This is a genomic window from Conexibacter sp. JCM 18997 (assembly GCF_055391915.1).
Genome location: NZ_AP043885.1, coordinates 4,359,712 through 4,584,650, shown reverse-complemented (window position 1 = coordinate 4,584,650; position 224,939 = coordinate 4,359,712). Strand labels below are relative to the sequence as shown.

Genomic DNA, 224,939 nt, shown 5'->3' with positions numbered 1-224,939 from the left:
GTCGCAGCACCGCCGCCTGGTCGAAGGGCCGGCGGAGTCGGCGCAACGGCAGGTACGTCGCCATGTCCAGCAGCGTTCGTTCGACCGTCGTCACCGCGATCCCGTGCTGTCGCGTGATGTCGAGCTTCGGATCCAGCGAGCGGTATCGATGCACGCGCACACCGCGGGGCATCTCGTGGCCGGATGTGCCGGGCACCGTCACGTGGAGGAGGTTCGGTTGGTAGGCGGTGAGTGCCCACAGCGCAGCCGCGGTTCCGTGGCTGAGAACCGCATGGGTGCCGCAGGCCAGCGTCGCCGCCATCCACCGTCCCCGTTCGGAGATCGCTCCGTGGCCCAGCGCGAAGACCCCTCGGTACAACGGGATCAGGCGGCCGGCCCGAATCCGCCGGTCGATCGCGCTCGGCGAGAGTCCGGCCTGAGCCATCTGCTCCCGGGTCACGATGCCGTGCTGACGGGTCGCGAATGCCGCCACATCGCGGTCCTTGTCGTATGAACGTCGCATACCGACGCTTAGCTGGCAACGGCGGAGGTTCGCCCCCCGGCGGGGTCGCGTATCGTCGGGACACGTGACCCGTACCGCCGTTGCCGACCTCGGCTCCAACTCGTTCCGCCTGGTCGTCTTCTCCGCCGAGGACGGCTGGTGGAAGCGCACGGACGAGATCTACGAGGCGGTGCGCATCGGCGCGGGACTGGCCGAGACGGGCGTGCTGAGCCAGGAGCGCATGGAGCGCGCGTGGTCGGTGGTCGAGGTGTTCGACCACTTCTGCCGCGCGACGGGGATCGACGACGTGATCGCGGTGGCGACGTCGGCGATCCGCGACGCCCGCAACGGGCCCGAGTTCGTCGACCAGGCCGTCCTCGACGTGCGCGTCCTGTCGCGCGAGGAGGAGGCGCGCTACGGCTATCTGGCCGCGATCAACTCCTCGACCCTGCAGCACGGCGCGGTCCTGGACCTGGGCGGCGGCTCGATGCAGCTGGTCGCCGTCGACGACCGCCGCGCGGTCGAGCTGGAGTCCTGGCCGCTGGGCGCGGTGCGCATGACCGAGCGCTTCGGCGACGACGTCGCCGCACTGCGCGCGCACGTCACCGAGTGCCTGGACGCGACGCCATGGGTCAAGGCCTCAGGCCAGCGGCTCGTGGGGATCGGCGGCACCGTGCGCAACCTGGCCGCCGCGGCGGCCGCGGCCGCGGACCTGCCCAGCATCGGCGTGCAGGGCTTCCACCTGACCGCCGACGCGCTGGAGGCGCTGATCGCCACGCTGGCCGAGCTCCCGGCGGCCGACCGCGGCAAGGTCGGCGGCATCAAGCCCGCGCGCGCCGACATCATCCTGGCCGGCGCCGTCGTGGTGCACACGGTCATCACGGCCGGTGGCTTCGACGGCGTCGACGTGACCGAGGCGGGCCTGCGCGAGGGGATCTTCTTCGAGCGCCACCTGGCGCCCGCCGATCCGCCGCTCTTCCCCGACGTGCGCCAGGCGTCCGTCCACAACCTGGCCGCGCAGTACGGGGTCGACCCCGCGCACACCGATCACGTGGCCAAGCTCAGCCTGCAGATGTTCGACGCGCTCGCCGCGCTCGGCCTGCGCGACGGCGACCCGGTCGAGCGCGAGCTCGTGTGGGCCGCGGCGATGCTCCACGACGTGGGCATGGCGATCGACTACGACGACCACCACAAGCACTCGCGCTACCTGATCCTCAACGGCGCGTTGCCCGGCTTCGACCCGCGCGAGCTGGTGCTCATCTCCGAGATGGTCCGCTACCACCGCAAGGGCACCCCGTCGTTCTCCAGCGACCTGGCCGCGGTCGTGCACAAGGACGACCAGGCGATCCTCGACCGCGGCGCGACGCTGCTGCGCCTGGCCGAGGGCATCGAACGCGCCCGCGACCAGATCGTGCAGCGGGTGTCGTTCACCGACGACGGCGACGACACGGTCACGCTGACCCTGGAGGCCGACGAGGACGTGCCCGTCGCGCGCTGGGCGGCCGAGCGCGAGCGCGACCTGTTCAAGCGCGCCTACGGCCGCGCGCTGCGGATCCGCTAGCCGGCCGCCGGCTCGGGCTAGCGGCCGAAGCGGCCGGGGCCGACTTCCTCGGGCGCGCCCGAGGGGATCGCGATCGTCTCGCTGCCGACGGCCTCGATGACCTCGGCCTCCTCGGCCTCGCGCGACTCCTCGTGGTCACCGTCGCACAGGACGCGGAAGTTGCCGGTCACGCCGCCGTCGGTCTGGATCGTGATCCCGGGCAGGATCTCCTCGCCCTCGTCGAAGCCGAGGCGCTCCATGTCGAAGTGCGCCAGCCCGATCCCCCACGCGTTGTGGGTCGGGTTCTCGCGATCGTGGGCGTTCAGCGCGATCTGGAACGCCCGCAGGTTCTTGCCGACCTTCGACGGATCCGACATCGCGGTTCAGGCTACCGAGAACGCAGCCAGCGCAGCACGGTCACCAGGGAGGCCGCGGACACCAGCTCTCCGCGGTCCACCAACGCGCCCAGCTCGGCCGCCGGCACGGCCAGCAGCTCGACGCCCGAGGCCGCCTCGTTGGGGTCCAGCGCCTGCCCACCGACCTCCTCCACGTCCACGGCCAGGAACGAGAACACGCGCGTCGTGGACTTCGACGCGTCGGCCCAGTGCCAGCCCAGCGGCCGCGGCCCATCGGGCGCCGCGTACCCCGTCTCCTCGCGCAGCTCGCGCGCCGCGGCGTCGATCGGCGCCTCGCCCGGATCGACCATGCCGCCCGGCAGCTCGAGCTGGACGCCGCCGGAGCCGTGCTTGTACTGGCGGACCATCAGCACCTCGCCCGCGGGCGTCACCGGGAGGATCGTCGCGACGTCGTGCTGTTCGGCCAGGTAGTAGTCGATCTCCGTGCCGTCGGGCAGCTCGACCGCGTCGCGACGCACGCGAAACCAGGGCGAGTCCAGCGCGTAGTCCGAGCGCAGCACGCGCCACGGCGGCGGGTCGGGCGTCACAGCCGCGCCTCGATCATCGTGACCAACCGCTCGATCGTCGGGCAGGCGATGCCGTGCGCGGCCGCGTGGCGCAGCACCGCGCCGGGGATCGCGTCGAGCTCGGGCGGGTGACCGTCGGCCACGTCGCGCTGCATCGAGGTCGTGTGCTCGGCGTCCAGGCTCCAGATCGCGCGCAGCATCGCGTCGGCGTCGATCGTCGCGCCCTCGGCTGCGGCCACCGCGGCGCCCTCGTCGATCGCGTCCTCCAGGTCCACGCGCCGGCGCGGGTGGTCGCGGACGCCGCCGGCGGGCGCGTCGTAGGCCGTCGTCGTGCAGGCCATCGCGTTGAGCTGGACGAGCTTGGACCACAGCACCTGCGCCTCGGAGTCGCCCAGGCGGGCCGGGACCTCGGCGCTGCGCAGCACGTCGGCGAACGTGGCCATCCGGGGCCGTGGCGCCGGGTGGTCGGAGGCCAGCTCGACGACCACCGGCATGCCGGTCTCGAGGATCACGCCCGGCGCGGCCCGCTCGGCGCTGATGCGGATCGTCGCCGCGATCGCCCGCGGCCCGTAGCGCTCGCGCAGGGCGGCGACGTGGTCGATCCCGTTGAGCAAGGGGACCACCAGCCCGGGCGTTCCGGACACGCGCTCCAGCGCGGCGTCCAGGGCGCCCGCCTTCGTCGCCACGATCAGCACGTCGACGTCGTCGTCCAGCCGCGCGGTGACCGACGGCGCGGCGACGATCTCGCCCAGGCGGACGCTCGACAGCCGCAGCCCGCGGTCGGCGATCGCGGCCGCCGTCTCCTCGCGCGCGACGACCGTGGTCGGCACACCGGCGTGGGCCAGCGCGGCGGCGAGGAACCCGCCGACGCCGCCGGGTCCGAGGACGGCGATCCGGGTCACGTCAGGTCGAGCAGGTCAAGCGGGTCGAACGGATCCACCAGGACCCCGGGGTTGAGGATCCCCACCGGGTCCAGCGACGCCTTGGCCGCCTGCAGCGCCAGCGCGAACGGCTCCGGGCGCTGGCGGTCGTACCAGGGGCGATGGTCGCGGCCGACCGCGTGGTGGTGGGTGATCGTCGCGCCCTGGGCGATCAGCACCTCGCTGGCCGCGCGCTTGACCGCCCACCACTGGGCCTCCTCGTCGCCCCGCCGGGCGGGCGCCAGCACCGTGAAGTAGGGCGCCGCGCCGTCGGCATAGGCGTGGGTGAGGCGGCAGGTGACCAGCGCGCGCTCGTCGTCGAGCGCCGCGCGGGCGGCGTCCAGGACGGCGGCGTGCAGGGCGGGCAGGCGATCCCAGGTGGTGGCGGTCTCGAACGTCTCGCTGAGCACGCCCAGGCCGATCAGCACGTCGCGCAGGTACGGCGCCTGCAGGAACGCCTCGCGCCAGGCGCCGGCGGCGCCCTCGCGCGCGCCCGCGCGCGGCCCATCGAACGTCCCGCCGGCCTCGGTGCACAGCTCCAGCGCCGCGGCCAGCTCGGACTCGACCGGCACGTCGACCGACTCGAAGCCGAGCACGAGCAGCGCGTGCGATCCGTCGCCGGCGCCCGTGAAGCCCGCCTCGGCCTCGTCGATCAAGCGCGTGTTGGCGGGCCGCAGCCCCGCCTGCAGGATCGCCCGGACCGCCTCGCAGCCCAGCGCGAACGACGGGAAGCGCACCGAGCGCGACGCGCGGTGGCCCGGTCGCGGCTGCACGCGCATCCACGCCTCGGTGATCACGCCCAGGATCCCCTCCGAGCCCAGCAGCATCCGATCGGGGCTCGGCCCGGCGCCGCTGCCCGGCAGCCGGTGCGACGCCCAGATGCCGCTCGGGGTGACCGCGCGCACCGACTCGACGAAGTCGTCGATGTGCGTCGGCCCGGTGGCGAAGTGGCCGCCCGCGCGGGTGGCGATCCAGCCGCCCAGCGTCGACAGCTCGAAGGACTGGGGGAAGTGGCGCAGGGTCAGGTCGTGCGTGGCCAGCTGGGCCTCGAGGTCGGGGCCCAGCGCGCCGGCCTGGATGCGCGCCGCGCGCGAGACCGCATCGACCTCGAGCACCTGGTCCAGCGCGCCCAGGTCGAGCGAGACGACCGGGCCGTCGAGCTCGGGGGTCACGCCGCCGCACACGCTGGTGCCCCCGCCGTAGGGCACGACCGCGACGCCGTGGTCGGACGCCCACTCCAGCACGGCGGCGACCTCGCGCTCGTCGGCCGGCCGCGCGACCGCGTCCGGCGCGTGGTCGAAGCGCCCGCGCATCGCGCGCACGATGTCGAGATAGGACTTGCCCCACGCGTGCGTGGCGCGCGCGTGGTCGTCGGTGTCCCAGGCGACGTCCGGCGGCGGCGCGGGCAGCTCGCGGGACTCGCGCAGGGCGGCCGCCTCGAGCTCCACGGCCTCCTCGGGCTCCTGGGCGTCGAAGCCCAGCCGATCGCGCACGAGCGGCATCGCGCCCGTCAGCCCGGCGAGGTCGACCGCCTCGTCCTCGTAGCCCCAACCCCAGTGCTTGCGCCGTCGACCCACGATCGGACCCTATCCTCAGACCGTGCCCGACGCGCTCCCTGCCCTCCTGGCCCGCGGCCCCTGGCCCGCCGGATCCGTGGAGGCGTCCTGGGACACGACCCCGTACGAGCCCACCGCCGAGCAGGTCGCGGCGGCCGACGCGGCGATCGCCGCGCTGCGCGAACGCGGCTCGCCCAGCCACGACGGCGTGGCCGCGCGCCTGGTCGACCATCGCGTGACCGACGACGGGCGCCTGGTGCTCGACCTGCAGCCGCTGCGCTGGGCGCTGCGTCTGGTGCCGGGCGACGGCGCCGGCTCACTGTCGGCCCTGTGCCTGACCCGCGACAGCGCCGGCCGCTGGCTGGCCGGGCGCCGCGCGCAGTGGCTGTCGACCTGGGCCGGGGTGTGGGCGCTGGGCGCCGGCGGCGCGGTCGACCTGGACGAGAACCCGTTCGACACGCTCACCCGCGAGCTGCACGAGGAGTGGAGCGTCACCGCCGAGTCGGTCACCGGCGAGCTGCTGATCGCCCTGCCCCAGCGCATGACGATGTTCGTGGGCATGGCCTGGCTGCCGGAGGGCGCCGAGGTCACCCCCGACGACGAGCACGACGCCTACGCCTGGTGGCCGCCGGACCCGGCGCAGTGGCCCGACGAAGCGCACCCGCAGCTGCGCATGATGGCGTCGATGTTCGCGTGAGCTCCGCCCGCTGGCTCACGTTCCAGCGTCTCAAGTGGTGCTCGTTTCTGCACTCGACGATCTACCTGTGCCTGCTCGTCTGCTGGATCGGGCACATCGAGGGACCGAAGGCGTTCTTCGGCTGGGCGCACGGCATCGGCTGGATCATCATGTGCGTCCTGGCCGTGCTCGCGCTGCACGCGCGGACCATCAACATGCGCATCGCCGTGGCGGTCGCGGTGATCGGCGCGATCGGCCCGTTCGTCGGTTCGTACGAGTTCGTGCGTGAAGAACGGCGTGCATCACGACGCGCTGAGGCTGCGGGACGCTACAGTCAGGCTTCGGATGGCAGTTGAGACCCGGGTGCAGGTGCTGATGCCCCAGATGGGGGAGTCAGTCACCGAGGGCGTCGTGCTTGAGTGGCACGTCAAGGAAGGCGACCATGTCGCCGCGGACGACGTACTCGTAGAGATCTCGACCGACAAGGTCGACGCCGAGGTTCCGTCCCCCGCCGCCGGCGTCGTCGTGGCCGTCGGCCCGGCCGAGGGCGACACCATCGCCGTCGGCTCGCTGCTGTGCGAGATCGAGTCCGGAGACGCCGACGGCGCCCCGTCCGTGGCCGACGACGAGCCCTCCGGCGAGGCCTCCGGGGCGATCATCGAGATCACGATGCCGGCCATGGGCGAGTCGGTCACCGAGGGCACCGTCCTGGAGTGGGCCAAGGCCGTCGGCGACGCCATCGAGCAGGACGAGACGCTGGTGGAGATCTCCACCGACAAGGTCGACGCCGAGGTGCCCTCGCCCGCCAGCGGCACGGTGGCCGAGATCCTCGTCGAGGCCGGCGACACCGTCACGGTCGGCCAGGTGCTCGCGCGCCTGCAGTCCGGCAACGGCGCCTCCGCCGCGAAGGCCGCGCCCACCAACGGCGCCGCCACCGCTGCCGCGCCCGCCGCCGCGCCCACGGCCCCAGCAAGCAACGGCGACGTCCCCGCCACGCCCGTGGCCCGCCGCGTCGCCGCCGCCACCGGCGTCGACATCGCGCGCGTCGCCGGCACCGGCCCCAACGGCCGGATCACCAAGGCCGACGTCCTCAACGGCGAGAGCGCGGCAGCCGTCGAGCCCAAGGGCGACCTGATCAAGGGCGCCAGCGCGATGCTCGCCCGCTACATGGACGAGTCGCGCCAGATCCCCACCGCGACCTCCTTCCGCACGATGACCGTCACGGTCATGGACGGGCGGCGCAAGCAGCTCAAGCAGGGCGGCCAGAAGGTCTCCTTCACCCACCTGATCGCCTACGCGATCGCCAAGGCCGGCACCGACGAGATGCCGGTCATGGCCCACCACTTCGAGGAGCAGGGCGGCAAGCCCTACCGCGTCGACGACGGCGGCGTGAACCTGGGCATCGCGGTCGACGTCGAGAAGAAGGACGGCTCGCGCACGCTGATGGTCCCGGTCATCAAGGACGCCGGGCGCCTGAGCTTCACCGGCTTCCTGGACGCGTTCAACGACCTGATCGCCCGCGCCCGCGAGAACAAGCTCACCGCCGACGACCTGGCCGGCGCCAACATCTCGCTGACCAACCCCGGCGGCATCGGCACCGTCGCCTCGGTCCCGCGCCTGATGGTCGGGCAGGGCACGATCGTGGCCACCGGCTCGATCGCCTACCCGGTCGGCCTGGGCGCCATCGGCGAGCTGATCGGCGCCGAGAAGGTCATGTCGATGACCTCGACCTACGACCACCGCGTCATCCAGGGCGCGGAGTCCGGGCGCTTCCTGCAGGTCGTCGAGTCCTACCTGCAGGGCGATCACGGCTTCTACGAGGCGGTCTTCGCCGACCTCGGCGTGCAGCTCGGGCCGACGCCCGCGCCGCCGGCTCCCGCGGCCGCCGCCGGTGTGGCCCGCGACGCCAGCAGCTCGCAGACGCCGGTCGCCGCGGGCGAGCCCGACGAGGCGCTGCTGCAGGCCGTGCAGGCGGCCACCGCGATCATCAAGGCCTACCGCACGCACGGTCACCTGGCCGCGCGCCTGGACCCGCTGGGCACCGAGCCCGAGGGCGACCCGTCGCTCGACGCCGGCCCGCTCGGGCTGACCGAGGAGCTGCAGCGCCGCATCCCGGCCAAGATCCTGCGCATCGGCGTCCCCGGCGCGACGCTGTACGATGCGCTGCCGCACCTGCGCGAGACCTACACGGGCACGATCGCCTACGAGATCGAGCACATCGCCAGCCACCGCCAGCGGACCTGGCTGCGCGAGAAGATCGAGACCGGCGCCTACCGCAACCCGTTGACGATCGAGGAGCAGAAGTGGCTCCTGGGCCGGCTGATCAAGGTCGACGCCTTCGAGCGCTTCATGCACAAGGCCTACCTGGGCCAGAAGCAGTTCTCGATCGAGGGCCTGGACATGACCGTGCCGATGCTCGACCAGCTGATCCAGCTGTCGGCGGCGCACGGCGGTCGCGAGGTCGTCGTCGGCATGGCCCACCGCGGCCGCCTGAACGTGCTGGCCCACAACCTGGGCCGCCCGTACGACTCGATCTTCGCCGAGTTCGAGGGCGCCTCGACCCTGGAGGCCGTCACCACGATCCCCCAGGGCGGCACCGGCGACGTCAAGTACCACCACGGGTCCCAAGGCTCCTACCAGCTGCCCAACGGCGAGTCGATCCTCGTCAACCTGGAGCACAACCCCTCGCACCTGGAGTTCGTCGATCCCGTCGTGGTCGGCGCCGCGCGCGCCGCGCAGACCTCGCGCCAGGGCCCGCACGCCCACCGTGACACCAACGCCGCGCTCGCGGTGATCCTCCACGGCGACGCCGCCTTCCCCGGCCAGGGCGTCGTGGCCGAGACGCTGAACCTGCAGGCGCTGGACGGCTACGCGGTCGGCGGCACGGTCCACCTGATCACCAACAACCAGGTCGGCTTCACCACGGATCCCGACGACGCGCGCTCGACGCGCTGGGCCTCCGACCTGGCCAAGGGCTTCGACGTCCCGATCATCCACGTCAACGCCGACGATCCGGCCGCCTGCATCAGCGCCGTGCGCCTCGCCTTCGGCTTCCGCCAGGAGTTCGGCCACGACGTCCTCATCGACGTCGTCGGCTACCGCCGCTTCGGTCACAACGAGGCCGACGAGCCGGCCTACACCCAGCCGGAGATGACGACGGCGATCAAGAAGCACCCGCGCGTCACCGAGATCTGGGCCGAGAAGCTGATCAGCGACGGCGTGTTCACCAGGGCCGACGTCGACGGCCAGGAGCAGGCCGTCTGGGACCACCTCGCCTCGCTGCACAAGGGCCTGAAGGACCGCATCGCCGCCGCCAACGAGGCCGGCCAGATCGAGCAGGCCACCGGCGAGTACCAGCTCGACCGCACGCCGTCGCCCGACGTCAAGACCGCGGTCAGCGCCGATCGCCTGCGCAGCCTCAACGACGAGCTGCTGACGATCCCCGACGGCTTCAGCGTCCATCCCAAGCTGCTCAAGCAGCTCGAGCGTCGCCGCGAGGCCGTCGGTCCCGACGGCGGCATCGACTGGGCCCAGGCCGAGTCGCTGGCCTACGCGTCGCTGCTGACCGAGGGCACGCCGATCCGCCTGACCGGCCAGGACGTCGAGCGCGGCACCTTCAGCCAGCGCCACCTGGTGTTGCACGACGTCAAGACCGGCCAGACGCTGTGCCCGATCCAGCAGCTGCCGGGCGCGCTGGCCCCCTTCGAGCTGCACAACTCGCCGCTGTCGGAGATCGCCTGCGTCGGCTTCGAGTACGGCTACAGCGCCGAGGCGCCCGAGACGCTCGTGCTCTGGGAGGCCCAGTTCGGCGACTTCGCCAACGGCGCCCAGGTCATCATCGACCAGTTCATCGTGTCGGGCCTGGCCAAGTGGGGCCAGACCACGCGCCTGACGCTGCTGCTGCCCCACGGCTACGAGGGCTCGGGTCCGGAGCACTCCTCCGCCCGTCTGGAGCGCTTCCTGCAGCTGGCCGCCGAGGGCAACATCCGCGTGGCCAACCTGACCACGCCGGCCCAGTACTTCCACCTGCTGCGCCGCCAGGCGCGCATCGCCAAGCAGCGCCCGCTGGTGATCATGACCCCGAAGTCGCTGCTGCGCCTGCCGCAGGCGACCAACCGGATCGAGCACCTGGCCGACACGCAGTTCTACCCCGTGCTGGGCGAGCCCCGGGTCGACGTCGACAAGGTCCGCCGCCTCGTGCTGTGCACCGGCAAGGTCTACTACGACCTCGTCGGCCACCCCGACCGCGCGAACAACGAGACCGTCGCGATCGGCCGCGTCGAGCTGCTCTACCCCTTCCCCGAAGGCCAGATCCTGGAGCTCATCCAGACCTACCCGAACCTCGAGGAGGTCGTGTGGGTCCAGGAGGAGCCGCGCAACATGGGCGCCCGCGCGTACATGTCCCCGCGCATCCTGCAGATCCTGCCCGAGGGCCTGCGCTTCGGCTACATCGGCCGGCCCGAGCGGGCCAGCCCGGGCGAGGGCTACCCCGTCGCCCACGTCGAAGAGCAGTCGCGCATCGTGCGCACCGCGCTCAACTGCGAGCTCCCCGTGTCGCAGTTCCCGCGCAAGCCTCCGGGCGAGCGCTGAGCTACCGGATCAGGTAGACCGAGCCGTCGCGCGCGGTCGGCACGACGCGGGCGCCGCCCGCCGCCAGGTCGTCCAGCAGCGGCGTGCTGTCGAACCGGTCCGACGTGCGCTCGCCGGCGACCAGCAGGTGCGGCGCGTCGAGCAGCCCCGTGGCCCGCACCGCGGCCTGGTCGGCGGCGGTGGTCTCGCTGAGCGACCACAGCGCGACGGTCACGCCCGCGTAGGGCGCGACCAGGGCGGCCGCGGCCACCGGCGCGATCGTCACGGTGCCCGGCTCGGGGGCGGCCGCGCCGTCGAACCCGATGCGCACGCGGTCCTCCCCCAGCACCGTGGCCAGGTAGGTCCAGGCCAGCGCGCCCACGATCGGCAGGTCGAGGATCACGTGGGCGGGCGGCTGCGGCGTGCGCTGCAGCAGCCGGGCCAGGCTGCCGAAACCCCCGCCGACCTCCACCACCGGCCCGCACTCGGCCAGCGGGCGCCCGGCCACCTGGGCGAAGCGCAGCAGGTGCGTCGCGTGGTGGACCAGCGTCGCCGACACCGGCGGGCGGGCCAGCACGAGGACGGGGTCCCCGGCGACGTCGTCGGCCAGCCCGTCGAGCAGGCCGGCGCGGGCCAGCGCGCGCCGCTCGCGCCACAGCAGCCGCGGGCCGCGCACGGCCATCGTCTGGCGGACGATCGGATGGCGCAGGAAGTCGGCGGGCGGCACGGGCAGCAGGTCGCGCTCCAGCGCCGCGACGTAGTCGCGCCACGGCCCGGCGACCGGCTCGCCGCCGCCCAGCGCCTCGTGCACCGCCGCCGTGCGCGCGGCCAGCTGCGCCCAGCGCGCGCGCTGCCCGTCCGGATCCGGCAGGCGGGCCGGCGCCCCGGCCAGGCGGGCGCGGGCGTGCAGGGCCGCGTCGAGCGCCACGCGCACGGGCGCGGGTGCGTTCAGCGCGAGCGTGCGGTCAGCTCCTGGACCTTCGACCGCGCGATGGCCAGCGCGAAGGAGACCTTCTCGGCGTCGAGGTCGCGGGCCGCGCGGGCGGCCCAGCCGGTGCGTTCGCGCCAGCGCTCGGCCTGGACCTGCGCGCGCTCGTGACCGGACAGCGCCCGGAAGTGGCGATCGCGGCGGGCCGGGTACTCGGCGGCGAACGCATCGACCTCGGCGGGCGAGGGCCGCCAGTCGGCCGGCGGCGGGTCGCCGGCCAGCAGCGCGCCGTACAGCCGCGTGAGCTGATCGGTGAGCATCCCCACCTCCTGCAGGCGCTCGACCTTGGCCGCCGCCGCCGCGCCCATCGCCGCGCAGGCGGCGGGATCGGCCCACAGGCGGGCCACCGCCTCGGCCACCTCGACGGGATGGTTGGCCACCAGGCCGGTGACGCCGTGGTCGATCTGCTCGACCTGGCCGTTGTCGACCCAGGGCGTCGAGCAGGTCACGACCGTGCGCCCGACCGCCATCGCCTCGGAGATCGCCACGGAGAACGACTCGCCGATCTCCGCCGCCATCAGCACCGCGTCACAGGCGGCGTAGAGCGCGATCAGCCGCGCCTCCTCGGCCGTCGGGTCCACGAGCGTGACCCGGTCGAGGATGCCGTGGCGGCGCAGGCGCGCGCGCACGGCATCGGTGGCGCCGACGAGCAGGACCTGCGTCTCGGGCGCCCGCTCCAGCAGGTGCGGGAGCGCGTCGACGATCATCCGCCGCCACTTGCGGTCGTCCGCGCGCCCCACCCGGCCGACGACGGGCCGGTCGGGATCGAGGCCGAGCTGCGCCTTGGCCGCGGCCAGGCCGGGATCGAGCGCGCGCAGCCGCGCGACGTCCACCGGCCAGTGCGACACCCGGTGGCGGTCGTGGAACGACGGTCCGGCCAACCCCAGCCGGGCCCGATAGCGCTCGGCGCACATGCGCCCCACGAACAGGTGGCAGGCGAAGCGCGGCTCGTCGCCGGAGGCGTCGATCGCGCCGAAGACGTTCGTCTCGACCAGCACCGGGACGCCCGCGTCGCGGACCGCGGCGGGCAGCAGCGGGTCGGCCAGGCCGGCCCGGAACACGTGCACGACGTCGACGCCGTCCAGCAGCTGGGCCAGCCGCGCGCGGTCCCCTCCGGCGCAGCTGACCGGCACGCCGGCGCGCTCCAGGTCGACCGCCCGCGGGCCCAGCTCGTGGTGGGCCACCACGCGCACGTCGACGCGCTCGGGGTCGAAGCGGACGGCGTGCTCGACGAGGCCCTTCTCGGTTCCCCCCAGCCCGAGCCCGCCGGTCGTGAGCGCCACCCGCAGCGGGCGACCGGTGGTAGACGAGGGCATCGCGGGCACCGTACTCGATGGCCAATCCGCGCCGTCGCCCCGCCGAATAGAGTGCTGGTCTCTGCTGCCAAGGATGAGACAGCGACGTCGCGCATCGTCGGAGGATGGACTGCGCGACCAGGTCGAGCGGTTGCTGCCCGACGAGGCACCGACCGGACCTGCGGCCACCTACGAACCAGTCCCTCCGAGCCTCGACGGGGTATGGCGTTCTGGTGCCATCGTGACGGCGCTGGCGATGGTGGCCAACGGCCTCAACGTGCTCTTCCACGTGCTCATCGCGCGCCTGCTGTCGCCCGACAACTACTCGCTGCTGACCGTCATCTTCGCCGTGCTGCTGATCGGCTCGGTGCCCACCCTGGGGCTGCAGGCGACGGTCACCCGCGAGGTGGCCACGATGCTGGCCGCCGGCCAGCGCGCGGGCGCCGCGCTGATCGTGCGCTCCTACCTGCGCACGGCCATCCGCGTCGGCGTCGTGCTGCTGGCCATCGGCCTGATCATCGCCATCCCGCTCGTCTCGATCCTCAACATCGAGCAGCGCTGGGCGATCCTGGCCACCTTCGTGGCGATCATCGTCGCGCTGCCGCTGCCCGTGGTGTGGGGCGCGCTGCAGGCCGACCACCGCTTCACCGCGCTGAGCCTCAACCAGACCGGCTTCACCTTCAGCAAGCTGATCGGCGGCCTGGGCCTGGCCGCGCTCGGGTTCGGTCCGGCGGCGGTCGTGTTCGCGATCGCCGCCACCACCCTGGCCACGCTGGCCATCGGGTGGTGGCGCCTGGGCGACCTGCGCCACCTCGGGACGCAGGGCGAGCTGGCCCCGCGCAGCCTGATCGGCCGCTACGCCGCGGCGGCCGCCGCCGGCCTGGTCCTGCACAACGTGCTCGTCTCCAGCGACCTGCTGTGGTCGCGCATCGGCCTCGACGGCGGCGAGGCCGGCAACTACGCCGCCGCGTCGGTGGCCACCAGCGCGCTGCTGCTCGTCCCCGTCGGCGTGACCACCGTGCTGTTCCCGCACCTGGTCCGCCACGGCCGGGGCGACGAGGAGCGCCGGATGCTCCAGGTCGCGCTGCTGCTCGTCGCCGCGCTCAGCGCGATCGGCGTCGGCATCTTCTACGCGATCCCCACGCCGCTCGTGCGCATCGCCTTCGGCTCGGACTACCTCGGCGCGGCGGACCTGCTGGGGCCGCTGGGCATCGCGATCGCCGGCTACGCGCTGGCCATCACGTTCCTCAACCACTTCCTGGCCCTCGGCGTGACGCGCTACGTGATCGTGCTGGGCGTGGCCGCGGCGCTCCAGCAGGTGCTGTTCGCCGTGCACCACGGCAGCGCGCACCAGCTGATCGCCGTGCAGATCGCGGTGTCGGCCGGCGTGCTGGTGGCCAGCATCGCCTACGCGGTGGTGTCGGACACGCGCACGCGCCGGGCCAGCGTCGCGCGCGCGTAGGCGGCGACGGTCAGCAGCGAGAGCAGCGGGTACAGCGCCCACGCGCGATCGGGATGCGCGCGGTAGCCCCGCAGCGCCAGCCACGCCGGTCCGACGAGCGTGCCCGACCACAGGGCCTGGGCGATCAGCCGGACCGCGGGCGGCCGGTAGCCGCGGCGCTGCACCGGGACGCCGGTGGCGGTCCGGGCCGCGCGGCGCTGGGCCTTGCGCCAGTAGTCGCGCAGCGTCGGCGCGTAGTGATGGACGACCCCGAGATCGACCCGGGCGAAGCGCCAGCCCGCCTGGGCCAGGTCGCCGACCACGTCGGAGTGCACGAAGTCGGGGCGAAAGCCGGTGGCCAGCAGCGCCTCGCGGGCGACGAGGTAGCCGTTGGAGCCCATCGGCGGCGGCCGGTCGGGGTCCAGCTCGACGACGGTCACGCCGGGCGCGGGGGTCGCCGTCGACCGGATCGGCATGCCCGTCCAGCGGCCCAGGTGCCAGGCCCACCGGTCGGCCCACCCCAGCTCGATGGCCAGCGGATCGGTGCCCCCGATGAGCGCGCACAGGCGCGTGACCGGCGGGTCCTCGGGCCGCCACTGGTGGTGCAGGCAGTCCGCACTGACGACGCCGCCCTCGACGTCCACCGCGGCCACCAGGCGCGAGAGCCAGTCGGTCACCGGCAGCTCGTTGTCGGCGTCCAGCAGCAGGATCAGCTCGCCGGTCGCCGCCTCGACCCCGAGCACGCGCGCGGCCTCCTCGTGGCGGTCGGGGTTGTCGAGCACGATCGCGCCCGCCTCCCGGCCCAGCTCGCGCGACCGGTCGCCGGAGCCGCCGTCGATGATCAGCAGCTCGACCGCGCCCGGGTAGTCCTGGGCGGCCAGCGAGCGCAACGCCCCGGCCAGCGGCACGGCGGAGTTGAACGTCGGCAGCACGACCGAGACGGTCGGGTGCGCGCTCAGCGCCGGCGCTCCTCGGGCAGCGCCCGGCCCGCGAAGGAGATCGCGAAGCCGACGCCGTAGGTCAGGTGCGTGGCGGCGATGCCCGCGCTCACGCGCCACCAGCGCGCGGGCCGGGGGTCGCGGCCGGCGACCACGCAGGCCAGCACCCAGGTGCCCGCGCCCGCCGCCCACACGGGCCGCAACGGCCGGGGCAGCAGCGGGCGCGACAGCAGCCCGAGCACGAGCAGGGTGGGCGCGAAGTACGACGGCTGCAGCGAGTTGATGCCCCCGCTGCGGGCGAACGCGCCCCGCCGGCGCGACCACCGGTACAGCTGGCGCAGGTGGCCCCGCCACAGCGGCCGGCGCGAGTGCAGCACGACCAGATCCGGGACGTAGCGGATGCGCAGCCCGTCCTGCACGATCCGCTCGCAGACGATCGTGTCCTCGCCGAAGTCCCACGGGGTGTCCCAGCGCAGGCGCAGCGCGTCGGCGCGGCGCATGACCATGTTCACCGACGGCGCGTCGACCACGTCGCGGGCGGCGACCTGCGCGTAGCGCCAGTAGTGCGGGCCGGTGACCAGCGGCGAGGCGAACACGCGGAAGGACAGCTGGCCCAGCTCGGGCTCGTCGGGCGGCGTCAGGGACGGGCCCGCGACCGCACCGATGGCCGGCTCGGCGGCCAGCAGCGCGAGCGCCGCATCGGGCCAGTCGCCCATCGGCATCGCGTCGTCGTCGATCATGGCCACGTAGGGCGCGGTGGCCGCCTCCAGCCCGAGCTGGCGCTTGACCGAGGTGTTGGCCGAGCCGGACGGCACGCAGCGCACGCGCGGGTCCAGCCCGTCCGGCGCCACGTCGGGCACCAGGATCACCTCGACGCCGGGGCGCTCCAGGAGCGCCGCCATGCAGCGGCGCGCGTAGTCGCCCAGCTCGATCACCGGGATGATCGCGCTGACCCGCGGCGTGGCGGCCGGGAGCGTCACGGGCCCTCGGGCGAGGCGATGATCGCCGCGGCCGCGTCGTCGGTGGTGGGATCGTCGAACGGGCTCGTCACAGGGTCTCGGCCCAACAGGGTGGCCGCCGTCGCCGCCTGCACCGACTCGTCGGCCAGCATCCCGGTCAGCCCGGCGATGTAGATCGGCGCGGCATCCAGGCGGATGATGACGCCTCCGTAGGCCTGGACCATCGCGTCCTCGACGCGCAGGACGAGCCGCAGGAACGACGCCTGGTCGCCCACGCCGAAGGTGTAGTCGCGGGGCCGGTTGGGCACGACGTCGCGCTCGCGGTTGATCTGCTCCAGCAGCGCGAGGTGGCTGCGCTCCTGCTGCAGCGCGTTGACGGCGAACCGCCGGGCCGCGACGTCCAGGTCCAGCGTCAGCCCGTGCTCGTAGAGCTGCATCTGCAGCTGCTCGGCGTCGTACAGGAAGCGCAGCGCCTCGCGGTCGTCGGGCGTGGCCGGCTCGTTCTCGTTGATCTGGCCCAGCGCCGCGTCGGGCGCGACGAGCAGGGCCGCGGCCAGCGGCAGGCCCAGGGCGAGCAGCTCCCGACGGCGCATCACGCTCACGCGCCCTGCAGGTAGGAGCGCACCGGGGCCAGCGCGTCGCGCGGGGCCAGCGCCCGGGGCGGTTCGAGCGGCAGCTCGCTCCCGCGCACGCTGGCCGCGGCGGTGCGCTGGCGCAGCTCGACGGCCAGCAGCGAGGCGGCCGCCGCGCGCAGCTCGGTCGACGTGGCGTGGGCCAGCGCGTAGCGCCAGGCCGCGGCGGCGCCGTCCTCGACGCTCTGCAGGAAGGCCAGCCCCTTGGCACCGGTCAGCGGCAGCGGCTCGACCTCGACCTGTGGCGTGCGGCCGCCCAGCGCGCCGATCAGGTCGCCGACGGCGGACACGTGCGCCCGCTCGACCTCGACGCCCTGGCGCGCCCACGCGGCGGTCTGGCCATCCAACCCGCCCGCGGCCAGCAACTGCTGGTAGGCGGCCAGCTGGACCTGCTCGTGCGTGACCAAGGCGCGCAGCATGGCCAGCTCGCCGGTGGCGCCCGAGCGCGCGACGGTGGCGCCCGGCGTGCTCGAGCCGCCGCAGCCGGCGGCCGTGACGGCCAGCGCGCCGCCCGCCACGAGCAGCGCGCGACGCGAGACGGGCTCGCTCACAGCCGCGGCTCGTGGTCGCCGACGGCGCGCTTGACGACGTCGGAGAAGCGGGTCTTGGCCGTCGGCCGCTTGGGAGCCAGGCGCAGGAGGATGTAGTGCGGGTTGGCGTGCTCGACCGACACACCCGGCAGCGAGGCGACCTCCATGCCGGGGTAGCGCTTGACCACCTCGTCGATCGCCTCGAACGGCGGCCGCGGATAGCGGGCGATGAGCAGGTAGCGGACCCGGCCCCAGGGGCGCTGCAGCACCCGCTTCCAGTACCCGTCGCCCTTGTCGATGCGGTCCAGGAAGGCATCGGGCCGGCCCGACGCGAGCATCACGCCGAAGGTCTGCGCGTCGTCGGTGAGGATCGCCCGGGTGGTCAGCGGCACGTGCGCCTTGAGGTAGTCGGCCATCTCCTTGTCGTCGGAGTTGCCGACCGTGTACTGGCCGCCGGTGTCGCTGCCGGCCTGGTCGTCGCCCGTCTCGATCGCCCGCACGAAGACCTTCTCCTGGTACTGGAACGGGAAGGTCTTCATCGTGTGCCAGGTGACGGGGATCGAGATGGCCAGCACGGCCGTCAGCAGCGCCCACATGGGGATCTGCCAGCGCCCGCGCATCGACCACACGAGCCAGCCGGCGCCGATCAACACGATCGGCAGGACGCGCATGTTGTAGCGCAGCTGCAGCAGGCCCACGTCGCCGCTGCGGAAGATCAGCGCGGTCGTGGTGGCCACGTTGACCAGGCACAGCGCGCCCAGCACCCAGGCCATCGCGTCGCGCCGGCGCCAGCCCGACCAGCCGACCACGGCCAGGCCGATGACCACGACGATCCACAGCGGGAACAGCCGCACGTTGAGCTCGACCACGCGCTGGACGATCTCCAGCAGGCCGGGTTGGGTCGACACGTAGTCCTGCACCGGGCTGTTGGCCGTCGCGGTGTTGGTCGCCGCGTCGGCCACCGCACCCGCCGACGCGCCCGTGCCGCTGTCGCCGCCGCCGCTGAGCTGCTGGGTGAGCCAGTAGAAGGCGTCGCCCAGGATCAGCCAGTTGAAGAAGATCCACAGCGCCGTGCCGTAGACCAGCGGCGCGACGAACACGACCGTCGAGGCCTCCACCTCGCGCGGCGATCGGCGCGCGCGCATGAGCAGGATCGGCACGCACAGCGCCAGCACCGCGCCGAAGGCGAACAGCTCATAGCGACACAGGAAGGCCAGCGCGATGAACACGCCGGCCAGCGCCAGGTGCTGGGACGTGCGCTCCAGGTGCCAGCGCAGCAGGAACGACACCGCGATCGTCAGCAGGCACAGGAACGGCGCCTCGCTCATCCCGTTGATCGCGTAGTAGACGATCATCGGGTTGAGGCCGAACAGCGCGACCATCGTCAGGCGCATCCACCAGCGCAGCCCCAGCCGGCCGAGGGTGCGCGCCAGCACCGCGAGCATCACCGCGGCGAAGAAGCCCGACGTGGCCGGCAGCGCCATCAGCGACGTGGCCAGCGGCTTGATCAGCGTGAAGGGCAGGAAGACGAGCGTCGAGATCGGCGCCCACACGAACCCGATCGACGCGAGCTTCGGCGGGTCGTTCCACCACACGAAGTAGCCGTGGGCCAGGCGCGCCGTCGCGTCGAAGACGACGACGTGCTGGTCGACCACGAGCTGGTGGCCGACGAGCAGGTAGAACGCGTACCCGATCGCGAAGACGCCGAGGGCCTCGATCGCCGACGCCCGCACGCGGGGAACGACCCGACGCCGCACGCGGCCGCGCGCGATGCGCGGCCCGATCAGGGCGGAGTCGGTGGCCACGGCTCAGCGCCCGGAGGTCTCGTGCATCGTCGCCAGGCCGTGCTCGGTCTTCTCCCAGTAGTGCGGCTTGGTGATGAGCTGGATCGCACCCTTCCAGGCGGCGAACGACATCAGCGCCCAGTACAGGGGCGAGAACAGGGCGTAGATGGCCAGGTCGTGGTAGCCGCGGCGCATGGCGCCGACGGCGTTCAGGTACGTGAACGTGATGTTCCCGACGAATAGCCCGATCGCGGCCATGTAGTAGACGATGCCGGGGAACAGCTGCTGGATGACGCCGGCCTGCGTGAGCAGCCACATGCTCGTCAGCAGCCAGTAGATCGGGTTCAGCAGGAAGCCGAAGAACGTGCCGCCGACGGTCATCTGGAAGCTCAGGAAGCTGCGCGGGCCCAGCGCGCGCAGCAGCCGCACCGGGTGGCGCATGTGCACCAGCCAGGTCTGCATGTAGCCCTTGACCCAGCGCGAGCGCTGGCGGATCCAGTTGGGCAGGTCCGGGTTGGCCTCTTCGTAGGTCGTGGAGTCGACCACGCCGGTGCGCCAGCCCGCCTTGTTCAGGCGGATGCCCAGGTCGGCGTCCTCGGCCACGTTGTGCGGGTCCCAGGCGCCCAGGCGCACGAGCTCGCTGGTGATGAAGTGGTTGCTCGTGCCGCCCAGGGGGATCGGCACGTCGTGGTTGTCCAGCCCCGGCAGGAAGATGTCGAACCACTGCGAGTACTCGGTGGTGAACCAGCGCGTCAGCAGGTTCTGCGTGCGGTTGTAGTAGTTGAGCTTGCACTGCACGCAGACCATCGCCGGGTCGCCCTTGCCGAAGGCCACGACGACGCGCTTGAGCTGGTCGGGATCGGGCTCGTCCTCGGCGTCGTAGATCACCGTGATGTCGCCGCGCGCGAACAGCAGCCCGTAGTTGCAGGCCTTGGGCTTCGTCTTGGGCTGCGCGTCGGGGACGATCACGATGCGGAAGTGCGGCGGCAGGCGCAGGTCCCGGATCGCGTCGAGCGTCTCGTCGTCGTCGGCCTCGAGCAGGAGCTTGACGTCGAGCTTGTGGCGCGGGTAGTCCAGCTGGGCGATGCTGCCCACGAGCTTGCGCACGACCGCCGCCTCGCGGTACATCGGCATGAGGATCGTGAACACCGGCAGGTCGCGGTCGTCCAGCGCCGCGACCTCCGCGTCGGAGACCGGCGTGACCATGTCGGTGCGCAGGCTGTCGCGGGCCAGGATCAGCTTGTAGATCGAGGAGCCCAGGTAGAAGAACCCGGTGACGACGTTGAAGGCGACGATCGTGGCCACCGGCGACAGCACCAGCCCGACGGCCAGGATCACCGCGGCGATCGCGGCGACCGTGATCTGCCCGCGGGTGAACGTCGTGGAGGCCGAGTCGACCTTGCGCTGCTCGGCCAGACGGGAGCTGGCGATGCGCACGCTGTCGCTGCCGTGGACGGCCTGCAGCGCGATGTCCAGCGCGCTGTCGCCGGCCACCTGCAGGCGCACCGGCCCGAGGTGCTCCTCCAGCGTGGCCCGCATCCGGTCGTCGAGCGGATCGACGACCGCCACGTCGACGATGCCGTCGGCGTCGCGCCAGGGCAGCGCCAGGTGGCGCAGCGCCAGGTTGGCGGGCAGTCGCAGGGCGACCTCGGCGTCGACGTCGAGGGCCAGCGCGTCGACGTAGCCCAGGTCGCAGCGCTCGGCCAGGACGCGCGCGAGGTCCTCCTCGGTCAGGCGACCGTTGTGGCAGAGGATCTCGCCGATGCGGCCGCCCTCGAAGCGCTGGATGGCCAGCGCGTCCTCGATGTCGCGCTCGTCCAGCAGGCCGGCGGCGACGAGCGTCTCGCCCAGGCGGACGGTGGGCCGCGGGACGGCAGCGGGACGGCGGGCGCGGCGCGGGCGGACGCGGGGCCGCGCGGGCGCCTCGGCCTCGGCCTCTACCTGGACCTCGACCTCGGTGGCGGCCGCCGCCGCGGTCGCGGCCGCCGGCACGTACACCACGCCACGGGGCGGCGCCGCCTGGCCGTGACGCGGCGGGAACACGACGATGTTGGCCAGGCGCTCGGGCAGCGGCAGCACGGGCGCGTCGACGTCGGTGTGGATCGGGATGCGCGGCGCGCGCGGGATGCGCACGTGACGGTCGGCCCAGCGCGCGGGCGGCGGCTCGGCCTCCAACACGGGCTCCGGCTCGACCTCGGGCAGGCGCTGCGGGGCGCGGGCCGCGGGGGCCAGCACCTTCCCGCGCGGGTCGACGGCCCCCTGATGCAGGCGCACGAACTCGGCCAGGCGCTCGGGGACGTCGACGGCGTCGGTGCTCATCGGCGGGCCTCCAGCTCGGCGCCCGACTCGACCTCGCGGGCCGGGGTGATCTCGGTCCAGCGCGCGACCGGCCGGTCGTACCAGCGGCGGATGTAGGCGCGGTACCAGATGGCGGCGGTGTCCTGGGCCACGTTGCGCACGTCGCTGCCGCCGATCCGCGGGAAGGCGCGCTCGCGCGTGACGACCACCGGGACCTCGACGATGCGGGCGCCGTGTCGATGTGCGGTGACCAGCAGCTCCAGATCGGTGGCGAAGCGCTTGCAGAGGATGCGCGGCGCGGCGTCGGCCAGCACCTGGCGGCGGTAGAGCTTCAGGCCGGTCTGCGTGTCGCGCACGGGCAGGCGGAACAGCGCGCGCACCAGCGCGTAGTAGCCCCACGACAGCGTGCGCCGTCCGCCGGGGACGTCGACCTTGGCGTCGGGATGCAGCTTGGAGCCGATCACGATGTCGGCGCCCTGGTCGCGCATGGCGTCGTGCAGGAGCGCGAACTGCCGCGGATGGATCTCCAGGTCGGCGTCGACGAACAGCACGAGGTCGTTGCGCGCGCGCAGCGCGCCCTGCATGAGCGCCTCGCCCTTGCCGCTGTTGCGATCGGCGGCGACGACGCGCACCTCGGGCGTGTCGGCCGCGAACCGCAACGCGGCGGACACCGTCTCGTCGCCCGAGCCGTCGTCGACGAGCAGGACCTCGAACGCGCTGCCGAAGCCCCGGAAGGCCTCGACGGTCTCCTGCAGGCAGCGAACAACCCCTTCGGCCTCGTTGAAGGCGGGGATGACGACGCTGACCGATTCCGACCAGCGGCCGTCAGCATCCGTGCGTGTGTTGTTCGGCATTCCGTTGCGTTCTGCTTGGGCGATTCGTGTCCAGAAGTCAGACGCCCGCGTCAAAGATCGTAGGCAACTTAACCCAGCGCTTCGACCCCTGGACGAATATTGGACCATCTGCCGATACAGATGGGCCGGAAAGTAGAACTTCCTTGTGCCTAGATGGCCTCCCGCATCGCCTTCGCCGCGGGTGCGACGTCCGCGCTGAGGCGGTCCAGCAACTCCCGCCAGCGGGGGTTGCGGGCGATCGCCTCCTGCACCAGCGCGACCCCGTCGGGCACGCCGCCGGCCAGGCCGGCCCAGAACAGCAGCTCATCAGAGGCGGGCGCCAGCCGGGCCGCGTCGCGGTACAGCGGGCCGGCGTCGCTCGGGCGTCCCTTGGCCACGAGCTCATCGGCCTCGCCGGCCAGCGCGTAGGCCCGATGCAGCACGAGCAGGCGGCGCAGCTCGTCCAGCGGGTCGGCGTGGTCCTCGACGCGCAGATCCACGCTGCGGACGTGGGCCGGTGCGCCGGGCTCGCCGGGCACGACGAGCAGGGCGGCCGACTGGCGACCGCGCGCGTCGCCACCGGTCGCCTCGGCCGCGTCCAACGCGGCCAGCAGGCGTTCGGCCAGCGATCCGCCGGCGCCGGCGAAGGCCTCGGCCATCGCCTCGGGAACGCCCGGGTTGAGCATCATGTTGGCCTGCGCGCTGAAGCCGGGCCCGTCCGCGTCGCCGGCGTGGCGGATGCAGCCGCTGCCCGTCCAGGCCGCGGTGCGCCCCAGGGCGTCGACGATGCCCACCTGCCGCATGCCCGCGTCGGTGCCGGCGACCGCGCGCCGCAGCGCGTCGCGGGCGCTCTCGCCCTGGGTCAGCGCGGCCAGCACGGATGGCCCCGTGTCGGGATCGGGCACCGACTGGACGGCGACCGCGCCGACACCGGCCTGGGCGAAGGGCACCACGGAGCCGACCGAGAACCAGTGCGACTGGACCGCCACGCCGAGCTCCAGCGTGTCGGGGTCGCGAGCGACGATCGAGTACGTCCCGCGGCGCGTCATGGTGCGAGCGTAGCTACCGTCCACCCCATGGCGACGCAGATCGCACTGCTGCGCGGCATCAACCTCGGATCGCGCAACCGCGTGCCCATGCCCGACCTGCGCGAGCACCTGGCCGAGCTGGGCTACGGCGAGGTGCGGACGGTCGTGCAGAGCGGCAACCTGGTGCTGCAGTCCAGCGCCGGCGCGGCCGCACTGCAGCGCGACCTCCAGCAGGCGATCGCCGCCCGCTTCGGCGTCGACACGCCCGTCGTCGTGCGCACGGCCAAGCAGCTGGCCAAGGTCGTCGACGACAACCCCTTCCCGAAGGCCGCCGACGACCCCAAGCGCTTCCAGGTCACGTTCCTGGACGCCAAGTGCCCGGCCGCCGCGGCCCGCGCGCTCGAGGCCGCCGACGTCTCACCCGAGTGCCTGAAGGTCTCCGGCCGCGAGATCTACGTGTGGCACGTCGACGGCATCCAGAAGTCCCCGGCGGCCAAGCTCCTGGGCAAGCACCTGTCGGGCACCGCGACGGCGCGCAACTGGAACACCGTCCTGAAGCTGCTCGAGCTGACCGGCTAAGCCGCCTCGAGCTGCGCGCAGGCGCCCACGTTGACCGGCAGGCCGATCGCGCCCTGGCCGGCCAGCAGATCGCCGATGCGCTGCTGCTCGGCCAGGAAGGCGCGGGTCACCGGCTCGGCCACGTAGGGCGAGGTGTTGAGCGTGTCGACGAGCGCGCGGATCAGATGCGGCGCGGTCTGGGTGACGTCGCGGCGGGCGAACCAGACCGTGCGGTCGACGACGTCGGTGCTGGCGCCCGGCAGCTCGCGGATCGCCGGGCTGAGCGGGAGGCCGCCGGTGTGGTCCAGCCAGGCGTCGGCGTGGCCGTCCAGGAGCGCGCGGCGCGACAGCGGCGACGGCAGCAGCACGGGCTCGATGTCGCGGTAGGAGACGACGCCGGTGCGATCGAGCAGCACCGCGAGCGCGAGCATCGGCGCCGAGCCGCGCTCGACGGCGACGCGGCGGCCGCGCAGCGCCTCGATCGAGTCCAGCGCCGACCCGGCCCGGACGAGGATCCGCGCGTGGTAGGTGTTGGGCTCGCAGACGGCCACGTAGGCCACGTCGACGCCCTCGCTCTGCGCGCGCAGCGGCGGGACGGTGCCCGTGGCGGCGACGTGCAGCGCACCCGAGGCCAGCAGGTCGATCGTCCGCTGCCCGTCGCCGTAGGGCACCCACACCGTGTGGGCGCCATGCTCGGCCAGGCGACGTTCGAGCTCGGCCGCCTCGCGCAGAGCGGTCACCGCGCGGTAGTGGTCCGGGATGCCGATGCGCAGCTCGTTCATGCCCCGCGACAATAGCGGATTCCCTACCGACTTACTGAAGTTTCAGACCAACGGCTTCTCGAACCAGTGATCGGCGAACGGCTCGGCGTTGAAGGCCGCGACCTCGACGTAGCCCGTCGCGCGGTACAGCTGCATGGCCTCGACGAGCACGTGGTTGGTCTCGATGCGCGCGACCGTCGCGCCGTTGGACACCGCCAACGCCTCCAGCTCGACCAGCAGCCGGCGCCCGAGGCCCAGGCCACGGGCCGACTCGGCCACCCACATCCGCTTGACCTCGCACGGCTCGGCGCCGTGGAGCTTCAGCGCGCCGCACCCGACGGGCTCGCCCCGCAGGGTGGCCAGCAGGAACGCGCCCGCGGGCAGACGCAGCTCGTGAGGCTCGGCCGAGATCGCCGCGGACGGGTCGAACCCGTGCTCGCCCCGCCGGTCGAGCTCGGCGAAGTACGCCCGCAGGCAGGCCCGCGCCGCCGGGGCGGCGGGATCGGCGATGGCCACCTCGACGTCGGCCGCGGTGAGCAGCCGCTCGACGGTGCGCATGGCCCGGACCAGCTCGTCGCGGCGGGCGGGATCGACCGCCTCGAGCATCGAGGCGGCCAGCGCGTCGCTGCGCTCGTCGACCAGCGCGTGCTCCGCCAGGCCCGTCGGCGTCAGCCGCGCCACCCGCACGCGGCGATCGGCCGTGGAGGGGGCCACCGTGATCAGCCCGTCGGCCTCGAGCGCGCGCAGCAGCCGGCTGGCGTGACCGGAGTCCAGACCCAGGCGCGCCCGCAACATGCCCACCTCGCACCCCTCGACGCCGATCTCCCAGAGCATCCGCGACGCGCCCAGCGGGCGGCCGCGCGCGAGGTACTGGTCGTTGAGGGCGCCGACGCGCTGCGTGACGGTGCGGTTGAACCGGCGGACGTCGGCGATGATCTCTGACACAAGTCAGAGATTACCGCTGGCGTAGCCTTGCCGACGACGATGGACCACAGTCGCCGCGAGCGCGTGCTGGCCCGGGTGCGCTCCACCCCACCGGGCTTCGTGCGCGCCTACTCCGACCTGGACCCCGGCGCGCCGCGCTTCGCCGGCCAGGTGATGGCCACCGCGCACGAGCGCGACCTGCCCTGGCACCGGATCGTGCGGGCCGACGGATCGCTGACCCAGGGCGACCGCCAGCGCGAGCTGCTGGAGGACGAGGGCGTGCCCTTCCGCGGCGACCGCGTCGACATGCGCGTGGCCCGCATGCCCGAGTAGCGCGAATACTGTCTGACAGTTAGCCTGCGAAGGAGTGCCCCGGCTGCGGCTCATCGTCCTGCTCGGCGCGCTCTCGACGTTCGGGCCGCTGTCGATGGACTTCTACCTGCCGGGCCTGCCGGCCATGGCCCGCGATCTCGACGCGTCGCCGTCGGCCACGCAGCTGACCATGGCCACGTGCATGATCGGCCTGGGCCTCGGTCAGGTGCTGGTCGGCCCGATCAGCGATCAGCTCGGGCGGCGGCGGCCGCTGCTGGCCGGCCTGGCCGTCTACACGCTGATGTCGGTGCTCTGCGCGGTGGCGCCCACGGTGTGGCTGCTGCTCGGGTTCCGCCTCGTCCAAGGCCTGGCCGGCGCCACCGGCATCGTGCTGGCGGGCGCGATCGTGCGCGACTTCAGCGCCGGCCCGGCCAGCGCCCGCCTGTACGCCGCGCTGATGACCGTCGCCTCGATCGCGCCCGTGCTGGCGCCGCTGGCCGGCGGACAGCTGCTGCACCTGACCGACTGGCGCGGCGCGTTCGTCGTGATGGCCGGGATCGGCGTGGCGCTGCTGGCCGCCAGCGCGCTGATGCTGCCCGAGACGCTGGACCCGCAGCGACGCCACGGCGGCGGGCTGCGGGCCACCCGGCGCGACTTCGCCGTGCTCTCGCGCGATCGGGTCTTCGTCGGCCTCACCGCGTGCACCGCGCTGACGTTCTCCTCGCTCGCCCTGTACCTGGCCGGCGGGCCGTTCGTGCTGGAGGACATCCACGGCCTCTCGCCCCAGCTGTACAGCGTCGTGTTCGCCGCCAACGCGGCGGGCATCGTGCTGTTCAGCCAGGTCAGCCGGCGGCTCGTCGATCGCGTCGGGTCGCTGCGCCTGCTGCAGGTCGGCGTGGCGATCAGCGCGGCCGGCGGCGTCGGCACGCTGGTCTGTGTCCTGCTCGACGCCCCGTTGGGTCCGTTGCTGGTCGCGCTCTCGCTGGTCGTCTCCAGCGTCGGCCTGATCCGCCCCAACACGATGGCCCTGGCGCTCGGCCCCCATCCCGACCGCGCCGGCAGCGCGGCGGGCATCATCGGCGCCACCCAGTTCGTCCTCAGCGCCGCGCTGCTGCCCATCGCCGGCATCGCCGGATCGCACGACGCGCTGCCCATGGCGATCGCCATGTGCGTCACCGCCGGGTCCGCGCCGCTGGTGCTGGCCGCCACCGGCGTGCTGGGCGCCCAGCGCCGGGCCGGCGCGCAGACGGCCGGATAGCCTGCGCTGGGCATGTGGCACCAAGCGCTTCTCCGCCTTGCGCCCCGCCCGCGCGGCTTCCACCTCGTCACGAGCGAGGTCGTCGAGGCCGTGCCCGAGCTGGCGCAGCTGCGCGTCGGGATGGCGCAGCTGTTCCTGCGCCACACGTCGGCCTCGCTGACGCTGAACGAGAACGCCAGCCCCGACGTGCGCCGCGACTTCCGCTCGTGGTTCGACGAGGCCGTGCCCGAGGACGCGCCCTACTGGACCCACACCGACGAGGGGCCGGACGACATGCCCAGCCACATCAAGTCCTCGCTGACCGGCAACGACCTGCTGCTGCCCGTGCGCGACGGGCGCCTGGCGCTGGGCACCTGGCAGGGCGTCTACCTGTGCGAGCACCGCGATCACGGCGGCGCGCGCGAGCTGCTGGTCACGCTGTGGGGGGAGACGCGATGACCTCCTACGGAGCGCTGGTCGAGACCTACGGCCTCTCCCCCGCCCACCGCCACGTCCTCGACCTCGTGCCCGACGGCAGCCGCGTGCTCGACGTCGGGTGTGCCGAGGGCTACCTGGCCGCCGAGCTGACCGCCCGCGGGTGCTCGGTCGTGGGCATCGAGCCCGACGCGCGCGCCGCCTCGGTCGCCCGCGAGAACGGCATCAGCGTGCTCGAGTTCGACGTCGAGGAGGTCAGCCTGGACGCCAACGCCTTCGACGTCGTGCTGTTCGTCGACGTGCTCGAGCACCTGCGCGAACCGGTGCCCGTGCTGGCCCAGGCCCAGGCCGCGGGCAAGGCGATCATCTCGATCCCCAACATCGCCCACTGGACCGGCCGGCGCACGCTCCTGCGCGGCGCCTTCCCGCGCCACGACCACGGGCTGTTCGACCGCACCCACCTGCGCTGGTTCACGCGCTCCGAGACGCACCACCTGGCCCGCGAGGCCGGCTTCACGGTCGTCGACGAGCGCTTCGCCGACGCGCCGCTGCCGCTGGAGTCGCGGTTTCCGGCCATCGGCGCGCTGCGCGCACCGGCGCTGAAGGCCTCACCCGAGCTGTTCGCGCTGCAGGTGGTGCTCAGCCTCGAGCGCGCCTGAGCGCCCGGAACTCGGCGATGTCCGCCGGGATGTGGCGCAGGGCCATCTCGCGCACGCGCGGGAGCTCGAGCACGTCGAGGTCGGTCTCGGTGCCGTCGGCCTCCATGCGCGTGGCGCCGACGCCCGGACGCGAGGAGACGGCGCGCACCAACGTGTCGCCCTCGAAGAGCAGGCCGACGCCGTCGTCCGCGGCCCAGCCCGGCGGCAGCAGACCGTCGCGCACGGCGGCGCGGTAGACCGGCAGGCGGTCGGGCTCGCCGTCGCGGTGGACGGTCAACGAGCCGGACAGCAGTCCCATGCCCTTGACCGGCGCGGCCGTGCCACCCGACTTCGTCACGCCGCCCTCGAACCAGCACATCGCCCCGGCGCTGAGCCCGGCCAGAACGGTCCCGCGCTTCCAGGCCTCGCGCAGCAGGTCGTCGAGACCGTGCTCGCGCCAGATGGCCAGCATGTTGCGCATCGAGCCGCCGCCGACGTAGATCAGGTCCTGCTCGAGCAGCAGCTCGTGCAGGGAGACCGCGGTCTCGTGCAGGCGGAAGAGCGACAGGACGGTGGTCGTGCAGGCCTTGCCGTCGTAGGTCTGGTGGAACCGGTGCAGCTGCTCGTGCGGGTCACCCGACGCTGTGGGCAGGAACAGCAGCCGCGGCTCGCGCTTGTCGACGAGCGTCAGGAGGTAGTGATCCAGCGCCGGGTTCTGCGGCTCCATGGTGAAGCCGCCGCCACCCATGGCGAAGATCCGCCGCTCCGGCGCCGGGACATGACGGTCAGGCGGCAAGGGCCGCCGTGGATGGCTCCGGGGATCCGAGGTAGCGGGTCTCGAGCTCCGTCTCCACGACCTGCCCGCGCGACCAGCTCACGCGGTAGGCCCGCGCCTCGGGGCGCGAGGTGACGACACGCTCGAGATCGCGCCCGACGAAGTGCAGCGCGGCGCCGTCGGCGGCCGCGTACCCATCGAGCATTCCCTCGGACATGAGCCGATGGTAGGAGGTCCGACGCTTGGACTCGGTGTCGTAGTGCACCGCGTTGGAGAACGGCAGCAGACCCAGCCCGGCGACCCGGCGCGGCGGCCCGTTGAAGGCGCTGACCACGTCGGCGAACCAGCACAGCGACCCGGCGCTGAGGCCGCACATGACGATCCCCCGCTCCCAGGCCTCGGCCACGATCTCGTGGACGCCGTGCGCGCGCCAGGTGCCCAGCAGGCTCTGGACGCTGCCACCGCCCACGTAGATCAGGTCCTGCTCCAGCAGGCGCTCGGCGAACGAGCGCTCCTCCCCGCGTTCCTCCCGGAAGAGCGAGACGTGCGAGGGGATCGCACAGCCACTGAACGCGCGGTAGAACCGCGTGATGTAGTGGTCGGCATCGCCGCTGGCCGTGGGCAGGAAGCAGACCCGCGGCCGTTCGACACCCGTGAGGGACAGGACGTAGTCGTCGAGCAGCGGGTTGCCGGCCTCCTGGGAGAAGCCGCCGCCACCGAACGCCACGATCTGCGGAGGGCGCTGGCTGGACATGCATCCATTGTTCCCGCCGACCCGGGAGGTTCGGACCGCCCTGCGGTACGAAATGAATCGCCCTACGGGCCAACGCGGATAAGGCCCTGCTAACGGAGCCCTTCAGCCGAACAGCGTGAGCTCGGGCTCGCGCTCGCCGCGCAGCACGGCCAGGTCGACCTCGACGCAGGCGATCCCGCGCGACTCGGCCAGCGTCCGCGCCTGCGGCTTGATCTGCTGGGCGGCCAGGACGCCCCGGCAGCTGCCCATCGCCGGATCGTTGCGGATGAACTCCAGATAGCGCGTGAGCTGCTCGACCGCGTCGATCGTGGCGATCCGCTTGATCTCCACGGCGATCCACTCGTCATCCTCGTCGCGGCACATCAGGTCCACCGGGCCGATGTCCGTCGGCCACTCGCGGCGCACCAGCCGCAGGCCCTCACCACACCAGTGCGGCTGGTCGGCCAGCAGCAGCTGCAGGTCGCGCTCGACGCCGTCCTTCTCCAGCGCCGCCGCCTCGCCCATGTCGTGGGTGACGTCGGAGACCACCTCGGAGATCGCGATGTCCAGCCGATCCTCGCCCTTGACCTTGCGCACGACGATCAGGTCGTCGGACTCCTCGATCGCCGTCGGCGGCGTCATCCAGTTCTGCGGCTTGTAGCCGCCGGTGTCGGCGTGGACCATCACCGACCCGTCGGACTTGATCATGATCAGGCGCAGGGCATCGGGCAGCACGGCGGTGAGCCGGCCCGAGTAGCGGACCTCGCAACGGGCAACGATCAGGCGCATCGTTCGGGACCGTACCGAACGGGTCGGATCGCCCGATCGCTAGTGCCCTGAGTCGGTAAGTCGTGTGCAGCTGGTGGATGCCGGGGCGGGTCTGCCGGTGATCGCCATCACCTGTCGTACTGGTGGTACGGGTGGTGATGGCGAGTGCCGGCAGACACGATTCCGGCGCCGCCAGATGCGGGCGAATTAGTGACTCAGGGCACTAGCCGCGGGCCGTCACGGCGCGGCTGGCCCGGCCGGCGGCGTCACGGGCCCGGACGGTGGCGCGGACGCGGACGCCGCGCGGGACCGTCGTCACGGTCACCGAGCGCGCGCGGCCCTTGGGCAGCAGCAGCAGGCGCCGCCCGTCACCAGTGCGCACGTCGACCTCGTAGCGCAGGCTCGCCGGGCCGCGCCAGGTGACGCGCCGGTTGCTCCCGTGCCGGCTGACCCGCACGCGGCGCGGGGCGGCCGGGCCGCCGGCGGCCGTGCGATAGCGCGCGACCGACAGCGTGCGGCCGGTGGGCAGGCCGCCGGGCGAGAGCACGCGCGCGACGATCCGGTGCCCGCCGCCGCGGGCGGCCGGCGTGAACCGCAGGCGGCCCCGGCCGTCGGCGGTCGTGCGCAGCAGGCGGTGGGCGGCGCCGGCCGTGTCGACGAGCTGCACGCGCCGGCCGGCCAGACCGCTGACGCGATAGGTCAGCACGCGGCGGCCGCCGGCCCGGCGCACGCGTCCGCTGGCCTTCACCGCCGGCAGCGGCGCCGCCGTCCGCGTCGCCGTCACCGGCGCGCTCTCGGGCAGCGTCTCGAACCGCCAGCGCCCCGCGGCCGGGCGATCGACGATCAGGTAGGTGGCCGACGTGGACGGGTCGGCCACGAAGTAGGTGGTCTCGTCGAGGACCGCCTGGCCCGCCGGCGCGGGGTCGATGCGCCGGCCGTCGGGGGCGATCACCGCGACGGTCGGAGGACCGCCCGAGCCGGTCAGCTGCACCGCCAGCTGGCGCAGCCCGCGACGCACGACGACCGATCCGCCACCGGCCTGCGCCGCGCGGGCGTCGGAGCCGCGCACCGCCCGCCAGGTGCCCAGGCTGCACGAGCCCGCGGCGAACGAGAGGCCGTTGACGCCCTGGCCCCAGGTGTAGCCGAAGCCCACGTCCGGGCCGCTGCCGCGCCGGCACGCGCCGATGCCCTGGCTGGACAGCACGGCGTCGCCGCCGCCCGTCACGCCGCCCGGGAGCGTCAGCTCCGCGGCGCCCTCGACGTTGAACTCGCGCTGGCCGTCGAACCAGCCCTCCACCTCGCCGTTGAGCCCGTAGCCGCCGACGCCGAACTCGGCCTTGCCCTTCGCGCTCACGCTGCCGTCCCCGGCCACCGTGACCTGTCCGGAGGCGACGTGGGCCTCCACGAGCTCCAGCGCGCCCGCCAGCGTCATCGTCGCCGGGTCACCGCCGTCCGCGCTGACGTAGGCCAGCGAGCCGTCCAGCCGGGCGGCCGAGACGAGGTCGCCGCCCAGCCGCAGCTGCGGGCCGAACGTGACCGCCGCCGAGCCGCCGACGCCGAACGGGTTCAGCTGCACCGAGAGGCCGGCCTTCTGCAGGAAGAAGCCGTACACGAGCGGCTTGTTCAGGTTCTCCACCGCGGCCGCCAGCTTGAAGTAGCCGTCGCCCAGGCCGAAGCCGAGCTCGCCCTGGAGGCCGACGCGGGTGAAGCGGAACGGGAAGACGGTCGCGCCACCGTCGAAGTGGTAGGTCCCGCCGGCCTCGGAGATGGCCAGCGAGGCCGACTGGATCTCCACGAAGCCGAAGCGCATCCCGGGGAAGGCGATCTTCGCGCCGTCGAGGATCAGCCCCGCCGTGTTGTCGGCCGCCGCGGTCAGCTCACCCGAGTAGCCCGACAGCCGGCTCACCCCGCCGGCGTCCTTGGGGATCTTCAACGAGACCGTGAGCTTCGTCCGCCCCTTCTCCAGGCGCACCTTCGCCGCGCCCTCCACGGGCAGGCCGAACAGCGCCTGCCCGCCCGTCTTGAAGTCCTTCGACGAGCCCTTGATCTCGAAGACCGACTCGGGCCGCGTCCAGTTGACCGCCGCGCGCAGCAGCGACAGCGAGCCGATGCGCACCTCGACGGGGCCGGAGGTCGAGATCGCCCCGCTGCGCCGGTTGATGGAGATCGTGCCGCCCGCGCGGGTCGGCGTCAGATCGATCCCGTTCAGCCGCACTCGCCCGGCGGACTGCGCCGCCTCGCCGCGGACGCGGAAGCAGGCGGCGATCGCGGCGACCTCCCCCACGTTCACCGTCGGCGTGCAGCCCGCCGCCGTTGACGGGGTCGGCGCCCCCGGGTAGCCGTTGTTGGGCAGCGGCTTGGGATCGGGCGCCTCCGGCGCGGTGCCCGGAGCGTCGGGCAGCTCGCCGGGCGGGGCGGGCTGCGCGCCGGCGGGCGCCGAGTCCGGCGCCACCTCGACCAGCGTGGCCGCCCAGTCGACGGTGCCCGACAGCGGCGCCGGCCCGACGCACTGCTTGCTGGCGGTGTAGGTGTAGGAGCCGGCGGCCCCGGGACCGGTGATCGCACCGGTCAGGATGACCTCGCTGGTGAACGACCCCTTGCTGATGTCGTCGCGCGCCGTGAACGCGCCGTCGGGCGCGATCCGCGTGGTGCGCACGAACGAGCCGATCGGGCCGCACCGGCCGGTGGCCGTCGTCGGATCCGCCACCCTGACGTGACCGCTCGCGCCGGCGAACAGCGTCCCGCCCCCGGCGACGCGGAAGTCGAACCCGTAGTCCGCACCGCCCTCGGCGCGGTAGACACCGTCCTGGATCGGGCGGAAGTCGCCGCGGACCATGCGCACGTTCTCGAACTGCTCGGGCGTGCACTCGTCGTCGTTGCCGCTGGTGAAGCCGGCGTTGGGGATCTGGGTCGTGGTCTTCCCGAAGCGGATCGGGTCGTCGCCGTAGCGCACGGTTCCGTCGGCCCGCACCGGCCACGTCTCGGGCACGAAGCCGGCGGTGCGCGAGCGCTGGGTCAGGAACCCGACATCGCCGCAGAAGATCACGAAGTCGGTCATCACGCGCTTGTTCTTGCCGACGTCGCGGATCGTGAACGAGACCTGGGCCGCTCCCGTGCCACCGATCCACAGGCCCGGCTCGGGCTGGGCGGCCGAGGCAGGGGCGGGGCCGACCAACAGGAGGCCGAGGACCACCGCCAGAGTCCACGTCCAGGTCGCGCGCATCGTCGGCCGGTCATATCCGGTGCGGCGATGTCTCATGCGCGTGTCCGCGCTAGATGAGCTGCTCACGGACCTGCTGAACAGGGCAGGGCCGCGTATTTGATGGATGTGTCCGGCCCCGACCGGAGGCTGAGAGGTGCGACCCACCACAGCCCAAGAAGGGACCGGACACATGACAGACCGTAGATGTCGCTATGCGATGGCGGCGAGGATCGAGATGGTCCGCCGCCGCCAGGCGGGCGAGTCGTTGCGGCAGATCGCCGCGGCGGTCGGGTGTTCGCCAACCACGGTCAAGACGATGTGTGACCGGTTCGGCCAAGCCAGCGAGGCCGAGAGGGCAGATTTCTCGTGCTTGGCGCCGAGGCGGCCGGTTCCGCTGTCGTGTCCTTGGGCGCTGACGGCGGCCCAGGAGCGCGAGATCCTCGACGCGCGCCAACGCACGAACTGGGGGCCGATGCGCCTGGCGTTCTTGACCGGCCGTCACCGCTCGACGAACTGGAAGGTGCTCAGGCGCCACGGCGTCAGCCGCCGACGCCGCAGCGAGCGGGCGACCGTTGGCAAGCGCTATGAGTGGACCCAAGCCGGCGCCTTGTTGCACATCGACGCGTTCTCGGCAGCGAAGTTCGATGAGCCCGGGCATTGGGCGACCGGTGATCGCTCCCAGGCCCAGCGCTCGCGCGGGGCGGGCAAGACGGTGGTCATCGGAGTGATCGACGACCACACCCGCCTGGCCTACTGCGAGCTGCACGCAGCCGAGAACAAACACACCGTCTCAGCCACGCTCAAGCGCGCCGCGGCCTGGATGGCAGAACAAGGCTGCGGCCCCGTCCAGGCGGTGATGAGTGACAACGCCAAGTGCTACTCCGAGAGCCACCAGTTCGCCCAAACACTGCACCAGCTCGGTGCCCGCCACATCCTCACGCCGCCCTACACCCCCCGCTGGAACGGCAAGATCGAGCGCTTCTGGCAAACCCTGGACACCGAATGGGCCCACAGCCGCGTTTGGCCCAACAGCACCCAACGCGACCGCGCCCTGTCATCGTTCATCCGCTTCTACAACCGCCAACGCCCACACTCAGCCGCCGGCGGCCGACCACCCATCACCCGCGTTCAGCAAGTCCGCGAGCAGGACAGCTAGACCACGATCGCCGCCCCGTCGGCGCGGGGATCGGTGGCCGCGGCGAACGCGCCATCGGCGGCGATGCGGATCAGCTGCGCGTGCCCGACCGCCTCGCTGCGGGCGCCCAGGTCGACGTCGACGGGCAGCCCGTCCGGCGCCGGGGACTCGGATTCGACGACCGTGCCCGAGACGCTGAAGCGCGGGGCGCTGATCGCCTCGGCGGGCGTCGCGCCGGCCAGCAGCGCCAGCAGCAGCTGCGCGTGGATCTGCGGCTGCGCGTAGCCGCCCATCGTTCCGTGCACCCCGCTCAGGCGCCCGTCGCGGCGGGTCAGCAGCGGCATCAGCGTGTGCAGCGGCCGCCGACCGCCGGCCAGGCGGTTGGGCGAGCCCGGGCGCAGCGTGAAGCCGGCGCCGCGGTTGTGGCAGAGGATCCCCGTGGTCGGTTCGAGGATCCCGGAGCCGAAGGCCGAGAAGATCGACTGGATCAACGAGACCCCCCAGCCGTCGGCGTCGGCCGTGACGATCGCGATCGTGTCGCCGGTCGGCCGGGGTGGCGCGGGGGGCGACGGGCCCGTCGCGTCGAGCAGCTCACGCGCGTGCGCGGGCGACAGCAGCCACTCGACCGGCACATCCGCCGTGCGCGGATCGGCCAGCCAGCGGTCGCGGTCGGCGGCCGCCGCGGCGAACAGGCGGGCCAGCCGCGCGGGCGCCACCGGCTCGCCCAGCAGCTCCAGCGCGCCCGCCACCTCGAGCAGCACGTGGCCCTGCGAGTTGGGCGGGGCCGTCAGCAGCTCCTCGCCCAGCAGCCGGCCCACCAGCGGCGGCACGATCTCGGTCTGGTGGCCGGCCAGGTCGGCCAACGTCAGCGGCGAGCCGAGCGCGCGCAACCCGTCGACCAGCGCCGCGCCGACGGCCCCGCCGTACAGCGCGCCCGCGCCGTCGGCGGCCAGCGTCTCCAAGGTTCCGGCCAGGGCCGGTTGGCGCAGCCCCGCCGCGTCGACCAGCAGGCGGCCGAGCTCCGGCTCGGCGTCCAACGCGCGGGCCAGCGACGGCGCCACCGGCACGCCCGCCCGCGCGTGCGCGATCGCCGCGTCGAACAACGCCGACCAGGGCATCCGCGCGCCCAGCCCGTGCAGCGTCTCCCAGGCGCGCACGGCGCCGGGCACGGTGATCGGCGCCACGCCGCGCGTCGGCATCGCACGGCCCAGCGCGTCCGGGTCGGCGGCCGCCGCGGCCGCGCCGCTCCCGTTGATCGTCACCACCGCGCCGTCGGGCGCGTGCAGCAGCGCCATCACGTCGCCGCCGATCGCGTTCATGTGCGGGTAGACGACCGCGATCGTCGCCGCCGCGGCCAGCGCCGCGTCGACCGCGTTGCCGCCGTCGCGCAGCGCGGCGGCGCCCGCGGCGGTGGCCAGCGCGTGCGGCGTGGCGATCGCCCCGGCGGTCATCCCCCGCGCTCGGCCTTCATGCGCGCGAACAGCACCGTGACCAGCCGGCCCGCCAGCGCCTTGCGCCGAGCGTCGGAGCGGCCGGGCACGAACACGGTGACCCGGGCGATCCGATCGGCCTGGAACGCCACCAGCTGGGCGCGGCCGTTGGTCCAGTACGCGCCCACCCCGCCGTAGGTCGAGTCGTCGCCGACGTGGCGCACGTTGTGCGGCCGCAGGCTGGGGATCGTGTTGAACTTCTGGTAGCTCTCGGACAGCTGGTTGTAGTAGCGCCGCGTGGCGTCGGCGGCGCCGTCGAGGATCACCCGCACGTTCGTCTCGCCCTTGGCGTAGCGACAGGTCGACAGGTCCAGCGAATCGGTCGGCTCGGCCCGCAGCCCGCGCACGCCCACCACCTGCTGGACCTCGGCGACGGGCAGCAGCGTGCACACCGACTGCCCCTCCACGCCCTCGGCCGAGCGGTCCTTGTCGTGCTCGAGCTCCTCCCCGTTGGAGGCGCTGAGCGACGAGTTGAAGACCGTCGTGGTGGCCGGCGGGGCGTCGTCGCCACCGCACCCGGTGAGGGCGACGGTGGCGACGAGCGCGGCCAGCGGCGGCAGACGGTGCGGCATCGCCTCCATGGTGGCACCGCCGCCGCGGGTCCGGGATCGGTGGAGACCCTCAGCTGGCGGCGTCCTCCGTCTTCTTGGCCACCACGTCGACGCTCAGCGCCTCGGTGCCCGCACCGTGACGGCGCTCGTCGCCCGCCCACTGGGCGACGAACACCGCCGGGTGCGACAGGCGCGTGACCACCGTGAAGGTGCCGTTGGAGGCCGCGGCGACCTCCTGGTAAAGCCAGCGCGTCGAGCCCTCCTCGCGCAGCGAGACGACGATCCGCTCGCCGCCGCGGGCACCGGAGAGCCTGCCGTCCACGCGGGCCACGCCGTTCTCGCGGATGCGGGGTCGCGACGTCGTGAGGCGCAGCTTCGACGGTCCGCCCGCCGCACCGGCCAGCGAGGTGGCGAACAGCGCGTTGGAGCGGGTCAGCGCGTAGCCGGTCTTGATCGACGCGGCGGCCAGGCCGTCCTGGGCCAGGGCCGAGTCGGCGATCAGCTGCGGCTGCCAGGTGCGTCCGGCGTCATCGGTGCGCAGCACGTAGCCCGCCTCGTCGGAGCCGAACTCACCCACGGCGATCCAGCCGTGGCGCAGGTCGGAGAAGCGCACCGCGTACCCGAGCTCGGTGCCCACCGACGGCATCTGGCGCCAGTGCTTGGCCCGGTCGGTCGTGCGCCACAGGACGCCGTCGGAGTCGAGCAGGTAGATCGTGTTGTAGGCGACCATGTCCACGTCGTTGACGCGCGTGTGGGTCGTCGGCCGCGGCAGCTTGATCCACCGCGCGCCGGCGTCGTGGGAGTAGCGCAGCGCCTTGGGCCCGGAGGCGACCAGCTGCGTGCCCACGCGGTCGATCCCGAACAGCGGGGTCTCGCGCACGTCGTCGTCGGGCACCGCCTTGAACGTCTGCCCGCCGTCGGTCGAGCGGCGGATGCCCACCGGCCCCGACAGCACGATGCGGTCGGCGTCCAGCGCGGTCAGCGCCTGCGGGCGCAGCCCGGTGCCCGCGTTGAGGATCTGCCACGAGTCGCCGGCGTTGTCGGTGCGCAGCAGCTGCCCGGAGACGTCGAGCACGAAGCCGGTCTCCAGCGACACGTAGGACAGATCACGGATCTCGTCGGAGGTGGCCGCGTCGATCTCCCGCCAGGTCTGGCCGGCGTTCGTCGTACGGGCCAACGCGCCGCCCTGCCCGTAGGCGTAGGCGACCGTGCGCCCGGCGGACTTCAGGCCGGTGAAGCGGCCCGGGAGCGGGCCGCCCAACGGCGAGAACGTCATGCCGCCGTCGTCGGAGAGCACGGTGGCGCCGCCGTCGCCGACGGCCACCGCGCGGGTGGGCGAGGCGAACGCGGCCACCCGCAGCGCGCGGTTGGCCACGGCCAGCGACGTCCAGGTCGCGCCGCCGTCGGCGGTGCGCAGCAGCTGGTCGCCACGCGTGCTGACGGCCAGGCACAGATCGGCCGTCGCGCAGCGGACCACGCCCAAGCCGGGCGTGCCCGCGGGCAGCGGCTGCTCGGTCCAGTGGACGCCGCCGTCGGTCGTCTTCAGCGCGAACGGCGCATCGCCGACCGCGTAGCCGATGCCCGGTGCGGCGAACGTGATCGAGCGGATCGAGAACGGCTCGTCGACCACCGGCGTCCAGGTGTTCCCGGCGTCGGCGGTGGCGAACACCGAGCCGCCGTTGGTCGTCGTGAAGCCGACGGTCGGCGAGGTGAAGGTGACGTCGGTGGGGACGACCCCCGACGAGGCGCTCGTCGCCGCCGTGCCCGGCACCGCCGTGCGCCGCGACCACGTCTGGCCCGAGTCGGTCGAGCGCAGGAGGTTGCCGTTGCCGAGCAGGAGGAAGCCGGTGGAGCTGTTGGGGAACGAGACCGACGAGATGCCGCCGGTGCAGCTGGCGTCGCTCGCCGTCCACGGCAGCCGGGTGAACGTCTTGCCGCCGTCATCGGAGCGGCGCAGCGCGCACCGGCCGGCCACGACGAACGTGTCCGGGGTGAGCACGTCGACGCTGGACAGCGGCTGCGTCAGCCCGGTGGCCACGCCGGACCAGGTCGAGCCCGCGTCGTCGGTGCGCAGCAGGGTCCCGAAGGGGCCGGCCGCATACCCGCGACTTCCGGAGAACTCGAGCGTCGTCAACTGCGTGCCCTGCGGAAGCGGATTCCCCCAGCGCCAGCCCGAGTGGCTGGAGGTGACGGCGGCCGGAGCGGGCGCCGCGGCGGCCAGTGCGACGGCGGCGGCGGCGAGAAAGGGCGAACTTCTGAGGAGGCTCATGCGTCGTAGTGGACGTATGCGAAACGTTCTGGTTGTGCTGTTTGTTGGAGGAACCCTCTCTTTCGGAGCCACGGCGGCCGACAGCTCGGCGGCGGTCACGGTCGGGTCCTCCCTGCGCGAGCGCGCCGATCTGTTCACGCGCTGCGACGCCTATTGCACCGAGATGCAGGTGACGCGCCCCGGCGGTCTGGCCGGCGCCACGATCCCCTCCGACGGGGTCATCACCCGCTGGCGGGTCCGGGCAGCCACGCGCGGCTGGGTGCGCCTGCGGATCCTGCGCCCGGCGCCCGACGGGACCTACACGCCGATCGCCGCCTCCGAGCCCAAGCCGCTGTCGGGCTACCACGCGCCCGGGCAGGACGTGCGCTACGAGTTCGCGGCCCAGATCCCGGTCGTGGCCGGCGATGTGCTGGCGCTCGATCGCGATCGCGCGGGCGGCGCCGTCTTCCACGGCTACGGCGCCGACACGTCCTACACGGCGGCGACCTTCTCCCCCGCGCTGGCCGACCTGGCGGCCGCGCCGGCCGCACCCGTGGCCGGTCGCGAGCTGCTGCTCAACGCCGACGTCGAGCGCGACGCCGACGGCGACGGCCTGGGCGACGAGAGCCAGGACCGCTGTCCCGCGGTGCCCGCGTCCACCCCCGACGTCCCCTGCCCGCCCACCTCGACCCCGACGCCGACGACGCCGGTCACACCCACGCCGGGCTACGACGGGCCGACCGTGCAGGGCGAGGGCGGTCCGACCCGCCCGACCGGCTCGGACCCGACCGGCCACGGCCCGCGGCCCAGCGTGCGCCCCGAGCCGAAGGCGCCGCGCAAGCGCTCCAAGCGTCACCGCTCCGGCAAGCCGACCCGCAGCGACCCGCCCAACCGCTCCGAGGAGCAGACCAGCGGCCACAGCGGCGGCAAGCCCACCCGCCAGGACCCGCCGACCGACACGAAGCAGTCCTCACAGGGCCACCGCGGCCGCACGCCGGCGCGCAACGACCCGCCGACGACCGCACCCGAGCGGCCCGACGGCCACGGCCAGACCACGCCGCAGCGGGCCGACCCGGACCAGCCGAAGGCCAAGAAGCGCAAGAAGCATCGCGGGCAGGCGCCACGGCGCGACGACCCGCCGCCGGCCCCCAAGGAGCCGGGCTTCGAGCCGCACTAGTGCCCTGAGTCACTAGGCGAGTTCGACCAGGTGCGGGTCGTTGGGGTCGACCCGCACCGTCACCTGCTTGCCCGGCGGGAAGGCCTTCAGGTGGCGCGGGCCCCAGATGTGCTCGTAGGTCACGCGCCGGGTCAGGCCGCCCTCCTCGACGTCGAGCGTGATCTGGACGACCGGCATGTTGGCCAGCGAGCGACCGGTCTCGGTGTGCTCCACGATGACCGCGCCGGCCTTGCGGCCCTCCTTCTTCAGCCGCTCCAGCCGCGCGATGCGCTCGCCCTGCGTCGCGTGGTCGCCGGCGGTCACCGGCTCGATCCCCTGCGCGCGCATCTGCTCGCGGTTGGCCTGCAGGATGTCGTCGCGGATGCGCTCGTCGCGGGCCGCGCGCCGGGCGATCTCCGCGTCGACGAGCGCCTCCTCGCCCTCGCGCAGCTTGCCCTGCAGCGGGTTGAAGATGCGGTTGGTGACGTTGTCGAAGGCGTTGTTGCGCCGCGCGATCTCGCGGTCGATGCGGCCCTTGCGCTCCCACGCCTCCTCGTGCTCGTCGTAGGCGGCGTCCCAGTCGATCCACAGCCGGGTCGGATCTCCGGGATCGACGAAGCAGGGCAGGCCGATCGAGCGCATCAGGCCGTAGGACGGACGCAGCCGCGGCTTGTACCAGCGCTTGCCCGAGACGCTCTGCTCGGAGACCCAGATCGGCGCGTTGCGCTCCTCGGCGAACGACACCGGCGCGCGCCCGTCAACCTGCAGCTCCCAGGTCACGGCCATCCGCACCGACGTCTCCAGGAGCGCGGGACTGGTCGAGCCCGACTCGTCCGGCGCGGGCGGCAGCACCGACCAGTCGGTCGCGAACACGCGCGCGGGCTCCCACCCGCGCGGCGGGCGGCGCTGGAAGCCGGGTCCGAGCTCGAAGCCCACTACGCGAGCTCGAGAACGTTGGGATCACCAGGGTCGAGCTTGACCTCGATCGTGGCGCCGGGCAGCAGCTTGGGCAGGCTGCGCGGGCCCCACAGGTGCTCGTAGACCACGCGGCGCGTGTCGCCGCCGTCGTGCACGTCCAGCGTGATGTGCACGACGTGCTCGCCGGCCAGCGTGCGCCCGGTGTCGACCTGATCGACCACGACGGCGCTGGCCGTGCGGCCTTTCTTCAACAGACGCTGGATCTGCGCCATGCGTCGCTCGCGCTCGGCGTTCTCCACCGGATCCACGGGCCCGGCGTCCATGGCCGCCACCTGGGCCGCCAGCTCCGGGTGGGCCGCGAGCACCTCGTCCTGGACCCGCTGCTGCTCGGCCGCACGCCGGGCGATCTCGGCCTCGACCAGCGCCTCCTCGCCCTCGCGCAGCTTGCCCTCCAGCGGGTTGAACACCCGGTGGAAGGTGCGATCCCACACCCCGTCGCGCTCGGCCACCGCGCGCTCGACCCGGCCACGTTGCTCCCACGCCTCCTCGTGCTCGGCGTAGGCGGCGTCCCAGTCGATCCACAGCCGCGTCGGGTCGGCCGGATCGACGACGCCCGGCACGCCGAGCGACTCCACCAGGCCGTAGGATGGGCGCAGCCGCGGCTTGTACCAGCGCTTCCCCGACGGGCTCAGGCTGTAGACCCAGGCCGGCGCCGCACGCTCCTCGCTGAAGCGCACCGGCTCGCGCCCGTCCACGCGGACCTCCCAGGTGAAGGCCACGTTGTGCGACAGGTCCCAGCCGGCGTTGCGCGAGCCGCTCTCGTCGATCCCGCCCGGCAGGATGCGGCGCTGCACCGCGAACGCGCGTGCCGCGATCCAGCCGCGCGGCGGCCGGCGCTGGAAGCCCGGCCCCAGCTCGTACCCCATGGAACCGACGCTACCGATGCGTCAGGCGGCGTGCAACGCGCGCGGGACCGCCTTGCGCGTGCGCTCGAGCAGGTCGGCGACCTCCTCGTCGGGCGCGAGCTGCAGCGCGCGCTCGCAGGCCTTCAGGCAGTCCGTGATGCGATCGGTGCGGGCCAGCGCGTGCGCGTAGCGCTTCCAGGCCACGGCGCTGTCGGGCTCCAGGAGCGTCGCCTGCCCGGAGGCGGTCACCTCGCCGCCGACATCGCCGGCCAGCTGGTAGGCCAGCGCCAGGTCCAGCAGCGCCTCGACGGTCGGCCCCAGCTCGCGCGAGCGCTCGAGCGCGGTGATCGCCGCATCGCGGTCGCCCAGGCGCAGGCGCAGGCGACCGACGCGGGCCCAGGCCTCGGCATCGGTCGGGCCGCGGTCGACGGCGCGCTCGGCGGCCTCGGCGGCCAGGTCGATGGCGCCCATGTCCTCGTAGATGCGGGCGGCGAAGCGGTGCGGCGTCGGGCGGTCGTTCTCGACGCGCGCCCAGTCGCGCACGGAGCGCCCGGCCGCGGGCAGGTCGCCGCCCTGCCAGAAGGCCAGCGTCATCAGCCGCAGCACCGACGGGTTCACGGGATCGGCGTCGCGCGCGTAGATCAGCCGCTTGGCCGCGAGCTTGTAGTCGCCCTCGGCCATCGCGTGCTGCGCCGCGGTGAGGAACCGCTGGACGCGGTCGGCGCCCGGATCCGGCTTGGAGAAGTCGACGAACTGCAACGAGCCGGCGGGCACCGTGCGCACGCCGACCTGGAAGGCCACGCGGGCCCACTGCTGCACGTTGTCCTCGTCGCCGGTGAAGTAGATGCCCGAGACCGTGCCGACGCCCCACTCGGGATAGGACAGGCAGCGCGCGTAGCGGTGCACGACCGAGTGGTCGGGCATGCGGTCGCCGAACGGGTCGTTCTGCGCGCGGTCGGCCGCCGCCTCGCGCTGGGCCTGCTCGCGCTCGTAGTTGCGCCGGCCCTCCTCGGCGCGCGCGGCACGCGCGGCCGCGGCGTTGACCTTGACGGCGTTGCGCGAGACCTTGCCGCCGCGCGAGCCCTCGGCCAGCTCCTCGAGCTGGTCGGCGGCCAGGTTGATCGCCTTCAGATGACGCTCGTGCTCGAACTGCTTGCCGGGCGGAGCCAGATCGGGGTGCCAGACCTTGGCCAACCGGCGCCGGGCGAGCTGCACGTCGCGCTTGTCGAAGGGCGGTTCGAGCTCGAGAAGCAGGATCCCCTGCTCGATGTCGTAGACCGCTGGCATCCCTCCTAGGGTACCGTCGCAAGCCGTGTCCGCCGATGCTCAGAAGCAGGCCGCTGCCGTGGCCGCGGCCCAGCTGGTGGAGAACGGGATGCGGGTCGGCCTGGGCACCGGTTCGACCGTCGCCTTCCTGCTGCCGGCGCTCGCGGCCCGCGACCTGACGGGCCTGCGCTGCGTGGCCACGTCGACCAAGACCGAGCAGGTCGCGCGTCAACTGGGGCTGCCGGTCGAGCCCTTCGAGGCGCTCGACGAGCTGGACATCGCGATCGACGGCGCCGACGAGGTGGCGCCCGACGGCTGGCTCATCAAGGGCGGCGGCGGCGCGCACACGCGCGAGAAGCTCGTCGCCGTCACGGCCGACCGGTTCGTCGTGATCGTCTCGGCGAACAAGGTCGTCGACCGCCTCACCTGGCCGGTCCCGCTGGAGCTGCACGCGTTCGGGCTGGCCTCGACGCTGCGCCGCGTGCCCCAGGCGGTCGTGCGCGCGGGCTGGCCGCCCAGCCCCGACGGCGGCGTGATCGCCGACTGGCACGGCGACATCCCCGCCGATCCCGCGGCGCTGGCCGATCGCCTGGCCAACACGGTGGGCATCGTCGACCACGGGCTGTTCCCACCGACGCTGACCAGCGACGTGATCATCGCGGGCGCCGACGGCGTCGAACACCGCACGCTCTAGCCTGCGGAGAAGCGATGAGCAGCCACCAGTACATCTACACGATGCACCGTCTGACCAAGGAGTTCCCTCCGGACAAGACGGTGGTCAAGGACGTCACCCTCGCCTTCCTGCCCGGCGCCAAGATCGGCGTCCTCGGCCTCAACGGCACGGGCAAGTCGTCGCTGCTGAACATCATGGCCGGCCGCGACACCGAGTTCCGCGGCGACGCGATGCTCGCCCCCGGCGCCTCCGTCGGGCTGCTCGAGCAGGAGCCGCGGCTGGACGAGTCCAAGAACGTCAAGGGCAACGTCGAGGACGGCGTGGCCGAGACGAAGGCGCTGCTCGATCGCTTCAACGAGATGGCGATGAACTACTCCGACGAGACGGCCGACGAGTTCGCCCGTCTGCAGGCGGAGATCGACGCCAAGGGCGCATGGGACCTTGACGCGCAGCTCGAGCAGGCCATGGACGCGCTGCGCCTGCCGCCGTCCGACGCCGACGTGTCGCGGCTGTCCGGTGGCGAGCGCCGCCGCGTGGCGCTCTGCCGGCTGCTGCTGCGCCGCCCCGACCTGCTGCTGCTCGACGAGCCCACCAACCACCTCGACGCCGAGTCGGTGGGCTGGCTGGAGCGCCACCTGGCCGAGTACGCGGGCACGATCGTCGCGGTCACCCACGATCGCTACTTCCTCGACAACGTCGCCGGCTGGATCCTCGAGCTCGACCGCGGCCGCGGGCTGCCCTTCGAGGGCAACTACTCCTCGTGGCTGGAGCAGAAGCAGGCGCGGCTGGCCCAGGAGGAGCGGACCGACAAGGCCCGCCAGAAGACGATCGAGTCCGAGCTGGAGTGGGTGCGCGAGAACCCCAAGGGCCGGCGCAAGAAGGCCAAGGCGCGCCTGAACAACTACGAGGCCCTGCTGGCCCAGGACCGCAACGTCCAGATCGACCAGGTGCAGATCCACATCCCCGCCGGGCCGCGCCTGGGCGACACGGTCGTGCGCGCCGAGGGCCTGAGCAAGGGCTTCGGCGACCGCCTGCTGATCGACGATCTGAGCTTCGACCTGCCGCGCGGCGGCATCGTCGGCGTGATCGGGCCCAACGGCGCCGGCAAGACGACGCTGTTCCGCATGATCACCGGCCAGGAGCAGCCCGACTCCGGGAAGCTGACGGTCGGCGAGACCGTGCAGATGGCCTACGTCGACCAGTCGCGCGACGACCTCGATCCCGACAAGAACGTCTGGGAGGTCATCTCCGGCGGCGACGAGCAGATCCAGGTCGGCGACCGCAAGATGAACTCGCGCGCCTACGTGTCGTCGTTCAACTTCAAGGGCTCCACGCAGCAGTCCAAGGTGAGCAAGCTCTCCGGCGGCGAGCGCAACCGGGTGCACCTGGCCAAGCTGCTCAAGGAGGGCGGCAACCTGCTGCTGCTCGACGAGCCGACCAACGACCTCGACGTCGACACGCTGCGCGCGCTCGAGGAGGCGCTGCTCGACTTCGCCGGCTGCGCGGTGGTCATCTCCCACGATCGCTGGTTCCTGGACCGCGTCGCCACCCACGTGCTGGCCTTCGAGGGCGACTCGCAGGTGACGTGGTTCGAGGGCAACTTCGAGGCCTACGAGGAGCACCGGCACGCGCTGCTGGGCGACGAGGCCGACCGCCCGCACCGCATCACCTACAAGAAGCTGACGCGCAGCTGACACGCCGTGGGTCGCTGACCCACGTTGCGGGTAACGCCCCGCGCATGTCACGCGTGTCCCGGGCCGCGATCGCCATCGTGGCGCTCGCCTGTGCCATCGCTCCCGCTGCGGCCTCGGCCGCGTCCTCGACGTCCGACGTGCTGCTCTCGCTGCGCCACCCGCCCGGGCTGGCCGCGTTCGTCAAGTCGGTCTCCGACCCGACGTCGCCGACGTACCGCCGGTACTCCAGCGTGCAGCGGCTGGCCCAGCGGTTCGGCGCGTCGCGGGCCGATCGGCAGACCGCCAGGCGCTACCTGCGCAGCCACGGGCTGCAGGTCACCGACAGCCCGACGGGCACGTACCTGATCGCCCGCGGCGGGCGCGCCGCGCTCGGCGCGGCCTTCCCGGCGGGCGCCGGCGCGGCGGCGGCGGCCCGCAGCGGCCGACTGCCCGTGCCGCCCGCGCTGCGCGGGGCGGTCGCCGGCGTGGCCCGCGCGCCCAAGACCCCGCAGCCGGACGGGGTGGCCACCGCGCGACAGGCGCCGCTGGAGCCGCTGACCCTGTCGCCCGAGCAGGTGCAGGCGGTGCTGGACAACTACGGCTCGATCCGCGTGCGCACAGGGACGCCGCAGGGGTGCCCGGAGGGGGTCAACGCCCAGGCCGGGATCCCCAACCCGCCGCTGTCGGACCAGCTGCACGGCTACACGCCCAACCAGTACACGACCGCCTACGGCCACGCGACGATGCACGCGCGCGGCCTGCGCGGCGAGGGCATGCGCGTCGCCGTGATCGACATCGGCGGCTTCGACCCGGCCGCGGTGAGGGCCTTCGGCGCGTGCTTCAACCTGCGCGTGCCGCCGATCCAGGTGACCAAGGTGGAAGCGCTGGGCCAGCCGGGCAACGGGGCCAGCGAGACCACGCTGGATCTGGAGATGCTGGTCGCCGGCGCGCCCGGGCTGCGCGGCATCGAGCTCGTCCAGGGCAAGTTCCAGGACGGCGGCTACGTGCGGCTGCTGGCCGAGGCGATCGGCCGCCCGGGCCGCACGCCGAACGTCGTGTCCAGCTCGCTGGGCCTGTGCGAGCCGCTGATGTCCGGCTCGCGCTCGTGGATGGACGCCGCCAACGACATCCTCGCGGTGGCCGCCGGCGCGGGCATCTCGGTGCTCGACGCGGCCGGCGACCAGGGCGCGGCCGACTGCTCGGCCATGCCCTTCCGGGCCGTCGACTTCCCGACCTCCTCGCCCTACATCACGTCGGTGGGCGGCACGAACATCGTGCTCGACGCCGACAACCGGCTGGTCGACGAGATCGCCTGGAACAACGCGCCCGGCATCGCCTACGGCGGGGGCGGCGGCCTGAGCCTGATCTGGAACCGCCCGTGGTGGCAGCGGCCGGTGCTCAACCCCGACCGCACGACCGACTCGACGCGCTCGACGCCGGACCTGGCCGCGCTGGGCGATCGCTTCCCGGGCTACGCGCTCAACGTCGGCGGCCAGTGGACGACGGTCGGCGGCACCAGCGCCGCGTCGCCGCTGACCGCGGCGGGCATCGCGCTGGCCGATCAGGCCGCCGCGCGCGCGGGCCAGCCGCCGGTCGGCTTCATCAACCCGCTGCTGTACCGGCTGGCCGCCGGACCGCAGCGCGCGCAGGTGGTCAACGACGTCGTCCAGGGCAACAACGACATCGGCCCGGCGATCGCCTCCAACGGCGGCATCGGCCTGGGCTGCTGCGTCACCGGACCCGGCTATGACCTGGCCAGCGGCTGGGGCTCGCTGAAGATCGCCGGCTTCAGCGACGCGGCGTTGGCGGCGGGCCGCAGGGCGGCCCGCTGATCAGCGCTTGCCCGTGGCGCTGCGGAAGGCGAACCAGCAGATCACGGTGACGATCGCGGCCAGGATCGGGATCGTCCACGTGAACGAGGTGATGATCGCCAGCAGCGCGGTGACGACGGTGACCAGCGCGGCCGTGCCACCGACCATCGTGGCCATGTAGGCGCGCTGTTCGCGTTTGCGCCGAGGGGTGGACGAAGGGCGTCGGGCGGGTGAGCTCATGGTCACCCCAGGATGCCAGGCTCACCGAACTACCGTGGAGAGGGTGCCTCCGATTCTTCGCATCACCGAGTTCACCGACCCAGGCTGCCCGTTCGCCTTCAGCGCCGAGCCGTCGCGCTGGCGCATGCAATGGCTGTACGCCGACCACGACCTCGACTGGAGCTGGCGCATGGTCGTGCTGGCCCGCGACTCCGCGGAGTACGAGGCCAAGGGCCTCAAGCCCGAGATGATCGCCGGCGGGGCCAAGATGCTCTCCGAGCAGCACGGCATGCCGATGTTCACCGAGGTGCGCGACCGCGTGCCCGGCACGCTGCCGGCCTGCACGGCGGTGGTGGCCACGCGCCTGCACGCGCCCGAGCTGGAGGGCGCGATCCTGCGCCGCCTGCGCCTGCGCAACTTCGCCGGTGAGAACCTCGACGAGCAGTCGACGATCGACGGCGCCGCCGGCGACGTGGGCATCGAGCCCAACCAGCTGGCGTCGTGGATGGACGAGCTCGACGTCCAGGCCGCCGTCGAGGCCGACGCCACCGCCGCGCGCCACCCGGCGCCCGCCGCGCTGGTGCTGGACGAGCGCCTGGCCGACTGGGAGCACGGGCGGCGCTACACCTGCCCGTCCTACGAGCTGGTGCCCGACGGCAACGAGGCGGCGTTGGTGGCCATCCCGGGCTTCCAACCGTGGCCGGTCTACGACGTGGCGCTGGCCAACCTCCTGCCCGACGTCCCGCGGCGGGCCAACCCGGCGTCGGTCACCGAGGTGCTGGCCTGGGCGGGCGAGCCGCTGGCCGCCGCCGAGGTCGCCGTGGTCATGGGCATCGCGCTCGACGAGGCGACCGAGCAGCTGGCGGGCGTCGCCCGCAGCATCCCGCTGGGCAACGGCGTCCTCTGGGAGCTCGCCTACTAGCCGCGCACCCGTGGGGTTGGCGGATTTGTCCGTGACGGTCACGGATATCTCCGCCAACGTCTGCGGGCGGGGCGTCGATCAGGCCGCGAGCGCGTCGATCACGTGCAGCTCCGCGTCGCCCAGCGTGCGCAGCTCGCGCACCGCGTCGGTCAGCGCGACCATCTCGACGTTCATCGACCGCAACGAGGCCATCGTGCCCCAATGGCCCTCGTGCGCCGCCTCCATCGCGGCGATCCCCAGGCGCGTGGCCAGCACCCGGTCGAACGCGGTGGGCGTGCCGCCGCGCTGGATGTGGCCGAGCACGGTGGTGCGCGTCTCGTAGCCCGTGCGCTGCTCGATCTCGGCCTCCAGGCGCTGGCCCACGCCGCCCAGGCGCGCGTGCCCGAACTCGTCGGTCTGCGCGCCCATCGCCTCGATGTCGCCGCCCACCGGGGTCGCGCCCTCGGAGACGACGACGATGCCGAAGTGCCGGCCGAGCGCGAAGCGGCGCTCCAGGCGCGCGCAGATCTCCTCGACGTCGAACGGCCGCTCGGGCACGAGGATCACGTCCGCGCCGCCGGCGATGCCCGAGTAGAAGGCGATCCAGCCCGCGTGGCGGCCCATCACCTCGAGGATCATCACGCGCCGGTGCGACTCGGCCGTCGTGTGCAGGCGATCGAGCGCCTCGCTGGCCACCTGCACCGCGGTGTCGAAGCCGAAGGTCAGGTCCGTGCCGCCCAGGTCGTTGTCGATCGTCTTGGGCACGCCGACCACGTTGATGCCGGCCTCGTGCAGCTTGGCCGCGGCGCCCAGCGTGTCCTCGCCGCCGATCGCCACCAGCCCGTCCAGCGAGTGCTCGATCAGCGTCTCGCGGATCCGCTCGATCCCGTCGTCGCGCTTGAACGGGTTGGTGCGCGACGAGCCGAGGATCGTGCCGCCGCGCGGGAGGATGCCGCGCACGGCCTCCATCGTCAGCGGCATCGTGTCGCCCTCCAGCGGGCCGCGCCAGCCGTCGCGGAAGCCGACGACGCCGTCGCCGTAGCCATGGGCGCGGCGCACGACCGCCCGGATCACGCCGTTGAGTCCGGGGCAGTCTCCGCCGCCGGTCAGGATTCCCACTCGCATCGTGGGATCGACGGTAGCGCGCGTCAGGCCAGCAGGCGATCCAGCTCGACGCCGAGCGCTCCGGCGTCGGACACCACCGCGTCGGCGGCGCCCAGGTCCTCGGCCTTGAACGGGCCGGTGGCGATGGCGATCACGCGCAGCTCGTCGGACTGCGCACAGGCGATGTCACGCGGCGTGTCACCGATCACCACCGTGCGCTCGCGTGGGTGCGGCGCGTCGCGCGTGCCCGCCCGGCGACGGGCGATCGGCGGCAGGTCGGTGCGGTCCTCGGAGTCCGAGCCGAACCCGCCCTGGCCGCTGGGGAAGAAGTGCTCCAGCCCGGCGGCCCGCAGCTTCAGGCGGGCGATCGGCTCGAGGTTGCCGGTGACCAGCGACAGCGCGACGTCGTCGCGGGCCGACAGGCGCTCCAGCAGCGCGACCATGCCCGGCGAGATCGTGGCCGACAGATCGTCGGGCACCAGGCGCGCGTACGCCTCGGTGCTGGCCTCGCGCAACGCGCCGAAGCGCTCCTCGATGCGCAGCGCCGACACGCCGACCGACAGCAGCGTCGCCCGGGCGATCTCGATGTCCGTGCGCCCGGCGGCCTCGACCTTCACGCCCTGCGTGTCCACCCCGTAGACCGCGTGCATCGCCTCGTGCAGCGCGACGGCGTGCTCGCGCGAGGCGCGGCGCAGCAGCGTCCCGTCGATGTCGAACAGCAGCAGGAGGTCGGTCGGCGCGGCCATCAGCGCAGGAGGTCGGTCTCGGCGGTGATCCGCTGGGTGAACGCGGCGATCAACGCGATCGTCGCCTCGACGTCGTCGAGCTGGCACATCTCCACCGGCGAGTGCATGTAGCGCAGCGGCACGGAGACCAGCCCGCAGGGGATGCCGCCGCGGGCGATGTGGAAGGCGTCCGCGTCGGTGCCCGTGCCGCGCCCCGAGCTGGACTGGACCGTGGCCTCGATGCCCTCGGCCTTGGCCGTCTCGTAGAGCAGCTCGAAGATCACCGGGTGCAGCGTCGAGGAGCGGGTGATGACCGGGCCGCTGCCCAGCGGGTGCTTGCCCTCCTCGCGCACGGAGATGCCGGGCGCGTCGGTCGCGTGGGTCACGTCGACGACGATCGCCACCGCGGGGTTCAGCGAGAACGCGGTCGTGCGCGCGCCCGCGAAGGTCGTCTCCTCCTGGGCCACGGCGACGCCGGCCACGTCGCCCGGTGCGCCACCCGCGCCGGCCACGCGGCGGGCCACCTCGAGCGCGACGTAGGAGCCCAGGCGGTTGTCCAGCGCGCGCGAGGCGATGCGCTGGTTGGGCAGCTGCACCGGCTCGCCGGCGATCACCGCGACGTCGCCGACGCGCACCAGCTCGCGCGCCTCGTCGCCGTCCTTGGCGCCGATGTCGATGTGCAGGTCGGTCAGCTCCGGCGCCTTCTTGCGGTCGTCGGGCTTGAGCAGGTGGATCGGCTTCTTGCCCACGACGCCAGGGATCGGGCCGTTCTGCGTCTGCAGCTCGAGGCGCTGGCCGACGAGGATCACCGGATCCCAGCCGCCGACGCTGGTGAACCACAGCATGCCCTCGTCGTCGACGTAGGTGACGATCAGGCCGATCTCGTCGATGTGGCCCACGACGGCGGTCAGTGGGCCACCGGCGGTGCCCGGCGCGATCGCGACCGACGAGCCGACCGTATCGGCGCGCACGTCGTCGCTGAACTCGCGGGCCGAGGCGCGCCACACCTCGGCGGCGGCGCGTTCGTAGCCCGAGGGGCCGGCGGTGGTCAGCAGATCGGACAGCAGCGACGGGATCGGCATGACGGTGAGGCTACCCGTACCGAATCGCGCGGAAGTGCCTGGGACAATCGGGTCCGTGATCCGCGTCCTCGTCGTCGACGATCACCCGGTGGTGCGGGCCGGGCTGGAGGCCGTCCTGCGCGCCGAGCCGGGGATGGTCGCGGTCGGCGCCGCCGTCGGGCCGCACGACGCCATCGCGCTGGTGCGGCGCACGCGGCCGGACGTGGTGCTGGTCGACGCCCGCCTGGGCGAGCACGACGGCCTGGACCTGTGCCGGGCGCTGTGTCGCGAGCCCGCCCCGGCCGCGGTGCTGCTGATCTCGGCCGACCACTCGCCCGAGCTGGCCGCGGCCGCGCTCGACGCGGGCGCCCGGGGGGCGATCGACAAGGCGACCGACCTCCCCGAGCTGTTCGACGCGATCCGGCTGGCGGCCCGGCCGGACCGGGCCGCCGACGCCGGAACCGCGTAGCTAGCCGTTCAGCTGGCGCAGCACGTACTGCAGGATGCCGCCGTTGCGCAGGTACAGCGCCTCCTTGGGCGTGTCGATGCGCACGCGGACGGTGAACTCCTTGTCGCCGGCCTTGACCGTGATGTCGCGCGGCGGCGCCTCGCCCGCGTTGAGCTTCTCGGCGATGCCGGTGATCTCGAACGTCTCCTCGCCGGTCAGCCCGAGCGACTCCGCGCTCTCGCCGTCGGCGTACTGCAGCGGAATCACGCCCATGCCCACCAGGTTGGAGCGATGGATGCGCTCGAAGGACTCGGCCAGGACCGCCTTGACCCCGAGCAGGTTCGTGCCCTTGGCCGCCCAGTCGCGCGACGAGCCCGAGCCGTACTCCTTGCCGCCGAGCACGACGAGCGGGATGCCCTCCTCCTGGTACTTCATCGAGGCGTCGTAGATCGACATCTCGGCGCCCGACCCGTCGGCCAGGTAGCGCGTCACGCCGCCCTCGGTGCCCGGCGCGAGCTGGTTGCGCAGGCGGATGTTGGCGAACGTGCCGCGCATCATCACCTCGTGGTTGCCGCGCCGTGACCCGTAGGAGTTGAAGTCCTTGGGCGCCACGCCGTGCTCCTGCAGGTACTTGCCCGCCGGGCCGTCCTTCTTGATCGAGCCGGCCGGCGAGATGTGGTCGGTGGTGACCGAGTCGCCCAGCTTGGCCAGCACGCGCGCGCCCGTGATGTCGGTCAGCTCGGCCGGATCGGGCGACAGGCCCTCGAAGAACGTCGGGAGGCGCACGTAGGTCGAGTCGTCGTCCCAGGCGAAGCGGTCGCCGGTCGGGACGTCCAGCCCGCGCCAGCGCTCGTCGCCCTCGAACACGTCGCCGTAGCTCTTGCGGAACATGTCCGCCTGCACGGCCGACTCGATCGTCTCGGCGATCTCCTGCTCGGAGGGCCAGATGTCGCGCAGGTAGACGTCGTCGCCGTTGCGGTCCTGCCCGAGCGGGTCGTTGAGCAGGTCGATGTCCATGGTGCCGGCCAGCGCGTAGGCCACGACCAGCGGCGGCGACGCCAGGTAGTTCATCTTCACGTCGGGGTTGATGCGCCCCTCGAAGTTGCGGTTGCCCGACAGCACGGACACCACCGCGAGGTCGTTCTCCTGCACCGCGGCGGAGATCTCGTCGGGCAGCGGGCCGGAGTTGCCGATGCACGTCGTGCAGCCGTAGCCGACGAGGTTGAAGCCGAGCTCGTCGAGGTACTCGTTCAGCCCGGAACGCTCGTAGTACTCGGTCACCACCTTGGAGCCCGGGGCCAGCGAGGTCTTCACCCACGGCTTGCTGCTCAGGCCCTTCTCGACCGCCTTCTTGGCCAGCAGGCCGGCGCCGAGCATGACCGACGGGTTGCTGGTGTTCGTGCACGAGGTGATCGCGGCGATCACCACGCGCCCGTGGTCGAGGTCGGTGGCGGTGCCGTCGGCCATCGTCACCGCGACCGGGTCGGCGGCCAGCGCGACCTGCGCGGGCGCCGGATCGGACGGTGCGCCCTCGACGGCGTGATCGTCCTGGTTGCCGCCGCCGTTGGTGGCCGGCGGGTCGGAGGCCGGGAACGACTCGGCGGACGCCTCGTCGGCCACGGTCTCGACCTCGGGCAGGTGCTCCTTGACCGCCTCGCGGAAGCGCTCCTGGGACTCGGTCAGCACGACGCGGTCCTGCGGACGGCGCGGGCCGGCGATCGAGGGCACGACGTCGGCCAGGTCCAGCTCCAGGGTGTCGGAGAACGTGGGGTCCTCGTAGTCGTCGTCGAGCCACATGCCCTGGGCCCGCGCGTAGGCCTCGACCAGCTCCAGCTGGTCCTTGGGGCGGCCCGTGAACTCGAGGTAGCGGATCGTCTCGGCGTCGATCGGGAAGATCGCGCAGGTCGAGCCGAACTCCGGCGACATGTTGCCCAGGGTGGCCCGGTCGGCCAGCGGCAGCGCGGCGACGCCCGGGCCGAAGAACTCGACGAAGCGGCCGACGACGCCCTTCTTGCGCAGCATCTCGGTGACGGTCAGCACCAGGTCCGTGGCCGTCGCACCCTCGGGCAGGCTGCCCGACAGCTTGAAGCCGAGCACCTGCGGGAGCAGCATCGACATCGGCTGGCCGAGCATCGCGGCCTCGGCCTCGATGCCGCCCACGCCCCAGCCCAGCACGCCCAGGCCGTTGACCATCGTCGTGTGCGAGTCGGTCCCGACCAGCGTGTCGGGGTAGGCGACGCCGTCGGCCTCGAAGACCACGCGGGCCAGGTACTCGATGTTGACCTGATGGACGATGCCGGTGTCCGGCGGGACGGCGGCGAAGTTCTCGAAGGCGTCCTGGCCCCAGCGCAGGAAGGCGTAGCGCTCCTCGTTGCGCTCGAACTCGCGCTCGGCGTTGCGCACGAACGCGTCGGCGCTGCCGAACACGTCGACCTGCACGGAGTGGTCGATGACCAGCTCGACCGGGACCAGCGGGTTGATCTTGCCCGGGTCGCCGCCCATGTCGGCCATCGCGTCGCGCATCGCGGCGAGGTCGACGACGCAGGGAACGCCGGTGAAGTCCTGCAGGATCACGCGCGCGGGCGAGAAGGCGATCTCCTCGGAAGGCTCGGCCTTGGCGTCCCAGGTGGCGATCTTGAGGATGTCGTCCTTGGTGACGGAGCCGTTGCCCTCGGTGCGCAGCAGGTTCTCGAGCAGGATCTTCAGCGAGAACGGCAGACGGGCGACGTCGTACTGCGACTGGAGCGCGTCGAGACGGAAGTACTCGAGCTCGCGATCGCCGACGCGGAGGGTGGCACGGGCGTCAAAGGAGTTTTCGGACACGGTTTCTCTCTTATCTCCTGGTGGAGGGATGCCCAACAGTGTCCCACGAACCGCTTCGCGATTAGGGTTGCGCGATGCCTTCCCTGACCAGGCGCCGACTGCTCGGCGCCGGCGCCGTCGCCACGGCGGGCGCCGCACTCCCCGCCACCGCCACCGCCGCGGCCCGCCGCGCGGGTCGCACGGTCGACGTCGCCGTGGTCGGCGCGGGCCTGGCCGGCCTGGCCGCCGCGCGGGCGATCGCGGCCGCCGGGCACTCCGTCGTGGTGCTCGAGGCGCGCGATCGGGTCGGCGGGCGCACGCTCAACCACAGCATCGGCGGCGGCGAGGTCGTCGAGATCGGCGGCCAGTGGGTCGGCCCCACGCAGGACGCCCTGCTCGGCCTGGCCCGCGAGCTGAAGGTCGACACGTTCAAGACCTACTTCGAGGGCGACGCGGTCTACCTGCGCAACGGGCAGCGCTCGACGTTCTCGACCACGACGCTGCTGCCGCCCGATCCCGACATCGCCGACGCGGCGACCGCGATCCTCAAGCTCAACCAGCTGGCCTCGACGATCCCCGTCGACGCCCCGTGGACCGCGCCGGACGCGCTGACCTACGACGGCCAGACCGCCGAGACGTGGAAGCTGGCCAACACGAGCACGCCGGGCGGGCGCTTCCTGCTCGACCTGGGCATCGAGTCGGTGTGGGCGGCCGAGCCGCGCGACGTCTCGCTGCTGCACGTCCTGTTCTACATCGCCGCCGCGGGCAACGGGAAGGTGCCGGCCGACTTCAACCGGCTGCTGAACACCACCGGCGGCGCACAGGAGTCGCGCTTCGTCGGCGGCTCCCAGCTGCTGAGCATCCGCATGGCCCGCGTGCTGGGCCGCCGCGTGGTGCTCAACGCCCCGGTGCGGCGGATCGCGCAGGTGCGCGGCGGCGTGCAGGTGATCAGCGACCAGCTGGCCGTGCGGGCCAAGCAGGTGATCGTCACCGGGCCGCCCGCGCTGACCGCGCTGATCGACTACGACCCGATCCTGCCCGCCGAGCGCGCGCAGCTGACCCAGCGCTTCCCGCAGGGCAACGCGATCAAGTGCGAGGCCGTGTACCCCACGCCGTTCTGGCGGGCCGATGGGCTGGCCGGCTACACGAACGCCGACACGTCGCCGATCCGACTGACCTACGACAACTCGCCGCCCGACGGCAAGCCGGGCGTGCTGCTGGGCTTCATCGAGGGCCACGAGGCGCGCGTGTGGAGCCGCCGCCCGGCCGCCGAGCGCAAGGCCGCGGTGCTGCGCAACTTCGCCCAGTTCTTCGGCGACGCCGCGCTGAAGCCGACGCAGTACGTCGAGAAGGACTGGTCGGCCGAGGCGTGGACGCGCGGGTGCTACGTCGGCTTCACCCCGCCGGGCGTGCTGTCGGACTTCGGCACGGCGATCCGGGAGCCGATCGGGCGCATCAAGTGGGCCGGCGCGGAGACGGCGACCTACTGGAACGGCTACATGGACGGCGCGGTCAGCTCCGGACGGCGCGCGGCCAAGGAGGCGCTGGGCGACCTGTAGTCAGCGGCGCGCGCGCTCGAAGCGCCGCCGGCGGCGGTCGACCTCGAACCACACGCGGGTGCCGGTGGCCTCGCGCTCGACGCCCCAGCTCGAGGCCAGCTTGTCGACCAGGCGCAGGCCGAAGCCGTTGACGTCGTGGCGCACCTCGGGGTCGAAGCCCGAGCCGCCGTCGATCACGTCGATGCGCGCGTAGCCCTCGGCCAGCGCCGCCTCGATGCGGATGTCGCTGTCGACGCCCGCGTGGCGGACGCAGTTGGTCACCAGCTCGGTGGCCAGCAGCGAAACGGTGTGATCGAGGTCGGGGTCGAGCCCACCGGCCATCAGGGCGCGGCGCGCGCGGCGCGCCGACTCTGGCACTGGTGGCAGCTCAATCGTGAGGGACTTGGGCTGCGTGGCCATGAGCGGCATGTCCTCTTGGCTTCCCGACGATCCGGATTCCATGCGTCGACGTGCAGGATGACAGCCCATCCAGCCAGAGTCGACGGTGCTCAGCCGGCGGCCAGCATGCGCCGCCGCAGGTCGGCCCGGTCGAACGGCGCCGCCGGCGTGGTGGCGACCAGCTCGCCGATCAGCGTCGCCACCGCCCGGGGATCGTCGATGTGCGGGAAGTGTCCGGCGTGATCGAGCACCTCCAGGCGCGAGCCCGGCATCGCCTCGTGGGCGGCCAGGCCGTGGGCCAGCGGGATGATCTGGTCCTTGGCCCCCCAGATCAGCAGGCTGGGCAGCAGCTCGGTCAGGTACAGGCGGTCGCTGGCGTTGACGATCTGACCGCCGGTGCCCACGAGCGTGCGCACCGTGCCCAGGAACGCCCGGCGGGCGCCGGCGTCGCTGAGACCGGCCAGCGAGCGCGCCCCTTCGCGCAGGTCGGTCGAGGGCGGGCGGCCGAGCGCGCCCAGGGCCTTGCCGGCCAGGCGCCCGCCGAACCGCATCGGGCCCGAGGCCAGCACGGGCACCACCAGCTCGGCGCCGGGCAGGACCGCGGCGCGCATCCAGGGGCTGACCTCCTTGCCCAGGCCGCCGCTGTTGAGCAGCGCCAGCCGCTCGATGTACTCGGGGAACTGGTAGGCGAACTGCATGGCCACGCCGCCGCCCAGCGAGTGGCCGACGAGCGTCGCCCGCGGGACGTCGAGCACCTCCAGCAGATCCCGCAGGACGCACGCGTAGGCGCCGGTCGAGTAGTCCCCGATCGGCCCGTCGGAGCCGCCGTGCCCGGGCAGGTCGGGCACGATCACGTCGTGGTGCTCGGCCAGCAGCGGGAACAGCGCGTCCCACGTGTCGCCCTCGCTGGCGATGCCGTGGATCAGCAGCAGCGGCGGCCCTGCGCCGGCGCGTCGGTACCGCAGACCGCGCCCGTGCAGGCGAACCGTGCTCACCGGATCTGGATACCCGAGATCGCCCGGCTGATCACCAGGCGCTGGATCTCGGAGGTGCCCTCGAAGATCGTGTAGATCTTGGCGTCGCGGTGGAAGCGCTCGACCGGGAACTCGCGCGTGTAGCCGTTGCCGCCCAGGATCTGGATCGCCCGCTCGGTCGCCCACACGGCGACCTCGCCGGCCTTCAGCTTGCTCATCGAGCCCTCGGCGTTGTGGAACGGCTTGCCGGTGCGGCCCATCCACGAGGCGCGCCACACGAGCAGGCGCGCGGCGTCGATCTCCATCTTCATGTCGGCCAGGGCGAAGGCGATCGCCTGGTTGTCGATGATCGGACGGCCGAACTGCGTGCGCTCCTTGGCGTACTGGAGCGAGTACTCGTACGCGGCGCGGGCGATGCCCAGCGCCTGGGCGCCGACGACGGGGCGGGAGGCCTCGAAGGTGGCCATCGCGGCCTGGCCGCGAGACCGCTGGCCCTCGCGCACGCGGGCCAGCCGCTCGTCGAGCTTGTCCTTGCCGCCCAGCACCTGGTCGGCCGGGATGCGGCAGTCGTCGAGGTGGACGTCGGAGGTGTGCGACGCGCGCAGGCCGTGCTTCTTGACCTTGGCGCCCTGCTCGATGCCCTTCGTCTCGTCCTTGGAGATGACGAACGCGGCGTGCCCGCGCGAGCCGAGCTCGCGGTCGACGGTGGCGATCACCACGTGCACGTCGGCGATGCCGCCGTTGGTGGCCCACGCCTTCTGGCCGTTGAGCACCCACTCGTTGGTGGCCTCGTCGAAGCGCGCGGTCGTGCGCACGGCGGAGACGTCGGAGCCGGCGTCGGGCTCGGACGAGCAGAAGGCCGCGACCTTGACGTCCTCGGGCGTGCCGAAGCAGCGCGGGATCCACTGGCCGATCTGCTCCCCGGTGCCCTGGCCGAAGATCGCCGCGACGGCCAGCGAGGTGCCCATGATCGCCATGCCGATGCCGGCGTCGCCCCAGAACAGCTCCTCGTTGACGATCGGCAGCGTCAGGCCGCTCTCGTCGGCGTAGAACGAGGCCAGCCCCTCGAAGCCGTAGAGGCCGATCTTCGCCGCCTCCTGGATGACCGGCCACGGCGTCTCTTCGCGCTCGTCCCACTCGTGGGCGGCGGGACGCACGACGTTCTCGGCGAAGCCGTGGACCCAGGCCTGCACGTCGCGCTGGTCGTCGTTGAGCTCGAGCGAGAAGGCCGGCTGGGTCGCCGCTTCGGTGGTGGCTGCCATGGCCGCAGTGTAAACGGTGACGTCTACGTGCTAGGCCGCGGACAGCTCGTCCAGCAGGGCCACGGCGAAGCTGCCCGGCCCGCGGGCGTTGGCCGCGGCCCGCTCGGCCGCGGTGGCCATCAGCTGCGAGGCCGCGACCGCGGCGTCCAGCGGCGTCGCGCTGACCGCGCAGAACGCGGCCATCAGCGCGCCCAGCGCGCAGCCCGCGCCGGTCACCTTGGTCAGCAGCACGTCCCCACCGGGGACCTCCACCACCGTGCGCCCGTCGGTCACGTGATCGATCACGCCGCTGACGGCGACGACCGCGCCCGTCCGGCGGGCCAGGTCGCGAGCCGCTCCCACGGCCTCCGACACGCCGGCGGTCGAGTCGACGCCCCGCCCGCCCCCGGCCGCGCCCGCGACCGCCAGGATCTCCGACGCGTTGCCGCGCACGATCGTCGGGCCCAGGGCGACCAGCTCGCCGGCCAGGCTCGTGCGCAGGGTCAGCGCGCCCACGGCGACGGGATCGAGCACCCAGGGCGTGTGCGCCTCCCGCGCGGCCGCGACGGCGATGCGCATCGACTCCGCCTCGGGCGCGGTCACGGTCCCGACGTTGATCAGCAGCGCGTCGGCGATGCGGGCGAAGTCGCCGGCCTCCTCGGCGGCCGGCACCATCGCGGGCGCCGCACCGGCGGCCAGCAGCACGTTGGCCGTGAAGTTCTGGACGACCGCGTTGGTCAGGCAGTGCGTGAGCGGCGCGCGCTCGCGCAGCTGGGTCAGGTCGCCGGTCATCCGAGCATCGCGCGATCACGGCCGGCGCGCTTGGCCGCGTACAGCGCGCGGTCGGCGGCGGCGATGACCGCCTCCGAGCCGGCGCAGTCCGGGCCGATCGTGGCCACGCCCGCGCTGACGCTGCCGTCGACCATGCGCGCCGACTCGACCAGCTCGACGGCGACGGCGAGCGCCTCCTGCGCGCTCAGGTGGACGAGCAGCGCGGCCAGCTCGTCGCCGCCGACGCGGGCCAGCACGTCGGAGGAGCGCAGCCGCGAGGAGAGCGCGCCGGCCACCCGCTTGAGCAGGTCGTCGCCCGCCGGGTGGCCCTGGGTGTCGTTGACCTGCTTGAGGTGATCGAGATCGAGCAGCACCAGGGCGGCGCGGTCGCCGTAGCGCTCGCAGCGGGAGATCTGGTGGTCGAGCTCGCGCATCAGCCGGCGGCGGTTGGGCAGGCCGGTCAGCGCGTCGTGATCGGCGGCGTGGCGCAGGTCGGCCTCGAGGCGGCGGCGCTCGGAGATGTCCTCGACCTGGACGACGAACGTGCGGGGCCGGCCCTCGGCGTCGCGCAGCAGGGAGACGTTCATCGTGCCCCACATGATCGTGTCGTCGCCGCGCCGGTAGCGCTTCTGCACGTGGAAGCCCTCGACCTCGCCGGCCAGCGCGCCTTCGATCAGCTGCTGGCAGAGCGCGACGTCACCGGGGTGCGTGAAGTCGCTCCAGTGCAGGCCGACGAGGTTCTCCTCGGTCCGCGCGAGCATGTGGCACATGGCCGAGTTGGCCCGGATCACGTGGCCGTCGGTGCAGTACAGCGCGAGCCCCATGGGCGCCAGTTGGAAGGCCTCACGCAGGTCCTCGAGCTCGGCCACGTACGGGCCGAGATCCGGGTCTGCGATGAGGCGTGCACGCACGTCGGGGCGAAGGTCCACACCGCATTCTTTCCTAGAATTCGGTTCAACAGCGAATAGGACATTCGCTTAGTCCGGTTTACGCGGCATTTTTCTGCGGTCCGTCAGCCTCCGCGCGGATCTTGGCCAGCGCTCGGCGCAGGACCCTGGACACCTGCATCTGCGAGCACCCCACCTCGCGCGAGATCTCCAGCTGGGTGAGGTCGGCATCGAAGCGCAGGCTGAGGACGAGGCGCTCGCGCTGGTCGAGGTGGTCGCGCACCTGGTGCAGCAGCGTGCGCCCTTCGGCCCACTCCAGCCGGTGGTCGAGGCCCCCGAGTCGATCGGACAGCAGGCCGTCGCCGTCACCGGGCGCGGGCGCGTCCAGCGAGCCGGCCCGATAGGCCTGTCCGGCGGCCAGCCCCTCGAGCACCGCCTCCTCCGTCATCCCCAGCGTGAAGGCCAGCTCCGGGACGGTCGGGGCCCGTCCGTACTCGGCGGTCAGGTCGTCGGTGCCCCGCGAGACGCGCAGCGCGGCCTCCTGCAACGGGCGCGGGACGTGGACGGCCCAGCCGTGGTCGCGCAGGTGGCGACGCATCTCGCCGGCCACGCAGGGCAGCAGGTAGGCGCTGACCGAGGCGCCCGCGCCCGGCCGGTAGGCCCCGATCGCCTTGGTCAGCCCGAGCATCCCGGCCTGCAGCAGATCCTCGGGATCGGCGCTGGTGGAGTAGCGGCGGGCCATCGAGCGGGCGAAGGGCATCGCCTCGGTGACCAACTGGTCGCCGGCCGCACGGTCACCGGTCTGGTAGCGGAGGATGAGCTCCTGCCACCGACGTTCCCGCGCGCGGTGTGATCCCGCAGTGCTGGTCACTCGACTGACCTTTCCTCGGCCGGGAACGCCACCGTAGTCCTCTGCGGACACCGCCGCAACCGGCAACGGCGTCACATGCGGAAAACGGGCGCTGAGCGCTCAACAAGTGGCGCGTTGGCGCAAGCGCCCAGCGCCAGACCGACGATCCGCCGGGTGTCGCGCGGGTCGATCACGCCGTCGTCCCACAACCGCGCCGTCGAGTAGTAGGGCTGGCCCTGGCGCTCGTACTGCTCGCGCAGCTGCGCGCCGACCTCGGCCTGGCCGACGGTCTCCATCACGGTGGCCGCCTGCTCGCCGCCCATCACCGAGATGCGCGCGTTGGGCCACATCCACAGGAAGCGCGGGTCGTAGGCGCGGCCGCACATGCCGTAGTTGCCGGCCCCGAAGCTGCCGCCCACGATCACCGTCAGCTTGGGCACCCGCGCGGTCGACACCGCGGCGACCATCTTGGCCCCGTCCTTGGCGATCCCGCCCGCCTCGTAGTCGCGCCCGACCATGAAGCCGCTGATGTTCTGCAGGAACAGCAGCGGCACCCGGCGCTGGTCGCACAGCTCGACGAAGTGCGCCGCCTTCAGCGCGCTCTCGCTGAACAGGATCCCGTGGTTGGCCACGATCCCGACCGGGTGGCCGTGGATGTGGGCGAACCCGGCGACCACCGTGGTGCCGTAGGTCGGCTTGAACTCGTGCAGCGCGCTGCCGTCGACCAGGCGGGCGATGATCTCGCGCGGGTCGTAGGGCGTCCGGCTGTCGGGCGGAACGGCGCCCAGCAGCGTGCTCGGGTCGATCGCCGGCTCGCGCCCGGGCCGACGCTCCCAGGGGGCGGCGGGCCTGGCCGGCAGCGTGGCCACGATCGAGCGGACGATGCGCAGCGCGTGGTCGTCGTCGTCGGCCAGGTGGTCGACCACGCCGGAGGTGCGCGCGTGCAGGTCGCCGCCGCCCAGCTCCTCGGCCGTGACCTCCTCCCCGGTGGCCGCCTTCACCAGCGGCGGCCCGCCCAGGAAGATCGTGCCCTGCTCGCGGACGATCACCGTCTCGTCGCTCATCGCCGGGACGTAGGCGCCGCCCGCCGTGCACGAGCCGAGCACGGCCGCGATCTGCGGGATCTCACGCGCCGACATCGTGGCCTGGTGGAAGAAGATGCGCCCGAAGTGGTCGCGGTCGGGGAAGACCTCGTCCTGGCGCGGGAGGAAGGCGCCGCCGGAGTCGACCAGGTACACGCAGGGCAGCCGGTTGTGCAGGGCGATCTCCTGCGCGCGCAGGTGCTTCTTGACCGTCATCGGGTAGTACGTGCCACCCTTCACGGTGGCGTCGTTGGCGACGACGACGACCTCGCGCCCGGACACGCGCCCGACGCCGGTGATGATGCCGGCGCCGGGCGCGTCCCCGTCGTACAGGTCCTCGGCGGCCAGCGGGCTGAGCTCCAGGAACGGCGCACCCGGGTCGCACAGGCGGTCGACGCGGTCGCGGGGCAGCAGCTTCCCGCGGCCGACGTGGCGCTCGCGCGCCTTCTCGCCGCCGCCCAGCGCGGCCCGCGCGATGCGCGCGTCGAGGTCGGCGATCAGCGCCAGGTGCGCGGCCTGGTTGGCGTCGAACTCGGGCGTGCCGGCGCGCGCGCGGCTGTGCAGGATCGTGCTCATTCGGTGACCTCCAGCAGCGCCTGCCCACGGGCCACGCGGTCGCCGACGGACACGTGGATGTCGCCCACGGTCCCGTCGGTGGGCGCGACGATCGTCAGCTCCATCTTCATCGACTCCAGCACCACGAGGACGTCGCCCTCGGCCACCGCGTCGCCGCTGGCCGCGCGCACGTCGAGCACGGTGCCGGGCATCGGCGCGTCCAGCGACCCGCCGCCGGCGTGCTCGCCGGCCAGATCCACCGCGGGGGCGAACCGGTGCGGGACGCCGTCGTCGACCACCCACACGGCGTCGTCGTCGCGGAACGTCTCGACCGGGCGCCGCGCGGCGGCGACCAGCCCGTGGTCGGCCAGGCGCAGCGCGGCCGGGACGTGGCGGCCGCCGACGCGCCAGCCGTCCCGCGCGTCCCACGGGTCGTCGGTGGGCGGCGGGCCGACGAGCGCGCTGACCGCCAGCGCGGGCAGGTCGGCGGCGGGCGGGGGCGGCGCGATCTCGTCGCCCAGGCGCTCGATCAGGCCGGTGTCGATGTCGCCGGCGCGCACCTCGGGACGGTTGATCAGCGCGCGCAGGTAGGCGGCGTTCGTCGTGGGACCGACGACCAGCGTGTGGGCCAGCGCGCGCTCCAGGCGGGCCAGGGCCGTCGCGCGATCGGGGCCGTGGGCGATCACCTTGGCCAGCATCGGGTCGTAGTCGGAGGTCACCTCGCTGCCCGCGGCGATGCCGCTGTCGACGCGCACGCCCTCCCCGTCGGGCTCGCGGTAGGCGATCACCCGGCCGATCGACGGGAGGAAGCCGGCGGCGGCGTCCTCGGCGTACAGGCGCGCCTCGACCGCGTGGCCGTCGAGGCGGACCTCGTCCTGCGACAGCGGGAGCGACTGGCCCGCGGCGACCCGCAGCTGCAGCTCGACCAGGTCCAGCCCGGTGACCGCCTCGGTGACCGGGTGCTCGACCTGCAGGCGGGCGTTCATCTCCAGGAAGAAGAACTCGCCGTCGACGGCGATGTACTCGACCGTGCCCGCGTTGACGTAGCCGGCGCTGCGGGCCAGGTCGCAGGCCGCGGCGCCCATGCGCGCGCGCAGCTCGCCGTCCACGACCGGCGAGGGCGCCTCCTCGATGACCTTCTGATGGCGGCGCTGCAGCGAGCACTCGCGCTCGCCCAGATGTAGCACGGCCCCGTGGGCGTCGGCGATCACCTGCACCTCGATGTGGCGCGGGCGCTCGAGGTAGCGCTCGACCAGCACCCGGTCGTCGCCGAACGCCGCCTTGGCCTCGCGCCCCGCGGCGGCCATCGCCTCGGGCAGCTCGTCGGCGGAGCGCACCACCCGCATGCCCTTGCCCCCGCCGCCGGCCACCGCCTTGACGATCACCGGATATCCACCGTCGTCGCCCGCGGGCACCGTGGGGACGCCGGCCGCGGCGGCGGTCTCCTTCGCGCGGCCCTTGTCGCCGACCAGCTCGATCGCCTCGGGCGGCGGTCCGATCCAGGTCAGCCCGGCGTCGCGAACGGCCTGGGCGAACGCCGCGTTCTCCGACAGGAAGCCGTAGCCGGGATGCACCGACCGCGCGCCCGCCTCGCGCGCCGCGCGCAGCAGCTCGTCGGCGTCCAGGTAGGCGTCGATCGGGATCGCCAGGTCGACGGCCCGCGCGTGCACCGCGCCGGCATCGGCGGCGGTGAACACCCCGGCGGTGGCCAGCCCCAGCCGCTGCGCGGTGCGCGCGACGCGCACCGCGATCTCGCCGCGGTTGGCGATCAGGATCGGGGCCAGGTCCTGCACGGTCTCAGGCGCCGAGCGCGCGGGCGATGACCATCTGCTGGACCTCGTCGGTGCCCTCGCCGATGGTCAGGATCTTCGCGTCGCGGTAGAAGCGGCACACCGGGTACTCCTCGATGTAGCCGTAGCCGCCGTGGATCTGCACGGCCTCCTCGCTGCAGCGGACGGCCAGGCGGCCGGTCTTCAGCTTGGCCTGGGCGGCGGTCAGCGAGAAGTCGCGGCCCGCGTCCTTCAGGCGCGCCGCCTTGTACACGAGCAGGCGGGCGGCCTCGATCTCGGTGGCCATGTCGGCCAGCTTGCCCTGGATCGCCTGGTACTTGGAGATCGGCTGGCCGAACGCCTTGCGCTCCTTGGCGTAGGCCAGCGCCTCGTCCAGCGCGCCCTGGGCCAGGCCGACGCCCATCGCGGCGACGCCGATGCGGCCGATGTCCAGGATGCGCAGGAACTGCTTGAAGCCGTTGCCGCGCGGGCCGAGCAGGTTGTCCTGTGGCACCCGGCAGTCGGTGAAGGTCAGCGGGCGTGTGTCGGACGCGTTCCAGCCCATCTTCCGATAGGGCGTGCCCTGCTCGTAGCCGGGCGTGCCGTTGGGGACGATCAGGTTGGAGATCTCGTCGTCGGCGGTCCGGGCCGTGATGCACACGACGCCCGAGATGTCGGTTCCGGCGTTGGTGATGAACTGCTTGGCGCCATCGATGACCCAGTCGCCGCCGTCGAGCTTGGCCCGCGTCTTGACGTTGCCGGCGTCGCTGCCCGCCTCGGGCTCGGTCAGGCCGAACGCGCCGAGCTGGCGCCCGCTGGTCAGCTCCGGCAGCCAGTCGGCCTTCTGCTCGTCGCTGCCGAACAGGTAGATCGGCTGGGTGCCCAGGCTGGTGTGCGCGCACAGCGTGATGGCCACCGACGAGTCGACGCGGGTGAGCTCCTCGACGGCCAGCGCGTAGGCCAGGGTGTCGCCGCCGGCGCCGCCGACCTCCTCGGGGAACGGGATGCCCATCCAGCCCAGCGCGCCCATCTTCTGGACGATCTCGTAGGGGAACGCCTTGGTCCGGTCGAGCTCCTCGGCCACCGGCGCGACCTCGCCCTCGGCGAACTCGCGGACGGTCCGGCGCAGCAGCTCGTGGTCGTCGGGGAGATCGAAGTCCATGGCTGGTTTTTCTACCGACTCATCGGTATAAATTCAAGCCCATGCCGTCGCCCCCCACGCGACCCGCGCTGCGCGCGAAATACGACGCCCGGCGCGCCGACGTGGTCGCGGCGGCCGCGCGGGTGTTCGCCGCCCGCGGGTACCACGCCACCTCGATCGACGACCTGCTCGAGGCCACCGGGCTGACCCGCGGCGGGCTGTACCACTACATGGACGGCAAGCAGGACCTGCTCATCGCCGTGTTGGACGACCTGATGGCGCCGCTGCTGGAGCGCACCCGCGCGATCGTCGCCGCGGCCGGCTCGCCCGAGGAGCACCTGCGGGCGATCACCCGGCTGTGGATCGGCCACGTGGCCGCCCACCGCGACCACATGGTCATCTTCAACCAGGAGCGCCGCACGCTGGAGCGCGACGCCGGCTGGAGCCACGTGCGCGCGGCCCGGCGCGACTTCGAGCAGCTGGTCGGCGAGGTCCTGGAGCGCGGCGTCGACGACGGCTCGTTCGTGATCGAGGATCCGTCGCTGACGCTGCTGGCCTTCCTGGGCATGGGCAACTACACGGCGCAGTGGTACGCGCCCGGCGGGCGCCTGGACGCCGAGGCGATCGCCGACGGCTACTGCGCGCTGCTGCTCGGCGGGATCACTGCCCGTACACCGTGACCGGCTCGTGGCGGCCCTTGAGCTCGATCGGGCCCAGATCGCGCAGGCCCTCGGCGTCGGGGCCGAGCTGGTCGTAGGTCGTCTGGGCGACGAACATCCGCGCCTCGTGCTCGCGGCCCAACGACTGCAGGCGCGCCGCGACGTTCGTCGTGTCGCCCACCGCCGCGTACTCCAGCCGGCGGGATGAGCCGACCGAGCCGGCCATCACCGGGCCGGAGTTGACGCCGATCCCGGCGCTCAGCGGCTGGTCGCTCAGGCCCGCGTCGGCCAGCCAGCGGTTGTAGGCCGGTAGGCCGTCGTCGAGGATCTGCCGGGCCGTGGCCACCGCCCGGCGCGCGTGGTCGGGCTGCTCCAGCGGCGCGCCGAACACGGCCAGGACGCCGTCGCCCTGGTAGGAGACGACCGTGCCGCCGTGGTCGAACACCGCGCCGGAGACCATCTCCAGGTAGGCGTTCAGCGCGGCGATCACCTGCTCGGCGGCGAGCTGCTCCCCGAGCGTGGTGAACCCGCGCAGGTCGCAGAACAGCATCGTGGCCTGGACCCGCTTGGGCGCCATCTCGTCGCGCTTGACCACCTCGTCGATCACCGCCGGCGGGACGAAGCGCTCGAAGGCGATGCGGACGCGCCGACGGGCCCGCACCTCGGTCGCGTAGGTCAGCGCCACCGCCCCGAGCGTGCCGATGGCGATCGTCAGCAGCGGCGCCGCGACAGCGACGATCGTCCCCGCGTTGAAGGCCAGCTGCGCGCCGACGAGCAGCACCGCGATCCCAGCAGCGCCGGTGGCCAGCGGCGGCCACAGCCGGCCGGTCAGCGCCGCGGCGGGCGCGATCGCGGCGCACAGCAGGATCATCATCACGCCGACCCAGTTGGAGGCGTTGCGCAGCGGGAAGCCGTCGAGGATCGTCTGGATCGCGTTGGCGTGGATCTCCGGGCCCGGCATCAGCTGGCCCACGGCCGTCGGGTGGAGATCGCCGAGGATCGGCGCGGTCGCGCCCACGACCACGACCTTCCCTCGTATCGCCTCCGGATCGAACTCGCCGTTGAGCACATCAGCGAACGAGACCTCGGGCACCGTTCCGGTCGGCCCGGCGAAGTCGATCGGGCGCGACGGCTGCTGCCGATCCCCGTCGGCCGCGAGGGCATCAAGCGTGGGCAGCCCGTACTCGCTGCCGCGGAACCGACGCATCGCACCGTCGTCGTCGACTGGATATCCGGCGAAGCCGATCCGTCCCGCGAACCGCTGTGCGGCGATGACCTGTGGGGTCCCGTCGTCGAACAACTCAAGCGCCCCGAGGAAGACGTTCGGATGGTCGGCGGCCGCGATCAGCCGTGGGTCGGCGGCGGTCTTGCGGGCGAATTGCACGTCGTAGGCGATGCGCTTGGCCCCAGCGGCGCGCAGCGCATCGATCACCCGGGCGTGCAGCCGCCGATTGAAGGGCCACGTGCCGTACTGGGTGAGGGTGTCCTCGTCGATCGCCACGACGGCGACGTCGGGAGAGGCATGGGTTCCGCGGACGTCGAATCGGGTGTCGATCAGGTTCTGCTCGAGCTGCTCCACCGGCCCCAGGTGCCACGCGACCAGGCCGACGGCGGCGGCCACCGCCGTCGCCACCAGCGCGCGCACAAGCCTCCCGCCGAGCATCCCGCGAGTGTCGCGGATCTGACACAAGTTGTGGTGGTTCTGCGACAGTGCCGTCCAGGCAGGCCCTGGAGGATCGTGCTGTGCTGCGACCGACCCTTCCCCTCGTGCTTCTCACCGCCGTGCTCGGCACGGCGGCGCTGGCCCACGGCCAGTCGACCGCGACCTACCGGATCGACACGGTCGCGACGGGCCTCAACGCACCGTCGGACATCTCGCCGCTGACCGCCGGCGGCTTTCTGGTCGCCGACACCGCCAACAACCGCGTCGTGCGCATCGACACCGCCGGCGCGCTGACCACGCTGGCCTCCGAGCTCAACGGGCCGCGGGGCGTCTCCGCCCTGCCCGGCGGCGGGTTCCTGGTGGCCGACACCGACAGCAGCGTCATCCGCCGCTACGGCCCCGACGGCCGGGCCACGATCGTCGCCGGCTCGCCGAGCAAGCCGGGCTACAACGGCGACGGGATCGCCGCCACCAGCGCGCAGCTGAACCTGCCCCAGGGCGTCGCCGCCCTCTCCGACGGCTCGTTCCTGATCGCCGACACCGCCAACAACCGCATCCGCCGGGTCTCCGACGGCGTGATCACCACGGTCGCCACGGGCCTCAACGCGCCCGCGAAGGTCGTGCCGCTGGCCGGCGGCGGCTTCCTGATCGCCGACACCGGCAACAGCCAGATCCGCCGCGTCGACCCGACCGGCACGATGACCACCGTCGCCGGGCCGACCGGGTTGATCGGGCCGCAGGGCCTCGCCGTGCGCAGCGACGGCTCGCTGGTGATCGCCGACACCGGCGCCCAGCGCGTCCGCGAGCTCGGCACCGATGGGACGCTGCGCACGATCGCCGGCACCGGCTTCCTGGGCTTCTCCGGCGACGGCGGCGACGCGCTGGCCGCGCAGCTGTCCGGTCCGCGCGCCGTCGCGTTGGGCACCGCGGGCATCCTGGTCGCCGACACCGGCAACAACCGCATCCGCTCCCTCACGCCGGTCGCTCCGACCGTCCCGGAGCCGATCACCGCACCGCTGCCCGAGCCCTCGCCGACGCCGCCGCCCGGCGCCGCCCCGCCGCGCGTCGGCCAGTCCGCCGTCGTCGCCCCCGTGCGCGGCGTCGTCCGCGTCCGCCTGGCCGGCCGCCGCTCGTTCACCACGCTGCGTGAGGCCACGAACATCGGCGTGGGCACCGAGCTCGACACCACGAAGGGCGCCGTCGCGCTGTTCTTCCAGACCTCGGGCTCGACGTCGTCGGGCGCGGTCGCCTCGCTCGGCCGCTTCGTCGTGCTCCAGCCCGCCCGCCCGATCGTCGACGGCGAGCGCCCCGGTCTGCTCGTCCTCTCCCATCCGCTGGCCGGGTGCACCGGCGCGTCACGCGCGACGGCCAGCGCCGCCGCCGCCCGAGCTCGTCAGCGCAAGGTCAAGGTCCGGGCCAAGGGAAAGATCCGCACGAAGGGCAAGTACGGCAGCGCGATCGTGCTCGGCACCCAGTGGACGATCACCGACCGCTGCCCGGTGGGCCGGCCCGGCTCGACCACCGAGCGGACCATCGAGGGCCTCGTGCAGGTGCGCGACTTCGTCAAGCACCGCACGGTGCGCGTGCCCGCCGGGCGCAGCTACACCGCGCGCGCCCGTCGCTAGGGACCGGCGGCGGCGCGGATCTCGTCGGCGACGCGATCGACGTGGTTGACGATGAAGCGGCTCTCCTGGCCGCCCGCCGTGATCGACAGCTGGCGACGCAGGCCGGCCCCGAACACGTGGCTGAACGGCGCGCGGGGCGCGACCTCCACCTGCGCCAGGTCAGCCAGCGCCACGCTCCACTCCTGCGCGGCCAGCGCGCGATCGAACCCGTGGGGGCGGAACACCAGGCGATCGCCGTCGATCGAGAGCGTGCCGCCGACCGCGCGGACGCTCGACGTGACGCGGTTGGCCCGCCAGGAGCTCACCCGAACGGTCGCGCCTTGCGCTCCAGCGCGGCCGGATCCAGGAGCGTGGTCCGCCCACGCGAGAGCTCGACCACGCCGGCCTCCTGCTCCTCGCGCAGGACCTTGTTGACCGTCGCCCGCGAGGTGCCGGCCAGCGAGGCCAGGTCCTCCTGGGTCAGCGGGACGATCGCGCCGGCCTGGACCGGCCCGAAGGCCGAGCACACGTCGAGCAGGCGCCGGCGCACGCGGGTGTCGGCGGGCAGGTACAGCGCCTCGACGAGCTGGCTGGACAGGCGGCGCACCTGGACGGCGAGCAGGCCGATCAGGAAGCGGTCGATCGTGGGCACGCGCTCGCGCAGGGCGGTGAACTCGATCTGGTGGATCGACAGCGTCTCGCCGTCCTCCAGCGAGGAGATCGTGGCGCTGCGCGGGGCGCCGGGCGTGAGCAGCGCGAGCTCGCCGAACGCGTCGCCGGGGCCGATCACGTTGAGCGTCGCGGCATCGCCGAACTCGGTCATGATCCGCACCGCGAAGCGGCCGCGGCGGATCAGATGCAACGTGTCGGCGGGATCCCCGGAGTGGAAGACGACCTCGCCCGCGCCGAAGCTCCGGCGGCGGGCCCGCGCCAGCAGCTGGTCCAGCTCCGCCGGCGCCGCATCCCGCAGCAGCGCGAACTCGTCCCCCACGGCCATGACGGGACGCTACCGCGAATCGCGCTGGCGCATGATCGTCAGGCCCACCAGGCGCGAGACGACGATGGCCACGTAGCCCAGCCCGGCCAGCTGCTCGATCATCACCAACGACCGCGCGAACGGGCGGATCGGCACCACGTCGCTGAGGCCGGTCGAGGTCAGCGTCGTGAACGACAGGAACAGCAGCTCCATCCAGCTGCGCGGGTCCTGCGGGTCGACCGCCGCGGTGAAGCTGTCGGGCGCGATCGCCTGGCAGACGACGTAGGCGTAGGCGAACCCCCAGGCCACCAGCGTGAACGTCGCGCCGACCGCGAACAGCTCGTCACGGGTGATCTCGTGGTCGGCCAGCATGTACGCGATCAGCCCGCCCGCCGCGTACAGGTACAGGACGGCCTCGATCGCCGACGAGTACGGCACCAGCGTGTCGCTGCCGGTGATCGCCTCGATGATCAGCAGCACGGTCGCGGGGATGGCCAGGGCGAAGCCGAGCAGCGTCGGACCCGGGCTGGCCCGCACGGCCAGGACGACCAGGCTGAGGATGGCGATCCCGAGCACGCTGAACAGCGACCGCTGAACCGCCTTCCCCTCGAGGAACGGATACAGCAGCAGGCTGAACAGCTGCACGCAGAGCAGCGTCGCCGACGGCTCGCGCTTGGCGAAGCGAATCACCGGCGGGACGGTACGAGGGCTACCGGATGCCGTGGATGCGCTCGCCGGAGCGCACGATGTGCTCGCGCATCAGCTCGACCGCGCCGTCCTCGTCGGCCGACTCGATCGCGTCGTAGATCGCCTGGTGCTCCTCCAGCGAGACGAGCGGGCGCCCCGGCCGGGTCAGCGACGCCTCCGAGGTGCGGTCGATCACGTCGCGCAGCTGGTCGTGCAGCTGCGCGAGCATCGGGTTGTGCGAGGCCTCGGCCAGCGCGCGGTGGAAGTGGCGGTCGCCGATGATGCCGTCGCCGCCCTCGGTGATCGACGAGCTCATCGCGGCCAGCGCGTCGGCCATGTGGCGCAGGTCCTCGTCGGTGCGCCGGCGGGCGGCCAGGCGGGCGGCCTGGCACTCGATGCCCTCGCGCACCTCCCAGATCATCGGGTGGTCGACCTCGCTGTTGGCCACCTCCAGCGCGAACGAGCCGATCACGTCGCCCGGTGGCGTGACCAGGTAGACGCCGTCGCCGTGGCGGATCTCGACCAGGCCCTGGACCCGCAGCACGGTCAGCGCCTGGCGCACCGACGTGCGCGACACGCCCAGGCGCTCGGCCAGCTCGCGCTCGGACATCAGCCGGTCGCCGGGCTGGAGCTCCTCGACGTCGATGAACTCGCGCAGGCGCTCGACGACCTGCTCGTACAGGGGCGAGCGCTGGATCGGGCCGAGGGTGTCGCGCGAGGCCATGGCGGCCGACGCTACATCGGCTGGCGGATGATCGGCCGCTTGGCCGCACCCGCCTCGTCCAGCCGGCGGACCGGCGTCGAGTACGGCGCGTTGCGGGCGATCTCCGGGTCCTCGGCCGCCTCGGCGAGGATCGCCTTGATGGCGTCGGCGAAGGCGTCGAGCGTCTCGCGCGTCTCGGTCTCGGTCGGCTCCACCAGCAGCGCCTCGTCGACCAGCAGCGGGAAGTAGACCGTCGGCGGGTGGTAGCCGTAGTCCAGCAGCCGCTTGGCCAGGTCCAGCGTCTTGATGCCCAGCTCGCGCTTCATCGGCGCGCCCGACAGGACGAACTCGTGCATGCACAGGCGCCCGTAGGCCAGCGGCAGATGCTCGGCCACGTCGCCCAGGCGGGCCAGCAGGTAGTTGGCGTTGAGCACCGCCGAGACCGACGCGTCCTTGAGCCCCTCGGCGCCGAGCGAGCAGATGTAGGCGTAGGAGCGCACGAAGCACCCGTAGTTGCCCTGGAAGCCGCGCAGCCGGCCGATCGACTTCTCGTAGCCGTCGTCGTCGAGGTCGAACGTCCCATCCTCGGACTTGGTGATGCGCGGGTTCATCAGATACGGCGCCATGCGGTCGGACACCGCGATCGGGCCCGAGCCCGGGCCGCCGCCGCCGTGCGGCTGGGTGAACGACTTGTGCAGGTTGAAGTGCACGATGTCGAAGCCCATGTCGCCCGGGCGGGTGACGCCCATGATCGCGTTGAGGTTCGCGCCGTCGTAGTACAGGACGGCCCCCACGCCGTGGACGATGTCGGCGATCTCGCGGATGTTCGGATCGAAGACGCCCAGCGTGTTGGGGTTGGTCAGCATGATCAGCGCGACGTCCTCGGTGGCCTTCGCGCGCAGGTCGTCGAGGTCGACGCCGCCGTCGGCGTTGGTGCCGACCTTGACGACCTCCAGGCCGGCCATCGTCACCGTCGCCGGGTTCGTGCCGTGCGCCGTGTCGGGCGTCAGCACCTTCGTGCGCGTCTGGCCGCGATCCTCGTGGTAGGCCCGGGCCAGCAGCACGCCGGCCAGCTCGCCGTGCGAGCCGGCGGAGGGCTGCAGCGAGACGTGCGGCATCCCGCTGACCTCGCCCAGCGCGCGCTCCAGGTTCCACATCAGCTCGAGCGCGCCCTGCGCCCGCGCCGGCCGCTGGAACGGGTGCAGCCGCGCGTGACCGGGCAGCGCCGCGACCCGCTCGTGCAGGCGCGGGTTGTGCTTCATCGTGCACGAGCCCAGCGGGTAGAAGCCCGAGTCCAGGTCGAAGTTGCGCTTGGACAGCTTCACGTAGTGGCGCACGATCTCGGGCTCGGAGACCTCGGGCAGCCGCGGACCCTGGGCGCGGCGGAACTTGCCGGGCAGCAGCCCGTCGACCGCGGGCACGTCCAGCGCGGGCGCGACGAACGCGCGCCGGCCGGGCGCGCCCTTCTCGAAGATCGTCTCGATCGTCTCGCGCTGCAGCGGCGTCTGCTTGGGGGTCTGCTCCAGCAGGGTCATCGCAGGGCCTCCGCCAGGGTCGTGGCCAACAGGTCGATCTCGTCGCGCGAGCGCTGCTCGGTGATCGCCACCAGCAGCGCGTTCTCGTCCTCCAGCGCCAGCCCGGGGTTGACGCCCCGCGCCGCGCAGAACTCGACCACGTCGGCCACGCGCACGGTGTCGGGCAGCTGCACGGCGAACTCGCGGATCACCGGCTGGGCGTGCCAGGCGCTGACGCCGTCGATCGCGCACAGCGCCTCGCGGGCGTAGTGCGTGCGCTGCAGCAGCAGCTCGCCCAGCTCGACGATCCCCTCCTTGCCCAGCCAGGACAGGTAGACGACGCCGCCCAGCGCGTTGAGCGCCTGCGCGGTGCAGATGTTCGACGTCGCCTTCTCGCGGCGGATGTGCTGCTCGCGCGTCTGCAGCGTCAGCACGAAGCCGCGGCGGCCGTCGGCGTCGACCGTCTCGCCGGCGATGCGCCCGGGCATGCGGCGCAGGTAGGCCTCGGTGGCGGCGAAGAAGCCGAACGACGGGCCGCCGAAGTCCAGGCGGTTGCCCAGCGGCTGTCCCTCGCCGACGCACACGTCGACGCCGCACTCACCCGGCGGCACCAGGATGCTCAGCGCGATCGGGTCGTAGGCGGCGATCGCCACGGCGCCGCCCTTGGCGGCGGTCAGCGCGGCCGCGTCCTCGATGGCGCCGTAGAAGTTCGGGTTCTGGAAGAAGACCGCGCCCGTGTTGTCGTCGATCGCCTCGGCCCACGCGTCCGGATCGGTGACGCCGTCGCGCAGCGGCACCTCGACGACCTCGATGTCGTAGCCGTGCGCGTAGGTGTGCAGCGTCTGCCGCGAGTGCGGGTGCACGCCGGCGGAGATCACGAACTTCGTCTTCGCGGGCTGGGCCAGCTTGGCCAGGTATCCGGCGCTGGCCAGCGCGGACGGGCCCTCGTAGACCGACGCGTTGGCCACCGGCAGCCCGGTCAGCTCGCTGATCGCGGTCTGGTACTCGAACATCACCTGCAGCCCACCCTGGGAGACCTCGGGCTGGTAGGGCGTGTAGGGCGTCAGGAACTCCGAGCGCGACATGAGCATGTCGATCAGCGCGGGCACGTAGTGGTCGTACATGCCGCCGCCCAGGAAGCTGACCTCGTCCTCGGTGGAGACGTTGCGCGCGGCCAGCTGACGCAGGTGCGTGTAGACGGCCTGCTCGGGCTGGCCGGCGGGCAGGTCCAGCGGGCGGTCGAGGCGCAGCGCCTCGGGGATCGTCGCGAACAGGTCCTCGACGGTGTCGACGCCGATCTCGGCGAGCATCGCCTCGCGGTCGGCGTCCGTGATGGCGGTGTACGTGCTCACAACGCTTCCTTCTTGGAGTAGATGGGTCGCTTGACGACGACGGCGTCGCGCGTGCGCCCGCGCACGTCGATGGCCAGCGTCGCTCCCGGCTCGGCCTGCGCGGCGGGCACGTAGCCCATGCCGATCCCGATCCCCAGGCAGGGCGACATCGTGCCGCTGGTGACCACGCCCCCGCCCGCGATCGGGTTGCCCTGACGGGCGATCCCCTGGGCCAGCGTGAAGGCCACGAGCCGCTCCTGCGGGCCGGCGTCGCGCACCGCCCGGCAGGCCTCGGCGCCGACGAACCCGGTGTCCTCCTTGACCGCCCAGCCCAGGCCGCCGGAGATCGGGTCGCGCTCCTCCATCAGGTCGTTGCCGTACAGGTGGAACCCCGCTTCCAGGCGCAGCGTGTCGCGCGCGGCCAGTCCCGCGGGGGTGGCGTGGCGGCGCAGCAGCTCGTCCCAGATGCGCGGCGCGTCGGTGGGCGCGCACAGGATCTCGACGCCGTCCTCGCCGGTGTAGCCGGTGCCGCACACGAGCACGTCCGCGCCGGCGACGCGCCGGGTCTGCGCGGTCATGCGCGCGGGCAGCGGCCCGTCCGACAGCGCGCCGACGATCTCCCGGGCCAGCGGTCCCTGGACGGCCAGCATCGCGTAGTTGGCCGCGGCGTCGCGCACGGCCACGTCGAAGGCCTGGGCCTGCTGCCCGAACCAGGCCAGGTCCTTGTCGTGGTTGGCCGCGTTGGTCACGGTCAGCCACTGGTCGGGGCCCAGCCGGTAGGAGAACAGGTCGTCGATCACGCCGCCGTCCTCGCGACACAGCAGCGCGTACTGCGCGCCCCCGACCGGGACCTTCTCGACGTCGTTGGACAGCAGCCGCTGCAGGAACGCGGTGGCCTGCGGGCCCTCGGTCTCGATCTGCCCCATGTGCGAGACGTCGAAGACGCCCGCGGTCTGACGCACGGCGAGGTGCTCCTCGCGCACCCCCGCGTACTGGACGGGCATCTCCCAGCCCGCGAAGGGCACGAGCTTGGCCCCGGCGGCCTGGTGGCGCTCGTAGAGCGAGGTACGGTGCAGGTCGGTCATGGTCGAGTCGTCCAGTGGTCGGACCACTGTGCCACGAGCCTACCAAGCCGGGCGGCGGGGTCACACGTAGGCTCCCGGCGATGCCCACCCACAACGACGGCGCGCTGGTCACCGGCGCAGGCGGCGGCATGGGCCGCGAGATCGCGCGCGCCCTGGCCGCGCGCGGCCACGCCGTGCACGTGACCGACATCGACGGCGCCGCGGCAGCGCGCACGGCGGCCGAGCTCGGCGCACCGGCCTGGTCCTCGGCGCTCGACGTGGCCGACGCCGCCGCCTGCACGGCCGCCGCGCAGGCCACCGCGCAGCGGGCCGGCCACCTGGCCGTGTGGGTCAACAACGCGGGCATCCTGCGCACCGGCAACGCCTGGGAGATCACCGAGGCCGACCGGCGGCTGATGTTCGACGTCAACACCGCCGGGACGATCAACGGGACGCTCGCCGCCCTGGAGCTGATGCGTCCCGCCGGCCGCGGTCACGTGATCAACGTCGTCTCGATGGCCGGCCTGGTGGCGGCGCCCGGCGAGGCGGTCTACGGCGCCACCAAGCACGCCGCGATCGCCTTCAGCCTCGGCCTGGGCGCCGACCTGCGCCGCGCGGGCGTCCGCGACATCCACGTGTGCGCGCTGTGCCCCGACGGCGTGTGGACGCCGATGCTGTACGAGAAGGTCGACGACCCGATGGCCGCGATGTCGTGGCAGGGCGTGATGCTGCAGCCCGAGCAGGTCGCCGCCGTGGCCATGGAGCTACTGGACAAGCCGCGACCCGTGCGCGTCGTGCCGCGCTGGCGCGGCTGGTTCGTGCGCGTGGCCGACACGTTCCCGCGTCTGGCGCTGGCCCTGCTGCCGGTGGTCTCGGCCGATGCGCGCCGCAAGCAGCGCGCGTTCAAGCGCCGCCTTGACCGCTGAGTATCAGGTTGCCGTATATTCAGCACCATGGTCTCCGACATCGCGTCTCTGTCCTCGCACGTCGGTGAGCAACTGGGTCCGACCGACTGGCGCGTCTTCACTCAGGACGACGTCAATCAGTTCGCCGACCTCACCGACGACCACAACTTCATCCACATCGACCCCGATGCGGCGGCCAAGACGCCCTTCGGCGGCACGATCGCGCACGGCTACTTCACGCTGTCGATGCTCGCGCCGATCTCCCAGGCGCTGATCGAGGTCTCCGACCTGGGCATGGGCGTCAACTACGGCCTGGACAAGGTGCGCTTCCCGGCGCCCGTGCCGGTCGGCGCGCGCTTCCGTGGGAAGGGCGAGATCGCCGAGGTGACCGACGTCAAGGGCGGCGTCCAGGCCAAGGTCGTCCTGACCATCGAGGTCGAGGGCTCCGAGAAGCCGGCCGTCGTGGCCGAGTGCCTGTTCCGGTACTACGCATGAGCGCCTCCACCAAGCTCGACGGCAAGGTCGCCGTCGTCACCGGCGCCGGCCGCGGGCTGGGGCGCGCCTACGCGCTGGCGCTGGCCGCCGCGGGCGCCGCGATCGTGGTCAACGACGTCGATGCCGAGGCCGCGCAGAGCGCCGTCGCCGAGATCACCGCCACCGGCGGCGAGGCGGTCGCCGAGATCGCCGCGGTCGGCAGCGGCGAGACCGCCGATGCGCTCGTGGCCCGCGCGGTCGAGGCGTTCGGGCGGCTGGACACGATGGTGACCAACGCCGGGATCCTGCGCGACACGGTGCTGTGGAAGATGAGCGACGAGCAGTTCGACGCGGTCATCGAGACCCACCTGCGCGGCACCTTCACGTGCGCGCGCGCCGCCGCCATCCACCTGCGCGAGCAGGGCGAGGGCGGCAGCCTGATCCTCGTCGGCTCCCCCACCGGCCAGTACGGCAACTTCGGCCAGACGAACTACGCCGCGGCCAAGGCGGGCATCGTCGGCATGTGCCGCACCTGGGCGATGGAGCTGGCCCGGGCCCAGATCACGGTCAACACGATCGTCCCCACGGCGTGGACCGAGATGACCGCGACGATCCCCATCTACGCGCCGCTGGTCGACAAGGTCGCCGCGGGCGAGCCGCTGCCTCGCGAGGTGCGCCAGGCCCACGCGGTCGGGATGCCCTCCGACAGCGCCGCGCTCGTGGTCTTCCTGGCCGGCGAGGCCGCGCGCGAGGTGACCGGTCAGGCGATCGGCATCGGCGGCGACAAACTGTCGCTGTACTCGCACCCGGCCGAGGTGGCCAGCGCGTTCTACGAGGGCGGCTGGAGCCCGGAGGCGATCGCCGAGAACTGGTCGACCACCCTGGGCGCGTCGGCCCAGCCGTTCGGCGTCCAGCTGCCACCCTTGGACCTCTGATGACCGCGATCGACCTCGACACGCTCGTCGCGCTGGACGTGCACACGCACACCCACGCGCACATGGACCACCGCCCGCCCGACGCGGTCACCACCGAGTTCCTCGACGCGGCCGAGAAGTACTTCGGCGGCAGCCCGCCGCAGCCGACCACGCAGGAGGTGGCCGACTACTACCGCGAGCGCAACATGGCCGCGGTCGTCTTCACGGTCGACTCGCCCTACGGCACCGGCGAGCAGACGGTGCCCACCTCCGAGGTGATCGAGGTGGCGAAGGCCAACCCGGACGTGCTGATCCCGTTCGCCTCCGTCGATCCGCACAAGGGCAAGGCCGGCGTGCGCGAGGCGCGCGAGTACATCGCCCAGGGGGTGAAGGGCTTCAAGTTCCACCCCAACACGCAGGCCTTCTGGCCCAACGACCGCGCGTTCTACCCGTTGTACGAGGTGATCGCCGAGGCCGGCCTGATCTCGCTGTTCCACTCCGGTCAGACCGGCATCGGCGCCGGCATGCCCGGCGGCGGCGGGATCCGGCTGAAGTACTCCAACCCGATGGCCGTCGACGACGTCGCCGCCGACTTCCCCGACATGGACATCATCCTCGCGCACCCCTCCTTCCCCTGGCAGGAGGAGGCGCTGGCCGTGGCCACGCACAAGCCCAACGTCTACATCGACCTGTCGGGCTGGTCGCCGAAGTACTTCCCCGAGATCCTGGTGCGCTACGTCAACGGGCTGCTCAAGCACAAGATGCTGTTCGGCTCAGACTTCCCGCTGATCACCCCGGAGCGCTGGCTGTCGGACTTCGAGAGGCTGCCGATCAAGGACGAGGTGCGCCCGCTCGTGCTCCGTGACAACGCGATCCGGCTGCTCAAGCTGACCTAGCGGCATCTGGCGGCGGAAGGCGACGACGCACAGCGCCAGCCAGCTCCAGCCCAGGGCCAGGCCGGCCAGCACGTCGCTGAGCCAGTGAGCGTCGAGCAGCACGCGGGAGGTGGCCACGCCGACGGCCAGAGCCACCGCTCCGCCGGCCAGCGCCGACTGCACGGCGCGCGAGCGTCCGCGGGCGAGCAGCATCGCCGCCGCGGCGAAGAACGCGGCGGAGTACGACGAGTGGCCGCTGGGGAACGACGGCCCCAGCAAGGCCGCCAGCGGGTCGAAGTCCGGGCGTACGCGGTCGGCCAGGTTCTTGACCAGCGTCGTCACCAGCGCGTTCCCGCCGACCACGGCGAGCAGGAACGGGATCGTCCAGCGGTCGCGCGTGCGCAGCGTCTCGAGCAGGCCGAACACGACCGCGAGCACGATCACGGTTCCCGGCTTGCCGAGGTCGGTGAACGTGTGCAGCGCGTCGGTGACGCCGGGGCGCGCGTGTGCGTGGGTCCAGGCGGCGACCGACTCGTCCACGCCGAGCGCTCCGTCGTGGCCGCCGATCAGCAGCGCCGCGGCGGCGGCGAACAGCCCGAGGACCACGGCGAGCGCCACCGCGCCCGGCCGGGCCGCGCGGCGCACGACGACGAACGCCAAAGCGCCGGAAACCAGCATGATGGAGGCGAGCAGAAGCAGGAGCATGGCGGGTCGAGCCTCTGGGTACCCGATGGTGCGGGCAGGGCACGCATCGCCTGCAAACGCAGCACGACAGGAGGTGTCGATCGATGGCGGTGGAACCCGCTGCGGACCGGTTTGTGACACCGGTCCTCGCCGCGCATGACACCGGGCCGGCCCGCCGGTTCGCCCGGCGTCTGGACGGCCGCCATCCCGTCGTCGTCTTCTTCGCCGCCGCGCTCTCGGGCCTGGCCGCGCTGGTGGCCGTGTCGATCGCGCTGGGCCTGCTGGTCACCGACGTGCTCGTTGGCGGCGGGCTGCTCGGCGGCCCCGACAACGCGTTCATCGGCACGCTCGTCGACCACCGCAGCGGCTGGGAGACCGACCTCTCCGAGGTCGGCTCGACGATCGGCGGCGCGCCCGTGCTGCCGATCCTGGTGGGCCTCGTCGCGTTGGTGGCGGCCGCGCTGCGCCACTGGCGGATCGCCGCGTTCGCGATCTTCGTCCTGGCCATCGAGTCGGCCACCTACCGCATCACCACGATGGTCGTGCCGCGCGATCGCCCGCACGTGCACCGCCTCGAAGGGCTGCCGGCCGACGCCAGCTACCCGTCCGGGCACACGGCCGCCTCGATCGCCGTCTACGCGGGGCTCGTGCTGCTGCTGACCTCGCGCATCCGCGACCGCCGCGTGCGCCTCGCCGCCTGGACGCTCGCGGTGGCGATCCCGGTGTTCGTGGCGCTGTCGCGCATGTACCGCGGCATGCACCATCCGCTCGACGTCGCCGGTGGCGCGATCATCGGCATCGGCGCGATCTGCGTGCTCGTCTTCGCCTGCCGGGCCGCCGGAGCGGCCGCGGCGCGCCGGGCGCCCCAGCCCCAGGCGCAGCCCGCCAGCCAGCGCACCGGCCGGATCGCCGGCAAGGTGACCACGGCATGAACGTCGCGGTCATCGCCCACGCCGGCAAGACCCTCGGCGGCGGCCTGCCCGAGCTGCGCCGCGTCCTGGCCGAGCGCGGCATCACCGACCCGCTGTGGATCGAGGTGCCCAAGTCGCGCAAGGCGCCCGAGCAGGTCCGGCGCGCGCTGGACCAGGGCGCCGACCTCGTCTTCTCGTGGGGCGGCGACGGCATGGCCCGGCGCTGCCTGGGCGAGCTGGCCGGCACCGACGCGCGCCTGGCCATCGTCCCCGCCGGCACCTCCAACCTCCTGGCCCGCAACCTCGACATCCCGCTGGACCTGGTCGGCGCCGTCGACGTCGGCCTCGGCGCCACCCACCGGGCCATCGACGTCGGCCGGCTCGATGACGAGCGCTTCGCCGTGATGGCGGGCGCCGGCTTCGACGCGGCGATGATCCGCGACGCCGACGCCCACAAGGACCGCTTCGGCCGCGCGGCATACGTGTGGAGCGCCACCCGCAACCTCGGCGCCGACCCGTTCGGCGCGCAGATCACCGTCGACGGCGTCGAGTGGTACGAGGGCCCGACCGGCTGCATCCTGCTGGCCAACGTCGGCCGCCTGTTCGGCGGCATGGAGATCTTCCCGGACGCCGCGATCGACAACGGCACGCTGGAGCTGGGCATCGTCACGGCGCAGACCACCGGCGAGTGGATGCGGACCGTCGCGCGCTCGGTCGGCGGCGACCCGAGCAAGTCGCCGTTCGTGCGCATCACGCGCGCCCGCTCCGTGCAGCTCTCCTTCGACCGCAAGGTCCGCTACGAGCTCGACGGCGGTGACCGCAAGAAGGTGCGGTCGTTCAGCGTCGAGGTCGAGCCCGGCGCGCTGCAGGTGTGCGTCCCCGATTCCGCCCAGAACCTTCAGGCAGCGTGAGGAGCAACCCCATGGCGTCCCCGTCGACACCCGACGTTCATCCCCGACAGGCACTGGCGGCGGGCGAGATCATCGCCCGCGAGCCGGCGTTCGAGTGGCTGGCCCGCGCGGGCCTGGTCGCCCGGGGCGTGGTCTACGGCCTGATCGGCGCGCTGGCCCTGGCGCTGGCGCTGGGCGCGGGCGGGAAGGCCACCAACCAGCAGGGCGCGCTGAAGACGATCGCCGAGGGACCGCTGGGCACCGTCGCGCTGATCGCGCTGGCCATCGGCCTGGGCGGGTACGCGCTGTGGCGCCTGGTCCGCGCGGCGGTGGGCCACGGACCGGAGGCCAGCGACAGCGGCTTCGACCGGATCGCCGGCGCGGCCAGCGGCATCGCCTACGGGACGCTGTTCGTCACCGCGGTCAGCCTGCTGATCGGGTCCGGCGGCGGCTCCTCGGGCCATCCCGACAAGGCGACCGCGGGCGTGATGGGCTGGACGGGCGGCCAGTACCTCGTCGGGCTGGCCGGCGTGATCATGCTCGGCGTGGCCGGCTACCAGGGCTACAAGGGCCTCTCGCGCGGGTTCCTGGACGACTCCAAGACCGAGCAGATGTCGGAGTCGGTCAAGCGCGGGTTCACCGTGCTGGGCGTGGTCGGCCACCTGTCGCGGATGGTCGTCTTCGGGCTCGTCGGCTACTTCCTGCTGCGCGCGGCGATCGACTTCAACCCCGACAAGGCGGTCGGCCTGGACGGCGCGCTGTCCAAGCTCGCCCAGGCCTCCTACGGCCCGGTGCTGCTCGGCATCACCGCCGCGGGCCTGATCGCGTTCGGCTGCTACTCGCTGGCCGACGCGCGCTACCGCAAGGTCTGAGCGCGCGTCAGCGCTCGCGCGAGCGCAGGTGGCGCATGACCGAGACGAGCCCCTCGACGACGACGTCGTGATGCTCGGGCGGGACCTCGGCCAGCATCTCCTCCTGCAGCTGCGCGACGACCGGATCGACCTCGCTGCACAGCCGCTCGCCGGCGCCGGTCAGCTGGGCGCGCAGGATCCGCCCGTGCGACGGATCGACGGTGCGCTCGACCAGGCCGCGCCGCTCGAGCTCGGCGATCACCTCGTTCATCGACTGCGGCGTGGTCAGGGCGCGGCGCGACAGCTGGGCGTTGGACAGCCCCGGGCGGGTGCGCAGGACCGACAGCGTGGTCAGCTCGGGCACGGTCAGCCCCCAGGGCGACAGCGCCTTGCGCAGCTCGCGGCGCACGCCCTGGTTGACCCGTCCGACGACGTAGACCAGGGAGGGTCGGCTCTCAGGCGTCGTCACTCTGCGAGCGAACCGTACGCGTCGGGGCGGCGGGTGGTCAGGAACGGGAACAGCTCCAGCCAGTCGCCGCGCTGGTCGAGATCCAGGTCGGCGACGAGCACGGCCGGGCGGTCGCGCGGCGCCCGGGCCAGCACGCGGCCGTACGGGTCGCTGATGAAGCTGGAGCCGTAGAAGGTCAGCGGGTCCTCGTGGCCGATGCGGTTGACGGCGACCATGAACGTGCCGTTGGTGATGCCGTTGGCCACGATCACCCGCTCCCACAGCGGCTGGGTGTCGAAGTCCGGGTGGTCGGGCTCGGAGCCGATCGCCGTCGGGTAGACGAGCACCTCGGCGCCGGCCAGCGAGTACGCGCGCGCCAGCTCCGGGAACCACTGGTCCCAGCACGTGGGGAAGCCGAAGCGGGCGTCGGCCAGGCCGACGACCGGGAAGGCGTCCGGGCCCGGCGGCCCGGGCCGGAAGTACTTGTCCTCGTAGTAGCCCGCGGTGACCGGGATGTGCAGCTTGCGCGTGCGCGCGACGAGCTCGCCGTCGGGCGCCACGACGATCGCGGTGTTGTAGCCCAGGCCGTCCTGGACGCGCTCGTACAGCGAGGCGTGGACGAAGCAGCCGTGCGCGGCGGCCTGCTCGCGCGCGAACGTGGTCGTCGGCCCGTCGGGGACCGACTCGGCCGCGTCCGTCGGCCCATCGGGGACGATCGCGAAGTAGGGCGACAGCGTCAGCTCCTGCAGGCACACGAGCTGGGCGTGCTCGGCGGCGGCCCGCGCGATGCCGTCGGCCAGGTTCGCCCGGTGCCTGGCGGGATCGGGATCCCAGCGCTGCTGCACCGCGGCGACGCGGAACGGCGCCCGCGTGGGCTCCTGCACCCGGGCCAGGGACGCGGGGACGTCGTAGGCGGTGATCAGCTCGATCGTCATCGCGGCACCTGCTGGGTGATGCAGTGGACGCCGCCGCCGCCCAGGGCGAGCACCCGGCCGGGCACCCCGACGACCTCGCGGCCGGGCAACAGCGCGCCGATGAAGTCCAGCGCCTGGCGGTCCATGTCGGGATCGATCTCCGCGACCGGCACGATCGCCGCGCCGTTGCACAGGTAGAAGTTCGTGTAGGGCACGACGACCGCCTCGCCATCGTCGCGCAGCGTCCGGGGCAGCAGGTCCAGCTCGATCACGTCGAGGCCGGCCCGGTCGAGGATCGCCCGGTTGCGCTGGACGCTGTCGTAGTTGGGGTCGTCGGGATCGCGCACGGTCTGCAGCAGCACCCGGTTGGGCGCCAGGAACGCGCAGATGTTGTCGACGTGCCCGTCGGTGTCGGCGTCCTCGACGAGCCCGTTCTCCAGCCAGACGATCTGCTCGACGCCGAGCTGCTGCTGCAGCTCACGGGCGATCTCGTCGCGGGCCAGCAGCGCGTTGCGGTTGGGGTTCAGCAGGCACTGCTCGGTGGTGACCAGCGTGCCCGCGCCGTCGACGGCGATCGAGCCGCCCTCCAGCACCAGCGGCGAAGCGAAGCGCTCGATCCCCAGGTGCTCGAGCAGGCGCTGGGCGATCGCCGCGTCGGCGTCGTACGGCGTGAACGCCTCGCCCCAGGCGTTGAAGCGGAAGTCGATCCCCGCGCGTTCGCCCGTGACGCCCTTGACGATGATCGGCCCGCTGTCGCGCAGCCACGAGTCGTCGATCGGGAGGGCGACGACCTCGACGTTGTCGGCCGTCACGCGGGCGCGCGCGTCGTCGGCGTCGGCCGGGTTGGCCACCAGCGTGACCGGCTCGAACGCGGCGATCGCGTCGACCACCTGGGCGTGCACGTCGCGCGCGTGTTCGATCGTCGTGCCCCGCCAGGCCTCCGCGCGGGCGGGCCAGGCCACGAGCGTGCGCTCGTGCGGCGTCCACTCGGCCGGCATGCGCAGCTCCTTGGTCATGCCCGGACCGTACGCGATGATGCACCGCGATGGTGTGGATCTGCCCAGCCTGCGGCGGCCACCTCGCGGCCGACCACCCGCCCCACCCCTGCCCGGTGTGCGCCGACGAGCGCCAGTTCGTGGCGCCGTCGGGGCAGCGCTGGACGACGCTGGAGCAGCTGGCGGCCGACGGCTACACGACCGAGCTGCGCGATCTGGAGCCGGGGCTGCTGGGCATCGGCACCCATCCGGACATCGGCGTCGGCCAGCGCGCGCTGCTCGTGCAGACCGATGCGGGCAACGTCCTGTGGGACCCGCCCGGCTTCGTCGACGAGCAGGCCTTCGCCGCGGTCCGCGAGGCCGGCGGCCTGGCCGCGGTCAGCGCCAGCCACCCGCACATGTACGGGGCGATCGTCGACTGGGCCGACGTGTTCGGCTGTGAGATCGTGCTGCCCGCCGCCGACGAGAGCTGGCTGCGTCGTCCGACCGAGCGCGTGCGCCGCTGGTCGGACACGCTGTCGCTGCTGCCCGGCGTGACGCTGATCCAGACCGGCGGCCACTTCCCCAGCAGCGCGGTGCTGCACTGGGCCGACGGCGCCGACGGCCGGGGCGTGCTGGCCACCGGCGACACGATCTACGTCGCGCCCGGCCTGGACCGGGTGACCTTCCTGTACAGCGCGCCCAACCGCCTGCCGCTGTGGGAGTCGGCCGTGCGCCGGATCGCCGCCGCCGTCGATCCCTACGCGTTCGAGCGCATCTACGCCGGCTGGTGGTGGTCGGTCATCGACGAGCGCGGCGACGCGCTGATCCAGCGCGACGCGGAGCGCTACCTCGAGGTGCTGCGCGGCGAGGTCTGAGCGTGAGTCAGCGGCACCGGGCTACGGTGTAGCCGCCGCTTACCGGTGGAGGGGATGACCTGGCTCGGGGGCTCTGGTCGGTGCCTGCACCGTCTCGGCCAGATCCTGCGCCAACAGTCGGCGTTGCAAGTCGTGCGCGGCTATCCACAGGCTTTTGCTGACATGGACGTCGCCCTCGACGGACGGGGCCGAAAGGTCCGAGGAGGTCAGTGAGCCGAGTGGACGGCTCCGGTGTTGGAAGCGGAACATGAGCAACGAGCGAATCGGGTTACGCATCGTAGCGATCTCCTCTACCCAGCTGTCGAACGTCGAAACGCTCGAATGAACTCGAATGACATTATTCGATCACGTTCTCCGGACGCTAGAGAGTTGGTCTGGATCAGTCATCGGCAGATGACTCGCGCCTCTGCAATGGCGCCGACGAATGTTGCACAGCGCCGCGGCGGTCGCCCGCGTCTGGGTCGGCACCAGCGTCGGAATCGTGCTCGGCGTAGTCGACGATCCACGGTTCCTCGTCCTCTTCGATCGGCCCCAGAACCTTGGAACTCCTTATGTGGTTTGCGCGACGAAGACCCTCGAGACCGGCGATGACGATCGGCGCAAGGATCGCGAGCGACAGAAACCACCCGCGAAGCGCCTCCCAGTCCAGAATGTCCGCGTCCCAGCCACCGAGGAGCGCCGCCCCGACGACTAGCAAGACGGCGTCGAAGACAAGGACGCCGCAGATCAGTCGCCGGACCTGTAGGGGCGCGGCGTGCAGGCGGTTAGCGTCGGCGAACTGGGCCCACCACCCTGCGGCGAGGCCCACAGCGAGCACCACAGCCACAGCAGCCAGGTGCATCGCGTCGCGACCGGCATGTGCAGGGGTCGCATGCATCACCGCGGCACCGGAGATACCTATCGTGAAGGCGATTACTCCATAACGTCGGTACTCCGCGGCGAGGCGATGACTCGCCCGACGGACCCGTTCCACCGAGTCCCAAGCGAGCATCCAACTCAGAATGAGCACCGCCGCTAGCCCGGTTGCGGCCACTGCATACCAATGCCAAGCATCGGCGGTGTCAGCGAAGCCGAGCGGGACAACACCCGCGATGGCAGAAGCAGCAGCAGCGCTGAGCACACCGCATATAAACAGCGCGGTCCGCACCCCCGCGAGCAACTGCGACACCAAGATGTGCTCGTCCTGCCGCACAACAAATGCGGCGAGCAAGGCCGGAACCAACAGGAGGGTGGCCGCTGACACTTCGGGTTGCTCCACGGCATCGGCGTGAAACTCCGAGAATGCCCAGAGCATTGCGGCGATCACGCATGCCGCGAGGGTGCAGTAACTCAGGTAGCCGCGGCGTCCGACTCTGACACTGATCTCAATCGGGCCATCTCGCTTAACTCGCAAACCGGAAAAGTGAAGATGGGAGTGCTCCCTACCGGGGACGACGACTGGATACTGCGGCGCGTCTTTGTTGTTCACGAGCATGGAACCCAGCCGAATGCTTCGCGTCTCCACACCAGGTGGCGAACGAAACTGCAGGTGATAGCTCTCTGCTCCACGCACATAAGGTGAATCGATTTGGATGTCGTAGGCAGCCCACCCGATCGTCGTCGCGATCCGATTCCACGTCCGCCGGACGATGCCCTGCTCGTTGCCATCGCCGCGGTCGAAATCGTCGAACAACAGTTCGTCGTCCCCCACGAGAAATACGGATCTGCGGCGCCAGCCCGCGCGTTTCCTCGGCCACAAACTGGCTCTCACGAGCGGAATGTCATAGCTGAACTTGACGATCCGCCTCTGGCCTGGGTACCCCGTCACAACGGTCCACAAGATCGTGTTCGTCGCGACGTCCCGCAGCAGTTGGTGCATTCTCATGAACTTCGCGTCGGTCCTGGCGTCTCCGTGATAGACGAGCTTGAGCAGAGAGACGGCACTCGCCACGTATGCGCTTCGCTCGTAACGGTCGGCTTTGCGGTGTACGAGTGCATCCAAGTACCGGTTGAGCCGCTTTCGAGTTTGAGGCGAAGGATCGATAAGATCGTCAACAGCTACCTGAAGTGCTCGACGCGTGATCTGCGCATTCTCTCGTCGCGTCAGCACTGCCAGGGACCGATCGTTCTCGTCCACGAGATCCACGTGCGACGTTTCGGGGCGTTTGCGACGTACGGCGAGCGGCACCACATACATCCGCTCTCCGTCCCTCCACGGAAGACTCGCGCCTTCGTCGCGGGGTAGCTCGACATCGATGGTCAGATGGCGGCGGGCTGCCCGCTCGTTGACCATGTCGAGCGTCTCCACGTGGCGTTTGACCCAGGTGCGGCGTCTGCTGAGGTACCAGCCTCCGCACCGCCCGAGCTCGTCAGCGTTTGGCCCGACCGGAGGGGGCGCCGATTGATCGGAGACGCGGAGGTGCTCGGTCAGGATCTCTGCGGCAGCCCGCGCGATCTCTTGGCGTGCATATCGCGGGAGGACAGAGGACCCGCGCACAGCCCGACGGCTCAGCCCCATACGCCGGCAGATCTCATAACGCCCGACATCCGTGCCGACCCAGAATCAGTCACGTCAAAGCCATCCCTGGAAACGAAAGACTGGAGTGATCAGGCACCCTAGCGTGCTGTGTTTTCACTCCGCAAGCTACGTGAGCGCGTCAGCCGCCGGTGCGCCCCTCGGTGGCCACCAGCAGCACGCGCGTCCACGGCCCCAGGTCGACGGCCGCCCCCAGTTCGCCGGCGTCGGGATCGCGGGCCAGCGCGCGCAGAGCGGCCAGCGGCGCCGCGCCGCTCTCGCCGATCGTCAGCCCCGCCGCGGCCAGCTGGGTCATCGCGCTGGCCGCCTCGTCGTCGGCGACGGTGACCGTGCCCGTGATGCCGGCCCGCAGCTCGGGCCACACCGCGGGCGAGACCTCCGCGCAGTCCAGGCCGGCCATGGTCGTCCCGGGCGTGGCGATCGTCGTCGGCTCGCCGGCCTGCAGCGACGCGGTCAGGCAGGCCGCGGTGGCCGGCTCGACGCCGATCACCGGCACGCCGGAGGCGGCGCCGAAGCGGGCGGCCGCCGCGGCCAGCGATCCGACGCCGACCGGCACCAGGAGCAGGTCGAAGCGCGCCTGCTCGGCCGCCTCGGCGAACAGCGTCGCGTAGCCGTCGACCACCCAGTGCGCCGGCCCGGTCTCCCCCACGTCGGCCACCTCCAGCGCGCCCGGCGCGCGGCCCGCCTCGGCCGCGGCGACGACCGCCTCCTCGTAGCCGCCGTTGACCATCACGACCTCGGCCCCCTCCGCGGCGATCGCCGCGCGGCGCACCGGCAGGGCGCGCGCGGGCAGGAAGATGCGCGCGCGCAGCCCGCGCGCGGCGGCGACGTGCGCGACGGCCCGGCCGTGGTTGCCCGCGCTGGCGGTGACCAGCGTGTCGATCGGCGCGCCAGGCGCCCGCTCGGCCAGCGCCCGCTCCACCGCCCACGACGCGCCCAGCACCTTGAACGCCGGCAGCCCGAACCGGTCGGACTCGTCCTTCAGCAGCACGGCGCCGAGATCGAGCTGCTCGGCCACGTCGCGCAGGTCGCGGACCGGGGTCGGCGCGTAGCCGGGCAGCGCCTCGTGGAAGGCGCGCGCGTCGGTGGCCGGCGCGCGCCCCGCCGCCGGGTCGAACGCGGGGTTGACCAGCGCCCTCACGCGCACACCTGCGTGGCCACGCGCACCAGCGTCTGCGCGACCTGGTCCAGCGAGTCGATCGACACCCACTCCTCGGCGGCGTGCGCGCCCGCGCCCACCGGGCCGAACAGCACGGTCGGGATCCCCGCCGCGGCGATGAAGGCCGAGTCGGCCCAGTACGACACGCCGCCCACCTGCGGCGGGTGGCCGAGCACGCGCGCCGCCGCGTCGCGCACGACGCCGACGATCTGCGCCCGCGGATCGATCTCGAACGGGTCGCGCGACAGCGACAGGCGCACGGAGGCGTCGGCCTCCCCGATCGCCGCGGCGAGCTCGAGCTCGACGTGCGCGGCCGTCTCGCCGGGCAGCGTGCGCCGTTCCACGCCGATCAGACAGGACTCGGGGTAGCTGGACAGCTCGACCCCGCCGGCGATCGTGCCGGCGTGGACCGAGCCGCGCTCCAGGAGCGGATGGGGGCGCGCGGCCAGCGCCTGGTCCAGCGCGCCGATCGCGGTGAGGATCGGCCCGGCCGCGACGATCGCGTCCACGCCCAGCGCCGGTCGTGACCCGTGCGCCGCGCGCCCGTGCACCTCGATCTCGGCCCACACGAACCCCTTGTGGGCGGTCGCCACGGCCAGCTCGGTCGGCTCGACGACGATCGCCGCGTCGGCGGCGATCACCGCCAACACCTCCTGGACACCCAGCGAGGCGTGCTCCTCGTCGGCCACCGCGGCCACGACGACGTCCCCGGCCAGGTCCAGCTGCGCGGCGGCGTGGCAGGCCACGAGCGCCGCGGCGAGCGCGCCCTTCATGTCGTAGGCGCCGCGCCCGTGCAGCCGGTCGCCGTCCACCCGCGCCTGGAGCGGCGCGGCCATCCCCGTCAGCGCGACGGTGTCGAGGTGGCCGCAGAGCAGCAGCGTGCGCCCGTCGCCCCGTCCGGGCGCGCGCACGACGACGCTCGGACGCCCGGTCGTGGCCTCCAGCCAGCGCACGTCCAGACCCGCGTCGCGGGCCCACTGGGCCACCAGGTCGGCCGCCTCGCCCTCGCCCGCGCCACCCGCGACCAACGACGGGTTGACGGAATCGACGGCGATCAGGTCACGGGCAAGCCCGAGCAGCTCAGCGCGCATGGCGTGCGCATGCTCCCAGGTCAGGGCACGTTGGCCGCGGCGTACTGCTCGCCCCAGGCGCGCAGCCCGCGGATGACCGGCGTCAGCGCCTTGCCGGCCTCGGTCAGGACGTACTCGTCGCGGGGCGGATGCTCGCTGTAGCGGCGGCGGGCGATGACGCCGGCCTCCTCCAGCTTGCGCAGGCGCACGGTCAGCGTCTCGCGGGGCGCGCCGATGTGGCGGCGGATGTCGCTGAAGCGCCCGACGCCCAGGCCGATCTCCCGCAGCACGAGCAGCGTGTAGCGGTCGCCGAGCACGTCGAGCGCGTCGGCGATCGCGCAGACGCGCACGCCGTCGGGGCCGAGCGGGCCGGGCGTCACCGGTTCGACATTCGAACTCACCCTTGCTACGGTACCGCCCTGATGAGTCGGTCTACAAATCGAACCCACTCGGCCGCCCTGCTGACGATCCTCTGCGTGGCCACGTTCATGAGCTCGCTGGACCTGTTCATCGTGAACGTCGGCCTGCGGGCGATCGGGACCGACGTCGGCGTGACCTCGCTGTCGGACCTGAGCTGGGTGCTCAACGCCTACGCGATCGTGTTCGCCGCGCTGCTGGTGCCCGCCGGACGGCTGGCCGACCGCTATGGCGTCAAGCGCTTCTTCCTGCTCGGGCTCGGGCTGTTCGCGGTCGGCAGCCTCGGCTGCGCGCTGAGCAGCGACCTGTGGTGGATCGTGGCGCTGCGCTGCGTCCAGGCGCTCGGCGCCGCCGCGCTCGTGCCCACCAGCCTGGGCCTGATCCTGACCGCGATCCCGGCCGAGCGACGCCAGCACTCGATCCGCGTGTGGGCGGTGGCCGGCTCGCTGGGCGCCGCCGCCGGCCCCGCCCTGGGCGGCCTGCTGGTCGAGCTGTCCTGGCGCTGGATCTTCGTGATCAACGTGCCGATCGCCATCGGCGCGCTGATCGCCGCCGCGGTGCTGGCGCCCAACGTGCGCCACGTCGTCGAGACCTGGGTGCCCGACCTGATCGGCGGCGTCCTGCTGATCGTCACGATCGGCGCGCTGGCCCTGGCGCTCGTGCAGGGCCCGACGTGGGGCTGGGGCGACCCGGCCACGCTGGCCGCCTTCGCCGTGGCCGCCGCCGGCCTGGGGCTGTTCCTGGTCCAGTCGGCCCGCCATCAGGCCCCGGTGATCGACCTGGCGCTGTTCGGCCACCGCGGCTTCGCCTGGGCCAACGTGTCGAACTTCCTGCTGGGCATCTCTTTCGGCATGCAGCTGCTCGGCCTCGTCCTGTGGCTGCAGGAGGGCTGGGGCTGGTCGGCCCTGCAGACCGGGCTGGGGATCGCGCCCGGCCCGGTGATGGTCTCGGTCACCGCGATCGGCCTGCGGCGGTTCACGGTCGACCTGCCCGCCGGCGCGGTGGCCGGCGCGGGCGCGCTGCTGATGGGCGCAGGCGGCCTGCTGATCGGCCTGTCGCTCAGCGCCGAGGGCAGCTACGTCACCGAGGTGCTGCCCGGCTGGCTGATCGTCGGCGCCGGGGTCGGCTTCTCGCTGCCCACGCTCGTGGCGGCGGCCAGCGCCGACCTCCCGCCGCACCAGTCGTCGACCGGGAGCGCCGTGGTCCAGATGGGCCGCCAGCTCGGCTCGGTGCTGGGCATCGCGCTGCTCGTGGTGATCCTGGGCAGCTCGGTGGCCAACGCCGGCGACCTGGACCGCTTCGTCTCCGCCTGGTGGTGGGCGGCCGGCATCTCGCTGCTGGCCGCGGTGAGCGCGCTGGCCATCAGCGCGCGCCGGACCACGGTGGCCGCAGCACCCGAAGCTGCCGCCTGAACGTTCGCGTACACTTAGCGGCATGGATGCCGATGCGATCGTCGTCGGTGGCGGCCTGGCCGGGCTGGTCGCCACCGCGGAGCTGGCCGATGCCGGACGTCGGGTGATCGTCCTCGACCAGGAACCCGAGACGTCGCTGGGCGGCCAGGCCTTCTGGTCCTTCGGCGGCCTGTTCCTCGTCGACAGCCCCGAGCAGCGACGCGTGCGCATCCGCGACAGCTTCGAGCTGGCCTGGCAGGACTGGCAGGGCACGGCCGGGTTCGACCGCCCCGACGACGCATGGCCGCGTCGCTGGGCCGAGGCCTACGTGCACTTCGCCGCCGAGGAGAAGCGCCAGTGGCTGGCCGCCCAGGGCGTCAAGATCGTTCCCAACGTCGGCTGGGCCGAGCGGGGCGGCTACGGCGCGATCGGCCACGGCAACTCGGTGCCCCGCTTCCACATCGCCTGGGGCACCGGCCCCGGGGTGATCGAGCCGTTCGAGCGGCGCGTGCGCGCGGCCGCGGCGCGTGGGCTGGTCGAGCTGCGCTTCCGCCATCGCGTCGACGGGCTGACGATCAGCGACGGCGCCGTCACCGGCGTCACGGGCGCGATCCTCGCGCCGGACGGGTGCGCGCGCGGGCAGAGCTCCAACCGCACCGAGTCGGGCACCTTCGACCTGCGGGCCCAGGCGGTCGTCGTGACCACGGGCGGCATCGGCGGCAACCACGAGCTCGTGCGCCGCAACTGGCCCCAGCGCCTCGGGCGCCCGCCCAAGCACATGATCAGCGGCGTCCCCGCGCACGTCGATGGGCGCGGCATCGAGATCGCCCAGGCGGCGGGCGGGAACGTCATCAACCCCGACCGCATGTGGCACTACGTCGAGGGGATCCGCAACTGGGACCCGATCTGGCCGCTGCACGGGATCCGCATCATCCCCGGGCCGTCATCGCTGTGGCTGGACGCCACCGGCACGCGCCTGCCGGTGCCGCTGTTCCCGGGCTACGACACGCTGGGCACGCTCGAGCACATCGCCAAGACCGGCCACGACCACACGTGGTTCGTGCTCACGCAGCGCATCATCGAGAAGGAGTTCGCGCTGTCGGGCTCCGAGCAGAACCCCGACATCACCGGCCGCAGCATCCGCGACATGCTGCGCACGCGCGTGGGCTCCGGCGCGCCGCCGCCCGTCGAGGCGTTCAAGCAGCACGGCGCGGACTTCGTTGTCGCACCCGACCTCGACGCCCTGATCGCCGGCATGACCCGCCTGGACGACGACGGCGCCCTCGATCCGTCGCGCGTGCGCGACGAGGTGCTGGCCCGCGACCGCGAGGTGGCCAACAGCTTCAGCAAGGACCTCCAGCTGGCGGCGATCCGCGAGGCGCGCCGCTACCTGCCCGACCGCGTCACCCGCGTGGTCGCGCCCCACCGGCTGACCGATCCGGACGCCGGGCCGCTGATCGCGGTCAAGCTGCACGTCCTGACCCGCAAGACGCTGGGCGGCATCCAGACCGACCTCGACGGCCGCGTCCTGCGCGCCGACGGGGAGCCGCTGCCCGGGCTGTACGCGGCGGGCGAGGCCACCGGCTTCGGCGGCGGCGGCATGCACGGCTACCGCGCGCTGGAGGGCACGTTCCTCGGCGGCTGCCTGTTCAGCGGGCGGGCGGCCGGGCGCGCGCTCGGCCGCGCGCTGGCCTAGTGCCCTCCTAGATGATGGTGATCGCGACGGGGTCGCTGGTGGCCGGCGACGAGACGCCGCCCACGTTCGTGGCGATCACCGTCACCCGCAGCGTCTGACCGCCCATCGCCGCCGTCGGGCGGTAGCTGGCGGTGACCGCGCCGGGGATCGGCGCGCACGCGGCGCCGGAGGCGTCGCACAGGCTCCACAGGTAGGCGTAGGCGATCGGCGCGTTGCTCCAGTTGCCCGTCTTGGCGGTGAACAAGCCGCCGTCCTTGGGCAGGATCGACGGCGCGGTGGTGTTGACCGGCACGTCGGGCGCGACCACCGCGACGGCGTCGCTGGTGGCCGGCACGGACGGCCCGGCGGAGTTCGACGCGACGACCTCGAGGCGAAGCGTGTGCAGCAGGTCGGCGGCGACCGGGCGGTAGACCGTCGCGGTCGCACCCGGGATCGCCGCGCAGCCGTCGCCGGTCAGCTCGCAGCGGCTCCACTGGTAGGCGTAGCTGGCGGCGCCGCCGGTCCACGAGCCGGACTTGGCCGTGTAGGACGCGCCCGCCGCGTTGACCTGGATGGTCGGGGCCGCGGTCAGGACGGGCACGCCGGCCAGGACCGGGGTGACCGCGTCGCTGGCCGCCGGAGCCGACGGGCCGCCGGCGTTGGTGGCCACCACCCGCAGCCGCAGCGCGTGGCCGGCGTCGTCGGTCGTCGGGTAGTACGAGGCGCCGGTCGCGCCGCCGATCGGCGCGCAGCCGTCGCCGGCCGCGTCGCAGCGCAGCCACTGCTGCGCGTAGCTCGTCGGGCCGTTGGACCACTTCCCGTTGTTCGTCGAGAACCACGTGCCGCCGTCCTTGACCACCGCGATCGGCAGGCCGGTGTTGACCGGGACCGCGGGCAGGGCGGGCGCCACGAAGTCGCTGGTCGCCGGCGCCGACGTGCCGCCCGCGTTGGTCGCCGTGACCCGCACCCGCAGCGTGCGCCCCACGTCGCCGGCCGTCGGGTAGTAGGCGGTCCCGGTGGCGCCGGCGATGGCCGCGCAGCCCGCGCCCGCGGCGTCACAGCGCAGCCACTGCTGGGCGTAGGTCTTGGGCCCGTTGCTCCACGTGCCGCGGCCCACCGAGAACCAGTTGCCGCCGTCGTTGGACACCACCGTCGGGGCGGTCGTGTTGACCGGCACCGCCGGCAGGGTCATCGCCACGGCGGCGCTCGTGGCCGGCAGCGAGGGGCCCGTGGCGTTGGTGGCCACGACCCGCACCCGCAGGGTCTTGCCCGCGTCGGAGGCCACCGGGAAGTACGAGCCGCCGACCTCGCCGTCGATGTCGGCGCAGTTGTCGCCCGCGGCGTCGCAGCGCACCCACTGCTGGGTCAGGGAGTCCGGCCAGCCGGTCCACTGCCCGCGCACGACGCTGAACCAGGCCCCGCCCTCGCGCGAGGTGATGCTGGGCGGCGTGAAGACCGTGGGCACGCCCGCGGTCACCGTCAGCGTCGCGGCGGTGGTCGTGGCGCTGCTGATCGCGTTGGTGAAGACGGCGCGGAACTGCGCGGCGTCGTCGCCCAGCGTCGGGTTGAACGTGTACGAGGTCGACGTGGCGCTGGGGATGTCGTTCCAGTGGCCGCCCGCGTCGTTGGAGCGCTGCCACTTGACCGTGGGCGCCGGCGTGCCGCTGGCCGCGGCGGTGAAGGTCACCGGCGCGGGGGCCGTCACCGACTGGTTCGCCGGCGACGTGGTCACGGCCGGCGCGACGCCCAGGGTGAACTGCGCGGCGCTCGAGGTGGCGTTGCCCACCGTGTTGGTGAAGCGCGCGCGGTAGTACTTGCCCGCGTCGGCGGCCGACGCGGTGAACGAGTACGTCGCGCTCGTCGCGCTGGCGATGTTCGTGAAGCCGGTCGACGGGCTGGTCGAGGACTGCCACTGGACGGTGGGCACCGGGAAGCCCGAGGCCGCCGCGGTGAACGTCACGGTGGCCCCGTTGGCCTTCGTCTGGGGCTGCGGGTCCGTGGTGATCGCCGGCGTGACGCGCACGGTGACGTTCTTGGCCGCGCCCTGCGCGCTGGTCACGCCGTTGATCGTCTGCGTGGCGCGCAGCGTGTGCGCCCCGCCGGTCGTCGTCGCCGTCGTCGACCAGACACCCGAGCCGTCGGCCGTCGTCGTGGCGACCGTGTTGCCGCCCTCGTCGGTGACCACGATCGTGGTCCCCGGCCGCGCGTTGGTGCCGCCGACCGTGAACGACGGGCCGGTGACCGTGGGGTTGGCGCCCGACGGGGTGGCGATCGTCGGCGCGTTGAGGCCCAGGACGTAGGTCTCGGCGCTGACCGGTGAGTCCCACCCGTCGCTCGTCTGCATCACGGCCACGTAGTTGTCGCCGGTGACCAGCGGCGCGAGCGTCGTCGACCAGGCGCCCGAGCCGTTGGCCGTGGCGAAGGCCCACGAGCCGCTGTTGCGGAACACGATGATCGAGGCGCCGGGATCGGCGTCCGTCCCGCTGACCACGACGCCCGTGTTGGTCCGGGCCGTCGTCGCGCTGACCTGGAAGGTGGGCACCGCGGGCACGGACATCAGGTTGCGCACCGCCGTATGGTCGCTCTCCGCGCCGCTGACGGTCTGCGTGGCGTCGATGTTCAGGTCGCCGTAGGGCTGCCGGCCCAGATCCGCCGACCACGCGCCGCCCGCCATCACCGTGGCCGTGCCCAGCGCGTCGCCGCTGTCGTTGTCGTAGACCGTGACCGTGGCGCCGGGGGACCCGGTGCCGGTGATGACCACCGGGTTGGGCACGCTGCCGTTGTTGTCGATCGTCGGCGGGTCGAGCGCCTGGGCGACGTCGATCGGCGTGACGTCGCTGGTCACGCCGTCGTAGGTCTCGGTGACCTGCAGCGTCTCCGTCCCGGGCGGGATCGTGATGCCGTCGACCTGCCAGAAGCCGTTGGTGGGATCCGAGGTGGTGGTCCCGAGGATCGTGCCGCCGGAGTCACGCACCGTGACCGTCGCGGCCGGGATCGTGCGCGCGCCGCCAACGTCGAACGGGCTGCTGACCGTGTCGCCGTCCGCGGGGTAGTAGACCTCCGGCGCGCCGACGCCGATCACGTCCACGGAGGCGCTGTAGTTGGAGATGCTGGTGTTGTCGGGCGACAGCTGGATGGCGGCCACGTAGTTGTCCCAGAACCCGGCCTGCGCCGTCGCCGTCCAGGTGCCGTCGGTGGCCACGGTGGTGGACGCGACCGGGTCGCCGTTGATGAGCACGATCAGCGTGTAGTCGGGGCGGCCCGTCCCCGAGAGCTCGATGTCCGCGCCCTCCTTGACCGTCAGCGCCGAGTCGACCTGGAGCGTGGGCGGCGGCAGCAGCGCCAAGATCGTCACGTAGGCCTCGCCGGTGACGTCGCCGCCGACCGCCTGCTCGACGTAGAAGTCGTTCAGCCCGTCGATGACCTCGATCTCGACGCTCCACGAGCCGTCCACCCCGACCGTCGTGGTGCCGGCCACGTGATCGGGATCGGAGGCGTCGGGGCCGTAGATCGTGATGTCGGCGCCGGGCGTTCCCGTGCCGGTGAACGTCATCGGGCCGGAGGTGACGAGGTCCCCGTCCATCGGCGACAGGACGGTCAGGGCGTCGGGGTCGACGGTGATCGACACGTCGGTGCTGCGCGTGACGCCACCGATCGTCTGGCTGACCGTGATCGTGTGCGGTCCGGCGTCCAACGGCGTGGTGGTGGTCAGCGACCAGCAGCCGCACGGGTCGGGCGTCGTGGTGCCCAGCTCGGTGCCGTTCTCGTCGGTGACGACCACGTCCGCACTGGGGTCCGCATCGCCGCTGACCAGGAACCGGGGCGCGACCGTGTCGCCGTCGGTCGGGGTGTCGACGACGGGCGGTCCGGGCGCGCGGATGACGATCGAGTCCGACTGCAGGTTGCTCACGTTGTCGATGACGTAGAACTGGTTGTAGCCGGCCTCGAGCGTGGCCGAGGTGCTCCAGTTGCCGTCGCCGTCGACGGACACGTCGCCCAGCGACGTGTTGTAGTTCCACAGCTCGACGGTCCCGTCGGGCGTGCCCGTGCCCGACAGCTGGATCACGTCACCGGCCGACGGGTCGCTGACGTCGCTGTCGACCTGGATCGTCGGTTCGACCGCCTCCGCGGCCGTGGTCACCGGGAACGTCCACGTGGCCCCACCAGCCTGGGCGATGGTCAGCGTGTGCGGGCCCGGGGCCAGCGCGACCGTGGTCTCGAGGTTGAAGTAGGTGGTGTCGGGAACGACGGTCGACCCCAGCACGGTGTCGTTCTCGTCGGTCACCTCGATCGCGTCGCCCTCCGCTCCGTAGCCCGCGAGCGTGAACGTGGGTTGCGTGAGGTCTCCGGACGCCAGGATCGAGGGGAAGGCGCCGACGATGCCCTGGGTGTCGAACTCGCCGAACGTCCCGTCGGCGACGGTGCTGACCGCGAAGTGGTTGACCCCCGCGAAGATCTCCGGGACGTAGAAGAACCACCACCCGTCCGAGGCGTCGGCGGTGACCTGGCCGACGACGTCGCCGTCCTGGCGGATCGTGACCTCGGCGTCGGGATCGGCGTAACCGGTCATGAACGGCGACGAGCCGCCGGCGCTGGCCGCGATGAACGTCTGGTTCATGTACGCGTCCGCGTGCGCGACCGCGGGCAGCGCCAAGGCGAACACCACGCAGAGCAGCGCGGGCAGGCCCAGGGTCCAGCGGCGGCGGTGCGCGGTCGGCGCGAGCATGATCGTCCCTGACTGGAGGCCGCCTCCCGTGGCCGCCTCGTGGTCGTCGACCATACGGGGGGTCAAACCCCCCGCGCGCTCATATATCCGTCCAGATTATTGGCGTTTATTCAACTACGCGCTGGGGCGCCCGGCCGGCGACCGCATCGGCCAGCTGGGGCGTCAGGTGCTCCACCACGTAGTCCAGGCTCAGCGGCGTCATGAAGTACATGGCGCCGGCCAGCGTGCCGTCGGTGAACACCGCGCGATGCTGCTTGACCGCATCCAGCGAGCGGAAGGTCGGCACCTTCTTGAGCTTGTCGACGTCCTTGGGGTCCTCGGTGGCGAAGACGATCACGTCCGCGTCGATCACCGGCAGCTGCTCGGCCGACACGCCCACCTGCTCGCTCGGCTTGTGGGGCAGGGCCGTGACCTTCGGGTTGATCTGCAGCCCGAGCATGGTCAGGAACTCGGTGCCCACGTCCTCGGGGTAGACGTAGATGAGGCCGTCGTAGAACGCGTTCTGCGAGAACGTCGCCGTCTTGCCGGCGAACTCCGGATGCGCCTCGGCCGCCTTGGCGTAGCGGTCCCGGACGCCGGCGATGAGCTGCTCGCCCTCGTCGTGCTGGCCGACCGCGTCGGCGATCATCTGCGTCTGGATGTCCCAGGGCGAGAAGTAGTCGCCCTCGCCCTTGGGCGGAGCGATCGTCGGCGCGATGGCCGAGAGCTTCTCGTAGTCGGTCTTCTTCATGCCCGAGTTGGTGCCCACGATCAGGTCGGGCCGCAGGGCGGCGATCCGCTCGAACTGGAAGCCGTCGCTGTTGTTGAGCACCTCCGGCTTGGCGTCGCCCAGCGCCTCCTGCGCCCACGGCCACACGGCGTAGGGCTGCTTGCCGTACCACTCGGTCGTGGCGATCGGCTTGACGCCGAGAGCGAGCAGCACGTCCTGCTCGGTCAGCCCGACGACCACCACGCGCTGGGGCTCGGCGTCGACGGTCGTCGTGCCGTACTTGTGGTCGACCGAGGCCGGGAAGGCCGACGCGACGGCCGCGGTGGTGGCGGCCGACGAGGTCGTCGGCGCGGCGTCGTCGTCGGAACCACAGGCGGCGAGGGACAGGCCGATGAGGGTGCACAACAGGAGGGAACGCAGCATTAGGGTTCCCTAACCTAGCGCGTCAGCCCGGGCCGCGCTCCGCCACTCGGCGCCGCAGCTCGGGCTTGAACGGCTTGCCCACGGCGGTCAGCGGGATCTCGTCGATGACCTCGACCCAGCGCGGTGCGGCCGCTCGCTCGGGCACCCGCGCCGCGGCCCAGGCCTGCAGCTCCGCGCCGCCGACGCTCGCGCCGGGCGCGACCGTCACGTAGGCGACCGGCACCTCGCCCGCGTGCTCGTCGGGCTGGCCGACGGCGGCGGCCGCCGTGACCGCGGGATGCTCCAGCAGCGCGTCCTCGATCACCGCCGGATCGATGTTGTGCCCGCCGCGGATGATCAGGTCCTTGGCGCGCCCGGTCAGGCGCAGGTACCCATCGGCGTCGACCGCGCCGAGGTCGCCGGTGTCCAGCCACCCGTCGCGGACCTTGTCGCCCCGGTCCACGGAGCCGTCCGGCGCCACGTACCCGGCGAACACCGTCGGCCCGTTGACCACCAGCGTCCCGACCGTGCCGGTGGGCAGCGGCGTCCACGCGCCCGTGTCGGGATCGATGTCGACGGCGCGCACCTCCTGATAGGGCAGCCGCTGGCCGACGCTGCCCGCCCGCGGCGCGTCGGGCCAGTTGCGCGCGGTGGCGCACGTCGCCTCGGTCAGCCCGTAGCCCTCGCACAGCGCCACGCCGGTGCGTTCCCGCCAGGCCTGGGCCACGGCCGCCGGGAGCGGCGCGGCGCCGACCACCGGGAGCCGCAGGCTGCTGATGTCGATGCCGTCGGCGGGCACCTGCGCGAGCACCTGGTAGACCGTCGGCACACCCGACATCACGGCGATCCGGTAGCGCTCGACCATCCGCCAGAAGACGCCGTACAGCGGCACGTCGCGGTAGCCCAGCGGCCCGGCCCAGACCACGTGCTGGCCGCGCATCAGCGGGGCGAGCGCGGTGACGATCAGCGCGTTGGTGTGGAACAGCGGCAGCGCCGCGAAGACGACGCCGTCGTCGTCCAGCGCACCGCCCAGCACGACCATCCAGCCGTTGGCCACCTCGTTGCGATGGGTGCGCGCCGCCAGCTTGGGCGCGCCGGTCGTGCCGCCCGTGTGCAGGTAGCTGGCGATGTCGTCGGCGCCGGGCGCGGCGTCCGGCAGGACCGCCTCGTGCTCGCCGGCCAGCCGCGCCAGGTGGTCGACCACGACGCCGTCGATCGGCTCCAGCGGCTCGGTGGCGGGGTCCGCGGTCGGGCGCAGGGCGAGCAGGGCGGTCGCGCCCGTCTGCCGGGCCAGCGCGCGGGCCAGCTCCCACACCGCCGGGTCCAGGCGGGGCCCGGCGGCCACGATCACCTTCGCGCGCGCGAGCGACACCAGCCCGGCGGCGTGCTCGGCGCTCAGGCCCGGGTTGATCGGCGCGGCGATGCCGACCGCCTCGGCGGCCAGCAGGGCGGTGAGCATGTCTGCGCAGTTGGTCGAGACGATCGCCACCGCGTCGCCCCGCTCGACGCCCAGCGAGCGCAGCGCCGCGCCGGTGCGCCGCACGTCGGTCGCCAGCTGCGCGAACGTGCGCGTCGACGGCTGCGTCCACCGTTCGGCGTCGGGCAGGAACGACACCGCGGGGGCGTCGGGCCACCGGCGCGCCGCGCGTTGCACCAGCGCGTAGGTGCTCGCGGGCAGCCCCCGCCGCTCCAGCGGGATCGCCTCGATCGCCGCCAGGTCGTCGGGGCCGGAGCACTGCGGCCAGAGCAGGTCCTCGGTGGCGCTCACGCCGCCTCGCCGCCCGGCGTGCGCGCCGGCGCCATCGCCCAGCTCGGCCGGCCGGCGACGGCCGGCAGCGTGCGAAAGCCCGCGCGCAGGAAGGCCAGCGGCGGCGGCCCACCCCACTGGTTGATCGTGCCGGGGTCGATCGGCCAGCGGCGCGCGCGGTACTCGCCGTGCGGCGCCATCTGGGCCAGCTCGGAGCAGCACTCGATCATCGCGCCGTCGTCGTCGAGGAAGTACAGGAAGTGGTTGTTGCCCGGTCCGTGCCGGCTGGGCCCCCACACGCACTTGCGCCCGCGCGCCACGCGCAGCCGGTCGGCGACGCGCCCCAGCGCGTTGAAGTCCGGCCAGGCGAAGGCGTAGTGCGACAGCTCCGGGCGCGGCGCCCACACCACCGCGATGCCGTGGTGGTCGGCGTCGCAGTGCCACCAGGAGGCCAGCGAGCCCATCCGGTCGGAGAACCCGAAGCCCAGGCCCTGCTGCAGGAAACGCTCCAGCGGGCCGGGCTTGCGCGCCTTCAGCGAGACGTGCTCGAAGTGCGACGGACGGTCGCCGGCGGGCAGCGGACCGGTGCGCTCCATCCCGCAGAAGAGCTTGAAGACGTGGTTCTCCGGGCCGCTGACGATCAGCGCGCGGTCGATCCCCGGCTCGCCGTCGTAGACGTCGCCGTGGATCCGCCCGCCCGCGGCGGGAATCATCCACTTGGCCCGCTCCAGCGCGGCCGCGTCGGCCACCTCGAGGCCGACGTGCTCGTACCCGGCGCGCTGCGGATCGGCGACCAGCACGAGCTCGTGGTGGCGGTCGTTGCAGGTCAGGTACGCGGCGCCGGCGGCGCGCTCGGTCTCGACCAGGCCGAGCACCTGGGTGTGGAAGTCCACGGCGGCGTCGAGGTCGCGTACGTGGAGGGTCATGTGTCCGATTCGGGTGACCATGGATGCCTCAGGCGGGTTGGGGGCGGCGGCGCAGGACGCGGGCGATCGGGCGGCGGCCGGCGAAGACGGCCCGGTGCTCGTCCAGGAACGCTTCGATCGATCGGGGCGCGTGGCCGGTGACCTGCTGGACCGTCGGCGTCGTGGCGGCGGCCGCGCCCGCGCCCAGGAAGGCGGCCATGCGCAGCGCGTGGTCGACCTCCCATGCGTCGGCGCCCTGGCGGCGCAGCGCGCGGGCCGCGGCCCGGGACGAGACGTTCAGGTAGGTCACGCCGAGCAGCCGGCCGAGCTGGTCGAAGCTGACGCCGCGCGGGCCGGTGACCGACCAGGCCGCCGCGGGCGCGCCGTCGGCCCGCAGCCCGGCGACCAGACAGGCGGCGACGTCGCGGGCGTCGACCATCGCGATCGGCGCACGGCCCATCGGCGCGGCCAGGAGGCCCGCGCCGGCGACCGTCGGAGCCGCCGTGGCCAGCAGGTTCTGCATGAGGAACGTGGGGCGCACGAACACGAAGTCCAGGCCGGTGGCCTCGATGCGCCGCTCGCCGCGCCAGTGCGCGACCGCGGTCGACGTGGGGCCGTCGGGCCCGAGCGAGGCGGCGCCGCCCGAGAGCTTGACGATGCGCCGCACGCCGGCCGCGACGGCCGCGTCGATGGCCACGGCCTCCAGCAGGTCCTGGTCGGGGCCGTGCGGGGTGAGCAGCATCAGCCGCTGCACGCCGTCCAGCGCGGCGCGCACGGCGCCGGGATCGCGCAGGTCGGCCACGTCCCGCGTGAGCGCGACGACCGCGTCCGGGCCGCCGGCCAGCGCGGCGGCCACATGACGGCCGATCCGCCCGGTCGAGCCGATCAGGCCGATCATGCGCGCGCTCCCGGCCGGGCGGGCCCGAGCGTGCGGTCCAGCGCGGCGTCGGCGACGGGCAGGTCGGCCCGCGCACCGCAGGCGAACACGAACCGATCCGGTCGCAGCAGCACCCACGTCGCGCCGGCCCGGTCCAGCCAGCGGCCGATCGCGCCCTGGTCGTCGATCAGGTCCCGGCCGACCACCAGGGCCGGGACGCCGGCCACGCGGCACGCGGGATCGGTGGTCACCAGCGCCCAGCCCGACGGCAGCGCATCGTCCAGGCGCCGGGCGACGCCGTCGCCGCCTCGGACCCGCGGTTGGGGGAACAGCCCGCCGACGGTGCGCAACGGCGGGAGGCGATGCGGCGAGCGCGCGAAGGCGCCGGCGCCGTAGGTCGGCAGCGGCTTGGTGTGGTCGTTGACCCAGCGCTGGATCGACGAGCCCTCGAAGGCGCCCATCAGCCGGTCGCGCAGGCGCGCACCGCCGGGGCGCGTCGTCTGCACGATGTCGCCCCAGCGCACGGCCAGCGTCTGCATCGCCGTCACGTGCGGGCGACGCTCGACCTCGTAGGAGTCCAGGAGCCGCTGCGGCGCGCCGCGCAGCACCGCGTCGAGCTTCCAGGCCAGGTTGGCCACGTCGCGCGCGCCGGAGGCGAAGCCCTGGCCGGCGAAGGGCGGCATCACGTGCGCGGCGTCGCCGGCCAGCAGCACCCGGCCCGCGCGCCAGCGCGCGGCCGTGCGCGCGTGGAAGGTGTAGATGACGGCGCGCTCGACGCTGACCTGCTCGCCGTCCAGCCACGGCGCGATGCGCCGCTCGATCGCCGCCGGCTCCAGGAACGCCTGGGCGTCCTCGTGCGGGCGCACCATCCACTCCCAGCGATGGCGGCCGGGCGACATCGGCAGGGTCACGGTCGGGCGCTCGCGGTCGCCCACGAAGGAGGGGTGCGGGACGCGGGCCAGCGGGCGGTCGACGGTCGCGTCGACGACCAGCCAGCGCTGCGTGAAGGTCGAGCCGCCGAAGGCGATGCCCAGGCGCGCGCGCACGGCGCTGGCCGCGCCGTCGCAGGCGACCACCCATGCGGCGCGCAGCTCGAACGCGCGCCCGCCGCCCGTGGGCCGGGCCTGGACGGTCACGCCGGTGCTGGACTGCCACACGGCCTCGACCGTGGTGTCCCAGCGCACGTCGACCGTCGGGCGCTGCTCCAGCGCGCGGACCAGCGCGCGTTCCATCGACGGCTGGTGGATCGAGACGAGCGGCGGCTGACCCAGGTCGCCGCCGGTCGCGTCGAGGATGCGCACGCGCCGGCCGTCGCCGGTCACGTAGCTGGCGCCGTCCTGGACCTGCGCGCTCTCGAGCACCGCCGCGTCCAGGCCGACCTGCTGGAAGATCCGCAGGACCTCGTCGTCGGCCACCGCGGCCCGGGGCAGCTCGTACACGCCCGACCCCGCTTCGAGGACAATGGTGCGCACGCCGAGCGCGCCCAGGTGGTGGGCCAGCAGCTGACCGACGGGGCCCGCACCGCAGATGAGGACCTCGCAGTCCACGGCGGTCAGACCGGCGTGGCGTCCGCGCTGATCGGGTTGGTCAGCGTGCCGATCCCGTCGATCTCCAGCTCGACGGTCTGCCCGACCCGGATCCACCGGTCGAGCTCCAGGCCGCAGCACCCCGGCATCGTGCCGGTGGAGATCACGTCGCCGGCGTCCAGGCGCTCGCCGGCCGACGCGTAGGCGAGCATCGCGCCGAGCGTGTGCTGGGGCCCGGCGGTCGTGCCGGCACACCACTCCTCGCCGTCGACGCGCACGCGGCCGGTGGCCGTTGTCCAGTCGGGCAGCGCGTCGGCCGTGAGGACGTCGGAGCCGATCGAGTTGGCGAACGACTTGGACTTGATGACCGGCCCGAAGACGTTGCGACGCGCGTCGTCGGCCTGCACGTCGCGGGCGCTCCAGTCGTTGAGGATGAACCAGCCGCCGACGGCCTCCAGGGCCTCTTGCGGCGTGGCGTCGACCAGCGGCTTGACCAGCACGCAGGCCAGCTCGAGCTCGAAGTCCAGCGCCCGCGTGTGCGACGGCCACCACATCTGGTCGCCGTCGCCGAGCACCGCGGTGTGGTTGGCCACGTAGAAGGTCGGCGCCTCGCGGAAGCGGTCGTTGGGCTTCAGCTTGGGGAAGGTGCGTCCGCTGACGCGCTCGTAGCCGGAGACGACCTTCCAGGCCGGCGGCGGGAAGAAGTTCTTCACGAGCATCCGCGACGACGCGATCACGTGGGACTCCCACAGCATGAACGCGCGGATCGAGCGCGGCCGGAACGGGAGCCCCGCGGTGGCGGGGTCCACCTCGATGGCGTCGGCGGCGGACAGCGCGGCGGCCGCGCGGTCGCGGCCCTCCTGGCCGGTGGCCAGGAAGGTCAGGAGGTCGTCGTCCCCGGGGATGCGGACCCAGCGTCCGCCAGCGGGGTCCTCGACGATCAGCCCTTGTGGTGTCGATCGCAGCTTCACAGGGATGAGACGGTAGTCATGACTGATGAAACTGTCAACTAACTGCCCACCCGTTGAATCGGCGGGGGCGCCCAGGCCCCGGAGAGCGCGCCGGCCAGCGGCCAGTAGACGCGCAGGTTGAGGCGGAACTCCCCAGCCGGCGTGGGCAGCCAGTTGACGCCCCGCTCCGTCGGCCTGGTGCGCTGGAAGCGCACGACGACGCTCCCATCGGGCCGGCGCACGAGACCCGGGTGGCTGCTGCCGATCGCGTAGCGGTCGCCCGCGTTGGGCACCAGGAACCCGTCGCGGTCGTACATCGTCAGCGACCAGAAGGCGCGCTGCGGCGGCAGTTGGCCGGGGCCGAAGCGCATCCGGTAGGCGTTGGCGCCATCCAGCAGCACCCCGTCGCTGTCGGTGTAGGCGGTCGGATACAGCGCCTCCTCGGGCGTGTTGGCGCCCAGCCCGATCAGCGCGACCGCCGCCCGCGTCGTGTAGTCGACGCCGTAGTCACCGATGTTGGCCGGCGGCGTCGCCCACCCGCTGTTGGCCTTGGCCGTGGCCAGGATGCTGTCGCGCGCCGCGTTCGGGAAGGCGGCGGCGGTCGCGTCGACGGACGCGATCAGCGCGCTCAGCGTCTCGGGGGTCAGCCCGGCGCGGGCCGGGACCAGGCCCGGGCCGACGCCGACCTGGGCCAGCGCGGCCAGCTGCGCGGCGTCACGCGCCGGCGGCGGGTTCTCCGCCAGCGCGAGGCCCAGGGCCTCCAGGAACGCCTCGCCGGTCAGCCCCTTGGTCTCCTGCGGCGCGCCGGTGCGGCAGTTGGCCGGGAAGCGCAGCGGGCCGCCGGGCGGGGACAGTCGGTAGCGCGACATCAGCTTCACCGCCCGCGCCTGGTCGGCCGGCCCGCGGGCCAGCGTGCGGCCGGTGACCCAGATGCGCCGGTAGGGCACGGTCAGGACCTGCGCGCCCGGCACGCGCTTCCCCGGGTGGCCGCTCCAGGTGATCGCGAAGCGCCCGGCGCGGCTGCCGGTCGTGCGCGAGCCGATGTATCCGACGACGTTCGTGTACGGGTCCACGAGCTCGAAGACGAAGTAACGCCGACCCATGTCGGGGTGGCTGAGCACGACCGGTCCCTGCCCCAGATCGAGCTCGGAGAGCGAGTAGAGCGTGTCGACGTTGGGGGCGACGATCGTCCGCACCGTGGCGTCGGCGAACGCCTCGACGGCGCTGAACGCGTTGATCGGCGCGTCGCCCCGGTCGTCGGGGCAGCGCACGCTGGTGAACGTGTCGCGGGTGCGCAGGAACTCCATCAACGGCAGGCCGTACAGGTAGGCCTGCTGCCCGAGGGCCGTGGCCTGCTCAGGCGTGACCGGGCTCGGCGCCTGCCCCGAGGCGGGCGCGGCCAACCCGACCGCGGCCAGCACCGCGCCCAACATGCTGCGACGTAGCAACGCTCTCTCTCCTCCGCCGACGAAGACGACTCTGTCAAGATTGACAGAAGTATCAGTTTCTCGCTACGGTCGCCGCCGGTCAGACCCGGATCGGAGACAGATGCTGGAACCCACCACCCGTCGTCGCGCCCTCGCCGGCGCTGCCGGAGCCGTCGCCGCGGCGAGCCTCGGATCGCTGATCACGCGCGTCCCCGCCGCCTCGGCCCAGGCGCCGACGCTGTCGCGCGGGCGCACGAAGGTCGTCGTCCTCGGCTCCCTGGGCGGCCAGCAGATGACCCAGCTCGTGGGCGCGAACATCCGCTGCGGCACGTCGGTGCTGATCGACGTGGACGGCGAGCTGACGATCCTGGACTGCGGCTGCGGCAGCGCGCACCGCGTGGTCGAGGCGGGCTACGACCTCAACGCCGTGCGGCGGATCGTGATCACGCACTTCCACGCCGACCACGTGACCGACCTCGGGTCGCTCATCGCCCTGTCGTGGTCCTCGGGCCGCAACGGCGCCGATCCCAATCGGCGGCTGGACGTCTACGGGCCGACCGGCCTGCGCGCCTACGCGCGCGGCCTGCGCCAGTCGCTGGCGCTGTCGATCGCCGACCAGGAGGGCCCGCTGGGCCAGCGGCCGCTGTTCCGCCGCTACGTGCACTTCCACGAGACGCCGCCGCCCCGGCGGTCGACGCAGGTGTTCGCCGACGACCGCTTCGACGTGCGCGCGATCCGCGTGCACCACGGCAGCATGCCCTCCGTCGGCTACCGCATCCGCACGCCCGACCTGGATCTCGCCTTCAGCGGCGATCGCGGCGCGACGGGCGACGACTTCCCGGCCTTCGCCCGGGGCGCCGACGCGCTGTTCCACGAGGTGCTGGACCGCGAGGTGGTGCTTCCGGCGCTGGAGGCCCAGAAGCTGGCGCCGACGTTCATCCGCCACCTGATCAACGACCATTGCGACCCGCAGACCGTCGGGCGCGTGGCCACCACCGCCCAGGTTCCGCTCCTGGTCCTCTACCACCTGATCCCCGGCAACCCGGGGATCACCGACGACGTGTGGGTGGGCAAGGTGGCGCCCGCGTACAGTGGGCGGATCGTCGTGGCCCACGACCTCCTGACCGTATGAGCTCCGTCACCCCGGACCGGCGCGCCCGCCGGCGCAACGAGACCCGCACGCGGCTCGTCGGCGCGGCCACGGAGCTGTTCTCGGAGAAGGGCGTCGAGGCGACGCGCATCAACGAGATCACCGAGCGCGCGGACGTCGGGTTCGGCTCGTTCTACAACCACTTCACCGACAAGGACGAGATCGTCGAGGTCGTGCTGGCGGCGACGACCGAGGAGCACGGCGAGAACGTCGACGTCATCACCGCCGGCCTCGAGGATCCCGCCGAGGTCGTCGCCGTCGCGCATCGCTACTTCATCCGCCTGGCCGTGGCCGACCCGACCTGGGGCTGGCTCGTCGTGCGCCTGGACCTGTCCCATCGGGTGTTGCGATCGGTGCTGGGCCCGCGCGCCCAGCGCGACCTCGAGCGCGGCCTCCAGCGCGGCCGGTTCGCCGTGCCCGATCCGGGGCTGGCGCTGATGAGCATCGGCGGCACGCTGCTCGGGGCGATGCAGGTCGTGCTCGACGACCCCGGACACGCCGACGCCGACGTCCATCACGCCGAGCTCGTCCTGCGCATGCTGGGCGTCGACGCCGAGTCGGCCGCCGAGGTGGCCCGTCGGCCGATGCCGGAGCGTTAGCTGCGGACGGCGCCGCGGATGTAGTCGACGATCTCCTGCGTCGACGCACCCGGCGTGAACACCGCCGACACCCCAAGCTCCTTCAGCTCCGGGATGTCATCGGCCGGGATCGTGCCGCCGACCGTGACCAGCACATCGGTGATGTCCTGCTCGCGCAACAACTCCACGATCCTGGGCACCAGCGTCATGTGCGCACCCGACAGGATCGACAGCCCGACCGCGTCGGCATCCTCCTGGATCACCGTCTCCACGATCTGCTCCGGCGTCTGATGCAACCCGGTGTAGATCACCTCCATGCCCGCGTCACGCAGCGCGCGGGCGATGATCTTCGCCCCGCGGTCATGGCCGTCCAGGCCCGGCTTGGCCACCACGACGCGGATCTTCTGGGCCGTGGGCGGGGAGGTCGGGGTGGGAGCGAGCGAGGTCATCGCCCGCCCCCACCAGAGGGCCTCGCTGAGATGCCAGTCAACGAACGAGGCACGATCAGTACACCGGCGTTTCCGTGTAGGAGCCCCACACGTCCTGGAGGGCGTGGATGAGCTCGCCCTCGCTGCAGTGCAGGCGGGCGGCGTCGATCAGATGGGGCATCAGGTTCACGTCCTCGCGGGCGGCCGCGGCGCGCAGCGTGGCCAGCGCGTCCTCCACCGCGCGCGCGTCGCGCGCTGCCTTGATCGCCTGGACGCGGTCGATCTGCTTGCGCTCCAGCGCGGGGTCGATGCGCAGCAGCGGCGTGTGGCCGTCGTCGCCCTCGGTGTACTTGTTCACACCGACCACGACCCGGTCGCCGGCGTCGATCTCCGTCTGGAGCTGGAACGCCGCGTCGGCGATCTCGCGCTGGGGGTAGTTCTCCTTGACCGCCGCGACCATCCCGCCGAGCTGGTCGATCTTGCCGAAGTACTCATACGCCTGCGCTTCCATCTTGTCCGTCAGCGCCTCGACGAAGTAGCTGCCGCCCAATGGGTCGATCGTGTTCGTCACCCCGGTCTCGTGCGCGATGATCTGCTGCGTGCGCAGCGCGATGCGGACCGCGTCCTCGGTGGGCAGCGCCAGCGCCTCGTCATAGCTGTTGGTGTGCAGCGACTGCGTCCCGCCGAGCACGCCGGCCAGCGCCTCGATCGCCGTGCGCACGATGTTGTTCAACGGCTGCTGGGCGGTGAGGCTCACACCGGCGGTCTGCGTGTGGAAGCGCATCAACCACGACTTCGGGTTCTTGGCCCCGTACGTCTCACGCAGCTCCCGCGCCCAGATCCGCCTGGCCGCCCGATACTTCGCGATCTCCTCGAAGAAATCGATCTGCGCGTTGAAGAAGAACGACAACCGCGGCGCGAAATCATCGACCGGCACGCCCCGCTCGATCGCCTGCTCCACGTACGTCAGACCGTCCTTCAACGTGAACGCCAGCTCCTGCGCCGCCGTCGAGCCCGCCTCGCGGATGTGGTAGCCGCTGATGCTCACCGAGTTCCACCGCGGCATCTCCCGCGACGACCACTCGATCATGTCCCCCAGGAACCGCATCGCCGGATCGATCGGGAAGCACCACTCCTTCTGAGCGATGTACTCCTTGAGGATGTCGGCCTGGATCGTCCCGCCCAGCCGGTCCGGCGCGATCCCCTGGCGCTCGGCGGCGACCACGTAGAACGCCAGCATGATCGGCGCCGGCGCGTTGATCGTCATCGACACGGTCACGTCGCCCAGGTCGATCCCCTGGAACAACGTCTGCATGTCGTCGACCGTGTCGACCGCGACGCCCTCGCGCCCGACCTCACCCAACGACCGCGGATGATCGGAGTCATGCCCCATCAGCGACGGCATGTCGAACGCGGTGCTCAGCCCCGTCTGCCCATGGTCGAGCAGGTAGCGGAACCGCTCGTTGGTCTCCTCCGCCGTCCCGAACCCCGCGAACTGCCGCATCGTCCACAACCGACCGCGATACATCGACTCGTACACACCCCGCGTGAACGGATACTCACCGGGCGCGCCGATCGTCGCCGGATCCGGCAGGTCGGCCTCGGTGTACAACGGCGCGATCGGCTCACCCGACAGCGTCGTGAAGGGCACATCGCGTTCTGTGGGCGAATGAGTGGTCATCAGATAGTCGGAAGGTCTCATATCTGACCGTGCGGCGCAAGCGCGCGGCTCGGCGACCGAGAGCGCGCTAGTGCCCGGGAGCGGCGGGTCGCGCGGGGTGGCGCAAGTGCATGACCGCGACGACGATCGCCCCGACGAACAGCCCGAGGATCGCCGAGGCGCCGGTGTTGGTCAGCCAGGCGCCGACGCCGCCCAGCCCGCCGAGCCCGTCGTGGACGTCCTCCTCGGCGTGGTGGACCGCGTCGTAGGGCGCGTGCAGGCCCAGCTCGTCGAGCCCGACGAGGAGGATGTGCCCGCCCACCCAGAGCATCGCCGCGATGCCGACCTTGGCCAGCACCGACAGGACGACCGGCATGGCCCGCACCAGACCGCGCCCGAAGCCCGCGGCCGCGCCGGTGCGGTTCTGGGCCAGCCCGAGCCCGACGTCGTCCATCTTCACGATCAGCGCGACCGCGCCGTAGACCAGCGCGGTGATCGCGAACGCCACCAGGATCAGGATGATCGCCCGCGAGAGCAGCGGCTCGTCGGCCACCTCGTTGAGCGAGATCACCATGATCTCGGCCGACAGGATGAAGTCGGTGCGGATCGCGCCCTTGACCAGGGTGTCCTCGTCGGGCGGCTCCGCGGTCTCGGCCTCGGCGTGCGCCTGATGGGGCCGCAGCAGCTCCCACACCTTCTCCGCGCCCTCGTAACACAGGTAGGCGCCGCCGACCATCAGCAGCGGGGTGAGCAGCCAGTCGAGGAACTCGCTCAGCAGCAGCGCCGCGGGCAGGATGAACAGCAGCTTGTTGCGCAGCGACCCGACCGCGATCCGCTTGATCATCGGCAGCTCGCGCTCGGGCCGGAACCCCTGCACGTAGCGCGGCGTGACCGCGGCATCGTCGACGATCACGCCGGCGGCCTTCACGCTGGCCCGACTGGCACCGGCGGCCACATCGTCAACGGACGCGGCCGCCGCCCGCGCGAGCACGGCGACGTCGTCGAGAAGGGCGGCGAGACCGGCGCTCATAGAGCGCCCCGACGATAGCTGGCCGCTCGATCTGAGCGTTCAGCCACCGAGCTCCGCCATCAGCGGCGCGCAGAGCTGCGCGGCGCCGAGCCTCAGGCCGGCGCGTCCTTGCGGAACGCGTTCTTCACCGTGATGCGATCGCCGTCGAACTCGTACAGGTCGCAGCCGTGGAAGCGCACGGCCGTGCCGTCGGCCGTCGTCCCGGTGAACGTCCACTCGGTGAATCCCCGGTCGCCGGCGACCACGGCGAGGTCCTCGTCGAAGTGCGCGTCGGGAAAGCGCTCCAGGAACGCGGCGATCGCGGCGCGCACGTCGTCGCGACCGCGGTAGGTCACGCCCAGGTGGTCCGGGCCCGACGAGGCGTGGTACGCACAGTCGTCGGCGAAGAACGCCATGATCGCATCGACGTCGTGGGCGTTCCAGGCGGCGTCGAACGCCTGCAGCCGCTGGATCGTCATGGCGGTGTTCGTGTCGGTGCTCATCCCGCGCGCACGCTACGGCGCGGACCGCGTCGCTTCCATGGCGCACAGCGGCAGAGTTGTCCCCCGGCCTGTGGAGCTTGTCTCCACACGGGCGGGTCACGCGTCGCGCCAGGCGGGCGCGAGGACCTCCGCGCACCACCGACGGAAGGTGGTCGGGGTGGTGGACTGCGGGGTGCGGGGCTCGGCGTTGTCGAGGCCCTGGTTCTTGGCCTCGAACATCTCGACCATCCCGCGGGCCATCGCGCTCGTGTAGCCAAAGCCCTCCAGCCGCTCCTGCAGCGCGGCACTGGGCACCCGCTGGTAGCGGACCTCGGCGCCGAGCACCTCGGAGATCGTCCGCGCCCAGTCAGTGGGCGACAGGTCCTCCGGCCCCAGGCAGGCGACCTCGCCGGCCCCGTCCCAGCCGTCGTCGAGCAGCAGGCGGGCCGAGGCGGCGGCGACATCGGCCGCGGCGACCGTCGGCGCGCGGAGGTGCGGGTCGATCGTCATGAAGAACGTGCCCTGGGCCTTCATCGCGCCGACGTGGTTGAGCAGGTTGTGCATCAGCGACGGACAGGTGACGGCGCGGTAGGCGACGCCGGAGGCGGCGATGCGGTCATCCAGCGCCAGCGTCGCGCTGACCAGGCCGGCGCGGTCCGCCATCGGGGTGCCGCGACCGAGGGCCGAGATGCCGACGACCCGCTCGACGCCGTGGCGGGCGAAGGCCTCGATCGCCGGGGCGGCGAAGCCCGCGAAGCTGGCATCCGTCGTCGGCGCGTCCGGGAGGTTGGGCGAGAGCCAGAAGACGGCCTCGACGCCGGCACAGGCGCCGTCGACGACCGCCGGATCGCCGTGCGAGCCGGTGACGATCTCGGCGCGCTCGCGGACGTCGGCGGGCAGCCCGGACGGGTCGCGAGCGATCAGCCGCAGCGGCGCGCCGCGGTCGAGGAGGTCGGTCACCAGCGCGCGGCCGATGGTGCTGGTGGGTGCGGTGATGAGGATCACGTGGGTTCCCTTCGGGGTGGTCGTCGTGTCTAGAGTAGACGCAACGGTGCGTCTCGTGTCAAGCCCATGACGAGACGCACCGTTGCGCTAGCGTTGCGTTCCGCGATGACCGACGCCCCGCGCACCACGAAGGGCCGCGCCCCGCACCGGCGCAACGAGGACGCGCGCCTGTCGGTCCTGCGGGCGGCCGACGACCTGCTCGTCGAGCGCGGCTTCGGCGGCGTGACCGTCGAGGGCATCGCGGCGCGCGCGGGCGTGGCCAAGCAGACCATCTACCGCTGGTGGCCGTCGAAGGTCGACATCCTGCTCGACACGCTGCTGGAGGACGCCGAGAAGCAGCTGGCGATCCCCGACACCGGCTCGGCCGTCCAGGACGCGCGCCGCTACCTGCACGCGCTGACCCGATTCCTGACCAAGGATGCCGCCGGCCAGGTGCTGCTCGCGCTGATCGGCGAGGCCCAGCACAACCCGGCCATGGCCGCGACCTTCCGCGCGCGCTATCTGCAGCCCCGCCGCGCGGCCGAGCGCGAGCTGCTCAGCCGCGGCATCGCCTCCGGCGAGCTGGCCGCCGACCTGGACGCGGACGCGGCCCTCGACGCGCTGATCGGGCCCATCGTCTTCCGGGCGCTGACCGGCACGCGCATCCCACGCGCGTTCGTCGACGGACTGGTCGAGACGACGCTCGTGGTGTAAAGAAGGTCGCATGCGACTCCGGGCCTGCCTGTTGGGATGCATCACCGCGACCGTCCTCGCCGCCGCGCCGGCCAACGGGGCGGTGTCCAGCGACTGGAGGCTGTCGATCACCGGCCTGGGCCCGATCCACACCGGCATGACCGTCGCCCAAGCAAGCGCGAGGCTCGGCCACGCGCTGGAGATCCAGAGCTTCAACCCGCCCTGCGGCAACGTGGCGCTGTCCAACCGGCTGCGGACGTACGCCCTGACCACCGGCCAACGCGTGCGCAGCATCACGGTCTACAGCCCGCGCATCCGCACGGACCGCGGCGTGCGCATCGGCGACAGCGTCTCGAGCCTGCTGTCGCGCTACCCAGCCGGGCGCCTCAAGGAGTTCCCGGAGTTCTACTCCCACCAGCCCGCCTACGCGTACGTCGCCGGACGGCGCAAGTTCATCTACTTCACCGAGAACGGGCGCGTGCAGTACATCAGCACCGGCTACAAGCCCGAGGTCGACTACGTCGAGGGCTGCGCGTAGCGGCCCCCAGAACGACGAAGCGCCCGCATTCGCGGGCGCAACAAGGAGCGGGAGCGACGGGACTCGAACCCGCGACCTCCGGCGTGACAGGCCGGCGCTCTAACCAACTGAGCTACGCCCCCTGGAACCAGGGGTTCCGGAGGATAGCCATTTCGGTCCGCGATCGAATTGGCCAGCTGGCCAGTCGACGGGGTATGGTCCGCGGGCGATGTCGCTGGCCCCGCCGCCACCCCTGCCGCAGAGTGCGATCCGTCGCCTGGTCACCGACCTGCGCGACGAGCGGGAGGCGCAGCGGCGGGTGCCCTTCCCGCCCGGGCGCCACGCGCCGAGCCTGGAGATCACGCGCGGGTTCAACGTGGACCCGCTGCCGATCCTGCTGGACGCCTACGAGCGGTTCGGGCCGATCTTCACGCTGCGCGTGTTCCACGCGAAGGTCGTGTTCATGCTCGGGCCGGAGGCCAACCACTTCATCACGGTGTCGGGCGCGGACCACTTCACCTGGCGCGAGGGGCATCTCGGGGACCTGATCCCGCTGCTGGGCGACGGGCTGCTGACCATCGACGGGGACTTCCACCGGCGCTCGCGGCGGATCATGCTTCCAGCCTTCCACCGCGAGCGGATCGCGGCTTCGCTGCAGACGATGCAGGACGAGACGGACGCCGCCGTCGACCGCGACTTCCACGACGGCGCGCGCCTGGACCTGTACGCCTGGACGCGCCGGTTGGCCATGCGGATCGCCATGCGCGCGCTGTTCGGGCTGGACCCCGACGGGCGCCTGGCCCGCGAGAACGACGCCGCCGCCCACTTCGAGGACGCGCTCGGCTTCTGGGCCAGCGCCTACTGGCAGCAGGTGATGCGCGGCCCCGGCACGCCGTGGGCGCGCATGCAGTCCGCGCGCAAGCGCCTCGACGCGATCGTCTACGACGAGATCCACCGCCGCCGGGCCAGCGGCGAGCGGGGCGAGGACATCCTCAGCCTGCTGATCGACGCCCGTGACGAGGACGGCACGACGCTCGACGACCGCCACATCCGCGACGAGGTCATGACGCTGCTGTTCGCGGGCCACGACACGACGACCTCGACGGTCACGTTCCTGTTCCACGAGCTGGCCCGCAACCCCGCCGAGCGCGACCGCCTGCTCGCCGAGCCCGAGCGCATGGACCTGGTGCTCGACGAGACGCTGCGCATGTACCCCGCTGCCTGGATCGGCCCGCGCAAGTCCGCGCGCGAGTTCACGTTCGCCGGGCACCGCGTGGCCGCGGGCGTCAACGTCAACTACTCCTCGTGGGCCAGCCACCACCTGCCCGACGTGTGGGGCGACCCCGAGACGTTCCGCCCCGACCGCTTCGCCCCGGGCCAGCGCGAGCAGATCCCCAAGGGCGCCTACATCCCGTTCGGCGGCGGCTCGCGCATCTGCATCGGGATGCGCTTCGGTCAGCAGGAGGTCAAGACGATCGTCGCGCGGATCCTGCGTGACTTCACCCTGGACCTGCCCGCGGACTTCGCCCTGTCGATCCGGCAGATGCCGACGATCAGCCCGCGCCACGGGCTGCCCGTCATCGTGCGGGCGCGCTGACCAGCCCGAGCCGGTGGGCGACCGCGGCCGCCTCGGTGCGGCTGCGCACGTCGAGCTTGGCCAGGATCCGCGACACGTGCACGCTGGCCGTCTTCTCGGCCATGAACAGCACCTCGCCGATCTCGCGGTTCGTCGCGCCGGAGGCCACCAGGCCGAGCACCTCCAGCTCGCGCGGCGTCAGCCCGAGCTCCGCGGCGGCCGACTCCTCATCGGAGGCGGGCGCCGGCTCTGGCGTCGCCTCCTCCACGCGCAGGCGCGCGCGCCGGGCCAGCGACTCCAGCTCCTCGACGATCCACCCCGAGCCGATGCGCGTCGCCTCGGCCAGCGCCCCGCGGACGATCACCGCCGCCTCGTCGCGCAGGCCCGCGCGCACGGACGCCTCGGCCTGGCGCCAGCGCGCCTCGACCGCGGCCAGGTAGCGCTCCATCGACTCCCACGTCTCGGCGGCCTGCCGCCACGCGGTCGGCGACGACTGGCCCCGGGCGCGGGTCAGCTCGGCCTCGGCCTCGGCGATCCAGCCGGTCGCGGTGGGCACGCCGACCTCCGCTCGCGCGCGCTCCAGCGCCGCGCCGGCCCGCTCCAGCGCCTGCGCGACCGCCTCGTCGTCCCCCAGGTCGCGGCCGCGCTCGGCCACGTCGGCCTCGACGGCGACCGCGGTGGCGGCCAGCCGGGCCAGCCGCGCGTGGTCCTGCATGCCGGGCACGCGCGCGAGGCGCACGCGCACCTGCTCCAGCGTCGCGCGCGCCTCGTCCAGCCGCCGCTGTCGGCGCAACGCCTGCGCGGTGAGCGCGGCCATCGGCCCGTGCCACTGCGGATCGAGGGCCAGCTGCACCAGCGACGACGCCCGCTCCAGCCACACCAACGCCGCCTCGGTGTCCCCGCGCGCGAGCGTCAGCTCACCCATGACCGCGCCGTAGTATGCGCCCATCGTGTCGTTCTGACGCTGGCCGCGGTGCTCCGCGAGGATCGCGTCGGCGTCGTCGAGCTCGCCCAACGCCACCGCGATCTCCGCGGCCTGCATGCTCAGCCACGACGCCTTGCGCCCGCGCCCCTTCGACTCGACGATCCCGCCGCACACCAGCTCGTAGGCCTCGCGCGCGCGTCCGCACAGCAGCAGGACGTCGCCCAGGTTGACGTAGCCGCGGCCCAACTGCTCGATGCGCCCGTCGTTGCGGTCCATCGACATCGACTCCTGCAGCTGCGCGATACCCGCCTCCACGTCGCCGTGGCAGGCCAACGTCACGCCGAGCGTGTTGCGCGCGTTGGCCTCGGCCAGCCGCGATCCGCAGGCCCGCGCCTCGGCCAACGTGAGCTCGCACACCGCGATCGCCTCGGCGTAGCGCCCGCCCAGCATCAGCGTCCTGGCCTTGCCGGCCAGCAGCATCGCGCGCTCGAAGCAGGGCTCGCTGATGTCACGCAGCAGCACCAGGCCGCGGTCGTAGCTGGCCATCGTGTCGTCGCCGCGGCCCATGTGCCACAGCGCCGACCCGAGCTCCTCCAGCAGGCGCGCGGCGCGCCGCGGATCGGCCGCGACGTCGAGCTCGGCCAGCGCCGACTCGGACGCGTGGCGGGCGCGGTCGTAGTCGCCCAGGTCGTTGGCGGCGGCGGCCAGGCGCTCCAGCAGGCGCACGTGGTCCATGCCCGTGCGCCCGCGCGCGTCGGGCACCCGTGGCCACAGCGCCATCGCGCGCTCCAGCTGGGTCAGCGCCTCGGCCGGAGCGCGGATCTGCTCGGCGGCGTCGGCCGCGCGCACCGACGCGGCCAGCGCCTCGCCCTGCTCGCCCGCGGCGGCGTAGTGGTGGGCGATCTCCACGACGGTGTCCAGGTCGTCCTGACCCGCGTCGGCGCGGCGCTCCAGCGCGCGGGCCAGGCGCAGGTGCAGCTCGACGTCCTCGCCGGGCAGGAGGTCCTCGTGCATGGCCTCGCGCAGCAGCGCGTGGCGGAAGGCGTAGCGGCCGTCGTCTCCGCGCACGAGCACGTTGTGGGCCAGCGCCTCGCGGAGCGCCGGGCGCAGCACGGATGGATCGGTGTCGCCGGCCTCGGCCAGGAGCGCCTCGTCGGCCCGCGCCGCCGCCGCGACGATGCGCAGCAGGTCCTGGGTCGGCTCGGGCAGCGACTCGACGCGCAGGACCAGCGCGTCGCGCAGGGTCGGCGGCAGCTCGCCATGCCCGTCCTGCCCGGCGGCCAGCAGCTCCTCGGCGAACAGCGGGTTGCCCTCGCAGCGCGCGAACAGCCGGTCGACGAGGACGTCGTCGGGCGCCGCGCCGAGGATGTCGGTGAGCAGGTCCTGCAGCTCGGCGCGGGTCAGCAGCTCCACGCTGACCAGCGCCACACCCTCCTGGCGCTCGAGGTCGGGCAGCAACGGGCGCAGCGGATGGCGGCGGTGCAGCTCGTCGCTGCGATAGGTGGCCAGCAGCAGGACGCGCTCGCGGCACAGGTTGCGCGCCGCGAAGGCCAGGAAGTCGCGCGTCGAGCGATCGGCCCAGTGGATGTCCTCGAGCACCAGCACGACCGGCGTCTCCTGGGCCAGGCGGTCCAGCGCGTCGAGCAGCAGCTCGAACACGCGGCCCTGGTCGGCGGCGTCGTCGTCGCCCAGCGGCCGGCTGAACTCCGTGCGGACCGCCTCCAGCGCCGGATCGCCGGAGCGGATCAGCGGGCGCAGCGCGCCGATCAGCGGCGCGTAGGGCAGCTCCCCCTCGGCCAGCTCGACGCAGTCGCCGGCCAGCACGCGGTGCCCCTGGGCCTTGGCGTGGTGCAGCAGCTCGTCGGCCAGGCGGGTCTTGCCGACGCCCGACTCGCCGCCGATGAGCGCGATGCGGGCCTGGCCGGCGGCCGCGTCGCCCAGCAGGCGCCGAAGGTCGGCGAGCTGGTGCTCGCGCCCGACGAAACGACGGCTGGACACGCGGCGGGCCACGCGTCCAGCTTCGCACGTCTCGTCGCTCACGCGGGCGCGGCGCGCCTGGTCTGCGGTGCAGCGCGGCGCCGCCACCGCAGCGTCAGGCGGCGACGCGGCCGGCGCTCCAGACGGGGGCGCGGCTGCGCACGCAGGGCGTCGGCGCGCAGGGCGTCGACCAGGTGGGGAGAGAGGTTGGGATGCATGCAGGTCATCCTGCGCGTAAGACCTCCCGCGCACATCGGGCAGATGGTGCGCCGGACCGCGGCTGAGGCCTTACCTGCGCCGGTAGACCCCTCAGGCCGATCTGCGGCGCTCGCGGGTAGGATTTCCCAGACCGAGAGGCGTATGGCTGCGACCCCAGTCCCCATCCCCGTCTTCTTCGAGGACCTCAAGCGTCTCCCCCCGGGACGGCACAGCATCGCGGTCGAGGAGGTGGCCCGCCAGCAGCGCGTGCGCCTGATGGGCGCGATGCTGGAAGCGGTCGGCGAGCAGGGCTACATCGCCACCAGCGTGGCCGACGTGCTGACCCGCGCGGGCATCTCACGACGCACGTTCTACGAGCACTTCTCCGACAAGGAGGACTGCTACCTGCAGGCCTCCGACCACGTCGCGCAGATCCTCACCGAGGCGGTCGGCACCGCGCTCGCCGGGCACCGCCGGTGGCAGGACTCGATGCGCGCCGGCCTGGACCTGTTCCTGCGCACGGTCGCCGCCAACCCCAGCGTCTCGCGGGCCATGCTCGTCGAGGTGCTGGCCGTCGGGCCCGCCGGCATCCGCCGGCGCGACAGCTGGCTGGCGCCGTTCCAGCAGTTCTTCGAGATCGCCCGCGAGCTGGCGCCGGCCGAAGCGTCGATCCCCGAGACGGTCAGCGAGACGCTGGTCGGCGGGATCCTCGAGACGATCACCGCGCGCGTCATGCGCGACGAGGCCGACCGCGTCCCCGACCTCCTCGATCAGCTGATGTTCTGGGGGCTCGTGCCGTTCCTGGGCCCGGTCGAGGCCAACGAGGCCCTGGCCGAGATGACCGCCTCGGGCTAGCGTCCCGGTTCACCAGGGTGTCGACGCGCCAGGATCGAACATCCGTCCAGGCGCAGAAGACCGGAATTCGGGATTTGGCTCTGGAACGAGCAAATCACCGCTGTCTCGCTTCTTCGGTGCACCGATGTCCACCATTCGAGGTAGAAAGTGGCCATGGGCCTTGGGGCAGGGGTGCTCGCGGCAGCCGTCCTGGCAGTGGGAGGCTCGTCGCCCGGACAAGGAGTGAACATCACCGCGTACGCGCGCGACGCCTACGCGGGCGGGTCGGCGCGCGCCGCGATCACCGAGATCCATGATCTGGGCCTGCGTGAGGTGGCGATCGTCCCCACCTGGTACATGGACGACGCAGCGGACTCGACGGTCGCCGCCGACCCGCAGCGCACCCCGACCGATGGCTCCGTCGCCGCGCTGATCCGCGACGCCCGCGCCGCGGGCATGACCGTGCTGCTCAAGCCCCATGTCGACGTCGCCGACGGGACGTTCCGCGGCGAGATCGCGCCCGCCGACCCGCGCACCTGGTGGACGACGTACGAGGACATGGTCGACCACTACGCGACGATCGCCCAGCGCAACGGCGCCGAGGCGATGACCGTCGGCGTGGAGCTGAAGTCGATGTCGCCCGACACCGGCGCCTTCGAGCAGGTGATCGCGGGCGCCCGGGCGCGCTTCGACGGCACGCTGACCTACGCGGCCAACTGGGACGAGGTCGACAGCGTCCGGTTCTGGGGCGAGCTCGACGCGATCGGCGTCGACGCCTACTACCCGCTGGCCCAGGCGCCGGGTGCGTCCGTGGACCAGCTCGTCGACGCCTGGCAGCCGATCGTCCGCCATCTCGAGGCGCTCAGCGACGACGTCGGCAAGCCGTTGCTGCTCACCGAGCTGGGCTACGCGGCCCGCCCGGACGCCGCGGTCGATCCCTCCGGCTCCGGCGAGCGGATCGCCCAGGACGACACGGTCGCCCAGGCGACCGCCTATCGAGCGGCCCTGCAGGCGTGGCAGGACGCCGACGTCGACTCGATCTTCTGGTGGGACTGGCCCGCCGACCCGGCCGACGCGCTCGGCGACGCCTTCACGCCGCGCAATCGCCCCGCCGCGACCGTCATGCAGGAGTTCACGCAGCACGGCGGCGGCGGTTGGCTGTCGCGCGTGCCGTGGCCGCTGCTGGTCATCGTGGTGATCTGGACGATCGTCGCGCTCGGCTTCCTGGCCATCCTCAAGGCGGCCGGCCAGGCCGACACCGCCAGGCCGCGCGACGGTGACGGCGGGCGCCGTCGGCTGCTCGCGCTGCCCACGCTCGCGCGCCCCCCGAGCCCGGCTCGGCTGCTGTCCGCCCTGTCCGCGCGTGTTCCGCGCCCGCGCGCCCGACCAGGCGACGCGCCGGCGCCGGCGCCGGCGGGCGAGCCAGCCTCCGGCGCCCCGCCCACGCCCGCGCCGCCTGCCGCATCCGCGCCTCTGACGGCGGTCGGCGCCCCCGATCCACCGCCCCACCGCTCGCGGTTCGCCCGCCGCGGCATCGACCCGCTGAGCGAGCTGGCCGTCATCGACCTCGACCGGCTCGCCGCGGTCGCGTGCACCGTCCTCGGCGTCGAGATGGCGGCGATCCTCGTGCGCGCCCCCGACGATCCGCGCAGCCTGATCACCGCCGGCGAGGCGGGTGTCTCGCTGCGCGGCCGGCGCTGGAGCGCGGACTCCGGCGTCGTGGGGATGGTCCTGGCGCGCGCCGAGCCGGTGGCCGTGCACGAGTACGGCGAGCTGCGGGCGCGCATCGGCGGCGACCAGACCCTCGGGCTGCACACGGCGGCGGCCGCGCCGCTGATGGTCCATCGCGCGCTCCGCGGGGCGCTGTCGGTGGGCACGACGGATCCCGACCGGCGCCTGACCGGCGGCGACCTCGAGCTCCTCGGCGCGCTGGCCGAGCTCGTCGCCGCCGCCCTCGCGCAGCCCGGCGGCGCCGACCTGCAGGAGAGCGTCCACTCGCAGGTCGAGGGGCTGACCGCCGCGCTGGAGGCGCGCGAGCCCGACGAACGCCGGCGCACCACCGCGCTGGCCGCGATCTCCGGCCGCGTCGCCGACCGGCTGCTCGGCGAGGACACGCGCGGCCGCGCGGAGCTCCAGCTCGCCGCACGCCTGCACGACGTGGGCATGCTGCGCGTGCCCAGCGCCCCGCTGCGCAAGCCCGGACCGTTGGCCGGCACCGACCGGCGCCTGATCGACCTGCACCCGGCGTGGGGCTGCGACCTGCTGGCCGAGATCCCCGGGCTCCAGGGCGTCGCGGCGATCGTGCGCTTCCACCACGAGCGCTGGGACGGCACCGGATACCCGCACGCGCTGGCCGCCGAGCGGATCCCGCTGGCCAGCCGCATCCTCGCCGCCAGCGAGGCGTGGACCGCGATGACCTTCGGCCGTCCCCACGCTCCGGCCCGCTCGCCCGAGCACGCCGTCGAGGAGCTGCGCCGCGACGCCGGCTCCCATTTCGACCCGGGGGTCGTCGAGGTCCTGGCCGCGGTCAGCGCGACGGTGCCCCGGCCCCTGCCGCGGCTGGCCGGCACCTGACCCGACCGCTTGGCCCAGCGCACCAGATATCGGTCCTTTCCGATGTGACCGGCCGGTGAAAATCCTGGGAGTGGCTGCGCGCCAGATCGTTCGACGTCGTTCAGCAAGCCGCCGATAACGGCTCTCTGTGAGCCGTCGGTCCAGAGACATCACAATCGAGTCGCGTACCGGGCTGTTGGAGGAAGCGATCGCCGCCGTCGAGCAGCGCTACGCGTCCGACATCCAGCTCGACGACATCGCCCGCCAGATCGCCACGTCGCGCCGCCAGCTGCAGCGCGTCTTCGAGGAGATCGGCCAGACGACGTTTCGCGAGCACCTCACGCGCGTGCGCATGACGCATGCCGCCGAGCTGCTCGAGTCGCCGCTGCCGATCCGCGAGATCGCCAACCGCGTCGGCTACCGCCAGCCGGCCCAGTTCGCCAAGGCCTTCCGCCGAATCCACGGCGTCACGCCGTCGGCCTACCGCGACGGCGACCGCGCGGCCTAGCGCATGGGCGGTGCGTGGTTCGAACACGCGACCTCCTCGTTGTAAGCGAGGCGCTCTGACCAGCTGAGCTAACCGCCCGCGGGCCGAAGGCTAGTGTCGTGCGTCATGGACGTGCGAACGGGTGTCAAGGCGCTGGTCGTGCAGCTCGTGCTCGTCGGGGTGCTCGCCGTGATCCTGGCGGTCGCCCTCCCGAAGTCGTTCTTCGAGGACTGGGGCTGGCTCACCGGTCCGCTGGCCTGGTTCCTGTGTGCGGCGGCGACCGCACGCATCGTCGGGCTGCCGATCGTCGGCACGATGGTCGGCGCGGTGCTCGTCGGCCTGCCGGCGCTGATCGCCGTGGTGGCCGGCATCCACTGGCTGGGGACGCTGATCGCGATCGTGCTGTTCGGCCTGTGGTGCGCGCGGCTGTCGGTCGACCCCGAGCTCGACGCCGAGATCGTCTGAGCGTCCCGGCCTACGGGCCGATCTTCACGAAGCCGTAGTCGCGCACCTGCTGGATGACCGGCGGGTAGACGGGCTGGCGGTTGGGGCCGAAGGAGAAGCGGCCGAGCACCGTGTCGACGTTGCGCAGGCCGGCCAGCGCGTCGCGGATGGCGCGCGGGTCCGTCGAGTCCGCGCGCTGGATGGCCAGCGCCAGCAGCTTCACGCCGGTGTAGGCCTGGGCGGAGAACTGGTCGGGCTGGTAGCCGAGCGTGGCCCGGTAGGTCCGCACGAACGCCGCGTTGCCCGGCGTGTTCTCCCCGGCGATCCAGGCGGTCCCGGAGATCGCGCCGTTGGCCACGTCGCCGGCCTGGTCCACCAGCCCGGGCGTGTTGAACGAGTCGCCCCCGACGAAGGGCACGTCGCGCAGGCGCGCGGTCGCTCGCGCGGTGGTCATGATGTCGATCACGTCGGGGGCCAGCGCGGCGATGAACAGCACGTCGGGCCGCTTGGCCGCGATCGCCCGCAGCGCCGTGCGGTAGGAGTCGGGCTCGTCGGAGTCGAACGCCGCGTCGGCCACCACCCGCACGCCGGCCCGACGGGTCAGCGCCTGGCGCATGACCGCGTGCGCGCTCTTGGAGTAGTCGTCGGGCCGGGCCCAGATGATCGCCGCGCGGTGGTAGCGCAGCGCGCGCTGGGAGACGCCGACGGTGACCGGCAGCACGGCGCGCTCGGTCAGCGCGTCGTTGAAGACGAAGTCGCCGATCTCGGTCACGCCGTCGCCGGTGTTGGAGACGCTCAGCACCGGGATGCCGCGCTGCTGGGCGACGCGGTCGGCGGCCAGGGCGGAGCTGGTCAGCGTCGGGCCGAGCAGGGCGACGGCGCCGCCCTGCATCAGGCGCACGAAGGCGTCGGTCGCCTGGCGCGCCGTGGACCCGTCGTCGCGCACGTCGAGGACCAGCCTGGCCGCGCCGAGCGCGCCCGAGGCGTTGACCTCGTCCACGGCCAGCTGGGCGGCATCGGCCTGCTGGCCGCCGTAGGTCGCCCCCGCGCCCGTGGCCGCGAACGCGGCGCCGATGTGGATGTCGCCGGCGGGGAGCGCAGCGTGGGCCGAGGCGGGCAGCGCGACGGCGATGAGGAGCGCGATCAGCGCCAGCGGGCGGCCCATGGTCGGCGCCAGCGTAGCTATCGGGTCAGCGGCCGATCTTCACGAACCGGCCGTCGCGAACCTGCTGGACCACCGGATCGTGGATCGGCTCGCGGCTGGCGTCGAACGAGAAGCGGCCGAGCACGGTGTCGACGTCGCGCAGGGCTCCGAGCGCGTCGCGGACCGCGGTGCGATCGGTCGAACCGGCGTTGGCGATGGCCAGCGCGAGCAGCTTCACGCCCGTGTAGGCCTGGGCGGCGAACTGGTCGGGCGCGGTGTGGAAGCGGGCCCGGTAGGCGCGCACGAAGGCGGGGTTGCCGGGCGTGTCCTCGGTGGCGATCCAGGCGCTGCCGGAGATCGCCCCCTCGGCGGCCGGACCGGCCTGGTCGATCAGACCCGGCGTGTTGAACGAGTTGCCCCCGACGAACGGGACACGGCGCAGCGCCGGCATCCGGCGCGCGGCCTGCATCACCTTGACCACATCGGGTGCGAGCGCCGCGATGAACAGCACGTCGGGTCGCTGGCGAGCGATCGACCGCAGCGCGGCGCGGAAGTCGGTGGCCGACGCCGAGGCGAACGACCGGTCGGCGACGAGGCGCACGCCGCGTCGCGCCTGCAGCGTCGCGCGGAACACGTCGTGGGCGCTCTTGGAGTAGGCGTCGGGCGTGGCCCACACGATGGCCGCGCGCCCGTAGCGCAGCTTGCGCTGGGACACGGCCACCGTCGCGGGCTGCACGACGCGCTCCGACAGCGAGTCGCGGAAGATGAAGTCGCCGATCTCGAGGATGCCGGTGCCGGTGTTGGACACGGCGAGGACCGGCACGCCACGCGCCTGGGCGACCTGGTCGGCGCTCAGCGCCGCGCTGGACAGCGTCGGCCCGAGCAGCGCGACCGCGCCGCCGTCGATCAGCTCGGTGAAGGCGGTCGTGGCCTGCACGGGGTCGGAGGCGTCGTCGCGCAGGTCGAGGACCAGCTGCGCCGCGCCGAGCGCGCCGGACGCGTTGACCTCGTCCACGGCCAACTGGGCGCCGTGACCCTGCTGGGCGCCGTAGGCCGCGGCCGCCCCGGTGGTCGAGAAGACCCCGCCCAGGTGGACGTCACCGGCGGGCAGCGCGGCGCCCGCGTGGGCGGGCAGGAGAACAGCGAGGAACAGCGCGCACAGCGCGACGAGGCGACCCATGGTCGCGGCAGGCTACCGTCGCGGGCATGGACCTGGGGATTGCTGGGCGCGTGGCGCTCGTCACCGGCGCGTCGAAGGGCATCGGGGCGGCGGTCGCATCGGAGCTGGCCCGCGAGGGCGCGCACGTGGCCATCGCGTCGCGCTCGCGGGAGCGGATCGATGCGGCGGCGACCGAGATCGGCGCGACCGGCTTCGTGTTCGACAGCCTCGACCTGGACGCCGTGCCGGCGCTGCTCTCCGACGTCGAGGTGGCGCTCGGCGGCCCCGTCGAGATCCTGGTCACCAACACCGGCGGCCCGCCCGGCAACCCGGACCCGACCGGCTTCACGCGCGAGCAGTGGGAGGCGGCCTATCGCGAGCTCGTGCTCGCGCCGATCACGTTGATCGAGGCGGCGCTGCCCGCGATGCGGGCCCAGGGGTGGGGTCGCGTCGTCAACGTGTCGTCGAGCGCGGTCCGTGAGCCGATCGCCAACCTGATGCTGTCCAACGCGCACCGCAGCGCGACGTTGGCCGCGTTCAAGACGCTGGCCCGGGCGATCGCCGCCGACGGCGTCACGCTCAACACGCTGCTGACCGGCCGCATCGCCACCGACCGGATCGCCGCGCTGTACCCCAACTGGGCGGCGGCCGCCGAAGGCATCCCGGCGGGCCGCGTCGGCACCGTCGAGGAGATGGCCGCGGTGGCCGCCTTCCTGTGCTCGGCGCGCGCGAGCTTCGTCACCGGCGAGGCGATCCGCGTCGATGGCGGCATGGCCCACGCCGTCTGACGCAGAAGGAAGTACCCCCAGGGGGAATCGAACCCCCGCTACGGGCGTGAAAGGCCCGCGTGCTAACCGCTACACCATGGGGGCGGGCGGTACTTCGCGAAGTGTAGGACGGGGCGACTCGATCAGCCCGGCCTCGATCTCGCCGTGGCAGTTCGCGCACACGAGCACGCACTTCTTGGCCTCCTCGCGGAACGCCGCGAGCGACCGCCCGACGCTCGATGACAGCTGGAAGGACTTCTGCGAGGGATCGACGTGGTGGAACACCAGGTTGCCGACATAAGCGTCGTACCCGCAGACTCGACAGCGACCACCAGCCTCCTCGACGAGGATGCGCTTGACCTTCTGCTTGCGGCGCAGCACTGCCTCGCCAGAGCAGCGCGTGCAGCGCCAATAGAAGCCCGCTTTCAGCTTGGCGTTCTTCGCGCGAAAGTGCTTGACGACGCCGTGTCGTGCGCACCTTCGCAGAGTGCCCCCGGAGGGACTCGAACCCTCAGCCGCGAGCTTAAAAGGCTCTTGCTCTACCAGTTGAGCTACAGGGGCTTGCTGCTGTTCCCTCGCAACTCTACCGGGCTTCCGCGACCCCTTCATACGAACACATGTTCGCAACAAGATCGGACGGATCCGAGGTGTTGCCCCGGCGCCGCCCCACGCAGCGCCGGGGCTCCCCCCTCAGGTCTTGCGGTCGAGGTGTGCAACCTCTGGCCGGGGCCTTACCCAGGGCGCGACAGGACTATTCCGCGATCGGGCCGACGAGCACCCAGCTGTTGCCGTCGGGATCGCAGAACGTCGCGTGCTGTCCCCAGGGCGCCTGCTGGACGCCGGGCTCGGCGAACTCGACACCGCGGGAGCGCAGCTCGGCGAAGGCGGCCGGGGCGTCGTCGGTGCCGAGCACGAGGCCGCGCAGCGAGCCCGCGGGCATCGCGTCGAACCAGGTGACGAGCGTGATCGAGGCGCCGCCGGCGGGCGGGACGAGCTCGATCCAGCGCCGGCCCTCGCCCATGTCGGCGTCCTCGCGAACGGCGAAGCCGAGCACCTCGGCGTAGAACGCCTTCGCGGCGCTCTGGTCGGTCACCGGCACCGACAGGATGTCGACGCTGAAGTTCACCTCTGCTCCTCCGGTCGGGACGGTAGCGCGAAGTGCGACCGGTGTCAGCCGCCAGCGCTGGCGAGTACGCTCGCCCCCCGCAATGTCGACGCCCGCCCTCTCGCCGCGCGCCGCCTGGACAGGGCCGCGCCGTGCCGTCCCGGTCGGAGGGCTCACCGCGATCGCGGTGGCCTCGATCGCGCTCGCGCTGCTGTCGCTGCTGCTCCCGACGACGCCGACCTACGACCCGTACGCATGGCTGATCTGGGGTCGCGAGATCCTGCACGTCGACCTCAACACCGAGTTCGGCCCGTCGTGGAAGCCGCTGCCGGTGATCTTCACGACGATCTTCAGCGTGGTCCCCTCGGCGGCGCCCGACCTGTGGGTCGCCGTCGCGCGCGCGGGCGCGCTCGCCTCCATCCTGCTCGCGGTCCGGGTGGCCTGGCGCCTGGGCGGCGGCCTGACCGCCGGGCTCGTCGCCGCCGCGTGCCTGGTCGTCTCGACCGGCTACATGCGCTTCGCCTGGATCGGCGACTCCGAGGGCATCCTGGTGGCGCTGCTGGTCGCGGCGATCGACCTGCACCTGTCCGGCCGCCGCCGCGCCGCGCTGTGGCTGGCCTTCGCCGCCTGCCTGCTGCGCCCCGAGGCGTGGGCCTTCGCCGGCCTCTACGCGATCTGGCTGTGGCGGGCCGAGCCCAAGCTGCACCGCACCACGATCGGCATGGTCATCGGCGGCCTCGTCCTGTGGTTCGGGCCGGAGCTGTGGGGCTCGGGCAACCTCATGCGCTCCAGCGAGCGCGCGCTGGACCCCAACCCCAACGCGATCTCGTTCGCCGACTTCCCGGCCTGGGAGGCGGTCAAGCGGACCGTCGAGATGACGCCGTGGCCCGCGCGCATCGGCTTCCTGGTCGTGGTCGCCGGCTGGATCAGCGGGCGCTGGCGCGACCGCGCGACCGGCCTGATCGCGCTCGGCGCGGTGGCCTGGATGGTCGAGGTCGCGCTGATGACGCAGAAGGGCTACTCCGGCAACGCGCGCTACATGCTCGCCCCCGTCGCCCTGGCCTGCCTGGTCGGCGGCGTCGGCTGGGTCAAGGCGTTCTCGCTGGCCGGGCGCTTCGGTCCCACCGCGGGCCACGCCGGCACCGTGGCCGCCGTGGTGATCGCCGCGGTGCTGCTGATCTCGCCGGCCCAGCGCCTGTCGCCCGACTACCGCTCGACGGTCGACGAGGCGCATCTCAACGACGCGCTGAGCGGCGCGGTGCAGGCCGCCGGCGGCGCGTCGCGCGTGCGCGCGTGCGGCACCGTGACGACCGGCCCGTTCCAGGTGACGCCGCTGGCCTGGCGCCTGGACGTGCACGCCCGCGACGTCGATCTGGTCCCCACCCCGCCGGGGAGCGTCTTCCGCGCCGGGCCGCTGCCGCGCGACATCCCGGGCGCACCCGCCGTCGCCGTCGGCGATGACGGGTGGCAGCAGGTGGCGCGCTCCGGACCCTGGGAAGTGCTCCAGACCTGCACAGCGGGTAGTTCCTAACCGCCGTGTCGACGCCGACCCCCCACTAACCTCTCCCCCGTGGCAACCGTGGCATCGCGCCGTCCGCCCGCGGACTGGGCCAGGTCGGTGGCGAGCGCGCGTCTCCTCGACGCGGGCGGCCTCCTGGTGCTCATCGGGCTGTCGCTGCTGCTGCGCTCCAACGAGCTGAAGGTCAGCTTCTGGATCGACGAAGGCCTGTCGGTCGGGATCGCCAACCACCCGCTCTTCGACATCCCCGGGATCCTCGTGCAGGACGGGTCGCCGCCGCTGTACTACATGCTGCTGCACGGCTGGATGGCCTTGACCAGCGACCGCGTCGTCGACGTCCACTGGTTCTCGGTGCTGTTCGCGCTGGCCTGCATCCCCGTCGCTTGGTGGGCGGGCACCAGCGTGTTCGACCGCCGCACCGGCTGGATCTTTGCGCTGCTCGTGGCGCTGTGCCCCTTCCTGACCGACTACGCCCAGGAAGCGCGGATGTACTCGCTGGTCGCGTTCCTGGGCATCGCGACGCTGGGGTTCTTCCTGAACGCGTACCTGCGCGGCCGCCGCGGCTTCCGCATCCCCTTCGGGATCACCCTCGCGCTGCTCATCTACACGCACAACTGGGGCCTGTTCCTGGGCGTCTCGATGGCCGTGTGCATCGCGATCCTGTGGACCGCCCTGCCCAAGGGCGACGCGGCGCGCGGGCGGCTGCTCAAGGACGCGCTGCTCGGCTTCGGCATCACCGCGGTCCTGTACCTGCCGTGGCTGCCGACGCTCCTGTCGCAGCTGCAGCACACCGGCGCCCCCTGGTCGGACAAGCCGAGCTTCAACGCGTTCGTCCACGCCCCCGATCTCGTCACGGGCAGCTTCGCGGCGACGATCGCGCTGCTCCTGGCCGGCGGCGCGGGCATCGTCGCCGCCTGGCGCTCGGACCGCTTCGACCGGCGCGTGACGATCCCCTGGCTGCTGGTGCTGACCGTGCTGCCGGTCCTGATCCCGTGGCTGGCGTCGCAGTCCTCACCGGCGTGGGCCACCCGCTACCTGGCCGTCGCCGTCGGCCCCCTGCTGCTGCTCGGCGCCGTCGGCCTGCGCCGCGCGGGCTGGCTGGGCGCGGCGGGCACCGTCCTGCTCGTCGTCATGTGGGTCGGGATCGGCGCGTCGTCGTGGAAGACGAACGTGGCCGAGGTGTCGGGCGCGCTGAGCCCGCAGCTGCGCGCCGGCGACCTGGTCGTCGCCACCCAGCCGGAGATGGTCCCGGTGCTGTCCTACTACCTCAAGGACAACGTCGACCCGCAGTCGCTGACCGTCGTGACGCCGCTCGGCCGCGACACCGATCTGGGCATCACCGACTGGCGCGACGGCGTGGACCGGTTCGACGAGACGACCGCCAACGACGCGCTCATGCCCGCGATCGACAAGCTGCCGATCGGCGCCCATGTCCTGCTCGTGCGCCCGATCATCTCCTCGCCGTCGCACTGGAAGGCCCCGTGGACCAGCCGCGTGCGCGACCGCTCAATCGAATACGAGGGGATCTTGCGGGGGGATCCGCGTCTCGAGCTGGACGCTATCGTGCCTCAGGACGTCGAGTCCCCTGGACCGAACCCTGCGCAGGGGTTGCTGTTCCGCAAGGTGCGGGGCTGACGGACGCTCGCCATGCCCGCATCACAGAACCTCATCGAGATCACACCTGAGCGACCCGTCGTCGTGCTCGGCGGCGGCCCGGCCGGCCTCACCGCCGGCTACCTGCTGGCCAAGGCGGGCAAGTCGGTCGTCGTCGTGGAGGCCGAGAACCAGGTCGGCGGCATCGCCAAGACCGTCGTCGACGAGGAGGGCTACCGCTTCGACCTCGGTGGCCACCGCTTCTTCACCAAGGTCCAGGAGGTCGACGACCTCTGGCACGAGGTGATGGGCGAGGAGTTCCTCAAGCGCCCGCGCCAGTCGCGCATCTACTACGACGGCAAGTTCCTCGAGTACCCGCTGGAGGGCATGGACGTCGTCAAGCAGCTCGGCCCCGTCGAGCTGACCCGGGCCGGCCTCTCCTACCTGCGCGCGAAGCTCAAGCGCAAGGGCAACGAGGACTCGCTGGAGGACTGGGTGGCCAACCGCTTCGGCTGGCGCCTCTACAGCATGTTCTTCAAGACCTACACCGAGAAGGTGTGGGGCGTCCCGTGCTCCGAGCTGCGCGCCGAGTGGGCCGCGCAGCGGATCAAGGGCCTGTCGTTCACGAGCGCCGCGAAGGCCGCGTTCATGGGCAACAAGAACAACGAGATCAAGTCGCTGATCAACGAGTTCAACTACCCGCGGTTCGGCCCCGGGCAGATGTGGGACTTCATGACGCAGCGCATCCGCGAGCAGGGCGGCGAGGTCCTCCTGAACGCCCCGGTGACCGCGATCCACGTGGCCGACGGGGAGATCACCGAGGTCGTGGCCGGCGGCATCACCTACACGCCCAGCGCGGTCATCTCCTCGCTGGCGCTGCGCGACACGGTCAAGCTCGCGCGCCCCGACAAGGCCGAGGCCGTCGACGACGCCGCCCAGCACCTGCGCTACCGCGACTTCATGACGATCGCCCTGGTCATCGAGGGCCAGGATCTGTTCCCCGACAACTGGATCTACATCCACGATCCGGGCGTCCAGGTCGGCCGCATCCAGAACTTCCGCTCGTGGTCGCCGTGGATGGTGCCCGACCCGAACATGGCGTCGGTGGGCATGGAGTACTTCTGCAACGAGGGCGACGCGCTGTGGACCGCCGACGACGCCGACCTGGTCGAGCTGGCCAAGCGCGAGCTCGGGCAGCTGCACCTCGGCGATCCCGCGCGCGTGCGGCGCGGCACCGTCGTGCGGGTGCCGATGGCCTACCCGATGTACGACTGGAACTACGCGGAGCGCGTCGAGACGATCAAGAGCTGGCTGGGCGGGATCGACAACCTGCAGCAGGTCGGTCGCAACGGCCTGCATCGCTACAACAACAGCGATCACTCGATGCTCACCGCGATGCGCGCGGTCGACAACCTCCTGCTCGGCACGGACCACGACCTGTGGGCGGTCAACGCCGACTCGGTCTACCACGAGGAGGATCGGCCGGCCGATCCGAACCCGTACCCGTACCGCGACGACCGGGTCACCCCGGCGCCCGCCGCGTCCTAGCCTCAGCGCGCCATGGGGCGATGGCCGTTGCGGCTGGGCCCGCCGTTGGTGGCGATGGGGTTCGCCATCGCGGTGCACGTCGTCGCCGCCGTGTTCGGCGGCTTCAACCCGTTGGACGCCGGCGAGTGGACGAGCTGGGACTCGCCCATCTACCTGGACATCGCCCAGTACGGCTACATGTCCCGGGAGTGTCCGCAGGCCGAGCTGGACATCGGCGCGACGGCGTGCGGGAGCTTCGGCTGGTTCCCGCTGTATCCCGCGCTGATCTGGCCGCTCCTGCAGGTCGGGCTCGCGCCGGCCACCGGCGGCGTCCTGGTCTCGCTCGTGTTCTGGGCGGTGCTGCTCGTGGTGCTCTGGAACGGCCTGCTGCTCCCGCTGTTCGGCCGCGAGCGGGCGCTGGTGCCGGCGCTCGCGCTGGCCGCGGTGGCGCCGGGGGCGTTCTACCTGCAGACCGTGTACCCGATCGCGCTCACCACGTGCCTGCTGACGCTCGCGCTGGTCGCGCTGGTGCGGGAGCGCTGGTGGTGGGCCGGCGTGGCCGGGTTCCTGGCCACCGCGGCCTACCCGGGCGCGGCCACCCTGGTCGGCGTGGCCGGGCTGTGGCTGCTGGTCGTGGCGCCCGCGCCGTCGCTGCGCGAGCGCGTGCGCCGCATCGCCATCGTGTGCGGGCTGACGGTGGCCGGCTTCCTGGCGGTGCTGCTGTACGCGCAGCTGTCCACCGGCGTGTGGGACGGCTACTTCGGCGTGCAGGCCCGCTTCCACCACGGCATCCACCTGCCCTTCGCCAACTGGCTGGACATCTCCCGCCCGCGCACGGAGGGCCTCGGCTCGATCTCGCTGTTCCTGGCCTTCCAGTCCTGGCTCGTCACGATCCTCGTCGCCCTGGTCGTCGGCTGGACCTGGCGCCGGCGGCGAGAGGCCACCGCGGCCGACTGGCTGCTGGTGATCTGGGCGCTGGCCTTCTGGATCGTTCCGCTCTGCCAGAACGTCGTGGCCTACTACCGCACCGACGCGCTGCTCATCCCGGTCGTCGTGGCGCTGGCTCGTCTGCCCTTCACCGCGGTGGCCGCGCTGACCGGCGTCGCGACCGTCGTGTCGGCGGGCATGACGCTGGCGTTCATGCAGGGCGTGCTCGTCTGATCGCTCAGACGCCGAGCTTCTCGGCCAGGTGGCCGGCGCGGTAGCCGCGCCGGCGCCCGAGAGCGGCCAGCGGCGGCATCACCAGGCGCTGCACCCAGCCGGGCGGCAGCGGCGGGAAGCCGAGCGTGACCATGTCGAAGTTCGCCTCGGCCACGACCGCGGCGATCATCAGCGCGCGCGGGGACTTGGGCAGCGCCTGGCGCGTGGTCAGGCCGGCGCGGCCCAGCGCGGCGGCGTCCTGGAGGAACGCCTGCAGCGTCTGCGGCGGGCGCACGTGGCAGACCATGTGCGCGGGTTGGTCGCTGTCGTTGCGGTAGGCGTGGCGCGTGTTGCGCGGCACCACCGCGGTCTGGCCGGCCGGGACCGGCGTCCAGTCGCGGCCGGTGAGGAACGTGACGGTGCCCTCAAGCACGTCGAAGCGCTCCTCCATCACCGGGTGCACGTGCGGCGTGACGCCGCCGCCGGGCTCGACCCACGTCTCGATGTGCAGCACCTCGGCGCCGTCCTCGTCGTGGGTGGTGGTGAACGCCAGTCGCTGGCGCAGAACGGGATCGCTGATCTGGTCTCGCATAACCTAACCTCCGCTAACCACGTTACCTAGTGAGTATTAGGTTGTCAAAGCCCAGACGGAGGATGAGCGCGGCCCAGCGCCGCGAGGTGATCGAAGCGGCCGCCGCCGGCGTGTTCGCCGCCCGCGGCTACCACGGCACGACGATGGCCGAGATCGCGCGCGCGTCCGGCGTCACCGTGCCGGTGATCTACGACCACTTCCCGTCGAAGGTCGCGCTGCACCAGCGGCTGCTGGAGCGCACGAGCGACGAGCTGCTGCAGATGTGGCGCACCGCGCTGGCCGTCGAGCTGCCCGCGGCCGAGCGCATCCCCCACGCGATCGACGCGTGGGCGTCCTACGTGCAGGCCCACCCGTACGCGCCGCGGATGTTCTTCACCGAGACCACGGGCGATCCGGAGATCCGGGCCATGCACCGGGCGATCCAGGAGCGCGGGCTCGTCGGGCTCGGGGCGATCCTGGCCGGCGACCCCGACGCGGCGCGCACCGTGGCCGGGCGCGACCCGCTCGCCTTCGAGATGGCCGCCGAGGTGATGCGCGCCGGCCTCACCGGGCTCGCCGTCTGGTGGAGCGAGCACCCCGACGTGCCCAAGGAGCGCGTCGTGGCGACCGCGCTCAGCGTGCTCTTCCCTAGTGCTTGAAGTGGCGGCGGCGGGTGAAGACCATGGCCAGGCCGGCCTGGTTGGCCGCGTCGATGACGTCGCCGTCGCGCATCGAGCCGCCCGGCTGGATGATCGACGTGACGCCCGCTGCCGCGGCCGCCTCGGGTCCGTCCGCGAAGGGGAAGAACGCGTCGGAGGCCAGCGCCGATCCGGCCACCGGTGACTGGGCCTTCTCGACGGCCAGGCGGACCGAGTCGACGCGGCTCATCTGCCCCGCGCCGATCCCGACCGTGGCCAGGTCGCGGGTCAGCACGATCGCGTTGGACTTCACGTGCTTGGAGACACGCCAGCCGAACAGCAGGTCCTCCCACTGCGCGTCGGTCGGCGCGACCGCGGTGACGACCTCCATGTTCTCGCGCTCGTCGAGGTCGGCGTCGGCGTCCTGGACGAGCAGCCCGCCGTCGATCTGGCGCATGTTCAGCTGGACGCCGGTCGGTCGCCGCCGCTCGGTGTCCTCCATGATGCGCACGTTCTCCTTGCGCGTGAGGATCTCCAACGCGTCCTCGTCGTACCCGGGCGCGATCAGCACCTCGATGAACTGCTGGGAGAGCGCCTCGGCCAGCGCGGCGTCGACGCGCCGGTTCAGCGCGATGATCCCGCCGAAGGCGCTGACCGGGTCGCAGGCGAACGCCTTCGCGTAGGCCTGCCCGGCGTCCGCGGCGATCGCCACGCCACACGGGTTGTTGTGCTTGACGATCACGCAGGCCGGGATCTCGAAGTCGCGCAGCGCCGTCTTGGCCGCGTCGAGGTCGAGGAGGTTGTTGAACGACAGCTCCTTGCCGTGCAGCTGGGCGACCATCGACAGCACGTGGCTGCGGGCGCCGATCTGCGTGTAGAAGGCGGCGCGCTGGTGCGGGTTCTCCCCGTAGCGCAGGTCGGTGACCTTCTCGAAGGCGCGCAGGAAGAGCGGCGGGAAGTCCTCCACCTGCTCGGCGAACCAGCGGGCGATCGCCGTGTCGTAGCGCGCGGTCAGCGCGTAGGCCTCGCCGGCCAGCGCGCGGCGCGTGTCGACCGACAGCTTGCCGCCGGTGGCCTGCAGCTCGTCGAGCACGGCGTCGTAGGACTCCGGACGCACGACGACCGCGGTGAACGCGTGGTTCTTGGCCGCCGCGCGGATCATCGTCGGGCCGCCGATGTCGATGTTCTCGATGACCTCCGTGTCGGCCACGCCGCGGCGGGCGGCGGTGCGCTCGAAGGGGTACAGGTTGACGACCACGAGGTCGATCCACTCGATCCCGTGCTCGTTGGCCGCGGCGACGTGGTCGGCGTCGTCGCGCACCGCCAGCAGGCCGCCGTGGAGCTTGGGATGCAGCGTCTTCAGGCGCCCGTCCATCATCTCCGGGAAGCCCGTCAGGTCGTCGACGGAGCGCACGTCCAGGCCAGCGTCGCGCAGCGCCTGTGCGGTGCCGCCGGTGGAGACGAGCTCGACCCCGAGAGCGGCCAGGCCCTTGGCCAGGTCGACGACGCCGCGCTTGTCGGACACCGACAGCAGCGCACGGCGGACCTGGACGTCATCGGGGGCGGTGAGGGAGACGGGCTCGGCCATGGTCGGGAGCTTACGTAGCGCGCCCTGGATAGGCTGCCCGCATGAGCGACGACGAGGATCCCGCCCGCGAGGTCAAGCGCGCCGAACGCGCCATGGACGACGACATCAAGGACATGGAGCACCACCTCCAGGACCTGGGCGACGACATCAAGGGCGCCCGTGACAGCGAGGCCGAGATGTTCCGCGTGACCGGCGACGACGGCGGCGACCTGGCCGGCGACTGGCGCGACGCCGACGGCACGCAGGGCGACAAGGCCTGACGCACTCGGCGCCGGCCCCACGCGGGGACCGGCGCCGTTCGATGCGTTCGGCGTCAGGCCAGCTGGAAGCGTCCGACCAGCGACTCCAGGTGCGCGGCGGTCTGCGCCAGCTCCTGGGCCGAGGCGGCGATCTGCTGCGCCGAGGCGCTCGTCTGCTCCGTCGAGGCCGAGACCTCCTCGGTCGACGCCGATGACTGCTCGGCCACCGCGGCGACCTCGTCGGCCGACGTGGCGATCGCGTCGACCCGCTGGCTGACGTCAGCCACCGCAGCCACGATGCGCTCGAACGCCTCGCGCGCCTCGACGACGACCGCGGCACCCTCCTCGGAGCGCTCGGCGCCCGAGGTGACGACCTCCACCGCACGCTGCGTCTGGACCTGCGTGTGGTCGATCAGCTGCTCGATGGTTCCGGCCGCCTGCTGGGACTCCTCGGCCAGCTTGCGGACCTCCTCGGCCACGACCGCAAAGCCCTTGCCGTGCTCGCCGGCGCGGGCCGCCTCGATGGCCGCGTTGAGCGCGAGCAGGTTCGTCTGCTCGGCGATCGAGCTGATCGTGGCGACGATGCCGCCGATCTCGTCCGACGTGGCCGACAGCGAATGGATCGCCGACGCGGCGTCGGCCGAAGCCGTGCGGACCGCGGCCATCGCCTCGGTCGCCCTCGCGGCCGCATCGGCGCCCTGCTCCGCCGCGTAGCGCGCGTCGGCGGCGGCGCTGGCCGTCTCGGTGGCCGAGCCGCGCGTCGTGTCGACCATGCGCACCTGCCGCTCGGCGCCGTGGGCGACCTCGCCGACAGCGTTGGCGATCTCGCCCACCGCGCGGCCGGTCTCCTCGGCCGAGTCGGCCATCTGCTGCGACGCCGACGAGACGGTCGACGCGGTCGACTGGACCTGCCCGACGGTGTCGCGCAGGCTGACGGTCATCTGCTGCAACGCGTTGCCCAGCACATCGCGCTCGGAGCGCGGCTCGATGTCGGCGGTCAGATCGCCACCGGCGACGCGCTCGGCCGAGCCGGCCAGGCCGCGCAGGTATTCGACCATGCGGTTGAAGGCCGTGCCCATCGCGCCGATCTCGTCGCGGCTGCGCACGTCGACCGTCTGGTCGATGTCGCCTTCGCTGATCGCCCGAGCGGCGTTGAGCGCCTGGTTGACGCCGCGCGAGATGCCGCGGGCCAGCAGGTAGGCGACGGTGATCCCGATTGCCAGCGCCAGCGCCAGCAGGATCAGGACCTCCCGCCGCGCCGAGCTGTAGGTCGACGAGATCGCGTCGGCGCGGGCCTGTGCCACGCCGAGCTTGCTCGCCACGAGGGCGTCGAAGTCGTCGTTGACCCGATCGAACACCGGGACGGCCTGCGCCTTGTTGAACGCGACGGCGTCGGCCTGACGGCCCTCGCGCGACAGCTTCAGGACCCCTGCGCGCTCGGTGGCTGACGCCCGCAGGTCCTTCTCCAGCGCCGTGATGACCTCGCGGCCCTTGGCCGTCTGGATCGTTGCATCGACCTTCGCGATCGCCGCGGTGGCGAGCTGCTGGTTGGCGGCGATCTGCCGCTCGATGTCGCGCTGATCACCGGCGTCCGTGGTCAGCATGTGGCGGTTGGTCAGGGCGCGGTTCTCGTTGATCGCCACGCCCGCGGCGACGAGTTCACCGAGCGGCTCGGTGGCGTACCGCTCGGCCTCGTCGGCGCGGTCGCGCACGGCGGACAGGCTGAACAGGCCGAGCAGACCGGCGGCGAGGAGGAAGGCGAGCAACAGGCCGAAGCCCGCGAACAGCTTGGCGCGGACGCCAAGCGCTGGAAGTCGATGCATGAGGGACATCTCCGAATCAGGGACCATTCCGTGGTCCGGGCCGCCGCCGCAGCGCCGTCTCACTTCGTCCCTTGATCGGCCACGCGAGACGCACCGAACAGTGATCCCCATCACTGCGGTGGGATATGGCGCGCTAGCGGTGGACGAGTATCCGGCGCGGGTTGCCCGGATCGCGGCCCAGCGCGCCGCGGGCGACGAGGCGCACGGCCTCGGGCAGCAGCCGGTGCTCCAGCGGACGCAGCGCGTCGTGAACGGCGTCGGGCTCCGTGGCGTCGGGGGGCAGCTCGACGGCGCCCTGCAGGATGATCGGCCCGGTGTCGACGCCCTCGTCGACGAAGTGCACCGTCACGCCCGTGAGCTTCACCCCGTAGGCGATGGCCTGCTCGATCGCGCCGATGCCCGGGAACGCGGGCAGCAGCGCCGGATGGACGTTGATCACCGCGTCGGGAAACCGGTCCAGGAAGGCGCCGCTGACCAGCTGCATGTAGCCGGCCAGCACGACGAGCTGCACACCGGCCGCGTCCAGCCAGTCGGCGATCGCCGCATCGCGGGCCGCGCGCGAGTCGAACGCCGCGCGCTCGAACACCCGCGTGGGCACGTCGGCGCGGCGGGCCCGCTCCAGCGCGAACGCATCGGGCTTGTCGGAGGCGACCGCGACGATCTGCGCCTCGTGGCCGTGGACCGTGCCCAGCAGCGCCTCGAGGTTGGTGCCCGACCCGGAGGCCAGCACCCCGACCCGCAGCGGCTCGGCCACTAGGCCGCGACCCCGTCGGCCAGCGTCGCCGCCTGCGGGGTGGCCTGCAGCTTGGGGAAGGCGCCGCCGGTCGAGCGCAGGTGCCCGCCGGCGATCAACGCGTCGACGCGCTCGAGCACGTCGTCGTTGCGCAGGTGGGCGAAGGCGCCGTAGCCCGGCAGTCCGTCGTAGGAGTACTTCTGCACGACCTTCGAGCGCCCGCCGCGGAGGATCTCCACGGCCCGCGTGCGACCGACGGCCGGCTCCGCGGCGACCACCACCTCGACGATCGCCCGGTCCAGATCGGCGTCGTCGCCCGCGGCGCCAACGCCAGCGACCGCCCGCCCCCCATCGACCTTGCGCGGGCGGCCGCTGCGGCCGACCGCCGCCCGGACCGCGGCGGGAACCGCCTCGTCGGGTGCGCAGCGATCGCAGCACGGCACGCCGGGGTCGGTGTGCGGCTCGTCGCGGTCGCCGAAGTGGCGCAGGATCGTCTGGCGCCGGCAGCGCGAGCCCTCGACGAACTCCCAGATCGCCCGGTATTGCCGCCAGCGGGCGCGCTCGGCCTCGCCCGCGCTGGCCTTGCAGGCCGCGCGCGCCCGTCCGTCGTAGCGGCCCAGGACCCGCCCGCGCAGCCGGTCGGGCGAGGACGGCGCGGGCTGCAGCACGCCGGCCCGCGCCAGATGGCCGACGATCCCCCGGACCTGCTCCTCCTCACAGCCCTGCGCGGTCAGCTCGTCGATGCCCAGGTCGTAGCGCCCGTCCACCGCGCGCATGCGCAGCCGCTCGGCCACGCGCATGAACAGCCCGTCGTCGACCTGCGCGCGCTCGATGAAGAACACGTGCAGGCCCTTGTCGCGATTCTCGGCGAACAGCAGCGCCCGCGCGGGGGCGCCGTCCCGGCCGGCGCGGCCGGCCTCCTGGTAGTAGGCCTCCAGCGAACCGGGGACCGAGGCGTGGCAGACCGTGCGCACGTTGGCCTTGTCGACGCCCATGCCGAACGCGTTGGTGGCCACCACGACGTCGACATCGCCCGACATGAACCGCCGTTGGGCGGTCGCGCGCTGGTCGCGCCCCAGGCCGGCGTGGTAGGCCAGCACCTCGCCGTCGAGCTGCATCGAGAGCTTGGCGGCCAGCGCCTCGGTGGCCGCGCGCGTGCCCGCGTAGACGATCGCCGGGCGCGCGGCGGGGTCGGCCAGCGCGGCGGAGATCCGGCGCTCCTTGTCGGCCGTCGTCTTGCAGGGCACGACGGCGAAGGTCAGGTTCGGGCGGTCGAAGCCCGTGGCCACGTGCACCGGGTTGTCCAGGCGCAGGCGCTCGACGATGTCGCGGGCGACCTGCGGCGTGGCCGTGGCCGTCGAGGCGATGATCGCCTTCGCGCCCAGCCAGCGAGCCGCGTCGGCCAGGCGGAAGTAGTCAGGGCGGAAGTCGTGCCCCCACTGGGAGACGCAGTGCGCCTCGTCGACGACGAACAGCCCGACGTCGACCCCGGCGATCCCGTTGAGGAACGCGGGCGCGCTGAAGCGCTCCGGCGCGACGTAGAGCAGCCGCAGCTGGCCCAGCCGCGCGCGCTCGAGCACCTCGCGGTTGGCCTCGGCCCCGGCCTGCGCGTTGATCAGCGCCACGTCGGGCGAGACCCGCGACAGCGCCTCGACCTGGTCCTGCATCAGCGAGACGAGTGGCGAGACGACGATCGTCAGGTCTCGCCGCATCAGCCCCGGCAGCTGATAGCAGAGCGACTTGCCCGCGCCCGTGGGCATCACGACGAGCACGTCGCGCGGCTCCAGCGCCGCCCGCACCGCCTCTTCCTGGCCGGGCCGGAAGGCGTCGAAGCCGAAGTACTCCTTGAGGGCGACCGCCGGATCCATCGGCCCCGAACGGTATCGGCGTGATCGGCGTGATCGGGCGATCTGTTGCAGAGGTGGAACAAAGTCCTGGAGCGGGCAGACTTCCGCTCCCATGCTCGTGCTCAACCAGCTCCGTGCCCGCCGCGACGCCTGGTCGACGTTCGCCTGGATCTGCCTGGGCGTCGCGTTGATGCTGACGATCATGCCCGGCGACTTCAGCGTGCTGCACGCGCTGGGCACCCTCATCGGCGCGATCGCGCTGCTGGCCGTCGCGGGCGCCGTGCTCATGGCGCTGGGCGTGCTGCGCCGCGAGCGCCGGGTGCGCGACGCCGTCGTCGCGCTGCTGACGGTGATCGCCGGCATCCTCGTGCTGCTCACGGTTCTCGCCTAGCCGTTCCGGGAATCCCGAGCGAAGATGCAGACGTCATCGCTCGACAGGATCCGCCGCGTTCGCGATCTGGCGTTCGGGATCGCCATGTTGCTGTGGTGCCTGACGCTACTCGTGCGCGCGATCGTCGGTGAGGGTGCAACCGCTGACGCCGTGAACATCGTGCTCGGGATCGCCGCGACCCTCGGCGCTCTGCTCGCGTTCGCGCTCGCCGTGCACGTCTGGCGACGAGGCGGTCGCGAGTCCTCGGACAACTCCGTCCTGGGTTGGATCAGCTTCGCCGCCGGTCTGGACGTGGTCGCGATCGTCTACGTGTCGGTCACCGAGCTCACGTAGCCGCGACGTTCGCGGCCGGGACGAACGAGCGCCGCGGCGGCCCGTGCTCCTGACCGTCCTGGGCTCTCGCACCCGCGACGGGAAGCGCGCAACCCCCGCCACCCAGGTTCGTCATACTGCTCAACGCGACTTGATGGGAGCTTGGGTGGGGACTCGACGGTGGATGATCGGAGCCGCGCTGGTCGGCGCGATGTTGGCCTGCGCGCCCGCGGATGCGGCCTATCGCGGCTGGAAGCCGCCCGTGCGGGTGCCGCCCGCCGGACAGCTGGCCGGCGGCAACGGCGGCTTCACCTCCGCCGACGAGGTCATCGCCACCTGGACCCTGACCAACGCGAGCGAGCTGCACGTGGCCACCCGCGCCCGCGACGGCGTCGCCTTCACCGACGACCAGGTCCTCGGCACGCGGGCCTACGGGCGCCAGCTGCTGACCGACGACCACGGCGGCGCCCTGCTGGTGTGGGGATCGCAGTCCAGCCCCGGCGGCGTGCTGACCAGCGCGCGTCCGGCGGGCGGCGCGTTCGGCCCCGCGGTGCAGATCGCCTCGACCTCGGAGATCGACCCCAAGTCCGCGATGAACGGCGCGGGCGACGCGGTCATCTCCTACGCGGCCACGGTCGGCGGGGTCCGCCGGGTAATGGCCGTGCGGCGCGCGGCCGACGGCACGTTGGGTCCGCCGGAGGCGCTCGGTGACCCGACGCCCGCCGGTGAGCAGGTGGAGGCGCTGGCCGCCGCGATCTCCGCGGACGGCACCGCCACGTTCCTGTGGCGGCAGGGCAACTACGACCACGGCGACGGCGGCATCCCCTGGCGGCTGTACGCCGCGCGCTGGCGTCCGGGGCAGGCCCCCGGCGCCGCACAGCCGCTGTCGACCGCCGGGCGTCCGGTCCCGCGCGCGCCGCAACTGGCCAGCGACGCCGGCGGCGACACCGTCGCCGCCTGGGTCGAGCCGACGCAGGAGAATGCGGTCGCCGGGCGCCTCATGCTCGCCACCGCCAGCGGCGTGGGCGGCTTCGGCGCGGCCGTCGATCTGGGCGACGAGGCGGGCACCGCGGACGGCGCGGTCAGCGTCGCGCTGACGCCGGCGGGCGCCTACGCGCTGGTCTACGCCCACGTGGAGGGCCACCCGGGCGGCAGCGGCACGCTCGGGGCCGGTTTCCTGCGCCGGGGCGATGCGGCCGCCGGCACGCTCGGACCGACCGCGGCGATCACCGGCGACATGGTCGAGGGCGCGATGCTGGCCACGATCGCCCCGAACGGCGACGCCGTCGCCTTCTACCGCGACTTCCGCACTTCGGAGCTGCGCGCCGTGCGCCTGCCGTCCAGCGGCGGCGCGCGCGGCCCCGAGGTGATCGCCTGCCCGCAGGGGTACCTGGGCACGCCCTCGGCCGCGAAGATCGAGGCGTCCGGGCGGGTGTCCCTGCTGTGGAACCAGAGCAACGGCAGCGACGCCACGCGCGGCCTGCAGCTGTCCCAGGATCGCGACCGGGACGCACCGTGGCCCGGCGCCTGCCCTGGGCCGTACCTGCTGCTGGCCATGAGCCCCGGCCCACCGGTGGCCGGCGCCCCGGTGACGTTCGACGCGTCCGCGGCCATGGATCCAGACTCGGAGTCGACCAGCTTCGCCTGGGACCTGGACGGCGACGGCAGCTTCGAGACCGACACCGGCTTCAGCCCCGTGGCCACGCACGTGTATCCCGTCGCCCAGACGCTGACCTTGCGCCTGCGCGTGACCAACCGCGACGCCCACGGCCAGTCGGCGTCGCAGGTGCACGAGTTCACCCTCTACGTCGCGGCCACCGCACCTCCGGGCGGCGGCGGTGGCGGCGCCGTGCACATCGCCCCGGTCCCGCCGGGCACCGCGGCGCCGTTCCCGATTCCGATCCTCAACGAGCCGATCGCCCCGGTCGCGACCGCCCCGCCGGCGAGCGCGGACCCGCCGAAGGCGCCGGTCAGCGAGCCGACCCAGCCCGCCTCGATCGGCGTCAGCCCGCACGCGTCGCTGCGCACCGTCCTGCGCTCTGGCGTGGCCGTCCGCGTCCACGCGCGGCGGCCGGGCACCGTGCGGCTGCGGCTCGTGCTCCCGGCCGGCGCGCACGCTGACCGGCGCGCGCGCGTCGCCGCCGCCGCGGTCGTCCTGGCCACCCGGACGGTCCGGGTCCGGGCCGGCCAGCAGCTGGCCGTCCGCCTGCGCCTGGATCGCGCCGCCCGGCGAGCGCTGCCGGCCGCAACGCGCACGACGCTGGAGCTGCGCGTCGACGGCAGCGCCACCGCGGCGAGCGTGAAGCCGATCGTCGTCCGTCGCTAGTGTCCTGATTTGGAAATTCGTGTGCAGCTGGTGGATGCCGGGGCGGGTCTGCCGGTGATCGCCATCCACTGTCGTACTGGTGGTACGGCTGTGGATGGCGGGTGCCGGCAGACACGATTCCGGCGCCACCAGATGCGGGCGAATTTTTGAATCAGGGCACTAGGCCCGCACGAGCGGGAGCTCCAGCGCGTACTTCCCGTTGGCGGACTCGCCGTCCTCCAACGGGTAGTGGCCGGAGAAGCAGGCGTCGCAGTGGGTGTCGGCGGAGCTGCCGATCGCCTCGTAGACGCCGTCCAGCGAGAGGTAGTGCAGCGAGTCGCAGCCGAGCTCGGCGGCGACCTCGGCCACGGTCCGCCCGTGGGCGATCATCTCCTCGCGGGTGGACATGTCGACGCCGTAGTGACAGGGGTGCTTGATCGGCGGGGCGGAGATGCGCATGTGCACCTCGGCGGCGCCCGCGTCGCGGAGCATCTGGACGATCTGCCGGGTCGTGTTGCCGCGCACGATCGAGTCGTCGACGACGACCAGGCGCTGGCCCTGGACGACCTCGGGGAGCGGGTTGAACTTCAGGCGCAGGCCGTGCTTGCGCAGCTCCTGACCGGGCTGGATGAACGTGCGGGCGACGTAGCGGTTCTTGACGAAGCCGTCGTCCTGCGGCAGGCCGGACGCGCGGGCCACCCCGCGGGCGGCGGCGTTGCCGGAGTCGGGCACGGCGATCACCATGTCGGCCTCGACGGGCGCCTCGCGCCACAGGATCTCGCCCATGCGGGCCCGCGAGACCTGCAGGACCTGGCCGCCCATGCGCGAGTCGGGGCGGGCGAAGTAGATGTGCTCGAAGACGCAGAACGCCTCGCGCGAACCCTCGACGATCTGGCGAGTCTGGATGCCGCGCTCGCCCAGGCTGACCATCTCGCCGGGGAGGACGTCGCGCATCAGCTGGGCGCCGACGATGTCGAAGGCGCACGACTCGCTGGCCACGCAGTAGCGCTCCCCGAGCTGGCCGAGCACCAGCGGGCGCAGGCCGGCGGGATCGCGGAACGCGACGACCTTCTTGTTCGTCATCACGACGGTCGAGAAGGCGCCGCGCAGGCGCGGCATCACGTCGGCGATCGCCTCCTCGATCGTGTCGGCCGGATGCGTCGCGATCAGCGCGGCGATGATCTCGGAGTCCGACGTCGAGGAGAACGAGACGCCGCGGTCGCGCAGATCGGCGTGCAGCTCGACGGCGTTGGTCAGGTTGCCGTTGTGGGCCAGCGCGATCTCGTGGCGGTCGGAGCGCCACACCGGCTGCGTGTTCTCCCACGCGTTGGAGCCGGTGGTCGAGTAGCGCACGTGCCCGACGGCGAGCTGGCCCTGCAGCGCGCGCAGCGACTGCTCGTCGAAGACCTGGGACACGAGCCCCAGATCCCGCTGGGTCATGATGTGACCGCCGACGTCGGTCGCGGCGATGCCGGCCGATTCCTGGCCGCGGTGCTGGAGCGCATAGAGCGCGAAGTACGCCAGGCGGGAGACGTCATGGCCGGGCGCGTAGATCCCGAAGACCCCGCACTCGTCACGCGGGCCGTCGCGAAGATCCAGGGTCACGAGCTCAGTGTAGACGCGGTTCCGGCGTGCGCCGGCGCCGAGTCGAGCACGATCCGCAGAAGCCCTGGAAACCGCGCCTCCAGGTCGTCGCGGCGCAGCTCGGTGAGCTTGGCCGTGCCCTGCTCGGTCTGCCGGATCAGGCCGTTCTCGCGCAGCACGCGCCAGTGGTGCGTGCGCGTGGACTTCGACACCGGCACCTCGATGGCGCCGCAGGCACAGGGCTCGTCCAGCTCGGCCAGCGCGCGCACCATGCGCACCCGCATCGGGTCGCTGAGCGCGTGCATGACGCCTTCGAGCTCGATGTCCTCCACGACCGGGTGATGCAGCATGCCCTGCAGTGTAGTACGACGTCCGTCGAACTTTGTTGTACGATGTTCTTCGAACCAACGAAGGAAGGTCGCAACATGCCCACGCCCCAGCTCCCCGCAGACCCCCGTCCCAAGATCCGCAAGCTCGTCGTCTTCACCGGCCGGTAGTGGTCCGGTCGCGCCCCGCACTCGCCCTGGCCGTCGCGGCCCTGGCCTACGCGCTGGTCCTGCTGGACACGTCGCTGGTCAACGTCGGCCTGTCTGACATCCGCAACGACCTCGGCGCCTCGGTCACCGAGCTGCAGTGGGTGGTCAACGGCTACGCGCTCGTGCTGGCCAGCCTCCTGCTCAGCGCGGGCGCGCTGACCGACCGGATCGGCGCGCGACGCATGCTCATCGGCGCGACGTCGCTGTTCGCGGTCGGCGCGCTGGCCGCCGCGCTGGCGCCCACGACGGGCGCGCTCGTCGCCGCCCAGGCGCTGCTGGGCACAGCCGCCGCGGGCCTCGTGCCCGCGTCGCTGACGCTCCTGACCCACAACTACCCCGACCCCATCCGGCGCGCCCGCGCCTTCGGCGTGTGGGCCGCGATCTCGGCGATGTCCTTCGCCGTCGGCCCGGTGCTGGGCGGCCTGCTGGTCGACACCGGCGGCTGGCGCCTGATGTTCGCCATCAACCTGCCCTTCGCGATCACCGTGCTCGTGCTGCTGACGCGCGTCGGCGAGACCACGCGGGCCCGGAGCCGCGGCCTCGACCTGCCCGGCCAGGCGACCGCGATCGTGGCGCTCGCCGCCGTGACCTTCGCGATCGTCGAGAGCCGCTCGCTGGGCTGGGGCTCGTCCGCCGTCCTCGGCGCGCTGGGCCTGGCCCTCGCGGCCGGCGCCGCGTTCCTCGCCGTCGAGCGCCGGGGCAGGGCGCCGATGCTGCCGCTGGCCATGCTGCGCTCGCGCGGCTTCTCGACCGCGGCCAGCGCCGGCCTCCTGATCAACTTCGCCGTCTTCGGCCAGTTCTTCCTGTTCTCGCTGTACTTCGAGGACATCCGCGGGCTCAGCGCGCTGGAGACCGGCCTGGCCTTCCTGCCCCAGCCCCTGCTGCTGGCCCTGGCCGGCATCCCCGCCGGCCGGCTCGCCGCTCGCTTCGGCCCGCGCGTCCCGCTGACGATCGGCGGCGTGCTGGCCACGCTGGGCGCGCTCGTCCTCCTGACCGTGCAGCCCGAGACCTCCTACCTGCAGATCGTGATCGGCCTGATGCTGTTCGGCGCCGGCGCGGGAGGCGTGATTCCGGCCGTGACCGCTGCCGCCGTCTCCAGCGTTCCCGCTCCCCAGGTCGGCGTCGCGACCGCCGCGCTCAACGCGTCCCGCCAGATGGGCGGCGTGTTGGGCGTGGCGGTGCTGGGCGGCATGGCCGGCACCGGTGGCTCGCTGATGGGCGGCACCCACGCCGCCCTGGCCATCGCCGCAATCGCCCTGGCCGGCGTGACGCTGCTCGGGCTGATCGGGATGGCACCGCGCCGACGTGCCGAGGTCGAGGCGCAACTCGCCTAGTGCCAGTGGGCTGCGCGCCTGAGGATCACGTCCTGGACGTGGAAAAGGTCACGGTCGCGGGACCGTCCCCGCGCCAGGCTGCAACCCACAACACGTCGGCGAGTGGCACGCGGCCGTATCGGATCGGTAGCGTCGCGCCGGACACTGCTTGGGAGGCAGCCAACGATGGGACGCATCGGTAGGACGGTCGCGGTCGCGGCCTGCATGGCAGGGACGGTCGGCCTGGGCGCGACGGCGGCGCAGGCCGCATGGAATCCGGTGGCCAGCGGCGGGATGGACGTGTCCGACCAGGTCAGCCTGGCCCGCACCAGCGACAACGTGCTGCACGTCGGCTGGGCGGCCGCGGGCTATGACGTGCGCCAGACGCCGATCACCGCGGCCGGCGCGGTCGGCGCCCCCGTGCCGATCGCCAGCGGCTGGTCCTCGGCCGGGGATCCCGCGCTCGTCGCCCAGGGAACGACGCTGACCGCGTTCTTCCCCGGCGCTCGCACGCTGGACCCGACCGATCCGGCGATCGGCCTGAACATGTCCACGAGCACCGACGCGGGCGCGAGCTGGGCCCTGAGCCCGGCGGCGATCTACCGGGGCGACTTCGTCGAGGCGCGCACGCCCGCCGTGGTCAACAGCAACGGGCAGTGGATCCAGTCCTTCTACGGCCAGCGCGAGTCGCTCGTGCACGTCGGCCTGTCCCCGGCGGTCCCGGCCCAGGCCGGCTACGGCGAGGGCACCGATCAGGGCCTGGCCGTCGACGCCTCCGGCGCGGTGATGTCCGCGTGGTGCAAGTACCTCGACCCCAACCCCGGCGTGTACGCCGCGCCGGTCGATCCCGCCACGGGCGCGCCGGCCGGTCCGGTGACGCGTATGCCGGGCTCCGGCTACTGCGCCGCCGCCGTCCGCACCCAGGTGGTGGCCCGCCCCGGCGGCGGCTTCTACATCGCCGCCGAGAACGCGGAGCGCACGAAGCTGCAGGTCTGGCAGCCGGGTGCGACCAAGGTGGCCACCCTGGCCGGCGGCTCGTCGACCAAGCAGCAGGTCGCGCTGACCACGACGCCCGAGGGGCGCCTGTGGGCGGGCTGGCAGGACAGCGCCACCGGCAAGCTGACGTTCACGCGCTCCAACAAGACGGCGACGAAGTGGGGCGCCGCGGTGGCCGTCGCACCGCCGGCCGGCCAGAGCGTCTACCAGCTGAACATGGACGGGCAGCGCGACCGCGCCGACGTGGTCGTCCGGACCAAGGACGACAGCAACACGGTGAGCCTGTCGGCCACCCAGGTGCGCCCGGGCCTCACGCTCCAGGCGACCAGCGGCGACCGGCCCGCCTTCCGGGTGCTCGACGCCGGGGACCCCGTCGCGGGCGCCACGATCAGCGTCGGCAGCACGTCGCTGACCACCAACAGCCAGGGCCGCGCGACCGCCAACCTGGCCAAGGGCCGCTACACCGCCAAGGCGGCCAAGTCCGGCTACGTCGGCGCCTCCGCCACGGTGCGCGCTCGCTAGCCGCCGACCGACATCCGGCGGCAACCTCGAGGGCGACCGGTGGGCAACCGGTCGCCCTCGTCGTTCCTCGGCGTGGCCACCGTGCCGACGTCACCGCCTGGACGTGCATTCCGTCACGGTCGCGCCGGCCTCGCCGCGCGACGGTTCGTGGCGTTCGGCCAACCCGCTTCGAGAGGACCGTCATGCCCCGCGTTCTGCCCATCGCCATCGCCACCCTCGCCGCCACCGGCCTGGCCGCCGGACCGGCGCAGGCGATCGATCACCTCGGCCAGATCGGCGCTCCTGGCGCGCCCGGCCCGACCCAGCTCGAACACCCGTGGGCGGTGGCCACCGGCGAGGACGGGCGCGTCTACGTGACCGACGTCGGGACGCACCGCGTCTCCGTGTTCGACTCGGCCGGCGCGCCGCTGCTGCAGTTCGGGTCGCTCACCGAGCCGTCGGGCCTCGCCGTCGACGGCGGCCAGGTGGTCGTCGCCGACCGCGCCGCCGGCCTGGTCCGCCGCTTCTCCTCCTACAACGGCGTGCCGCTGAGCGACCTCGGCGGCGGACCGGGGACCGGCGCCGGTCAGTTCCAGCTCCCCACCTCGGTCGCGCTGGGCCCCAACCACGAGCTCGTCGTGGCCAGCAAGGGCCGCATCACACGGTTCGACGGCGCCGGCACCTACCTGCAGCAACGGCTGGCGTCGTCTGGCGGCCCCGGCTCCTTCAAGGGCCTCGCGGCGGTCACCGTGGCGCCCGCCGGGCAGATCTACGCCAGCGACACCGCCGACGACAAGATCGAGCGCTACTCCGCGACGCTGGCCTACCAGCAGATGTGGTCGGGCTACACGGCGCCCACCGGCCTGGCCTTCGACGCGCAGGCCGGGACCATCTGGGTGGCCGATCGGATCAAGGGCGTCTCGTCGGTCACCGCGACCGGCGCGCCGGTGGGGACGCTCGGCGCCGCCACCGCGGGCGACGGCCAGCTGACCGATCCCGCCGGCATCGCCGTCGACTGCCGGGGCACGGTGTACGTGGCCGACCAGCTGGCCGGGCGCGTGCAGAAGTACGGGTCGCCCGCGCAGACGACGCCTGGGAACCTGCTGGTCAACGGATCCTTCGAGCAGGGCGGCGGCAGCTGCTCGGCCCTGCGCGCCGACCGCGGAGCGGGCCCCGGCTGGAGCAACGACGGCTCCACGACGGCGGTGCACTACGGTGCGGCCGACGGCTTCCCGACCCGCGCCGCGGGCGACAGCCTGCGCGGGGGCGAATCGCTGCTGGCCGGCGGCGGCGCCGCGGTCGCGGTGGCCGAGCAGGACATCGACGTGTCCGGCCAGGCGCTCGACATCGACGACGGCCGCCGCGCCGTCAACCTGTCGGGCCTGCTGGGCGGCCGCGGCGCCGAAGGCGACACCGCCACCGTCGAGGCGATCGCTCGCGACGGCGCGGGCGCACCGCTGGGCACGCTGGCGCTGGCGCCGGTCACCGCCGCCGACCGCGCCGGGAAGACGACGCTGCTGCCGCGTGCGGCCACCGCCACGCTGCCCGCGGGCACGCGCTCGATCCGCGTGCGGGTCGTCGCCGCCCAGGCCCCCGGCGGCGATCCCCGCAACGACGGCTACGTCGACGGCCTGGCCCTGACGCTCACGCCGCAGAAGCCGGCGGCGGCTCCGCCCGCGACCGGCGCGAGCGCACCGTCGAGCGCACCGTCGACGCCGCCGAGCGCCACGACCAAGGCCCGGGTCACGTTCAGCCTGGTCAACGCCACGGGCCTGCTGAAGACCCGCCGCCTGACCGTCCGGGTGGCCTGTGACCAGGCCTGCGCGACGACGGTCACCGCGCGCGTCGCCGGCCGCCTGCTGACCGGCCGGGCCGTGCGCAAGCGCGCGGGCGCGACGCGCGTGAACTGGCGCCTGACCAGCTCGGACGTGGCCAAGCTCAAGGCCCGGCGCTCCCCCACCGTCCGCGTCGTCGTCCGCGGCGGCCGGCGCACCGTGACCCACACGTTCGCGGTGTCGTGATGGGAGCCGATAGATTCGCGGCGTGGAAGCGGGACGGGTGGGACTCACCTTCCTCAAGGCGCTCGAGGAGGAGGACCGCCGGCGGCTGCGTGGGAGCGGCGTCGTGCGGCGGTTCGCGCGCGGCGCGGCGATCGCCCATGCCGGAACGGCGGGTGATCGCGTGATCGTCCTGCTGTCGGGCCACGTGAAGCTGCAGCGCGTCACCGACGAGGGCCGCGACGTGCTGCTCGGCGTGCGCGGCCCCGGCGACCTGATCGGCGAGCAGTCGGCGCTGGATGGGCAGCCGCGGTCGGCCTCGATCGTGGCCATCGACGCGGTCGAGGCGCTGGCCATCCCCTCGGGCGACTTCCTGTCGTTCCTCTCGGCCCGACCGAGCGCCGCGCTCGCGGTCATGCGCCTGCTCAACGTGCGCCTGCGCGACGCCGACGCCCGGCGCGTCGAGTTCGCCGCGCAGGACGTCGTCGGTCGCCTGGCCAGCCGGCTGGTCGAGCTCAGCGAGCGCTTCGGCCGACCGGGGCCGGACGGCGTGGCGATCGAGCTGCCGCTGACCCAGGAGGACCTGGCCGGCTGGGTCGGCGCCTCCCGCGAAGCGGCCAGCCGCGCGCTGCAGCAGATGCGCGGGCTGGGCTGGGTCACGACGGGGCGGCGCGCGATCGTCTGCCACGACCTCGACGCGCTCCGCCAGCGCGCGAACGCATGAGCACGCGTGGACGGACGGCGCTGGCGATCCTCCTGGTGGCGCTGGCGCTGCCCGCCGGCGCCCGCGCCGCCGACGCGGTGACCGAGTTCCCCACGCCGTCGGCCAGCGGCCCGACCGGCATCACCGCGGGTCCCGACGGCGCGCTGTGGTTCACCGAGCGTAGCGGTCCGGCGATCGGACGGATCAGCGTCGACGGCGCGATCTCGGAGTTCCCGCTGTCGGCCGTCGCGGCCACGCCCGGGGACATCGTCACCGGGCCCGACGGCAACCTGTGGGCCACCGACGGGTTCGCAGGCGTCGTGCATCGCGTCAGCCCGGACGGCGACGCCGAGGACGTCGCGCTGCCCACGAACGCAGGCACCGACGGGATCGCCTCGGGCCCCGACGGCGCGCTGTGGGTCACGCAGCCCGGTCCCGGCCGCATCGCGCGGGTCGTGCCCGACGGCCCGGTCAGCGAGCCGGTCGTGCCCGAACCGGCCGGCGCGCCCGACGACATCGCGGCCGGGCCGGATGGCGCGCTGTGGTTCACGCAGCGCGCGATCGGCGCGGTCGGGCGAGTGACCGTGGCCGGCGCGTTCTCCTCGACCGCGCTGCCCGCGGGCGGCGGCTCGTCGCCGCGCGGGATCGCCGTCGGCCCCGACGACGGGCTGTGGGTGGCCGAGCACGACGCCGGGCGCCTGGCCCGGGTCGATCCCGCGGGCGGCGCCGTGCAGGAGGTCGCGCTGGGCCCGGGCGCGCGGCCGTTGGACGTGGCCTCGGTCGGCGGCGTGCTGTGGGTCACCGACGAGGCGGCGCCGGTGCTGTGGCGCGTGACGGTCGGCGGGCAGGTCTCGCGCGTGGCGCTCCCGGCCGGCGGCGCGACCGCGGTCGGCGTGACCGCCGGCCCCGACGGCGCGGTGTGGTTCACGCGCGGCCCCGATCGCATCGGCCGCGTCACCGCGGTGGCGCCCCCGGTCGCCGGGCGCAGCGTCGCGCTGGCGCCGGTGGCCGGCACGGTGCTCGTGCGCCGGCCGGGCACCCGAGCGTTCGTCTCGCTGGCCGACGCGGGCGCCAGCCTGCCGGTCGGCACCGAGGTCGACGCGACCAAGGGCCGGGTGCGCCTGACCGCCGCGGTCGGCACCGGATCCCCGGTGGCCAAGACGGGCGAGTTCTACGGCGGGCGCTTCACCATCGCCCAGCCGGCCCGGGCGCGAGCGCGGGTGACGCTGAAGCTGAGCGGGCCGCTGGCTCGCTGCCGTGCGGGACGCGCGACGGCCCGCGCCGCGGCGCGCAAGCGCAAGCCGTCGTCGCGGTACGTGTGGGGCGACGCCAAGGGCGACTTCTCGACCAGCGGCCACGTGGCCACCGCCACCGTGCGCGGCACGCAGTGGCGGGTCACCGACCGCTGCGACGGATCCACCCAGGTGACGGTCCGCCGCGGCGTCGTCGGCGTCCGCGACGAGGTGCGCAACCGCACGCTCACGGTCCGGGCCGGCACGTCGGTCGTCATCCGCCCGCGCCGGGGCTGAGCGTGCGCCGCCCCGCCGCGCTGGGACTGGTCGGAGCGGGGGCGATCGCGCTGGCCGCCGCCGCGCTGGTCACCGGCGTCCTCGATCCCGCCGAGCACGCGGCCCAGGACGCGCGCTTCGATGTGCGCGGCGCGCGGTCGGCGCCCAGCGGCGTCGCGGTGGTGGCGATCGACGACCGCACGTTCGCCCGGCTCGACCGCCACTATCCGTTCTCGCGCGCGCTGGACGCGCGCGTCGTGCGCCGCCTGACCGAGGCCGGCGCGCGGGCGATCGTCTACGACGTCCAGTTCACCGAGGCCACGCAGCCCAAGGCCGACTCGGCGCTGATCGCCGCCGTCGACTACGCGCCGAACCCCGTGCTGGCCACGACCGAGACGGACGGCGGGCGCACGCGGGTCTTCGGGGGCGACAACGTCGTGCGCGGCGTCGGCGCGCGCACCGGGAACGCGGTCGTGCCCACCGACGGCGACGGCGCGATCCGGCGCTTCCACCGCTCGTTCGACGGCCTGGCCAGCCTGCCCGTGGCGGCGGTCGCGGCCGCGCGGGGCGAGCCCGTCAGCGTGCCCTCGGGCGAGGACGAGTGGATCGACTACGCCGGGCCTCCGGGCACCGTCGACACGTACTCGTTCGTCGACGTCCTCCAGGGCTCGGTCCCCCGAGACCGGCTGGCCGGGCGGATCGTCGTGGTCGGGGCCACCGCGCCGTCGCTGGGCGACGTCCACGCCACCTCGACCACCGGCGACGACCAGGTGATGAGCGGGCCGGAGATCCAGGCCAACGCGATCGACACGTTGCTGCGCGGCGTGCCGCTGCGCGACGCGCCCGTCTGGCTGACGGTCCTGCTGGTCGCGCTCGGCGGCGCGCTCGTGCCGCTCGCCGCGCTGCGCGTGCGCGCCGCGCCGGTGCTGCTGGCGCTCGCCGTCGTCGCGGCGGCGGTGCTCGGGCTGGGCGCGTACGGCGCGTTCGCCGCCGGCTGGATGGTGCCGGTCGCCGGGCCGGCGCTCGCGCTGGCCCTCTCCACCCTGGGCGCGCTCGTCGTCGTCGCCTTCTACGCCGGGCTCGAACGCGAGCGCACGCGGGCCGTGTTCGCACGCTTCGTCGACGCGCCCGTGGTCGATCAGCTGCTGGCCGGCGACGCCCAGCTGGGCGGCGTCGAGGTCGAGGCGACCGTGCTGTTCGCCGACCTGCGCGGGTCCACCGCGCTGCTGGAGGGCATGGATCCCGCGCTCGGGCTCGAGCTGCTCAACCGCTTCCTCAGCGCGATGGCCGACACCGTCCTGGCCCACGGAGGCACGCTGATCGGCTACCGCGGGGACGGGCTGGCGGCGCTGTTCGGCGCGCCGGTGCGGCAGTCCGATCACGCCGATCGGGCGCTGGCCGCCGCGCGCGAGATGACCGGAGCGCGACTGGCCGCGGTCAACGCCGGGCTCGACCAGCCGCTGGCCATGGGCGTGGGGATCGACAGCGGGCGCATCCTGGCCGGCAACATCGGCTCCGAGCTGCGCATGGAGTACACGGCGATCGGCGACGCGGCCAACGTGGCCGCGCGCGTCGAGGGGCTGACCAAGGAGCTCGGCCGGCCGATCGTGCTGACCGCGGCCACCGTGGCCGCGCTGCAGACCGCGGACCCCGCGCTCGAGCGCGTCGGCGACCGCGCGGTGCGCGGTCGCCAGGCGCCGATCGAGCTGTGGGCGCCGATCAGCCCGGCAGCACCGGCTTGACCTGAATCGGCGTGCAGGCCAGGCAGACCGGCGGGCGCACGACGCTGATGCCGGGCTGCGGCGCGGGATCGGCGTCGAGGATCGTCATGCGCGCGTCGTCGACCTGCTGCAGGCGCATGCCGCTGGTGGTGACGACGGTCAGGAACGCCCGCACGCGGAAGGTCTCGGTCCCTTCGGAGATGCCGTCGTGGCGGATGTCCATGGGCAGGTAGACGCCGCCGTGCTGGCCAGCGCGCATGCTCATGCGCACGCCGGCGTCGGGCCACAGGAAGTCCGAGCCGGAGCGGGCGGACTCGTCGTAGGGGAAGAACCGCCAGTCGCAGCGGTCGACCAGCGGGGGGCAGCGCAGCGGCACGGGCAGCGCCTCGCTCTGCCCTTCCGTGTAGGTGCGGGCGGGGACCTGGGTCGGCGACGCGGCCGATGCGGCGGCGGCGGGAACCAGAGTGGCGGCCAGGGCCGCGAGGAGGAGCAGACGGCGAGCGGAGAACATGCAGGCAGCCTCCCGCCGATCCGGTCGCCCGACCGCCTGCCTGGTCACGCCCTGGAGGTGATCTGCGTCACGTCCCCTGGCATGATCCACGTGGTGACCAGCCCTGGCCCAGAGCAGCACCTGGCCGACCTGGCTCGCCTGCGACGGGTCCGCGACCGGATCGACCGCGAGTACGCGCTGCCCCTCGACGTCGAGGCGCTGGCCCGCGACGCGCACATGTCGGCCGGGCACTTCAGCCGCCAGTTCCGCCTGGCCTACGGCGAGTCGCCCTACGGGTATCTGATGACGCGCCGCATCGAGCGCGCGATGGCGCTGCTGCGCCAGGGCGACCTGAGCGTGACCGAGGTCTGCTTCGAGGTCGGCTGCTCGTCGCTGGGCACGTTCAGCACGCGCTTCGCCGAGCTGGTCGGCATGCCACCCGGCGCCTACCGGCGCGAGCAGGCGCGCGCCACGGTCGGGATGCCGGCCTGCGTGGCCAAGCAGGTCACACGACCGATCAGGAATCGAGAAGCCACGAGCGCCGGTCGCTCCTAAGGTTGCCGCCCATGAGCATCAAGATCGACGCCAGCTTCCTGCCCCACACCGACCCGGAGGCGACGCTGGCCTTCTACCGCGACACCCTCGGCTTCGAGATCCGCAACGACGTCGGCTACGAGGGCCTGCACTGGATCACGGTCGGTCCCGAGGGTCAGCCCGACACCTCGCTCGTCCTGTACCCGCCGGCCGCCACCCCCGGGCTGACCGAGGACGAGCAGCGCATGGTGGCCGAGATGATGGCCAAGGGCACCTACGGCAGCATCAACCTGAGCACGGACGACGTGGACGCCACGTTCGAGCGCATCCAGGCCGGCGGTGGCGAGGTCGTCCAGGAGCCGACCGACCAGCCCTACGGCCTGCGCGACTGCGCCTTCCGCGATCCCGCGGGCAACCTGATCCGCATCAACCAGCAGCTGAGCTGAGCATGGCCGACCCGCACGCCGCCGATCGGCACGACCTGATCCGCGTGCACGGCGCGCGGGTCAACAACCTCAAGGACGTCAGCGTCGAGCTGCCCAAGCGCCGGCTGACGGTGTTCACCGGCGTGTCGGGTTCGGGCAAGAGCTCGCTGGTCTTCGGGACGATCGCCGCCGAGTCGCAGCGGATGATCAACGAGACCTACAGCACGTTCGTGCAGGGCTTCATGCCCACGATGGCCCGGCCCGACGTCGACGTCCTGGAGGGGCTGACCACGGCGATCATCGTCGACCAGGAGCGGATGGGCGGCGACAGCCGCTCGACGGTCGGCACGGCGACCGACGCCAACGCGCTGCTGCGCATCCTGTTCAGCCGCCTGGGCGATCCGCACATCGGCTCGCCCAGCGCGTACGCGTTCAACGTCCCGTCGGTGCACGGCAGCGGCGGCATCACCGTGGAGCGCGGCGGCAAGACGCGGACCGAGAAGGCGACGTTCAGCCGCACGGGCGGCATGTGCCCGCGCTGCGAGGGCCGCGGCGCGGTCACCGACTTCGACCTGACCGCGCTCTACGACGACAGCAAGTCGCTCAACGAGGGCGCGCTGACGATCCCCGGCTACAGCATGGACGGCTGGTACGGGCGCATCTTCCGCGGCTGCGGCTACTTCGATCCCGACAAGCCCATCCGGAAGTTCAACAAGAACGAGCTGCACGACCTGCTCTACCGGGAGCCGACGAAGATCAAGGTCGAGGGCATCAACCTGACCTACGCCGGGCTGATCCCGCAGATCCAGAAGTCGTACCTGTCCAAGGACGTCGACGCGCTGCAGCCGCACATCCGCGCGTTCGTCGAGCGCGCGATCACCTTCACCACCTGCCCGGAGTGCGACGGCACCCGGCTGGCCGAGGGCGCGCGCGCCTCGAAGATCGCGGGCCTCAACATCGCCGAGGCCTGCGCGATGGAGATCCGGGATCTGGTCGGCTGGGTCGAGGGCCTCGACGAGCCGTCGGTCGCCCCGCTGTTGGAGACGCTGCGCCAGACGCTGCAGTCGTTCGTGGAGATCGGGCTGGGCTACCTCTCGCTGGACCGCTCGTCGGGCACGCTGTCAGGCGGCGAGGCGCAGCGCACGAAGATGATCCGCCACCTCGGGTCGTCGCTGACCGACGTGACCTACGTCTTCGACGAGCCGACGATCGGGCTGCACCCGCACGACATCGAGCGCATGAACGACCTGCTGCTGCGCCTGCGCGACAAGGGCAACACGGTGCTGGTGGTCGAGCACAAGCCCGAGACGATCGCCATCGGCGATCACGTCGTGGACCTCGGGCCGCGGGCGGGCACCGAGGGCGGCGAGATCGTCTTCGAGGGCACGGTCGAGGGCCTGCGCTCCAGCGACACGCTGACCGGTCGCCACCTCGACGACCGCGCGACGCTGAAGACGTCCGTGCGCACGTCGACGCAGGCGCTGCAGGTGCGCGGCGCGTCGACGAACAACCTGCGCGACGTCGACGTCGACATCCCGCTGGGCGTGCTCGTCGTGCTCACCGGCGTGGCCGGCTCGGGCAAGAGCTCGCTGATCCGCGGCTCGGTGGCCGACCGCGACGGCGTGGTGACCGTCGACCAGACCGCGATCAAGGGCTCCCGCCGCAGCAACCCGGCGACCTACACCGGCCTGCTGGAGCCGATCCGCAAGGCGTTCGCCAAGGCCAACGGCGTCAAGCCGGCGCTGTTCAGCGCCAACTCGGAGGGCGCCTGCCCGACCTGCAACGGCGCGGGCGTGATCTACACCGACCTCGGCGTGATGGCCAGCGTGGCCAGCATGTGCGAGGAGTGCGAGGGCAAGCGCTACCAGGCGGCCGTGCTCGAGTACCAGCTGGGCGGCCAGGACATCAGCGATGTGCTGGGCATGTCGGTGGCCGAGGCGACGGCCTTCTTCGCCGACGGCGAGGCCAAGACGCCGGCCGCGCACAAGATCCTCGAGCGCCTCGGCGACGTCGGGCTCGGCTACCTGCGCATCGGCCAGCCGCTGCCCACGCTGTCGGGCGGCGAGCGCCAGCGGTTGAAGCTGGCCACGCACATGGCCGAGAGCGGCGGGGTCTACGTCCTGGACGAGCCGACGACCGGCCTGCACCTGGCCGACGTGCAGCAGCTGCTGGGCCTGCTCGACCGGCTGGTCGACGCCGGCAAGTCGGTGATCATCATCGAGCACCACCAGGCGGTGATGGCCCACGCCGACTGGATCATCGACCTCGGTCCCGGCGCCGGCCACGACGGCGGCCAGATCGTCTTCGAGGGCACGCCCGCCGATCTGGTCGCCGACGGCTCGACCCTCACGGGCGAGCACCTCGCGGCCTACGTGCGCTAGTCGAAGAGGGCCGCGAGCGCGGCGTGGGCGTTGCGCAGCTCGTCGAGCAGCAGCTCGACGCGCTCGCCGCCGGGCAGGTCGATCTCGATCGCGGTCTCGGAGACCTCGCCGATGATGCTGACCGTGGTCAGGTTGGTCAGGTCGACCAGCGCCTCGGTCGGTCCGGAGACCAGGAAGCCGCCGACCGCCTCGCCGAACAGCTCGGTCTCGTCGGCTTTGGTCAGGTCCAGCGAGGCGCCCAGGCCGCCGGCCAGCGCGGCCTCGGCGACCGCGATGAGCAGCCCGCCCTCGGCGATGTCGTGCACGCTGGACAGGCGCCCGCGGCGCACCGCGTCGCGGATCGCCGCCTGCGTCTGTGCCACCGCTGCGATGTCGATCTCGCCCAGCGCGTCCGGGAGCGGCTCGCCGCGCAGCTTGGCCAGCTCGGAGGCGGCCAGCGACGGCGTGAACGTGCCGACGACCGCGATCTCGTCGCCGGGCAGCGCGAATCCCGAGCGGCCCGCGTGCAGGGGATCGGGCAGCTCGCCGACCATGCCCACCACGGGCGTCGGGTAGATCGGGCCTCCGCCGCCCTCGTTGTACAGCGAGACGTTGCCGCCGACCACCGGCACGTCGAGCGCGCGGCAGGCGTCGGCCATCCCGCGCACGGCCTCGGTCAGCTGCCAGGCGATGTGCGGCTTCTCGGGGTTGCCGAAGTTCAGGCAGTTGGTCAGCCCGAGCGGGAGCGCCCCGGCGCAGGCCAGGTTGGACGCGCACTCGAGCACGGCCTCGACCGCGCCCCGGTAGGGATCCGCGGCGACGCGGCGGCCGTTGCCGTCGATCGAGATGGCGATCGCGCCGCCGTTGGGCATGGCCAGCACGGCGGCGTCGGCCTGCTCGGGACGGCGCACGGTGCGCGAGCCGACCAGGCAGTCGTACTGCTCGAACAGCGGCTTGCGCGAGGCGATGTTCGGCGCGCGCAGCAGCGCCAGCACGGTGTCGCGCACGCCCGTGCCGGCGGCCAGCGTGCCCTCGGGCGCGGCGTAGATCGGCGCGCTCGGCGCGGCGGGCTCAAGGTCGTAGAGCGGGCAGTCGTCGACCAGCGGCTCGACGGGCACCACGCCGACCAGCTCGCCGCGGTCGAGGATGTGCATCTCACGCGGTTCGATGACCTCGCCGATCACCGTGCCGCCGACCTCCCAGCGCGCGCAGATCTCCAGCACCGCGTCGACGTTCTCCGGGACGCAGACGCAGAGCATGCGCTCCTGCGACTCGGAGACCATGATCTCGAAGGGCTCCATGTCGGCCTCGCGCAGCGGCACCTTGCGCACGTCGATCTCGACGCCGACCTCGCCCTTGGAGGCCATCTCGCTGGAGGCCGAGGTCAGGCCGGCCGCGCCCAGGTCCTGCAGCGCGACGAGCAGGCCACGGTCGAGCAGCTCCAGCGAGCACTCGAGCAGCTTCTTCTCCTCGAAGGGATCGCCGATCTGCACGGTCGGGCGCTTGTCGGCGTCCGCGTCGCCCAGCTCGGCGCTGGCCAGCACGGACGCGCCGCCGATGCCGTCGCGACCGGTCGACGCGCCGAACAGGACGAGCTTGTTGCCCACGCCCGCGGCGGCCGACTTGATCAGGTCGTCGCGGCGCACCAGGCCGACGCACATCGCGTTGACCAGGCAGTTCTGCTCGTAGGGCGCCTCGAAGTAGACCTCGCCGCCGACGTTGGCCACGCCGATCGAGTTGCCGTAGTGGCCGATCCCGCGCACGGCGTGCTCGAGCAGGTAGCGCGAGCGGGCCGAGGTGGGCTCGCCGAAGCGCAGCGAGTCCAGGACGGCGATCGGCCGTGCGCCGATCGCGAACACGTCGCGCATGATGCCGCCGACGCCGGTGGCCGCGCCCTGGAACGGCTCGACGGCCGACGGGTGGTTGTGGGACTCGACCTTGAAGGCGATCGCCCAGCCGTCGCCGATGTCCACGGCGCCCGCGTTCTCCCCGGGACCGAGCACGAGCTTGGGCCCCTCGACGGGCAGCGTGCGCAGCAGCTTCTTGGAGTGCTTGTAGGCGCAGTGCTCGCTCCACATGAGCGAGAACATGGCCAGCTCGACCTCGTTGGGCTCGCGCCCGATGCGCTGCACGATGTCGGCGTACTCGGGCTCGGTCAGGCCGAGCGCGACGGCCTCAGACAGCGACAACGTGGGCCATCGATTCGAAGATGCGCAGGCCGTCGACCGAGCCCGTGAGGGGATCGACCGCGTGCTCGGGGTGCGGCATCAGACCGAACACGTTGCCGGCCGCGTTGCGCACGCCGGCGATGTCGTCCTGGGAGCCGTTGAAGTTGTGGTCGCTGGCGTAGCGCAGCACGACCTGCTTGGGATCCAGATCGGGGGCGTAGAAGCGGCCGGTCTGGTGCTTGGCCGGGATCGACAGGACGTCGTCGGGCGCGCACAGGTTCGTGAACGCGGTCTCGGCGTCGACGACCTCGAGGTTGACCTGGCGGCAGGTGAAGCGCCGCTCGGTGTTGGTCAGCAGCGCGCCGGGCAGCAGGCCCGCCTCGCACAGCACCTGGAAGCCGTTGCAGATGCCCAGCACCAGGCCGCCATCGTCGGCGAAGGCGATGACCGACTCCATCACCGGCGAGAAGCGGGCGATGGCGCCGGCGCGCAGGTAGTCGCCGTAGGAGAAGCCGCCGGGCACGACGATCGCGTCGGCGCCGCGCAGGTCGCGGTCCTGGTGCCACAGCAGCTCCGCGTCGCCGACCCGCAGGCAGGCCTGCAGCGCGTCGCGGTCGTCACACGTGCCGGGGAACTGGAGGACGCCGAACTTCACAGGGGCTGGACTTCGAAGTCCTCGATCAGCGTGTTGGCCAGCAGCCGCTCGCACATCGCCTCGACCTCGGAGACGTCGTCGACGTCGAGCTCGACGAGACGGCCGACGTGGACGTTGTGCACGTCGGCGAAGCCGAGGGCGGGAAGGGCACGCTCGACCGCCTTGCCCTGTGGGTCGAGGATCCCCTCCTTGGGGCGGATGAGGACGCGAACGCGGGGCACGCGGTCAATGTACTTCACGCCTCGGCAGTGTCAGGATGCCGAACATGAGAGAGGGAGATCCGGCTGACCTCGGGGTCATCGAGGCGGCGGCGGCGCTTCAGGCCCGCGAGCTGTCCGCGGTGGAGCTGACCGAGGCCTGCCTGGCCCGCATCGAGGAGCGCAACGGCGGCGCGCCGACCTTCGAGGGCGCGCCCGACGCGATCAACGCGTGGGTGCGCGTGTACGCGGACGCCGCGCGCGAGGCGGCGGCCGCGGCCGACGCGCAGCTGGCCCGCGGCGACGCGCCGCCGCTGTGCGGCGTGCCGATCGGCTTGAAGGACCTCTACGACGCCGAGGGCCACCCGACGACCGCGTCCAGCCGGGTGCTGGACGGTGTCGCGCCGGCCGCGCGCGACAGCGAGATGTGGGCCCGGCTGCGGGCCGCGGGCATGGTGTTGATCGGCCACACGCACACGCACGAGTGGGCGGCGGGCGGCACCACCGACCAGGTCGGCAACCCGTGGGACGTCAGCCGCAGCGCCGGCGGGTCCTCCGGCGGCTCGGGCGCGGCGCTGGCCGCGGGCATGGTGCCGGCCGCGCTGGGCTCGGACACCTGCGGCTCGCTGCGGATCCCCGTCGCGGTCTGCGGGGTGGCGTCGATCAAGCCCACGCACGGGCGCCTGCCGCTGACCGGCGTGCTGCCGCTGGCCTGGTCGCTGGACCACCCCGGCCCGATGGCCCGCAGCGTGGCCGACTGCGCGGTGCTGTTCAACGCGATGGCCGCGGGCGCCCCGGACACGATCCCGCTGTCACCGCCACCGGCGCCGATCGACGACGTCCCGACCGCGGCCCGCGGCGGCGAGCGTCCGCTGGCCGGCCGGCGGATCGCGTTGACCGACCGGGTCACCTCGCTGGACGTCGAGGACGACGTCCTCGGCAGCCTGGACGCCGCACGCGCCGCGGCCGAGGCGCTGGGCGCGGAGATCGTCGAGCTCCCCAACGCGGGCTGGCAGACCGGCGAGGACCTCAACACGATCCTGCTCGGCGACATGGTCGCCCACCACGTCCCCTACGCGGCGGCCCGCGACCGCTACCGCGCCTCGATCCGCGAGCTGCTCGAGCTCGGCGACAACGGCGGCGTGCCGATCGCGGCCTACGTGGGCGCGCAGATGCGCCGCTCCGAGCTGACCGCGGCCTGGGAGGCGTGGTTCGCCGAGCACCGCGTCGACGCGCTGCTGGAGCCGAGCGTCCCGATGACCGCCCAGCCGCGCGGCGACGGCTACGACCCGGGCCATCTGGGCGGCGACGGCGACCCGTGGATCGTGCTCAGCTCGACCTGGGACGCGACCGGCTTCCCGGTCGTGGCGTTCCCGTCGGGGCTGGGTGCCCGCACCGGCCTGCCGGTCGGGCTGTCGATCGTCACGCCCCGCAACGGCGAGGCGACCGCCGTGGCGGTCGCCCTGGAGCTCGAGAACGTGCTGGGGAGCGTTACGGCGCGGTTCGATCCAGCCAGCTCTGGAACGGCTCGCCGGTGATCTTCTCGTAGGCCTCGACGTAGCGCTCCCGGGTTCCCGCGACGACGTCGGCGGGGATCTCGGGCGCGGGCGGGAGCTTGTCCCAGCCCGACGCGGTGGCCCAGTCGCGCACGTACTGCTTGTCGAAGCTGGGCTGACCCTGGCCGACCTGGTAGCCGTCGGCGGGCCAGAAGCGCGAGCTGTCGGGCGTGAGGACCTCGTCGCCGACGGTCAGGATGCCGTCGTCGTCCAGGCCGAACTCGAACTTCGTGTCGGCCAGGATCACGCCGCGGCTGCGGGCGTGCTCGGCGGCGAACTGGTACAGCTCGATGGACGCGGAGCGGACCTGGTCCATCAGGTCGCGGTCGCCGACCAGCTCGGCCGCCCGGTCGAAGTCGATCGTCTCGTCGTGGCCCTCTTCGGCCTTCGTCGACGGGGTGAAGATCGGGGCCGGCAGCTGCTCGGACTCCTGCAGGCCGGGCGGCAGCTCGATGCCCGAGACCGACCCGGTGGCCTGGTAGTCCTTCCAGCCCGAGCCGGTGATGTAGCCGCGCACGATGCACTCGACGGGCAGCATCTTCAGCTTGCGCACGACGAGCGCGCGGCCGCGGGCCTCGTCGGGCACGCCGTCGGTGGCCGACAGCATGTGGTTGGCCACGATGTGGCCCGACTTGGCGAACCAGAAGGCGGAGAGGCCCGTCAGGACCTTGCCCTTGTCGGGGATCGGCGTGGGATGGACGGCGTCGTAGGTGGAGATCCGGTCCGAAGCGACCATGAGCAGGCGATCGCCCAGGTCGTACATCTCACGGACCTTCCCCGACGCGATGAGCGGCAGGTCGGCGAGCGTGGTCACGGGTTCGACCTTACCCGTCGGGCCGGTCAGGCGCGGATCCCGCGCAGCACCAGTTCGGCCAGGCGGTGGGCGGCGTCGGGGCCGATCGCGCCCAGGTCGCGCAGCGAGCAGAACAGCAGGCGCAGGTCCTCGTGCCCGGCGTCGGGGTGCAGCAGCCCGGCGTCGCGGGCGCGCTGGACCAGGGCGGCCAGCGCGGCGGTCGCGCCCTCGCGCGCCTCGCGCACACCGACCGAGGTCTGGGCGGCGTCGTCCCAGGCCGACTGGGTGAGCGCGTCCTGCACGCAGTCGTCGACGGTGACGAACGTGGCGCGGCTGAGACCGTCCCACGGATCGTCGGCCTCGAGCGCCGCGCTGAACCGGTCGCGCAGCAGGTCCGCCCGGGCGATGACCAGCGCGGCGACGATCTCGTCCTTGGCGCCCACCTGGCGGTAGATGCTCCCCACGCCGACGCCCAGCTCACGGGCCAGCGCCGGCATCGGCACGTCGACGCCATCGCGGGCGAACAGCCGATCGGCGACCGCCAGCGCGCGCGTCCGCTTTTCGTCCGTTGTCAGTTTGGCCCATGGCGGCGGAATGGCCATTCCGGTACCGTAGCCCCTATGCCCCCGCTTCGGTCACGCACGGTCACCCATGGCCGCAACATGGCCGGCGCCCGCGCCCTGCTGCGCGCCGCCGGCGTCGCCCGCGAGGACTTCGGGAAGCCGATCGTCGCGGTGGCGAACTCCTACACCCAGTTCGTCCCCGGCCACACCCACCTCAAGCCGGTGGGCGAGATCGTGGCCGAGGCCGTCCAGGCGGCCGGCGGGATCCCGCGCGAGTTCAACACGATCGCCGTCGACGACGGCATCGCCATGGGCCACGGCGGGATGCTCTACTCGCTGCCCTCGCGCGACCTGATCGCCGACAGCGTCGAGTACATGGTCAACGCGCACTGCGCCGACGCGCTGATCTGCATCTCCAACTGCGACAAGATCACGCCGGGGATGCTCAACGCCGCGCTGCGCCTGAACATCCCGACGGTGTTCGTCTCGGGCGGCCCGATGGAGGGCGGCACCGCGGTGCTGGTCGACGGGACGGTGCGCACGCGCGTCAACCTGATCAGCGCGATCTCCGACGCCGTGGCCGACGAGGTCTCCGACGAGGACATCGCGATCATCGAGGAGAACGCCTGCCCCACGTGCGGCTCGTGCTCGGGCATGTTCACCGCCAACTCGATGAACTGCCTGACCGAGGCGCTGGGCCTGGCGCTGCCGGGCAACGGCTCGATCCTGGCCACGCACACGGCGCGCAAGGAGCTCTACGAGGCGGCCGGGCGCAACGTCGTGGAGATCGCCCTGCGCCACTACGACGACGATGACGACAGCGTGCTGCCCCGCAGCATCGCCACCCGCGCGGCGTTCGAGAACGCGATCACGCTCGACGTGGCCATGGGCGGGTCCACGAACACCGTTCTGCACGTCCTGGCCGCCGCGCAGGAGGCTGAGCTCGACTTCACCATGCAGGACATCGACGCGATCTCCCGGCGCGTGCCCTGCCTGACGAAGGTCGCCCCCAACGGGACCTACCTGATGGAGGACGTCCACCGGGCCGGCGGCATCCCGGCGATCCTGGGCGAGCTGTGGCGGGGCGGGCTGCTCAACGAGGACGTGGCCACGGTCCACGCGCCGTCCGTCGAGGCCTGGCTGGGCGAGTGGGACATCCGCGGGGCGCGGCCGTCCGAGCGCGCGCTGGAGATGTTCCACGCGGCACCCGGTTGCCAGCGTTCGGCCACCGCGTTCAGCCAGTCCGAGCGCTGGGAGACGCTGGACACCGACGCGGCCGACGGCTGCATCCACGACATCGAGCACGCGCACTCCAAGGACGGCGGCCTGGCCATCCTGTACGGCAACATCGCCACGCGCGGCTGCGTGGTGAAGACCGCGGGGGTCGACGAGTCGATCCTCGTGTTCAGCGGACCGGCGGTCGTGGTCGAGTCCCAGGAGGCCGCGGTCGACGCGATCCTCACCGGCGCGATCCACGAGGGCGACGTGGTGGTCATCCGCTACGAGGGCCCGCGCGGCGGACCGGGCATGCAGGAGATGCTGTATCCCACCTCCTACCTCAAGGGCCGCGGCCTGGGCAAGGCCTGCGCGCTGATCACCGACGGGCGCTTCTCCGGCGGCACGTCCGGCCTGTCGATCGGCCACGTCTCCCCCGAGGCGGCCGCCGGCGGCACGATCGCCCTCGTCGAGAACGGCGACACGATCGCCATCGACATCCCCAACCGCAGCATCACGCTCGAGGTGCCCGAGGACGAGCTGGCCGAGCGGCGCGAGCACCTGGAGGCCAACGGCGGCTACGTCCCCGCCGCCCGCGATCGGCCCGTCTCCCCCGCCCTGCGCGCCTACGCCGCGATGGCCACCTCGGCCGACACCGGCGCGGTGCGCGACGTCAACGCGGTCGAGCGCGCGGTGGCGGCGGCGGCGCAGGCGGCGCGGCAGCCGATCGGCTAGCGCGACGCGTCTCGGCGGCTCGGGCGAACGACGGGCAGCGAAGACGGACGGGCGGTGGCGGCGACGCCGACGTCCGCGAGAAGCTGGGACGCCCGCGCCCCACCTCCGCCGAGTCGCGTCTCAGTGGCGCTCAGCGCCACCGAATCGCGAATCGATCCCGCCTGGCGGGGAGCGGCGCCGCGGAAGCTTGGCTCACGCGCGTTGGCGTCGCCGGACGGCCCGTCCTCCTTCGATGATGCCGTTCGCCGCGGGCCGCCGCAGCGGCGGGCAACGAAGACGGACGGGCGGTGGCGGCGACGCCGGCGTCCACGGGAGGTGGGACGCCCGCGCCCCACCTCCGCCGAGTCGCGTCTCAGTGGCGCTCAGCGCCACCGAATCGCGAATCGATCCCGCCTGGCGGGGAGCGGCGCCGCGGAAGCTTGGCTCGCGCGCGTTGGCGTCGCCGGACGGCCCGTCCTCCTCGATGATGCCGTTCGCCGTCCGTGGCCTCAGACGAGCGGCTGGCCGTTGGGCTCGCACGGGACGGCGCCGGCGGTGCGGTACTCCGGATCGGACTGCAGCAGCGTGAGCGTGTGCTGCATCGCCGTCGGGCGCAACGAGCCGGTGACGTCGGCGTACGGTCTGGACAGGAAGGCGACGAGCATCAGGCCGCCGACCAGCACGATGGCCACGGTGCCCGCCATCACCGCCTGGCCGAACAGCGACTCGCGCGGGTCGGCGAACAACACGACGTAGAGCAGGATCGCGCCGGCGCCGAGCAGGATCACGATCCACACCGGCGAGGGCACGCGCCCGTTGGCCTCGGCCAGGCGATCGTCGCGGGCGCGCTGGACCTCCAGCAGCTCGTCGAACAGGTCCTGGTGGATCGACAGGTCGGCCGCCGTCCGGGAGGACGGGCCGATCGCGTCCTCGGCGCGGCCGAGCAGGTTGTCCACGCGGATCGACTGGCGCTGGTCGGCCATCGCGGGCCAGTCCAGCGCGATCACGGCGCGGGCGTAACAGGTGACGACGCCCTCCAGCTCCGTGCCCTGGTCGGCGGGCAGGAACTCAGCCGTCTTGTGCAGCGCGAGCACGGCGCCGGCCTCGTGCTGCGCCGCGTCGCGCCCCGCGTTGTAGCCCTGCAGCGCGACCAGCACCACGAGCGCCAGCACGACGCCGAACGGGCTGCGCGCGGCGCCCAGCACACCGGCGGCCCGCCCCGGGTCGGCCCACACACCCTCGGGGCGCAAGCGCCGAACGACGACCAGCGCAACGATCGAGACCGCCGCGCTGCCCAGGACGATGAGAAGGACCAGCGCCAGCGACACCCCGCGAACCTACGGCAGCCGCCCGACGATCTCCTCGGCGAAGCGCGTGTAGCGCGTCAGGTCGAACGTCGCGTCCAGGTCGATGCCCAGGTCGCGGGCGGCGATCAGCTCGCGCAGCGGCGTGCCGGTGTCCCAGGCGCGCTGGGCGTCCTCCTGGACGATCCGGTAGGCGTCATCGCGGGCCATTCCCGACTCGACCAACGCCAGCAGCACCCGCTGCGAGAACAGGGCGCCATGGGTGGCGTCGAGGTTGGCGCGCATGCGGTCGGTGTGGACGACCATGCCGGAGGCGATCCGGGTGCCCAGGCCGTGCATGTAGTCGAGCAGGATCGTCGCGTCGGGCAGGATCACGCGCTCGGCGCCCGAGTGCGAGATGTCGCGCTCGTGCCACAGCGCCACGTTCTCCAGGCCCGCCTGGGCGTAGCCGCGCAGCACGCGCGACAGGCCGGTGATCCGCTCGGTGGTGATCGGGTTGCGCTTGTGCGGCATCGCGCTGGAGCCCTTCTGCTGGCCCGAGCGGAACGGCTCCTCGACCTCGCGCACCTCGGTGCGCTGCAGGTGGCGGATCTCGGTGGCGAAGCGCTCCAGGCCGGCACCGGCCAGCGCGATGGCCGACAGCACCTCGGCGTGGCGGTCGCGCGGCACCACCTGCGTGGAGACCTCCTCGCCGCGCAGCCCGACCCGGGCCAGCACCCGCGCCTCGAAGTCGGGCCCCAGCGACGCGTAGGTGCCCACCGCCCCCGACAGCGCGCCGACCGCGGCCTGGGCGAACGCCGCTTCCAGGCGCAGCGCGTTGCGGTGGGCCTCCATCGCGTAGCCGGCCAGCTTGATGCCGAACGTGGTGGGCTCGGCGTGCACGCCGTGCGTGCGCCCGGTGCAGACCGTGTCGACGTGCGTGCGCGCCTGCTCGGCCAGCGCGCGGTAGTACGTCCAGGCGCCGGCCACGAGCCGCTCCCCGGCCGCCTGCAGCTGCAGGCCGAGGGCGGTGTCGAGCACGTCGGACGAGGTCAGGCCGAAGTGGATCCAGCGCCCGGCGGGGCCGGCGCTGCCCGACAGCACGTCGACGAAGGCGGCGACGTCGTGGTCGGTGATGACCTCGCGCTCCTGGACGGCCTCGACGGTGAACGTGGCGGCGCGGATCGCCACCAGGTCCTCCTCGGTCGGCCCGTCGAGTTCCTCGGCGGCGGCGACCTCGACGCGTCGCCAGGCCTCCATCTTCGCCGCGTCCGTCCAGATGGCCCCGAGCTCGGGGCGGGTGTAGCGCTCGATCACCCGGCGATTCTCGCACGGGCGTGAGGGCGACCCCTGATGCGCCGTGGTGATCGACGGGTCAGCGTGGCGACCATGCGACTGCTCACCACCGCGCTCCTCGCGGCCACCGTCCTGGCCGCCGGCGCCACCTCGGCCAGCGCCGACTCGATCGTCTACGTCAAGCGCCACAACCTGTGGCTGATGGCGCCCGACGGCTCCAAGCAGCGCCAGGTGACCAAGGACGGCACCGCGCGCGAGCCGTACATGTCGCCCTCCCAGGACGACCGCGGGCGGATCGCCGCCGGCAAGGGGTACGCGATCGTCGTGCTGAGCCGAACCGGTTCGCGCATCGCGCGGTTCGTGCCCCAGAAGCTGAAGGACACGATCGGACAGTCGACGATCGGGCAACCGACCGAGCTGGCGTTCTCGCCCGACGGGAAGCGCATCGCCTACGCGGTGACCAGCGTCGGCTGCGACGTGACCACCGACTGCGGCGTCCGCGCGGCGGTCGGCATCGTGGCCGCCACCGGCAAGGGAACCGTCACCCGGCCCGGCGAGTTCGGCGGCACCAACCCGTTCTGGATCAGCAGCAGCCGCCTGCTGTGGAACGGCGGCTACGGCTCGCAGAACCGGGTGTTCGACCTGGGCGCGACGGAGTCATGGAACTGGTTCGACGACCACGACATCCACACCGAGCCGCTCACGTCGACCGACCTGTCCGATCCGGCCGTCTCGGGCGACGGGCGCTACTACGCGGCGGTGCGCGGCTACGGCGACACCCGGCACATCATCTGGCACCGGATCACCGGACCGGTCGCGGCCGGGAACGTGCCGACCGAGCTGTGCGAGACGAACCTCGATCCGCAGGCCGCGGACCCCTCGCTGTCACCCGACGGCACGGGCCTGGCCATGGCCGACGTCGACGGCATCCAGGTCAAGCGCAACCTGGACGACTGCGACGACATCCGGCTCGTCGCCGCAGGCGGCAGCGAGCCGGATTGGGGGCCGGCGAGCTAGGCGTTGAGGATGCGCGCGGCCAGGACCGCGGCGTTCTTGGCGTTGTTGAGGCCGACGCAGGCGACCGGCACGCCGGGCGGCATCTGGGCGATCGACAGCAACGCGTCCAGGCCGCCCATGGCCGACAGGCGGCTGGTCAGCGGCACGCCGATCACCGGCAGGTCCGTGTGCGCGGCGACGACGCCCGGCAGCGCCGCCGACAGGCCGGCGCCGGCGATGATCACGCGGATCCCGCGCATGTGCGCGTTCTTGGCGTAGTCGGCCACCGTGTCGGGCTCGCGGTGGGCGGACATGACGCGGATCTCGTGCATGATCCCGCGCGCCTCGAGCTCCTTGCCCGCCTTCTCCATCTCCTCCATGTCGGACTTGGAGCCCATCACGATGCCGACGAGCGGCGAGTCCGTGGCCAGGTCCTCGAACTCGGCCTCGGCCTCGGCTTCCTGCTCGGCCTCGAGCTCCTGCTGGGCGACCAGCTCGGTCTCGCCGCGGACGAGCTCGCCCTCGCGGGTCTGTGGTGGTTGAGGAGTCATGTTGAGAGTCACACCGCCTTGGCCGCGATGTCGCGGCGCATCTGCTTGCCGTCGAAGTCGATTACGTCGGCGGCAGCATAGGCCGCTTCGCGCGCGGCCCGCACGTCGGCGCCCAGCGCGGTCACGTTCAGGACCCGCCCGCCCGCGGTGACGCACGCGCCCGCGGCGTCGAGCGCGGTCCCCGCGTGGGTCACCTCGGCCCGCAGCGCGGACGCCTTCTCCAGCCCGTGGATGACGTCGCCGCTGTGCGAGGACTGCGGGTAGCCGGCGGAGGCCAGCACGACCGTCACCGCGACCGCGTCGTCCCACTCCATCGTCGCGCCCGACAGGTCGCCCACCGCCGCCGCGCGCAGCAGCGCGACGAGATCCGAGCGCAGCCGCGGGAGCAGCGCCTGCGTCTCCGGATCGCCGAAGCGGGCGTTGAACTCGATCACCTTCGGCCCGTCGGCGGTCAGGATCAGCCCGGCGTACAGAACGCCGCGAAACGGCGTTCCGCGGCGGGCCATCTCGTCGACCACCGGCTGGTGCACGGCGGCCACGATCGCCTCGACGTCGATCCCGGCGACCGGCGAGAACGAGCCCATGCCGCCGGTGTTGGGGCCGGTGTCGCCCTCGCCGATGCGCTTGAAGTCGCGCGCGGGCGCCATCCCCAGCGCGCGCTCCCCGTCGCACAGCGCCAACAGCGACAGCTCGTCGCCGACCAGGTGCTCCTCGATCACCACGGACATCTCGCCGAAGCGCTGCCCGACCAGCATGTCCTCCAGCGCGGCCCGCGCCTCGGCCTCGTCCTGGGCGATCACCACGCCCTTCCCGGCGGCCAGCCCGTCGGCCTTCAGCACCGCCGGGTAGCTGGTGATCGCGGCCATCGCCGAGGCGACGTCGGTGTGCTCGCTCCAGCCCGCGGTCGGCACCCCGGCGGCCTCCATGACCTCCTTGGCGAACGCCTTGGAGCCCTCCAGCCGCGCCGCCGCGGCGCTCGGCCCGAAGGCCAGGATCCCGGCGTCGGCCAACCGGTCGACCAGACCGTCGACCAGCGGCACCTCGGGCCCGACCACCACGAGGTCGACCTGCTCGGCCCGCGCGACCGCCAACGGGTCGCCCTCGAGCACGCGCGCGTCGCGGGCGATCCCGGCGTTTCCGGGGGTGGCCAGCAGCTCGGGATTCTGCGGCGAGCGGTGCAGCGCGCGCACGAGCGCGTGCTCGCGGCCGCCCGAGCCGACGACGAGGATCTTCACAGGCGCGCAGCCTACGCAAGCCGCGCGGATCGCATGCGCGCCGCCGATAGCGTGGTTCCCGATCCGGCATCGTGGAACGTCGACGACCCGCCCGAGACCTGCCACACGCCGCTCCCGCGCAGGGACGGCGCCGCCCGCCGCTCGCCGTCTGGGCCGCGATCGGCGCGCTGCACCTCGTCGGCTTCGCGCTCCTGGCGCTGGCCGTCGCCGGCCCGGCGCGCGGCCTGTCGGCGTTCAGCCTGGCCACCGGCCTGCTGGCCTACACGCTCGGGCTGCGCCACGCCTTCGACGTCGACCACATCGCGGCGATCGACAACGTCACCCGTCGCCTGGGGCGCGACGGGGTCCGCACGCCGACGATCGGCTTCGCCTTCTCGCTGGGCCACAGCACGATCGTCCTGGTCCTCGTGCTCCTCCTGGCCGTCGGCGGCAGCCTGCTCAGCGGCGCGGTGCGCAGCGACGGGTCGGCGCTGCACGAGGTGACCGGGACGATCGGCCCGCTGGTGTCCAGCGTCTTCCTGCTGGCCGCCGCGGTGGCCAACGTGCGGGTCCTGTGGACCGCGCGCGACGGCGGCGCGGCGCGCCCATCGGCCGGGCCGCTCGGCCGGCTCCTGGCCCGCCCGGCCCTGCTCGTCGACCGCCCGTGGAAGATGTTCCCGCTGGGGCTGCTGTTCGGCCTGGGCTTCGACACCGCCACGGAGATCGGCCTGCTCGTCCTGGCGGGCACCGGCGTCGTCGCGCAGCTGCCGGTGTGGGCGCTGATCAGCCTCCCGCTCCTGTTCGCCGCGGGCATGACCCTGTTCGACACGCTGAACGCGGCGTTCATGGGCACGGCCTACGGCTGGAGCGCGCAGGACGCCCGGCGGCGGCGCCGCTACGACCTGGCCATCACCGGGTTCTCCGTGGCCATCGCCGCGACGATCGGCCTGCTGCAGCTGGCCCAGCTGGCCCACGAGCGGCTGCGTTCCCCGCTCGGCCCGCTGGCCCACGTCGACACCGCCGCGGTGGGCTACGTCGTCGTGGCGGTGCTCGCCGCGCTGTACTTCGGCGCCCGCTGGCTCAGGCCAGCGGGCTGATGCCGGGCGCTACAGGCCGGCGATGAAGTCGTCGATCGGGATCGCCGTCAGCGTCTCGTAGTGCACGGTTCCGCGCGAGCCGAGCTCGAGGGAGACGCGCGCCATCGTCTGCTCGTCGGGCGCCTCGACGATGTTGACGAAGTCGAAGCGTCCGAGGGTCGCCCATTGCGCCTTGACGGTCGCGCCGAGCTGCTCCACCTCGTGGTTGACCTCGCGAATGCGCTGTGGGTTGTTCTTCACGGTCTGCACGCCTTCTGGCGTGAGCGTGGACAGCATCAGGAACGTGGGCACGTCTAGCCTCCGGTGTCGGGTGCCGCTCGTTCTACCCCAATCGCCGCCGCCATGGGTCGCCGCCGACCGTCCCTGTTACGTCGCGCAGGCGCCGATCGCCTTGCACGGCGGCGGCTTCCAGCCCGATGCGCCGCTGCGGATCACCCGTGAGGGCGTGGTCGTGGCCACCGCGACGACGCTGGCCGACGGCACCTTCACGGCCACGCTGGACAGCGGGCCGATCGCCGGCGGGGTGGGCGAGACGGAGACCGAGCTGACCGTCTCCGACGCCGAGTCCAGCGTGGTGCAGCACGTGTCGGTGACGAGCTTCAGCGCCTCCTACACGCCCAAGGCCGCGTCGCCCGACGCGTTCGTGCGCTTCTCCGCGTTCGGCTTCGGGCCGGGCCGAGCCGTCTACGTGCACTACCTGCGGCCCGACGGCAGCGCGGCCGACACCGTCCGCCTGGGCCCGACGCGCGGCGTGTGCGGGACGATCAAGCGCACGACGCCGCGGCGCCTGTTCCGCTTCACCCCGAAGACGGGGCAGTGGCGCCTGCAGTTCGACACGTCACGCAGGCTGGATGCCGATGCGGCCCCGCGCATCGTCCTGCCCGTGCGCGTGGGCTGACGCCCGCGCGAGGGTTCCCCCTGATGTAGCGGCGGGCGCCGGAGGCGATGGTGGCTTCCACCACCGACTCCAAGGCAGGAGACCATGCTTCGCAGAACCCTCGTGGCGGCCGCCGCCGCCACGCTCGTCGCCGTACCGGCGGCGGCCCAGGCCGCGCCCGGCGACCTCGATCCGACCTTCGGCGGCACGGGCATCGTGCTCGACGCCGAGCCCAACAACGCCAGCGCCGTCGCGCGCACGTCCGACGGCGGCACGGTCGTGGCCACCTACGGCTGGCACGTCGTCAAGCTCCGCGCCGACGGCACGCGCGATCCCGGCTTCGGCACGGGCGGGAAGGTCGACATCGCCTTCTCGGCCGCCGCGCCGCGCAACTACGCGCTGGCCATCGACGTCGACAGCCAGGGCCGCATCGTGATCGCCGGCTACGAGGGCACCACCGGCTACGTCGTGCGCCTGCTGGCCGACGGCAGCTACGACCCCGCCTTCGGCGACGCGGCCGCCCCGTTCGGCGCCGGCCGGGTGCCGGTCAACTGGGGCCCGCAGAGCACCGAGCTGCAGGCGATGGTGCTCGACGCCGAGGACCGCCCGGTGCTGGCCGGTGCCGCCAACCGTCCCGGCCAGATCGGCACCGGGCGGATCGCCCGGCTGCGGGCCACCAACGGCGGCCTGGACTCGACGCTGGACGACGACGGCGTGGTGGAGTTCGCCCAGGAGAACACGAGCTTCTCCGACGTGGCCGTGGACTCCGACGCGCGCATCGTGGCCAGCGGCCGGCGCGGCAACGACGCCTTCCTGGCCCGCCTGACCGACACCGGGCGCATGGACACCGACTTCGGCGCGGCGCCGGAGCTGGGCACCGTCACCTACAACTTCTCCGAGGGCCGGGAGTTCGGCAGCTCGCGCGCCGAGTCGCTCGCGGTGAGCGACACGGGCATCACCTTCGGCGGTCTGACCGCCCGCGCCGACAGCTTCCTGGCCGGCTACGTCACCCGCATCCGGCCCAACGGCACGCTCGATCCGTCGTTCGGCGTCTTCTACACCACGTCGTCGGCGATCCCCTACGACGTCGCGGTCGCGCCCGACGGTGGCGTGCTGGTGGCCGACTACAACCTGGCGGTCACCCGCCTGACCAGCGCGGGCGCGCTGGACCCGGCCTTCGCCGGCGACGGTCGCGCCGAGTTCGCCGCGCCGGCCGGCGCCCCGTTCGGCGCGGGCGTCAGCGAGCTCGTGCGCTCGCCCGACGGCTCCATCACGGCCGTCGGGATCGGCCGCACGACCGCGTCGGTCAACCAGGTGCTGGTGCTGCGCCTGGCCGACGTGGGCACGGTTCCCGGGCCAGGGCCCAGCGAGGAGGAGCCGCCGCCCAGCGGCGGCGGCGCTGTGGTCACCGGGGGCGGCTCGCCGACCACGCAGGATCCCGGACCCGGGGCCGTCCCCGAGCAGCAGGCGCCCTCCCAGGACGCGCCGCCCGCGGTCCAGTCGGGCCCGCCCGGCGTGCACCGCCCGGCGGCGTGGTTCCACCGCGTGCGCCGCGCGACGGCGTTGAACGGTGAGGCCGACCAGGGCGCGGCGCGCATCCAGGTGACGATCGTCCGCCGCGACGGCCGGCGCTGCGCCACGGTGACCAGCAGCCGACGCGCCCGCCTGGGCACGCCGGCGACCTGCCGGACGCTGAAGACGCGCTGGCTGGAGGCCACGCTGACCCCGCGGCGCGGACAGACGACGACGTGGGCGCTGCGGCTCGGCGCGCGCGTCCCCGCCGGCCGGTACGTGGCCACGGTGCGGGCGCTGGACCAGGAGGGCCTGGCCGGGAAGACCGGCCAGGTCACCTTCCGGGTCCGGCGCTGAGCCGAACGGCGGCCCGGGCTGACGCCCGTCAGAGCGTCAGCGCGGGCTCGCCGACCGGCACGACGCCGGTCTTGAACACGATCTCGCCGTCGACCGCGTCGGCCTGCACGACGTCGCCCTCGCGGTAGACGCCCTCCAGCAGCGCCAGCGCGAGCTTGTCGACCAGCTGCTTCTGGATGACCCGCTTCAGCGGCCGCGCCCCGTACACCGGGTCGTAGCCGAGGTTGCCCAGCAGCGTGCGCGCTTCGTCGGTGAGCACGAGCGTGATGCCGCGGCCGGCCAGGCGCTCCAGCAGCTTGGAGGTCTGCAGCGCGACGATCTCGCCGATGTTGGAGCGATCGAGGCTGTGGAACTCGATGATGTCGTCCAGGCGGTTGATGAACTCGGGACGGAAGTGGCCCTCCGCCCCGACGCGGCCGCCGGGGATGTTGCTCGTCATGATCAGCACGACGTTCTTGAAGTCGACCGTGCGGCCCTGGCCGTCGGTCAGGCGCCCGTCGTCCATCACCTGCAGCAGGATGTTGAACACGTCGGGATGGGCCTTCTCGACCTCGTCGAGCAGCACGACGCTGTAGGGCCGGCGGCGGACCGCCTCGGTCAGCTGACCGCCCTCGTCGTAGCCCACGTAGCCGGGAGGCGCGCCGACCAGGCGCGACACCGCGTGCTTCTCCATGTACTCCGACATGTCGATGCGGACCATCGCGTCCTGGCTGTCGAACATGAACTCGGCCAGCGCGCGGGCCAGCTCGGTCTTGCCGACGCCGGTCGGGCCCAGGAACAGGAAGGTGCCGATCGGCCGGTCCGGATCGGACAGGCCGGCCCGGGAGCGGCGCAGCGCGTCGGACACGGCGCGAACCGCCTCCTCCTGGCCCACGACGCGCCGGTGCAGGCGCTCCTCCATGTGCACGAGCTTCTCGACCTCGCCCTCCATCAGGCGCGAGACCGGGATGCCGGTCCAGCGGCCGACGACCTCGGCGATGTCCTCGGAGGTGACCTCCTCCTGCAGGAACTTCAGCTCGCGGGGCTCGTCCTCCTTGGCCTCGCCCTCGGCGATGCGCGCCTCGAGCTCGGGGATCACGCCGTAGCGCAGCTCCGCCGCGCGGGCCAGGTCGCTCTCGCGCTGGGCCCGCTCCAGGTCGGCCTTGGCCTGCTCGAGGCGCTCGCGCGCGGCCGAGACGCCCTGGATGGCCTCCTTCTCGGCCTGCCACTCGGCGGTCATCGCGTCGGCCTGCTCGCGCAGCTCGGCCAGCTCGGCCTCGATCGCCTCCAGCCGGGAGAGCGACGCGTCGTCGGACTCCTGCTCCAGCGATGCGCGCTCGATCTGCAGCTGCATGATGCGCCGCTCGAGCACGTCGATCTCCTCGGGGCGCGAGTCGATCTCGATGCGCAGCCGCGAGGCCGACTCGTCGATCAGGTCGATCGCCTTGTCGGGCAGGAAGCGGTCGGCGATGTAGCGGTCGCTCAACGTCGCGGCGGCGATCAGCGCGGAGTCCTGGATGCGGACGCCGTGATGGACCTCGTAGCGCTCGCGCAGGCCGCGCAGGATGGCGATCGTGTCCTCGACGGTGGGCTCGCCCACGGTCACCGGCTGGAAGCGCCGCTCCAGCGCCGCGTCCTTCTCGATGTGCTTGCGGTACTCGTCCAGCGTGGTCGCGCCGACCGCGCGCAGCTCGCCGCGGGCCAGCATCGGCTTGAGCAGGTTGGCCGCGTCGACGGCGCCCTCGGCCGCGCCCGCGCCGACGATCGTGTGCAGCTCGTCCATGAACAGGATGACCGTGCCACCGGCCTCCTTGATCTCGTTGAGGACCGCCTTCAGGCGCTCCTCGAACTCGCCGCGGTACTTCGAGCCGGCCAGCAGCGCGCCGATGTCCAGCGAGATGACGCGGCGGTCGCGCAGCGACTCGGGCACGTCGCCGTTGACGATGCGCTGGGCCAGGCCCTCGACGATCGCCGTCTTGCCCACGCCGGGCTCGCCGATCAGGACCGGGTTGTTCTTCGTGCGCCGGCTGAGCACCTGGACGACGCGGCGGATCTCCTCGTCGCGGCCGATGACCGGGTCGAGCTTGCCCTCCTCCGCGGCGGTGGTCAGGTCGACGCCGAACTTCTCCAGCGCCTGGTACTTGTCCTCGGGGCTCTGGTCGGTGACGCGCTGGCCGCGGCGGACCTGCGAGATCGCCTCCAGGAGCGCCTCCTTGGTGGCGCCGTTGGCCCGCAGCACGTCGCCGGCCTTGCTGTTGTGCCCGGCCAGCGAGAGCAGCAGGTGCTCGGAGCTGACGTACTCGTCCTTGAGCTCGCGCATCTCGTGCTCGGCCGCGCGCAGCACGGCGACGAGCTCCGATGACGGCCCGGCGGCCTCGCCGCCCGAGGCGATCTTGGGCAGGATGTCCAGCGCGGCGTTGACCTCGCCGCGCACGGCGTCCGGGGACACGCCGAGCTTGCGCAGGACCGGCGAGACGACGCCGCCCTCCTGCTCCAGGAGCATGACCAGCAGGTGCTCGGGCATGACCTGCGGGTTGCGTCGTTCCTCGGCGAGCTGGCTCGCCGCGCGAATGGCCTCCTGGGACTTGATGGTGAATCGATCTGGGTTCACGTTCTTCCTCGTTACAAATCTAAGTCTGTCTGACTAAGATTGTGCCACATGCGTGCCTCGCGCGCAAGCGGGGTAGTCGGCGGACATGGATGCCGTCTGGATCATTCCCATCGCCCTCGCCCTGCTGATCGCCATCGGCCTGTTCTTTGTCTGGCAGAAGGGCACCAAGGCGAACATGGACCGCTACGACGGCGACGTCGAAGCGGCCATGAGCGACAACACGAGCTCGATCCCGAGCACGCCGTTGATCCCCGATCCGGTCACCGCGCTGGGCGACACGTCCGAGGCGCACGCGGACATCAACCCGCACGACATCCCGGTCGACGCGCCCGAGCGCGCCGCGGCCGAGGAGCGCTTCGAGCGCGAGCGGGAACCCCGCCGCTAGCTGCGCTCACCGACCACCGCCCGGGTAAACTGCCTGACAATTATGCGTCGGGTGGCGATCGTGGGTGGCGGCGGAGGCGTGGGCGCATCGGTGGCCTACAGCCTCCTGCTGCGTCCCGAGCACTACGACGTGACGCTGGTCGACGCCGCCGCGCACATGGCCATCTCCCACGAGATGGACCTGCAGCAGGTGATCGCCCAAGGCGCCCCGGGGACCGTGACCGTCGGGGAGCTCGACGACGTGGCCGACGCCGACGTCGTCGTGGTGACCGCCTCCGTCCCGCTGACCCTCAACCGGTCACGCAACGTCTACCTGGACGGCAACGCCGGGATCGTGGCCGAGGTGGCCGAGGCGCTCGACGGATGGGACGGGACGCTGTTGCTGGTCACCAACCCCGTCGACGTGCTGACCACCTGGATCGTGCGCCGCACCGGTCTGCCCCGCGAGCGCGTCCTCGGCTACACGCTGAACGACAGCCTGCGCCTGCGCACCGCGCTGGGCGACCTGCTCGGCGTCGACCGCCACCGCGTCGACGCCTGGATGCTCGGCGAGCACGGCGACGGCGCCGTGCCGCTGTGGGACCGCGTGATCGTCGACGGCCTGCGCACCCCGCTGAGCGAGGAGCAGCGCGCCACCGCGATTGCCTTCGTGCGCGACTGGTACGTCACGCACGTCGCCCTGGACTCCGGCCGCTCCTCGACCTGGGCCTCGGGCCACGGCGTCGCGCGGATGGTCGCGGCGCTGATCGACGGCGACGCCGACGGGCCATGGCCGGCGTCCATCCTGCTCCAGGGCGAGTACGGCCTGGACGACGTCGCGGTCAGCGTGCCGGTCACGCTGGGCGGACGCGACGGGGTCACCGCGCTCCAGGAGTGGCCGCTGAGCGACGACGAACGCGCCGCGCTGCACGCCGCGGCCCGCGACATCGCCGCGGCTGCCGCCCTGTTGAGCTAGTTGGGCAGCGCCTCGCCCAGGTAGGCGATGTGCGCGGCCATCGCGCGCTCGGCCGCCGAGCGCTGGTTGCGGCGCACGGCGCGCAGGATCGCGCGGTGCTGATCGAGGATCGTGGCACCGTCGACGTTGGCCGAGATGTGCTTGACCAGCGTGGGCTGGAGCACCTCGAGGATCCAGGCGGTCAGCGCGAGCAGCAGGTCGTTGCCGCCGGCCTGGGCCAGGATCTGGTGGAAGCGCGCGTCCGCCTCGTTGAACACCTCGGTGCCCGGCTCGGCGGTGGCCGCGTCGGCGATCGCCGCCTCCAACCGGCTGACGACCGCGGCGTCGGCGTTGGCGGCGGCGCGACCGGCCAGCGGCACCTCGAGGAACATGCGCGCGTCGAGCAGCTGGCGCATCGAGACCGTCTCCGCGGCGAGCATCAGCGCGATCGACTCGCTGACGTTGCGGCCCATGCCCTCGTTGGGCGTGCGCGCCACGAAGATGCCGCCCGAGCGCCCGCGGCCGACGCGGATCAGGTGCGAGGCCGACAGCAGCCGCAGCGCCTCGCGCAACGTCGGGCGGCTGACGCCGAACTCCTCGGCCAGCTCGGCCTCGGTGCCGATCCGATCGCCGGGAACCAGCTCCTGCTGCTCGAGGTACTGGCGGATCTGCAGGGCGATCTGCTCGCTGGCCCCCCGGACCGCCGGGCGGAAGTTGCGCGCAGGGGGCATCGCCGAACCATACGCCGGTTTCGGACGCTTCTTGAAAACACCAAACGATTTGGCGTAGGGTCGATGGCCATGGGGGACGAGACCGGGCCGACCGTGCGCGACGCGACCTTCGACGTCCTCCGCCGCCTGGGGATGACGCGGATGTTCGCCAACCCCGGCTCGACCGAGGTGTCGTTCCTGGCCGGACTGCCCGCGGATCTCGAGTTCATCCTCGCCCTGCACGAGGGCTCGGTGATCGGCATGGCCGCCGGGCACGCGATCGGCAGCGGGCGCCCCACGCTCGCGCTCGTGCACTCGATGCCGGGCCTGGGCAACGCCGTCGCGGCGATCGCCACCGCGCGCACCAACCGCGCGCCGCTCGTGGTGATCGTCGGCCAGCAGGACCGTCGCCACCTGGCCCAGCAGCCGTTCCTGGCCGCCGACCTGGAGGGCCTGGCCGGCCACTACCCGGTGTGGGTCGACCATCCGATCCGCCCGCAGGACGTGCCCGGCGCGATCGTCCGCGCGCACCACGAGGCGGCCACGCACCGCGGGCCGGCGATCGTCGTGGTGCCGATGGACGACTGGCTCGCGCCGGCGCCCGACGAGCACGAGATCTTCGGGCCCCAGCGCCTGATCCGCTCGGCCGCCGCCGATCCCGCCGCGGTCGACGAGCTCGCCGCCTTCCTGGCCGACGCGACCGCGCCCGCGCTGGTGGCCGGCGCGGGCAACGACACGCCCGCGGGCTTCGACGCGCTCGTCGCGCTGGCCGAGCGGCTCGGCGCGCCCGTGTGGCAGGAGCCGTTCGGCGCGCAGGCCGGCTTCCCGCAGGACCACCCGCGCTTCGCCGGGCACCTGCCGTCGCGCCGCACGCGCGTGCGCGAGGTGCTCGCCGCCCACGACGCCGTGCTCGTCGTCGGCACCGGCGTGCTGCGCCAGTACCCCTTCGACGAGGGGCCGCTGTTCCACCCGGGCACGCGCGTGGCGGTCGTCAGCCAGGACCCCGACGAGGTCCACCGCAGTCCGGCGGACCTGGGCGTGCTGGGCGACCCGCCCGCGACGATCGCCGCCCTGGCCGCCGCCATCGAGCCGCGCGACCCGGCCCCGCCGACCGGCCCGCCCACGCCGGCCGCCCTGCCGCCGCTGGCCGCGGGGGCGCCGCTCACCCCCGGGCACGCGCTGGCCGCGCTGGGCGCCCGGCTGCCGCGCGACACGATCATCGTCGAGGAGTCGCCCTCCAGCCGGCTGCAGATCAACGCGCACATCCCGGCGGTCCAGTCGCTGGGCTTCGTCAGCGCCACCGGCCTGCTCGGCTTCGGCCTGCCGGCGTCGATCGGCCTGCGCATGGCCGTCGCGCCGCGACCGGTCGTGGCCATCCTCGGCGACGGCGCCTCGCTCTACCAGATCCAGGCGGTCTGGAGCGCGGCGCGCTACGGCGTCGGAACCCTCTTCGTCGTCATGGTCAACGGCGGCTACGCGATCATGGATCGCCTGGCCGAGCGCACGGGGCAGCAGGGCCCGTGGCCGGCGATCGACGACGTGGACGTGGGCGGCCTGGCCCGTTCGCTGGGCTGCGACACGATGCGCGTGGGCGACCACGCCGCACTCGAAGCGGCGCTCGACGAGCTGACAGAGGGCCTGGCACAACGCCAGAGCCCGCTGCTGCTCGAGATCGTCGTCGAGCAGGACCGGGCCTTCGACCCCTGATCTCCCGGTCGTGCTCAACGGCCTGGACGGCCACGCCGGTGCCCACCGCCTCGGGCACCGCGTGGCCGCCCCGGACGCCTTCCGACACAATCACGCGTCGTGAGCACACCGCCGCGGTTCGAGCAGCCCCGCTGGGACGCCAGCGAGCAGATCGCGCTGGAGATCCGCCGTCACCTCGAGCGCAGCGGCCTGCAACCGGGCGAGCGCCTGGGCACCGAGGCCGACCTGGCCGCCGAGTTCGGCGTCAGCCGCCCCACACTGCGTGAGGCGCTGCGGCTGCTGGCCAGCTCGCACCTGATCCGCGCGACGCAGGGCCGCAACGGCGGCATCTTCGTGGCCAACACGCCCAACCAGGGCATGGGTCACAGCGTCAGCGCGTCGGTGGCCACGATGATCGCGGCCGAGTCGGTGGACCTGGTCGACCTGATGCAGGCGCGCATGTTCATGGAGTCGCCGCTGGCCGCGCTGGCCGCCGAGCACCGCACCGAGCAGACGCTTCAGGACATGGACCGCGCGGTCGCGGCGGCCGAGGGGCTCGAGCCCGGCACCCCGGAGTTCAACGCCGCCGACGCGGCGTTTCACCGGGCGATCGCCGAGGCCGCCGGGAACGAGCTGATGGTCGCGTTCACCGGCTGGACGCTGGACGTGCTGCAGCCGCACCTGGCCGACGAGATCGCCCCGCGCGCGGCGAAGGCGGCGATCCTCGACCAGCACCGCGCGATCCTGCGCGCGATCCGCCGCGGCCAGCCGGCCGCGGCGGAGAAGGCGATGCGCGCGCACATCGCCTATCTGCGCGAAGTGGTCGCGGGGCTCTAGGCGTCGAGCGCCACCCAGACGCTCTTGATCTCCGTGTAGAGCTCCAGCGCGTACTTGCCCATCTCGCGCCCCCAGCCCGACGACTTGAAGCCGCCCCAGCTGGATCCGGCGTCGACCGGGTTGGGCATGTTCACGAACACGGTGCCCGCGTGGATCTGCGCGGCCAGGCGATGCGCCCGCGCGACGTCGCGCGTGTACACCGACGCCGCCAGCCCGTACTGCGTGCCGTTGGCCAGCCCGGTGACCTCTTCGGGATCGTCGTAGGGCAGCACCTGCAGCACCGGCCCGAAGATCTCCTCCTGGGCGCTGGGCATCGAGGAGTCGACGTTGTGCAGCACCGTCGGGCGGTAGAAGTTGCCGCCCTCCAGGTCGAGGTCGCGGTCGCCGCCGGCCACCAGGTCGGCGCCCGCCGCCTGCCCGCGCTGCACCAGGTCGTGCACCTTGTCGAGGTGCTCGGCGGAGACGAGCGGCCCCAGGTCGGTGTCGGCCTCCATGCCGTGCCCGAGCTTCATGCCCGACACGGCGGCGCCGGCCTTCTCGGCGAACTCGTCGGCGCGCGAGCGATCGACGTAGAAGCGGCTGTAGGCGGCGCACACCTGACCGCTGTTGAGCAGCGCGCCCTGGAGCGCGCCGCCGACCGCGGCGTCGATGTTGGCGTCGTCCATGATCACCACCGGCGTGTGACCGCCGAGCTCGAGCGACACGCGCTTGAGGTTGCCCGCCGATGCGCGCACGATCGCCCGGCCCACCTCGGTCGAGCCGGTGAAGCTGACCTTGTCGACATCGGGATGCTCGGTGATCGCCTTGCCCGTGTCCGGACCGCCGGTGATCACGTTGACCACGCCCGCGGGGACGCCCGCCTCGGCGATCAGCTCGGCCAGGCGCAGCGTGGTCAGCGACGTCTGCTCGGCCGGCTTGACCACGCACGTGTTGCCGCAGGCGATCGCCGGGGCGATCTTCCACGAGGCGATCAGCAGCGGGAAGTTCCACGGGGTGATCAGCCCGCACACGCCCAGCGGCTCGCGACGCGTGTAGTTGAACACCGGGACCAGCGGGAACGAGTTGGGGAGGACGTCGCCCTCGATCTTCGTGACCCAGCCCGCGTAGTAGCGGAAGTGCTCGGCCACCGCGGGGATCGAGACGTTGCGCGAGATGCCGAACGGCTGACCTTGGTCGCGCGTCTCCAGCTCGGCCAGCTCGTCCACGTGCTGGTCGACCAGCTCGCCGACCCGCCACAGCAGCTGCGCGCGCACGGACGGCGCCATGTCGCGCCAGGCCGGGTCCTCGAACGCCGCGCGGGCCGCCGCGACCGCCGCGTCGACGTCGGACCGGCCCGCGTCGGCGATCGTGGCCAGCAGGTCGCCGTTTCCGGGATCGCGCGACTCGAACGACGCACCGGACGCCGCGTCGACCAGCTCTCCGGCGATGAACAGCTTGTTGTCCGTCGTGGTCACGCTCATCGCGCGGCCTCCTCTGCGTTCAGGGACAGGGCGGCCGGGCGGGCCTCGCCCAGGGCCGAGATGATCAGGTCCGACGCGCGCTCGCCGATCATCACCGCGGGCGCGTGCGTGTTGCCCGTGGTGATCTGCGGCATGATCGACGCGTCGGCCACGCGCAGACCCTCGATGCCGTGCACGCGCAGCTCGGGATCGACGACCGCCCGGTCGTCGACGCCCATCCGGCACGTGCCGACCTGGTGGTGGTAGGTGATGACCTGCTCGCGGATGTACTGGCGCAGCTGCGCGCCGTCTCGCACGCCGGGCCCGGGCAGGACCTCGGTCGGACCCCACTGCGCCAGCGCCGGCTGACGCCCGATCTGGCGGCACATCTCCACCGCGAAGGCCATCGTCTCGATGTCGATCTCGCGCGACAGCAGCGCGGGGTCGATGTGCAGCGGCGCCGTCGGATCGGCGCTGGTCAGCGTGATCGCACCGCGGCTGGCCGGGCGCACGATCGCGCCCTGCAGCGTGAAGCCGCTGGCCGGCCCCTCCATGCCCTCGGGGTACAGCGGGAGGTGGAAGAAGATCGGCTGGATGTCGGGGCCGGCCAGGTCCGAGCGGCTGCGCCAGAACAGCTGGCCGTGCAGCGGCTGCAGCCCGGGCACGGTCGGCGGCACCTCGCGCTCGGTGGTGAAGATCACCGGCACGAGCAGGTGGTCGTGCAGGTTCTGGCCCACGCCGGGCGAGGCGACGCGCACGTCGATGCCGTGGCGGGCCAGCTCGTCCTGCGGGCCGATGCCCGAGAGCATCAGCAGGCGCGGCGACTCGATCGTGCCCGCGCAGACGACCACCTCGTGCTCGGCTTCGATCCGCTCGACCTCGCCGTTGGGGCCAGCCACCTCGACGCCCGTGCAGCGCTCCCCGCTGAAGGTCAGGCGCAGCACGTGCGCGTTCGTGCGCACGGTCAGGTTGGGGTGGCCGGCCACCGGCGTCAGGAACGCCTGCGCGGTGCTGTGGCGCTTGCCGTCGCGGATCGTCAGCTCGCAGAAGCCGACGCCGTCCTGGCGCGGGCCGTTGCAGTCGTCGTTGAACGGGATGCCCAGCTCGGTCGCCGCGTCGACCGCCGAGGCGATCGTCGGGTGCGGCTCGTAGTCGGCGATCACGCCGAGCGGGCCGCCGACGCCGTGGTACTCGCCGGCCCCGCGGCTGAAGTCCTCGCTGCGCTTGAACAGCGGCAGCACGTCGTCGTAGGCCCAGCCGCGGTTGCCCAGGTGCGCCCACGTGTCGTAGTCGCTGCGGCTGCCGCGCACGTAGATCATGCCGTTCAGGGCGCTGGAGCCGCCGAGCACGCGGCCGCGCGGCCAGTGCAGCTGACGATCCGCGCAGGCCTTCTGGGGCGCGGTGCGGTAGCCCCAGTCCTCCGGGCCGTCCCACAGGTTGAACAGCCCGCCCGGGTCGTGGATGTCCGGGTTCGTGTCGGGCCCTCCGGCCTCGAGCACGAGCACGTCGAGATCGGCCTCGACGAGACGGCGGGCGATGACCGCGCCGGCCGAACCGGAGCCGATCACGATGACGTCGTGGCTGCGCATTTGTTGGCGGCCCTCCTCTCTCCTCGGGGGCAGTGTGCGCGCGGTCAGGCCACCTGGCTTGGAGCGTGGAGCACAGGCCTTGCCGCTCCGTGCACGTACCTCAGGCCAGGCCGGCGCGACGGTACTGCGACGGCGTTGTGCCGAAGGCGCTGCGGAACAGCCGGCTGAAGTGCGCCGGGTCGCTGAACCCGCGGCGCAGCGCGATCGACGTGACCGTCAGATCGGCCAGCGCCGGGTTGCGCAGGTCCGCGCGGCAGCGCTCCAGGCGGCGGGTGCGGATCCAGCGCGACACGCTGACGCCGTCGGCCTCGAAGAGCTTGTATAGGTAGCGGCGCGAGACGTAGTGCTCGGCGGCGATGCGGTCGGGCGACAGGTCGGGGTCGCCGAGGTGCTCGTCAATGAACTCGCGGATGCGCCGGCCGAGCTCGTCGCGGGCCGAGGAGTCGATGCCGTCGCGCTCCTGCAGGCGCGTCGTGCACAGGTTCTCGACCAGCGAGATCGCGCTCTGGGCCGCCCGCTCGACCTCGGCGGTGACGCCGCCGGCCAGCGCGATGCGCGACAGCCGGTCCAGGAATGGGGCCAGCAGCCAGCCCACGCCGTGGTCGCCGGGCACGCAGGTGGCGGTGATGCGGCTCATGCGCTCGGGGCCGATGGCCACCGAGTCGTGGGGCAGCATGCAGACCAGGATGTGCATCGGCCCGTGCGCGGACAGGGAGTACGGACGCGTGCAGTCGACGATCGTGAAGTCGCCCGCGGTGATCTCCGTCTCGCGGCCGTCCTGGGCGATGACGATCCCGCCGTCGACGACGAGCTGGAGCTTGAAGTAGCGCCCGTCGGAGTCGTTGGTCAGGCGCTTGGTGCGTGACACCCCGTGCGCCGAGGTGATCAGCTCACAGAACTGCACCTCGGCCATCGACGTGCCGCGCATCCAGCCGCGGAACGGCTGGCCGGGCATCGTCGTGACCTCCATCGGCACGAACATGCGCGAGCTGGCGTCGGCCCAGTAGTCGTGGCGCTCGGCCGGCGGCACATCCGCGGTGTTGACGACGACGGTCATGGCGGACTGGGTCTCCCGGTACGGTCCTCCCCGTGAGCGAACGCTCGACTCCTTCCGGGTCGCAGACCCTCGAGCGCGGGCTGCGCGTGCTGCGGGTTCTCGCGGAGCATCCAGATGGATTGTCCGTGTCCGCGCTCGCCCATGCGCTGGATACCCATCGCGCTGGGATCTATCGATTGCTCGGGCCGTTGGTCGACCAGCGCCTGGTCGTGCGCGGCGAGGACGGGCGCCACGTGCTGGGCGCCGGCCTGATCGAGCTCGCCTCGCGGGTGCGGCCGCGCCTGCAGGAGGTCGCCGTGGGCGAGCTGCGCCGCCTGGCCGACGAGCTCGGCGCGACGACCGCGCTGACCGTGCGCGACGGCGAGGAGGCGGTCGTGGCCGCGGTGGTCGAGCCGCGCAACACCGACATGCACGTGGCCTACCGCACCGGCCTGCGCCATCAGCTCGACCAGGCCGCGTCGGGCATCGCGCTGCTGGCCGCGCTGCCGCCCCGCGACGGCGAGCGCGAGCCGATCCGGGCCGCCCGCGCCCGCGGCTGGTCGCAGTCCAGCAGCGAGCTGCTGCCGGGCGCCACCGGCGTGGGCGCGGGAATCGTGGTGGCCGGTCACGAGTGCGAGGCCGCCATCACCGCGGTGTGGACCGACGGGCGGAACCCGGAGACGGCGGCGGAAGCGGTCATGCGGTCGGCGCGGGCCATCGCGGCAGGCCTGTCCTAGGCCATCACTTCGGTGCGCTCGTCGACGTTGGCGGGCGCGGTGGCGACCGGCTGCCCCTGCAGGTCCAGCACCGTGCTCGACTCGTCGTACCAGGAGTCGGGCGCGCGCGTGCCCCAGAAGCTGCGACAGCGCGGGTCGGCCACCGACCAGCGCAGCGGCGGGTGGTCGGGGTCGCCGGTGTAGTAGTCGCACGTGTACAGCTCGATGCGGTGCCCGTCGGGGTCGCGCAGGTACACGAAGAACGCGTTGGACACGCCGTGGCGGCCGGGGCCGCGCTCGATCGCGTGCACGTGCCCGGCGGCGGCCAGCTGGTCGCACACGCGCAGGACGCTGGCCGGCTCGGCCAGCCACATGGCGAAGTGGTGCAGGCGGGGGCCGGTGCCCGCGGTCAGGGCGACGTCGTGGACCGTCGGCTTGCGCCGCAGCCAGGCGCCGGTCAGCCGCTCGTCCTCGCCGTCGGTGGAGATGTACTCCGTCGCGCGGAAGCCCATCTGCTGCCAGAACGAGAAGGCGCGCTCCGGGGTGGACACGTGGAAGTTGAGATGGTCGAAGCGCAGGATCGGCGCGCCGCGGTGCAGGTGGAAGGCCTGCGTGTTGGAGCCGACCACCTCCATGTCGTGGAAGAACTCCAGCGGGAAGCCCATCGGGTCCTGCACGCGCAGCGCCCGGCCCTGGCCGGGCTCCTCGCCGGCGGCCAGCCAGCGCAGGTCGCTCCCGCGCGCCTCGAAGTCGGCGGCCAGCTTGTCGAGGTCCTCGTCGGAGGCCACGCGGAACGACACGTGGCTGACCGCCGCGACGTCGCCCTGGCGCAGCACGAGGCTGTGGTGGAGGTACTCCTCCCAGCCGCGCAGGTAGGCGGCGTCGTCGGTGCGCTGGGTGACGATCATCCCCAGCAGCGCTTCGTAGAAGTGCAGCGACGCCTCCAGGTCGGCGACCACCAGCTCGACGTGCGCGGCGCGCATGATGTCGAACGGCGGATGCGTGACCTCGCCGATCAGCTCCTCGACCCTGCTCATGACGACTCCTCTTGAAGTGCGGCGCGTTCCTCGTAGGCGGCCACGGTGTGCAACTTGTGCTCGCGGGCGGACAGCTCGATCTCCAGCGGGTCGGCCCCGCGCTCGATCAGGGACAGCAGTGCCTCGTGCTCGTCGATCGACACCCGGCCGCGACGCGGGATGTACAGGAAGATCGACGAGCGCAGCGTGTTCAGGCGGTCCTGGATGCCGCCCAGCTGCAGGCGCAGGTGGGTGTTGGGACAGCGGTCGTAGACGATCTGGTGGAAGGCGATGTTGTGGTCGCTGAACGCGAGCACGTCGAGCTCGTCGATCGCCGACTGCATGGAGGCGTTGATGGCCTGCATGGCCGCGATGTCCTCCGGCGTCAGGTGCGGCGCGGCCAGCGCGGTCGCGTAGCCCTCCAGCACGGCGAGCGTGCCCATCGCCTCGGTCCACGACGCCGCGTCGATCGGCGCGACCTGGGCGCCCTGGTTGCGCACGTAGGTGACCCAGCCCTCGGCCTCCAGGCGGCGGATCGCCTCGCGCACCGGCATCTGGCTGACCTCGAGCTCGCGGGCCAGCGCGTCGATCACCAGGCGGTGGTTGGGCCCGTAGGTCCCGTCGAGGATGCGTTCGCGCAGGATCGCGTACGTGCGCTCCTGCTTGGACGTGCTGGTGACCGTCATGCGCTCCCGCCGCCCAACCCCAGGCGGGGCACGTGCGGCGTCTCGATGGCCACGTGGATGGTCTCCTGCTCGCAGTAGAACTCGAACGAGTAGTCGCCGCCCTCGCGCCCGATGCCGCTGCGCTTGACGCCGCCGAACGGGGTGCGCAGATCGCGCACGTTCTGCGAGTTGACCCAGCACAGGCCGACGTCGATGGCCTGTGACACGCGGTGGGCGCGCGACAGGTCGTTGGTCCACACGTACGCGGCCAGGCCGTAGGGCGTGGCGTTGGCCAGGCGGACGGCCTCGTCCTCGTCGTCGAAGGGCATCGCCACGAGCACCGGCCCGAAGATCTCCTCCTGGAAGACGCGCATCGAGTCGTCGACGTCGGCGATCACGGTGGCCTGCAGGTAGTTGCCGTCGGGCAGGTCGTCGGGACGGTCGCCGCCGGCCACGATGCGGGCGCCCGCGTCGCGGGCGGAGTCGATGTACTCGCGCACCCGGGCGTGGTGCTCGGGGCGGATCAGCGGGCCCAGCTCGGTGGACGGGTCGAACGGGTCGCCCACGCGGATGTTGCGCGCGCGGGCGGCGACCGCGTCGACGAGCCTGTCGTACAGCGGGCGCTGCACCAGCAGGCGCGAGCCGGCGGTGCAGCGCTGGCCGTTCATCGAGAAGATCTGGAAGACCACCGCGTCGACCAGGCGCTCGAAGTCCTGGCCGGCGTCCTCGAAGACGACGACGGGCGACTTGCCGCCCAGCTCGAAGCTGCTGCGCTTCAGCGTCGGGGCGCCGGCGGCCATGATCGTCTCGCCGGTCGTGGTCTCGCCGGTGAAGCAGATCAGGTCGACGCCAGGATGGGCGGACAGCGGCGCGCCGGCGGACTCGCCGAAGCCGTGCACGACGTTGAAGACGCCCTCGGGCAGCTCGGCCTCGGCCAGCAGCTCGGCCAGGCGCGTGGCGGTCAGCGGCGACCACTCGGCCGGCTTGAGGACGATCGTGTTGCCGGCGGCCAGGCACGGGGCGATGCGCCACGTGGACAGCATCAGCGGCGCGTTCCAGGGCATGATCAGCCCCGCCACGCCGACCGGCTTGTGGACGGAGTAGTTGAGGAAGCTGCCGGTCTGCCAGGCCTTGCCGGCCAGCTCCTCGATGACGCCGGCGAAGTAGTCGAAGTTCTCGGCCGCGCGGGCGGCCAGGCCCTTCATCTGGGCGATCGGCATGCCGATGTCCAGGCACTCGAGCTGGATGAACTCGTCGGCGTGGGTGCGGATCAGGTTGGCGATCCGGCGCAGCACCTTGGCCCGCTCCTTGGCCGTCATGCGCGGCCACGGGCCGTCGTCGAAGGCGGTGCGCGCGGCCCGCACGGCGGCATCGATGTCCCGCGCGTTGCCGGACGCGGCTAGCGCCAGCACCTCGTTGGTCGTCGGGTTGAGCGTCTCGAAGGTCTCGCCCGAGGCGCCGTCGGTGAAGGCGCCGCCGATGAAGTGCTGCTGGGTGCGGAGCTCGGTGGTGGTCGCGGACATCGACGGAATCCTATACGAATTGCTGTATGCTCGCCAACCGCTGATGGAACTCGCCGAGCTGAACCCCTCCAAGATCGTCGCGGTCCACCTCAACTACGCCTCCCGCGCCGCCGAGCGCGGGCGCGTCCCCGAGGTGCCGTCGTACTTCCTCAAGCCGCCCTCCTCGCTGGCCCGGGGCGGCGGTCCCGTGGCCCGGCCCGCCGGCTGCGACTACCTCAACTACGAGGGCGAGATCGCGCTGGTCATCGGCACGCAGGTCCGCCGTGTCGGCCTCGTCGAGGCGGCGCGCGCGATCGGCTGGGTCAGCGCGGCCAACGACTTCGGCGTCTACGACATGCGCTGGGCCGACCGCGGCTCGAACCTGATGGCCAAGGGCCAGGACGGGTTCACGCCGATCGGCCCGCGGCTGGTCGAGGTCGGCGACGTCGACCTGGAGAACCTGGTGCTGCGCACGCGCGTCAACGGCGCGGTCGTGCAGGAGGAGTCCAGCGCCGAGCTGATCTTCCCGCTGGCCCAGCTGGTGGCCGACCTGTCGCGCTTCATGACGCTCGAGGTCGGCGACGTGATCCTGGCCGGGACGCCCGCCAACTCGCGCCCGGTCGACGTCGGCGACGTCGTCGAGGTCGAGCTGGACGGCGTGGGCGTGCTGCGCTCCGAGGTCGTCGAGGGCCTGGCGCTGGAGGACGGTCTCGGCGCGATGCCGAAGATCACCCCGGCGGCGCGGTCGATGTCGACCGGCGAGCCCGAGGTCGCGCCGCGGCCGGTCGAGCTGTCGGCGGCCGCGCGCGACGCGCTCAACGCGGTCTCGACGGCGACCCTGACCGTGCAGCTGCGCAAGCGCGGGATCGCCAACACCTTCCTCGGCGGCCTGCGGCCCGCGCGGCCCGACCTGCGCATGCTCGGCTACGCGCACACGCTGCGCTACGTGGCCATGCGCGAGGACGTCCCCCAGCCGCTCAACGGCGGGCTGAACTACCAGAAGGCGACGATCGAGTCGTTGGCGCCCGACGAGGTCCTGGTCATCGAGGCGCGCAACGATCCGGGCTCGGGCACGATCGGCGACATCCTGGCCATGCGCGCGCTGCAGCGCGGCGCCACCGGCATCGTCACCGACGGCGGCGTGCGCGACTCGCCCTCGTTCGCCGACCTGGACTGCCCGACCTACTACCAGGCGCCGCACGCCGCGGTGCTCGGTCTGAAGCACATGCCGCTGGAGGACAACGTGCCGATCACCTGCGCCGGCGTGCTCGTGATGCCCGGCGACGTGATGGTGGGCGACGCCGAGGGCGTGGTGGTGATCCCCGCGGCGATGGCCGAGGAGGTCGCCTTCGCCGCGCTCGAGGTCGAGCGGCGCGAGGCGTGGGCGCTGGAGCGGGTGACCGCGGGCGAGTCGGTGCGCGACACCTATCCGATCGGCCCGAACCGGATGGCCGAGTACGAGGCCTGGAAAGAGGAGCACAACCGATGAGCGCTTCGGAGATCCGGGGGGCGATCACCCCGCTGGTGACGCCGTTCCACGACGATGGCGAGCTGGATCTGCACTCGGTCACGACGCTGATCAACTGGCAGCTGGAGAACGGCACGCACGGCATCTCGGTCGGCGGCTCGACCGGCGAGCCCACGTCGATGACGGTGCAGGAGCGCATCCAGGTGATGCGCGTGGCCGCCGGCGCGATCGCCGGCCGGGTGCCGTTCCTGCCGGGCACCGGCACCGCGCGGATGGACGAGACGCTGGAGCTGACGGCCGAGGCCGCGCAGCTGGACGCGGCCGCCGCGCTGGTCGTGACGCCGTACTACGGGCGGGCGCAGCAGGAGGGCCTGTTCCAGTGGTACTCGACGATCGCCCGCGAGTTCCCCGACCTGGGGATCATCGTCTACAACGTCCCGATCCGGGCGGCCGTGGACATCACGCCCGCGACCGTCGGCCGGCTGCGCCGCGCCCACGACAACATCATCGGGATCAAGGAGACGACGAAGGACTTCGAGCACGTCTCCTACGTGCTGGACGAGTGCGGTCGCGACTTCATCGCGCTGTCCGGCATCGAGCTGCTCTGCTACCCGATGCTCTGCCTGGGCGGCGTTGGGCACCTGTCCTGCGTGGGCAACTTCGCGCCCCGTCCCGTGGCCGAGCTGTACGACGCCTTCGTGGCCGGCGACCACGTGCGCGCCCAGCAGCTGCACTACGACCTGCATCCGCTGGTCGACGCCGCCTTCGCCGAGACGAACCCGGTGCCGGCCAAGTGGGTCATGCACCAGCTCGGCCTGATCCCCTCCCCCCACGCGCGGATCCCGCTGTCGCCGCTGAGCGAGGCGACGCAGGCCAAGGTGCTGGCGCTGCTGGAGCGCTCGCCGCACGTGGCCATGCCCACCTCAGTCTGAGCCGGTCAGCTCCTCCTTGGCGGGCTGCTCGTCGATGATCTGCTCGGCGGGCGCGGCCTGCTTGAGGATCTCGTCGACCGACGGCGCGCCGGCCAGGATGTCCTCGGCGGGCGGGCTGTCGACGTCGGGCAGGGACGGCGTCTTGGGTGTGGGATCGTCGCTCATGGTCTCGGTGTACCCGCCGTTCTAGACTCGAGCGCATCGGCTTCCTGCGGCGATTCATCCAGAAGCGGGGCGGCTTCCCCGCCGACGTGCGCAGCGAGCTCGACCGCGAGCGCATCGTGCTGCTGGTCGAGGCGGCGCCGGCGACGCTGGGCAAGCTGCCGACGCTCGGCGCGATCGCGCTCAGCCAGCAGCGGCTGGTGGTCTACGCCGGCGGCGAGTCGCTGATCGACGTGACCTGGGACAGCGGCGACGCGCAGGCGCTCGACCTGGGACTGCCCGACGAGGGACTGCGCATCCGCTTCGACGGCGAGCGCTTCACCGACGGGCGGCGCAAGGGCGAGCTGGAGCTGCTGCTGAAGATCGGCGACATGGGCAACACGGTCATGGCCGCGATCGAGCAACGCCGGCGGCCGCTGGAACCGCGGCGGCGCCTGGCCGACCGCGACGACGACCAGTGAGCGTCGAGACCGCGGTCTTCCTGGCCGGGCTGCGCCATCTGCCGCCGTCGTTCACCGCCCAGCAGGCGCAGACGGCGATGGCCTCCGACGCCGTCGACGGGATCGCGATGGCCGACCAGCTGCAGAACTTCCTGCCGCCATCGCTGTGGACGCCGGAGAACGCGCCGATCGCGCAGTGGTGGTCGGACATGGACTGCGTGGACGACGCCTTCACGCTGGCGGCGTACCTGTACGCGTCGACGCCGGGCGCGAACCTGACGCTGCTGACCGACTCGATCCGCACCGGCCCCGCGCAGCTCGTGCACCAGATGCTCACGCTGGCCGACATCACCGAGGGCCGGGCGACGTTCCAGCTGGGCGCTGGGGAGATGAAGCAGTGCAACCCGTTCGGCTGGAAGCGCTCGGAGGGCCTCTCACGCCTGGACGACCTGTTCCAGATCGCGCGGAGGTTCCTGGACAGCGACGAGCCGGTCTCGTTCGCGGGCCGGCACTGGACGCTGGACCAGGCGTTCCTGGGCGCGGCCAAGCCGCACCGCCCGACGCTCTGGGGCCTGGGATCCGGCCCGCGCATCCTCGATCTGACCACGTCCTACGCCGACGGCCTGTGCTCGGCGGCGCCGAACTCGTGGCCGACGCCGGAGATCGCCGCTGAGGCGATCGCGTCGATCCGCGCCGATGTGGAGCGCAAGGGCCGCGACCCGGAGGCGTTCCGGATCGGGTTGGTCTGCCCGGTCCTGGTCCACGAGGACCCCGACGTGCTGGACCGCGCGCTGGACAACCCGATCATCCGCTGGACCACCGCGGTGTTCGGCCGCACCATGCCCGAGCGCTGGCGCGATGCGGGCGAGGCACCGGCCACGCCCGAGGGCTGGACCTACTTCCTGCACATGAAGCCCTTCGACACGCCGCCGGCGTTCGTGGACGAGGTGCTGTCCAAGACGACGCGGCGGATGGCCGAGCTGGGGTACTTCTGGGGCTCGCCGGCCGAGGTGGCCGCGCAGCTCGCGCCCTACGTCGAGGCCGGCGTCGACTGGATCTCCGCGGCGGACTACCTGCCGGTCGTCCTGCCTCTGGAGGAGGCCGCGGGCGCGTTGCCGCGGTCGGTGGCGGTCTGCGAGCACCTCAAGGCGCTCGTGGCCGCGCCCTCGTAAACGGCGGGCCGCGAAGACGGACGGGCCGTCTCGACGACGCCACCGGTCGCGAAAAGTGGCACGTCGCCACTCTCCGAGGCGCTCGTTGTCAGGTCACCGTCGCATAGCGACGCTGACCTGACAATGGTCGGGGCGGGGAGTGGGAACGTGCCAGAACTCGGGCGGCTCGCGGCGCGCGAACGGCCCACGCGCCATCGATGCCCGTCGTGACCGCGTCGACCCTAGATCGACATCCCGCCGTCCAGCGAGAACCGCATCCCCGTGACGAACGCGCTCTCGTCGCTGGCCAGGTAGACCACGGCCGACGCGACCTCGTCGGGCCGCGCGTGCCTCCCCAGCGGGATCATCGAGTCGAAGATCCTGTTCGCTTCCTCGGTGGGCGCGCCGGTGGCGTCGCGTTCGACCGCGTCCTGGAAGGCGTTGTCGACGGGGCCCGGGTGGATCGTGTTGCAGCGGATGCCGCGATCGGCGCCCTCCTTGGCGGCCACGCGCATCAGGCCGACGACCGCGTGCTTGGACGTCGCGTAGCCGGCGATCCCCGGCGCGGCGGTCAGGCCGACCACGCTGGAGGTGATGATCAGCGAGCCGCCGTCGCGCATCGCGGCCATCGCGTGCTTGAGCACGAGGAACGGGCCGCGCACGTTGACGGCCATCACGCGATCGAACGCCTCGACGGAGTGCTCGGCGATCGGGGCGTTGTCGCCGGCGATGCCCGCGTTGGCGAAGGCGATGTCCAGCCCGCCGAAGCGCTCGACGGCCAGCGCCACGCCGGCGCGCACGGCGTCGGAATCGCTGGCGTCGCCGACGATCCAGGCGCACGCGTCGCCGAGCTCGTCGCCCAGCGCGCGCAACGGCTCCTCGGCCAGGTCGCTGAGCACGACGGACGCGCCCTCCGTCACGAACGCGCGCGCCGTGGACGCGCCGATGCTGCCGGCGCCGCCCGTGATGAAGGCGACCTTGCCGTCGAGTCGACCCATCTCTCTCCTCAAAAAGTCAGATCGTTTTGCCCGGAGGCGCGACCTTACTGACCGGGGCGCTCCACGCGCAGCTTGAACGGCGCGACGTCCTGGGTACGGGCGATCTCGCGCGAGTGCTCGTAGCGGACCAGGTCGGTCTTGACCTCGTCACGCTTGGCCTCCAGACCGGCGACCTCGTCGCGCAGCTCGGCCGCCCGCCGCTCGAGCGCCTCGACCTTGGCCACCGCGCGCTCGAGCTTGATCTCCAGCTCCATGACCTTCTCGACGCCGGCCAGGTTGAGGCCAAACTCGGTGGTCATCTGCTGGATGCGGCGCAGCCGCTCGACGTCCTCGTGGGAGTACAGCCGCGTGCCCTTGGGCGAGCGCTTGGGCGTGATCAGCCCACGCGCCTCGTACATGCGCAGCGTCTGCGGGTGCATCTCGGCCAGCTCGGCGGCCACCGAGATCATGAAGACGCCACGGTCGGAGTCGACGCGGATCGTCGTGCGGGTGCGGCGGACGTTGGGCATCAGGCCGCCTTCCCGGCCTTGTCCGTCCCGGCCGCGGCGAACAGCTTCTCGCGCGGGTTGCCGTTCATGACCTTCGACAGCTGCTCGACCGCCGCGCGCTGCTCGCGGTTGAGCGAGTCGGGCACGTCGAGCACGAAGCGGTAGTGGATGTCGCCCCGGGCCTTCTTGTCGGTCAGCTTCGGCGGACCCTCGCCGCGCAGCCGCTGCACGGTCCCGGGCTTGGTGCCCGGCTTGACCCGCAGCCGCTTGCGGCCGCTGAGCGTCGGCACCTCGATCTCGGCACCGCCCAACGCCTCGGGGATCGTCAGCGGGACCTCGACCTCGAGGTTGTCGCCCTTGCGCGTGAACACCGGCGAAGCATCCACGTGGGTGACGACGTACAGGTCACCGGTCGGCCCGCCGTGCCGTCCGGCCTCCCCCTTGCCGGCCAGGCGGACACGCGAGCCCTCCTTGACGCCGGCGGGGATGTTCACCTTGTAGGTCTTCGTCGTGCGCAGCGAGCCGGAGCCGTGGCAGGTCGGGCACGGGTCCTCGATGATCGCCCCGCTGCCCCCGCACTGGGAGCACGGCTGGGAGATCGAGAAGAGCCCCTGGCCCTGCTGCTCGACGCCGCGGCCCTGGCAGCGCGGACAGACCTTCGGCGAGGTGCCCGGCTTGGCCCCGGTCCCGCGACAGGTCCCGCACATCGACGACGTCGGCACCGACAGCGACACCTGCGTGCCGTCGACGGCCTGCTGGAAGGACAGGCGCACCTCGGCCTCGAGGTCGCGCCCACGCTCCGCGCGCGGCCCGGCGCCGGCGCTCGGCCGGCCGCCCGGCTGCTGCTTCCCACCGCCGAAGAGGTTGGAGAAGATGTCGGAGAACGAGCCGCTGTCGAAGCCGCCCTGACCACCGGACGCGCCGCCGCCGCCGAAGGGGTTGCCCCCGCCGGCGAACGGGTTGGCCCGCGCCTTGTCGTAGTCCTTGCGCTTGTCGGCGTCGCCGAGCGTGTCCCACGCCGCCGAGATCTCCTTGAAGCGCGCCTCGGCCGCCTTGTCCCCCGGGTTGCGATCCGGGTGGTACTGGCGGGCGAGCTTGCGGTACGCCTTCTTGATGTCGTCGTGCGACGCCTTCTTGTCGACGCCGAGGACGCTGTACAGGTCCGACTGCGCCATCGCTATGCCGCCACCACCACGCGCGCGGGCCGGATGACCGTCCCGTTCAGGCGGTAGCCCTGCTGGTAGACCTCGACGACGGTGCCCGACTCGGCGCCCGGCACCGGCTGGGAGACCATCGCCTCGTGATGGTTGGGGTCGAAGACCTCGCCCTTGGGCGAGAACGACTCGATCCCGACGCGCTCCAGGGCGGAGGCCAGGTCCTTCTGGACCAGGCGGATGCCCGCGGTCAGGTGATGGTCCTCGCCCTCCTGGGCCTCGGCGGCGGCCAGCGCGCGATCGAGGTTGTCCAGCGCGGGCAGCAGCTCCTTGACGACCTTCGCGGCCCCCCGCTCGGCGGCCACCTGCGCGTCACGCGCGGCCCGCTTGCGGAAGTTCTCGAAGTCGGCCTGGGTGCGCTGCGCCAGCGCCAGGTACTGATCGCGCTCGGCGGTCACGGCCTCGACGGGATCGACGTCGGCGGGCGCCTCCTGGGCGCCCGCCTCTGACTCGGCTCCGTCGAGCTGCTCCTCGGCAGCCTCGGGCTGGTGGTCGGCCATGTGCCTACCGCCCCTCGTCCACGACCTCGGCATCGACGACGTCCTCCTCGGACGACTCGGTCCCGCCCGCCCCGTCGCCGTTGGTGGCGCCGTTGGCGCCGTTGCCGGCGGCGGCCGCCTCGGCCTGCTCGGCCTGGGCCTTCTCGTACATCGCCTCGGACACGCGGTGGAACGCGGACTGCAGCGCGGCGGTCTTGGCCGTGATGTCGGCCGCGTCCTCGCTGGTCAGCGCCTCGCGCACCTCGACGATCGCCGCCTGGATCTGCTCCTTGGAGGCCTCGTCGATCTGCTCGGCCAGGTCGGCCAGCTGACGCTCGGCCTGGTAGGCGGCGTTCTCGCCACCGTTGCGGGCCTCGGCCAGCTCGCGCAGGCGCCGGTCCTCGTCGGCGTGCGACTCGGCGTCGGAGACCATGTTCTTGATCTCCTCGTCCGACAGGCCGCCACCGGCGCGGATCTCGATCTTCTGCTCCTTGCCGGTGCCCAGGTCCTTGGCGGACACGTTGAGGATGCCGTTGGCGTCGATGTCGAAGGCGACCTCGACCTGCGGGATGCCGCGCGGCGCCGGCGGGATGCCGGTGAGCTGGAACTTGCCCAGCGACTTGTTGTACGTCGCCATCTCGCGCTCGCCCTGGAGGACGTGGATCTCGACCGAGGGCTGGTTGTCCTCGGCGGTCGAGAAGACCTCGGCCTTGCGGGTCGGGATCGTCGTGTTGCGCTCGATCAGCTTGGTCATGACGCCGCCCTTGGTCTCGATGCCCAGCGTCAGCGGGGTCACGTCGAGCAGCAGGACGTCCTTGACGTCGCCGGCCAGCACGCCCGCCTGGATGGCGGCGCCCACGGCCACGACCTCGTCCGGGTTGACGCCGCGGTGCGGCTCCTTGCCGGTGAGCTCCTTGACCTTCTCCTGGACGGCCGGCATGCGGGTCATGCCGCCGACGAGGACGACGTGGTCGATGTTGGCCGCGCCCTTGTCCTTGGCGTCGTCCAGCGCCTGGCGCACGGGCGCCACGACGCGGTCGATCAGGTCGGCGACGAGCTCGTTGAACCGGGCGCGGGTGACGCGCTGGTCCAGATGCTTGGGGCCGCTCTGGTCGGCGGTGATGAACGGCAGGTTGATCTGCGTCTCCTGCGCGGAGGACAGCTCGATCTTGGCCTTCTCGGCGGCCTCGTAGAGGCGCTGGAGGGCCATCGGGTCCTGCGTCAGGTCGATCGCCTGCTCGCGCTTGAACTCCGCGACGAGCCAGTCGACGATCGCCTTGTCGAAGTTGTCGCCGCCCAGGTGGTTGTCACCCGCGGTCGACTTGACCTCGAAGACGCCGTCGCCGATCTCCAGCACGGACACGTCGAACGTGCCGCCGCCGAGGTCGAAGACGAGGATCGTCTGGTCGTCGCCCTTGTCCAGGCCGTAGGCCAGCGACGCGGCGGTCGGCTCGTTGATGATGCGCTTGACGTCGAGGCCGGCGATCTTGCCGGCGTCCTTGGTCGCCTGACGCTGGTCGTCGTTGAAGTAGGCGGGCACCGTGATGACGGCGCCGTCGACGGTCTCGCCCAGGTAGGCCTCGGCGTCGGCCTTCAGCTTGGCCAGGATCATGGCGCTGACCTCAGGCGGGCTGTACTGCTTGGCCTCGTCGCCGACCTTCACCTCGACGCGCGCGTCGCCGGACTGACCGGAGACGACCTTGTAGGGGACGATCGCCTCCTCCTCGCGCACCTCGGCCTCCTTGCGGCCCATGAAGCGCTTGACGGACGAGACGGTGTTGCCGGGGTTGGTCACGGCCTGGCGCTTGGCCACGGTGCCGACCAGGCGCTCCCCGCCCTGCGTGAAAGCGACGACCGAGGGGGTCGTGCGACCGCCCTCGGCGTTCTCGATGACCGTGGGCTCACCACCCTCGAGCACTGCCATGCACGAGTTCGTGGTTCCCAGGTCGATACCGATGGTCTTGCCCATACGTGTTCTTTGCTCCCTCGATCTTGCGAATGAAATCTGAGTGCCATTATGGCAGATCTCTGTCGCGAAGCAAGAACCTCAGGGCGCCTTCGCCTGCGCCTCCTCCGCCTGCGCCTGCGCCGCCCGCGCCTGCGCCAACACCTGGTCGGCCTGCGCCCGCACCTGGTCGGCCCGCGCCCGCGCGTCGGCGGCCGCCTGGTCGAACGCGTCGCGCGCGGCCTGCGCCCTCGGGTCGTCGGCGGGGAGGTCCACCGCCTTCCCTTCCAGCTTGACGGCGTCGACGAAGGACTGCTCCTTCTTGCCCAGCGCGTCGAGGACAGTGGCGCGCTGCGCCGGAGTGAGGCTGCCCCCTGACGGGACTTGGATCCCGGCGTTCGCGAGCGACGAGGCGACGCCCGCAGTGATCGCGACCGTCGCCTCCATGTTGGCCTTGTCGATGGCGGCGAGCCCTGCCTCGTGCGCCGCCTGCTGAGCCGCGGCCAGACGCTCCGCCTCGGCCTGCATCGCTTGGAGCTTCTTCGCGTCGAGGGGCTGGCTGGGGTCGCCCTGCTCCGACAGTTGCTGGTACGTCGCCACCATGGCCAGCAGTTGGGTCTTCGCCGTCTCCGGATCCACCGGCGCGGACGCCGCGCACTGGTCCGGGCCGCCGCGGGGGTCGCACCCCACCACGTCCGGCGATCGGACCGGGTCCGGGTCCGACGGAGCCCTGCCGCGGATCTCGAGCCTCAGCATCTTGTAGTCGCTGGTGTCCGCGTCGCGGGTGAGGACGAGCCGGTTGGGTGCATATCCGCTGGAGTCCACGGTCGTGCTCTCGCCTTCGCTCAGGCCGATCGTCGACACAGGCTCGTCGTCCCAGCCACTTGCCTTGAACGTCATGTACGGAGCCCCGACCGGCGGATTGATCGCCTCGAAGTCGACGTACGCGGCGGCGCCGAGGTTGTAGATCGTTCCCACCACTTTCGGGGCTGACATGTCCGCCACCTGGCCGAACAAGAGGGGTTGCGTGTCCTTGCACGAGTCATCGGAAAAGGCGGCCCTGCTGCAGATCTTGACCTCCAGCCCATCGCTGGGAGCGTCGTCCTGGCCGATGATGCGCAGGTTGACGCTCCGGGTGCCGGCCTCCTTCTTCACGCCGGCCGCCGGCGTCGTGGCCGGGCCAGTCGTCGGCGAGCTCGATCCGCACGCCCACCCGCCCCCCAGGAGCACGGTGACACCACCGAGCACGGCAATCATCCTGGCGTAGGCCTTCGGGTCCGTCGTCACGGCGGGCCTCCTCGCAGTGAGCGCAGGCCTGACGCTACCTGAGCGCGGGTCCCCCGTGGGATTTCCACGACCGGTTCATTAGGCTCGCGGCGCGTCAGCCATGGACGAGGCACGCTCGAGGAGCCAGCGGTGGTCACGACGCCGACGCGCGTTCGTCCTGCTGGGCCTCGGCGGCCTGATCGCGGCGGCGATCGTCACGGCCGTGCTGCTCCTCGGCGGCAACGGTGGCGGCGACCGCGTGCGGGTCCAGGCGCTCTGGTACGGCGTCGCGCCCGGCGGGCGCACGGTCGGCGGGGTCACGCCGGTCGACATCACCGCAGTCGACGACGATCCGCGCACGCCGCTGTCGGTGGACGTGCGCGGGCTGCGGGCCAGCGGCGCGGGACCGATGTGGACGGCGGCGACCTCGGTGGCCGGGGTGCAGGCGGTGCTCATCTCCGGCGTGGATCCGCGGCGCCACCAGTTGCGCTACGCGCTGCGCGAGGCCATCGACGGGCCTTCCGCCGGCGCGCTCATGGCAGTGGGATCGCTGGCCGCGCTGGACGGCGGGAAGCTGCCGCGCTCGACCACCATGACCGGCACAGTCCTGCCCGACGGCTCGGTCGGGCCGGTCGGGGGCGTGGCGGCGAAGGTGCGCGCCGCCGCAGACGCCGGCTTCTCCCGCGTCCTGGTGCCCAGCGAGGAGCGTCAGGTGCTCGACGACCAGACCGGCAGGACGGTGGACCTCGTGCGACTGGGCCGGGCCGCCGGGGTCGAGGTGACGCCGGTCAAGAGCGTGCCCGAGGCCTATGCGCTGATGACCGGCCAGCCGGCCCACGGGGCCGGTCGACCGGCACAGCCGATGAGCGCCGCGATCGCGCAGATGCTCACACGGCGCGCCCGGGCGTTGATCGTCGCCGCCGGCCGGGACGCAAGCGAGCTCGGCAGCGCGCATCCCGCCACCGCCGACATCGCCGCGCTCGTGCGCACCGCGCGCGAGGCACTCGCGCGCCCCGACCCGGTGCTCGCCTTCGCCGCCGCCAGCGAAGCGGCGCAGCTGGGCCAGGAGACGGTCGCCTCCGCGCGCCTGGACGCCGCGGCGAGGCGGGCGCCGCTGGGGCTCCTCGTCCGACAGGTGCGGCGCGGGACCGACCGGTCGCTGACGCAGATCAGCGCCGACGTGCGCCGGGTCGCCGAGACGCCCGTCACGCGTGTCGCGCAGCTCACCGCGCTGGCCGACACGCTCGCCTGGGGCGACTTCGCCCTCACGTCGATGACCGTGGCCCAGCGGCGACTGGAGCACGTGCGCACGCAGGCGCAGCTCGACGAGATCGTGCGGTTCCTGGAGGTCGCGCGGTTCGAGGCGGCGACCTACATGACCGCGTGCGCCGAGTCGCTGCGCTTCCTCGGCGGTGCACGCATGACCGACGCCACCGTCGATCAGCTCGACGCCTACGCCGAGCTGATCGCCTACGCCGCCGACACCAATCGCACCTACGCCGACAGCCTCGGCCTGGCCACGAGCGACCGCAGCTACCTGGGACAGCTCCTCACCGGGTCCGAGGGGCTGCACGGCGCGATGCCCCCGGCCTTCCGCGACCTGCGCAGCCCCACCGCGATCCCCGCGGTGCGGATGTCGGTGGCGCTCCTGGAGTACGTGGAGAGCACACAGCTGGTCAACGACCTGACCGAGCGCACGGCCAGCGGCAACGACGGCCCGCCCAACCTCGCCCCCATCAAGGACCCGCAGACCGTGCGCACCCAGGCGCGCAACGCGGACGAAATCGCCAGGGGCCGCATCCGTGCCATCTCCGCCGCCGGCCTGGATCCGTCCTTCGTTCAGTGGAACAGCCGCTGGGGCGCCGACCTGGCGTTCGGTCGACTGCCGGACACCACCGGCGAGCAGACCCTGCACGGCCTGGAGTTCCAGTGGTTCGCGGTCCTCCAGGGCCGCCTGCTCACCGCGCTCAGCCGTTGACGATGGACAGGCTGTCCAGCGCTGCCGTCTGAAGTTCGGCCCCGGCGTCAGGGGGTGTCTCGCTTACGTTCCGGCCATGGACACGACGCTGCATACAACGCAGGATGCACTGCGCACGTCGGTCGACCGGCTGGCCGCGGCGCGACCGATGGTCGTCGACGTCCTGCCCGCCGGCGCGGTCAGCGCGCACCATCGAAACGGGGGCGTCAGCCACGCCGGCCCGCCGATCGCGCCCGAGCGCATGTGCCCGCCGATGCGCGCCGCGCTCGGCGCCGCGCTGGCGCTCGAGGGCCTGGCGCCCACCAACGCCGAGGCGCTGGCGCTGGTCGACGACGGCCAGGTGTCGCTGGCCCCCAACCACGAGCTCGGCGGCGTCGGCCCGATGTCGGGCGTGGTCACCGCCTCGATGCCCGTGTTCGTGGCCCGCGACGAGGCCACCGGCCTGACCGCGTGGTGCCCGATCAACGAGGGCTCGGGCCGGGTCCTGCGCTACGGCGCCGACGGCCCCGACGTGCTCGAGCGCCTGGCCTGGATGCGCGACGTGCTCGCGCCCGCGCTGCGCACGGCGATCGACCGCCGCGGCCCGCTGGACCTGATGGCCATCCTGCAGACCGCGCTGCTGGAGGGCGACGAGGCCCACCACCGCACCGAGATGGGCACCGCGCTGGCGCTCGAGGCGCTCAGCGAGAACCAGGGGCTGGCCGACGCGCCGCCCGAGGTGGTCGCCTTCATCGCCGGCAACGGCCAGTTCTTCCTCAACCTGGCCATGGTCTTCTCCAAGCTCGCGCTGGACTGCGCCAGCGGCGTGGAGGGCTCGCCGCTGCTGACCGCGATCGCCCGCAACGGCGTGGAGGTGGGCATCCGCGTGTCGGGCACCGGCGACGCCTGGTTCACCGGGCCGGCCGCGCCCCCGCACCCCGCGCGCCTGTTCGCGGGCTACGCGCCCGAGCACATGAACCGCGACCTGGGCGACAGCGCGATCGTCGAGGCCTACGGGCTCGGCGCCCTGGCCGTGGCCGCGTCGGCCGAGGCGGCCTACAACTGCGGCCTCGATCCCGCCGAGCGCCACGCGATCACGCAGCGGCTGCGCGCGATCGCCGCCGCCGAGTCGCCCGACCTGCGCATCCCCGGCGGTCCGGCGATCCTCGGCGTCGACATCCGCGCGGTCGTGGGCACGGGCATCCGCCCGCCGGTCCACACCGGCATCGCGCACGTGCAGCCCGGCGTGGGCCAGATCGGCGCCGGCATCACGCACCCGCCGCTGAACGCCTTCGAGGCGGCGCTGGCCGAGCTGGAGCGGGTCAAGTGACGCCCGACGCACGCCTCTCCCAGGCCGACCGCGTCCACCGCGAGCTGCGCGACGTGCTGCTGCGCGGCGAGCTGCCCTACGGCGAGCGGCTGGTCGAGGAGCAGCTGGCCGAGCGCTTCGGCGTCAGCCGCACGCCCGTGCGCGAGGCGCTGCGCCGGCTGGAGGGCGACGGGCACCTGCAACGCGATCCCGCGGGCGGCATGCGCCCGCGGCCGCCGCGCGTGTCGACGATGCGCGACCTGTACGAGGTGCGGATGGTGCTGGAGGACCTGGTCGTGCGCCGGGCCGCGGCGACCGTCCCCTCCGAGGTGCTCGACGGCCTGGCCGCCGAATGGCGCGAGATCCGCGCCGAGCGCACCGCCGACGGACCGGCCGAGCCCGATCCCGACTTCGTGCACCTCGACGAGGACTTCCACGAGGCGCTGGCCGCCGCGGCGGGCAACCGCGCCGCCGCGTCGCACCTGCGCGACATCAACGAGCGCATCCGCGTGGTGCGCCTGCACGACTTCACGGTCCCCCAGCGCATCGAGACGACGATCGACGAGCACATCGAGATCGTCGAGGCGACCGCGGCCGGCCGGGCCGACGCCGCCGCCGCGCTCATGCGCGTCCACGTCGAGCGCAGCGCCGACGTCGTCGAGCTGTGCGTGGGCCAGCTGCTGACCCGGATGTTCGACTCCGAGGAGGGGCCGGGCACCACCCACTGGAGGCCCAACAATCGACCCGATAAGGGGGTGGTCGGATGAGCGTCGCCACCGACTCGTTCGCCCAGGCGATGGAGCGCCTCAGCGCCCAGCACCTGGATCCGCCCGAGCGCCGCCCCGCGTTCGACGTGTTCACCGACGCGCCGCCGCTGTCCGATCCGCGCGGACCGGCGGCGATCGGCCGCAGCCCGATCGCCGCCGCCGGCTCGGCGCTGCGGGGCGGGCGCACCACGAGCACGCAGCTGGTCGAGGAGGCGCTGGCCCGGATCGCCGTCGACAACGAGGAGCTCGTCGCCTTCGTCGAGGTGCTGGCCGACCAGGCGCGCCTGGAGGCGGCCGAGCGCGACGCCGAGCTGGACGCCGGCCAGGACCGCGGACCCCTGCACGGCATCCCGATCAGCGTCAAGGACGTGATCCACGTGCGCGGCGCCACGACGCGCTGCGGCAGCGACGCCTACGAGGCGCTGCCCGACCGCGACGCCGCGCCCGTGGCGCTGCTGCGCGAAGCGGGCGCGGTGATCCTGGGCAAGGCCTCCACGCACGAGTTCGCGCTCGGCGTGACCAGCCCGCAGGCCCGCAACCCGCACGACCGCACGCGCATCCCCGGCGGGAGCAGCGGCGGCTCGGCGATCGCGGTGGCCACCGGGATGGGCCTGGGCTCCCTGGGCACCGACACGCGCGCGTCGATCCGCGTGCCCGCCGCGCTGTGCGGGATCGTCGGGCTCAAGCCGACCTACGGCACGGCGCCCACCGCGGGCATCGTGCCGCTGTCGTGGACGATGGATCACGCCGCGGTGATGGCCACCACGGCGCTGGACGCCGCGCTGATGCTGGACGCGCTGCGCCCGGATCAGCCCCCCGTCGCGTCGGCCGCCGGCCAGGGCGTCGGCGGGATGCGCGTCGGCCTTCCCCAGGCCGCGTGGGAGGGATGCGAGCCCGAGGTCGCCTCGGCGATCGACGCCCAGCTGGGGCGCTTGCAGGCGCTGGTGGCGTCCGTCGTCGAGGCGCCTCGGCCCTCGGCCCTGGACTTCTCCGGCGCCAACGCGATGGGGCTGATCGTCTCGCGCTGCGAGGCCGCCGCCGCCCACCGCAGCCAGGGCATCGACCGCACGAAGCTGTGGCCGGAGGTGCGCGACCAGCTCGACGCCGCCGACCACGTCCTGGCCGTCGACTACCTCGACGCCCAGCGCTACCGGTCCGTCCTGCGCGATGACCTGCTCGCCGCGTTCGCCGAGCTCGACCTGCTGGCCATGCCCACCTGCCCCGTCGTCGCGCCGCCCGTGCCCGACGCCGAGGACTACCTCACCGTCCTGTCCCGCAACGCGATCCCGTGGAGCTTCGTCGGCTTCCCGGCGATCTCGATCCCGTGCCCGACCGACGGGCTGCCCGTCGGTCTGATGCTCGTCGCCCCTCCGGGCGGCGAAGCGACGCTCATCGCGCTGGCAACGGCGCTCGATCACGGAGGACAGGCATGACGCTCAGCGTCGACGCCCAGCCGTACCCATTCGCGTTCGACCCCGCCACCACGGCGCTGGTCATCATCGACATGCAACGGGACTTCCTCGAACCCGGCGGCTTCGGCGCGCTCTTGGGCAACGACGTCTCGCTGCTGGCTCGCACGGTGCAGCCGCTCCAGGAGGTGCTGGCCGCGGCCCGCGCCGCCGACATGCTCGTGATCCACACGCGCGAGGGGCACCGGCCGGACCTGGCCGACGCGCCGCCGAGCAAGCTCGCGCGCGGCGGCCTGGAGTGCGGGATCGGCGATCCCGGGCCCAAGGGCCGCATCCTCGTGCGCGGCGAGGAGGGCCACGACATCATCGAGGAGCTGTACCCCGTCGAGGGCGAGATCGTCCTCGACAAGCCGGGCAAGGGCGCGTTCTACGCCACCGACCTCGAGCACATGCTGCGCAACCGGGGCATCCAGCGCCTGGTCGTGACCGGTGTGACCACCGAGGTGTGCGTGCACACCACGGTGCGCGAGGCCAACGACCGCGGCTTCGAGTGCCTCGTGCTCGAGGACTGCGTCGGCTCGTACTTCCCCGAGTTCCACGAGATCGGGCTGCGGATGATCGCCGCCCAGGGAGGCATCTTCGGCTGGGTCGCCGCGTCTCCCGAACTGCTGTCCCACCTCCAGCCCATCACCACCTGAGGAGACAGCGACAACCCATGTCGACCTCTGCTTCATCCCTGAAGATCCCGATGTGGACCCGGGGCGACCTGAACGCCTCGTTCGGCTTCGGCATCAACATGCTCGTCAACGTGCTGGTGCTGAGCGGCCTGATGCTCGGCGTCGTCCAGCTCGACGCGGGCAACGTCAACGGCGTCCTGCTGCCGGCGCTCGGCATCGAGCTGCTGGTCGGCAACCTCTTCTACTTCTACCTCGCTCGTCGACTGGCCCGCAAGGAGGGCCGCAGCGACGTCACCGCGATGCCCTACGGCCCGTCGGTGCCGCACATGTTCATCGTGACGCTGGTGATCATGCTGCCGATCTACCTGGCCACGAAGGACCCGATCGCGGCCTGGGAGGCGGGCCTCGCCTGGGCCTTCATCATCGGCGTGATCATCCTGATCGGCGCGTTCGTGGGGCCGTACATCCAGAAGTTCACCCCGCGTGCGGCGATGCTGGGCACCCTGGCCGGCATCTCGATCACGTTCGTCTCGATGCGCCCGGCGGCGCAGATGTTCGAGGCGCTGTGGATCGCGCTGCCGGTGTTCGCGCTGATCCTGATCGGCTTCGTGTCGGGCGTGAAGCTGCCCGGCAACCTGCCGCTCGGCCTCGTCGCGCTGATGCTGGGCACGGCGATCGGCTGGATCGGCGGCTACATGGACGGCGGCGCGATCGGCGACGCGGCCAAGGACATCGCCGTGGGCCTGCCCACGCTGAGCGTCGACCGCCTGGCCGACGGCCTGTCGGGGATCTCGCCGCTGCTGGCCACGGCGATCCCGTTGGGGATCTACAACTTCACCGAGGCGATGTCCAACGTGGAGAGCGCGGCCGCGGCGGGCGACAAGTACAACCTGCGCGCGGTGCTGCTGGCCGACGGCGTCGGCGCCATCGTCGGCGCGGGCCTGGGCTCGCCCTTCCCGCCGGCGGTGTACGTCGGTCACAAGGGCTGGAAGGAGGCCGGTGGACGCGTCAGCTACTCGCTGGCCGCGGGCGGCGTGATCGCGCTGCTGTGCTTCCTGGGGATGTTCCCGCTGCTGGCCTCGGTCCTGCCCATCCCGGCGATCGTCCCGGTCCTGCTGTTCATCGGCCTGGTGATCGGCGGCCAGGCGTTCGCGGCGGTGCCCAAGGCGTACTACGCCGCGGTGGTGCTGGCCATGATCCCGAACCTGGCCTCGTGGGGCGCGGGGCTGATCGAGAGCACGCTGTCGGCCGCCGGCACGTCGGTCGGCGAGGTCGGCGAGGCGGCGCTCGGGCAGGCCGGCGCGCTGCACCTGGGCCTGTCGACGCTGGGCAACGGCGCGGTGCTGGTGGGCATGCTCCTGGGCGCGATCGCGGTCTTCACGATCGACCGCAAGTTCCTGTGGGCGGCCGGCTACGCGCTGATCGGCGCGGCGCTGTCGTGCGTCGGGTTGATCCACGGCGCTGAGGTGCACTGGCCCGAGTACAACGACATCGCGCTGGCCTACGCGATGACCGCGGTGGTGTTCGCCGCCTTCCACTTCCTCGGCGTTCCCCGCCGCGAGGTGGACCTGACCGATCCGGTCGACGTGGCGGACGCGGCGTTGGAGCAGCACGACCGCTTCAACGAGTCCGAGGCGGCCGAGAAGGTGGCCAAGGAGCCCGTTCTGGCCTGACGCTTCGTCAGGGGTGACGAGTCATGCCGGCCGTCGCGCATACGCGGCGGCCGGTGTGCGTTCAGGCCTCGGCGTCGTCGTCGCTGAGCGACTGCACCACCGCACGGGCCACCTGCTCGCGCGAGCGGGCGCGCACCGCGCTGCCCAGCGCGGACTGCCACTGCTGCGCGGTGACCGAGCGCGGCTCCAGGCCGAGCTCGGAGAAGACGGCCAGCCGATCGACATGCGGAGCGATCTGCTCGGCCCGGCGGGTGGCGGCGGTGTGCTGCGCGCGCACCAGCGGGATGCGCCCGCCCTCGGCCGACATCGTCATCAGGTCCTCGGCGACCTGCGGCACGGCCCGGCGCGCGCACTTCTCCCACGGCGCGTCGGCGGCGGAGTCGACCACCACCTGGCGGACCACGCGCCAGCCGGCGTGATGGGACTGGCAGCGCTGGACGAGGAAGCGCGCGAGCGCGTCGGCCACGGTCTGGCCGCCCGCCTCGGAGCCGTGCAGATGCAGGTAGCGCAGCGCCTCGGCCACCCCGCGGCCGCGTTCGACGGCGCGGGCCAGCTCCTTGGGCGTCCGTCGGGGCTTGTGTCGTTCGGCGCTATCGATACCGCACATCCTAGGCTTGCCGCTCGGGACACATGCGCCGCAGGGCACAGGCGCGGCAGGCCGGGGTGCGCGCGTGGCAGGTGCGCCGGCCGTGGCGCAGCAGGTTGACGTGCAGCTCGAGCGCCTGGCCGGGTGGCGTCAGGCGCAGCATCTCGTCGTGCATCTGCTCGAAGCCCGCCTTCGGCGTGAACAGGTGCAGGCGCGTGCCCACGCGGGAGACGTGCGTGTCGACGGGGATGTCGTGCATGCCGAAGGCGAAGCACAGCACGCAGGCCGCGGTCTTGCGTCCGACGCCGGGCAGCGCGACGAGCTCGGCCTGCGCCTCGGGCACGGTCAGCGCCGCCAGGTGATCGAGCGACAGCGGCTCCCCGATGGCCATCAGGATGTCCTGGATGCGCCGCGACTTGACCTTGGAGATGCCGCCCGGGCGGATCGCCTCCTCGACCTCGGCGTTGGGCGCGTCGCGCACCGTCGCCCAGCCGTCGAAGCGCTCGGTCAGGCGCAGGTAGGCGACGTCGCGGTTGCGGTCGTTGGTCGACTGCGACAGGACGGTCAGGACCAGCTCGTCCAGCGGCCGGTGATGCGGCGGCGCGATCGGCCGGCCGTAGACGGTGCGCAGCCGGTCGCGGATCGACCGCACCCGCCGCGGCGTCGCGCTCACGTGGCGCCCCAGCGTCCGACCGTGCGGGCCGCCTCGGCGACCGCGTCGCGCAGGCCGGCCACCAGCGCCGACGGGTAGAAGTCGGTGCGGGCCAGGTGGGCCACGAGCACGCCGGTGAGCGTGTCGCCCGCGCCGGTGGCGTCGACCACGGTGGCCGGCACGCCGGGGACGTTGGCCTTCACCTCGCCGCGCAGGATCGCGCCCCGGTCGCCCAGCGTGATGACGACGTTGCGCACGCCGCCGGCCAGCAGTCCGGCGGCGGCCGCCTCGGGATCGCTCTCGCCCGACAGCTGCTGGGCCTCGTCGCCGTTGCACTTGAGCAGGAACAGCCCGGGCAGGCAGCCGCGGGCCAGCGTGATCGCCCGCCCGGGATTGGACCAGCGCTGCAGGCGCAGGTTGGGGTCGAACACGAGCGGCTTGCCGTGCTCGAGCATCTGCGCGCGCACGTCCATCGTCGCCTCGCGCTCGCGCTCGTCCAGCAGCGTGTTGGAGGAGAACACGAGCGCCCCGCAGGCCTGCGCGGCGGCGCCCAGCCGCGGCGCCAGCCGGGCGATCGCCTGGGCGGCCGAGTCGCCGTAGAAGCGGAAGCTCGGCTGGCCGTCGCCATCGACGGTCACGAAGGCGATCGTCGTGGCGGCCTCCTCGACCAGCGTGAACCACTCCAGCCCGACGCCCTCGTCGGCCAGGCGGTCACGCAGCCAGGTGCCCCAGTCGTCGTCGCCCGCGCCGGAGGCCAGCTCGACCTGCGCGCCGCGCCGGGCGGCCACGACCGCGACGTTGGCCGGCGAGCCGCCGAAGTGCGGCACGAACGCGTCGGCCTCGGCCGGCCGCGACACCGGCCGGTGACAGATCAGATCGACGAGGGTCTCGCCGAGGCAGAGCACGCGCACGGGCGCAACGCTATCGTCGCGTCGGCTCATGACCGACCTGGCCGAGCACACCGCCGAGCTCGACGACCAGCCCGTCTTCTGGCGCTCCGCGCCGACCGTCGACGGTGGGCCGCCGATCCTGTATCTGCACGGCGTCCCCACCAACGCCGACATCTGGACGCCGTTCCTGCACGCGACCGGCGGCATCGCGGTCGACCTGCCCGGCTTCGGGCGCTCGGGCAAGCGCGGCGACCTCGACTTCAGCGTCCCCGGCTTCGCGCACTTCATCGAGCGCTTCCTGGAGCTGCTGGAGGTCGACGAGGTGCGCCTCGTGGCCGAGGACTGGGGCGTCGGCGCCGGCCTGGGCTGGGCGATGCGCCGTCCCACGCGGGTGACGAAGCTCGTGCTGATCAGCGGCGTGCCGCTGCTGGCCGGCTATCGCTGGCACCGCTGGGCGCGGGCCTGGCGGACGCCGTTCGTGGGCGAGATGGCGATGGGCCTGGCCATCAAGCCCGTGCTGCGGCGCGCCGTGCCGCGCGAGCTGGTCGACACGATCGCCGAGTACCTCGACCAGGGCACGCAGCGGGCGATCCTCAAGCTCTACCGCTGGGCCGATCCCGACGTGCTGGCCGCCGCCGGCGCGCACCTGGGCGACATCGAGGCGCCGGCGCTGATCGTCTGGGGCGAGGACGATCCCTACATCCCCGTGCGCTTCGCCCACGGGTACGCGGCGGTGCTGGGCGGCGAGGCGACGGTCGACATCCGCCCGGGTGTCGGGCACTGGCCGTGGCTGCGCGACCCGAGCGTGATCGATCGGGTCGGCGGCTTCCTGCTGGGCTGAGGCCGGTCCTCAGATGAGGCCGGGCCGGCCGAAGCCGGCCAGCACCGCGCGATGGCGCGGCGGGAGCGTCGCGTAGACGCAGCCGTGATCGTCCAGGCGGGTCCAGTGGCCCAGCCCGGTCAGGCGGAAGAGCGAGCGCACCGGCGCGGAGGGCGCGCGCAGCACGAGGTCGCAGCGCTCGCGCACGGCGCGGCGGGCGGCGTCGACGATCACGCGCAGGCCGGCGACATCGAGCAGCGACAGACGGGAGAGGTCCAGCACGAGCTCGTCGCCGTGGCGCTGGGCGTCGAGCAGGACGCGCGCCAGGGACAGCGCGGAGTCGCCGTCGAGCTGCCCTTCCAGGCGCAGGCATACCGCGCCGTCGGTGGGCGGGGCGGGGCAGACGCGCAGACGCGCTGCCACCAGCTCCACGGTCTCGGATGAACGCACTTCCTGTCCCTCTCTGATCGTGCTGCTCTGGCGCTCCCCGCCTGATCGGCAGCGTACCCGCGACGTCAAGCTTCCTGACATGTGCCCGGTTGCGCCCGGGATATGCGCCATCGGCCGGACTCGCCCACGCGGATCGGGCCGTCGGGCGGCGCGGGCCCGGTCACGCGCACGTCGTCGGTGGCCAGCACCCAGGTCGAGCAGCCCGCCACCGGCGGGGCCAGCGGCGCGCACACCTGGGTGGCGCGCACGTCCAGCTCCCAGGCCAGCGCGCTGTGGAAGGCGATGTTCACGCACGGCGCCGCCGCCGCCAGCCGCTCGCGCCCGACCAGCGCCACGGCGTCGCGCAGCTCGTGCTGGGCGTCGACGCGCTCGGCCACCCGATCGACCTCGCCGACGGTCTGGCCGACGCGCCAGGCCACGGGCAGCACGACCAGGATCACCAGCGCCACGGCCCCGATCACCTCGTAGGGCCAGCTGACCAGCCGATGGACGCCGCGGACCAGCCGCACGAGGCCGATCGCGCCCAGCACGGACAGCAGCGCGACCCCCGGCATCTGGAAGCGCTCGATGTGCGGGTAGCCGAGCACCTGCAGCACGACCACCGTGACGATCCAGGCCAGGGCGCCGCCGAGCAGCAGCTGCACCTCGCGATCGTCGCGCACGTCGGCCAGCGTCGCGACCGCGGCGAACCACAGACCGGCGATCGGCAGCGTCGCGCCGATCGTGACCGCGCCCTCGTCGGTGGCCGCCCGCGCCCGCGACGAGCCGGCCAGCGGATCGCCCGCGCCCAGCCACTCGCCGCCGAACCACAGGACGATCACGCCCAGGCCGGCCGCCACCACCCACGGACGCAGGCGCGGCGCGGCGCGCCAGGCCCACACGCCGGCGACCAGCAGCATCGGCCACGCCTCCGGTCGGATCAGCGCGGCGGCGAGGAGCGCGATCAGCGTCCAGCCGATGCGCCGGTCCAGGGCGGCCAGCACCGCGCCCAGCAGCGCGGCGACGACGACCGGCTCGGAGTAGCCCTCGGCCACGTAGCGCAGCCAGCCCGACAGGCACACGATGCCGACCACCGCGATCGCGCCGCCCCAGCGCCCCGCACCCCGCCGGCCCAGCTGCCAGGCCAGCACCAGCGAGCCGAGCGCCGCGGCGCGTTCGACCGCCAGCCAGGCCGCGCCGGGCGCGCCGCCGACCAGGGCGACCGGCAGGCCGACCAGCGACGGCAGCGGCTTCCAGGCGGTCATGCCCATCGTGTCCAGCGTTCCGTGCGCCAGCTGGCGCGACCAGATCGCCCACGACCAGGCGTCGTAGATCAGCGCGAACGGGGCCAGCAGCGACAGCAGGCCGACGGCAAGGCAGAGCGCGGCGACCGTCCATCCGGCGCCGACGCGGCGGCGACGGGGGGCCACGACTCCCATAGGGTCAATGCTATGCGCCGGGCCTGGGTCATCAGCGTCTTGATCGCGGCGGCCGCCGGCGTGATCTACCTGCTGTGGGCGCCGATGGGCGCCGACCTCCCGGCCGCCGAGTTCCGCAGCGAGCTGTTCGAGCGGGCCGGGTTCACCTTCGTCGACAACGCCTGGTACGGCAGCCACAACCTGCCCGCCTACTCGGTGATCGCGCCGCCGCTGGGCGCGTGGATCGGCGTGCGGATGAGCGCGACGATCGCCATCGTCATCGCCGCCGGCCTGTTCCCGCTGCTGCTGGAGCGGATGCTCCCGCGGCGCACCACCTGGCCGGCCTCGATCCTGTTCGCGCTGTCGGTGTCGGCCACGCTCTTCACCGACCGCATCGCGTTCAACATCGGGCTGCCGATCGGGCTCGCGGCGCTGCTGGCCGCCGCCTACGACCGCAGGGCGCTGGCCATCCTCTTCGCGGTGCTGACGCCGCTGGCCAGCCCGGTCGCCGGCGCCTTCCTGGCCCTGACCGGCACCTCCTGGACGGTCGCCTCGCGGCGCCCCTTCGGCCTCCTGCTGGCCGTGGCCGCGGTCGCGCCGGTGGCGGTCCTCAACCTGCTGTTCCCGGAGGGCGGCGTGTTCCCGATGTCGCCCTGGGTGCTGTGGCCGTCGCTGGTCGCCCTGGCCTGCGTGTTCGCCGCCGCCGACCGCGAGCTGCCCGTGCTGCGCGTCGGCGCCGTCCTCTACGCCGCCGCCGTGATCTTCTGCTTCTTCGTCCCCAACGCGGCGGGGGCGAACGTCGCGCGCCTGATCACCCTGGTGGCCGCGCCGCTGCTGGCGCTCGAGCTGTGGGACCGCGGCCGGCTGCGCTGGCTGCTGGTGCCCGTGCTGGTGGTGTCGCTGTACTGGTCGGCCTCGGCGTCGATCAAGGCCATGCGCCAGGCCAACGACGACCCGACCCAGGCCGCCGACTACTTCGCCTCGCTGAACACCGAGCTGGAGCGGCTGGAGCGGCGCGACGGCCACCCGGTCCGGGTGGAGATCCCGTTCACGCGCCTGCATTGGGAGGCGGCGCGCGTGGCCGACCACGTCTCGATCGCCCGCGGGTGGCTGCGCCAGCTGGACCGCTCGCGCAACGCGCTGTTCTACGAGAAGCCGCTGCGCGCCGAGCGCTACGTGCGCTGGCTGCGCAACAACGCCGTCTCCTACGTGGCTCTGCCCTCGCCCGACGTGCCGCTGGACTTCTCCGCGCGTGAGGAGGCCGCGCTGATCCGGGCCGGGCTGCCGCAGCTGCGGGAGGTGTGGCGCGACCCGCGCTGGATCGTCTACCGCGTCGACGGCGCCCGCCCGCTGGGCGTGACCGCGATCGGCCCCGACTGGTTCGAGGTGCGCCCGGGCCGCGACCGGCTGGTCGACACGCGCATCCGCTTCAGCCCGCACTGGGCGGTGATCGACGGCTCGGGCTGCGTGTCGGCCGACCGCGACGGCTTCACGCGCGTGCGGGCCACCCGCGGGGGCAACCGCCCGATCCGGGTCGGCGTGCAGATCGCCCTGGGCCGCGCGCTGTTCAGCAAGGGCGACGAGCGCTGCACGGGGTAACCGCCTCGTAACGACCTGCGCGCCGTGGCTCGCGACGCTGCGGCGACGTGGGCCGCGCGCACCCGTTCCTTCGTTCGCCGGCCATCGCCGTCGCGCTGCTGGCCGGCGTCGCCTGGCTGGTCTTCGCGCCGCCCACCCCCGACCTGGCCGCGCAGGTCTACCGGGCCGGCCTGTTCGACCAGACGGGCTACGCGATCTGGGACGGCCAGTGGTACGGCGGCCACCACATGCCGGGCTACTCGCTGCTGTTCCCGCCGCTGGGCGCGCTGCTCGGCGTGCGGGTGGTAGGGCTCGCCGCGGCGATCGCCTCGGCGTTCCTGTTCGAGCAGCTGACCCGCGCGCACTTCGGGCCCAGCGCTCGCGCGGGCGCGCTGTGGCTGGCCGCGGCCACGACCTGCGACCTGCTGATCGGGCGGCTGACCTTCGGCCTGGGCGTCGCCGTCGGCCTCGGGGCGCTGCTGGCGCTGCAGCGCGATCGCCCACGCCTGGCCACCGCGCTGGCCCTGGCCTGCGCCGCCGCCAGCCCGGTCGCGGGCCTGTTCCTGGCGCTGGCCGGGATCGCGCTGTGGCTGGCCAGCGGCGCGCGGCGCGGCCTCCTGCTGGCCGGCCCGGCGCTCGGCCTGATCGTGGCGCTGGCGCTGGCCTTCCCCGAGGGCGGGCGCCAGCCGTTCGGGGTGCTGGAGGCGTCGTTCGTGCTGATCAGCGCAGCCGCGGTGTGGTTCGCGCTGCCGCCGGGCGAGCGCGTGCTGCGCCTGGGCGCGCTGCTGTACGCCGTCGCCACCGTGGCGGCCTACCTGCTCCCCACGCCGATGGGCTCCAACGCCGCCCGTCTGGGCGCGACCTTCGCCGGGCCGCTGGTCGTGTGCGCGGTCGGGCGGCGCGCGCTGCGCTGGCCGCTGGTCGGCGTGCTCGCCGCGCTGGCCGCCTGGCAGTGGTGGCCGCCCGTGCGCGAGGTGGTCAAGGGCGCCGGCGACCCGTCGACCGCCGCGGCCTACTACCAGCCGCTGATCGGGTTCCTGCGCAGCCAGGGCGACGCGCCGATGCGCATCGAGGTGCCGTTCACCCGCATGCACTGGGAGGCCGTGCACCTCGCGCGCCACTATCCGTTGGCCCGCGGCTGGGAGACCCAGCTGGACGCGAAGTTCGGCAAGCTGTTCTACGAGGGCACGGCGGTGCTGGATCCCGAGCGCTACCGCCAGTGGCTGAGCCGCAACGGGGTGCGCTTCGTGGCGCTGCCCGACGCGCCGTTGGACCCGACGGCCGAGGCCGAGGCGCGGCTGATCGAGTCGGCCCCGCCCTACCTGCGCCCGGTCTGGCACGACGCCCACTGGCGCGTGTACGCGGTCCGCCGGCCCACCGGGCTGACCGACGGCCCCGGCCGCCTGATCGCGCTCGACTCGGGGGCGTTCACGCTGCGCGCCACCGGACCCGGCACGATCCTCGTGCGCGTGCGCCACACGCCCTACTGGGACGTCGTCTCCGGGAGCGGCTGCGTGGCCGCCACCGCCGACGGCGCCTGGACGGCGGTCACCGTCACGCGGCCCGAGACGGTGCGCGTCGCCGCGCGCCTGACGCTCCCCAAGCAGGAGCGTTGCGCGGCGGCCGGGTGAAAAGACGGTGTACGGCTAGCCGTACGAGTGGCGGAATAACCGCCGGGTAACATCCCGAGGCCATGGTCTCGGGGTTGCGAACGTTCTCAGCACGCATTGCGCCCCACGGACCGCTGGACCTGCTGCGTCAGATCGCGGTCTTCGCGTTCCTGTACTACCTGTACCGGCTGACGCGCGGCGCCGTCGACGGGCGGGCCACGCTCGCCTTCGAGAACGCCCGCTCGGTGATCAGCGTCGAGCGCACGCTGCACATCTTCATCGAGCCCAGCGTCCAGCAGTGGGCCTCGGGCTGGAGCTTCGTGACCGACGCCGCCAGCTGGGCGTACATCAACGCGCAGACCTCCGTGACGCTCGGCGGCCTGGTGTTCCTGTACCTGTTCCGCAACTCGTCCTTCTACTTCGTGCGCAACATGTTCGGCATCGCCTTCCTGGTGGCGATCATCGGCTACGTGCTGGTGCCGACCGCGCCGCCGCGCTTCCTGCCGGAGTGGGGCTTCGAGGACACGCTGTCGCAGTACACCGGCATCTCGCAGGACAACGTCACGGTCAACGCGCTGTTCAACCCGTACGCGGCGATCCCGTCGATGCACGTCGCGTTCGCGCTGATGATCGGCTGGCCGCTGGCCAAGCTCGTCAAGTTCAAGCCGCTGAAGGTCTTCTGGGCGATCTACCCGTTCATCGTGACGTTCGTGATCGTCGTGACGGCCAACCACTTCCTGGCCGACGCCTTCCTGGGCGCCTGCACGGCGGGGGTCGGCGCGCTGGCCGCCCGCGCGATGGCCCGGGCCCGGCCGGAGGCGTGGCGCTTCCTGCCCCAGCAGGCCGAAGCGACCGCGTAGGACGCGGCGCAGCGGCGCTCACTAGCCTCCGCAGTCATGAACGAGGAACGCCAGCCCGCGCGTGAGCGGTTCGTCGCGCGCTCGGCCGAGAGCCGCGAGGTGGTTCGGACGCGCCTGATCGAGTCGCGTCTGACCCCCAACGCGATCTCGCTGACCGGGCTGGTGGGCAACGTCATCGCCGCCGTCCTGGTGCTCGAGCACTACTTCTTCCTGGCCGGCATCGCGTTCATCCTCGGCTCCGTCTGCGACACGCTCGACGGCCGCTACTCGCGGATGAGCGGCAAGGGCTCCCCGTTCGGCGCCTTCCTGGACTCGACGCTGGACCGCGCCGAGGAGGGCATCGTGCTCGCCGCGATCTGCGTGGTGTTCGCCGAGGAGGGCAAGCAGTGGGCGGCCGGCGCGGTGGTCATCGCGGTGCTCGCCTCGCTGATGGTCAGCTACACCCGCGCCCGCGCCGAGTCGCTGGGCGTCGAGAACAAGGGCGGCATCGCCACCCGCGCGGTCCGTGTCGTGATCCTCTCGATCGGCCTGATCTTCGCGCGCGGCGCGTCGATCGGCGACTTCGAGCTGCTCGAGCCGGCGGTCTACGTGCTCGCCGCGCTCTCTATCTTCACCGTCTTCCAGCGCATCTTCCACGTGCGCTCCGTACTGAATGCACCACCCGCACCGCCCGAGCCGTAACAGGACACGGGATCCGGGTTATCAACAGGCAGAGAACTTCGTTCGGCCCCTAGGAGGGTTTCCATCTTGAGCAGCACCAACGGCGCGAGCCGCTATCAGAGCGAAAAGGTCCGCGTCGCGATCATCGGCGTCGGCAACTGCGCTTCCGCCTTCGTCCAGGGCGTGCACTACTACAAGAACGCCAATCCTGACGAGCGCGTCCCCGGCCTCATGCACGTGGAGCTCGGTGGATACCACGTCAAGGACATCGAGTTCACGTGCGCGTTCGACATCAACGCCACGAAGGTCGGCAAGGACCTCGGCGAGGCCATCTGGGCCGACCCGAACAACACGATCAAGTTCTGCGACGACGTTCCCACGAACCTCGGCGCGAAGGTCTACCGCGGCATGACCCACGACGGTCTTGGCCGGTACCTCAAGGAGAAGATCACCAAGGCTGACGGGCCGACCGATGACATCGTGCAGATCCTCAAGGACACGCACACCGACATCGTCGTCTCCTACCTGCCGGTCGGCTCCGAAGAGGCGACCAAGTGGTACGTCGAGAAGGTCATCGAGGCCGGCTGCGGGTTCGTCAACTGCATCCCGACCTTCATCGCCTCGTCGGACTACTGGAACGACCGCTTCGTCAAGGCGGGCCTGCCGATCGTCGGCGACGACATCAAGTCGCAGGTCGGCGCGACCATCACGCACCGCGCGCTGGCGCGTCTGTTCCACGACCGTGGCGTGAAGATGCTGCACACGTCGCAGCTGAACGTCGGCGGCAACATGGACTTCTACAACATGCTCGAGCGCGATCGCCTCGAGTCCAAGAAGATCTCCAAGACGCAGGCGGTCACGTCGATCATGGGCCACACGCTGCCCAAGGACGACGTCTACATCGGGCCGTCGGACTACGTGCCGTGGCTGACGGACCGCAAGTGGGCGCACATCCGCGTCGAGGGTCAGGCCTTCGGCGACGTGCCGCTCAACGTCGAGATGAAGCTCGAGGTGTGGGACTCCCCCAACTCGGCCGGCATCGTCACCGACGCCGTGCGCTTCTGCAAGCTGGCCATGAACCACGGCATCGCCGGCCAGCTCGACGGCCCCAGCTCGTACCTCATGAAGTCCCCGCACAACCAGCGTCCCGATGACGAGGCGCGCACGATGAGCGAGGAGTTCGCCGAGACGTACAAGGGCGTCCCGGGCACCAAGCCCGTCGCCGCGCCGGTCGCCGAGACCGCGCCGCAGAACTAAGCCACCAGCACCGCCGTCGCGCGGGCCCAGCGCAGCAGCCGCTGCGCGACGAGGCCCGTCGCGGCGGCGAGCTGCGACGAGGCGACGCGCTGGACGCCGGTGCATCGTTCTGAGACGTTTGACCGCATGCGTTCCACCATGCGCGCGCGGATCGCCGTCACCGGGCTGACCGCGACCACCCTCCTCGCCGGCGCCGCGATCGCCGAGGCCATCGACACCCCGCCCAGCCGAACGGTCCCCGCCGGCGCCCCCTCGCCGGTGACGTTCAAGAAGACCCTCCTCGGCGCCGGCCTGAAGCAGGGCCAGAAGCTCCCGGCCACAGCCACGGTGCGCAAGCAGTTCTTCGCCCGGTGGCAGGACGGCGACGAGTCCGCCATCAACACCACCGCGCCCAAGGGCCAGGCCCAGGTCGCGGTGACCGGCCAGATCATCACGATCAAGGGCAAGGTCTTCCGGACGTTCTACGGCACCACCGGCCCCGGCATCCTGACCATCGAGGGGCAGTTCACCCCGACGACCGGGGCCCACCCCGGGATCGGCGATGCGGGAGCGCTCACCGAGTTCCCCTCCTCGCTGAAGCCGCCCGCGGGCTCGTCGTACGTCGTCTGGACGCTCTTCCGGGCCGGCGCTGACCCCAACTCCGGGGAATAGCCCACACCGGCGTGTTCCCCTAACCTCAGGGCAGTCGTGGCGCCGCTGACCATCGCCCAGATCACTCCCTACGCGTGGGAGTCCGGACACGAGGTCAACCGCTTCGTGGCCCGCGTCTCCGAGCAGCTGGCCCAGCGCGGCCACCGGGTGCTGATCGTCGCGCCGTCCGACGACCACGCCGCCGTCCGCGAGGGCCGCGCCCGCGTCCGCGCCGCGCGCCAGAACCCGGACGCGCTGTTCACCGCCCCGAGCGCCGAGGGCGGGCCCAGCCTGCTGATCGTCGGCGAGGCGCTGGCCGCGGGCGCCCGCCGGGCCGCGCTGCCGCTCGACGTGTCGCGCACGATCGACGAGCTGCACGCGCACGTGACGCTGGACATCTGCCACGTTCACGACCCGTTCGCGCCCACCGTGGCCAGCGCCGCCCTGCGCGCGTCACGGGCGCTGAACGTCGGCACCTTCCACCTGCCCACCGAGGGGATCCTGTCCACGCAGGTGGCCCGCAAGCTCGTCGAGCGCATCTTCGGCCGCCTGGACGAGCGCACGACGCCGTTCCTGGCCACCGCCGCGCTGATGGAGCGCTGGTTCCCGGGCACCTATCGCGTGATCCCGCCCGGCGCGATGGCGATCGAGCGCGAGGCGCGCGCGGACGACGCGCCGCTGCGCATCGCCTTCGTCGACCGCGAGGAGCGTCCCGCGCTGCGCGCGTTCCTGCGCGGCCTGCGCGAGGTCCCGCTCGAGCTCCCGTGGGAGGCCACCGTCCTGACCACGCGCGGCGCGTCCTCGTCGACGCCGCTGCGCAACGCGGTGCGCGACCGCCTGCGCTTCGTCACGCCGGAGGAGGTCGACGAGCGCGCGCTGCTGGCCGGTGCCGACATCGTCGTCGCCGCCTCCGACGGCGCCGCGCCGAACCCGGGCATCCTGCTGCGCGCTCGCGCGGCGGGCACGATCCCCGTGGCCAGCCGCCTGGCGGTCTACGAGGAGGTGCTCGGACAGGGCGAGGCCGGGCTGCTGTTCGAGCCCCACGACATCGAAACGCTCACCGCCCAGCTGACGCGGGTGCTGTCGGACGCGGCGCTGCGCAGCCGGCTGGCCGCCGCCCCGCCCCCGCGCACGCCGGACGCCGTGACCGACGAGGTCGAGGACGTCTACGCGCGGGTGATCGCCCGCCGCCACGACGGCCGCGGCAACCCGGGCCTGCGCGACAAGCTGCGCCAGCGCCGGCTGATCGACGTCGACCTGCACATGCACACCGACCACTCGGGCGACTGCGCCACGCCGGTCGAGGTGCTGCTGGACACCGCGCGCCGCCAGGGCCTGGGCGCGATCGCGGTGACCGACCACAACGAGATCTCCGGTGCGCTGGAGGCGCGCGAGAAGGCGGCCGAGTTCGGCGTCAAGGTGATCGTCGGCGAGGAGGTGATGACCGCCACCCAGGGCGAGGTCATCGGCCTGTTCATCGAGGAGAAGATCCCGCGGGGCATGACGCTGCAGGAGACCGTGGCCGAGATCAAGCGCCAGGGCGGGCTCGTCTACGTGCCCCATCCGTTCGACCGCATGCACGCGGTGCCCGACTACGAGCACCTGCTGGCCATCGTCGACGACGTCGACGCGCTCGAGGTGTTCAACCCGCGCGTGGCCATCGGCGCGTTCAACGAGGAGGCCGAGCGGTTCGCGGCCAAGTACCGGATGGTGGCCGGCGCGGGCAGCGACTCGCACGTGGCCCAGGGACTCGGCTCGGTGCGCATCCGGATGCGCGACTTCGACGGGCCGCACGAGTTCCTGGAGTCCCTGCGCGACGCCGACATCGTGCGCAAGCCCACGTCGCTGCTCTACGTCCAGGCGCTGAAGTTCCTGGAGACCAAGGCCACCCCGGCCGGCGCGCGCGCCGCGCGCAAGGCGCGCCGGGTCAAGCGGGCGACGCGCAAGTCGTGATGCAGGCGCAGGGACCCCAGGGCGATCCGGTGAATTCCTCCCGCGACGCCATGCGGGCCACTGACGATGAGATCGCCGAGAAGTACCTGGAGCGCGCCATTCGCGAGCTCAACTCGCTGACGCGAGAGCTCCAGGCCTGTCCCCACTGCCCTCGCGGGAACCTGATGCCGGTGCTCGGCTCCGGGCACCCCCAGGCCGACGTGATGCTGCTCAAGCAGACGCCGACCGCCGCCGAGGTCGAGGAAGGCGTCGCCTTCTACGGCCGCGCCGGCACGGCGCTGATGAAGTCGCTCAAGCGCCTGGACATCGATCCGCTGGCCGTCTACGGCACCGTCTGCGTGAAGTGCCCCGTCGGCGACCCCGCGCTGGCCGAGCCCGGCTGCATCGCGCGCATCGTCGAGGAGTTCGCGATCGTGCAGCCGAAGATCGTCGTCGTGATGGGCTCCGACGCGCTGGCCACGCTCAACGACGTCGGGATCCCCCTGGGTCGCCAGCTGGAGCCGGCGCTCGGCGTCGTGCAGCCCTTCACCCCGTCGGTCGAGGCGCTCTACGTGCCGCTGATCGACGACGCGCTGGACGAGGAGGACGCCAAGCGCGCCTTCTGGCGGTCGTTCCGGGTGCTCGGCGACTGGTACGCCGACCTGCCCCCGTATTAGCCGCTGAGCAGCACGACCTTGCCGACCTTGCCGGAGGTCGCGAAGGCGTCGTAGGCCGCTTCGGCCTGGTCCAGCGGGAACGTCTGGGCCAGCGGGACGTGGATCGTGCCCGCGGCCAGCGCCGGCAGCAGCTCCCGCTCGACGGCGCGGGCGGTGGCCGCCTTCTCCTCCAGCGGACGCGGCCGCAGCGTCGAGCCGCGCAGCGTCGCGCGCTTGCCCATCAGCGCCAGCAGGTTGACCTCGGACTGGAAGCCGCCGCCGACGCCGATCACCACGATCCGCCCCCAGGTCTCCAGCGCCTTGAGGTCACCGGCGATGTTCGGCGCGCCGATCAGCTCGAGGATCACGTCGAACGGGCCCGCGTCCGCGAAGCCCTCGGGATCGATCACCCGGTCGGCGCCGAGCGCGGCGACCTGGTCGCGGGAGGCCGCCGTGCGCACGGTGGCGGTCACGCGCGCGCCGGTCAGCGCGCCGATCTGCACCGCCGCGGTCCCGACGCCGCCGGCCGCGCCGTGCACCAGCAGCCGCTCGCCGGGGCGCAGGCCGCACTGGCTGACGATCGCGTCGTGCGCGGTGGTGAAGACCTCGGGGAAGCCGCCCGCGGCGGCCCAGTCGATCGCGTCGGGCACGGGCATCAGCTGGCGCTCGTGGACGGCGATCAGCTCGGCCTGCCCGCCGCCGCCGGCGATGCCCATCACGCGGTCGCCATCGGCGAAGCGCAGCGCGCCCGGGCCGACCTGCACGACCTCGCCGGCGAACTCCAGCCCCGGGATGTCGGGCGGCGAGCCCGGAGGCGCGGGGTAGGCGCCCTTGCGCTGCATCATGTCGGCGCCGTTGAGGCCCGCCGCGCGCACGCGCACCAGGACCTCGCCCCCGCCCGGCTGTGGGTCGGGGTGCTCGGCGATCTCCAGCACCCCGCCGTCTCGGATCGTCACGGCTCGCATGGCGCCCGAGGTTACGCGGCGGCCGCCGACCGCGGACGCCAGCGGTCGAGCGCGAGGATCGTCCCCGCGCCCAGCACGAACCCGAGCAGGTGCTCGACGTTGGCCAGCACCGAGGCGTCGGCCAGGCCGACGCCGAAGCCGGCCACGCCGAGCACACCGACGAGCAGCGCGGTGCGCTTGCCCCCGGCCACGGCGATCGCGCCGAGCTCGCCGGCCAGCAGGACCGAGACGCCGTAGTCGGGCTCGTGGCCGACGGTGCCGGTGTCGAACCCGAGCAGGTCGAGCACGCCGATGCCCGCGTAGGCCAGCAGCGCCGAGCCGACATGGGCGATCAACCCCGCCGCCCACAGCCGCGCGGCGCCCAGGCGGACGAGCGCCAGCACCAGCACGACGGCCAGCACGGTGAACTGCAGCCACGGCACGCCGTCGATGACCAGGCCGCTGGACAGCAGCAGCCACAGCTTCCCGTCGGCCACCTGGTCGGGCGAGGCGGCCAGCGTCTGCCAGT

The 224,939-nt window shown here is 72.9% G+C and carries 203 protein-coding genes, 4 tRNA genes and 2 pseudogenes (2 of these 209 only partly in view); 89 read left to right on the top strand and 120 right to left on the bottom strand.

Going from position 1 to position 224,939, the window contains the following annotated elements; all coding sequences use genetic code 11:
• Positions 1–472: the 5' portion of a type IV toxin-antitoxin system AbiEi family antitoxin domain-containing protein gene (locus tag ACZ5UI_RS23005; protein WP_464191454.1), read on the bottom strand. 431 nt of this gene lie to the left of the window's left edge; only the first 472 of its 903 coding nucleotides appear in the window; the start codon lies at positions 470–472; its stop codon lies off the left edge, out of view.
• A gap of 94 nt (positions 473–566) precedes the next feature.
• Here ACZ5UI_RS23005 and ACZ5UI_RS23000 point away from each other — a divergent pair, with 94 nt between their 5' ends.
• Positions 567–2,042, top strand: a complete 1,476-nt coding sequence (locus ACZ5UI_RS23000; RefSeq protein WP_464191452.1) for a Ppx/GppA phosphatase family protein — start codon at positions 567–569, stop codon at positions 2,040–2,042.
• Positions 2,043–2,059: 17 nt separating this feature from the next.
• Here the strand turns inward: ACZ5UI_RS23000 and ACZ5UI_RS22995 are convergent, their stop codons facing one another.
• Genes ACZ5UI_RS22995 through ACZ5UI_RS22980 form a run of 4 tightly spaced genes read right to left on the bottom strand, consistent with a single transcriptional unit; the run spans position 2,060 to position 5,440 of the window.
• Positions 2,060–2,398 (bottom strand): hypothetical protein, encoded by a 339-nt coding sequence (locus tag ACZ5UI_RS22995; RefSeq protein WP_464191449.1) that lies wholly within the window; start codon positions 2,396–2,398, stop codon positions 2,060–2,062.
• Positions 2,399–2,409: 11 nt separating this feature from the next.
• The gene (locus ACZ5UI_RS22990) at positions 2,410–2,964 is read right to left on the bottom strand and encodes an NUDIX hydrolase (protein ID WP_464191447.1); all 555 of its coding nucleotides are present in this window, start codon (positions 2,962–2,964) and stop codon (positions 2,410–2,412) included.
• Positions 2,961–3,845, bottom strand: a complete 885-nt coding sequence (locus tag ACZ5UI_RS22985) for a ketopantoate reductase family protein (protein WP_464191444.1) — start codon at positions 3,843–3,845, stop codon at positions 2,961–2,963. Before ACZ5UI_RS22985 ends, ACZ5UI_RS22990 begins: the two co-directional genes overlap by 4 nt.
• Positions 3,842–5,440, bottom strand: coding sequence for an FAD-binding oxidoreductase (locus ACZ5UI_RS22980; protein WP_464191441.1), 1,599 nt, complete (start codon positions 5,438–5,440; stop codon positions 3,842–3,844). Before ACZ5UI_RS22980 ends, ACZ5UI_RS22985 begins: the two co-directional genes overlap by 4 nt.
• A gap of 22 nt (positions 5,441–5,462) precedes the next feature.
• Between ACZ5UI_RS22980 and ACZ5UI_RS22975 the strand changes: the two genes are divergently transcribed.
• Genes ACZ5UI_RS22975 through ACZ5UI_RS22965 form a run of 3 tightly spaced genes read left to right on the top strand, consistent with a single transcriptional unit; the run spans position 5,463 to position 10,685 of the window.
• Positions 5,463–6,116, top strand: coding sequence for an NUDIX hydrolase (locus ACZ5UI_RS22975; protein ID WP_464191439.1), 654 nt, complete (start codon positions 5,463–5,465; stop codon positions 6,114–6,116).
• Positions 6,113–6,451 (top strand): hypothetical protein, encoded by a 339-nt coding sequence (locus ACZ5UI_RS22970; RefSeq protein WP_464191437.1) that lies wholly within the window; start codon positions 6,113–6,115, stop codon positions 6,449–6,451. The genes ACZ5UI_RS22975 and ACZ5UI_RS22970 overlap by 4 nt, the downstream gene beginning before the upstream one ends.
• Positions 6,441–10,685, top strand: a complete 4,245-nt coding sequence (locus tag ACZ5UI_RS22965; protein ID WP_464191435.1) for a multifunctional oxoglutarate decarboxylase/oxoglutarate dehydrogenase thiamine pyrophosphate-binding subunit/dihydrolipoyllysine-residue succinyltransferase subunit — start codon at positions 6,441–6,443, stop codon at positions 10,683–10,685. Before ACZ5UI_RS22970 ends, ACZ5UI_RS22965 begins: the two co-directional genes overlap by 11 nt.
• A 1-nt stretch (position 10,686) precedes the next feature.
• Here ACZ5UI_RS22965 and ACZ5UI_RS22960 read toward each other — a convergent pair whose 3' ends face one another.
• On the bottom strand, positions 10,687–11,598 hold the full coding sequence (locus ACZ5UI_RS22960; RefSeq protein ID WP_464191433.1) for a class I SAM-dependent methyltransferase: 912 nt from the start codon (positions 11,596–11,598) through the stop codon (positions 10,687–10,689).
• Between the two features lie 14 nt (positions 11,599–11,612).
• Entirely contained in the window at positions 11,613–12,968 is a 1,356-nt protein-coding gene (locus ACZ5UI_RS22955; protein ID WP_464191431.1) for a glycosyltransferase family 4 protein, read from the bottom strand.
• A gap of 220 nt (positions 12,969–13,188) precedes the next feature.
• Between ACZ5UI_RS22955 and ACZ5UI_RS22950 the strand changes: the two genes are divergently transcribed.
• Positions 13,189–14,409 carry an MATE family efflux transporter gene (locus ACZ5UI_RS22950; RefSeq protein WP_464191429.1) on the top strand — a complete coding sequence of 407 codons (1,221 nt, stop codon included), beginning with the start codon at positions 13,189–13,191 and terminating at the stop codon, positions 14,407–14,409.
• Here ACZ5UI_RS22950 and ACZ5UI_RS22945 read toward each other — a convergent pair.
• The 8 genes from ACZ5UI_RS22945 to ACZ5UI_RS22910 all read right to left on the bottom strand — a co-directional run bounded on the left by ACZ5UI_RS22945 (position 14,355) and on the right by ACZ5UI_RS22910 (position 23,411).
• A complete protein-coding gene (locus tag ACZ5UI_RS22945; RefSeq protein ID WP_464191427.1) occupies positions 14,355–15,320 on the bottom strand; it encodes a glycosyltransferase family 2 protein in 966 nt (321 codons plus the stop codon). The two genes, ACZ5UI_RS22950 and ACZ5UI_RS22945, sit on opposite strands and share 55 nt — an antisense overlap.
• A 23-nt stretch (positions 15,321–15,343) precedes the next feature.
• A complete protein-coding gene (locus ACZ5UI_RS22940) occupies positions 15,344–16,306 on the bottom strand; it encodes a glycosyltransferase family 2 protein (protein WP_464191425.1) in 963 nt (320 codons plus the stop codon).
• Positions 16,303–16,878, bottom strand: a complete 576-nt coding sequence (locus ACZ5UI_RS22935; RefSeq protein WP_464197862.1) for a ferritin-like domain-containing protein — start codon at positions 16,876–16,878, stop codon at positions 16,303–16,305. Before ACZ5UI_RS22935 ends, ACZ5UI_RS22940 begins: the two co-directional genes overlap by 4 nt.
• Positions 16,879–16,883: 5 nt before the next feature.
• Positions 16,884–17,468: a ferritin-like domain-containing protein gene (locus ACZ5UI_RS22930; protein ID WP_464191423.1), complete on the bottom strand. Its 585-nt coding sequence runs from the start codon at positions 17,466–17,468 to the stop codon at positions 16,884–16,886.
• Entirely contained in the window at positions 17,465–19,252 is a 1,788-nt protein-coding gene (locus tag ACZ5UI_RS22925; RefSeq protein ID WP_464191421.1) for an ArnT family glycosyltransferase, read from the bottom strand. Before ACZ5UI_RS22925 ends, ACZ5UI_RS22930 begins: the two co-directional genes overlap by 4 nt.
• 3 nt (positions 19,253–19,255) lie before the next feature.
• Entirely contained in the window at positions 19,256–21,550 is a 2,295-nt protein-coding gene (locus tag ACZ5UI_RS22920) for a glycosyltransferase family 2 protein (protein ID WP_464191419.1), read from the bottom strand.
• Positions 21,547–22,383, bottom strand: a complete 837-nt coding sequence (locus tag ACZ5UI_RS22915) for a glycosyltransferase family 2 protein (protein ID WP_464191417.1) — start codon at positions 22,381–22,383, stop codon at positions 21,547–21,549. Before ACZ5UI_RS22915 ends, ACZ5UI_RS22920 begins: the two co-directional genes overlap by 4 nt.
• Before the next feature lie 149 nt (positions 22,384–22,532).
• Positions 22,533–23,411 (bottom strand): DUF1028 domain-containing protein, encoded by an 879-nt coding sequence (locus tag ACZ5UI_RS22910; RefSeq protein WP_464191415.1) that lies wholly within the window; start codon positions 23,409–23,411, stop codon positions 22,533–22,535.
• A gap of 27 nt (positions 23,412–23,438) precedes the next feature.
• Here ACZ5UI_RS22910 and ACZ5UI_RS22905 point away from each other — a divergent pair, with 27 nt between their 5' ends.
• Positions 23,439–23,969 (top strand): DUF1697 domain-containing protein, encoded by a 531-nt coding sequence (locus ACZ5UI_RS22905; RefSeq protein WP_464191413.1) that lies wholly within the window; start codon positions 23,439–23,441, stop codon positions 23,967–23,969.
• Here the strand turns inward: ACZ5UI_RS22905 and ACZ5UI_RS22900 are convergent.
• Both ACZ5UI_RS22900 and ACZ5UI_RS22895 read right to left on the bottom strand, forming a co-directional pair.
• Entirely contained in the window at positions 23,966–24,730 is a 765-nt protein-coding gene (locus ACZ5UI_RS22900) for a PhnD/SsuA/transferrin family substrate-binding protein (RefSeq protein WP_464191411.1), read from the bottom strand. The two genes, ACZ5UI_RS22905 and ACZ5UI_RS22900, sit on opposite strands and share 4 nt — an antisense overlap.
• Before the next feature lie 42 nt (positions 24,731–24,772).
• Complete coding sequence (locus ACZ5UI_RS22895; RefSeq protein WP_464191409.1) at positions 24,773–25,654, bottom strand: GNAT family N-acetyltransferase; 882 nt, start codon at positions 25,652–25,654, stop codon at positions 24,773–24,775.
• Positions 25,655–25,693: 39 nt separating this feature from the next.
• Here ACZ5UI_RS22895 and ACZ5UI_RS22890 point away from each other — a divergent pair, with 39 nt between their 5' ends.
• Genes ACZ5UI_RS22890 through ACZ5UI_RS22875 form a run of 4 tightly spaced genes read left to right on the top strand, consistent with a single transcriptional unit; the run spans position 25,694 to position 28,276 of the window.
• Complete coding sequence (locus tag ACZ5UI_RS22890) at positions 25,694–25,966, top strand: MGMT family protein (RefSeq protein ID WP_464191407.1); 273 nt, start codon at positions 25,694–25,696, stop codon at positions 25,964–25,966.
• Between the two features lie 34 nt (positions 25,967–26,000).
• Positions 26,001–27,203, top strand: a complete 1,203-nt coding sequence (locus tag ACZ5UI_RS22885; protein ID WP_464191405.1) for a multidrug effflux MFS transporter — start codon at positions 26,001–26,003, stop codon at positions 27,201–27,203.
• Positions 27,204–27,215: 12 nt separating this feature from the next.
• Positions 27,216–27,641, top strand: a complete 426-nt coding sequence (locus tag ACZ5UI_RS22880; protein WP_464191403.1) for a secondary thiamine-phosphate synthase enzyme YjbQ — start codon at positions 27,216–27,218, stop codon at positions 27,639–27,641.
• On the top strand, positions 27,638–28,276 hold the full coding sequence (locus ACZ5UI_RS22875; protein ID WP_464191400.1) for a class I SAM-dependent methyltransferase: 639 nt from the start codon (positions 27,638–27,640) through the stop codon (positions 28,274–28,276). The genes ACZ5UI_RS22880 and ACZ5UI_RS22875 overlap by 4 nt, the downstream gene beginning before the upstream one ends.
• Here the strand turns inward: ACZ5UI_RS22875 and ACZ5UI_RS22870 are convergent.
• The 4 genes from ACZ5UI_RS22870 to ACZ5UI_RS22855 all read right to left on the bottom strand — a co-directional run bounded on the left by ACZ5UI_RS22870 (position 28,257) and on the right by ACZ5UI_RS22855 (position 33,790).
• Complete coding sequence (locus tag ACZ5UI_RS22870) at positions 28,257–28,982, bottom strand: Type 1 glutamine amidotransferase-like domain-containing protein (protein WP_464191398.1); 726 nt, start codon at positions 28,980–28,982, stop codon at positions 28,257–28,259. The two genes, ACZ5UI_RS22875 and ACZ5UI_RS22870, sit on opposite strands and share 20 nt — an antisense overlap.
• A gap of 58 nt (positions 28,983–29,040) precedes the next feature.
• Positions 29,041–29,784, bottom strand: coding sequence for a Type 1 glutamine amidotransferase-like domain-containing protein (locus tag ACZ5UI_RS22865; protein WP_464191396.1), 744 nt, complete (start codon positions 29,782–29,784; stop codon positions 29,041–29,043).
• A gap of 102 nt (positions 29,785–29,886) precedes the next feature.
• Positions 29,887–30,552, bottom strand: a complete 666-nt coding sequence (nucS, locus tag ACZ5UI_RS22860) for an endonuclease NucS (RefSeq protein ID WP_464191394.1) — start codon at positions 30,550–30,552, stop codon at positions 29,887–29,889.
• A gap of 202 nt (positions 30,553–30,754) precedes the next feature.
• Positions 30,755–33,790, bottom strand: coding sequence for a hypothetical protein (locus ACZ5UI_RS22855; protein ID WP_464191392.1), 3,036 nt, complete (start codon positions 33,788–33,790; stop codon positions 30,755–30,757).
• A 160-nt stretch (positions 33,791–33,950) separates the two neighbouring features.
• Between ACZ5UI_RS22855 and ACZ5UI_RS22850 the strand changes: the two genes are divergently transcribed.
• Positions 33,951–34,889: an IS481 family transposase gene (locus ACZ5UI_RS22850; RefSeq protein WP_464188931.1), complete on the top strand. Its 939-nt coding sequence runs from the start codon at positions 33,951–33,953 to the stop codon at positions 34,887–34,889.
• On the opposite strand, the gene ACZ5UI_RS22845 is transcribed toward ACZ5UI_RS22850, so the two are convergent.
• The 3 genes from ACZ5UI_RS22845 to ACZ5UI_RS22835 are packed head-to-tail and all read right to left on the bottom strand — an operon-like array spanning position 34,886 to position 39,178.
• Positions 34,886–36,319, bottom strand: coding sequence for a gamma-glutamyltransferase (locus ACZ5UI_RS22845; RefSeq protein ID WP_464191389.1), 1,434 nt, complete (start codon positions 36,317–36,319; stop codon positions 34,886–34,888). The genes ACZ5UI_RS22850 and ACZ5UI_RS22845 overlap by 4 nt on opposite strands.
• Positions 36,316–36,930 carry a hypothetical protein gene (locus ACZ5UI_RS22840; RefSeq protein ID WP_464191387.1) on the bottom strand — a complete coding sequence of 205 codons (615 nt, stop codon included), beginning with the start codon at positions 36,928–36,930 and terminating at the stop codon, positions 36,316–36,318. The genes ACZ5UI_RS22845 and ACZ5UI_RS22840 overlap by 4 nt, the downstream gene beginning before the upstream one ends.
• A 49-nt stretch (positions 36,931–36,979) precedes the next feature.
• Positions 36,980–39,178 (bottom strand): WD40/YVTN/BNR-like repeat-containing protein, encoded by a 2,199-nt coding sequence (locus tag ACZ5UI_RS22835; RefSeq protein ID WP_464191385.1) that lies wholly within the window; start codon positions 39,176–39,178, stop codon positions 36,980–36,982.
• Between the two features lie 163 nt (positions 39,179–39,341).
• Between ACZ5UI_RS22835 and ACZ5UI_RS22830 the strand changes: the two genes are divergently transcribed.
• Positions 39,342–40,334: a hypothetical protein gene (locus tag ACZ5UI_RS22830; protein WP_464191383.1), complete on the top strand. Its 993-nt coding sequence runs from the start codon at positions 39,342–39,344 to the stop codon at positions 40,332–40,334.
• A gap of 12 nt (positions 40,335–40,346) precedes the next feature.
• Here ACZ5UI_RS22830 and ACZ5UI_RS22825 read toward each other — a convergent pair whose 3' ends face one another.
• From ACZ5UI_RS22825 to ACZ5UI_RS22815, 3 genes are read right to left on the bottom strand one after another with little or no spacing between them, the layout of a single operon-like run.
• The gene (locus ACZ5UI_RS22825) at positions 40,347–41,249 is read right to left on the bottom strand and encodes a hypothetical protein (protein WP_464191381.1); all 903 of its coding nucleotides are present in this window, start codon (positions 41,247–41,249) and stop codon (positions 40,347–40,349) included.
• A complete protein-coding gene (locus tag ACZ5UI_RS22820) occupies positions 41,249–42,157 on the bottom strand; it encodes a hypothetical protein (RefSeq protein ID WP_464191379.1) in 909 nt (302 codons plus the stop codon). The genes ACZ5UI_RS22825 and ACZ5UI_RS22820 overlap by 1 nt, the downstream gene beginning before the upstream one ends.
• Positions 42,158–42,178: 21 nt before the next feature.
• Positions 42,179–43,423 (bottom strand): J domain-containing protein, encoded by a 1,245-nt coding sequence (locus ACZ5UI_RS22815; protein WP_464191377.1) that lies wholly within the window; start codon positions 43,421–43,423, stop codon positions 42,179–42,181.
• Positions 43,424–43,448: 25 nt separating this feature from the next.
• Here ACZ5UI_RS22815 and rpiA point away from each other — a divergent pair, with 25 nt between their 5' ends.
• The 3 genes from rpiA to ACZ5UI_RS22800 are packed head-to-tail and all read left to right on the top strand — an operon-like array spanning position 43,449 to position 47,580.
• A complete protein-coding gene (gene rpiA, locus ACZ5UI_RS22810) occupies positions 43,449–44,096 on the top strand; it encodes a ribose-5-phosphate isomerase RpiA (protein WP_464191375.1) in 648 nt (215 codons plus the stop codon).
• Between the two features lie 14 nt (positions 44,097–44,110).
• Positions 44,111–45,769 (top strand): energy-dependent translational throttle protein EttA, encoded by a 1,659-nt coding sequence (gene ettA / locus ACZ5UI_RS22805; protein WP_464191373.1) that lies wholly within the window; start codon positions 44,111–44,113, stop codon positions 45,767–45,769.
• A gap of 44 nt (positions 45,770–45,813) precedes the next feature.
• Positions 45,814–47,580, top strand: coding sequence for a S53 family peptidase (locus tag ACZ5UI_RS22800; protein ID WP_464191371.1), 1,767 nt, complete (start codon positions 45,814–45,816; stop codon positions 47,578–47,580).
• Here ACZ5UI_RS22800 and ACZ5UI_RS22795 read toward each other — a convergent pair whose 3' ends face one another.
• A complete protein-coding gene (locus ACZ5UI_RS22795; RefSeq protein ID WP_464191369.1) occupies positions 47,581–47,736 on the bottom strand; it encodes a hypothetical protein in 156 nt (51 codons plus the stop codon).
• Positions 47,737–47,842: 106 nt separating this feature from the next.
• Between ACZ5UI_RS22795 and ACZ5UI_RS22790 the strand changes: the two genes are divergently transcribed.
• Positions 47,843–48,700 carry a DsbA family oxidoreductase gene (locus tag ACZ5UI_RS22790; RefSeq protein ID WP_464191367.1) on the top strand — a complete coding sequence of 286 codons (858 nt, stop codon included), beginning with the start codon at positions 47,843–47,845 and terminating at the stop codon, positions 48,698–48,700.
• Positions 48,701–48,778: 78 nt separating this feature from the next.
• On the opposite strand, the gene ACZ5UI_RS22785 is transcribed toward ACZ5UI_RS22790, so the two are convergent.
• Genes ACZ5UI_RS22785 through ACZ5UI_RS22775 form a run of 3 tightly spaced genes read right to left on the bottom strand, consistent with a single transcriptional unit; the run spans position 48,779 to position 51,590 of the window.
• The gene (locus ACZ5UI_RS22785; protein WP_464191365.1) at positions 48,779–49,804 is read right to left on the bottom strand and encodes a 6-phosphofructokinase; all 1,026 of its coding nucleotides are present in this window, start codon (positions 49,802–49,804) and stop codon (positions 48,779–48,781) included.
• Positions 49,805–49,827: 23 nt separating this feature from the next.
• Positions 49,828–50,529: a haloacid dehalogenase-like hydrolase gene (locus ACZ5UI_RS22780; RefSeq protein ID WP_464191363.1), complete on the bottom strand. Its 702-nt coding sequence runs from the start codon at positions 50,527–50,529 to the stop codon at positions 49,828–49,830.
• On the bottom strand, positions 50,529–51,590 hold the full coding sequence (locus ACZ5UI_RS22775; protein WP_464191361.1) for a M42 family metallopeptidase: 1,062 nt from the start codon (positions 51,588–51,590) through the stop codon (positions 50,529–50,531). The genes ACZ5UI_RS22780 and ACZ5UI_RS22775 overlap by 1 nt, the downstream gene beginning before the upstream one ends.
• Positions 51,591–51,645: 55 nt before the next feature.
• Here ACZ5UI_RS22775 and ACZ5UI_RS22770 point away from each other — a divergent pair, with 55 nt between their 5' ends.
• Complete coding sequence (locus tag ACZ5UI_RS22770) at positions 51,646–52,038, top strand: response regulator (RefSeq protein WP_464191359.1); 393 nt, start codon at positions 51,646–51,648, stop codon at positions 52,036–52,038.
• On the opposite strand, the gene acnA is transcribed toward ACZ5UI_RS22770, so the two are convergent.
• Entirely contained in the window at positions 52,039–54,840 is a 2,802-nt protein-coding gene (acnA, locus tag ACZ5UI_RS22765; protein ID WP_464191357.1) for an aconitate hydratase AcnA, read from the bottom strand.
• 74 nt (positions 54,841–54,914) lie between these two features.
• Here acnA and ACZ5UI_RS22760 point away from each other — a divergent pair, with 74 nt between their 5' ends.
• Complete coding sequence (locus ACZ5UI_RS22760) at positions 54,915–56,378, top strand: flavin monoamine oxidase family protein (protein WP_464191355.1); 1,464 nt, start codon at positions 54,915–54,917, stop codon at positions 56,376–56,378.
• Here ACZ5UI_RS22760 and ACZ5UI_RS22755 read toward each other — a convergent pair whose 3' ends face one another.
• From ACZ5UI_RS22755 to ACZ5UI_RS22715, 9 genes are all read right to left on the bottom strand, one after another.
• The gene (locus tag ACZ5UI_RS22755; protein ID WP_464191353.1) at positions 56,379–56,735 is read right to left on the bottom strand and encodes an ATP-binding protein; all 357 of its coding nucleotides are present in this window, start codon (positions 56,733–56,735) and stop codon (positions 56,379–56,381) included.
• A gap of 131 nt (positions 56,736–56,866) precedes the next feature.
• A complete protein-coding gene (locus ACZ5UI_RS22750) occupies positions 56,867–57,751 on the bottom strand; it encodes an alpha/beta fold hydrolase (RefSeq protein WP_464191351.1) in 885 nt (294 codons plus the stop codon).
• Positions 57,748–58,992, bottom strand: coding sequence for an acyl-CoA dehydrogenase family protein (locus ACZ5UI_RS22745; RefSeq protein ID WP_464191349.1), 1,245 nt, complete (start codon positions 58,990–58,992; stop codon positions 57,748–57,750). Before ACZ5UI_RS22745 ends, ACZ5UI_RS22750 begins: the two co-directional genes overlap by 4 nt.
• A gap of 30 nt (positions 58,993–59,022) precedes the next feature.
• Positions 59,023–59,763 carry a hydroxyethylthiazole kinase gene (thiM, locus tag ACZ5UI_RS22740; protein ID WP_464191347.1) on the bottom strand — a complete coding sequence of 247 codons (741 nt, stop codon included), beginning with the start codon at positions 59,761–59,763 and terminating at the stop codon, positions 59,023–59,025.
• Positions 59,760–60,653 (bottom strand): sensor domain-containing diguanylate cyclase, encoded by an 894-nt coding sequence (locus ACZ5UI_RS22735; protein ID WP_464191345.1) that lies wholly within the window; start codon positions 60,651–60,653, stop codon positions 59,760–59,762. The genes thiM and ACZ5UI_RS22735 overlap by 4 nt, the downstream gene beginning before the upstream one ends.
• 76 nt (positions 60,654–60,729) lie before the next feature.
• Positions 60,730–61,500: a sigma-70 family RNA polymerase sigma factor gene (locus tag ACZ5UI_RS22730; RefSeq protein WP_464191343.1), complete on the bottom strand. Its 771-nt coding sequence runs from the start codon at positions 61,498–61,500 to the stop codon at positions 60,730–60,732.
• 71 nt (positions 61,501–61,571) lie between these two features.
• The gene (locus tag ACZ5UI_RS22725; protein ID WP_464191341.1) at positions 61,572–63,137 is read right to left on the bottom strand and encodes a carboxyl transferase domain-containing protein; all 1,566 of its coding nucleotides are present in this window, start codon (positions 63,135–63,137) and stop codon (positions 61,572–61,574) included.
• A complete protein-coding gene (locus ACZ5UI_RS22720) occupies positions 63,134–64,909 on the bottom strand; it encodes an acetyl/propionyl/methylcrotonyl-CoA carboxylase subunit alpha (protein ID WP_464191339.1) in 1,776 nt (591 codons plus the stop codon). Before ACZ5UI_RS22720 ends, ACZ5UI_RS22725 begins: the two co-directional genes overlap by 4 nt.
• 4 nt (positions 64,910–64,913) lie before the next feature.
• Complete coding sequence (locus ACZ5UI_RS22715) at positions 64,914–66,047, bottom strand: acyl-CoA dehydrogenase family protein (protein ID WP_464191337.1); 1,134 nt, start codon at positions 66,045–66,047, stop codon at positions 64,914–64,916.
• A 41-nt stretch (positions 66,048–66,088) separates the two neighbouring features.
• Between ACZ5UI_RS22715 and ACZ5UI_RS22710 the strand changes: the two genes are divergently transcribed.
• Entirely contained in the window at positions 66,089–66,706 is a 618-nt protein-coding gene (locus ACZ5UI_RS22710) for a TetR/AcrR family transcriptional regulator (protein ID WP_464191335.1), read from the top strand.
• On the opposite strand, the gene ACZ5UI_RS22705 is transcribed toward ACZ5UI_RS22710, so the two are convergent.
• Positions 66,687–68,348, bottom strand: coding sequence for a CHASE2 domain-containing protein (locus ACZ5UI_RS22705; RefSeq protein WP_464191333.1), 1,662 nt, complete (start codon positions 68,346–68,348; stop codon positions 66,687–66,689). The genes ACZ5UI_RS22710 and ACZ5UI_RS22705 overlap by 20 nt on opposite strands.
• Before the next feature lie 104 nt (positions 68,349–68,452).
• On the opposite strand from ACZ5UI_RS22705, the gene ACZ5UI_RS22700 reads away from it, so the two are divergent.
• Positions 68,453–69,973 (top strand): NHL repeat-containing protein, encoded by a 1,521-nt coding sequence (locus ACZ5UI_RS22700; protein ID WP_464191331.1) that lies wholly within the window; start codon positions 68,453–68,455, stop codon positions 69,971–69,973.
• Here ACZ5UI_RS22700 and ACZ5UI_RS22695 read toward each other — a convergent pair.
• Genes ACZ5UI_RS22695 through gcvT form a run of 7 tightly spaced genes read right to left on the bottom strand, consistent with a single transcriptional unit; the run spans position 69,970 to position 76,248 of the window.
• Positions 69,970–70,278: a hypothetical protein gene (locus ACZ5UI_RS22695; protein WP_464191329.1), complete on the bottom strand. Its 309-nt coding sequence runs from the start codon at positions 70,276–70,278 to the stop codon at positions 69,970–69,972. The genes ACZ5UI_RS22700 and ACZ5UI_RS22695 overlap by 4 nt on opposite strands.
• On the bottom strand, positions 70,275–70,949 hold the full coding sequence (locus ACZ5UI_RS22690) for a Crp/Fnr family transcriptional regulator (RefSeq protein WP_464191327.1): 675 nt from the start codon (positions 70,947–70,949) through the stop codon (positions 70,275–70,277). The genes ACZ5UI_RS22695 and ACZ5UI_RS22690 overlap by 4 nt, the downstream gene beginning before the upstream one ends.
• Before the next feature lie 9 nt (positions 70,950–70,958).
• The gene (locus tag ACZ5UI_RS22685; protein WP_464191325.1) at positions 70,959–71,618 is read right to left on the bottom strand and encodes an ion channel; all 660 of its coding nucleotides are present in this window, start codon (positions 71,616–71,618) and stop codon (positions 70,959–70,961) included.
• 19 nt (positions 71,619–71,637) lie between these two features.
• Positions 71,638–72,339, bottom strand: coding sequence for a FadR/GntR family transcriptional regulator (locus tag ACZ5UI_RS22680; RefSeq protein WP_464191323.1), 702 nt, complete (start codon positions 72,337–72,339; stop codon positions 71,638–71,640).
• A gap of 11 nt (positions 72,340–72,350) precedes the next feature.
• On the bottom strand, positions 72,351–73,853 hold the full coding sequence (gene gcvPB / locus ACZ5UI_RS22675) for an aminomethyl-transferring glycine dehydrogenase subunit GcvPB (RefSeq protein ID WP_464191321.1): 1,503 nt from the start codon (positions 73,851–73,853) through the stop codon (positions 72,351–72,353).
• Complete coding sequence (gcvPA, locus tag ACZ5UI_RS22670; RefSeq protein ID WP_464191319.1) at positions 73,850–75,184, bottom strand: aminomethyl-transferring glycine dehydrogenase subunit GcvPA; 1,335 nt, start codon at positions 75,182–75,184, stop codon at positions 73,850–73,852. The genes gcvPB and gcvPA overlap by 4 nt, the downstream gene beginning before the upstream one ends.
• The gene (gene gcvT, locus ACZ5UI_RS22665) at positions 75,181–76,248 is read right to left on the bottom strand and encodes a glycine cleavage system aminomethyltransferase GcvT (RefSeq protein ID WP_464191317.1); all 1,068 of its coding nucleotides are present in this window, start codon (positions 76,246–76,248) and stop codon (positions 75,181–75,183) included. Before gcvT ends, gcvPA begins: the two co-directional genes overlap by 4 nt.
• Positions 76,249–76,328: 80 nt before the next feature.
• On the opposite strand from gcvT, the gene ACZ5UI_RS22660 reads away from it, so the two are divergent.
• From ACZ5UI_RS22660 to ACZ5UI_RS22645, 4 genes are read left to right on the top strand one after another with little or no spacing between them, the layout of a single operon-like run.
• Positions 76,329–77,153 (top strand): SDR family NAD(P)-dependent oxidoreductase, encoded by an 825-nt coding sequence (locus tag ACZ5UI_RS22660; protein WP_464191315.1) that lies wholly within the window; start codon positions 76,329–76,331, stop codon positions 77,151–77,153.
• A 27-nt stretch (positions 77,154–77,180) separates the two neighbouring features.
• Positions 77,181–77,627 (top strand): MaoC family dehydratase, encoded by a 447-nt coding sequence (locus ACZ5UI_RS22655; RefSeq protein ID WP_464191313.1) that lies wholly within the window; start codon positions 77,181–77,183, stop codon positions 77,625–77,627.
• Positions 77,624–78,541, top strand: a complete 918-nt coding sequence (locus tag ACZ5UI_RS22650) for an SDR family NAD(P)-dependent oxidoreductase (protein ID WP_464191311.1) — start codon at positions 77,624–77,626, stop codon at positions 78,539–78,541. Before ACZ5UI_RS22655 ends, ACZ5UI_RS22650 begins: the two co-directional genes overlap by 4 nt.
• On the top strand, positions 78,541–79,416 hold the full coding sequence (locus ACZ5UI_RS22645) for an amidohydrolase family protein (protein ID WP_464191309.1): 876 nt from the start codon (positions 78,541–78,543) through the stop codon (positions 79,414–79,416). Before ACZ5UI_RS22650 ends, ACZ5UI_RS22645 begins: the two co-directional genes overlap by 1 nt.
• A gap of 66 nt (positions 79,417–79,482) precedes the next feature.
• Here the strand turns inward: ACZ5UI_RS22645 and ACZ5UI_RS22640 are convergent.
• Positions 79,483–80,073, bottom strand: a pseudogene (locus ACZ5UI_RS22640) (phosphatase PAP2 family protein); the annotation flags it as partial.
• Between the two features lie 140 nt (positions 80,074–80,213).
• Between ACZ5UI_RS22640 and ACZ5UI_RS22635 the strand changes: the two are divergent.
• Genes ACZ5UI_RS22635 through ACZ5UI_RS22625 form a run of 3 tightly spaced genes read left to right on the top strand, consistent with a single transcriptional unit; the run spans position 80,214 to position 82,752 of the window.
• Complete coding sequence (locus ACZ5UI_RS22635) at positions 80,214–81,011, top strand: phosphatase PAP2 family protein (RefSeq protein WP_464191306.1); 798 nt, start codon at positions 80,214–80,216, stop codon at positions 81,009–81,011.
• Positions 81,008–81,901, top strand: coding sequence for a diacylglycerol/lipid kinase family protein (locus ACZ5UI_RS22630; protein WP_464191304.1), 894 nt, complete (start codon positions 81,008–81,010; stop codon positions 81,899–81,901). Before ACZ5UI_RS22635 ends, ACZ5UI_RS22630 begins: the two co-directional genes overlap by 4 nt.
• 11 nt (positions 81,902–81,912) lie before the next feature.
• On the top strand, positions 81,913–82,752 hold the full coding sequence (locus ACZ5UI_RS22625; protein WP_464191302.1) for a DUF1206 domain-containing protein: 840 nt from the start codon (positions 81,913–81,915) through the stop codon (positions 82,750–82,752).
• A 7-nt stretch (positions 82,753–82,759) separates the two neighbouring features.
• Here the strand turns inward: ACZ5UI_RS22625 and ACZ5UI_RS22620 are convergent, their stop codons facing one another.
• From ACZ5UI_RS22620 to ACZ5UI_RS22610, 3 genes are read right to left on the bottom strand one after another with little or no spacing between them, the layout of a single operon-like run.
• On the bottom strand, positions 82,760–83,200 hold the full coding sequence (locus ACZ5UI_RS22620; protein ID WP_464191299.1) for a MarR family winged helix-turn-helix transcriptional regulator: 441 nt from the start codon (positions 83,198–83,200) through the stop codon (positions 82,760–82,762).
• Positions 83,197–84,108 (bottom strand): nitrilase-related carbon-nitrogen hydrolase, encoded by a 912-nt coding sequence (locus ACZ5UI_RS22615; protein WP_464197860.1) that lies wholly within the window; start codon positions 84,106–84,108, stop codon positions 83,197–83,199. Before ACZ5UI_RS22615 ends, ACZ5UI_RS22620 begins: the two co-directional genes overlap by 4 nt.
• A 2-nt stretch (positions 84,109–84,110) precedes the next feature.
• Positions 84,111–85,109: an agmatine deiminase family protein gene (locus tag ACZ5UI_RS22610; protein WP_464191297.1), complete on the bottom strand. Its 999-nt coding sequence runs from the start codon at positions 85,107–85,109 to the stop codon at positions 84,111–84,113.
• Between the two features lie 29 nt (positions 85,110–85,138).
• On the opposite strand from ACZ5UI_RS22610, the gene ACZ5UI_RS22605 reads away from it, so the two are divergent.
• A complete protein-coding gene (locus ACZ5UI_RS22605) occupies positions 85,139–85,945 on the top strand; it encodes an MBL fold metallo-hydrolase (protein ID WP_464191295.1) in 807 nt (268 codons plus the stop codon).
• 379 nt (positions 85,946–86,324) lie between these two features.
• Here ACZ5UI_RS22605 and ACZ5UI_RS22600 read toward each other — a convergent pair whose 3' ends face one another.
• The 4 genes from ACZ5UI_RS22600 to ACZ5UI_RS22585 form a co-directional block, all read right to left on the bottom strand.
• The gene (locus ACZ5UI_RS22600; RefSeq protein ID WP_464191293.1) at positions 86,325–88,232 is read right to left on the bottom strand and encodes a hypothetical protein; all 1,908 of its coding nucleotides are present in this window, start codon (positions 88,230–88,232) and stop codon (positions 86,325–86,327) included.
• A gap of 349 nt (positions 88,233–88,581) precedes the next feature.
• Positions 88,582–89,601, bottom strand: a complete 1,020-nt coding sequence (locus ACZ5UI_RS22595; RefSeq protein ID WP_464191290.1) for a pyridoxal-phosphate dependent enzyme — start codon at positions 89,599–89,601, stop codon at positions 88,582–88,584.
• Entirely contained in the window at positions 89,598–90,710 is a 1,113-nt protein-coding gene (locus ACZ5UI_RS22590; protein WP_464191288.1) for a M20/M25/M40 family metallo-hydrolase, read from the bottom strand. The genes ACZ5UI_RS22595 and ACZ5UI_RS22590 overlap by 4 nt, the downstream gene beginning before the upstream one ends.
• Before the next feature lie 20 nt (positions 90,711–90,730).
• Complete coding sequence (locus tag ACZ5UI_RS22585; protein WP_464191286.1) at positions 90,731–91,090, bottom strand: winged helix-turn-helix transcriptional regulator; 360 nt, start codon at positions 91,088–91,090, stop codon at positions 90,731–90,733.
• Between the two features lie 21 nt (positions 91,091–91,111).
• On the opposite strand from ACZ5UI_RS22585, the gene ACZ5UI_RS22580 reads away from it, so the two are divergent.
• Together ACZ5UI_RS22580 and ACZ5UI_RS22575 are read left to right on the top strand one after the other, a co-directional pair.
• Positions 91,112–92,518: an MFS transporter gene (locus ACZ5UI_RS22580; RefSeq protein ID WP_464191284.1), complete on the top strand. Its 1,407-nt coding sequence runs from the start codon at positions 91,112–91,114 to the stop codon at positions 92,516–92,518.
• A gap of 22 nt (positions 92,519–92,540) precedes the next feature.
• On the top strand, positions 92,541–94,193 hold the full coding sequence (locus tag ACZ5UI_RS22575) for an FAD-binding dehydrogenase (protein ID WP_464191282.1): 1,653 nt from the start codon (positions 92,541–92,543) through the stop codon (positions 94,191–94,193).
• 7 nt (positions 94,194–94,200) lie between these two features.
• Here ACZ5UI_RS22575 and ACZ5UI_RS22570 read toward each other — a convergent pair whose 3' ends face one another.
• Genes ACZ5UI_RS22570 through ACZ5UI_RS22535 form a run of 8 tightly spaced genes read right to left on the bottom strand, consistent with a single transcriptional unit; the run spans position 94,201 to position 107,462 of the window.
• Positions 94,201–98,952 (bottom strand): Ig-like domain-containing protein, encoded by a 4,752-nt coding sequence (locus ACZ5UI_RS22570; RefSeq protein ID WP_464191280.1) that lies wholly within the window; start codon positions 98,950–98,952, stop codon positions 94,201–94,203.
• 52 nt (positions 98,953–99,004) lie between these two features.
• Complete coding sequence (locus ACZ5UI_RS22565; RefSeq protein WP_464191278.1) at positions 99,005–100,030, bottom strand: iron-siderophore ABC transporter substrate-binding protein; 1,026 nt, start codon at positions 100,028–100,030, stop codon at positions 99,005–99,007.
• A 22-nt stretch (positions 100,031–100,052) separates the two neighbouring features.
• Entirely contained in the window at positions 100,053–101,777 is a 1,725-nt protein-coding gene (locus ACZ5UI_RS22560) for an acyl-CoA synthetase (protein ID WP_464191276.1), read from the bottom strand.
• Entirely contained in the window at positions 101,774–102,682 is a 909-nt protein-coding gene (locus ACZ5UI_RS22555) for a VOC family protein (protein WP_464191274.1), read from the bottom strand. Before ACZ5UI_RS22555 ends, ACZ5UI_RS22560 begins: the two co-directional genes overlap by 4 nt.
• A 28-nt stretch (positions 102,683–102,710) precedes the next feature.
• Positions 102,711–103,559: an NAD(P)H-binding protein gene (locus tag ACZ5UI_RS22550; protein ID WP_464191272.1), complete on the bottom strand. Its 849-nt coding sequence runs from the start codon at positions 103,557–103,559 to the stop codon at positions 102,711–102,713.
• Positions 103,556–105,085, bottom strand: coding sequence for a bifunctional 3-(3-hydroxy-phenyl)propionate/3-hydroxycinnamic acid hydroxylase (locus tag ACZ5UI_RS22545; protein WP_464191270.1), 1,530 nt, complete (start codon positions 105,083–105,085; stop codon positions 103,556–103,558). The genes ACZ5UI_RS22550 and ACZ5UI_RS22545 overlap by 4 nt, the downstream gene beginning before the upstream one ends.
• 5 nt (positions 105,086–105,090) lie before the next feature.
• Complete coding sequence (locus ACZ5UI_RS22540) at positions 105,091–106,035, bottom strand: fumarylacetoacetate hydrolase family protein (protein ID WP_464191268.1); 945 nt, start codon at positions 106,033–106,035, stop codon at positions 105,091–105,093.
• A gap of 38 nt (positions 106,036–106,073) precedes the next feature.
• A complete protein-coding gene (locus ACZ5UI_RS22535; protein ID WP_464191266.1) occupies positions 106,074–107,462 on the bottom strand; it encodes a DUF1254 domain-containing protein in 1,389 nt (462 codons plus the stop codon).
• A gap of 100 nt (positions 107,463–107,562) precedes the next feature.
• Between ACZ5UI_RS22535 and ACZ5UI_RS22530 the strand changes: the two genes are divergently transcribed.
• Together ACZ5UI_RS22530 and ACZ5UI_RS22525 are read left to right on the top strand one after the other, a co-directional pair.
• On the top strand, positions 107,563–108,573 hold the full coding sequence (locus ACZ5UI_RS22530) for an MBL fold metallo-hydrolase (protein ID WP_464191264.1): 1,011 nt from the start codon (positions 107,563–107,565) through the stop codon (positions 108,571–108,573).
• Complete coding sequence (locus tag ACZ5UI_RS22525) at positions 108,570–109,190, top strand: TetR/AcrR family transcriptional regulator (RefSeq protein WP_464191262.1); 621 nt, start codon at positions 108,570–108,572, stop codon at positions 109,188–109,190. The genes ACZ5UI_RS22530 and ACZ5UI_RS22525 overlap by 4 nt, the downstream gene beginning before the upstream one ends.
• Here the strand turns inward: ACZ5UI_RS22525 and ACZ5UI_RS22520 are convergent.
• The 5 genes from ACZ5UI_RS22520 to ACZ5UI_RS22500 all read right to left on the bottom strand — a co-directional run bounded on the left by ACZ5UI_RS22520 (position 109,187) and on the right by ACZ5UI_RS22500 (position 113,753).
• Complete coding sequence (locus ACZ5UI_RS22520; RefSeq protein WP_464191260.1) at positions 109,187–109,618, bottom strand: cobalamin B12-binding domain-containing protein; 432 nt, start codon at positions 109,616–109,618, stop codon at positions 109,187–109,189. The two genes, ACZ5UI_RS22525 and ACZ5UI_RS22520, sit on opposite strands and share 4 nt — an antisense overlap.
• Before the next feature lie 55 nt (positions 109,619–109,673).
• Positions 109,674–111,299, bottom strand: a complete 1,626-nt coding sequence (locus ACZ5UI_RS22515; protein ID WP_464191258.1) for an acyl-CoA mutase large subunit family protein — start codon at positions 111,297–111,299, stop codon at positions 109,674–109,676.
• Between the two features lie 46 nt (positions 111,300–111,345).
• Positions 111,346–112,287 (bottom strand): DUF808 domain-containing protein, encoded by a 942-nt coding sequence (locus ACZ5UI_RS22510; RefSeq protein ID WP_464191256.1) that lies wholly within the window; start codon positions 112,285–112,287, stop codon positions 111,346–111,348.
• Positions 112,288–112,379: 92 nt separating this feature from the next.
• Positions 112,380–112,769 (bottom strand): nuclear transport factor 2 family protein, encoded by a 390-nt coding sequence (locus ACZ5UI_RS22505; protein ID WP_464191253.1) that lies wholly within the window; start codon positions 112,767–112,769, stop codon positions 112,380–112,382.
• A gap of 96 nt (positions 112,770–112,865) precedes the next feature.
• The gene (locus ACZ5UI_RS22500; protein WP_464191251.1) at positions 112,866–113,753 is read right to left on the bottom strand and encodes an NAD(P)H-binding protein; all 888 of its coding nucleotides are present in this window, start codon (positions 113,751–113,753) and stop codon (positions 112,866–112,868) included.
• A gap of 105 nt (positions 113,754–113,858) precedes the next feature.
• On the opposite strand from ACZ5UI_RS22500, the gene ACZ5UI_RS22495 reads away from it, so the two are divergent.
• Both ACZ5UI_RS22495 and ACZ5UI_RS22490 read left to right on the top strand, forming a co-directional pair.
• Positions 113,859–114,446 (top strand): TetR/AcrR family transcriptional regulator, encoded by a 588-nt coding sequence (locus ACZ5UI_RS22495; protein WP_464191249.1) that lies wholly within the window; start codon positions 113,859–113,861, stop codon positions 114,444–114,446.
• 10 nt (positions 114,447–114,456) lie between these two features.
• Positions 114,457–114,963 (top strand): hypothetical protein, encoded by a 507-nt coding sequence (locus tag ACZ5UI_RS22490; RefSeq protein ID WP_464191247.1) that lies wholly within the window; start codon positions 114,457–114,459, stop codon positions 114,961–114,963.
• A gap of 48 nt (positions 114,964–115,011) precedes the next feature.
• Here ACZ5UI_RS22490 and ACZ5UI_RS22485 read toward each other — a convergent pair.
• Positions 115,012–115,085, bottom strand: a tRNA-Asp gene (locus tag ACZ5UI_RS22485).
• An 86-nt stretch (positions 115,086–115,171) separates the two neighbouring features.
• Between ACZ5UI_RS22485 and ACZ5UI_RS22480 the strand changes: the two genes are divergently transcribed.
• Positions 115,172–116,539, top strand: coding sequence for a cytochrome P450 (locus ACZ5UI_RS22480; RefSeq protein ID WP_464191245.1), 1,368 nt, complete (start codon positions 115,172–115,174; stop codon positions 116,537–116,539).
• Here the strand turns inward: ACZ5UI_RS22480 and ACZ5UI_RS22475 are convergent.
• Positions 116,520–119,453, bottom strand: a complete 2,934-nt coding sequence (locus tag ACZ5UI_RS22475; RefSeq protein WP_464191243.1) for an ATP-binding protein — start codon at positions 119,451–119,453, stop codon at positions 116,520–116,522. The two genes, ACZ5UI_RS22480 and ACZ5UI_RS22475, sit on opposite strands and share 20 nt — an antisense overlap.
• A gap of 327 nt (positions 119,454–119,780) precedes the next feature.
• On the opposite strand from ACZ5UI_RS22475, the gene ACZ5UI_RS22470 reads away from it, so the two are divergent.
• From ACZ5UI_RS22470 to ACZ5UI_RS22460, 3 genes are all read left to right on the top strand, one after another.
• Positions 119,781–120,473 (top strand): TetR/AcrR family transcriptional regulator, encoded by a 693-nt coding sequence (locus ACZ5UI_RS22470; protein WP_464191241.1) that lies wholly within the window; start codon positions 119,781–119,783, stop codon positions 120,471–120,473.
• A gap of 222 nt (positions 120,474–120,695) precedes the next feature.
• On the top strand, positions 120,696–123,026 hold the full coding sequence (locus ACZ5UI_RS22465) for a glycoside hydrolase family 113 (protein ID WP_464191239.1): 2,331 nt from the start codon (positions 120,696–120,698) through the stop codon (positions 123,024–123,026).
• Positions 123,027–123,201: 175 nt separating this feature from the next.
• Entirely contained in the window at positions 123,202–123,513 is a 312-nt protein-coding gene (locus ACZ5UI_RS22460) for a helix-turn-helix transcriptional regulator (RefSeq protein WP_464191237.1), read from the top strand.
• 4 nt (positions 123,514–123,517) lie between these two features.
• Here the strand turns inward: ACZ5UI_RS22460 and ACZ5UI_RS22455 are convergent.
• Positions 123,518–123,591: transfer RNA gene (locus ACZ5UI_RS22455), tRNA-Val, on the bottom strand.
• 27 nt (positions 123,592–123,618) lie between these two features.
• Here ACZ5UI_RS22455 and ACZ5UI_RS22450 point away from each other — a divergent pair.
• On the top strand, positions 123,619–123,957 hold the full coding sequence (locus ACZ5UI_RS22450) for a hypothetical protein (RefSeq protein WP_464191235.1): 339 nt from the start codon (positions 123,619–123,621) through the stop codon (positions 123,955–123,957).
• A gap of 10 nt (positions 123,958–123,967) precedes the next feature.
• Here the strand turns inward: ACZ5UI_RS22450 and ACZ5UI_RS22445 are convergent, their stop codons facing one another.
• Together ACZ5UI_RS22445 and ACZ5UI_RS22440 are read right to left on the bottom strand one after the other, a co-directional pair.
• Complete coding sequence (locus ACZ5UI_RS22445) at positions 123,968–125,101, bottom strand: ABC transporter substrate-binding protein (protein ID WP_464191233.1); 1,134 nt, start codon at positions 125,099–125,101, stop codon at positions 123,968–123,970.
• Positions 125,102–125,126: 25 nt separating this feature from the next.
• Positions 125,127–126,260, bottom strand: a complete 1,134-nt coding sequence (locus ACZ5UI_RS22440) for an ABC transporter substrate-binding protein (RefSeq protein ID WP_464191231.1) — start codon at positions 126,258–126,260, stop codon at positions 125,127–125,129.
• 26 nt (positions 126,261–126,286) lie between these two features.
• Here ACZ5UI_RS22440 and ACZ5UI_RS22435 point away from each other — a divergent pair, with 26 nt between their 5' ends.
• The gene (locus ACZ5UI_RS22435; protein ID WP_464191229.1) at positions 126,287–127,027 is read left to right on the top strand and encodes an SDR family oxidoreductase; all 741 of its coding nucleotides are present in this window, start codon (positions 126,287–126,289) and stop codon (positions 127,025–127,027) included.
• Positions 127,028–127,039: 12 nt separating this feature from the next.
• On the opposite strand, the gene ACZ5UI_RS22430 is transcribed toward ACZ5UI_RS22435, so the two are convergent.
• The 4 genes from ACZ5UI_RS22430 to ACZ5UI_RS22415 all read right to left on the bottom strand — a co-directional run bounded on the left by ACZ5UI_RS22430 (position 127,040) and on the right by ACZ5UI_RS22415 (position 128,132).
• Positions 127,040–127,111, bottom strand: a tRNA-Glu gene (locus ACZ5UI_RS22430).
• A complete protein-coding gene (locus tag ACZ5UI_RS22425; protein ID WP_464191227.1) occupies positions 127,097–127,387 on the bottom strand; it encodes an HNH endonuclease signature motif containing protein in 291 nt (96 codons plus the stop codon). Before ACZ5UI_RS22425 ends, ACZ5UI_RS22430 begins: the two co-directional genes overlap by 15 nt.
• Positions 127,388–127,494: 107 nt before the next feature.
• Positions 127,495–127,567, bottom strand: a tRNA-Lys gene (locus ACZ5UI_RS22420).
• Between the two features lie 190 nt (positions 127,568–127,757).
• Positions 127,758–128,132 (bottom strand): glyoxalase superfamily protein, encoded by a 375-nt coding sequence (locus tag ACZ5UI_RS22415; RefSeq protein ID WP_464191225.1) that lies wholly within the window; start codon positions 128,130–128,132, stop codon positions 127,758–127,760.
• An 82-nt stretch (positions 128,133–128,214) separates the two neighbouring features.
• Here ACZ5UI_RS22415 and ACZ5UI_RS22410 point away from each other — a divergent pair, with 82 nt between their 5' ends.
• The 4 genes from ACZ5UI_RS22410 to ACZ5UI_RS22395 all read left to right on the top strand — a co-directional run bounded on the left by ACZ5UI_RS22410 (position 128,215) and on the right by ACZ5UI_RS22395 (position 133,911).
• Positions 128,215–129,642: a hypothetical protein gene (locus tag ACZ5UI_RS22410; RefSeq protein WP_464191222.1), complete on the top strand. Its 1,428-nt coding sequence runs from the start codon at positions 128,215–128,217 to the stop codon at positions 129,640–129,642.
• An 87-nt stretch (positions 129,643–129,729) separates the two neighbouring features.
• Positions 129,730–131,265 (top strand): glycosyltransferase family 39 protein, encoded by a 1,536-nt coding sequence (locus ACZ5UI_RS22405; protein ID WP_464191220.1) that lies wholly within the window; start codon positions 129,730–129,732, stop codon positions 131,263–131,265.
• A 12-nt stretch (positions 131,266–131,277) separates the two neighbouring features.
• Positions 131,278–132,771 (top strand): NAD(P)/FAD-dependent oxidoreductase, encoded by a 1,494-nt coding sequence (locus tag ACZ5UI_RS22400; RefSeq protein WP_464191218.1) that lies wholly within the window; start codon positions 131,278–131,280, stop codon positions 132,769–132,771.
• Between the two features lie 12 nt (positions 132,772–132,783).
• On the top strand, positions 132,784–133,911 hold the full coding sequence (locus tag ACZ5UI_RS22395; RefSeq protein WP_464191216.1) for a hypothetical protein: 1,128 nt from the start codon (positions 132,784–132,786) through the stop codon (positions 133,909–133,911).
• Between the two features lie 4 nt (positions 133,912–133,915).
• On the opposite strand, the gene ACZ5UI_RS22390 is transcribed toward ACZ5UI_RS22395, so the two are convergent.
• Entirely contained in the window at positions 133,916–134,482 is a 567-nt protein-coding gene (locus tag ACZ5UI_RS22390) for a cupin domain-containing protein (RefSeq protein WP_464191213.1), read from the bottom strand.
• 62 nt (positions 134,483–134,544) lie between these two features.
• Between ACZ5UI_RS22390 and ACZ5UI_RS22385 the strand changes: the two genes are divergently transcribed.
• Positions 134,545–135,120, top strand: a complete 576-nt coding sequence (locus ACZ5UI_RS22385) for a TetR/AcrR family transcriptional regulator (RefSeq protein WP_464191211.1) — start codon at positions 134,545–134,547, stop codon at positions 135,118–135,120.
• On the opposite strand, the gene purH is transcribed toward ACZ5UI_RS22385, so the two are convergent.
• Positions 135,110–136,687, bottom strand: a complete 1,578-nt coding sequence (gene purH / locus ACZ5UI_RS22380) for a bifunctional phosphoribosylaminoimidazolecarboxamide formyltransferase/IMP cyclohydrolase (RefSeq protein WP_464191209.1) — start codon at positions 136,685–136,687, stop codon at positions 135,110–135,112. The two genes, ACZ5UI_RS22385 and purH, sit on opposite strands and share 11 nt — an antisense overlap.
• A gap of 41 nt (positions 136,688–136,728) precedes the next feature.
• Here purH and ACZ5UI_RS22375 point away from each other — a divergent pair, with 41 nt between their 5' ends.
• Positions 136,729–136,947 (top strand): hypothetical protein, encoded by a 219-nt coding sequence (locus ACZ5UI_RS22375; protein ID WP_464191207.1) that lies wholly within the window; start codon positions 136,729–136,731, stop codon positions 136,945–136,947.
• A gap of 53 nt (positions 136,948–137,000) precedes the next feature.
• On the opposite strand, the gene ACZ5UI_RS22370 is transcribed toward ACZ5UI_RS22375, so the two are convergent.
• The 3 genes from ACZ5UI_RS22370 to ACZ5UI_RS22360 all read right to left on the bottom strand — a co-directional run bounded on the left by ACZ5UI_RS22370 (position 137,001) and on the right by ACZ5UI_RS22360 (position 141,350).
• The gene (locus ACZ5UI_RS22370; RefSeq protein WP_464191205.1) at positions 137,001–138,749 is read right to left on the bottom strand and encodes a methyl-accepting chemotaxis protein; all 1,749 of its coding nucleotides are present in this window, start codon (positions 138,747–138,749) and stop codon (positions 137,001–137,003) included.
• Between the two features lie 133 nt (positions 138,750–138,882).
• Positions 138,883–139,503: a phosphoribosylglycinamide formyltransferase gene (gene purN / locus ACZ5UI_RS22365; RefSeq protein WP_464191203.1), complete on the bottom strand. Its 621-nt coding sequence runs from the start codon at positions 139,501–139,503 to the stop codon at positions 138,883–138,885.
• The gene (locus ACZ5UI_RS22360) at positions 139,503–141,350 is read right to left on the bottom strand and encodes a RecQ family ATP-dependent DNA helicase (protein WP_464191201.1); all 1,848 of its coding nucleotides are present in this window, start codon (positions 141,348–141,350) and stop codon (positions 139,503–139,505) included. Before ACZ5UI_RS22360 ends, purN begins: the two co-directional genes overlap by 1 nt.
• Before the next feature lie 91 nt (positions 141,351–141,441).
• On the opposite strand from ACZ5UI_RS22360, the gene ACZ5UI_RS22355 reads away from it, so the two are divergent.
• The 3 genes from ACZ5UI_RS22355 to ACZ5UI_RS22345 all read left to right on the top strand — a co-directional run bounded on the left by ACZ5UI_RS22355 (position 141,442) and on the right by ACZ5UI_RS22345 (position 144,358).
• On the top strand, positions 141,442–141,720 hold the full coding sequence (locus ACZ5UI_RS22355; RefSeq protein ID WP_464191199.1) for a hypothetical protein: 279 nt from the start codon (positions 141,442–141,444) through the stop codon (positions 141,718–141,720).
• A gap of 150 nt (positions 141,721–141,870) precedes the next feature.
• A complete protein-coding gene (locus ACZ5UI_RS22350; protein WP_464191197.1) occupies positions 141,871–142,053 on the top strand; it encodes a hypothetical protein in 183 nt (60 codons plus the stop codon).
• Between the two features lie 163 nt (positions 142,054–142,216).
• Positions 142,217–144,358: a PKD domain-containing protein gene (locus tag ACZ5UI_RS22345; protein ID WP_464191195.1), complete on the top strand. Its 2,142-nt coding sequence runs from the start codon at positions 142,217–142,219 to the stop codon at positions 144,356–144,358.
• A 159-nt stretch (positions 144,359–144,517) separates the two neighbouring features.
• On the opposite strand, the gene purF is transcribed toward ACZ5UI_RS22345, so the two are convergent.
• Positions 144,518–145,942, bottom strand: coding sequence for an amidophosphoribosyltransferase (gene purF / locus ACZ5UI_RS22340; protein ID WP_464191193.1), 1,425 nt, complete (start codon positions 145,940–145,942; stop codon positions 144,518–144,520).
• Positions 145,939–146,271, bottom strand: coding sequence for an ArsR/SmtB family transcription factor (locus ACZ5UI_RS22335; protein ID WP_464191191.1), 333 nt, complete (start codon positions 146,269–146,271; stop codon positions 145,939–145,941). The genes purF and ACZ5UI_RS22335 overlap by 4 nt, the downstream gene beginning before the upstream one ends.
• A gap of 146 nt (positions 146,272–146,417) precedes the next feature.
• Here ACZ5UI_RS22335 and ACZ5UI_RS22330 point away from each other — a divergent pair, with 146 nt between their 5' ends.
• The 6 genes from ACZ5UI_RS22330 to ACZ5UI_RS22305 all read left to right on the top strand — a co-directional run bounded on the left by ACZ5UI_RS22330 (position 146,418) and on the right by ACZ5UI_RS22305 (position 155,217).
• Positions 146,418–147,791: an MFS transporter gene (locus ACZ5UI_RS22330; RefSeq protein WP_464191189.1), complete on the top strand. Its 1,374-nt coding sequence runs from the start codon at positions 146,418–146,420 to the stop codon at positions 147,789–147,791.
• Positions 147,792–147,995: 204 nt separating this feature from the next.
• Positions 147,996–149,288, top strand: a complete 1,293-nt coding sequence (locus ACZ5UI_RS22325) for a hypothetical protein (RefSeq protein ID WP_464191187.1) — start codon at positions 147,996–147,998, stop codon at positions 149,286–149,288.
• Between the two features lie 182 nt (positions 149,289–149,470).
• Positions 149,471–151,288: an NHL repeat-containing protein gene (locus tag ACZ5UI_RS22320; protein ID WP_464191185.1), complete on the top strand. Its 1,818-nt coding sequence runs from the start codon at positions 149,471–149,473 to the stop codon at positions 151,286–151,288.
• A gap of 37 nt (positions 151,289–151,325) precedes the next feature.
• Positions 151,326–151,988 (top strand): Crp/Fnr family transcriptional regulator, encoded by a 663-nt coding sequence (locus ACZ5UI_RS22315; RefSeq protein ID WP_464191183.1) that lies wholly within the window; start codon positions 151,326–151,328, stop codon positions 151,986–151,988.
• Complete coding sequence (locus tag ACZ5UI_RS22310) at positions 151,985–153,496, top strand: Vgb family protein (RefSeq protein ID WP_464191181.1); 1,512 nt, start codon at positions 151,985–151,987, stop codon at positions 153,494–153,496. Before ACZ5UI_RS22315 ends, ACZ5UI_RS22310 begins: the two co-directional genes overlap by 4 nt.
• Positions 153,497–153,498: 2 nt before the next feature.
• Complete coding sequence (locus tag ACZ5UI_RS22305) at positions 153,499–155,217, top strand: CHASE2 domain-containing protein (protein ID WP_464191179.1); 1,719 nt, start codon at positions 153,499–153,501, stop codon at positions 155,215–155,217.
• On the opposite strand, the gene ACZ5UI_RS22300 is transcribed toward ACZ5UI_RS22305, so the two are convergent.
• On the bottom strand, positions 155,195–155,707 hold the full coding sequence (locus ACZ5UI_RS22300; RefSeq protein ID WP_464191177.1) for a hypothetical protein: 513 nt from the start codon (positions 155,705–155,707) through the stop codon (positions 155,195–155,197). The genes ACZ5UI_RS22305 and ACZ5UI_RS22300 overlap by 23 nt on opposite strands.
• A gap of 93 nt (positions 155,708–155,800) precedes the next feature.
• Here ACZ5UI_RS22300 and ACZ5UI_RS22295 point away from each other — a divergent pair, with 93 nt between their 5' ends.
• From ACZ5UI_RS22295 to ACZ5UI_RS22285, 3 genes are read left to right on the top strand one after another with little or no spacing between them, the layout of a single operon-like run.
• Entirely contained in the window at positions 155,801–156,241 is a 441-nt protein-coding gene (locus ACZ5UI_RS22295; protein WP_464191175.1) for a helix-turn-helix transcriptional regulator, read from the top strand.
• Between the two features lie 11 nt (positions 156,242–156,252).
• Positions 156,253–156,666: a VOC family protein gene (locus ACZ5UI_RS22290; protein WP_464191173.1), complete on the top strand. Its 414-nt coding sequence runs from the start codon at positions 156,253–156,255 to the stop codon at positions 156,664–156,666.
• 2 nt (positions 156,667–156,668) lie between these two features.
• Complete coding sequence (locus ACZ5UI_RS22285) at positions 156,669–159,026, top strand: ATP-binding cassette domain-containing protein (protein WP_464191171.1); 2,358 nt, start codon at positions 156,669–156,671, stop codon at positions 159,024–159,026.
• Here ACZ5UI_RS22285 and purL read toward each other — a convergent pair.
• From purL to purS, 3 genes are read right to left on the bottom strand one after another with little or no spacing between them, the layout of a single operon-like run.
• Positions 159,023–161,194, bottom strand: a complete 2,172-nt coding sequence (purL, locus tag ACZ5UI_RS22280) for a phosphoribosylformylglycinamidine synthase subunit PurL (protein WP_464191169.1) — start codon at positions 161,192–161,194, stop codon at positions 159,023–159,025. The genes ACZ5UI_RS22285 and purL overlap by 4 nt on opposite strands.
• Positions 161,181–161,828, bottom strand: coding sequence for a phosphoribosylformylglycinamidine synthase subunit PurQ (gene purQ, locus ACZ5UI_RS22275; RefSeq protein WP_464191167.1), 648 nt, complete (start codon positions 161,826–161,828; stop codon positions 161,181–161,183). Before purQ ends, purL begins: the two co-directional genes overlap by 14 nt.
• The gene (gene purS, locus ACZ5UI_RS22270; RefSeq protein WP_464191165.1) at positions 161,825–162,049 is read right to left on the bottom strand and encodes a phosphoribosylformylglycinamidine synthase subunit PurS; all 225 of its coding nucleotides are present in this window, start codon (positions 162,047–162,049) and stop codon (positions 161,825–161,827) included. Before purS ends, purQ begins: the two co-directional genes overlap by 4 nt.
• Before the next feature lie 44 nt (positions 162,050–162,093).
• On the opposite strand from purS, the gene ACZ5UI_RS22265 reads away from it, so the two are divergent.
• A complete protein-coding gene (locus ACZ5UI_RS22265) occupies positions 162,094–163,563 on the top strand; it encodes an amidase (RefSeq protein WP_464191163.1) in 1,470 nt (489 codons plus the stop codon).
• On the opposite strand, the gene ACZ5UI_RS22260 is transcribed toward ACZ5UI_RS22265, so the two are convergent.
• Positions 163,517–164,395, bottom strand: coding sequence for a phosphoribosylaminoimidazolesuccinocarboxamide synthase (locus ACZ5UI_RS22260; RefSeq protein WP_464191161.1), 879 nt, complete (start codon positions 164,393–164,395; stop codon positions 163,517–163,519). The two genes, ACZ5UI_RS22265 and ACZ5UI_RS22260, sit on opposite strands and share 47 nt — an antisense overlap.
• Before the next feature lie 26 nt (positions 164,396–164,421).
• Positions 164,422–164,976 (bottom strand): TetR/AcrR family transcriptional regulator, encoded by a 555-nt coding sequence (locus ACZ5UI_RS22255; protein WP_464191158.1) that lies wholly within the window; start codon positions 164,974–164,976, stop codon positions 164,422–164,424.
• 18 nt (positions 164,977–164,994) lie between these two features.
• On the opposite strand from ACZ5UI_RS22255, the gene ilvD reads away from it, so the two are divergent.
• Positions 164,995–166,887, top strand: coding sequence for a dihydroxy-acid dehydratase (ilvD, locus tag ACZ5UI_RS22250; RefSeq protein WP_464191156.1), 1,893 nt, complete (start codon positions 164,995–164,997; stop codon positions 166,885–166,887).
• Between the two features lie 488 nt (positions 166,888–167,375).
• Here ilvD and ACZ5UI_RS22245 read toward each other — a convergent pair whose 3' ends face one another.
• Positions 167,376–168,194, bottom strand: coding sequence for a bestrophin-like domain (locus tag ACZ5UI_RS22245; protein WP_464191155.1), 819 nt, complete (start codon positions 168,192–168,194; stop codon positions 167,376–167,378).
• A gap of 9 nt (positions 168,195–168,203) precedes the next feature.
• Positions 168,204–169,466, bottom strand: a complete 1,263-nt coding sequence (purB, locus tag ACZ5UI_RS22240) for an adenylosuccinate lyase (RefSeq protein WP_464191153.1) — start codon at positions 169,464–169,466, stop codon at positions 168,204–168,206.
• Positions 169,467–169,538: 72 nt separating this feature from the next.
• Between purB and ACZ5UI_RS22235 the strand changes: the two genes are divergently transcribed.
• The gene (locus ACZ5UI_RS22235) at positions 169,539–170,462 is read left to right on the top strand and encodes a TolB-like translocation protein (protein ID WP_464191151.1); all 924 of its coding nucleotides are present in this window, start codon (positions 169,539–169,541) and stop codon (positions 170,460–170,462) included.
• Here the strand turns inward: ACZ5UI_RS22235 and purE are convergent.
• Complete coding sequence (gene purE, locus ACZ5UI_RS22230) at positions 170,459–170,992, bottom strand: 5-(carboxyamino)imidazole ribonucleotide mutase (RefSeq protein WP_464191149.1); 534 nt, start codon at positions 170,990–170,992, stop codon at positions 170,459–170,461. The genes ACZ5UI_RS22235 and purE overlap by 4 nt on opposite strands.
• A gap of 8 nt (positions 170,993–171,000) precedes the next feature.
• Entirely contained in the window at positions 171,001–172,227 is a 1,227-nt protein-coding gene (purD, locus tag ACZ5UI_RS22225; RefSeq protein ID WP_464191147.1) for a phosphoribosylamine--glycine ligase, read from the bottom strand.
• A 71-nt stretch (positions 172,228–172,298) separates the two neighbouring features.
• Between purD and ACZ5UI_RS22220 the strand changes: the two genes are divergently transcribed.
• Positions 172,299–173,303, top strand: coding sequence for a HoxN/HupN/NixA family nickel/cobalt transporter (locus ACZ5UI_RS22220; protein ID WP_464191145.1), 1,005 nt, complete (start codon positions 172,299–172,301; stop codon positions 173,301–173,303).
• Between the two features lie 9 nt (positions 173,304–173,312).
• On the opposite strand, the gene ACZ5UI_RS22215 is transcribed toward ACZ5UI_RS22220, so the two are convergent.
• On the bottom strand, positions 173,313–173,594 hold the full coding sequence (locus tag ACZ5UI_RS22215) for a GYD domain-containing protein (RefSeq protein WP_464191143.1): 282 nt from the start codon (positions 173,592–173,594) through the stop codon (positions 173,313–173,315).
• Between the two features lie 19 nt (positions 173,595–173,613).
• Here ACZ5UI_RS22215 and ACZ5UI_RS22210 point away from each other — a divergent pair, with 19 nt between their 5' ends.
• Positions 173,614–174,201: a hypothetical protein gene (locus ACZ5UI_RS22210; protein ID WP_464191141.1), complete on the top strand. Its 588-nt coding sequence runs from the start codon at positions 173,614–173,616 to the stop codon at positions 174,199–174,201.
• An 84-nt stretch (positions 174,202–174,285) separates the two neighbouring features.
• Positions 174,286–176,049, top strand: coding sequence for an NHL repeat-containing protein (locus tag ACZ5UI_RS22205; RefSeq protein ID WP_464191139.1), 1,764 nt, complete (start codon positions 174,286–174,288; stop codon positions 176,047–176,049).
• A 28-nt stretch (positions 176,050–176,077) separates the two neighbouring features.
• On the opposite strand, the gene clpB is transcribed toward ACZ5UI_RS22205, so the two are convergent.
• Positions 176,078–178,639: an ATP-dependent chaperone ClpB gene (gene clpB, locus ACZ5UI_RS22200; protein ID WP_464191137.1), complete on the bottom strand. Its 2,562-nt coding sequence runs from the start codon at positions 178,637–178,639 to the stop codon at positions 176,078–176,080.
• Positions 178,640–178,724: 85 nt separating this feature from the next.
• Here clpB and ACZ5UI_RS22195 point away from each other — a divergent pair, with 85 nt between their 5' ends.
• Positions 178,725–179,024, top strand: a complete 300-nt coding sequence (locus tag ACZ5UI_RS22195) for a hypothetical protein (protein ID WP_464191135.1) — start codon at positions 178,725–178,727, stop codon at positions 179,022–179,024.
• A gap of 42 nt (positions 179,025–179,066) precedes the next feature.
• Complete coding sequence (locus ACZ5UI_RS22190; RefSeq protein WP_464191133.1) at positions 179,067–179,978, top strand: malate dehydrogenase; 912 nt, start codon at positions 179,067–179,069, stop codon at positions 179,976–179,978.
• Here ACZ5UI_RS22190 and ACZ5UI_RS22185 read toward each other — a convergent pair.
• A complete protein-coding gene (locus tag ACZ5UI_RS22185; RefSeq protein WP_464191131.1) occupies positions 179,975–180,688 on the bottom strand; it encodes a FadR/GntR family transcriptional regulator in 714 nt (237 codons plus the stop codon). The two genes, ACZ5UI_RS22190 and ACZ5UI_RS22185, sit on opposite strands and share 4 nt — an antisense overlap.
• A 69-nt stretch (positions 180,689–180,757) precedes the next feature.
• On the opposite strand from ACZ5UI_RS22185, the gene ACZ5UI_RS22180 reads away from it, so the two are divergent.
• Both ACZ5UI_RS22180 and ACZ5UI_RS22175 read left to right on the top strand, forming a co-directional pair.
• Positions 180,758–182,374: a thiamine pyrophosphate-binding protein gene (locus tag ACZ5UI_RS22180; RefSeq protein ID WP_464191129.1), complete on the top strand. Its 1,617-nt coding sequence runs from the start codon at positions 180,758–180,760 to the stop codon at positions 182,372–182,374.
• A gap of 99 nt (positions 182,375–182,473) precedes the next feature.
• Positions 182,474–183,190, top strand: coding sequence for a FadR/GntR family transcriptional regulator (locus ACZ5UI_RS22175; protein WP_464191127.1), 717 nt, complete (start codon positions 182,474–182,476; stop codon positions 183,188–183,190).
• Here the strand turns inward: ACZ5UI_RS22175 and ACZ5UI_RS22170 are convergent.
• The 3 genes from ACZ5UI_RS22170 to ACZ5UI_RS22160 form a co-directional block, all read right to left on the bottom strand.
• Positions 183,187–184,650: an aldehyde dehydrogenase family protein gene (locus ACZ5UI_RS22170; protein ID WP_464191125.1), complete on the bottom strand. Its 1,464-nt coding sequence runs from the start codon at positions 184,648–184,650 to the stop codon at positions 183,187–183,189. The two genes, ACZ5UI_RS22175 and ACZ5UI_RS22170, sit on opposite strands and share 4 nt — an antisense overlap.
• Positions 184,647–186,218 carry a GMC family oxidoreductase gene (locus ACZ5UI_RS22165; RefSeq protein ID WP_464191123.1) on the bottom strand — a complete coding sequence of 524 codons (1,572 nt, stop codon included), beginning with the start codon at positions 186,216–186,218 and terminating at the stop codon, positions 184,647–184,649. The genes ACZ5UI_RS22170 and ACZ5UI_RS22165 overlap by 4 nt, the downstream gene beginning before the upstream one ends.
• A 100-nt stretch (positions 186,219–186,318) precedes the next feature.
• On the bottom strand, positions 186,319–187,275 hold the full coding sequence (locus ACZ5UI_RS22160) for an AraC-like ligand-binding domain-containing protein (RefSeq protein ID WP_464191121.1): 957 nt from the start codon (positions 187,273–187,275) through the stop codon (positions 186,319–186,321).
• A gap of 32 nt (positions 187,276–187,307) precedes the next feature.
• Here ACZ5UI_RS22160 and ACZ5UI_RS22155 point away from each other — a divergent pair.
• Together ACZ5UI_RS22155 and ACZ5UI_RS22150 are read left to right on the top strand one after the other, a co-directional pair.
• Positions 187,308–187,445 (top strand): annotated as a pseudogene (locus tag ACZ5UI_RS22155) (helix-turn-helix domain-containing protein); the annotation flags it as partial.
• Positions 187,446–187,451: 6 nt separating this feature from the next.
• Positions 187,452–187,991: an IclR family transcriptional regulator domain-containing protein gene (locus ACZ5UI_RS22150; protein ID WP_464197858.1), complete on the top strand. Its 540-nt coding sequence runs from the start codon at positions 187,452–187,454 to the stop codon at positions 187,989–187,991.
• Here the strand turns inward: ACZ5UI_RS22150 and hpaD are convergent.
• The 3 genes from hpaD to hpaE are packed head-to-tail and all read right to left on the bottom strand — an operon-like array spanning position 187,988 to position 191,174.
• On the bottom strand, positions 187,988–189,007 hold the full coding sequence (gene hpaD / locus ACZ5UI_RS22145; protein WP_464191119.1) for a 3,4-dihydroxyphenylacetate 2,3-dioxygenase: 1,020 nt from the start codon (positions 189,005–189,007) through the stop codon (positions 187,988–187,990). The genes ACZ5UI_RS22150 and hpaD overlap by 4 nt on opposite strands.
• Positions 189,004–189,672, bottom strand: a complete 669-nt coding sequence (locus tag ACZ5UI_RS22140) for a GntR family transcriptional regulator (protein ID WP_464191117.1) — start codon at positions 189,670–189,672, stop codon at positions 189,004–189,006. Before ACZ5UI_RS22140 ends, hpaD begins: the two co-directional genes overlap by 4 nt.
• Positions 189,669–191,174 carry a 5-carboxymethyl-2-hydroxymuconate semialdehyde dehydrogenase gene (hpaE, locus tag ACZ5UI_RS22135; protein ID WP_464191115.1) on the bottom strand — a complete coding sequence of 502 codons (1,506 nt, stop codon included), beginning with the start codon at positions 191,172–191,174 and terminating at the stop codon, positions 189,669–189,671. Before hpaE ends, ACZ5UI_RS22140 begins: the two co-directional genes overlap by 4 nt.
• Positions 191,175–191,217: 43 nt before the next feature.
• Between hpaE and ACZ5UI_RS22130 the strand changes: the two genes are divergently transcribed.
• Positions 191,218–192,642 carry a fumarylacetoacetate hydrolase family protein gene (locus ACZ5UI_RS22130; protein WP_464191113.1) on the top strand — a complete coding sequence of 475 codons (1,425 nt, stop codon included), beginning with the start codon at positions 191,218–191,220 and terminating at the stop codon, positions 192,640–192,642.
• Entirely contained in the window at positions 192,639–193,553 is a 915-nt protein-coding gene (gene dapA, locus ACZ5UI_RS22125; protein WP_464191110.1) for a 4-hydroxy-tetrahydrodipicolinate synthase, read from the top strand. Before ACZ5UI_RS22130 ends, dapA begins: the two co-directional genes overlap by 4 nt.
• Here dapA and ACZ5UI_RS22120 read toward each other — a convergent pair.
• Positions 193,545–193,718 carry a hypothetical protein gene (locus ACZ5UI_RS22120; RefSeq protein ID WP_464191108.1) on the bottom strand — a complete coding sequence of 58 codons (174 nt, stop codon included), beginning with the start codon at positions 193,716–193,718 and terminating at the stop codon, positions 193,545–193,547. The genes dapA and ACZ5UI_RS22120 overlap by 9 nt on opposite strands.
• Before the next feature lie 86 nt (positions 193,719–193,804).
• Between ACZ5UI_RS22120 and ACZ5UI_RS22115 the strand changes: the two genes are divergently transcribed.
• The gene (locus tag ACZ5UI_RS22115; protein WP_464191106.1) at positions 193,805–194,176 is read left to right on the top strand and encodes a hypothetical protein; all 372 of its coding nucleotides are present in this window, start codon (positions 193,805–193,807) and stop codon (positions 194,174–194,176) included.
• Complete coding sequence (locus ACZ5UI_RS22110; protein ID WP_464191103.1) at positions 194,173–195,327, top strand: LLM class flavin-dependent oxidoreductase; 1,155 nt, start codon at positions 194,173–194,175, stop codon at positions 195,325–195,327. Before ACZ5UI_RS22115 ends, ACZ5UI_RS22110 begins: the two co-directional genes overlap by 4 nt.
• A gap of 221 nt (positions 195,328–195,548) precedes the next feature.
• Here ACZ5UI_RS22110 and ACZ5UI_RS22105 read toward each other — a convergent pair whose 3' ends face one another.
• From ACZ5UI_RS22105 to ACZ5UI_RS22080, 6 genes are all read right to left on the bottom strand, one after another.
• A complete protein-coding gene (locus ACZ5UI_RS22105) occupies positions 195,549–196,304 on the bottom strand; it encodes an SDR family NAD(P)-dependent oxidoreductase (RefSeq protein ID WP_464191101.1) in 756 nt (251 codons plus the stop codon).
• Between the two features lie 44 nt (positions 196,305–196,348).
• Positions 196,349–196,813 (bottom strand): heat shock protein transcriptional repressor HspR, encoded by a 465-nt coding sequence (locus ACZ5UI_RS22100; RefSeq protein WP_464191098.1) that lies wholly within the window; start codon positions 196,811–196,813, stop codon positions 196,349–196,351.
• Positions 196,813–197,967: a molecular chaperone DnaJ gene (dnaJ, locus tag ACZ5UI_RS22095; RefSeq protein ID WP_464191096.1), complete on the bottom strand. Its 1,155-nt coding sequence runs from the start codon at positions 197,965–197,967 to the stop codon at positions 196,813–196,815. The genes ACZ5UI_RS22100 and dnaJ overlap by 1 nt, the downstream gene beginning before the upstream one ends.
• 2 nt (positions 197,968–197,969) lie before the next feature.
• Positions 197,970–198,506: a nucleotide exchange factor GrpE gene (locus ACZ5UI_RS22090; RefSeq protein ID WP_464191094.1), complete on the bottom strand. Its 537-nt coding sequence runs from the start codon at positions 198,504–198,506 to the stop codon at positions 197,970–197,972.
• A 4-nt stretch (positions 198,507–198,510) separates the two neighbouring features.
• Positions 198,511–200,454, bottom strand: coding sequence for a molecular chaperone DnaK (gene dnaK, locus ACZ5UI_RS22085; RefSeq protein ID WP_464191092.1), 1,944 nt, complete (start codon positions 200,452–200,454; stop codon positions 198,511–198,513).
• Positions 200,455–200,532: 78 nt separating this feature from the next.
• A complete protein-coding gene (locus tag ACZ5UI_RS22080; RefSeq protein ID WP_464191090.1) occupies positions 200,533–201,717 on the bottom strand; it encodes a hypothetical protein in 1,185 nt (394 codons plus the stop codon).
• Positions 201,718–201,817: 100 nt separating this feature from the next.
• On the opposite strand from ACZ5UI_RS22080, the gene ACZ5UI_RS22075 reads away from it, so the two are divergent.
• The 6 genes from ACZ5UI_RS22075 to ACZ5UI_RS22050 all read left to right on the top strand — a co-directional run bounded on the left by ACZ5UI_RS22075 (position 201,818) and on the right by ACZ5UI_RS22050 (position 209,488).
• The gene (locus ACZ5UI_RS22075) at positions 201,818–203,674 is read left to right on the top strand and encodes a S16 family serine protease (protein ID WP_464191088.1); all 1,857 of its coding nucleotides are present in this window, start codon (positions 201,818–201,820) and stop codon (positions 203,672–203,674) included.
• A 76-nt stretch (positions 203,675–203,750) separates the two neighbouring features.
• Positions 203,751–204,983: a YlbE family protein gene (locus tag ACZ5UI_RS22070; protein WP_464191086.1), complete on the top strand. Its 1,233-nt coding sequence runs from the start codon at positions 203,751–203,753 to the stop codon at positions 204,981–204,983.
• Complete coding sequence (locus tag ACZ5UI_RS22065; protein WP_464191084.1) at positions 204,980–205,729, top strand: GntR family transcriptional regulator; 750 nt, start codon at positions 204,980–204,982, stop codon at positions 205,727–205,729. The genes ACZ5UI_RS22070 and ACZ5UI_RS22065 overlap by 4 nt, the downstream gene beginning before the upstream one ends.
• Entirely contained in the window at positions 205,726–207,162 is a 1,437-nt protein-coding gene (locus ACZ5UI_RS22060; RefSeq protein ID WP_464191082.1) for an amidase, read from the top strand. Before ACZ5UI_RS22065 ends, ACZ5UI_RS22060 begins: the two co-directional genes overlap by 4 nt.
• Positions 207,159–207,836 (top strand): cysteine hydrolase family protein, encoded by a 678-nt coding sequence (locus ACZ5UI_RS22055; RefSeq protein WP_464191080.1) that lies wholly within the window; start codon positions 207,159–207,161, stop codon positions 207,834–207,836. Before ACZ5UI_RS22060 ends, ACZ5UI_RS22055 begins: the two co-directional genes overlap by 4 nt.
• Positions 207,837–207,853: 17 nt before the next feature.
• Positions 207,854–209,488, top strand: coding sequence for a SulP family inorganic anion transporter (locus tag ACZ5UI_RS22050; RefSeq protein ID WP_464191078.1), 1,635 nt, complete (start codon positions 207,854–207,856; stop codon positions 209,486–209,488).
• A gap of 61 nt (positions 209,489–209,549) precedes the next feature.
• Here the strand turns inward: ACZ5UI_RS22050 and ACZ5UI_RS22045 are convergent, their stop codons facing one another.
• The 3 genes from ACZ5UI_RS22045 to ACZ5UI_RS22035 are packed head-to-tail and all read right to left on the bottom strand — an operon-like array spanning position 209,550 to position 211,637.
• Positions 209,550–210,095, bottom strand: a complete 546-nt coding sequence (locus ACZ5UI_RS22045) for a hypothetical protein (RefSeq protein ID WP_464191076.1) — start codon at positions 210,093–210,095, stop codon at positions 209,550–209,552.
• 1 nt (position 210,096) lies between these two features.
• Complete coding sequence (locus ACZ5UI_RS22040) at positions 210,097–210,747, bottom strand: endonuclease III domain-containing protein (protein WP_464191074.1); 651 nt, start codon at positions 210,745–210,747, stop codon at positions 210,097–210,099.
• Positions 210,744–211,637, bottom strand: coding sequence for a carbohydrate kinase family protein (locus tag ACZ5UI_RS22035; RefSeq protein WP_464191071.1), 894 nt, complete (start codon positions 211,635–211,637; stop codon positions 210,744–210,746). Before ACZ5UI_RS22035 ends, ACZ5UI_RS22040 begins: the two co-directional genes overlap by 4 nt.
• A gap of 28 nt (positions 211,638–211,665) precedes the next feature.
• Between ACZ5UI_RS22035 and ACZ5UI_RS22030 the strand changes: the two genes are divergently transcribed.
• The gene (locus ACZ5UI_RS22030; protein WP_464191069.1) at positions 211,666–212,457 is read left to right on the top strand and encodes an alpha/beta fold hydrolase; all 792 of its coding nucleotides are present in this window, start codon (positions 211,666–211,668) and stop codon (positions 212,455–212,457) included.
• 9 nt (positions 212,458–212,466) lie between these two features.
• Here the strand turns inward: ACZ5UI_RS22030 and ACZ5UI_RS22025 are convergent, their stop codons facing one another.
• Positions 212,467–212,859, bottom strand: coding sequence for an STAS domain-containing protein (locus ACZ5UI_RS22025; protein ID WP_464191067.1), 393 nt, complete (start codon positions 212,857–212,859; stop codon positions 212,467–212,469).
• 92 nt (positions 212,860–212,951) lie between these two features.
• Positions 212,952–214,304 (bottom strand): hypothetical protein, encoded by a 1,353-nt coding sequence (locus ACZ5UI_RS22020; protein WP_464191065.1) that lies wholly within the window; start codon positions 214,302–214,304, stop codon positions 212,952–212,954.
• A 12-nt stretch (positions 214,305–214,316) separates the two neighbouring features.
• Here ACZ5UI_RS22020 and ACZ5UI_RS22015 point away from each other — a divergent pair, with 12 nt between their 5' ends.
• From ACZ5UI_RS22015 to ACZ5UI_RS21995, 5 genes are all read left to right on the top strand, one after another.
• The gene (locus tag ACZ5UI_RS22015) at positions 214,317–215,882 is read left to right on the top strand and encodes a hypothetical protein (RefSeq protein WP_464191063.1); all 1,566 of its coding nucleotides are present in this window, start codon (positions 214,317–214,319) and stop codon (positions 215,880–215,882) included.
• A 47-nt stretch (positions 215,883–215,929) separates the two neighbouring features.
• Positions 215,930–217,492, top strand: a complete 1,563-nt coding sequence (locus ACZ5UI_RS22010) for a hypothetical protein (RefSeq protein ID WP_464191061.1) — start codon at positions 215,930–215,932, stop codon at positions 217,490–217,492.
• Positions 217,493–217,566: 74 nt separating this feature from the next.
• Positions 217,567–218,331 carry a phosphatase PAP2 family protein gene (locus ACZ5UI_RS22005; protein ID WP_464191059.1) on the top strand — a complete coding sequence of 255 codons (765 nt, stop codon included), beginning with the start codon at positions 217,567–217,569 and terminating at the stop codon, positions 218,329–218,331.
• Between the two features lie 36 nt (positions 218,332–218,367).
• Positions 218,368–219,012 (top strand): CDP-alcohol phosphatidyltransferase family protein, encoded by a 645-nt coding sequence (locus ACZ5UI_RS22000; protein ID WP_464191057.1) that lies wholly within the window; start codon positions 218,368–218,370, stop codon positions 219,010–219,012.
• 66 nt (positions 219,013–219,078) lie between these two features.
• On the top strand, positions 219,079–220,248 hold the full coding sequence (locus ACZ5UI_RS21995) for an inositol-3-phosphate synthase (RefSeq protein WP_464191055.1): 1,170 nt from the start codon (positions 219,079–219,081) through the stop codon (positions 220,246–220,248).
• Here ACZ5UI_RS21995 and ACZ5UI_RS21990 read toward each other — a convergent pair.
• Complete coding sequence (locus tag ACZ5UI_RS21990; RefSeq protein ID WP_464191053.1) at positions 220,245–220,376, bottom strand: hypothetical protein; 132 nt, start codon at positions 220,374–220,376, stop codon at positions 220,245–220,247. The two genes, ACZ5UI_RS21995 and ACZ5UI_RS21990, sit on opposite strands and share 4 nt — an antisense overlap.
• On the opposite strand from ACZ5UI_RS21990, the gene ACZ5UI_RS21985 reads away from it, so the two are divergent.
• Genes ACZ5UI_RS21985 through ACZ5UI_RS21975 form a run of 3 tightly spaced genes read left to right on the top strand, consistent with a single transcriptional unit; the run spans position 220,375 to position 223,487 of the window.
• A complete protein-coding gene (locus ACZ5UI_RS21985; RefSeq protein ID WP_464191051.1) occupies positions 220,375–220,899 on the top strand; it encodes a hypothetical protein in 525 nt (174 codons plus the stop codon). The two genes, ACZ5UI_RS21990 and ACZ5UI_RS21985, sit on opposite strands and share 2 nt — an antisense overlap.
• A 36-nt stretch (positions 220,900–220,935) precedes the next feature.
• The gene (locus ACZ5UI_RS21980) at positions 220,936–222,831 is read left to right on the top strand and encodes a PHP domain-containing protein (protein ID WP_464191049.1); all 1,896 of its coding nucleotides are present in this window, start codon (positions 220,936–220,938) and stop codon (positions 222,829–222,831) included.
• 50 nt (positions 222,832–222,881) lie between these two features.
• Entirely contained in the window at positions 222,882–223,487 is a 606-nt protein-coding gene (locus ACZ5UI_RS21975; protein WP_464191047.1) for a uracil-DNA glycosylase family protein, read from the top strand.
• Here the strand turns inward: ACZ5UI_RS21975 and ACZ5UI_RS21970 are convergent.
• On the bottom strand, positions 223,484–224,431 hold the full coding sequence (locus ACZ5UI_RS21970) for an NAD(P)H-quinone oxidoreductase (RefSeq protein WP_464191045.1): 948 nt from the start codon (positions 224,429–224,431) through the stop codon (positions 223,484–223,486). The two genes, ACZ5UI_RS21975 and ACZ5UI_RS21970, sit on opposite strands and share 4 nt — an antisense overlap.
• 11 nt (positions 224,432–224,442) lie before the next feature.
• Positions 224,443–224,939, bottom strand: partial view of a hypothetical protein gene (locus ACZ5UI_RS21965; RefSeq protein ID WP_464191043.1) — the 3' portion only. The gene runs 70 nt beyond the window's last position; the window shows 497 of its 567 coding nt (coding positions 71–567); its start codon lies beyond the right edge, outside the window; it ends in the stop codon at positions 224,443–224,445.

Excerpts from the sequence above, each read along its gene's own strand:
- ACZ5UI_RS22995 (WP_464191449.1), bottom strand. The coding sequence starts at position 2,398 with ATGTCGGATCCGTCGAAGGTCGGCAAGAACCTGCGGGCGTTCCAGATC.
- ACZ5UI_RS22965 (WP_464191435.1), top strand. The coding sequence starts at position 6,441 with ATGGCAGTTGAGACCCGGGTGCAGGTGCTGATGCCCCAGATGGGGGAG.
- ACZ5UI_RS22955 (WP_464191431.1), bottom strand. The coding sequence starts at position 12,968 with ATGCCCTCGTCTACCACCGGTCGCCCGCTGCGGGTGGCGCTCACGACC.
- ACZ5UI_RS22935 (WP_464197862.1), bottom strand. The coding sequence starts at position 16,878 with ATGCGCCGTCGGGAGCTGCTCGCCCTGGGCCTGCCGCTGGCCGCGGCC.
- ACZ5UI_RS22920 (WP_464191419.1), bottom strand. The coding sequence starts at position 21,550 with ATGAGCACCGACGCCGTCGACGTCCCCGAGCGCCTGGCCGAGTTCGTG.
- ACZ5UI_RS22915 (WP_464191417.1), bottom strand. The coding sequence starts at position 22,383 with ATGCCGAACAACACACGCACGGATGCTGACGGCCGCTGGTCGGAATCG.
- ACZ5UI_RS22910 (WP_464191415.1), bottom strand. The coding sequence starts at position 23,411 with ATGACGCGCCGCGGGACGTACTCGATCGTCGCTCGCGACCCCGACACG.
- ACZ5UI_RS22905 (WP_464191413.1), top strand. The coding sequence starts at position 23,439 with ATGGCGACGCAGATCGCACTGCTGCGCGGCATCAACCTCGGATCGCGC.
- ACZ5UI_RS22900 (WP_464191411.1), bottom strand. The coding sequence starts at position 24,730 with ATGAACGAGCTGCGCATCGGCATCCCGGACCACTACCGCGCGGTGACC.
- ACZ5UI_RS22890 (WP_464191407.1), top strand. The coding sequence starts at position 25,694 with ATGGACCACAGTCGCCGCGAGCGCGTGCTGGCCCGGGTGCGCTCCACC.
- ACZ5UI_RS22880 (WP_464191403.1), top strand. The coding sequence starts at position 27,216 with ATGTGGCACCAAGCGCTTCTCCGCCTTGCGCCCCGCCCGCGCGGCTTC.
- ACZ5UI_RS22875 (WP_464191400.1), top strand. The coding sequence starts at position 27,638 with ATGACCTCCTACGGAGCGCTGGTCGAGACCTACGGCCTCTCCCCCGCC.
- ACZ5UI_RS22870 (WP_464191398.1), bottom strand. The coding sequence starts at position 28,982 with ATGGAGCCGCAGAACCCGGCGCTGGATCACTACCTCCTGACGCTCGTC.
- ACZ5UI_RS22865 (WP_464191396.1), bottom strand. The coding sequence starts at position 29,784 with ATGTCCAGCCAGCGCCCTCCGCAGATCGTGGCGTTCGGTGGCGGCGGC.
- nucS (WP_464191394.1), bottom strand. The coding sequence starts at position 30,552 with ATGCGCCTGATCGTTGCCCGTTGCGAGGTCCGCTACTCGGGCCGGCTC.
- ACZ5UI_RS22855 (WP_464191392.1), bottom strand. The coding sequence starts at position 33,790 with ATGAGACATCGCCGCACCGGATATGACCGGCCGACGATGCGCGCGACC.
- ACZ5UI_RS22850 (WP_464188931.1), top strand. The coding sequence starts at position 33,951 with ATGGCGGCGAGGATCGAGATGGTCCGCCGCCGCCAGGCGGGCGAGTCG.
- ACZ5UI_RS22845 (WP_464191389.1), bottom strand. The coding sequence starts at position 36,319 with ATGACCGCCGGGGCGATCGCCACGCCGCACGCGCTGGCCACCGCCGCG.
- ACZ5UI_RS22840 (WP_464191387.1), bottom strand. The coding sequence starts at position 36,930 with ATGCCGCACCGTCTGCCGCCGCTGGCCGCGCTCGTCGCCACCGTCGCC.
- ACZ5UI_RS22835 (WP_464191385.1), bottom strand. The coding sequence starts at position 39,178 with ATGAGCCTCCTCAGAAGTTCGCCCTTTCTCGCCGCCGCCGCCGTCGCA.
- ACZ5UI_RS22830 (WP_464191383.1), top strand. The coding sequence starts at position 39,342 with ATGCAGGTGACGCGCCCCGGCGGTCTGGCCGGCGCCACGATCCCCTCC.
- ACZ5UI_RS22820 (WP_464191379.1), bottom strand. The coding sequence starts at position 42,157 with ATGGGGTACGAGCTGGGGCCGGGCTTCCAGCGCCGGCCGCCGCGCGGC.
- ACZ5UI_RS22815 (WP_464191377.1), bottom strand. The coding sequence starts at position 43,423 with ATGCCAGCGGTCTACGACATCGAGCAGGGGATCCTGCTTCTCGAGCTC.
- ettA (WP_464191373.1), top strand. The coding sequence starts at position 44,111 with ATGAGCAGCCACCAGTACATCTACACGATGCACCGTCTGACCAAGGAG.
- ACZ5UI_RS22800 (WP_464191371.1), top strand. The coding sequence starts at position 45,814 with ATGTCACGCGTGTCCCGGGCCGCGATCGCCATCGTGGCGCTCGCCTGT.
- ACZ5UI_RS22795 (WP_464191369.1), bottom strand. The coding sequence starts at position 47,736 with ATGGCCACGATGGTCGGTGGCACGGCCGCGCTGGTCACCGTCGTCACC.
- ACZ5UI_RS22785 (WP_464191365.1), bottom strand. The coding sequence starts at position 49,804 with ATGCGAGTGGGAATCCTGACCGGCGGCGGAGACTGCCCCGGACTCAAC.
- ACZ5UI_RS22780 (WP_464191363.1), bottom strand. The coding sequence starts at position 50,529 with ATGGCCGCGCCGACCGACCTCCTGCTGCTGTTCGACATCGACGGGACG.
- ACZ5UI_RS22775 (WP_464191361.1), bottom strand. The coding sequence starts at position 51,590 with ATGCCGATCCCGTCGCTGCTGTCCGATCTGCTGACCACCGCCGGCCCC.
- ACZ5UI_RS22760 (WP_464191355.1), top strand. The coding sequence starts at position 54,915 with ATGCCTTCCCTGACCAGGCGCCGACTGCTCGGCGCCGGCGCCGTCGCC.
- ACZ5UI_RS22745 (WP_464191349.1), bottom strand. The coding sequence starts at position 58,992 with ATGGCAGCCACCACCGAAGCGGCGACCCAGCCGGCCTTCTCGCTCGAG.
- thiM (WP_464191347.1), bottom strand. The coding sequence starts at position 59,763 with ATGACCGGCGACCTGACCCAGCTGCGCGAGCGCGCGCCGCTCACGCAC.
- ACZ5UI_RS22725 (WP_464191341.1), bottom strand. The coding sequence starts at position 63,137 with ATGAGCACGATCCTGCACAGCCGCGCGCGCGCCGGCACGCCCGAGTTC.
- ACZ5UI_RS22715 (WP_464191337.1), bottom strand. The coding sequence starts at position 66,047 with ATGGACTTCGATCTCCCCGACGACCACGAGCTGCTGCGCCGGACCGTC.
- ACZ5UI_RS22710 (WP_464191335.1), top strand. The coding sequence starts at position 66,089 with ATGCCGTCGCCCCCCACGCGACCCGCGCTGCGCGCGAAATACGACGCC.
- ACZ5UI_RS22705 (WP_464191333.1), bottom strand. The coding sequence starts at position 68,348 with ATGCTCGGCGGGAGGCTTGTGCGCGCGCTGGTGGCGACGGCGGTGGCC.
- ACZ5UI_RS22690 (WP_464191327.1), bottom strand. The coding sequence starts at position 70,949 with ATGGCCGTGGGGGACGAGTTCGCGCTGCTGCGGGATGCGGCGCCGGCG.
- ACZ5UI_RS22680 (WP_464191323.1), bottom strand. The coding sequence starts at position 72,339 with ATGGCCTCGCGCGACACCCTCGGCCCGATCCAGCGCTCGCCCCTGTAC.
- gcvPB (WP_464191321.1), bottom strand. The coding sequence starts at position 73,853 with ATGACCCTGCTGGAGCAGACCCCCAAGCAGACGCCGCTGCAGCGCGAG.
- gcvT (WP_464191317.1), bottom strand. The coding sequence starts at position 76,248 with ATGACCGACCTGCACCGTACCTCGCTCTACGAGCGCCACCAGGCCGCC.
- ACZ5UI_RS22660 (WP_464191315.1), top strand. The coding sequence starts at position 76,329 with ATGCCCACCCACAACGACGGCGCGCTGGTCACCGGCGCAGGCGGCGGC.
- ACZ5UI_RS22655 (WP_464191313.1), top strand. The coding sequence starts at position 77,181 with ATGGTCTCCGACATCGCGTCTCTGTCCTCGCACGTCGGTGAGCAACTG.
- ACZ5UI_RS22650 (WP_464191311.1), top strand. The coding sequence starts at position 77,624 with ATGAGCGCCTCCACCAAGCTCGACGGCAAGGTCGCCGTCGTCACCGGC.
- ACZ5UI_RS22645 (WP_464191309.1), top strand. The coding sequence starts at position 78,541 with ATGACCGCGATCGACCTCGACACGCTCGTCGCGCTGGACGTGCACACG.
- ACZ5UI_RS22630 (WP_464191304.1), top strand. The coding sequence starts at position 81,008 with ATGAACGTCGCGGTCATCGCCCACGCCGGCAAGACCCTCGGCGGCGGC.
- ACZ5UI_RS22625 (WP_464191302.1), top strand. The coding sequence starts at position 81,913 with ATGGCGTCCCCGTCGACACCCGACGTTCATCCCCGACAGGCACTGGCG.
- ACZ5UI_RS22610 (WP_464191297.1), bottom strand. The coding sequence starts at position 85,109 with ATGACCAAGGAGCTGCGCATGCCGGCCGAGTGGACGCCGCACGAGCGC.
- ACZ5UI_RS22605 (WP_464191295.1), top strand. The coding sequence starts at position 85,139 with ATGGTGTGGATCTGCCCAGCCTGCGGCGGCCACCTCGCGGCCGACCAC.
- ACZ5UI_RS22590 (WP_464191288.1), bottom strand. The coding sequence starts at position 90,710 with ATGCGCGCTGAGCTGCTCGGGCTTGCCCGTGACCTGATCGCCGTCGAT.
- ACZ5UI_RS22580 (WP_464191284.1), top strand. The coding sequence starts at position 91,112 with ATGAGTCGGTCTACAAATCGAACCCACTCGGCCGCCCTGCTGACGATC.
- ACZ5UI_RS22575 (WP_464191282.1), top strand. The coding sequence starts at position 92,541 with ATGGATGCCGATGCGATCGTCGTCGGTGGCGGCCTGGCCGGGCTGGTC.
- ACZ5UI_RS22570 (WP_464191280.1), bottom strand. The coding sequence starts at position 98,952 with ATGGTCGACGACCACGAGGCGGCCACGGGAGGCGGCCTCCAGTCAGGG.
- ACZ5UI_RS22565 (WP_464191278.1), bottom strand. The coding sequence starts at position 100,030 with ATGCTGCGTTCCCTCCTGTTGTGCACCCTCATCGGCCTGTCCCTCGCC.
- ACZ5UI_RS22555 (WP_464191274.1), bottom strand. The coding sequence starts at position 102,682 with ATGACCCTCCACGTACGCGACCTCGACGCCGCCGTGGACTTCCACACC.
- ACZ5UI_RS22550 (WP_464191272.1), bottom strand. The coding sequence starts at position 103,559 with ATGATCGGCCTGATCGGCTCGACCGGGCGGATCGGCCGTCATGTGGCC.
- ACZ5UI_RS22530 (WP_464191264.1), top strand. The coding sequence starts at position 107,563 with ATGCTGGAACCCACCACCCGTCGTCGCGCCCTCGCCGGCGCTGCCGGA.
- ACZ5UI_RS22525 (WP_464191262.1), top strand. The coding sequence starts at position 108,570 with ATGAGCTCCGTCACCCCGGACCGGCGCGCCCGCCGGCGCAACGAGACC.
- ACZ5UI_RS22520 (WP_464191260.1), bottom strand. The coding sequence starts at position 109,618 with ATGACCTCGCTCGCTCCCACCCCGACCTCCCCGCCCACGGCCCAGAAG.
- ACZ5UI_RS22515 (WP_464191258.1), bottom strand. The coding sequence starts at position 111,299 with ATGAGACCTTCCGACTATCTGATGACCACTCATTCGCCCACAGAACGC.
- ACZ5UI_RS22510 (WP_464191256.1), bottom strand. The coding sequence starts at position 112,287 with ATGAGCGCCGGTCTCGCCGCCCTTCTCGACGACGTCGCCGTGCTCGCG.
- ACZ5UI_RS22505 (WP_464191253.1), bottom strand. The coding sequence starts at position 112,769 with ATGAGCACCGACACGAACACCGCCATGACGATCCAGCGGCTGCAGGCG.
- ACZ5UI_RS22495 (WP_464191249.1), top strand. The coding sequence starts at position 113,859 with ATGACCGACGCCCCGCGCACCACGAAGGGCCGCGCCCCGCACCGGCGC.
- ACZ5UI_RS22490 (WP_464191247.1), top strand. The coding sequence starts at position 114,457 with ATGCGACTCCGGGCCTGCCTGTTGGGATGCATCACCGCGACCGTCCTC.
- ACZ5UI_RS22480 (WP_464191245.1), top strand. The coding sequence starts at position 115,172 with ATGTCGCTGGCCCCGCCGCCACCCCTGCCGCAGAGTGCGATCCGTCGC.
- ACZ5UI_RS22470 (WP_464191241.1), top strand. The coding sequence starts at position 119,781 with ATGGCTGCGACCCCAGTCCCCATCCCCGTCTTCTTCGAGGACCTCAAG.
- ACZ5UI_RS22450 (WP_464191235.1), top strand. The coding sequence starts at position 123,619 with ATGGACGTGCGAACGGGTGTCAAGGCGCTGGTCGTGCAGCTCGTGCTC.
- ACZ5UI_RS22445 (WP_464191233.1), bottom strand. The coding sequence starts at position 125,101 with ATGGGCCGCCCGCTGGCGCTGATCGCGCTCCTCATCGCCGTCGCGCTG.
- ACZ5UI_RS22440 (WP_464191231.1), bottom strand. The coding sequence starts at position 126,260 with ATGGGTCGCCTCGTCGCGCTGTGCGCGCTGTTCCTCGCTGTTCTCCTG.
- ACZ5UI_RS22435 (WP_464191229.1), top strand. The coding sequence starts at position 126,287 with ATGGACCTGGGGATTGCTGGGCGCGTGGCGCTCGTCACCGGCGCGTCG.
- ACZ5UI_RS22410 (WP_464191222.1), top strand. The coding sequence starts at position 128,215 with ATGTCGACGCCCGCCCTCTCGCCGCGCGCCGCCTGGACAGGGCCGCGC.
- ACZ5UI_RS22400 (WP_464191218.1), top strand. The coding sequence starts at position 131,278 with ATGCCCGCATCACAGAACCTCATCGAGATCACACCTGAGCGACCCGTC.
- ACZ5UI_RS22395 (WP_464191216.1), top strand. The coding sequence starts at position 132,784 with ATGGGGCGATGGCCGTTGCGGCTGGGCCCGCCGTTGGTGGCGATGGGG.
- ACZ5UI_RS22390 (WP_464191213.1), bottom strand. The coding sequence starts at position 134,482 with ATGCGAGACCAGATCAGCGATCCCGTTCTGCGCCAGCGACTGGCGTTC.
- ACZ5UI_RS22385 (WP_464191211.1), top strand. The coding sequence starts at position 134,545 with ATGAGCGCGGCCCAGCGCCGCGAGGTGATCGAAGCGGCCGCCGCCGGC.
- purH (WP_464191209.1), bottom strand. The coding sequence starts at position 136,687 with ATGGCCGAGCCCGTCTCCCTCACCGCCCCCGATGACGTCCAGGTCCGC.
- ACZ5UI_RS22375 (WP_464191207.1), top strand. The coding sequence starts at position 136,729 with ATGAGCGACGACGAGGATCCCGCCCGCGAGGTCAAGCGCGCCGAACGC.
- ACZ5UI_RS22370 (WP_464191205.1), bottom strand. The coding sequence starts at position 138,749 with ATGCATCGACTTCCAGCGCTTGGCGTCCGCGCCAAGCTGTTCGCGGGC.
- ACZ5UI_RS22360 (WP_464191201.1), bottom strand. The coding sequence starts at position 141,350 with ATGGATCCGGCGGTCGCCCTCAAGGAGTACTTCGGCTTCGACGCCTTC.
- ACZ5UI_RS22355 (WP_464191199.1), top strand. The coding sequence starts at position 141,442 with ATGCTCGTGCTCAACCAGCTCCGTGCCCGCCGCGACGCCTGGTCGACG.
- ACZ5UI_RS22345 (WP_464191195.1), top strand. The coding sequence starts at position 142,217 with ATGATCGGAGCCGCGCTGGTCGGCGCGATGTTGGCCTGCGCGCCCGCG.
- ACZ5UI_RS22335 (WP_464191191.1), bottom strand. The coding sequence starts at position 146,271 with ATGCTGCATCACCCGGTCGTGGAGGACATCGAGCTCGAAGGCGTCATG.
- ACZ5UI_RS22325 (WP_464191187.1), top strand. The coding sequence starts at position 147,996 with ATGGCAGGGACGGTCGGCCTGGGCGCGACGGCGGCGCAGGCCGCATGG.
- ACZ5UI_RS22320 (WP_464191185.1), top strand. The coding sequence starts at position 149,471 with ATGCCCCGCGTTCTGCCCATCGCCATCGCCACCCTCGCCGCCACCGGC.
- ACZ5UI_RS22310 (WP_464191181.1), top strand. The coding sequence starts at position 151,985 with ATGAGCACGCGTGGACGGACGGCGCTGGCGATCCTCCTGGTGGCGCTG.
- ACZ5UI_RS22300 (WP_464191177.1), bottom strand. The coding sequence starts at position 155,707 with ATGTTCTCCGCTCGCCGTCTGCTCCTCCTCGCGGCCCTGGCCGCCACT.
- ACZ5UI_RS22290 (WP_464191173.1), top strand. The coding sequence starts at position 156,253 with ATGAGCATCAAGATCGACGCCAGCTTCCTGCCCCACACCGACCCGGAG.
- ACZ5UI_RS22285 (WP_464191171.1), top strand. The coding sequence starts at position 156,669 with ATGGCCGACCCGCACGCCGCCGATCGGCACGACCTGATCCGCGTGCAC.
- ACZ5UI_RS22265 (WP_464191163.1), top strand. The coding sequence starts at position 162,094 with ATGAGAGAGGGAGATCCGGCTGACCTCGGGGTCATCGAGGCGGCGGCG.
- ACZ5UI_RS22255 (WP_464191158.1), bottom strand. The coding sequence starts at position 164,976 with ATGGCCATTCCGCCGCCATGGGCCAAACTGACAACGGACGAAAAGCGG.
- ilvD (WP_464191156.1), top strand. The coding sequence starts at position 164,995 with ATGCCCCCGCTTCGGTCACGCACGGTCACCCATGGCCGCAACATGGCC.
- ACZ5UI_RS22235 (WP_464191151.1), top strand. The coding sequence starts at position 169,539 with ATGCGACTGCTCACCACCGCGCTCCTCGCGGCCACCGTCCTGGCCGCC.
- purE (WP_464191149.1), bottom strand. The coding sequence starts at position 170,992 with ATGACTCCTCAACCACCACAGACCCGCGAGGGCGAGCTCGTCCGCGGC.
- ACZ5UI_RS22205 (WP_464191139.1), top strand. The coding sequence starts at position 174,286 with ATGCTTCGCAGAACCCTCGTGGCGGCCGCCGCCGCCACGCTCGTCGCC.
- ACZ5UI_RS22195 (WP_464191135.1), top strand. The coding sequence starts at position 178,725 with ATGGATGCCGTCTGGATCATTCCCATCGCCCTCGCCCTGCTGATCGCC.
- ACZ5UI_RS22190 (WP_464191133.1), top strand. The coding sequence starts at position 179,067 with ATGCGTCGGGTGGCGATCGTGGGTGGCGGCGGAGGCGTGGGCGCATCG.
- ACZ5UI_RS22185 (WP_464191131.1), bottom strand. The coding sequence starts at position 180,688 with ATGCCCCCTGCGCGCAACTTCCGCCCGGCGGTCCGGGGGGCCAGCGAG.
- ACZ5UI_RS22180 (WP_464191129.1), top strand. The coding sequence starts at position 180,758 with ATGGGGGACGAGACCGGGCCGACCGTGCGCGACGCGACCTTCGACGTC.
- ACZ5UI_RS22170 (WP_464191125.1), bottom strand. The coding sequence starts at position 184,650 with ATGAGCGTGACCACGACGGACAACAAGCTGTTCATCGCCGGAGAGCTG.
- ACZ5UI_RS22165 (WP_464191123.1), bottom strand. The coding sequence starts at position 186,218 with ATGCGCAGCCACGACGTCATCGTGATCGGCTCCGGTTCGGCCGGCGCG.
- ACZ5UI_RS22160 (WP_464191121.1), bottom strand. The coding sequence starts at position 187,275 with ATGACCGTCGTCGTCAACACCGCGGATGTGCCGCCGGCCGAGCGCCAC.
- hpaD (WP_464191119.1), bottom strand. The coding sequence starts at position 189,007 with ATGAGCAGGGTCGAGGAGCTGATCGGCGAGGTCACGCATCCGCCGTTC.
- ACZ5UI_RS22140 (WP_464191117.1), bottom strand. The coding sequence starts at position 189,672 with ATGACGGTCACCAGCACGTCCAAGCAGGAGCGCACGTACGCGATCCTG.
- hpaE (WP_464191115.1), bottom strand. The coding sequence starts at position 191,174 with ATGTCCGCGACCACCACCGAGCTCCGCACCCAGCAGCACTTCATCGGC.
- ACZ5UI_RS22130 (WP_464191113.1), top strand. The coding sequence starts at position 191,218 with ATGGAACTCGCCGAGCTGAACCCCTCCAAGATCGTCGCGGTCCACCTC.
- dapA (WP_464191110.1), top strand. The coding sequence starts at position 192,639 with ATGAGCGCTTCGGAGATCCGGGGGGCGATCACCCCGCTGGTGACGCCG.
- ACZ5UI_RS22120 (WP_464191108.1), bottom strand. The coding sequence starts at position 193,718 with ATGAGCGACGATCCCACACCCAAGACGCCGTCCCTGCCCGACGTCGAC.
- ACZ5UI_RS22105 (WP_464191101.1), bottom strand. The coding sequence starts at position 196,304 with ATGGGTCGACTCGACGGCAAGGTCGCCTTCATCACGGGCGGCGCCGGC.
- ACZ5UI_RS22100 (WP_464191098.1), bottom strand. The coding sequence starts at position 196,813 with ATGCCCAACGTCCGCCGCACCCGCACGACGATCCGCGTCGACTCCGAC.
- dnaJ (WP_464191096.1), bottom strand. The coding sequence starts at position 197,967 with ATGGCGCAGTCGGACCTGTACAGCGTCCTCGGCGTCGACAAGAAGGCG.
- ACZ5UI_RS22090 (WP_464191094.1), bottom strand. The coding sequence starts at position 198,506 with ATGGCCGACCACCAGCCCGAGGCTGCCGAGGAGCAGCTCGACGGAGCC.
- dnaK (WP_464191092.1), bottom strand. The coding sequence starts at position 200,454 with ATGGGCAAGACCATCGGTATCGACCTGGGAACCACGAACTCGTGCATG.
- ACZ5UI_RS22075 (WP_464191088.1), top strand. The coding sequence starts at position 201,818 with ATGGACGAGGCACGCTCGAGGAGCCAGCGGTGGTCACGACGCCGACGC.
- ACZ5UI_RS22070 (WP_464191086.1), top strand. The coding sequence starts at position 203,751 with ATGGACACGACGCTGCATACAACGCAGGATGCACTGCGCACGTCGGTC.
- ACZ5UI_RS22060 (WP_464191082.1), top strand. The coding sequence starts at position 205,726 with ATGAGCGTCGCCACCGACTCGTTCGCCCAGGCGATGGAGCGCCTCAGC.
- ACZ5UI_RS22055 (WP_464191080.1), top strand. The coding sequence starts at position 207,159 with ATGACGCTCAGCGTCGACGCCCAGCCGTACCCATTCGCGTTCGACCCC.
- ACZ5UI_RS22050 (WP_464191078.1), top strand. The coding sequence starts at position 207,854 with ATGTCGACCTCTGCTTCATCCCTGAAGATCCCGATGTGGACCCGGGGC.
- ACZ5UI_RS22045 (WP_464191076.1), bottom strand. The coding sequence starts at position 210,095 with ATGTGCGGTATCGATAGCGCCGAACGACACAAGCCCCGACGGACGCCC.
- ACZ5UI_RS22030 (WP_464191069.1), top strand. The coding sequence starts at position 211,666 with ATGACCGACCTGGCCGAGCACACCGCCGAGCTCGACGACCAGCCCGTC.
- ACZ5UI_RS22020 (WP_464191065.1), bottom strand. The coding sequence starts at position 214,304 with ATGGGAGTCGTGGCCCCCCGTCGCCGCCGCGTCGGCGCCGGATGGACG.
- ACZ5UI_RS22015 (WP_464191063.1), top strand. The coding sequence starts at position 214,317 with ATGCGCCGGGCCTGGGTCATCAGCGTCTTGATCGCGGCGGCCGCCGGC.
- ACZ5UI_RS22000 (WP_464191057.1), top strand. The coding sequence starts at position 218,368 with ATGAACGAGGAACGCCAGCCCGCGCGTGAGCGGTTCGTCGCGCGCTCG.
- ACZ5UI_RS21985 (WP_464191051.1), top strand. The coding sequence starts at position 220,375 with ATGCGTTCCACCATGCGCGCGCGGATCGCCGTCACCGGGCTGACCGCG.
- ACZ5UI_RS21990 (WP_464191053.1), bottom strand. The coding sequence starts at position 220,376 with ATGCGGTCAAACGTCTCAGAACGATGCACCGGCGTCCAGCGCGTCGCC.
- ACZ5UI_RS21975 (WP_464191047.1), top strand. The coding sequence starts at position 222,882 with ATGCGGGCCACTGACGATGAGATCGCCGAGAAGTACCTGGAGCGCGCC.
- ACZ5UI_RS21970 (WP_464191045.1), bottom strand. The coding sequence starts at position 224,431 with ATGCGAGCCGTGACGATCCGAGACGGCGGGGTGCTGGAGATCGCCGAG.